The 230,686-nt window shown below is 70.2% G+C and carries 197 protein-coding genes, 1 tRNA gene, 4 pseudogenes and 1 riboswitch (1 of these 203 only partly in view); of the genes and pseudogenes, 80 read left to right on the forward strand and 122 right to left on the reverse strand.

Annotated elements, in window-relative coordinates:
- Positions 1–111 precede the first annotated feature (111 nt).
- Positions 112–1,122, reverse strand: a pseudogene (locus tag OG787_RS13930) (FUSC family protein); the annotation flags it as partial.
- Positions 1,123–1,158: 36 nt separating this feature from the next.
- Here OG787_RS13930 and OG787_RS13935 point away from each other — a divergent pair.
- The gene (locus OG787_RS13935; protein WP_369035627.1) at positions 1,159–1,608 is read left to right on the forward strand and encodes a MarR family winged helix-turn-helix transcriptional regulator; all 450 of its coding nucleotides are present in this window, start codon (positions 1,159–1,161) and stop codon (positions 1,606–1,608) included.
- A 55-nt stretch (positions 1,609–1,663) separates the two neighbouring features.
- Positions 1,664–2,932, forward strand: coding sequence for an alpha-amylase family glycosyl hydrolase (locus OG787_RS13940; RefSeq protein ID WP_405535401.1), 1,269 nt, complete (start codon positions 1,664–1,666; stop codon positions 2,930–2,932).
- Between the two features lie 8 nt (positions 2,933–2,940).
- On the opposite strand, the gene OG787_RS13945 is transcribed toward OG787_RS13940, so the two are convergent.
- Positions 2,941–3,279, reverse strand: a complete 339-nt coding sequence (locus tag OG787_RS13945) for a DUF3817 domain-containing protein (RefSeq protein ID WP_235474775.1) — start codon at positions 3,277–3,279, stop codon at positions 2,941–2,943.
- A gap of 65 nt (positions 3,280–3,344) precedes the next feature.
- Positions 3,345–3,854, reverse strand: coding sequence for a MarR family winged helix-turn-helix transcriptional regulator (locus OG787_RS13950; protein WP_235474776.1), 510 nt, complete (start codon positions 3,852–3,854; stop codon positions 3,345–3,347).
- A 204-nt stretch (positions 3,855–4,058) separates the two neighbouring features.
- On the opposite strand from OG787_RS13950, the gene OG787_RS13955 reads away from it, so the two are divergent.
- Complete coding sequence (locus OG787_RS13955) at positions 4,059–5,090, forward strand: glycoside hydrolase family 6 protein (RefSeq protein ID WP_369035625.1); 1,032 nt, start codon at positions 4,059–4,061, stop codon at positions 5,088–5,090.
- A 6-nt stretch (positions 5,091–5,096) separates the two neighbouring features.
- On the opposite strand, the gene OG787_RS13960 is transcribed toward OG787_RS13955, so the two are convergent.
- The 4 genes from OG787_RS13960 to OG787_RS13975 form a co-directional block, all read right to left on the reverse strand.
- The gene (locus tag OG787_RS13960; protein WP_405535403.1) at positions 5,097–7,052 is read right to left on the reverse strand and encodes a galactose oxidase-like domain-containing protein; all 1,956 of its coding nucleotides are present in this window, start codon (positions 7,050–7,052) and stop codon (positions 5,097–5,099) included.
- Positions 7,053–7,055: 3 nt separating this feature from the next.
- Positions 7,056–8,822 (reverse strand): glycosyltransferase family 2 protein, encoded by a 1,767-nt coding sequence (locus OG787_RS13965; RefSeq protein ID WP_369035623.1) that lies wholly within the window; start codon positions 8,820–8,822, stop codon positions 7,056–7,058.
- A gap of 123 nt (positions 8,823–8,945) precedes the next feature.
- Positions 8,946–9,239 carry an MTH1187 family thiamine-binding protein gene (locus OG787_RS13970; RefSeq protein ID WP_105970767.1) on the reverse strand — a complete coding sequence of 98 codons (294 nt, stop codon included), beginning with the start codon at positions 9,237–9,239 and terminating at the stop codon, positions 8,946–8,948.
- Positions 9,236–9,586: a DUF3817 domain-containing protein gene (locus OG787_RS13975; RefSeq protein WP_369035622.1), complete on the reverse strand. Its 351-nt coding sequence runs from the start codon at positions 9,584–9,586 to the stop codon at positions 9,236–9,238. The genes OG787_RS13970 and OG787_RS13975 overlap by 4 nt, the downstream gene beginning before the upstream one ends.
- 211 nt (positions 9,587–9,797) lie before the next feature.
- Here OG787_RS13975 and OG787_RS13980 point away from each other — a divergent pair, with 211 nt between their 5' ends.
- From OG787_RS13980 to OG787_RS13995, 4 genes are all read left to right on the forward strand, one after another.
- Positions 9,798–10,430 (forward strand): AIM24 family protein, encoded by a 633-nt coding sequence (locus OG787_RS13980; RefSeq protein ID WP_369035669.1) that lies wholly within the window; start codon positions 9,798–9,800, stop codon positions 10,428–10,430.
- A gap of 1 nt (position 10,431) precedes the next feature.
- Positions 10,432–11,082: an AIM24 family protein gene (locus OG787_RS13985; protein ID WP_369035621.1), complete on the forward strand. Its 651-nt coding sequence runs from the start codon at positions 10,432–10,434 to the stop codon at positions 11,080–11,082.
- The gene (locus OG787_RS13990; protein ID WP_369035620.1) at positions 11,079–11,876 is read left to right on the forward strand and encodes an AIM24 family protein; all 798 of its coding nucleotides are present in this window, start codon (positions 11,079–11,081) and stop codon (positions 11,874–11,876) included. Before OG787_RS13985 ends, OG787_RS13990 begins: the two co-directional genes overlap by 4 nt.
- Positions 11,877–11,981: 105 nt before the next feature.
- On the forward strand, positions 11,982–12,458 hold the full coding sequence (locus OG787_RS13995) for a MarR family winged helix-turn-helix transcriptional regulator (protein ID WP_405535406.1): 477 nt from the start codon (positions 11,982–11,984) through the stop codon (positions 12,456–12,458).
- 11 nt (positions 12,459–12,469) lie between these two features.
- On the opposite strand, the gene OG787_RS14000 is transcribed toward OG787_RS13995, so the two are convergent.
- Both OG787_RS14000 and OG787_RS14005 read right to left on the reverse strand, forming a co-directional pair.
- Positions 12,470–13,864: an ATP-binding protein gene (locus OG787_RS14000; protein WP_405535408.1), complete on the reverse strand. Its 1,395-nt coding sequence runs from the start codon at positions 13,862–13,864 to the stop codon at positions 12,470–12,472.
- Positions 13,861–14,529, reverse strand: a complete 669-nt coding sequence (locus OG787_RS14005) for a response regulator transcription factor (RefSeq protein WP_405535409.1) — start codon at positions 14,527–14,529, stop codon at positions 13,861–13,863. Before OG787_RS14005 ends, OG787_RS14000 begins: the two co-directional genes overlap by 4 nt.
- A 129-nt stretch (positions 14,530–14,658) precedes the next feature.
- On the opposite strand from OG787_RS14005, the gene OG787_RS14010 reads away from it, so the two are divergent.
- Entirely contained in the window at positions 14,659–15,237 is a 579-nt protein-coding gene (locus OG787_RS14010; RefSeq protein ID WP_369035616.1) for a PepSY domain-containing protein, read from the forward strand.
- Positions 15,238–15,444: 207 nt separating this feature from the next.
- On the opposite strand, the gene meaB is transcribed toward OG787_RS14010, so the two are convergent.
- Positions 15,445–16,401: a methylmalonyl Co-A mutase-associated GTPase MeaB gene (meaB, locus tag OG787_RS14015; RefSeq protein WP_369033081.1), complete on the reverse strand. Its 957-nt coding sequence runs from the start codon at positions 16,399–16,401 to the stop codon at positions 15,445–15,447.
- 46 nt (positions 16,402–16,447) lie between these two features.
- The gene (locus OG787_RS14020; protein WP_369033082.1) at positions 16,448–17,650 is read right to left on the reverse strand and encodes an acetyl-CoA C-acetyltransferase; all 1,203 of its coding nucleotides are present in this window, start codon (positions 17,648–17,650) and stop codon (positions 16,448–16,450) included.
- A 147-nt stretch (positions 17,651–17,797) separates the two neighbouring features.
- On the opposite strand from OG787_RS14020, the gene mce reads away from it, so the two are divergent.
- The 3 genes from mce to OG787_RS14035 all read left to right on the forward strand — a co-directional run bounded on the left by mce (position 17,798) and on the right by OG787_RS14035 (position 23,462).
- Complete coding sequence (mce, locus tag OG787_RS14025) at positions 17,798–18,238, forward strand: methylmalonyl-CoA epimerase (RefSeq protein ID WP_369033083.1); 441 nt, start codon at positions 17,798–17,800, stop codon at positions 18,236–18,238.
- Positions 18,239–18,480: 242 nt separating this feature from the next.
- Positions 18,481–22,329, forward strand: a complete 3,849-nt coding sequence (scy, locus tag OG787_RS14030) for a polarized growth protein Scy (RefSeq protein ID WP_369033084.1) — start codon at positions 18,481–18,483, stop codon at positions 22,327–22,329.
- Between the two features lie 194 nt (positions 22,330–22,523).
- The gene (locus tag OG787_RS14035; RefSeq protein WP_235474791.1) at positions 22,524–23,462 is read left to right on the forward strand and encodes a cellulose-binding protein; all 939 of its coding nucleotides are present in this window, start codon (positions 22,524–22,526) and stop codon (positions 23,460–23,462) included.
- Positions 23,463–23,560: 98 nt separating this feature from the next.
- Here OG787_RS14035 and OG787_RS14040 read toward each other — a convergent pair whose 3' ends face one another.
- The gene (locus tag OG787_RS14040) at positions 23,561–24,124 is read right to left on the reverse strand and encodes a TetR/AcrR family transcriptional regulator (protein WP_369033085.1); all 564 of its coding nucleotides are present in this window, start codon (positions 24,122–24,124) and stop codon (positions 23,561–23,563) included.
- Positions 24,125–24,228: 104 nt separating this feature from the next.
- Here OG787_RS14040 and OG787_RS14045 point away from each other — a divergent pair, with 104 nt between their 5' ends.
- The 5 genes from OG787_RS14045 to OG787_RS14065 all read left to right on the forward strand — a co-directional run bounded on the left by OG787_RS14045 (position 24,229) and on the right by OG787_RS14065 (position 29,631).
- Positions 24,229–25,572 carry an MDR family MFS transporter gene (locus tag OG787_RS14045; RefSeq protein ID WP_405535412.1) on the forward strand — a complete coding sequence of 448 codons (1,344 nt, stop codon included), beginning with the start codon at positions 24,229–24,231 and terminating at the stop codon, positions 25,570–25,572.
- Between the two features lie 9 nt (positions 25,573–25,581).
- Positions 25,582–26,559 carry an ABC transporter ATP-binding protein gene (locus tag OG787_RS14050; protein ID WP_369033087.1) on the forward strand — a complete coding sequence of 326 codons (978 nt, stop codon included), beginning with the start codon at positions 25,582–25,584 and terminating at the stop codon, positions 26,557–26,559.
- A 2-nt stretch (positions 26,560–26,561) separates the two neighbouring features.
- On the forward strand, positions 26,562–27,332 hold the full coding sequence (locus tag OG787_RS14055; RefSeq protein WP_369033088.1) for an ABC transporter permease: 771 nt from the start codon (positions 26,562–26,564) through the stop codon (positions 27,330–27,332).
- Positions 27,333–27,574: 242 nt separating this feature from the next.
- On the forward strand, positions 27,575–28,771 hold the full coding sequence (locus OG787_RS14060) for an ABC transporter ATP-binding protein (protein WP_405535414.1): 1,197 nt from the start codon (positions 27,575–27,577) through the stop codon (positions 28,769–28,771).
- Complete coding sequence (locus OG787_RS14065; protein WP_369033090.1) at positions 28,768–29,631, forward strand: ABC transporter permease; 864 nt, start codon at positions 28,768–28,770, stop codon at positions 29,629–29,631. The genes OG787_RS14060 and OG787_RS14065 overlap by 4 nt, the downstream gene beginning before the upstream one ends.
- 98 nt (positions 29,632–29,729) lie before the next feature.
- Here OG787_RS14065 and OG787_RS14070 read toward each other — a convergent pair whose 3' ends face one another.
- Positions 29,730–30,062 (reverse strand): ATP/GTP-binding protein, encoded by a 333-nt coding sequence (locus tag OG787_RS14070; protein WP_369033091.1) that lies wholly within the window; start codon positions 30,060–30,062, stop codon positions 29,730–29,732.
- A 291-nt stretch (positions 30,063–30,353) separates the two neighbouring features.
- On the opposite strand from OG787_RS14070, the gene OG787_RS14075 reads away from it, so the two are divergent.
- Positions 30,354–31,382 carry an LLM class flavin-dependent oxidoreductase gene (locus tag OG787_RS14075; RefSeq protein ID WP_369033092.1) on the forward strand — a complete coding sequence of 343 codons (1,029 nt, stop codon included), beginning with the start codon at positions 30,354–30,356 and terminating at the stop codon, positions 31,380–31,382.
- 100 nt (positions 31,383–31,482) lie between these two features.
- Here OG787_RS14075 and OG787_RS14080 read toward each other — a convergent pair whose 3' ends face one another.
- Positions 31,483–31,875: an SCO5389 family protein gene (locus OG787_RS14080; RefSeq protein WP_105970747.1), complete on the reverse strand. Its 393-nt coding sequence runs from the start codon at positions 31,873–31,875 to the stop codon at positions 31,483–31,485.
- Between the two features lie 298 nt (positions 31,876–32,173).
- On the opposite strand from OG787_RS14080, the gene nucS reads away from it, so the two are divergent.
- A complete protein-coding gene (nucS, locus tag OG787_RS14085) occupies positions 32,174–32,845 on the forward strand; it encodes an endonuclease NucS (RefSeq protein ID WP_369033093.1) in 672 nt (223 codons plus the stop codon).
- A gap of 79 nt (positions 32,846–32,924) precedes the next feature.
- Here the strand turns inward: nucS and OG787_RS14090 are convergent, their stop codons facing one another.
- The 4 genes from OG787_RS14090 to OG787_RS14105 form a co-directional block, all read right to left on the reverse strand.
- Complete coding sequence (locus tag OG787_RS14090; RefSeq protein WP_405535415.1) at positions 32,925–35,546, reverse strand: ATP-binding protein; 2,622 nt, start codon at positions 35,544–35,546, stop codon at positions 32,925–32,927.
- Between the two features lie 259 nt (positions 35,547–35,805).
- Positions 35,806–36,129, reverse strand: a complete 324-nt coding sequence (locus OG787_RS14095; RefSeq protein WP_006382151.1) for an STAS domain-containing protein — start codon at positions 36,127–36,129, stop codon at positions 35,806–35,808.
- A gap of 211 nt (positions 36,130–36,340) precedes the next feature.
- Positions 36,341–37,189, reverse strand: a complete 849-nt coding sequence (locus OG787_RS14100) for a 3-hydroxyacyl-CoA dehydrogenase family protein (RefSeq protein ID WP_369033095.1) — start codon at positions 37,187–37,189, stop codon at positions 36,341–36,343.
- A gap of 214 nt (positions 37,190–37,403) precedes the next feature.
- Positions 37,404–37,655, reverse strand: a complete 252-nt coding sequence (locus OG787_RS14105; protein WP_405535416.1) for a zinc ribbon domain-containing protein — start codon at positions 37,653–37,655, stop codon at positions 37,404–37,406.
- Between the two features lie 105 nt (positions 37,656–37,760).
- Here OG787_RS14105 and OG787_RS14110 point away from each other — a divergent pair, with 105 nt between their 5' ends.
- Entirely contained in the window at positions 37,761–38,333 is a 573-nt protein-coding gene (locus tag OG787_RS14110) for a cob(I)yrinic acid a,c-diamide adenosyltransferase (protein ID WP_405535417.1), read from the forward strand.
- Here the strand turns inward: OG787_RS14110 and OG787_RS14115 are convergent.
- Positions 38,250–38,870, reverse strand: a complete 621-nt coding sequence (locus OG787_RS14115) for a hypothetical protein (protein ID WP_405535418.1) — start codon at positions 38,868–38,870, stop codon at positions 38,250–38,252. The two genes, OG787_RS14110 and OG787_RS14115, sit on opposite strands and share 84 nt — an antisense overlap.
- Positions 38,871–39,074: 204 nt before the next feature.
- On the opposite strand from OG787_RS14115, the pseudogene OG787_RS14120 reads away from it, so the two are divergent.
- From OG787_RS14120 to OG787_RS14130, 3 genes and pseudogenes are all read left to right on the forward strand, one after another.
- Positions 39,075–40,276, forward strand: a pseudogene (locus OG787_RS14120) (sensor histidine kinase).
- Positions 40,273–40,935, forward strand: coding sequence for a response regulator (locus OG787_RS14125; protein WP_405535419.1), 663 nt, complete (start codon positions 40,273–40,275; stop codon positions 40,933–40,935). Before OG787_RS14120 ends, OG787_RS14125 begins: the two are co-directional and overlap by 4 nt.
- Positions 40,936–41,064: 129 nt before the next feature.
- Positions 41,065–42,885, forward strand: a complete 1,821-nt coding sequence (locus tag OG787_RS14130; RefSeq protein WP_405535420.1) for a glycosyl hydrolase family 18 protein — start codon at positions 41,065–41,067, stop codon at positions 42,883–42,885.
- Positions 42,886–43,043: 158 nt separating this feature from the next.
- On the opposite strand, the gene OG787_RS14135 is transcribed toward OG787_RS14130, so the two are convergent.
- The 27 genes from OG787_RS14135 to OG787_RS14265 all read right to left on the reverse strand — a co-directional run bounded on the left by OG787_RS14135 (position 43,044) and on the right by OG787_RS14265 (position 71,674).
- Complete coding sequence (locus tag OG787_RS14135; RefSeq protein ID WP_369033102.1) at positions 43,044–43,235, reverse strand: hypothetical protein; 192 nt, start codon at positions 43,233–43,235, stop codon at positions 43,044–43,046.
- An 89-nt stretch (positions 43,236–43,324) separates the two neighbouring features.
- Positions 43,325–43,771: a DUF2550 domain-containing protein gene (locus tag OG787_RS14140; protein WP_235474805.1), complete on the reverse strand. Its 447-nt coding sequence runs from the start codon at positions 43,769–43,771 to the stop codon at positions 43,325–43,327.
- 131 nt (positions 43,772–43,902) lie between these two features.
- Complete coding sequence (locus OG787_RS14145) at positions 43,903–44,277, reverse strand: F0F1 ATP synthase subunit epsilon (protein WP_189149593.1); 375 nt, start codon at positions 44,275–44,277, stop codon at positions 43,903–43,905.
- Positions 44,278–44,472: 195 nt separating this feature from the next.
- Complete coding sequence (gene atpD / locus OG787_RS14150; RefSeq protein WP_369033103.1) at positions 44,473–45,909, reverse strand: F0F1 ATP synthase subunit beta; 1,437 nt, start codon at positions 45,907–45,909, stop codon at positions 44,473–44,475.
- Positions 45,909–46,826: a F0F1 ATP synthase subunit gamma gene (locus tag OG787_RS14155; RefSeq protein WP_369033104.1), complete on the reverse strand. Its 918-nt coding sequence runs from the start codon at positions 46,824–46,826 to the stop codon at positions 45,909–45,911. The genes atpD and OG787_RS14155 overlap by 1 nt, the downstream gene beginning before the upstream one ends.
- Positions 46,827–46,846: 20 nt before the next feature.
- Positions 46,847–48,439 (reverse strand): F0F1 ATP synthase subunit alpha, encoded by a 1,593-nt coding sequence (atpA, locus tag OG787_RS14160; RefSeq protein ID WP_369033105.1) that lies wholly within the window; start codon positions 48,437–48,439, stop codon positions 46,847–46,849.
- A 144-nt stretch (positions 48,440–48,583) separates the two neighbouring features.
- Positions 48,584–49,399: a F0F1 ATP synthase subunit delta gene (locus tag OG787_RS14165; RefSeq protein WP_369033163.1), complete on the reverse strand. Its 816-nt coding sequence runs from the start codon at positions 49,397–49,399 to the stop codon at positions 48,584–48,586.
- Positions 49,400–49,401: 2 nt separating this feature from the next.
- Complete coding sequence (locus OG787_RS14170; protein ID WP_369033106.1) at positions 49,402–49,950, reverse strand: F0F1 ATP synthase subunit B; 549 nt, start codon at positions 49,948–49,950, stop codon at positions 49,402–49,404.
- Positions 49,951–49,995: 45 nt separating this feature from the next.
- Positions 49,996–50,226, reverse strand: a complete 231-nt coding sequence (gene atpE, locus OG787_RS14175; RefSeq protein ID WP_105970730.1) for an ATP synthase F0 subunit C — start codon at positions 50,224–50,226, stop codon at positions 49,996–49,998.
- 74 nt (positions 50,227–50,300) lie between these two features.
- Positions 50,301–51,071: a F0F1 ATP synthase subunit A gene (gene atpB / locus OG787_RS14180; RefSeq protein ID WP_369033164.1), complete on the reverse strand. Its 771-nt coding sequence runs from the start codon at positions 51,069–51,071 to the stop codon at positions 50,301–50,303.
- A gap of 273 nt (positions 51,072–51,344) precedes the next feature.
- The gene (locus tag OG787_RS14185; RefSeq protein WP_369033107.1) at positions 51,345–51,782 is read right to left on the reverse strand and encodes a hypothetical protein; all 438 of its coding nucleotides are present in this window, start codon (positions 51,780–51,782) and stop codon (positions 51,345–51,347) included.
- A 296-nt stretch (positions 51,783–52,078) separates the two neighbouring features.
- Entirely contained in the window at positions 52,079–53,422 is a 1,344-nt protein-coding gene (locus OG787_RS14190; RefSeq protein ID WP_369033108.1) for an MraY family glycosyltransferase, read from the reverse strand.
- Positions 53,423–53,548: 126 nt separating this feature from the next.
- Complete coding sequence (gene glyA / locus OG787_RS14195) at positions 53,549–54,796, reverse strand: serine hydroxymethyltransferase (RefSeq protein WP_405535421.1); 1,248 nt, start codon at positions 54,794–54,796, stop codon at positions 53,549–53,551.
- A gap of 233 nt (positions 54,797–55,029) precedes the next feature.
- Complete coding sequence (locus OG787_RS14200; protein ID WP_235474813.1) at positions 55,030–55,710, reverse strand: protein-tyrosine-phosphatase; 681 nt, start codon at positions 55,708–55,710, stop codon at positions 55,030–55,032.
- Positions 55,707–56,354, reverse strand: a complete 648-nt coding sequence (locus OG787_RS14205) for an L-threonylcarbamoyladenylate synthase (RefSeq protein ID WP_369033110.1) — start codon at positions 56,352–56,354, stop codon at positions 55,707–55,709. Before OG787_RS14205 ends, OG787_RS14200 begins: the two co-directional genes overlap by 4 nt.
- Positions 56,355–56,407: 53 nt before the next feature.
- A complete protein-coding gene (gene prmC, locus OG787_RS14210) occupies positions 56,408–57,247 on the reverse strand; it encodes a peptide chain release factor N(5)-glutamine methyltransferase (protein WP_319211918.1) in 840 nt (279 codons plus the stop codon).
- 87 nt (positions 57,248–57,334) lie between these two features.
- Positions 57,335–58,411, reverse strand: a complete 1,077-nt coding sequence (gene prfA / locus OG787_RS14215) for a peptide chain release factor 1 (protein WP_235474814.1) — start codon at positions 58,409–58,411, stop codon at positions 57,335–57,337.
- A gap of 103 nt (positions 58,412–58,514) precedes the next feature.
- Complete coding sequence (rpmE, locus tag OG787_RS14220) at positions 58,515–58,739, reverse strand: 50S ribosomal protein L31 (protein WP_235474815.1); 225 nt, start codon at positions 58,737–58,739, stop codon at positions 58,515–58,517.
- A 203-nt stretch (positions 58,740–58,942) separates the two neighbouring features.
- Positions 58,943–60,049 carry an LCP family protein gene (locus OG787_RS14225; protein ID WP_369033111.1) on the reverse strand — a complete coding sequence of 369 codons (1,107 nt, stop codon included), beginning with the start codon at positions 60,047–60,049 and terminating at the stop codon, positions 58,943–58,945.
- 205 nt (positions 60,050–60,254) lie between these two features.
- On the reverse strand, positions 60,255–62,051 hold the full coding sequence (locus OG787_RS14230) for a trypsin-like serine protease (RefSeq protein ID WP_369033112.1): 1,797 nt from the start codon (positions 62,049–62,051) through the stop codon (positions 60,255–60,257).
- 173 nt (positions 62,052–62,224) lie between these two features.
- Positions 62,225–64,288, reverse strand: coding sequence for a transcription termination factor Rho (gene rho, locus OG787_RS14235; protein ID WP_369033113.1), 2,064 nt, complete (start codon positions 64,286–64,288; stop codon positions 62,225–62,227).
- 440 nt (positions 64,289–64,728) lie between these two features.
- Positions 64,729–65,658: a homoserine kinase gene (gene thrB, locus OG787_RS14240; RefSeq protein ID WP_389348779.1), complete on the reverse strand. Its 930-nt coding sequence runs from the start codon at positions 65,656–65,658 to the stop codon at positions 64,729–64,731.
- A gap of 298 nt (positions 65,659–65,956) precedes the next feature.
- A complete protein-coding gene (thrC, locus tag OG787_RS14245; protein ID WP_369033115.1) occupies positions 65,957–67,015 on the reverse strand; it encodes a threonine synthase in 1,059 nt (352 codons plus the stop codon).
- Between the two features lie 6 nt (positions 67,016–67,021).
- Complete coding sequence (locus OG787_RS14250; protein ID WP_235474821.1) at positions 67,022–68,314, reverse strand: homoserine dehydrogenase; 1,293 nt, start codon at positions 68,312–68,314, stop codon at positions 67,022–67,024.
- Positions 68,315–68,487: 173 nt separating this feature from the next.
- Positions 68,488–69,879, reverse strand: coding sequence for a diaminopimelate decarboxylase (gene lysA / locus OG787_RS14255; protein ID WP_369033116.1), 1,392 nt, complete (start codon positions 69,877–69,879; stop codon positions 68,488–68,490).
- A 57-nt stretch (positions 69,880–69,936) separates the two neighbouring features.
- Positions 69,937–70,950, reverse strand: coding sequence for an ArgS-related anticodon-binding protein NrtL (gene nrtL, locus OG787_RS14260; protein ID WP_369033117.1), 1,014 nt, complete (start codon positions 70,948–70,950; stop codon positions 69,937–69,939).
- A 259-nt stretch (positions 70,951–71,209) separates the two neighbouring features.
- Complete coding sequence (locus OG787_RS14265; protein ID WP_405535422.1) at positions 71,210–71,674, reverse strand: response regulator; 465 nt, start codon at positions 71,672–71,674, stop codon at positions 71,210–71,212.
- A 163-nt stretch (positions 71,675–71,837) separates the two neighbouring features.
- On the opposite strand from OG787_RS14265, the gene OG787_RS14270 reads away from it, so the two are divergent.
- The 3 genes from OG787_RS14270 (at position 71,838) to OG787_RS14280 (ending at position 75,022) form a co-directional block, all read left to right on the forward strand.
- Positions 71,838–71,909, forward strand: a tRNA-Arg gene (locus tag OG787_RS14270).
- A gap of 381 nt (positions 71,910–72,290) precedes the next feature.
- Positions 72,291–73,457, forward strand: a complete 1,167-nt coding sequence (locus tag OG787_RS14275) for a GDSL-type esterase/lipase family protein (protein ID WP_405535423.1) — start codon at positions 72,291–72,293, stop codon at positions 73,455–73,457.
- A 623-nt stretch (positions 73,458–74,080) separates the two neighbouring features.
- A complete protein-coding gene (locus tag OG787_RS14280) occupies positions 74,081–75,022 on the forward strand; it encodes a serine protein kinase RIO (protein ID WP_405535424.1) in 942 nt (313 codons plus the stop codon).
- A 270-nt stretch (positions 75,023–75,292) separates the two neighbouring features.
- Here OG787_RS14280 and OG787_RS14285 read toward each other — a convergent pair whose 3' ends face one another.
- From OG787_RS14285 to OG787_RS14330, 10 genes are all read right to left on the reverse strand, one after another.
- A complete protein-coding gene (locus OG787_RS14285) occupies positions 75,293–76,078 on the reverse strand; it encodes a DUF1963 domain-containing protein (protein ID WP_405535425.1) in 786 nt (261 codons plus the stop codon).
- Between the two features lie 101 nt (positions 76,079–76,179).
- Complete coding sequence (locus OG787_RS14290; protein ID WP_369033122.1) at positions 76,180–76,545, reverse strand: hypothetical protein; 366 nt, start codon at positions 76,543–76,545, stop codon at positions 76,180–76,182.
- Positions 76,546–76,591: 46 nt separating this feature from the next.
- On the reverse strand, positions 76,592–77,848 hold the full coding sequence (locus OG787_RS14295) for a cytochrome P450 (RefSeq protein ID WP_405535426.1): 1,257 nt from the start codon (positions 77,846–77,848) through the stop codon (positions 76,592–76,594).
- 24 nt (positions 77,849–77,872) lie between these two features.
- The gene (locus OG787_RS14300; RefSeq protein ID WP_405535427.1) at positions 77,873–78,967 is read right to left on the reverse strand and encodes a fatty acid desaturase; all 1,095 of its coding nucleotides are present in this window, start codon (positions 78,965–78,967) and stop codon (positions 77,873–77,875) included.
- 27 nt (positions 78,968–78,994) lie between these two features.
- The gene (locus OG787_RS14305; protein ID WP_369033125.1) at positions 78,995–79,318 is read right to left on the reverse strand and encodes an acyl carrier protein; all 324 of its coding nucleotides are present in this window, start codon (positions 79,316–79,318) and stop codon (positions 78,995–78,997) included.
- Positions 79,305–80,255, reverse strand: a complete 951-nt coding sequence (locus OG787_RS14310) for an acyl-CoA desaturase (protein ID WP_405535428.1) — start codon at positions 80,253–80,255, stop codon at positions 79,305–79,307. Before OG787_RS14310 ends, OG787_RS14305 begins: the two co-directional genes overlap by 14 nt.
- Positions 80,177–81,235 (reverse strand): acyl-CoA desaturase, encoded by a 1,059-nt coding sequence (locus OG787_RS14315; protein ID WP_369033127.1) that lies wholly within the window; start codon positions 81,233–81,235, stop codon positions 80,177–80,179. Before OG787_RS14315 ends, OG787_RS14310 begins: the two co-directional genes overlap by 79 nt.
- Positions 81,225–82,973, reverse strand: coding sequence for a fatty acyl-AMP ligase (locus OG787_RS14320; RefSeq protein WP_405535429.1), 1,749 nt, complete (start codon positions 82,971–82,973; stop codon positions 81,225–81,227). Before OG787_RS14320 ends, OG787_RS14315 begins: the two co-directional genes overlap by 11 nt.
- 149 nt (positions 82,974–83,122) lie before the next feature.
- Entirely contained in the window at positions 83,123–84,283 is a 1,161-nt protein-coding gene (locus OG787_RS14325; protein ID WP_369033129.1) for a LacI family DNA-binding transcriptional regulator, read from the reverse strand.
- 131 nt (positions 84,284–84,414) lie between these two features.
- Complete coding sequence (locus tag OG787_RS14330) at positions 84,415–85,437, reverse strand: hydroxyacid dehydrogenase (RefSeq protein ID WP_369033130.1); 1,023 nt, start codon at positions 85,435–85,437, stop codon at positions 84,415–84,417.
- 337 nt (positions 85,438–85,774) lie between these two features.
- Between OG787_RS14330 and OG787_RS14335 the strand changes: the two genes are divergently transcribed.
- Genes OG787_RS14335 through OG787_RS14345 form a run of 3 tightly spaced genes read left to right on the forward strand, consistent with a single transcriptional unit; the run spans position 85,775 to position 88,928 of the window.
- Positions 85,775–87,103 carry an ABC transporter substrate-binding protein gene (locus OG787_RS14335; RefSeq protein WP_369033131.1) on the forward strand — a complete coding sequence of 443 codons (1,329 nt, stop codon included), beginning with the start codon at positions 85,775–85,777 and terminating at the stop codon, positions 87,101–87,103.
- A gap of 11 nt (positions 87,104–87,114) precedes the next feature.
- Complete coding sequence (locus OG787_RS14340; protein WP_405535430.1) at positions 87,115–87,999, forward strand: carbohydrate ABC transporter permease; 885 nt, start codon at positions 87,115–87,117, stop codon at positions 87,997–87,999.
- The gene (locus tag OG787_RS14345) at positions 87,999–88,928 is read left to right on the forward strand and encodes a carbohydrate ABC transporter permease (protein ID WP_405535431.1); all 930 of its coding nucleotides are present in this window, start codon (positions 87,999–88,001) and stop codon (positions 88,926–88,928) included. Before OG787_RS14340 ends, OG787_RS14345 begins: the two co-directional genes overlap by 1 nt.
- Positions 88,929–88,994: 66 nt before the next feature.
- Here the strand turns inward: OG787_RS14345 and OG787_RS14350 are convergent.
- The 3 genes and pseudogenes from OG787_RS14350 to OG787_RS14360 form a co-directional block, all read right to left on the reverse strand.
- Positions 88,995–89,300: pseudogene (locus OG787_RS14350) on the reverse strand (ABC transporter substrate-binding protein); the annotation flags it as partial.
- Positions 89,301–89,447: 147 nt separating this feature from the next.
- Positions 89,448–89,606: pseudogene (locus tag OG787_RS14355) on the reverse strand (GNAT family N-acetyltransferase); the annotation flags it as partial.
- Between the two features lie 99 nt (positions 89,607–89,705).
- Entirely contained in the window at positions 89,706–90,929 is a 1,224-nt protein-coding gene (locus OG787_RS14360) for an RNA-guided endonuclease InsQ/TnpB family protein (protein WP_405535432.1), read from the reverse strand.
- A 25-nt stretch (positions 90,930–90,954) separates the two neighbouring features.
- Between OG787_RS14360 and tnpA the strand changes: the two genes are divergently transcribed.
- Positions 90,955–91,371 (forward strand): IS200/IS605 family transposase, encoded by a 417-nt coding sequence (gene tnpA / locus OG787_RS14365; protein WP_405535433.1) that lies wholly within the window; start codon positions 90,955–90,957, stop codon positions 91,369–91,371.
- Between the two features lie 127 nt (positions 91,372–91,498).
- Here the strand turns inward: tnpA and OG787_RS14370 are convergent, their stop codons facing one another.
- The 4 genes from OG787_RS14370 to OG787_RS14385 form a co-directional block, all read right to left on the reverse strand.
- A complete protein-coding gene (locus OG787_RS14370) occupies positions 91,499–91,639 on the reverse strand; it encodes a hypothetical protein (RefSeq protein ID WP_369033134.1) in 141 nt (46 codons plus the stop codon).
- On the reverse strand, positions 91,636–92,775 hold the full coding sequence (locus OG787_RS14375; protein WP_369033135.1) for an LLM class flavin-dependent oxidoreductase: 1,140 nt from the start codon (positions 92,773–92,775) through the stop codon (positions 91,636–91,638). The genes OG787_RS14370 and OG787_RS14375 overlap by 4 nt, the downstream gene beginning before the upstream one ends.
- Positions 92,776–93,123: 348 nt before the next feature.
- A complete protein-coding gene (locus tag OG787_RS14380) occupies positions 93,124–95,928 on the reverse strand; it encodes a SpoIIE family protein phosphatase (protein ID WP_369033136.1) in 2,805 nt (934 codons plus the stop codon).
- A 97-nt stretch (positions 95,929–96,025) separates the two neighbouring features.
- The gene (locus tag OG787_RS14385) at positions 96,026–97,573 is read right to left on the reverse strand and encodes a serine/threonine-protein kinase (protein WP_405535434.1); all 1,548 of its coding nucleotides are present in this window, start codon (positions 97,571–97,573) and stop codon (positions 96,026–96,028) included.
- A gap of 101 nt (positions 97,574–97,674) precedes the next feature.
- On the opposite strand from OG787_RS14385, the gene OG787_RS14390 reads away from it, so the two are divergent.
- Complete coding sequence (locus OG787_RS14390; RefSeq protein ID WP_405535435.1) at positions 97,675–98,418, forward strand: Mut7-C RNAse domain-containing protein; 744 nt, start codon at positions 97,675–97,677, stop codon at positions 98,416–98,418.
- 122 nt (positions 98,419–98,540) lie between these two features.
- Here the strand turns inward: OG787_RS14390 and OG787_RS14395 are convergent, their stop codons facing one another.
- The 4 genes from OG787_RS14395 to OG787_RS14410 are packed head-to-tail and all read right to left on the reverse strand — an operon-like array spanning position 98,541 to position 107,132.
- Positions 98,541–99,863: a TIGR02679 family protein gene (locus OG787_RS14395; protein WP_405535436.1), complete on the reverse strand. Its 1,323-nt coding sequence runs from the start codon at positions 99,861–99,863 to the stop codon at positions 98,541–98,543.
- A complete protein-coding gene (locus tag OG787_RS14400; RefSeq protein ID WP_405535437.1) occupies positions 99,860–104,056 on the reverse strand; it encodes a TIGR02680 family protein in 4,197 nt (1,398 codons plus the stop codon). The genes OG787_RS14395 and OG787_RS14400 overlap by 4 nt, the downstream gene beginning before the upstream one ends.
- Entirely contained in the window at positions 104,053–105,441 is a 1,389-nt protein-coding gene (locus OG787_RS14405; RefSeq protein ID WP_405535438.1) for a TIGR02678 family protein, read from the reverse strand. Before OG787_RS14405 ends, OG787_RS14400 begins: the two co-directional genes overlap by 4 nt.
- Positions 105,441–107,132, reverse strand: a complete 1,692-nt coding sequence (locus OG787_RS14410; RefSeq protein ID WP_405535439.1) for a TIGR02677 family protein — start codon at positions 107,130–107,132, stop codon at positions 105,441–105,443. The genes OG787_RS14405 and OG787_RS14410 overlap by 1 nt, the downstream gene beginning before the upstream one ends.
- Positions 107,133–107,469: 337 nt before the next feature.
- Here OG787_RS14410 and OG787_RS14415 point away from each other — a divergent pair, with 337 nt between their 5' ends.
- Positions 107,470–108,495 (forward strand): YbhN family protein, encoded by a 1,026-nt coding sequence (locus tag OG787_RS14415; RefSeq protein WP_405535440.1) that lies wholly within the window; start codon positions 107,470–107,472, stop codon positions 108,493–108,495.
- A 1,075-nt stretch (positions 108,496–109,570) separates the two neighbouring features.
- Here OG787_RS14415 and OG787_RS14420 read toward each other — a convergent pair.
- The 7 genes from OG787_RS14420 to OG787_RS14450 all read right to left on the reverse strand — a co-directional run bounded on the left by OG787_RS14420 (position 109,571) and on the right by OG787_RS14450 (position 128,023).
- The gene (locus OG787_RS14420; protein ID WP_405535441.1) at positions 109,571–110,728 is read right to left on the reverse strand and encodes a class I SAM-dependent methyltransferase; all 1,158 of its coding nucleotides are present in this window, start codon (positions 110,726–110,728) and stop codon (positions 109,571–109,573) included.
- Between the two features lie 23 nt (positions 110,729–110,751).
- Complete coding sequence (locus OG787_RS14425; RefSeq protein WP_405535442.1) at positions 110,752–111,969, reverse strand: glycosyltransferase; 1,218 nt, start codon at positions 111,967–111,969, stop codon at positions 110,752–110,754.
- Complete coding sequence (locus tag OG787_RS14430) at positions 111,966–112,799, reverse strand: alpha/beta fold hydrolase (protein ID WP_369033146.1); 834 nt, start codon at positions 112,797–112,799, stop codon at positions 111,966–111,968. Before OG787_RS14430 ends, OG787_RS14425 begins: the two co-directional genes overlap by 4 nt.
- A gap of 2 nt (positions 112,800–112,801) precedes the next feature.
- Entirely contained in the window at positions 112,802–113,122 is a 321-nt protein-coding gene (locus tag OG787_RS14435) for an acyl carrier protein (protein WP_235474867.1), read from the reverse strand.
- The gene (locus OG787_RS14440) at positions 113,119–118,827 is read right to left on the reverse strand and encodes a beta-ketoacyl synthase N-terminal-like domain-containing protein (protein ID WP_405535443.1); all 5,709 of its coding nucleotides are present in this window, start codon (positions 118,825–118,827) and stop codon (positions 113,119–113,121) included. The genes OG787_RS14435 and OG787_RS14440 overlap by 4 nt, the downstream gene beginning before the upstream one ends.
- A gap of 5 nt (positions 118,828–118,832) precedes the next feature.
- Positions 118,833–126,113: an SDR family NAD(P)-dependent oxidoreductase gene (locus OG787_RS14445; protein WP_405535444.1), complete on the reverse strand. Its 7,281-nt coding sequence runs from the start codon at positions 126,111–126,113 to the stop codon at positions 118,833–118,835.
- Between the two features lie 455 nt (positions 126,114–126,568).
- Positions 126,569–128,023, reverse strand: a complete 1,455-nt coding sequence (locus OG787_RS14450; protein ID WP_405535445.1) for an MFS transporter — start codon at positions 128,021–128,023, stop codon at positions 126,569–126,571.
- A gap of 147 nt (positions 128,024–128,170) precedes the next feature.
- On the opposite strand from OG787_RS14450, the gene OG787_RS14455 reads away from it, so the two are divergent.
- A complete protein-coding gene (locus tag OG787_RS14455) occupies positions 128,171–128,641 on the forward strand; it encodes a MarR family winged helix-turn-helix transcriptional regulator (protein WP_369033150.1) in 471 nt (156 codons plus the stop codon).
- Between the two features lie 131 nt (positions 128,642–128,772).
- Positions 128,773–130,062, forward strand: coding sequence for a beta-ketoacyl-[acyl-carrier-protein] synthase family protein (locus OG787_RS14460; RefSeq protein WP_405535446.1), 1,290 nt, complete (start codon positions 128,773–128,775; stop codon positions 130,060–130,062).
- Between the two features lie 132 nt (positions 130,063–130,194).
- Here the strand turns inward: OG787_RS14460 and OG787_RS14465 are convergent, their stop codons facing one another.
- Positions 130,195–131,196: a Ku protein gene (locus OG787_RS14465; RefSeq protein WP_369033152.1), complete on the reverse strand. Its 1,002-nt coding sequence runs from the start codon at positions 131,194–131,196 to the stop codon at positions 130,195–130,197.
- 79 nt (positions 131,197–131,275) lie between these two features.
- Here OG787_RS14465 and ligD point away from each other — a divergent pair, with 79 nt between their 5' ends.
- Positions 131,276–132,139, forward strand: a complete 864-nt coding sequence (ligD, locus tag OG787_RS14470) for a non-homologous end-joining DNA ligase (protein ID WP_369033153.1) — start codon at positions 131,276–131,278, stop codon at positions 132,137–132,139.
- Positions 132,140–132,314: 175 nt separating this feature from the next.
- Positions 132,315–132,815 carry a hypothetical protein gene (locus OG787_RS14475; protein ID WP_369033154.1) on the forward strand — a complete coding sequence of 167 codons (501 nt, stop codon included), beginning with the start codon at positions 132,315–132,317 and terminating at the stop codon, positions 132,813–132,815.
- Positions 132,816–132,853: 38 nt separating this feature from the next.
- Here the strand turns inward: OG787_RS14475 and OG787_RS14480 are convergent, their stop codons facing one another.
- Complete coding sequence (locus OG787_RS14480; RefSeq protein WP_369033155.1) at positions 132,854–133,657, reverse strand: nuclease-related domain-containing protein; 804 nt, start codon at positions 133,655–133,657, stop codon at positions 132,854–132,856.
- A gap of 123 nt (positions 133,658–133,780) precedes the next feature.
- Here OG787_RS14480 and OG787_RS14485 point away from each other — a divergent pair, with 123 nt between their 5' ends.
- The 6 genes from OG787_RS14485 (at position 133,781) to OG787_RS14510 (ending at position 140,123) form a co-directional block, all read left to right on the forward strand.
- Positions 133,781–134,287, forward strand: a complete 507-nt coding sequence (locus OG787_RS14485) for a dual specificity protein phosphatase family protein (RefSeq protein WP_369033156.1) — start codon at positions 133,781–133,783, stop codon at positions 134,285–134,287.
- 153 nt (positions 134,288–134,440) lie between these two features.
- A complete protein-coding gene (locus OG787_RS14490) occupies positions 134,441–135,166 on the forward strand; it encodes a hypothetical protein (RefSeq protein ID WP_405535447.1) in 726 nt (241 codons plus the stop codon).
- The gene (locus OG787_RS14495; RefSeq protein WP_405535448.1) at positions 135,163–136,449 is read left to right on the forward strand and encodes an ATP-binding protein; all 1,287 of its coding nucleotides are present in this window, start codon (positions 135,163–135,165) and stop codon (positions 136,447–136,449) included. Before OG787_RS14490 ends, OG787_RS14495 begins: the two co-directional genes overlap by 4 nt.
- 68 nt (positions 136,450–136,517) lie before the next feature.
- The gene (locus OG787_RS14500; protein ID WP_405535449.1) at positions 136,518–137,159 is read left to right on the forward strand and encodes an SH3 domain-containing protein; all 642 of its coding nucleotides are present in this window, start codon (positions 136,518–136,520) and stop codon (positions 137,157–137,159) included.
- Between the two features lie 58 nt (positions 137,160–137,217).
- Entirely contained in the window at positions 137,218–138,648 is a 1,431-nt protein-coding gene (locus OG787_RS14505; protein ID WP_405535450.1) for an FtsW/RodA/SpoVE family cell cycle protein, read from the forward strand.
- Positions 138,649–138,665: 17 nt separating this feature from the next.
- The gene (locus OG787_RS14510; RefSeq protein WP_405540486.1) at positions 138,666–140,123 is read left to right on the forward strand and encodes a penicillin-binding transpeptidase domain-containing protein; all 1,458 of its coding nucleotides are present in this window, start codon (positions 138,666–138,668) and stop codon (positions 140,121–140,123) included.
- Between the two features lie 223 nt (positions 140,124–140,346).
- On the opposite strand, the gene OG787_RS14515 is transcribed toward OG787_RS14510, so the two are convergent.
- Positions 140,347–141,219 (reverse strand): hypothetical protein, encoded by an 873-nt coding sequence (locus OG787_RS14515; protein WP_405535451.1) that lies wholly within the window; start codon positions 141,217–141,219, stop codon positions 140,347–140,349.
- Positions 141,220–141,348: 129 nt separating this feature from the next.
- Here OG787_RS14515 and OG787_RS14520 point away from each other — a divergent pair, with 129 nt between their 5' ends.
- The 4 genes from OG787_RS14520 to OG787_RS14535 all read left to right on the forward strand — a co-directional run bounded on the left by OG787_RS14520 (position 141,349) and on the right by OG787_RS14535 (position 144,753).
- Entirely contained in the window at positions 141,349–142,278 is a 930-nt protein-coding gene (locus OG787_RS14520) for a diiron oxygenase (RefSeq protein ID WP_369033162.1), read from the forward strand.
- 172 nt (positions 142,279–142,450) lie between these two features.
- Complete coding sequence (locus OG787_RS14525; protein ID WP_405535452.1) at positions 142,451–143,107, forward strand: TetR/AcrR family transcriptional regulator; 657 nt, start codon at positions 142,451–142,453, stop codon at positions 143,105–143,107.
- 4 nt (positions 143,108–143,111) lie between these two features.
- Positions 143,112–143,435 carry a hypothetical protein gene (locus OG787_RS14530; RefSeq protein ID WP_369036962.1) on the forward strand — a complete coding sequence of 108 codons (324 nt, stop codon included), beginning with the start codon at positions 143,112–143,114 and terminating at the stop codon, positions 143,433–143,435.
- A gap of 103 nt (positions 143,436–143,538) precedes the next feature.
- Positions 143,539–144,753, forward strand: a complete 1,215-nt coding sequence (locus OG787_RS14535; RefSeq protein WP_405535453.1) for an NlpC/P60 family protein — start codon at positions 143,539–143,541, stop codon at positions 144,751–144,753.
- Here OG787_RS14535 and OG787_RS14540 read toward each other — a convergent pair.
- From OG787_RS14540 to OG787_RS14560, 5 genes are read right to left on the reverse strand one after another with little or no spacing between them, the layout of a single operon-like run.
- The gene (locus OG787_RS14540; protein ID WP_405535454.1) at positions 144,714–145,979 is read right to left on the reverse strand and encodes a styrene monooxygenase/indole monooxygenase family protein; all 1,266 of its coding nucleotides are present in this window, start codon (positions 145,977–145,979) and stop codon (positions 144,714–144,716) included. The genes OG787_RS14535 and OG787_RS14540 overlap by 40 nt on opposite strands.
- Before the next feature lie 23 nt (positions 145,980–146,002).
- Positions 146,003–146,650, reverse strand: a complete 648-nt coding sequence (locus OG787_RS14545) for an ATP/GTP-binding protein (protein ID WP_369036959.1) — start codon at positions 146,648–146,650, stop codon at positions 146,003–146,005.
- Positions 146,631–147,041, reverse strand: coding sequence for a DUF742 domain-containing protein (locus OG787_RS14550; RefSeq protein WP_235474888.1), 411 nt, complete (start codon positions 147,039–147,041; stop codon positions 146,631–146,633). Before OG787_RS14550 ends, OG787_RS14545 begins: the two co-directional genes overlap by 20 nt.
- A complete protein-coding gene (locus OG787_RS14555; protein ID WP_235474889.1) occupies positions 147,038–147,592 on the reverse strand; it encodes a roadblock/LC7 domain-containing protein in 555 nt (184 codons plus the stop codon). The genes OG787_RS14550 and OG787_RS14555 overlap by 4 nt, the downstream gene beginning before the upstream one ends.
- Positions 147,589–150,510, reverse strand: coding sequence for a nitrate- and nitrite sensing domain-containing protein (locus OG787_RS14560; protein ID WP_405535455.1), 2,922 nt, complete (start codon positions 150,508–150,510; stop codon positions 147,589–147,591). Before OG787_RS14560 ends, OG787_RS14555 begins: the two co-directional genes overlap by 4 nt.
- Before the next feature lie 439 nt (positions 150,511–150,949).
- On the opposite strand from OG787_RS14560, the gene OG787_RS14565 reads away from it, so the two are divergent.
- Positions 150,950–151,741 (forward strand): hypothetical protein, encoded by a 792-nt coding sequence (locus OG787_RS14565; RefSeq protein WP_405535456.1) that lies wholly within the window; start codon positions 150,950–150,952, stop codon positions 151,739–151,741.
- A gap of 22 nt (positions 151,742–151,763) precedes the next feature.
- On the opposite strand, the gene OG787_RS14570 is transcribed toward OG787_RS14565, so the two are convergent.
- Together OG787_RS14570 and lon are read right to left on the reverse strand one after the other, a co-directional pair.
- The gene (locus OG787_RS14570; protein WP_235474892.1) at positions 151,764–152,267 is read right to left on the reverse strand and encodes a MarR family winged helix-turn-helix transcriptional regulator; all 504 of its coding nucleotides are present in this window, start codon (positions 152,265–152,267) and stop codon (positions 151,764–151,766) included.
- A 189-nt stretch (positions 152,268–152,456) separates the two neighbouring features.
- Positions 152,457–154,871 carry an endopeptidase La gene (gene lon, locus OG787_RS14575; RefSeq protein ID WP_369036955.1) on the reverse strand — a complete coding sequence of 805 codons (2,415 nt, stop codon included), beginning with the start codon at positions 154,869–154,871 and terminating at the stop codon, positions 152,457–152,459.
- Positions 154,872–155,048: 177 nt separating this feature from the next.
- Between lon and OG787_RS14580 the strand changes: the two genes are divergently transcribed.
- Entirely contained in the window at positions 155,049–155,726 is a 678-nt protein-coding gene (locus tag OG787_RS14580) for a GNAT family N-acetyltransferase (protein ID WP_405535457.1), read from the forward strand.
- Between the two features lie 285 nt (positions 155,727–156,011).
- On the opposite strand, the gene OG787_RS14585 is transcribed toward OG787_RS14580, so the two are convergent.
- On the reverse strand, positions 156,012–156,833 hold the full coding sequence (locus OG787_RS14585; protein WP_405535458.1) for a rhomboid-like protein: 822 nt from the start codon (positions 156,831–156,833) through the stop codon (positions 156,012–156,014).
- A gap of 114 nt (positions 156,834–156,947) precedes the next feature.
- On the reverse strand, positions 156,948–157,223 hold the full coding sequence (locus OG787_RS14590; protein WP_369036964.1) for a hypothetical protein: 276 nt from the start codon (positions 157,221–157,223) through the stop codon (positions 156,948–156,950).
- Between the two features lie 153 nt (positions 157,224–157,376).
- Here OG787_RS14590 and OG787_RS14595 point away from each other — a divergent pair, with 153 nt between their 5' ends.
- From OG787_RS14595 to OG787_RS14610, 4 genes are all read left to right on the forward strand, one after another.
- A complete protein-coding gene (locus OG787_RS14595) occupies positions 157,377–158,069 on the forward strand; it encodes a spermidine synthase (RefSeq protein WP_405535459.1) in 693 nt (230 codons plus the stop codon).
- A gap of 144 nt (positions 158,070–158,213) precedes the next feature.
- Positions 158,214–158,951 (forward strand): response regulator transcription factor, encoded by a 738-nt coding sequence (locus tag OG787_RS14600; protein ID WP_006383578.1) that lies wholly within the window; start codon positions 158,214–158,216, stop codon positions 158,949–158,951.
- Complete coding sequence (locus OG787_RS14605; protein WP_235474897.1) at positions 158,948–160,060, forward strand: HAMP domain-containing sensor histidine kinase; 1,113 nt, start codon at positions 158,948–158,950, stop codon at positions 160,058–160,060. Before OG787_RS14600 ends, OG787_RS14605 begins: the two co-directional genes overlap by 4 nt.
- A gap of 316 nt (positions 160,061–160,376) precedes the next feature.
- Positions 160,377–164,192: a multifunctional oxoglutarate decarboxylase/oxoglutarate dehydrogenase thiamine pyrophosphate-binding subunit/dihydrolipoyllysine-residue succinyltransferase subunit gene (locus OG787_RS14610; RefSeq protein ID WP_369036951.1), complete on the forward strand. Its 3,816-nt coding sequence runs from the start codon at positions 160,377–160,379 to the stop codon at positions 164,190–164,192.
- A gap of 61 nt (positions 164,193–164,253) precedes the next feature.
- On the opposite strand, the gene OG787_RS14615 is transcribed toward OG787_RS14610, so the two are convergent.
- The 4 genes from OG787_RS14615 to OG787_RS14630 are packed head-to-tail and all read right to left on the reverse strand — an operon-like array spanning position 164,254 to position 171,831.
- Entirely contained in the window at positions 164,254–168,390 is a 4,137-nt protein-coding gene (locus OG787_RS14615; RefSeq protein ID WP_405535460.1) for an SAV_2336 N-terminal domain-related protein, read from the reverse strand.
- Entirely contained in the window at positions 168,390–169,481 is a 1,092-nt protein-coding gene (locus OG787_RS14620; protein WP_405535461.1) for an AAA family ATPase, read from the reverse strand. Before OG787_RS14620 ends, OG787_RS14615 begins: the two co-directional genes overlap by 1 nt.
- The gene (locus tag OG787_RS14625; RefSeq protein WP_405535462.1) at positions 169,478–171,466 is read right to left on the reverse strand and encodes a trypsin-like peptidase domain-containing protein; all 1,989 of its coding nucleotides are present in this window, start codon (positions 171,464–171,466) and stop codon (positions 169,478–169,480) included. The genes OG787_RS14620 and OG787_RS14625 overlap by 4 nt, the downstream gene beginning before the upstream one ends.
- On the reverse strand, positions 171,463–171,831 hold the full coding sequence (locus tag OG787_RS14630) for a CU044_2847 family protein (protein WP_369036947.1): 369 nt from the start codon (positions 171,829–171,831) through the stop codon (positions 171,463–171,465). Before OG787_RS14630 ends, OG787_RS14625 begins: the two co-directional genes overlap by 4 nt.
- Positions 171,832–171,988: 157 nt before the next feature.
- Here OG787_RS14630 and OG787_RS14635 point away from each other — a divergent pair, with 157 nt between their 5' ends.
- The 3 genes from OG787_RS14635 (at position 171,989) to OG787_RS14645 (ending at position 174,170) form a co-directional block, all read left to right on the forward strand.
- Entirely contained in the window at positions 171,989–172,168 is a 180-nt protein-coding gene (locus OG787_RS14635; protein WP_003992906.1) for a DUF6104 family protein, read from the forward strand.
- 135 nt (positions 172,169–172,303) lie between these two features.
- Positions 172,304–173,194 (forward strand): DUF4097 domain-containing protein, encoded by an 891-nt coding sequence (locus tag OG787_RS14640; protein WP_369036946.1) that lies wholly within the window; start codon positions 172,304–172,306, stop codon positions 173,192–173,194.
- Between the two features lies 1 nt (position 173,195).
- Positions 173,196–174,170: a helix-turn-helix transcriptional regulator gene (locus OG787_RS14645; RefSeq protein WP_369036945.1), complete on the forward strand. Its 975-nt coding sequence runs from the start codon at positions 173,196–173,198 to the stop codon at positions 174,168–174,170.
- A gap of 113 nt (positions 174,171–174,283) precedes the next feature.
- Here the strand turns inward: OG787_RS14645 and OG787_RS14650 are convergent, their stop codons facing one another.
- The 4 genes from OG787_RS14650 to OG787_RS14665 all read right to left on the reverse strand — a co-directional run bounded on the left by OG787_RS14650 (position 174,284) and on the right by OG787_RS14665 (position 177,696).
- On the reverse strand, positions 174,284–174,853 hold the full coding sequence (locus tag OG787_RS14650; protein ID WP_369036944.1) for a Clp protease N-terminal domain-containing protein: 570 nt from the start codon (positions 174,851–174,853) through the stop codon (positions 174,284–174,286).
- A complete protein-coding gene (locus OG787_RS14655; RefSeq protein WP_105975866.1) occupies positions 174,853–175,062 on the reverse strand; it encodes a helix-turn-helix domain-containing protein in 210 nt (69 codons plus the stop codon). Before OG787_RS14655 ends, OG787_RS14650 begins: the two co-directional genes overlap by 1 nt.
- A 133-nt stretch (positions 175,063–175,195) precedes the next feature.
- Positions 175,196–176,161 (reverse strand): zinc-binding dehydrogenase, encoded by a 966-nt coding sequence (locus tag OG787_RS14660; protein ID WP_369036943.1) that lies wholly within the window; start codon positions 176,159–176,161, stop codon positions 175,196–175,198.
- A gap of 320 nt (positions 176,162–176,481) precedes the next feature.
- Positions 176,482–177,696 (reverse strand): NADP-dependent malic enzyme, encoded by a 1,215-nt coding sequence (locus tag OG787_RS14665; protein WP_405535463.1) that lies wholly within the window; start codon positions 177,694–177,696, stop codon positions 176,482–176,484.
- A gap of 650 nt (positions 177,697–178,346) precedes the next feature.
- Between OG787_RS14665 and OG787_RS14670 the strand changes: the two genes are divergently transcribed.
- From OG787_RS14670 to OG787_RS14680, 3 genes are read left to right on the forward strand one after another with little or no spacing between them, the layout of a single operon-like run.
- A complete protein-coding gene (locus OG787_RS14670; RefSeq protein WP_369037620.1) occupies positions 178,347–179,300 on the forward strand; it encodes an ABC transporter substrate-binding protein in 954 nt (317 codons plus the stop codon).
- 41 nt (positions 179,301–179,341) lie between these two features.
- Positions 179,342–180,271: an amino acid ABC transporter permease gene (locus OG787_RS14675; RefSeq protein ID WP_369037619.1), complete on the forward strand. Its 930-nt coding sequence runs from the start codon at positions 179,342–179,344 to the stop codon at positions 180,269–180,271.
- Between the two features lie 2 nt (positions 180,272–180,273).
- Positions 180,274–181,077, forward strand: coding sequence for an amino acid ABC transporter ATP-binding protein (locus OG787_RS14680; RefSeq protein ID WP_369037618.1), 804 nt, complete (start codon positions 180,274–180,276; stop codon positions 181,075–181,077).
- A gap of 65 nt (positions 181,078–181,142) precedes the next feature.
- Here OG787_RS14680 and OG787_RS14685 read toward each other — a convergent pair whose 3' ends face one another.
- From OG787_RS14685 to OG787_RS14695, 3 genes are all read right to left on the reverse strand, one after another.
- Complete coding sequence (locus tag OG787_RS14685) at positions 181,143–181,943, reverse strand: hypothetical protein (protein WP_405535464.1); 801 nt, start codon at positions 181,941–181,943, stop codon at positions 181,143–181,145.
- Entirely contained in the window at positions 181,940–182,428 is a 489-nt protein-coding gene (locus OG787_RS14690) for a SigE family RNA polymerase sigma factor (protein WP_369037616.1), read from the reverse strand. The genes OG787_RS14685 and OG787_RS14690 overlap by 4 nt, the downstream gene beginning before the upstream one ends.
- A 137-nt stretch (positions 182,429–182,565) precedes the next feature.
- Entirely contained in the window at positions 182,566–183,345 is a 780-nt protein-coding gene (locus tag OG787_RS14695) for a trans-aconitate 2-methyltransferase (protein WP_369037615.1), read from the reverse strand.
- 115 nt (positions 183,346–183,460) lie between these two features.
- Here OG787_RS14695 and OG787_RS14700 point away from each other — a divergent pair, with 115 nt between their 5' ends.
- Positions 183,461–184,090 (forward strand): CGNR zinc finger domain-containing protein, encoded by a 630-nt coding sequence (locus OG787_RS14700; RefSeq protein WP_369037614.1) that lies wholly within the window; start codon positions 183,461–183,463, stop codon positions 184,088–184,090.
- Here OG787_RS14700 and sodX read toward each other — a convergent pair.
- Positions 183,994–184,452 (reverse strand): nickel-type superoxide dismutase maturation protease, encoded by a 459-nt coding sequence (gene sodX / locus OG787_RS14705; RefSeq protein ID WP_369037613.1) that lies wholly within the window; start codon positions 184,450–184,452, stop codon positions 183,994–183,996. The genes OG787_RS14700 and sodX overlap by 97 nt on opposite strands.
- Positions 184,453–184,596: 144 nt before the next feature.
- Here sodX and sodN point away from each other — a divergent pair, with 144 nt between their 5' ends.
- Positions 184,597–184,992 carry a superoxide dismutase, Ni gene (gene sodN, locus OG787_RS14710; protein ID WP_164409275.1) on the forward strand — a complete coding sequence of 132 codons (396 nt, stop codon included), beginning with the start codon at positions 184,597–184,599 and terminating at the stop codon, positions 184,990–184,992.
- 74 nt (positions 184,993–185,066) lie between these two features.
- Here sodN and OG787_RS14715 read toward each other — a convergent pair whose 3' ends face one another.
- Genes OG787_RS14715 through OG787_RS14730 form a run of 4 tightly spaced genes read right to left on the reverse strand, consistent with a single transcriptional unit; the run spans position 185,067 to position 188,219 of the window.
- Positions 185,067–185,870, reverse strand: a complete 804-nt coding sequence (locus OG787_RS14715; RefSeq protein ID WP_369037612.1) for a class I SAM-dependent methyltransferase — start codon at positions 185,868–185,870, stop codon at positions 185,067–185,069.
- Between the two features lie 27 nt (positions 185,871–185,897).
- A complete protein-coding gene (ppk2, locus tag OG787_RS14720; protein ID WP_369037611.1) occupies positions 185,898–186,782 on the reverse strand; it encodes a polyphosphate kinase 2 in 885 nt (294 codons plus the stop codon).
- Positions 186,783–186,814: 32 nt separating this feature from the next.
- Positions 186,815–187,048: a hypothetical protein gene (locus tag OG787_RS14725; RefSeq protein ID WP_405535465.1), complete on the reverse strand. Its 234-nt coding sequence runs from the start codon at positions 187,046–187,048 to the stop codon at positions 186,815–186,817.
- A gap of 16 nt (positions 187,049–187,064) precedes the next feature.
- Positions 187,065–188,219 carry an anion permease gene (locus OG787_RS14730; protein WP_369037609.1) on the reverse strand — a complete coding sequence of 385 codons (1,155 nt, stop codon included), beginning with the start codon at positions 188,217–188,219 and terminating at the stop codon, positions 187,065–187,067.
- A 119-nt stretch (positions 188,220–188,338) separates the two neighbouring features.
- Between OG787_RS14730 and OG787_RS14735 the strand changes: the two genes are divergently transcribed.
- Positions 188,339–189,097, forward strand: coding sequence for a VOC family protein (locus OG787_RS14735; RefSeq protein WP_405540488.1), 759 nt, complete (start codon positions 188,339–188,341; stop codon positions 189,095–189,097).
- On the opposite strand, the gene OG787_RS14740 is transcribed toward OG787_RS14735, so the two are convergent.
- The 7 genes from OG787_RS14740 to OG787_RS14770 all read right to left on the reverse strand — a co-directional run bounded on the left by OG787_RS14740 (position 189,094) and on the right by OG787_RS14770 (position 194,259).
- Positions 189,094–189,435 (reverse strand): DUF952 domain-containing protein, encoded by a 342-nt coding sequence (locus tag OG787_RS14740; protein ID WP_369037608.1) that lies wholly within the window; start codon positions 189,433–189,435, stop codon positions 189,094–189,096. The genes OG787_RS14735 and OG787_RS14740 overlap by 4 nt on opposite strands.
- Positions 189,436–189,479: 44 nt before the next feature.
- The gene (locus tag OG787_RS14745; RefSeq protein ID WP_369037607.1) at positions 189,480–189,893 is read right to left on the reverse strand and encodes a YciI family protein; all 414 of its coding nucleotides are present in this window, start codon (positions 189,891–189,893) and stop codon (positions 189,480–189,482) included.
- A complete protein-coding gene (locus tag OG787_RS14750; protein WP_369037606.1) occupies positions 189,890–190,105 on the reverse strand; it encodes a hypothetical protein in 216 nt (71 codons plus the stop codon). The genes OG787_RS14745 and OG787_RS14750 overlap by 4 nt, the downstream gene beginning before the upstream one ends.
- A 62-nt stretch (positions 190,106–190,167) precedes the next feature.
- The gene (locus tag OG787_RS14755; RefSeq protein ID WP_369037605.1) at positions 190,168–190,752 is read right to left on the reverse strand and encodes a dihydrofolate reductase family protein; all 585 of its coding nucleotides are present in this window, start codon (positions 190,750–190,752) and stop codon (positions 190,168–190,170) included.
- 22 nt (positions 190,753–190,774) lie between these two features.
- Positions 190,775–191,395, reverse strand: a complete 621-nt coding sequence (locus OG787_RS14760; RefSeq protein ID WP_369037604.1) for a GNAT family N-acetyltransferase — start codon at positions 191,393–191,395, stop codon at positions 190,775–190,777.
- A 195-nt stretch (positions 191,396–191,590) separates the two neighbouring features.
- Positions 191,591–192,856 (reverse strand): family 2 encapsulin nanocompartment cargo protein polyprenyl transferase, encoded by a 1,266-nt coding sequence (locus tag OG787_RS14765; protein WP_405535466.1) that lies wholly within the window; start codon positions 192,854–192,856, stop codon positions 191,591–191,593.
- The gene (locus OG787_RS14770) at positions 192,853–194,259 is read right to left on the reverse strand and encodes a family 2B encapsulin nanocompartment shell protein (protein WP_369037602.1); all 1,407 of its coding nucleotides are present in this window, start codon (positions 194,257–194,259) and stop codon (positions 192,853–192,855) included. The genes OG787_RS14765 and OG787_RS14770 overlap by 4 nt, the downstream gene beginning before the upstream one ends.
- A 295-nt stretch (positions 194,260–194,554) precedes the next feature.
- Here OG787_RS14770 and OG787_RS14775 point away from each other — a divergent pair, with 295 nt between their 5' ends.
- The 3 genes from OG787_RS14775 (at position 194,555) to OG787_RS14785 (ending at position 196,534) form a co-directional block, all read left to right on the forward strand.
- Entirely contained in the window at positions 194,555–194,788 is a 234-nt protein-coding gene (locus OG787_RS14775; protein WP_235474924.1) for a hypothetical protein, read from the forward strand.
- Positions 194,789–194,905: 117 nt separating this feature from the next.
- A complete protein-coding gene (locus OG787_RS14780; protein ID WP_405535467.1) occupies positions 194,906–195,496 on the forward strand; it encodes an N-acetylmuramoyl-L-alanine amidase in 591 nt (196 codons plus the stop codon).
- 168 nt (positions 195,497–195,664) lie between these two features.
- The gene (locus OG787_RS14785) at positions 195,665–196,534 is read left to right on the forward strand and encodes a 1-aminocyclopropane-1-carboxylate deaminase/D-cysteine desulfhydrase (RefSeq protein WP_405535468.1); all 870 of its coding nucleotides are present in this window, start codon (positions 195,665–195,667) and stop codon (positions 196,532–196,534) included.
- Positions 196,535–196,546: 12 nt separating this feature from the next.
- On the opposite strand, the gene OG787_RS14790 is transcribed toward OG787_RS14785, so the two are convergent.
- Positions 196,547–198,142 (reverse strand): Na+/H+ antiporter, encoded by a 1,596-nt coding sequence (locus tag OG787_RS14790; protein WP_369035870.1) that lies wholly within the window; start codon positions 198,140–198,142, stop codon positions 196,547–196,549.
- A 90-nt stretch (positions 198,143–198,232) separates the two neighbouring features.
- Here OG787_RS14790 and OG787_RS14795 point away from each other — a divergent pair, with 90 nt between their 5' ends.
- From OG787_RS14795 to OG787_RS14805, 3 genes are all read left to right on the forward strand, one after another.
- Positions 198,233–198,493, forward strand: a complete 261-nt coding sequence (locus tag OG787_RS14795; RefSeq protein ID WP_369035871.1) for a UBP-type zinc finger domain-containing protein — start codon at positions 198,233–198,235, stop codon at positions 198,491–198,493.
- 337 nt (positions 198,494–198,830) lie between these two features.
- The gene (locus OG787_RS14800; RefSeq protein ID WP_053744517.1) at positions 198,831–199,244 is read left to right on the forward strand and encodes an anti-sigma regulatory factor; all 414 of its coding nucleotides are present in this window, start codon (positions 198,831–198,833) and stop codon (positions 199,242–199,244) included.
- Positions 199,245–199,261: 17 nt separating this feature from the next.
- Positions 199,262–200,365, forward strand: coding sequence for an RNA polymerase sigma factor SigF (locus tag OG787_RS14805; protein ID WP_405535469.1), 1,104 nt, complete (start codon positions 199,262–199,264; stop codon positions 200,363–200,365).
- A gap of 27 nt (positions 200,366–200,392) precedes the next feature.
- Here OG787_RS14805 and OG787_RS14810 read toward each other — a convergent pair whose 3' ends face one another.
- A complete protein-coding gene (locus OG787_RS14810; RefSeq protein ID WP_405535470.1) occupies positions 200,393–200,830 on the reverse strand; it encodes a hypothetical protein in 438 nt (145 codons plus the stop codon).
- Between the two features lie 183 nt (positions 200,831–201,013).
- Between OG787_RS14810 and OG787_RS14815 the strand changes: the two genes are divergently transcribed.
- Together OG787_RS14815 and OG787_RS14820 are read left to right on the forward strand one after the other, a co-directional pair.
- A complete protein-coding gene (locus OG787_RS14815) occupies positions 201,014–201,982 on the forward strand; it encodes a diacylglycerol kinase family protein (protein ID WP_369035874.1) in 969 nt (322 codons plus the stop codon).
- 319 nt (positions 201,983–202,301) lie between these two features.
- Complete coding sequence (locus OG787_RS14820) at positions 202,302–202,559, forward strand: WhiB family transcriptional regulator (protein WP_006380970.1); 258 nt, start codon at positions 202,302–202,304, stop codon at positions 202,557–202,559.
- Between the two features lie 176 nt (positions 202,560–202,735).
- On the opposite strand, the gene OG787_RS14825 is transcribed toward OG787_RS14820, so the two are convergent.
- Together OG787_RS14825 and OG787_RS14830 are read right to left on the reverse strand one after the other, a co-directional pair.
- Positions 202,736–204,211: a sensor histidine kinase gene (locus OG787_RS14825; RefSeq protein WP_405535471.1), complete on the reverse strand. Its 1,476-nt coding sequence runs from the start codon at positions 204,209–204,211 to the stop codon at positions 202,736–202,738.
- 454 nt (positions 204,212–204,665) lie between these two features.
- Entirely contained in the window at positions 204,666–205,307 is a 642-nt protein-coding gene (locus OG787_RS14830; RefSeq protein WP_369035876.1) for a TetR/AcrR family transcriptional regulator, read from the reverse strand.
- A 98-nt stretch (positions 205,308–205,405) separates the two neighbouring features.
- Between OG787_RS14830 and OG787_RS14835 the strand changes: the two genes are divergently transcribed.
- Positions 205,406–206,158: an SDR family oxidoreductase gene (locus tag OG787_RS14835; protein WP_369035877.1), complete on the forward strand. Its 753-nt coding sequence runs from the start codon at positions 205,406–205,408 to the stop codon at positions 206,156–206,158.
- Between the two features lie 154 nt (positions 206,159–206,312).
- Positions 206,313–207,098 carry a glucosamine-6-phosphate deaminase gene (gene nagB, locus OG787_RS14840; protein WP_369035878.1) on the forward strand — a complete coding sequence of 262 codons (786 nt, stop codon included), beginning with the start codon at positions 206,313–206,315 and terminating at the stop codon, positions 207,096–207,098.
- A gap of 142 nt (positions 207,099–207,240) precedes the next feature.
- Here the strand turns inward: nagB and OG787_RS14845 are convergent, their stop codons facing one another.
- The 4 genes from OG787_RS14845 to OG787_RS14860 all read right to left on the reverse strand — a co-directional run bounded on the left by OG787_RS14845 (position 207,241) and on the right by OG787_RS14860 (position 212,013).
- Positions 207,241–208,722 (reverse strand): glycoside hydrolase family 3 protein, encoded by a 1,482-nt coding sequence (locus OG787_RS14845; RefSeq protein ID WP_405535472.1) that lies wholly within the window; start codon positions 208,720–208,722, stop codon positions 207,241–207,243.
- A 9-nt stretch (positions 208,723–208,731) separates the two neighbouring features.
- A complete protein-coding gene (locus OG787_RS14850) occupies positions 208,732–209,601 on the reverse strand; it encodes a carbohydrate ABC transporter permease (RefSeq protein WP_405535473.1) in 870 nt (289 codons plus the stop codon).
- Entirely contained in the window at positions 209,598–210,599 is a 1,002-nt protein-coding gene (locus OG787_RS14855; protein WP_369035881.1) for a carbohydrate ABC transporter permease, read from the reverse strand. Before OG787_RS14855 ends, OG787_RS14850 begins: the two co-directional genes overlap by 4 nt.
- Positions 210,600–210,729: 130 nt before the next feature.
- Positions 210,730–212,013 (reverse strand): extracellular solute-binding protein, encoded by a 1,284-nt coding sequence (locus tag OG787_RS14860; protein WP_369035882.1) that lies wholly within the window; start codon positions 212,011–212,013, stop codon positions 210,730–210,732.
- A gap of 399 nt (positions 212,014–212,412) precedes the next feature.
- Here OG787_RS14860 and OG787_RS14865 point away from each other — a divergent pair, with 399 nt between their 5' ends.
- From OG787_RS14865 to mctP, 5 genes are all read left to right on the forward strand, one after another.
- Entirely contained in the window at positions 212,413–213,177 is a 765-nt protein-coding gene (locus OG787_RS14865; RefSeq protein WP_369035883.1) for a GntR family transcriptional regulator, read from the forward strand.
- Between the two features lie 154 nt (positions 213,178–213,331).
- Positions 213,332–215,497 carry a carbon starvation CstA family protein gene (locus tag OG787_RS14870; protein ID WP_369035884.1) on the forward strand — a complete coding sequence of 722 codons (2,166 nt, stop codon included), beginning with the start codon at positions 213,332–213,334 and terminating at the stop codon, positions 215,495–215,497.
- A complete protein-coding gene (locus OG787_RS14875; RefSeq protein ID WP_369035912.1) occupies positions 215,472–215,669 on the forward strand; it encodes a YbdD/YjiX family protein in 198 nt (65 codons plus the stop codon). Before OG787_RS14870 ends, OG787_RS14875 begins: the two co-directional genes overlap by 26 nt.
- 105 nt (positions 215,670–215,774) lie before the next feature.
- Positions 215,775–216,053, forward strand: coding sequence for a DUF3311 domain-containing protein (locus OG787_RS14880; protein ID WP_369035885.1), 279 nt, complete (start codon positions 215,775–215,777; stop codon positions 216,051–216,053).
- Positions 216,050–217,678: a monocarboxylate uptake permease MctP gene (gene mctP, locus OG787_RS14885; RefSeq protein ID WP_405535474.1), complete on the forward strand. Its 1,629-nt coding sequence runs from the start codon at positions 216,050–216,052 to the stop codon at positions 217,676–217,678. The genes OG787_RS14880 and mctP overlap by 4 nt, the downstream gene beginning before the upstream one ends.
- A 111-nt stretch (positions 217,679–217,789) precedes the next feature.
- On the opposite strand, the gene OG787_RS14890 is transcribed toward mctP, so the two are convergent.
- Positions 217,790–218,035 (reverse strand): hypothetical protein, encoded by a 246-nt coding sequence (locus tag OG787_RS14890; protein WP_369035887.1) that lies wholly within the window; start codon positions 218,033–218,035, stop codon positions 217,790–217,792.
- Between the two features lie 188 nt (positions 218,036–218,223).
- On the reverse strand, positions 218,224–222,219 hold the full coding sequence (locus OG787_RS14895; protein WP_405535475.1) for a helix-turn-helix domain-containing protein: 3,996 nt from the start codon (positions 222,217–222,219) through the stop codon (positions 218,224–218,226).
- Between the two features lie 179 nt (positions 222,220–222,398).
- Here OG787_RS14895 and OG787_RS14900 point away from each other — a divergent pair, with 179 nt between their 5' ends.
- From OG787_RS14900 to OG787_RS14915, 4 genes are all read left to right on the forward strand, one after another.
- Positions 222,399–223,052 carry a CHAP domain-containing protein gene (locus OG787_RS14900; RefSeq protein WP_369035889.1) on the forward strand — a complete coding sequence of 218 codons (654 nt, stop codon included), beginning with the start codon at positions 222,399–222,401 and terminating at the stop codon, positions 223,050–223,052.
- Between the two features lie 71 nt (positions 223,053–223,123).
- Entirely contained in the window at positions 223,124–223,627 is a 504-nt protein-coding gene (locus OG787_RS14905) for a GNAT family N-acetyltransferase (protein WP_405535476.1), read from the forward strand.
- Positions 223,628–223,729: 102 nt separating this feature from the next.
- Positions 223,730–223,823, forward strand: a riboswitch (cobalamin riboswitch).
- Between the two features lie 147 nt (positions 223,824–223,970).
- On the forward strand, positions 223,971–226,373 hold the full coding sequence (locus OG787_RS14910) for a ribonucleoside-diphosphate reductase subunit alpha (RefSeq protein WP_405535477.1): 2,403 nt from the start codon (positions 223,971–223,973) through the stop codon (positions 226,371–226,373).
- Complete coding sequence (locus OG787_RS14915; protein ID WP_369035892.1) at positions 226,373–227,389, forward strand: ribonucleotide-diphosphate reductase subunit beta; 1,017 nt, start codon at positions 226,373–226,375, stop codon at positions 227,387–227,389. Before OG787_RS14910 ends, OG787_RS14915 begins: the two co-directional genes overlap by 1 nt.
- Before the next feature lie 19 nt (positions 227,390–227,408).
- Here the strand turns inward: OG787_RS14915 and OG787_RS14920 are convergent, their stop codons facing one another.
- A complete protein-coding gene (locus tag OG787_RS14920; protein WP_369035893.1) occupies positions 227,409–227,609 on the reverse strand; it encodes a hypothetical protein in 201 nt (66 codons plus the stop codon).
- A 93-nt stretch (positions 227,610–227,702) separates the two neighbouring features.
- Between OG787_RS14920 and OG787_RS14925 the strand changes: the two genes are divergently transcribed.
- Positions 227,703–228,665, forward strand: a complete 963-nt coding sequence (locus OG787_RS14925; RefSeq protein WP_369035894.1) for a GlxA family transcriptional regulator — start codon at positions 227,703–227,705, stop codon at positions 228,663–228,665.
- 30 nt (positions 228,666–228,695) lie between these two features.
- Here OG787_RS14925 and OG787_RS14930 read toward each other — a convergent pair whose 3' ends face one another.
- Both OG787_RS14930 and cyc1 read right to left on the reverse strand, forming a co-directional pair.
- Entirely contained in the window at positions 228,696–230,057 is a 1,362-nt protein-coding gene (locus OG787_RS14930) for a cytochrome P450 (RefSeq protein WP_369035895.1), read from the reverse strand.
- On the reverse strand, positions 230,054–230,686 hold the 3' portion of the coding sequence (cyc1, locus tag OG787_RS14935) for an epi-isozizaene synthase (RefSeq protein WP_405535478.1). 453 nt of this gene lie beyond the right edge of the window; only the last 633 of its 1,086 coding nucleotides appear in the window; the start codon falls outside the window, past its right edge; the stop codon is at positions 230,054–230,056. Before cyc1 ends, OG787_RS14930 begins: the two co-directional genes overlap by 4 nt.

Here is a 230,686-nt window from a genome sequence, read left to right on the forward strand (position 1 = left end):
GGCTTGCGTGCGCAGGACGTCGGCCAGCGCCGCCAGGGCATCGGCGACCCGACGGCGTACGACGTCGACGGTCCGCACGGGCGCGATCAGCCAGGACGCCACGACGCCGATGACGGCACCGACGGCGATCGCCTCCAGCCGCTGGCCCAGGATGTCCAGATCGGCCTCGCCGAAGTACCCGTACAGCAGGGAGAAGGCGGCGGTGATACAGGCTGCCCAGTACGTGTAGTTCAGCGGGCGGAGCCAGGTGGCGAGGGCGAGCACCGTGAAGAGCAGGACGATCGCCCAGGGGTCCCCCGGCCCGAACAGCCCGACGATCCCGGTGGCCGCCGCGGTACCGAAGGCGGCGCCGAACGTCCGCGTGGCCCCCTTGTACAGCACATCGCCCCGCCCACGGGCGCCGCTGCACACGATGAACGCGGTCAGCACGGCCCAGGTCCAGTGGTCCGGATACGCGAGATGCCCGACCAGGAACGCGACACCGAGCGCGATCCCCATCTGGAGAGCCATCCGCGTACTGGGCAGCAGCCGCCCCCGTCCCTTCCCGCCGGGGGCGCGCTGCGGCGGCACGGAGACCGGGCGGGCGGCGGACCGTCGCAGGTGCACCCGCGCTCCCAACCCGGCGTACCCGGCGGCCACTTGGACCACCAGGACACAGCAGGCGGCGATCAGCGCGACAAGCCCCATCCACAGGACATGGCCGTCGCGCGCGGCGGCCGGCAGGCCGATCGGCCCCTGAACGACCAGGGTCGCGACAAACGGCAAGGCCGCGAGGGTGCCCGCACGGGTGGCGCGTGGCCCGAAGCGCCGTATCCAGAGAGACCCGGCGACCGCGACGGCGAAGAGGGCGTCCCCGGCGACGGTGTGGTCGGACATGAGCCGATCCGCCCAGGCGGCAGCCATCGCGACGAGGGGCAGCACCAGGAAGCCGAGGGCCCGGTCGACGAGATCGGCGTCCCGCTGGGTCCAGGCGAGGGTCCAGGCCAGGGCGACGGACTGGATGACGATGTCGACATGAAGATGAGCGGCGTCTTCGAGGAGCAGCGCCGAGCCGTAGCTGGCGAGCACGGCGGCCATGATGACCACCGAGTTCCGCAACTCTTCCGGTACGGTCTTCACCATGCCCAAGATAGTAAGCGATAGCGTACTCTCTCGGCTATGGAGACCGCACCCACGGAGACCGGGCCCACGACCGCCGACACGGCAGCGGAAGTCCGCCAGGGCGTGACGCGACTGGCCCGCCGCCTGCGAGCGGTGCGCTCACCGGGCACGCTCAGCAACAACAAACTGGGCGTACTGGGCACCCTGTACCGCAACGGCCCGTCCAGCCCGGGCGAGCTGGCGGAGACGGAACGCCAACAACCTCAGTCCCTGACCCGGGTCTTCGCCGAACTCGAATCGGACGGCCTGCTCTCCCGCACCCGGGACCACCGGGACGGCCGCCAGTCGATCCTGTCCCTCACCCCCGCCGGCAAGGACGCCCTGCGCCGCGAAATGGCCGAGCGGGACGCATGGCTGGCGTCGGCGATGTCCGAACTGACGGAGACGGAACGTCAGGTGCTCGTACTGGCAGGCCGCCTGATGGACCGCATGGCGGACAACGACTGAGAAGGCGCCCCGCGTTTTACCACGCAACCCCTTACTAAATACCAACGGGAGCGGCATGCACTGGTCGGAACACGCCATCTGGTGGCACGTCCACCCGCTCTCCTTCACGGGCGCGGAACGAGAGGCACTGCCCCCGACAGCGACTCCGGTCCCCCGCCTGACCCGGCTGACCCCGTGGCTGGACTACCTGGTGGACCTGGGCTGCAACGGCCTGGCGCTCGGCCCCGTCTTCGCCTCGGAGACCCACGGCTACGACACCGTCGACCACTTCCGCGTAGACAGCCGCCTGGGCAAGGAGTCCGACCTGCTGAACCTGGTGGAACAGGCCCGCGCACGCGGCGTACGCATACTCCTGGACGGTGTCTTCCACCACGTGGGCCGAGGTTTCCCCACCCTGTCAGCCCTGGCGGCGCACAACCCGGACGGCAGCGAACGCGTCTTCGAAGGCCACAAACACCTGATAGCCCTGAACCACGCCTCACCACAAGTCACCGACCACGTCACACGGGTCCTGATCCACTGGCTGGACCGGGGAATCGCGGGCTGGCGCCTGGACGCGGCCTACGCGGTACCGCTGCCGTTCTGGCGAACGGTGACGGCACGGGTACGAGAGGAACACCCGAACGCCTGGCTGACGGGCGAGGTCATCCACGGCGACTACACGGGTTACGTGACGGAGGGCGGCCTGGACTCAGTCACCCAGTACGAACTGTGGAAGGCGATCTGGAGCGCCCTCAACGACCACAACTTCCACGAACTGGCCTGGGCCCTGACCAGACACAACGCACTCCTGGACGCCTACGCCCCCCAGACCTTCGTCGGCAACCACGACGTGACCCGCCTGGCCAGCAGACTCGACGACACCCGCCACCTGGAACACGCCCTGGTGGTGCTCCTGACGACAGGCGGCATCCCCTCCATATACGCGGGCGACGAACAGGCGTTCCGGGGAATCAAGGAGGACCGGGAGGGAGGCGACGACGAGATCCGCCCACCTTTCCCTCACCACCCCACCCACCTCGCCCCACACGGCGAGAACTACCACCGCCTACACCAACGCCTGATCGGCCTACGCCGCCGCAACCCCTGGCTGGCCCGGGCCCACACCAGGGTGACAACCCTGACAAACGAAACCCTCACCTACACGGCGACCCACGCAAACCACCACTTGACGGTCGCCTTGAGCCTCGCCGACCACCCGACAAGAGCGGCCCTACCCGGCCCGAACTGGCAACTGACCGCAGGAAACGCCACCCTCACCAAAACCAACACCGAAGCCGAGCTACCACCACATGGCTGGCTGATCGCCACGCCGAGGGACTGAGCAGGCGGTCACGCCTTGGCGACCACCCGCGCCGGCTCGCCGAGCTGCCCCGCCAGCTCATGGCTGATCTTGCGCTCCACGAAGAACGCGGCGGTGGGAACGGTGCCGGCGAGCAGGACCCACAGCTGCTTGCGGACCGGCCACTTCGCCTTGGAGCCCAGGTCGAAGGCGAAGACCAGGTACACGACGTACAGCCAGCCGTGCGCGATACCGACGACGCTGGTGAAGCCGTCGGCACCGTCGAGCTTCAGCGCGTACTTGGCGATCACACCGAGGGTCAGCAGAACCAGCAGCACACCGGTGACGTAGGCCATGACGCGGTAGCGGGTCAACACGCTCTTTTTCATGCGTACGAGCGTAACCATCGGTTTCCAGCGATCTTCCGGCGACCCCGGAAGTACCCACTGCCGCCCTACTCCTCGTCGAAATCGCTCGCCGCCACCCGCAGCGGTCGCAGCATCGCGAAGATCTCCGCGCACTCCTCCGCGTCGTACACGCCGAGGCCGAAGTCCATTGCCATCAGGTCGCGGGTTGCCGCGTCCACCGTTTCGCGGCCCTTTTCCGTGATCGTGGCCAGGGTGCCGCGGCCGTCGTTCGGGTTGGGGCGTCTGGCCACCAGGCCCGACTTCACCAGGCGGTCCACGGTGTTCGTGACCGACGTCGGGTGGACCATCAGGCGTTCGCCGATCTTGGACATCGGCAGTTCGCCGGCCTTGGAGAAGGTGAGCAGCACCAGCGCCTCGTACCGCGCGAACGTGAGACCGTACGGCTTCACCACCGCGTCGACCTCCGCGAGCAGGATCTGCTGTGCGCGCATGATCGAGGTGATCGCGGCCATCGACGGGACGTTTCCCCAGCGCCGTTTCCACAGTTCGTCGGCGCGGGCGATGGGATCGAAGGGGAGACTGAGCGGCTTCGGCACGGCACCAGACCTTACCGGCCGGTCACATCGCGGTCAGCCCCGTCTCGCCCTTCGGTCCAGGTCATCCGGTGCAGAGCGGGGTGCAGATCGTCCAGGCCCGCCGCCCCCGGTGTCGCGGCCCTGACGGTCAGTCTCCCTGTGCCACGATTACCGACTGATCGTCACTGACCGTCACCAGACGTCATCTTCTCCCAGGGGAGCAGCATGTCCCGGCTGATCCGTACCCTCACCCTCACCCTCGCGACACCCGCGATGCTCACGGTGCTCGGGCTCGCGGCCGGCTGTGTTTCCGCACCCGAGGTGGGCGAAGCCGCCGTCGTCTCCGGTGCCACCAAGGAGGCCTCCGTCGCCGGTTCCCAGGTGTTCTGGGTCGATCCGGCCTCCCCTGCCGCCAAGCAGGTGCGGCTCTGGCAGCGGCAGGGGCGTGAGAAGGAAGCGCGGCTGTTGCGTCGTATCGCCGAGCAGCCCGCCGCGCTCTGGCCCGCCGGTGACGACCCGGTGCCGGTGATCCGGGCCGCCACCCGAGCAGCCGCACGGGACGGACGTACGACCCTTTTCGTGGCGTACAACATTCCGCACCGCGACTGCGGTCAGCATTCCGCGGGTGGGGCCGGCGACGCCGACGCCTACCGCGCCTGGATCGAGCGGTTCGCCGACGCCCTCGGGGACAGTCCCGCGCTGGTCGTCCTCGAACCGGACGCGGTCGCACACGTCGTGGACGGCTGCACTCCCGGCGAGTACCACGCCGAGCGGGAGCGGTTGCTCTCCGACGCCGTCGCGCGGCTCAAGCAGCAGGGCCGTACGAAGGTGTACGTCGACGCCGGCAATCCCGACTGGATCGATGAGCCCCGCAAGCTCGTCGAGGCGCTGCGGCGGGCCGGGATCGCTCGGGCCGACGGGTTCGCGCTCAATGTGTCCAACTTCCAGACGGACGCGGCCACCAAGACGTACGGCGTCCAGCTCTCCCGTGCCCTCGACGGCAAGCACTTCGTCGTCGACACCAGCCGCAACGGGAACGGGCCGCTGCGCGGCGACCTGAGCGACGCCTGGTGCAACCCGCCCGGCCGCGCCCTCGGCACCCACCCGACCACCCGCACCGGCGAGCCCGCCCTCGACGCCTACCTGTGGATCAAGCGGCCCGGCGAGTCGGACGGCGAGTGCCGGGGCGGCCCGGCGGCCGGGCGCTGGTGGCCGGAGTACGCGCTCGGGCTCGCCCGTAACTCCCGTACGCAATAGATCCGTTCACCTCACCTGGATCCACTTCGCCTCCGACGGCGTCCCCTTCGCGTCCGTCACGAACAGCATGTACCAGCCGGGCGGCACCAGCGTCCGGTCCTTCGGTACGTCGACCGTCACCGACGTGCGGTCCCTGCTGAGGGGGAGGTCGATGGAGCGCTGTTCGACGTCCGTCGTGTGCGTGACCGCGCTCGGGCGCATCAGGCGGGCCTTCGACACCCGTTCCGGGTGGGGGGACTTGAAGGTCGCGCGGCCGAGTTTGTCGGTCTCCTGGGGGCCGTCCCCCAGTACGGGCCTGTTCTTGCCGTTCTTGTGCAGCGCGGGCGGCGTGAAGATCTCCATGCGCTGCTCGAAGTGGCCCAGCTTGGTGTTCTGCTGGTTGTCGTAGAGCGGGTCGGAGCCGAAGGTGGCGACCCGGCCATCCGGCAGCAGCAGCGCCTCGGAGTGGTAGTTGCGGCCCACCTTCGGGGAGGCCGCCGCCCGGAAGACGTTCGCCTTGGGGTCGTAGAACTGCGCCTTGAGGATGTTGCTGGCGCTACGGCCCCGGTAGTCGGCGGAGCCGTTGGACGTGAACACGGTGTCGTCCGGCATCAGGACGCTGTTCAGGTAGCGGGTGCCCTGGGGGAGGTCGGGGCCCGCCTCGAAGACCGGGTTGTCCTTCTTCAGGTCGACGACGGCCGTACGCCGCGTCGCCTTCTTCGACTCGCCGACGCCTCCGCCGCCCAGGATCATCACCTTCTGGTCCTGCGCCGGAGGCAGCAGCACCGACGCCGAGGTCTCCGTCTCGTCCGCGTCCGTCAGGCCCGGCACCTTCTCGAAGGTGTTCGTCTTCAGGTCCCACAGGCCCGGCGCCCGGCCCATCGTCGCGGGTCCGTAACCGGCGTTCGAGGCCGGGTAGAACAGCTTGCCGCCCTTCGTGAGGAACAGGGCGGGGTAGGTGGGGAAGTAGCGCTTCGGGCCCGGGGTCCACTTCTTGGTCTTCGGATCGTAGATCTCGTTGTCCCCGGGGTCGATCGCCCCGACGTCGTCGAGACCCGAGACGGCCAGCACCCGTCCGTCGTCGAGACCGACCAGCGTCGGGTACCAGCGCGCCTTGTCCATCGGGTCGACCGGGATGTACTTCTCGGCCTTCGGATCGAACTCGTACGCCGCCCTGATCCCCTGGAAGTCCTGCTTGTCCATGGTGATCTTCTCGGAGAGGCCGTACGTGTTGTCCGCGTCCTTGCCCTTGAGGCCGACGATCTCGTACTGCGCCTGCTTGGCGGTGATCGACACCGGCCCCGCCGCTGCCGCCTCGACGAAGACCCGGGCCTCGCTCGCGACGACCTTCGTCACCCAGGGCTGCATGACCCCGGCCGCGTTGTACGTGATCTTCTGCGTGCGCCTGGCCTTGGGGACCGTCACGTCGAACCGGCTGACGTACTCGACCCCGGCGGGCGAGCGGAACCGGGTGCCCTTCTTCAGGACGATCGGCTTGTCGGGGTTCTCGTTCTTGACGCGCATCCCGCCGCCCGCCCGCTCGACCTCGCCGTCGAGCAGCTCGTAGCGGGCGGTGCCGCCGGCCACCAGGAGCCGCCCGTCGGGGAGTTGGGCGTGTCCGGCGCAGAAGAAGTCGTCGGGGGTGGCGATCCGCTTGAAGGTGTCGTTCCTCGGGTCCCACAGGACCGTGTCGAAGGACCCCTTGTCGAACTTCTTCTGCTCGTTCCCCGAGCCCGCGACGATCAGCACCTTGCCGGTGTGCAGCAGCGCCGCGTGGATGGCGTTGGTGCGGAACTCCTTCGGGATGTCGATCGCGCTCCAGGAGCCGTACTTCGCCTGGTAGCCGGGCTGGGCGATCTTGTACTCGTGGTACCGCTCACCGGCGAAGTCGAGCACGGCGGGCGCGTTGAGACCGGCGAGCAGGGCGACGCCCCCGATGCCCAGGACGGTCTTCTTGGTCTTCTTCGACGGCTGGTAGGCCATGGCCTAGTTGCCTCCTGTCGGGGTGCTGGAGACCGGTGCGACGGCGGTGGCCGCGAGCGCGGGTTCCTCGCGCTCCCTGCTCTCGCCGGGCTCCTTGCCCTGCTTGCGCCGGGTGGCGAGCCACACCCCGACCGGGGCCAGGGAGATCACCATGGCGAGGACGGCCCAGGTGCGCATGGCCACATGGGTGTGGCCGAGGCGGACGGAGGCCATGAGCGAGGCCGCGAGGAACACGGCCCAGAAGAGATGGACCCGGAACGTGAGCAGCCGGTCGGGGCTGGCGTCCCCGCCCTTCGGCGTGACGACGAACCGGCTCGGGCGGCGGAGCAGGGCCGCGCCGAACGACTTCAGGTAGATCGGCGCGGAGAGCGCCGACATCGCCATCCCGGCCAGCCCGCCGGAGCCCTCGGGCTCGTGCGGGGACACATTGTGCCGCCGGTTCCACAGGTACAGCCCGATCTGGAGGGCGGCGGCATCGCTGTAGAGCATCAGCCAGACGGAGGCCGCGACCTGCGTGCCGGACGCCCCGAACCAGAGGAAGAGGAAGCAGCTCAGCATCCCGAGGAACCAGTTGACGGCGGTCATCGGGTAGTAGACGAGCATCAGCGTGTACGAGAAGAGGCGGCCCGGGGGCATGGTGAAGGGCGCCTTCCAGTACTGCTTGAACAGCGTCTCGTACGTCCCGCGCGACCAGCGCATCTGCTGGGTGAAGAAGTCCGTCCAGGACGCGGGTCCCTCGCCCACGGCGAGCACGTCCGGCGTGTAGACGGACCGCCAGTGCCGCCCGGTCCTCGGATTGCGGCGGCGGTGCAGTTCGAACCCCGTGGCCATGTCCTCGGTGATGGAGTCGTACAGCCCGCCGATCTGTTTGACGGCCGCGACGCGTACGACGTTGTTGGTGCCGACGAACATGGGGGCGCGGTAGCGGTTCCCGGCGCGCTGGATGAGCGCGTGGAAGAGGAACTGCTGCGACTCGGCCGCCTTGGTGACGGGGTGGGTGTAGTTCCCGTACACCTGGGGGCCGACGACGAAGGCGACGTCCGGATCGCGGAAGAAGCCCGTCATCCGCTCCAGGAAGTTGGGGAGCGGCACGTGATCGGTGTCGACGGAGGCGTAGAAGTCGTACTCGTCGCCGTGCATGGCGATCCACGCGTTGTAGTTGCCGTGCTTGGTACGGGTCTTGTGGACGCCCTTGGCCCGGTTCCACTCGGGGACCCCGTACCGGCTGAAGTGCCGTACGCCCAGTTCGGCGCAGAGCGCCTTGGCCTGCTCGTCGTCCCCTTCGTCGAGCAGCCACACGTCCAGCGGGCCGGTGTGGTGGACGCGGGTCGCGCCTTCGAGGGTGGCCCGGACCATCGCGAGGGGTTCCTTGCCCGGGACGTACGTGGTGAGGAAGGCGACGCGGGTGCCGGACTCCGGTACGACGGGTACGGGGTCGCGGGCGACCATGGTCGCGTGGGCGATGGACACCACGTTGACGACCATGAACAGCTCGATCAGCCCGATGGCTATGAGCATCGCGATGTCGAGGTGGACCATCCACGCGTCGCCGCCCTCGCGCTCGACCCAGTGGGTGGGCCAGACGAGGTAGACGAGCAGGGCGCCGGTGAGCAGCGGCGCGAGGGTCATCAGCAGGACGGCGCGTATTCGACGCGGCTCACGGGAGAGGAGCGAGGTGTACCGCACGCGGTACGGCGCTCCGACCGGGGCCTCGGTGAGCGGTCCGGCCAGCCGGCTGTGGGTGTCGTAGTCGTAGCCCTCCGGCCGCACAGCGCCCTCCAGTGATCGAACGAAGCCGATATCCCCACAGAAGTGGAGATATGGCGACGTGTCGAACCGGACGCGTCCAGGCGGGTGGATTATCGGGAGAGTTGGGTTACGTGGATCAGTGGGTCACTGAGAGAGGTGGCGCTCCACCGTCTCGACCTTGGAGGTCAGTCCGTCCGTCACTCCGGGGCGGATGTCGGCCTTGAGGACGAGGGAGACGCGCGGGGCGCGTTCCTCGACGGCGGCGACGGCACGCTTGACGACGTCCATGACCTCGTCCCACTCACCCTCGATCGACGTGAACATCGCGTCGGTGCGGTTGGGGAGCCCGGATTCGCGGACGACGCGGACGGCGTCGGCGACGTACTCCCCCACGTCCTCGCCGACGCCGAGGGGCGTCACGGAGAAGGCGACGATCATGCCTGGACGGCTCCGTCCTGGGCCTGGCGGGCGCGGGAGGCGATCACCGCGTCCTCGGTCTCACGGCGCAGCCTGCGCTCGGCGAAGAAGCCGCCGGTGGGCAGGACGGAGAGGACGAAGTAGAGGAGCCCGGTCTTCAGGGACCACTTGGCGCGGTTCCAGGCGTCCGCCCAGAAGATCACGTAGAGGATGAAGAGAACCCCGTGGACCATGCCCATGACGGGCACCGCGTTGAAGTCCGTGGTCCGCTTCAGCACCGAGCAGACCAGCAGGAGCAGGAAGGAAACGGCCTCCGGGGCCGAGACCAGGCGCAGGCGGCGGAGGGCAGAGGCGGTCTTGATGTCCACGGGTCACCTTCGGTGCTGTGTGAGTGCTGCTGGGGAGTGCTGCTGGGTGAATGCTGCTTTGTGAATGGACGCACAAACGTTCGCCCATTGTGGCATTCGCCGGTCGTGCGACCGGGCTGGGGGTCTGCCCCTAGGGGGAGGTTCAGGGACGATCTCCACCTTCGGGATCTGTCGCCGGGGGTGCCCGGGAGGCTACCTTCCCTCCGTGGCGATGTTTCGACTTCAAGGCAGCAAGGTGCTCGCCGTCGACATGACCGGAGACGCCGTGAAGGCGAAGAACGGCTCGATGGTGGCGTACGACGGGCAGATGGACTTCAAGAAGCTCAGCGGCGGCGGTGAGGGCATCCGCGGGATGGTCACCCGGCGGATCACCGGCGAGCAGATGGAACTGATGGAGGTGAAGGGGCACGGGACGTGCTGGTTCGCCGACCGCGCCTCCGAGATCAACCTCGTCGGCCTCCAGGGGGACAAGCTCTACGTCGAGTCGAGCAACCTGCTCGCGACCGACTCGGGCCTGCGCACGGGCACGTCGTTCACGGGGATGCGCGGCGCGTCCACGGGCAACGGCCTGTTCACGACGACCGTCGAGGGGCACGGCCAGGCGGCGATCATGTCGGACGGTCCTGCGGTGGTGCTGCGCGTGAGCCCGCAGTTCCCACTGACGGTCGACCCGGGGGCGTACATCGCGCACCAGGGCAACGTCCGGCAGTCCTTCCAGTCCGGTGTGACGTTCCGCACGTTCATGGGCGAGGGCGGCGGCGAGGCCTTCCAGATCCGCTTCGAGGGCGACGGCCTGGTGTACGTCCAGCCCAGTGAGCGCAACACGATCGCCGGGGATGTGTGACATGCCCTTCCGTGAGATCAACTCCAAGATGGTCGAGGCGACCGTCATGCCCGGCCAGCGCCTGTTCAGTCAGCGCGGGGCGATGCTCGCCTACAAGGGCGAGGTGTCCTTCACGCCCAACATGCAGGGCGGCCAGGGCGGGATCATGTCGATGATCGGCCGCCGGGTGGCGAACGAGGCGACGCCGCTGATGACGGTCGAGGGCAGCGGCACGGTCCTGTTCGGGCACGGCGGCCACCACATCCAGGTCATCAACCTCACCGGGGACACGCTGTGCGTCGAGGCGGACCGCCTCCTCGCGTTCGACGGCACGCTCCAGCAGGGCACGATGTTCATGGGCTCGCAGGGCGGCGTCATGGGCATGGTCCGGGGCCAGGTGACGGGCCAGGGCCTGTTCACGACCACCCTCAAGGGACACGGCGCGGTCGCCGTGATGGCCCACGGTGGGGTCATCGAGGTGCCGATCACCCCGCAGCGCCCGGTCCATGTCGACCCGCAGGCGTACGTCGCGCACCACGGCGACGTACGCAACAAGCTGTCCACCGCGCTGGGCTGGCGCGACATGGTGGGCCGTGGCTCGGGCGAGGCGTTCCAGCTGGAGCTGAGCGGCAGTGGTGCGGTGTACGTCCAGGCGTCGGAGGAGAAGCTGTGACCACCTACCCGGGCGCGGGGCCCGTCGTCCACGACCCGATGACGCTGCCGTCCGACGACAACGTCAACAACTACACCTTCTGCGTGGAGCTCAAGGGGAGCCAGTGGTTCCTCCAGAAGGGCAAGATGATCGCCTACTACGGCACGATGGAGTTCAACGGCATCGGACACGGCCGCCTGGACCGTCTTGTCCGTACGTCCTTTCATTCGCCTCTGCACGCGAGCGACTGGGTCGTCGCCGAGGGTTCGGGCAAGATGCTGCTCGCCGACCGGGCCTTCGACGTGAATTCGTACGATCTGGAAGACGGCAACCTGACCATTCGCTCGGGCAACCTTCTCGCTTTTCAGCCAAGTCTCGCGCTCAAGCAGTCGATCGTGCCGGGCTTCCTGACCCTCATCGGGACGGGCAAGTTCGTGGCCGCGTCGAACGGCCCCGTGGTGTTCATGGAACCCCCGATCCGGGTGGACCCGCAGGCCCTGGTCGGCTGGGCCGACTGCCCCTCCCCCTGCCACCACTACGACCACGGGTACATGACGGGCCTGATGGGCGGCCTACGTGCGATGACGGGCCTGGGCGGGGCCTCCGGTGAGGAGCACCAGTTCGAGTTCGTCGGGGCGGGCACGGTGCTGCTCCAGTCCAGCGAGACGCTCATGGCGGAGCAGGCCACGGGGGCGGTTCCGCACGAGCCCGGAGTGCCGGGTGGCGGCCACGCCCCCACAGGGCACCCACAGCAACCGGGCACACCGCGTCTTCCCGGACAGCTCGGTGACCTCCAGCGTCGCTTCGGGCTGTGAGCGGTAGTCTGCGGAGTGTGACGTCGAACATGTGCACGCCGTCACGCCACTCCGACACACCACCCTCGCTAGTTCGACTTTCAACCTTTTAGGTAGACTTCATTCATGGAGACCGAGACGGCCACAAGCTGGCTGACCGACGCGGAGCAGTGCGCCTGGCGCACCCACCTGGAGGTCAACAGACTGTTGGCGTACCAGCTCGAAAAGGACCTGCAACCGTTCGGCCTGACGATGAACGACTACGAGATCCTGGTGAACCTCTCCGAGTCCGAGGACGTCCGGATGCGGATGAGCGACCTCGCGTCCGCCACCCTCCAGTCCAAGAGCCGCCTCTCGCACCAGATCACCCGCATGGAGAACGCGAACCTGGTCCGCCGTGAGAACTGCGAGTCCGACCGGCGCGGCCTGTACGCGGTGCTCACCGAGCAGGGCATGGACACGATGAACAGGGTCGCTCCCCATCATGTGGCGTCGGTGCGGCGACACTTCATCGACCTGCTGACCCCGGAGGCCCTGGCCGAGGTGGACAAGGCGCTGCGCCCGATCGCACAGCACCTGCGCGGCCAGCGGGGCCGCCCGTAAGAACCGCAGGACTAGGCGACAGGCAGGCGGAGTCCGAACAGGGCTCCGCCTGTCGCCGCTTCACGCACGGTGAGTGTGCCGCCGTGCCGTACGGCGACATCCCGGGCGATGGCGAGTCCGAGCCCGGCGCCGCCGTCGTCCCGGCTGCGCGCGTCGTCGAGCCGCACGAACCGCTCGAAGACCCGCTCCCGGTCCGCCTCGGGCACCCCGTCCCCGTCGTCGGCGACCTCGACGACGACCTGCTCCCCCTCCCGCCGCACGGCCACGGTGACGGCCGACCGGGCGTGCCGCTGCGCGTTGTCCAGCAGATTGGCGACGAGCCGCCCCAACTGCCCCCGCGACCCGCCCACTTCCACGGACACCGCCGTCTCCAGCGTCACCCCCACCCGCCCCTCCACCTGCTCCCGAACCACCTCCGCGAGGTCGAAGCGGGCATCGGCGGGCCGCTCCCCCGCGTCCAGCCGGGCGAGCAGCAGCAGATCGGCGGCGAGGCGCTGGAGCCGTACGGTGTCCTCGACGGCCCCCTCCACATCCAGCAACTCCGGGTGTGCGGCGCCGACTTCGAGCTGGGTGCGCAGGGAGGCGATGGGGCTGCGCAATTCGTGGGAGGCGTCGGCGACGAACCGGCGCTGGCGTTCCACGGAGGTCTCCAGGGCGGCCAGCGTCTCGTTGGTGGTCCGGGCGAGCCGCGCGACCTCGTCGTGCGTGTCGGGCACCGGGACGCGCCGGGCGAGGTCCTCGGAGGCGGTGATCTCGGCCATCTCGGCCCGGATGCCCTCGACGGGACGCAGCGCACGCCGGGTCACCAGCCAGGTGACGCCCGCGACGACACCGAGCAGCAGCGGGAACCCGATCAGCATGACGGTCAACGCGGTGCTGACGGCGCTCTGTTCGGCGGAGAGGGGCGCGCCGGCGTACACGGTGAGCGTGCCGTCGCCGTCGGCCTCGACGCGTACGGCGGCGAACCGGTAGTCGGCCTCGTCGCCGTCGACGGTGGCGGATCCGTCGGTGAAGGAGACGTCGTCGTCGATCTCGCCGTGCGAGAGGGAGTCGTCGCCTTCTTCTTGTTCTTCCTGTCCCGCTGCGGCCTGCGGGCGCACGGCCTCCACCCCCGTACCGCTGATCCGCTCCAGGTCCTCACTCGACGCGACCAGCCGTCCGGCCGCGTCGACGACCTGGACGGGCCGGTCGTCGTCATCGAGGGACAGCTGGTCGTACGGGGTCCCGGCGGCCAGGTCGGCGGCGACGGCCCGCGCGGTCCGCTCGGCCTGCGTACTGGCCTGGCCGCTCAGATTGGACCAGAGGGAGAGCAGTACGGCGGTCCCGGCGGCGACCAGCGCGACCGCGACGACAAGGGTGGCACCGAGGGTCGCCCGGGCCCGCACGGAGCCGAGAGCGCGTCTCACCGCGGCACCTCCAGCCGGTATCCGGCGCCGCGCACGGTCCGGATCAGGGAAGCACCGAGCTTCCGCCGCAGCGTGCTGACGTACACCTCGACGATGTTCGGGTCGCCGTCGTACGCGAAGTCCCAGACGTGCTCCAGGATCCGCGCCTTGGACACGACCTCGCCGGCCCGCAGCACGAGCTGCTCCAGGACGGCGAACTCCTTGGCGGTGAGGGTGACTTCGTCCTCACCGACATGAACACGATGGGCGGCGGTGTCGACGGTCAGCTCGCCGACCACATGGACGGGCGAGGCACCGGTCGCCGCCCCACGCCGACGCAAGAGGGCTTTCACACGAGCAACCAGAACAACATACGAGAAGGGCTTGGTCAGATAGTCGTCGGCGCCCGTGTCGAGCCCTTCCGCCTCGTCGTACTCGCCGTCCTTGGCGGTGAGCATGAGGATCGGTACGTCGTGGCCGGCGGCGCGCAGGGCCGCGCAGACGCGGTAGCCGTTGAGGCCGGGCAGCATGATGTCGAGGATCACGAGGTCGTACGGAGTCTCGGTGGCCCGGTGCAGCCCCTCACGCCCGTCGTGGACGACGTCCACGGCGTAGCCCTCGGCCGTCAGCCCCTTGGCGAGGGACAGGGCGAGCCGCTTCTCGTCCTCCACTATCAGCAAACGCATGCGTACAGCGTCGCAAAGCAAACCTGAAGACGCCTTCAGGTGACTTCAGGTCTGCTTCAGGCGGGCTCGGGCAGCTTGGTTGTCGTCATCGAAACGAGCACCGATCCGAGCGAACAGGCAGGAACTCCCATGAACCCCAAGAAGCGGAACATCGTCATCGCCACCCTCACCGCCGCCGCTCTGGCCGGCGGCACCGTCGCCGCGTTCGCGGCGGGCGACGACGAGCCGGCTGCCGCGAACGTGCACGTCGTCCCCGAGGACCGTACGGCGGTCCGGTCCGGCGGCGTCACCGCCGCGGAGGCCATCGCGGCGGCGCTGCGGCACACCCCGGGCACGGTCGTCTCCGCCGAGCTGGACGACGACGGTGGTGACGCCGGGACGTGGGGTGTGGACGTCGTGGCGGGCGACGATGCGGAGTACGGCGTCGAGGTCTCCGCCGAGGGGAAGGTGCTCGGCGCGCAGCGGGACACCGAGGAGGAGAGCGACAGTGAGGACCGTGCGGAGCTGGCGGCGCTGAAGGGGGCGAAGTTCGACGCACGGGACGCGGCGCTTGCCGCTGCCGCGAAGGGGACGGTCACGGAGGTGGGGGGCGACGATGACGAGAACGGGGCGGTGGTGTGGGGCGTGGAGACGGTGAAGGACGGGGTGACGAGCGAGTGGGCGGTAGCCCTGAACACGGGCAAGATCACAAAGGTGACCGCAGACTGATCTCGCCCCCGCCGCCCCTACCCGTTCCCATCCCTGGGGGCTGCGCCCCCAGACCCCCGCTACGGCCCTGAAGGGGCCTTGTCCTCAAACGCCGGACGGGCTGACAAACCAGCCCGTCCGGCGTTTGAGGACAAGGGGGTTCGGGGGCGGAGCCCCCGAGGATGGGACGGGTAGGGGCGGCGGGGGCGAAGAAACTCGGCGCTCGCCTCAGTGCTCCGTCAGCCCCGCCACCAACTCGTCCGCCGCCCGGTAGGGATCCAGCTCGCCCGCCACGATCCGCTCCGCCAGCGCGCTCAGGCGTCGGTCGCCGTGCAGATCGCCGATGCGTTCGCGGAGTGCCGTCACCGCGATCGTCTCCACCTCGTGGGATGCGCGGGCCCGACGGCGTTCCGTCAGCACTCCCCGCTCCTCCATCCACGCCCGGTGCTTCTCCAGCGCCTCCACCAGCTCGTCGATGCCTTCCTCCCTCGACGCGACCGTCTTCACGATCGGCGGGCGCCAGTCCCCCGGCGCCCGGGATTCGCCCAGGCCCAGCATGTGGTTCAGCTCGCGCGCGGTGGAGTCCGCGCCGTCCCGGTCCGCCTTGTTCACCACGAACACATCGCCGATCTCCAGGATTCCGGCCTTCGCCGCCTGGATGCCGTCCCCCATCCCCGGCGCCAGCAGCACCACACTCGTGTCCGCCTGCGCCGCGATCTCCACCTCCGACTGCCCCACACCCACCGTCTCGACCAGGACCACGTCGCACCCCGCAGCGTCCAGGACACGGATCGCCTGCGGGGCCGCCCAGGCCAGGCCGCCGAGGTGGCCCCGGGTCGCCATCGAGCGGATGTAGACGCCGGGGTCGGAGGCGTGGTCCGACATGCGGACGCGGTCGCCGAGGAGGGCGCCGCCGGAGAACGGCGACGACGGGTCGACGGCGAGGACGCCGACCCGCCTGCCCTGGCGTCGGTAGGCCGTGACGAGTGCCGATGTCGACGTCGACTTGCCGACACCCGGTGATCCCGTCAGGCCGACCACGTACGCGTTGCCGGTCAGCGGGGCCAGCGCGGCCATGACCTCGCGGAGTTGTTCGGACGCCCCCTCCACCAGGGAGATCAGCCGGGCCACGGCCCGCGGCCGGCCTTCCCGGGCCTGCGCCACCAGCGTGGGGACGTCCTGCATCACAACTCCGTTCCGATCACAGACGTATGGCCTGCCTCAAGACCGCTTACGCCTTGGGTACCCGCACGATCAGCGCGTCACCCTGGCCGCCGCCCCCGCACAGGGCCGCCGCGCCCACGCCACCGCCGCGCCGCTTCAGTTCCAGAGCCAGGTGCAGGACGACCCGTGCGCCGGACATCCCGATCGGGTGACCCAGCGCGATCGCACCGCCGTTGACGTTCACCCGATCCGTGGACACCCCGAGATCCTTGATTGACTGGACGGCGACCGCCGCGAAGGCCTCGTTGATCTCGATCAGGTCAAGATCTTCGACGCCCAGGCCCTCCTTCTTGAGGGCGTGCAGGATCGCGTTGGAGGGCTGGGACTGGAGGGAGTTGTCCGGGCCCGCCACATTGCCGTGAGCGCCGATCTCCGCGATCCACTCCAGGCCCAGTTCCTCGGCCTTCGCCCTGCTCATGACCACCACGGCCGCCGCGCCGTCCGAGATCTGCGACGACGTGCCCGCCGTGATCGTGCCGTCCTTGGTGAACGCGGGGCGCAGCTTGCCCAGCGACTCCGCCGTCGTCTCCGCCCGGATGCCCTCGTCCTGGCTGAAAACGATCGGTTCGCCCTTGCGCTGCGGAATCTCGACGGGGGTGATCTCCGCCTCGAACACGCCGTTCTTCTGTGCCGCCGCCGCGCGCTGGTGGGACGCGGCCGCGATCTCGTCCTGTTCGGGGCGCAGGATGCCCAGGCGGGTGTTGTGCTTCTCCGTGGACTCGCCCATGGCGATGTTCTCGAAGGCGTCGGTGAGGCCGTCGTACGCCATCGCGTCGAGCATCTCGATCGCGCCGTACTTGAAGCCCTCACGGGACTTGGGGAGCAGATGGGGGGCGTTCGTCATCGATTCCTGGCCACCGGCGACCACGATGTCGAACTCGCCCGCGCGGATCAGCTGGTCCGCCAGCGCGATCGCGTCCAGGCCCGAGAGGCAGACCTTGTTGATGGTCAGCGCCGGGACGTTCATCGGGATGCCGGCCTTGACCGCCGCCTGGCGGGCCGGGATCTGGCCCGCGCCGGCCTGGAGGACCTGGCCCATGATCACGTACTGCACCTGGTCGCCACCGATCCCCGCACGGTCGAGGGCGGCCTTGATCGCGAAGCCGCCGAGGTCGGCTCCGGAGAAGGTCTTCAGCGAGCCCAGCAACCGCCCCATGGGCGTGCGTGCGCCCGCGACGATCACCGAGGTGGTGCTGTTGGTTCCTGACATGAGGAGCGATCCCCTTTCAGCTGGAGAGCTGAGGAGTGTGAACGAGGGTTTACCTGAATGTACTGAGCGGTAGTGCCTCCGTCATCGGGCCGTCGGTGTGATCGCGCGCACGTTGCGTAACCACCGCAGGAGCGCTGCACTAACACCATGCTGACGCGAATCGACCACATCGGGATCGCCTGTTTCGACCTCGACACGACAGTCGAGTTCTACCGGGCCACGTACGGCTTCGAGGTGTTCCACTCCGAGGTCAACGAGGAGCAGGGCGTACGCGAGGCCATGTTGAAGATCAACAACACGGACGACGGCGGCGCCTCCTACCTCCAGCTCCTGGAACCGACCCGCGAGGACTCCGCCGTGGGCAAGTGGCTGGCCAAGAACGGGGAGGGCGTGCACCACATCGCCTTCGGTACGGCGGATGTGGACAGCGAGGCCGCGGACATCCGTGAGAAGGGCGTACGCGTTCTGTACGAGGAGCCACGGCGCGGCTCCATGGGGTCGCGGATCACCTTCCTGCACCCAAAGGATTGCCACGGAGTACTGACAGAACTGGTCACTTCGGCGGCTGTTGAGTCACCTGAGCACTGACCCTCGTACATATGGGCCGGTAGGGTTGGGGACGGCCGCTGCCGTGTTGTCGGGCAGCGGTCCGGGTCCTGATGTGTGGAGGTGAGGATCCGAGGGCCGGGGTTCAGGTTTCGGGGGCCGAGGGTGAGGGCGGGAGTCCGTGCCTCGCCGTTGATCTGACACCATTCCCCGGGGGCCCCGTTCGGCGGACGGACGTGGCTCGTTCGGAGAAGGTTGCGACCAGGGACGGATGGGACCGCGCAGTGCGGGGCTACGAACGCCAGGAGCGAGAGCCGGCGGCTGACGTCGACCACCTCTCTCGGTTCGAGGCCGAGATGGAGCGGCTGAAGACCGAGCGGGAAAAGGCGATTCAGCACGCCGAGGACCTCGGCTACCAGGTCGAGGTGCTGCGCGCCAAGCTTCACGAGGCGCGCCGCACTCTCATGTCCCGGCCCGCCTATGACGGCGGTGACATCGGCTATCAGGCCGAGCAGTTGCTGCGGAACGCGCAGATCCAGGCGGACCAGCTCCGCCAGGACGCCGAGCGCGAGATGTCCCAGGCGCGCGCCCAGACCCAGCGCATCCTTCAGGAGCACGCCGAGCAGGCGGCCCGCTTGCAGGCCGAACTGCACCAGGAGGCGGTGACCCGGCGCCAGCAGCTCGACCAGGAACTGGCCGAGCGACGCCAGACCGTCGAGTCGCACGTCAACGAGAACGTGGCGTGGGCCGAGCAGCTGCGGGCCCGCAGCGAGTCCCAGGCGCGCCGGCTGGTCGACGAGTCGCGGTCCGAGGCCGAGCAGGCGCTGGCCGCCGCCCGGGCCGAGGCCGAGCGGGTCGCCAATGAGGCCAGGCAGCGCCTCCAGAGCGAGAACGAGGCCGCCCGCGCGGAGGCCGACCAGCTGCTGCGCCGGGCCCGTGCCGAGGCCGACCGCCTGCTGAACAGCGCGACCTCCGAGGCCCGCGAGGCCGCCGACCACGCCGAGCAGCTGCGCAGCTCCACGGCGACCGAGTCGGACAGCGCCCGCCGCCAGGCCACCGAGCTGAGCCGCGCCGCCGAGCAGCGGATACAGGAGGCCGAGGCCGCCCTGCGTGAGGCCCGCCTGGAGGCGGAGAAGGTCGTCACCGAGGCCAAGGAGGCCGCGGCCAAGACGACCGCCAGCGCCGAGTCCGCCAACGAGCAGCGCACCCGTACGGCGAAGGAGCAGGTCGCCCGGCTGGTCACCGAGGCCAGCCAGGAGGCCGAGGCGACCAAGGCGTCCGCCGAGGAGGTCGTCGCCGACGCGAAGGCCAAGGCCGAGAAGATCGTCGCCGAGGCCGAGGAGACCGCCCGCAGTCTCACCGCCGAGGAGACCGCCTCCCAGCTCGCCAAGGCGGCCCGCACCGCCGAGGACGTCCTCAACAGGGCGTCCGAGGAAGCGAAGTCGACCACCAAGGCGGCCACCGAGGAGGCCGAGCGCATCCGCGCCGAGGCCGAGACCGAGGCCGACCGGCTGCGCGCCGAGGCGCACGACATCGCCGAGCAGCTCAAGGGCACGGCGAAGGACGACACCAAGGAGTACCGCGCCAAGACCGTCGAGCTTCAGGAAGAGGCCCGGCGGCTGCGCGGTGAGGCCGAGCAGCTGCGCGCCGACGCGGTCGCCGAGGGCGAGCGCATCCGCGCGGAGGCGCGCCGCGAGGCCGTCCAGCAGATCGAGGAGGCGGCCAGGACCGCCGAGGAGCTGCTCGCCAAGGCGAAGGCGGACGCGGACGAGCTGCGCCAGACCGCCCAGACGGACAGCGAGAAGGTCCGTACGGAGGCCATCGAGCGCGCGACGACGCTGCGCCGGCAGGCCGAGGAAACCCTGGAGCGCACCCGCAAGGAGGCCGAGCGGCACCGCGCGGAGGCCGTCGAGCAGGCCGAGGGCATCGCGGCGGACGCCGAGCAGGCCTCGCGCGAGCTGCGCGAGGAGACCGAGCGGGCCATAGAGGCGCGCCGCGACGAGGCCGCCGCCGAGCTGACCCGGCTGCACACGGAGGCCGAGGACCGGCTCACCGCGGCCGAGCAGGCGCTCACCGACGCCCGCGCGGAGGCCGAGCGGATCCGCCGCGAGGGGGCCGAGGAGTCGGAGCGGCTGCGTTCCGAGGCCGCCGAGCGGGTCCGGAGCCTCCAGGCGCAGGCCGACGCGGAGATCCAGCGGCTGCGCGACGAGGCGGCGGCGGACGCGTCCGCGTCCCGGGCGGAGGGCGAGGCCATCGCCGTACGCCTGCGGTCCGACGCGGCGGCCGAGGCCGAGCGGCTGAAGTCGGAGGCCCAGGACACCGCCGACCGGGTACGGGCGGAGGCGCAGGCCGCCGCCGAGCGACTGGCGACGGAGGCGTCGGAGACGCTGGCCGCCGCCCAGGAGGAGGCCGCCAGGCGGCGCCGCGAGGCCGAGGAGACCCTCGGTTCCGCCCGCCAGGAGGCCGACCAGGAGCGCGAGCGGGCCCGCGAACAGAGCGAGGAGCTGCTGGCGTCGGCGCGCAAGCGCGTGGAGGACGCCCAGGCCGAGGCCGTACGACTGGTCGAGGAGGCGGACCGGCGCGCCAACGAGATGGTGTCGGCGGCCGAGCAGCACGCCCAGCAGGTCCGGGAGTCGGTGTCGGGGCTGCACGAGCAGGCCCAGGAGGAGATCCAGGGGCTGCGCTCCGCCGCCGAGCACGTCGCCGACCGGATGCGGCGCGAGGCGTCGGAGGAGGCGGACCGGGTCCGTGCCGACGCCTACTCCGAGCGGGAGCGGGCCTCGGAGGACGCGAGCCGGGTGCGGCGCGAGGCGTCGGAGGCGTCGGAGCACGCCAAGGTGCTCGCCGAGCGCACGGTGGGCGAGGCGATCGCCGAGGCGGAGCGGCTGCGCCAGGACGCCGCCGCGCACGCCCAGCGGGTGCGTACGGAGGCTTCGGACACCATCGCGAACGCCGAGCAGGACGCTTCGCGCAGCCGTGCGGAGGCCCGCGAGGACGCGAACCGGATCCGTTCGGACGCGGCGACGCAGGCCGACACGCTGATCACCGAGGTGACGGCGGAGGCGGAGCGGCTCACCGAGGAGACCAACGCCGAGGCGGAGCGCGTACGTGCCGAGTCCGTGGCCAAGGCCGAGCAGCTGATCTCGGAGGCGACCGGGGACGCGGAGCGGCTGCGCGCCGAGGCCGCCGAGACGGTCGGTTCGGCGCAGCAGCACGCGGAGCGGGTGCGCGCGGAGGCCGAGCGGGTCAAGGCGGAGGCGGCGGCGGAGGCCGACCGGCTCATGTCGACCGCGCGCGACGAGGCCGACAGCACGCTGGACGAGGCCCGCAAGGAGGCCAACAAGCGGCGCTCCGAGGCGGCCGAGCAGGTCGACACGCTCATCACGGAGACGGCCGCCGAGGCCGACAAGCTGCTGTCGGAGTCGCAGCAGGCCGCGCAGAAGACGACCGCGGAAGCGGAGGCGCAGGCCGACTCGATGGTGGGCGCCGCCCGCAACGAGGCGGAACGACTGGTGTCCCAGGCGACGGCCCGGGGCAACTCGACGGTGGAGAAGGCCCGTACGGACGCGGACGAGCTGCTCGTCGGCGCGCGCCGGGACGCCACCGCCATAAGGGAGCGGGCCGAGGAGCTGCGCGACCGCATCACGACCGAGATCGAGGGCCTGCACGAGCGGGCCCGCCGCGAGGCCGCCGAGACGATGAAGTCGACCGGCGACCGCTGCGACGCGCTGATCACGGCCGCCGAGGAGCAGCTCGTCAAGGCGGAGCTGAAGGCCAAGGACCTGGTCTCGGAGGCCAACTCGGAGGCGGGCAAGGTCCGGATCGCCGCCGTCAAGAAGGCCGAGGGGCTCCTGAAGGAGGCCGAGCAGAAGAAGGCCACCCTGATCCGGGAGGCCGAGGAACTCCGCGCCGAGGCGATCCGCGAGGCGAAGGCCACGGTCGAGGAGGGCAAGCGGGAACTGGAGATCCTCGTGCGGCGCCGCGAGGACATCCAGGCGGAGATCTCCCGTGTCCAGGACGTACTGGAGGCGTTGGAGTCCTTTGAGGCCCCGTCAGCGAACAAGGACGGCGGCGTCAAGGCGGGCGCTGCCGTAGGTGTCACCCGTACGGGTGGCAAGTCATCAGATGGCTAGCGCGGAGGGCGCGTTGCGTGCATTCTGTGGGGCTTTCTGGGGTCTTTGACCAATTCTTTGGCAAGCAGCACGCCGGTTAGCCACTCAAAAGGGGTCTGATTCTCCATATCAATCGGGTGACTGCTCGATGACACGCCGCTTGGACCCCTAGGATTCCCCCTATCACCTCACCGGTCTCATTCGACAGGAACCCCATGAGCGACACTTCCCCCTACGGCTTCGAGCTTGTGCGGCGTGGGTACGACCGCGCTCAGGTGGACGAACGCATTTCGAAGCTCGTCTCCGACCGTGACAGCGCTCTGGCTCGTATCACTGCTCTGGAAAAGCGCATCGAGGAGCTCCACCTCGAAACGCAGAACGCCCAGGCCCAGGTCAGCGACGCGGAGCCGTCGTACGCCGGTCTCGGCGCGCGTGTCGAGAAGATCCTCCGCCTCGCCGAGGAGGAGGCGAAGGACCTGCGCGAGGAGGCCCGTCGCGCGGCCGAGCAGCACCGTGAGCTGGCCGAGTCGGCGGCTCAGCAGGTGCGCAACGACGCAGAATCGTTCGCTGCGGACCGCAAGTCCAAGGCGGAGGACGAGGGCGTCCGGATCGTCGAGAAGGCCAAGAGCGACGCCTCCCAGCTGCGCCAGGAGGCGCAGAAGGACGCGCAGTCCAAGCGTGAGGAGGCGGACGCCCTCTTCGAGGAGACCCGCGCCAAGGCCGCCCAGGCCGCCGCGGACTTCGAGACGAATCTCGCCAAGCGCCGCGAGCAGTCGGAGCGCGACCTCGCGTCCCGTCAGGCCAAGGCCGAGAAGCGTCTCGCGGAGATCGAGCACCGCGCGGAGCAGCTTCGCCTGGAGGCCGAGAAGCTGCGCACGGACGCCGAGCGCCGCGCCCGCCAGACGGTCGAGACGGCCCAGCGCCAGGCCGAGGACATCGTGGCCGACGCGAACGCCAAGGCCGACCGGATCCGTTCGGAATCGGAGCGCGAGCTGGCGGCTCTCACCAACCGCCGCGACTCGATCAACGCCCAGCTGACGAACGTCCGCGAGATGCTCGCCACCCTGACGGGAGCCGCGGTCGCAGCCGCCGGCGCCCCCACGACGGACGACGAGCCGATCACCCGCGGGGTTCCGGCCCAGCAGTCCCGGTAAGCAGCGGTTCCGAAGGCCCGTACCTCCTGAACAGGGGGTGCGGGCCTCCGCCTTTGGGGGCGCGGGGAACTGCGCGACCAGCCACGACGGCGCAGCACTCACCCACGGCGAACAAGTGGCAGAAACACGTCGTCCACAATCTCCACCAGCACCTGCTCGGAAACCGGCTCCCGCCCCAACAACATCTCGTGCCGCAAAAGATCAGCGGGCAAGCTGATCACACGCCCCGGAAGATCCCCGCTCACGATCTCTCCCCGACCCGCCGCCCGCTCAAGGATCACCCCAAGAACCCCCCGCATGATCCGAGCGAAGTCCGGATCCACATCGGGCACCTCGGCCAGCAGCCCATGAATGACATCGGGCCCAAGCTCCCTCTGCCGCTCCACCATCCCCCGCAGCACAGCGAGCACATCCCCCCGCAACTCCCCCGTATCGGGCACCTGTTCGCCCAACGCCCCGCTCCGCCGCCGCACCACCGCCCGCACCAGTTGCGCCCGATTGGGCCACCGCCGGTACAGAACCTGCTTCCCGGTACGGGCCCGCGCCGCGACGCCCTCCATCGTGAGCCTGGCGTAGCCGACCTCCGCCAGCTCCTCCCACGCGGCGTCGAGCAGATCGGCCTCCAGAGCCGCCCCGCGCCGCCGCGAACCGTCACCGGTCACTCCATGCCTCCGTGAGAGCCAGGTAAGAGACATTGCGTCTCCTATCCAGGCCAGCCTATCCTCCAAATAAGAGACGCTACGTCTCCAATGGACCCGGAGAAGCAATGGACCCCACCCTCCGAAAACTCACCCTGACCCTCGTCCTCGGCGCCCTCGCCCCTCTCCTCGACAGCACGGTCGTCTCCATCGCCCTGCACACCCTCAGTGCCGACCTCCACGCCCCCACAGCCACCGTCCAATGGGTCAGCACCGCCTACCTCCTGGCCCTGGCGACCGTCGTCCCCCTCTCCGCCTGGGCCGTGGAACGCGTCGGCGGCCGACGTCTCTGGCTCACCTCACTCACCCTGTTCCTCGCCGGCTCGGTGCTGTGCGGCCTCGCCCGGGACACCGGCTCGCTCATCGCCTTCCGGGTCGTGCAGGGCGTCGGCGGCGGCCTGCTGCTGCCCGTCCTTCAGACCCTCGTCATGCGCGCCGCCGGCGGCCGGAACCTGGGCCGACTGATGGCGGCGATCACTCTGCCCGCGGTGGTCGTACCGATCCTCGGCCCGGTGCTCGGCGGTCTGATCGCCGGGCATCTCAGCTGGCGCTGGATCTTCTACGTCAACGTGCCCGTCTGTCTGCTCGCCCTGTCCCTCGCCTGGCGGACCCTCCCGAAGGACACCCCCGCCGACCACGAACAGCACCGCCTCCGCCTCGATCTCACCGGCCTCCTGCTCCTCTCCCCCGGCCTCGCGGCACTCGCGTACGGGCTCACCGAGAACGGCCCCGCCCGGGCGACGGCGACGCCCCTGGGCGCCGTACTCGTGGCCGCCTTCGTCGTGCACGCCCGGCGGGCCGACGCGCCCCTCGTCGACGTACGGCTCTTCCGGGACCGTGCCTTCGCCGTCTCCTCGGTGCTGCTGTTCCTCGGCGGGCTCGCGCTCTTCGGCGGGATGTTCCTGCTGCCCCTCTACTACCAGCAGGTCCGCGGCGAGGGCGTGGTCGCCGCCGGGCTGCTGCTCGCGCCCCAGGGGGTCGGCAGTCTGCTCGCCCGGGTGACCGGGCCGCTCACCGACCGGGTCGGGCCGCGGCCGGTCGTGGTGGGCGGGCTGCTGCTCACCGCCCTCGGCACGCTCCCCTTCGCCCTCCGGCATCCCGCCGGCGTCCTGTTGCCCGTAGCGCTGGCCGTGCGCGGGCTCGGGATGAGCGCCGCCAACATGGCCGTCATGGTCGGCGCGTACCAGGGGCTGACGCCCGCACAGATACCGCACGCCAGCACGACCACCCGGATCGTGCAGCAGCTCGGCGGGTCCTTCGGCACCGCGGTCCTCGCGGCGGTGCTCGCCCGGGGCCATGGCGGCGGCACCTTCCCGCACGCCTTCCTCTGGGCCACCGCGTTCACCATTGTTGCGGCAGGCGTCGGTCTTGGTTTGCCCAGCCGGGTGGCACCGGCCGAACGCCCGAACTAGCGTGGCCGCATGATCGAGCTAGAGGGGCTGACCAAGCGGTACGGCGAGAAAGTGGCGGTCAATCATCTGACGTTCACCGTCAGACCGGGCATCGTGACGGGCTTCCTCGGGCCCAACGGTGCCGGGAAGTCCACCACCATGCGGATGATGCTCGGCCTCGACCGCCCCACCGCCGGTGACGTCCGGATCGACGGTCAGCACTACGACCATCTCAAGGACCCCCTCAAGTACATCGGCGCCCTGCTCGACGCCAAGGCCATGCACGGTGGGCGCAGCGCCTTCAACCACCTGCTCTGTCTCGCCCAGAGCAACGGCATCCCCAGCTCGCGCGTGCACGAGGTGCTCGACACCGTCGGGCTCACCGCGGTCGCCCGGAAGAAGGCGAAGGGGTTCTCGCTCGGGATGGGGCAGCGGCTCGGTATCGCCGGCGCGCTGCTCGGCGATCCGCGGATCCTGATGTTCGACGAGCCGGTCAACGGCCTCGACCCCGAGGGCATCCACTGGATCCGCAACCTGATGAAGTCGCTGGCCGCGCAGGGCCGTACGGTCTTCGTCTCGTCCCATCTCATGAGCGAGATGGCGCTGACGGCCGATCATCTGGTCGTCATCGGGCAGGGGCGGCTGCTCGCCGACACCTCCATGGCGGACTTCATCGAGCAGAACTCGCGCTCGTACGTCCGTATCCGCTCCCCCCAGCGCGAACGGCTGCTCGACGTCCTGCACTCGGCCGGGATCACCGTCGTACAGGCGGGTGCCGAGACGCTCGAAGTGGACGGCGGGAAGGCCGAGCGGATCGGTGAGCTGGCCGCGCAGCACCACATCGTGCTGCATGAGCTGAGCCCCCAGCAGGCATCCCTGGAGGAGGCGTTCATGCAGCTGACGGCCGAGTCGGTCGAGTACCACGCGCACAGCGACACACCGCCCTCGGCCGGTCTCCCGGCCGCCCCCTCCCCCGGGCCCTGGGGCGACGGCTGGAAGAAGGACTGAGCATGGCAGCCACCCAGGTCCTCCGGTCCGAGTGGACCAAGATCCGGTCGGTGGCGTCCACGGTGTGGACGCTCGGTCTCGCGGCCGTCGTGACGATCGCGCTCGGTGCGCTTATCTCGCTGCTCTTCAAGAACCAGTGGAGCGACCTCAGCGAGAAGGACCGGCTCTCCTTCGACCCGACGTACACGAGTTTCGCCGGGATGAGTCTTGGTCAGCTCGCGATGATCGTGTTCGGGGTGCTCGTCGTGTCGAACGAGTACAGCACCGGCATGATCCGCACCTCGCTGGCGGCCGTACCCCAGCGCGGCACGTTCCTCGCGAGCAAGCTGGCGGTCGCGACCGGGCTGGCCTTCGCGGTCGGGGTCGTCACCAGCTTCGCCGCGTTCTTCCTCGGGCAGGCGATGCTGGGCGGGCACTCGACGTCCATCGGCGATCCGGGTGTGCTGCGCGCGGTGATCGGCGGGGCGCTGTACATGACGCTCATCGCCCTGTTCTCCATGGGCGTGGCCGCGATGCTGCGCAGCCCGATGCTGGCGCTCGGTGTGCTGATGCCGTTCTTCTTCCTGATCTCCAACATCCTGGGCGCGGTCTCGGCGACCAAGAAGATCGCGCGCTATCTGCCGGACCAGGCGGGCAGCAAGATCATGCAGGTGGTGACTCCGGTCGACAACGACACTCCGTACGGGCCTTGGGGTGGGCTCGCGATCATGGTGGTGTGGGTTGTCGTGGCGCTGCTCGGGGGGTATGTGCTGCTGAAGAAGCGGGATGCGTAGCGCTCCGCTGGGTGGGGGGTGGGGGGTTCTTTGGCCGCAGGTCCGGTGGGGGCTGATCGCGCAGTTCCCCGCGCCCCTGTCGGGGCGCGGTTCCCGCGCCCGACATCGCCACGGCCACCTGGGCGGGCATGCACCCGACATTTTTGCTCACCCTTGGGGGGAACCGTCAGCTCCCCGATAAGCTCCTAACCCTTACGGGGGCGTGTGCCCCGCTGTCGTGAAATTTTCGGTGGGTGCGGAGCATGATCGAGGCAGTCGGCCTGACGAAGCGCTACGGCGACAAGACGGCCGTGTACAACCTTTCCTTCCAGGTGCGGCCGGGGTCCGTCACCGGCTTCCTCGGCCCCAACGGCTCGGGCAAGTCGACGACGATGAGGATGATCCTCGGCCTGGACCAGCCCACCTCGGGCCAGGTCACGATCGGCGGCTTCCCCTACCGCAAGCTGCCCAACGCCCCCCGCCAGGTCGGTGCCCTGCTCGACGCCAAGGCCGTGCACGGCGGCCGGCACGCCCGTAACCATCTGCTGTGTCTGGCCCAGCTGTCGGGCATCCCGGCACGGCGCGTGGACGAGGTGCTCGGGGTCGTCGGGCTCCAGGACGTGGCCCGGAAGCGCTCCAAGGGGTTCTCGCTCGGCATGGGCCAGCGGCTCGGCATCGCCGCCGCGCTCCTCGGCGACCCCCAGGTGCTGCTCTTCGACGAGCCGGTCAACGGCCTCGACCCCGAGGGCATCCTCTGGGTGCGCAACCTGATGAAGGCGCTCGCGGCGGAGGGGCGGACCGTGTTCGTCTCCTCCCACCTGATGAGCGAGATGGCGCTGACCGCCGACCACCTCATCGTGATCGGGCGCGGACAGCTGCTCTCCGACATGAGCGTGCGGGACTTCATCTCCGCCAACTCCGCCGACTTCGCGCGCGTACGCACCCCGGAGACCGAGCCGCAGCAGCGCGAGAAGCTGACGGCCGCGCTGACCGAGGCGGGCGGCCAGGTGCTGCCCGAGCAGGACGGCGCCCTGCGCGTCATGGGCCTGCCGCTGCCCCGCATCAGCGACCTCGCGCACTCCGCCGACGTACGCCTGTGGGAGCTGTCGCCGCACCAGGCGTCGCTGGAGGAGGCGTACATGCGGATGACGCAGGGCGCCGTCGACTACCGCTCGACCATCGACCAGCGGGCCGGACTCCAGCAGCTGCCCCCGCCGGGCGCGCAGCCGCCGCCCCAGATGCCGGTGCCGGGACAGGGCCAGCCGGGCTGGTACGCCCCGCCGCCGCCCCAGGAGGGCGGTCAGCCCCCGTTCTCGGCGCCCGAGCCGCTCGGACCGCCCTCGGGGCCGTACGGCGGCCCTGCCGGCCCCGCCGCGCCCGGTGGCGCCCACCCGAACCCGTACGCGCAGCCCGCTCCTGCCGCCGCCCCCGACCTGACCAAGCCCGAGGACGCCCGATGAGCACGCCCCAGCAGCCCCCGACGCAGACGCCGGTGCCGCAGGCGGCGCCGAACTGGCAGGCGGCGCCCGGCGCTTCGTACGCCGCCGCCTACACCTCGCCGATCCCGGTCACGCGCACGCATCTCGGTCACGCCCTCGCCTCCGAGTGGACGAAGATCAAGTCGGTGCGCTCCACGATGTGGACGCTCGGGGTCTTCCTGGTCCTCGTCATCGGCATCGGCCTGCTGGTCGCCGCGCAGACGACCAACGAGGACTTCGGGGACGTGCCGTACACGATTCCCGCGTTCTTCGGGCTGATCCTCGGGCAGATCTGCCTGATCACGCTGGGCGTGCTGGTCATCTCGTCCGAGTACGGCACGGGCATGATCCGTACGACGTTCACCGCGTCGCCGCAGCGCCACCGGGTGCTCGCCGCCAAGTTGATCATCTTCTTCGCGGTCGCGTTCGTCGTGTCCGCGTTCGCGATCGGTTTCGTCGGTCTGGCGACCGAGTCGATGCACAACGGCGACGGCGGCAAGCCCTGGGGCGGCACGGTCGTCATGGGCGCGCTGTACGTCTCGCTGCTCGGCACGCTCGCCCTCGCGGTCGGCTCGATGCTGCGTCACTCGGCGGGCGCGATCACCACGATGCTGGGGCTCGTCCTGGTGCCGGCGATCCTGCCCGCGTTCCTGCTGATGTCCGAGAGCATGCGGACGATCGGCGAGAAGATGCTCGACTACAACGCGCCCAACGCCCTCGCCAAGATCTTCGGACTGGACGACGAGAACGCCGCCGGGGGTGCCCAGCTCGGTCTGCTCGCCGGCCTGACCGCCGCGGCGATCGTCGGCGCCTTCGTCCTGCTGGACCGCCGGGACGTGTGAATCACCGGATTCACCCGATCTATCTGATTCACCTGGCCCACCCGATTCAGCTGATTCACTCGGAGGGGTGAACTCCGCGAGCCGACAGGCGAGTTGGTTCAGAACCTCGGTGCGTTACGGGACCGCTGCACCCGTGTGGTGCGGCGGTCCTTCGCGTTCCAGCACGCCTTGTGCCAGTGCCGGCGGTCGTCCACGCCCGCGTGCTCGGCCCACGCGACGACATGCGGGACACCGGACGGGATCAGCTGGTCGCAGCCCGGGCAGCGGTACGTCTTGCCCTGGGCGCTGGCCCCCGCGACATGCCGGACGTTCCAGCTCTCGCCCTGCCAGTTCTCCGAGGACTGGAAGCCGCCGTAGCGGCCGGAGTCGTCCTCGTCGGCACTCCGGCCGGGCGAGCCGGGGCCTTGGGGGCGGTTGCGGCGCGGGGACACGGAACACCTCACGGAGCGGTTCAGGGGGCAGGAGTCGTCTCCAGCCTACGCGGCGCGATCCGGGGTAGAAGTAAGTCAGCACCGTCGTACGAACTTCTCTCGAACCCCTTCTCGAATCCCCCGTCGGTCCCCCACCGGTCCGCCGTCGGCACCCCGGCCACTCTTCGCCCGGCTGCCCGATTCTGCAGACAATCCGCCAATCTCTCCGCCAAGCCGTGACTTCGGCACGTGTCGAGCGGTTATGCCGAGCGGGGGAGCTCCATGTCGGGGCCTAGGAAGCAGGAAAGAGCAATGCGCGTAGGAAGTTTTGTGCTGGCGGCCCAGTTCCCGGGCCAGGGCCAGGGGGAGGCGCTGCACCGAGCGGTCCGGTCCGCCGAGGTCGCCGAGGAGGCGGGTCTCGACACGGTCTGGCTGGCGGAGCACCACTTCGTGCCGTACGGCACCTGCCCGTCCGCGACGACGCTGGCCGCGCTGCTGCTGGGCCGCACCCGGCGCATCCGGGTCGGCACGGCGGTGAGCGTGCTGCCCACCACCCACCCGGTGATGCTCGGCGAGCAGGCCGCGCTGCTGCATCTGACGTCCGGCGGGCGGTTCACGCTGGGCGTGGGGCGCGGCGGTCCGTGGGTCGACCTGGAGGTGTTCGGGACGGGGATCGAGGCGTACGAGAAGGCCTTCCCGGAATCACTCGATCTGCTGGTCCGCTGGCTGCGTGAGCCGTCCGTGGCGGCCGACGGCGACCGGTTCAGGTTCCGTGAGGTGCCCGTCGTACCCAGCCCGTCGGAGTCGCTGACGGAGACGGCGGGGCCGGAGGTCGTCGTCGCGTGCACCTCGCCGGCGAGTGTGCGGCTGGCCGCCGAGCGCGGGCTGCCGATGCTCCTCGGGATGCATGTCGGCGACGAGGAGAAGGCCGAGATGGTCACCCTGTGGCGGAAGTCGGCGCGTGCGGCGGGGCGTCCGGCGGACGAGATCCACGGCGCCGCCCATGTGTCGGCGGGCGTCTGCCAGATCGCGGACCGGCGTACGGACGCGGTCGAGACGCTGATGAAGGCGATGCCGGGCTGGCTGCGTCAGGGACTGGAAGCACATGTCACGGTGGACGGCCGGGCTCGTTCGATGCGGGACCCGGTGGCGTACACCGAACTCCTCTGCGGACTGCACCCGGTCGGCACCCCCAGGCTGTGCGCCGACCGGCTCGCGGCCACGTCCGAACGGACGGGCATCTCCCGCTTCGCGCTGCTCATCGAGGGCTCCGGCGACCTGGCGGCCACGGAGGAGAACGTACGGCGGCTGGGGAGCGAGGTGCTCACACAGCTGCGCTGACCCGATCATCCCGGTCAACCGCCCGCTGCCCCAGGTAGCTTGCCGCCCCGTACAGAAACACCTCCCGCGTACGGAGCGGCAAGCCGGTGCCTAAGTCACCTCAGCAGTCCCGGAATTCCGGGGACTGGTTCAGCAACTGACTGCGCACCGAGGTGAAGCGGGCCAGCTTGACGTCGACAGAGGCGTCCAGCGGGAACACCGCCACCCGGTGGCAGTTCTGGAAGGCCAGCCGCACCCCGAAGTGCCGCTGAAGCGCACCGCGAATCGCGTCACTCGCCAGCGCACGCAGCAGCTGCCCACGTGCCTGCTCGTCCGGCGGCGGCGTCTGGTTGTCGGCGAAGTCTCCGCCGTCCACCTTCAGCTGGGCCACCAGGGAGCTGATCATCTCCCATGCGTAGGGCAGGGAGGTCCGGACGCAGTCGACGAATTCAGCTTCGTCGACCTCGCCTCGCTCGGCCTGTTCGAGTAGGGCCGGTGAGACGTCGAGCGACATGGGTTCTCCTCTCGCACCCCCGGGTCGCGGGGGTTGCCGGACAGGGAAAGGGAGCCCGCGACACCGAGCACGCTCCGTAGATGCATCGCGACCTCCCGGTTACTACGGTATGCAACGGACCGTGACGGCACCAGGAAAACGCGGATACAGGACCGGTCAGAACCGTCCCCGTAGGCACACAATCAGCCAACAACGAACAGTTGCCACTGGCATGTTCCTTCGGCCCACCGAGCGCCCGTCACCACTGTGAGGTGGGCGAATCGCGTGGAGCACCACGCGTCGAGTAGCGTTGCCGACCATGCGTCTCGTCATTGCGCGCTGTTCCGTGGACTACGCGGGCCGGCTCACCGCTCATCTCCCGTCGGCCCCCCGTCTCATCCTGGTCAAGGCTGACGGCAGCGTCTCGATCCACGCGGACGACCGCGCCTACAAGCCCCTCAACTGGATGTCTCCGCCCTGCACGTTGAAGGAGGGGGCAGGAGAAGAGGAGGGGATCTGGACCGTCATCAACAAGGCGGGCGAGAAGCTCATCATCACGATGGAGGAGATCCTTCACGATTCCTCCCACGAACTGGGCGTCGACCCCGGCCTGATCAAGGACGGCGTGGAAGCACACCTCCAGGAACTGCTCGCCGACCGCATCGAGACCCTCGGCGACGGCTACACGCTCATCCGCCGCGAGTACATGACGGCCATCGGCCCGGTCGACATCCTGTGCCGGGACGCCGACGGCGCGACGGTCGCGGTCGAGATCAAGCGACGCGGTGAGATCGACGGCGTGGAGCAACTCACGCGCTACCTGGAGCTGTTGAACCGCGACCCGCACCTCGCGCCGGTCCGCGGCATCTTCGCCGCCCAGGAGATCAAGCCCCAGGCCCGCGTCCTCGCCACGGACCGGGGGATCGGCTGCGCGGTGCTGGACTACAACGCTCTGCGGGGCATCGAGGACGACAAACTCCGGCTGTTCTGACGGCTGTTCAAGGTTGTAGGGCTGGTTGCACGACGAAGGGGCGGGTCCGTGGCCACGGACCCGCCCCTTCGTCGTGCTGTCAGATGACCGTCGCCTCACTGGACGTCGTCGTGGCCGGGGCGCTGGTGTCGTCGGCCGGAGAGCTCGCCGGTTCGCTCGCCGTCTCGGTCTCGGCCGGGCCGCTGGCCGACGTCGTGGTGTCCGGGGTGGGATCCGGCGTCGTCGGGTCGGGCGTCGTCGGGTCCGGGGTGGTCGGGTCCGGCGTTGTCGGGTCGGGCGTCGTCGGGTCCGGGGTGGTCGGGTCCGGCGTCGTCGGATCGTCCGTCGGCGCGGTCGTCGTCGGATCGTCCGTCGGAGACGTGGTGCCGCCCCCGCCGCCCCCGTTACCGCCACCCGGCGTCTTCGTCCCCGTCGGATCGTCCGACGGCTCCTGCCCGCCCGAGGACGGCGGTGTCGGGTCGTCCGACGTGCCCCAGGTGCCGTCGGGCCCCGGGTCGGTCGGGCGGCTGGTGGCCGTGCCGGTGTCGCCGTTGCTGTCGCCGTTGTCGGCCTTGTCCGCGCCGAGGCTGTCGTCGTCGTTGCCCGCACTGGCGGACGGGTTGACGCCCACCTGGTCGGACGGCGCGTCGTTGGGGTTCGAGGTCGCCCCCAGCGTCACCACCGTGCCGAGCACCGCCGCGAGCAGGGCGCCCGCGCCGACGGCCACGAGGTTGCGCCGGGCACCGCCGACGAGCCGCTGGAGGCCCGAGGCCTTGTGCGCCCCGCCGCCCCCGGACCGGGGTGTGATGACCGTAGCCGGGAAGTCACCGGATCCGGACCCGTAACCGGAGGCCGAACCGGAACCGGAGGGCGACGGCTGGAGCGGCGGATAGCCCGCGGCGCCGAAGACGGCCGGGACCCCGCCGGGCGGCGACGCCGACTCCTCGTACCGCGCGTCCGGCACCTCCTCGCCCGCCGTGGAGACCGGGCCGGAGCCGAGGCCGGGGGTGTCGCCCGCCCGGTCGGCGGCCAGGGTGAGGGCGCGACGGCCCGCGACCGTGCCTCGCTTGTCGGAGAGGGCGCCGCGCAGGCCGATGGCGGACTCCAGCTCGGCACGGGCCAGGTCGAGTTGTTCGCCGCAGAGCGCGAGGATGCCCAACTCGTGGTGGAAGTAGGCCTGTTCCGCGACCTCTCCGGCGAGCCGGGCTGCCTCGGCACCGGCACGCAGGACGCGTTCCCAGGCGCTCCAGTACAGACCGGCCGCGAAGGCGGGCGCCGCGGTGCGGGCCAGCTGTACGGCCGTACTCTCCTCGTCCTCCGCCGGCGGCACCGTGACCGGCACGAGCACGTCGAGGGCTGCCAGCAGGGCGTCGGCCTCCGCGCAGACCCGCTCGGGGGTCACGGAGGGGTGCCCGGCCCACCAGGAGTAGTGCTGGGCGGCGCTGATCGCCCGTTCCTGGGCGCCCTCGCCATAACCGGCGGCCTCCAGCTGGGTCTGCACCCCGGCCGCGAGGCGGTAGTGCGAGCCGACCGGGGAGACCAGCGCACAGCCGAGCAGCTCGCCGAGGGCGGCGTCCGCGTGGGCGTCGTCCACGAGCGCCGGCAGATGCGCCTGGTGGGGCACCTCACCGCCGAGCGCGACGGCGAAGCGCAGGGTCTCCCGCGCGGACTCGCTGAGCCGGGAGGCGAGCAGCGGCGCGGGCGCGGCACCCTCGGCGAGCGAGGGCAGCGGTACGTCGTGCTCGTCGCCGGAGTCGAAGGGCGCGTCGACCGGGATGTCCTGGAAGACGCCGAACTCGTCGAAGGCGTCGGCGCTGGCGCGCAGTCCGTCGCGCTGCCTGAGCAGGGCGCCGGCCTGGACGAACCGCAGGGGCAGGCCCTCGGACTCGAACCAGAGGTCACCGGCCCAGTTGGCCTCCTCCTCGGTGAGGACACGGCCGACGGCACGCTCAAGGAGTTCCAGGCCACCGGCCCGGTCGAGGCCGTCGAGGAACAGCTCCTCGATCAGGGCGTCGGCGGACGGCGCGGGCACATCGGGGGTGGCGCTGATCAGGAAGGCGCACTCGGGGGTCGCGTCGATGAGTTCATCGAGCGCGGCGCCGCCGAACTCCACGTCGTCGAGGACGACGACCGCGCCGGCCTCCCGGACGAGGGTGAGCAGTTCGTCCGGTTCCGGCCGGTACAGAGGTGCGCTGTAGACGGCGTAGAAGAGGTCGTAGAGGAGGTCGGTCGGGGTGCGGCGGAGGCCGCTGAGACGGACCACACCGTCGGGCGCGAGGTCCGCGCAGTCTCCGGCGACGGCGTCGAGGAGCGTGGTGCGTCCCGAGCCGGGCGGCCCTGTGAGCCGTACGGAACGGCCGCGGGCCAGCAGCCGCACCAGCCGTTCGCGCTCGCCGTCGCGTTCCAGGAGCGGGAGTTCGGGCTGCGCGGGCCCGGGCGGTACGGGTGGTGTGGCCGCGCGGGTGATCTCGGCGCGCTCGGCCGCGGTGAGCTTGGCGGGCCGGCCGGGCCGTTCGCCGGGCGGGCAGATCTCTATCTCGCTGCCGTCGACCGGGTTGATCGTGAGCAGGTAGTCGCCCGAGACGAGCTGTGCCGTGCGGGCGAGCGCGGGTGTGTGCTGGCCGAAGTCGGATGTGAGGGCGTCGCGAGGCGGGCGCTGACGCGGCGTGGTGCCGTCGGCGTCGTGGCCGTACTCCTCGGAGCCCTGGTTGTTCGGGTCCATAAGGTTCAAGCCCCCCAAAAGCGTCGTGTGCGGGTCGCAAGACCCAGGCCCCTCCCGGCCTTGCTGCACACTGCGCTGTCGCTTCTGGTCCGGGCCCGCTCGTGGGATGTCAGGCAGCGGGCGACCGAACCCTAAACCTTCGCACAGTATCTACGACAGTCCGGGGTACCGCGCCGTCCGAGACGTCACAGTCTCGTGAGGATTGCGAGTGAAGCGCGTTTCATGCTCTGGGCCCATGCTCTGGGCCCATGCTCTGGGCTCACACTCTGGGCAGTGACTCCACCCCGATACCGCCCTCGATCGCCAGGATCCGGTGCAGCCGGGTGGCCACCAGCAGGCGCTGCATCTGCGGTGGTACGTCGCGCAGCACCAGCCGTCGGCCGCACCGCCCGCACCGTCGGTGGGCTCCCATGATCACCCCTAGCCCGGTGGCGTCCCAGGAGTCCAGCTCGGACAGGTCCAGCACCAGATCGCCGACGCCGGTGTCGACGGCCGTGTGCAGGACCGTACGGGCGTCCGCCGCGCTGCGAACGTCGAGGCGGCCCCCGACGACCAGCTCGGCGTGGTCGCCCCTGATGTACATATACGCTCCCCGTGAGTGCGTTGTCGTGCTCCGCGTCGGTAAGTGATGCAACGTCTGACTGCCTGAGGGGCGGCCAGGTTGCCGTCTGTGAGCGAACCGATACCCAATTCACCCCACAGGGTGATGCCTGAGGGGTTCGTGCGGTTTTCGTGCCTGTTGACTACTGCTGAGGTACTGCTGACTGCTTCCGTCTACGACTGCTGATTCCCGCTCAGTGCTTGTAGAAGCCCTGCCCGCTCTTACGGCCGATGTCACCGGCGTCAACCATCCGGCGCATCAGCTCCGGAGGAGCGAACTTCTCGTCCTGGGACTCGGTGTAGATGTTGCTGGTGGCGTGCAGCAGGATGTCGACCCCGGTGAGGTCGGCGGTGGCCAGCGGGCCCATGGCGTGCCCGAAGCCGAGCTTGCAGGCGAGGTCGATGTCCTCCGCGGTGGCGACACCGGACTCGTACAGCTTGGCCGCCTCGACGACGAGCGCCGAGATCAGCCGGGTCGTCACGAAACCGGCGACATCCCGGTTGACGACGATGCAGGTCTTGCCGACGGACTCGGCGAACTCCCGCGTGGTGGCGAGGGTTTCGTCGCTCGTCTTGTAGCCGCGGACCAGCTCGCAGAGCTGCATCATCGGCACCGGCGAGAAGAAGTGCGCACCGACGACCCGGTCCGGGCGGTCGGTCACGGCGGCGATCTTGGTGATGGGGATGGCGGAGGTGTTGGAGGCGAGCACGGCGTCGTCGCGCGCGATCTTGTCGAGCGCGCGGAAGATCTCGTGCTTGACCTCCAGCTTCTCGAACACGGCCTCGACGACGATGTCCGCGTCGCCGACCGCGTCGAGGTCGGTGGTGGCGGTGATCCGCCCGAGAGCGGCCTCGGCATCGGCCTCGGCGAGCTTGCCCTTGCTCACGAACCTGTCGTACGAGGCCTTGATGCCGTCGGTGCCACGGGTGAGCGCTTCGTCGGTGACATCGCGCAGTACGACGTCCCAGCCCGCCTGGGCGGAGACCTGTGCGATGCCGGAACCCATCAGGCCGGCTCCGATGACGGCAAGCTTCCGTGCCACTGTGCGACTCCCCTGACGCGCTGTTTACGTGTCCCTCGTGTATGGGCCTCTCCGGCGGACCTTAGCGGTCGTGAGGGGTTGTGTGACTGCTTAGTAACGCGTTTCACGTCTCATGTCGTGAGACGCCGATCACGTCTCATCCGACGGACTTGGCGATCCTCCCGGCGGCCGAGGCCACAGGGATTCCGAACTCAGTGGTCGGAGCGCTAATTCCTCACGGTTTCACGCTGGTTGGCGCTTCGCGGACCGGCTGGCGCCGAGGTCTCCACGCCCTGTGACCCGCATGCCCGCGGGCCAGTGTGTTCTTCGCCGCCAACGTGTCGGCGTGTTCCTGGTGACCGCAGACTCCGCATACGAACTTCGCTTGGCTCTCGCGGTTGTCCGGATGCGCGTGTCCGCAGACGGGGCACGTGACCGATCTTCTGTCGTACGTGTGTTCCGGGCGCGGCGACGGCTCCCCTCCCACCGGCGACTCCCCAACCCCTGTCTCGCCAACGACGCTTCCACCTCCAGGACACGGGTGCGAACCAAGAACACCTGCACGACTTGGGGCAACGTCTAGATTGGCCGCATGGTCAATCTGACGCGCATCTACACCAGGACCGGCGACAAGGGCACCACCGCCCTCGGGGACATGAGCCGGGTCGCCAAGACCGATCTGCGGATCTCGGCGTACGCCGACGCCAACGAGGCGAACGCGGTGATCGGGACCGCCGTGGCCCTCGGTGGCCTGGCGGAGGAGGTCGTCAAGGTGCTGACCCGGGTGCAGAACGACCTGTTCGACGTGGGCGCGGATCTGGCCACGCCGGTCGCCGAGAACCCCGAGTTCCCGCCGCTGCGGGTCGAGCAGTCGTACGTCGACAAGCTGGAGGCGGACTGCGACCGGTTCCTCGAAGACCTGGAGAAACTGCGCTCGTTCATCCTGCCCGGCGGCACCCCCGGCGCGGCCCTGCTGCACCAGGCGTGCACGGTGGTACGCCGGGCCGAGCGCTCTACCTGGGCTGCACTGGAGGTGCATGGAGAGGTCATGAATCCGCTCACCGCCACCTACCTCAACCGGCTATCGGACCTGCTTTTCATTCTTGCCCGTACGGCCAACAAGGAGATCGGGGACGTGCTCTGGGTCCCTGGTGGGGAGCGCTGAGCCGGGGTTCGGGTCCCGTTTGGGCCAGATCGTGTACGTCAGCGCGATCAGGCCGTGGATGCCCGCGGCCCTGAGCGCCGTCCACTGGAAGGACCGCAGGGACGAGGTGTCGCCGTCGCCTACGTACCAGACCGCCGCCTGGAGCAGTGCGCACGCGACCGCCGCCGCCAGGACCGTACGCAGCCACAGTCGGCCCTCGTGGCGGGCGCGGGCCATGCCGTAGCGGGGCGGCTTCGGCGGGGGTGGGCCTCCGGCCAGGCGGTGGGCCGCGTGGCCGTCGAGCCAGCGGATCGTGTAGTGGCCGTACGCCACCGTGAAGCCGATGTACAGGGCGGCCAGGCCGTGCTCCCAGCCCGGTTCGGCGCCGTTCTTCAGGTCGATCGCCGTCACGGTGAACAGGACCAGTTCCAGCAGCGGCTCGCAGAGCAGCAGCACCACGCTGGTCCGGCGCCACTTCAGCAGATAGCGGACTGCCAGGCCGAGCGCCAGCAGCACCCAGAAGCCGACCTCGCAGGCGATGATCAACGCGACGATCACGACTCGCTCCTTCCAGTGCGAAAGCGTTCATCCGGTGAGGATGCGTTCAGGGAATCCGTTCTTCTTCCAGGCTCCCGGCCGGACGTGTCCGATTCGTCGTCGGCGGTGACGAAGTCCCCGTACATCGAAAGATGCAGTTCGGGACCCTTCGCGACCCTCCCCGGGGATCAGGCGTACGGCGCCCCTGCCGTGTTGGATGGAGTCATGGCCCCGCGACTTCCCCGCCCGCACCGCGACGACGTGCGCATCGCGCTCGCCGGACTGCTCGGCGGGCTGCTGTTCTGGGCCGTCGGGCTCGGCACCCGGCCGTCCGGTGAGCCGATGGTGCTCTGGGACGGGCGCTGGCCGGTCCTGCTGCCGCTCTTCGTGATGGCCGGCTGCGAGCTGCTCCGGCGGGTCCGCCCGCGCACGGGTCTGCTGGTCGGCACGGCCGCGCTGGCCCTGGACACCGTCACCCAGGGCAGCCTGGTCACCCTCGTGATGTTCACCGACCTCGTGTACGCGGCCGTGCTGTACGGGCCGCCCGGCACCGCCCGCCGTGTCCCCCGAATCACCGGGCTGCTGTCGGTGGCCGGCACGATCGTGCCGTTCGCGGTGCTGCGGGAGCCGGAGGCGCTGCTCATCGGTGTGGTCATCGGCGTCGTCGGGTTCACGCCGCCGCCACCGGGTTGATCGTCCGCAACCACCGTGACGCCGCCGAGTCCGCCCGGCTGCGCGCCGAACAGACCGCCCTGCTCGCCGAGTTCGACCGCACCCAGGCGGTCGTCTCCGAACGGGCGCGGATGGCAAGGGAGTTGCACGACATGGTCGCCAACCACCTCTCCGCCATCGCGATCCACTCCACGGCCGCGCTCTCCCTCGACGACCCGGACACCTCGAAGCAGGCCCTCGGTGTCATCCGCGAGAACAGCGTGGCGGGACTCGCCGAGATGCGCCGGCTGATCGGCATCCTGCGCGACAGCGGCGGCGACCTGGAACCGGCGGCGGCCCCGACACTGGACGGCCTCGACGCGCTGGTCGACGGCGCCCGCACCAACGGCCTGGATGTCACCCTCGACACCGGCACCGACCTCGGTGCCCTGCCCGCGCCGGTCGAGCTGGCCGCGTACCGCATCGTCCAGGAGTCCCTGACCAACGCCCTCAAGCACGCCTCCCCCGGCCGGGTCACGGTGGCGCTCACCCGCCGGGACTGCTCGCTGTGCATCGCCGTGACCAGCCCGTACGGCGATCACGACAGCCCGCGCGCACCCGGCTCCGGGGCCGGGCTGGTCGGCATGCGGGAGCGGGTCGCGCTGCTGGGCGGCACCTTCACGGCGGGAGCGGACGGCGCCCACTGGGCCGTACGCGCCACCCTGCCCCTCACCGAAGCCGAATCCGTATCCGTATCCGAAGGAGAAGACGTATGACGGCGGAAGCGGGACGGCCCATCCGGGTGCTCGTCGCCGAGGACCAGTCGGCCGTACGGGCCGGGCTCGTCCTCATCCTGGGCAGCGCGCCCGGGATCGAGGTCGCCGGAGAGGCGGCGGACGGCGAGCAGGCGGTCGCGCTGGCCCGTGAACTGCGGCCGGATCTGGTGCTGATGGACATTCAGATGCCGCGCCTGGACGGGGTGTCGGCGACCCGGCAGGTGGTCGCGGAGGGCCTCGCCGACGTACTCGTGCTGACCACGTTCGACCTCGACGAGTACGTCTTCGGGGCGCTCCGCGCGGGCGCCTCCGGCTTCCTGCTCAAGAACACCGAGGCGAGGGATCTCATCGATGCCGTACGGACAGTGGCGCGTGGGGAAGGGCTGATCGCCCCTGCGGTCACCCGGCGGCTCATCGCCGAGTTCGCCTCCGGGCCGGTGCGCGAGCCGAGGGCCGATCCTGCCGTGCTGGAGGCCCTCACCCGCCGCGAGCGCGAGGTGTTGTCGTGTCTCGGCGAGGGGCTGTCCAACGCGGACATCGCGACCCGTCTCGACATGGCCGAGGCGACGGTGAAAACGCACGTCAGCCGGTTGCTGGGCAAGCTGGAGCTGCGCAGCCGGGTCCAAGCGGCGGTACTGGCACAGGAGTTGGGGGTTTAGGGGAGTCGGACGAGCCTTGGCCCGAAGTGGTCCAGACCTATTGACCCGTGGTCCAGACCTTCCTATTCTCGCGGCACCGTGGGTGTGAGGCTCAGTCACGCCCCCATGACTCCCCCAAGGAGGCGCGTCATGCGCTTCAGACACCGGCTCACCGCAGGCCTGACCACCCTGCTCCTCCCCCTCGCCGCCATGGTCGGCCTCGCGAGCCCGGCCGAGGCGGCCACCTCGGCCACCGCCACCTACACCAAGACCCAGGACTGGGGCACCGGCTTCGAGGGCAAGTGGACGGTCACCAACACCGGTACCACGACGATCAGTTCATGGACGGTCGAGTGGGACTTCCCCTCCGGTACGTCCGTCACCTCGGCCTGGGACGCGGACGTCACCTCGTCCGGCACCCACTGGACCGCCAAGAACAAGTCCTGGAACGGCACTTTGGCCCCCGGCGCCGCCGTCTCCTTCGGCTTCAACGGCGCCGGCCCCGGCTCACCCGCCAACTGCAAGCTGAACGGGGGCAGTTGTGACGGCGGCACGGTCCCCGGCGACAACGCCCCCTCCGCGCCCGGCACTCCGACCGCCTCCGGCATCACCAACACGTCGGCGACGGTCAGTTGGAGCGCGGCCACCGACGACAAGGGCATCAAGAACTACGACGTGCTGCGCGGCGGCACCAAGGTCGCGACGGTGACGACCACCTCGTACACGGACACGGGTCTGACCGCCGGTACGGACTACTCGTACACGGTCCAGGCCCGGGACACCGCCGACCAGACCGGACCGGTGAGCGGCGCGGTCGCCGTGCGCACCACCGGCGGCACCACCGACCCGCCCACCGGGAACAAGGTCAAGCTCGGTTACTTCACCGAGTGGGGCGTCTACGGCCGCAACTACCACGTCAAGAACCTGGTGACCTCGGGCTCGGCGTCGAAGATCACGCACATCAACTACGCGTTCGGCAACGTCAAGGACGGCAAGTGCACCGTCGACGACACCTACGCCGCGTACGACAAGGCGTACACCGCCGACCAGTCGGTGTCCGGCGTGGCCGACACCTGGGACCAGCCACTGCGCGGCAACTTCAACCAGCTGCGTCAGCTGAAGGCCAAGTACCCGAACATCAAGGTCCTTTACTCCTTCGGCGGCTGGACCTACTCCGGCGGCTTCGCGCAGGCCGCCGCCAACCCGGCCGCGTTCGCCGCCTCCTGCAAGGCGGTTGTCGAGGACTCGCGCTGGGCGGACGTCTTCGACGGCATCGACATCGACTGGGAGTACCCGAACGCCTGTGGCCTGACCTGTGACACCTCAGGTGCCGCGGCCTTCAAGAACCTGATGTCGGCGCTGCGCACGGAGTTCGGCTCCAACTACCTGGTCACCGCGGCCATCACGGCCGACGGCTCCTCCGGCGGCAAGCTCGACGCGGCCGACTACGGTGGCGCCTCCGCCTACGCCGACTGGTACAACGTGATGACGTACGACTACTTCGGCGCCTTCGACGCGGACGGCCCGACCGCCCCGCACTCGCCGCTCACCTCGTACTCCGGCATCCCGGTCGCGGGCTTCAACTCGGCCGACGCCATCGCCAAGCTGAAGGCGAAGGGCGTCCCGGCGGCGAAGCTCCTGCTGGGGATCGGCTTCTACGGGCGCGGCTGGACCGGCGTCACCCAGGCGGCCCCCGGCGGCTCGGCGACGGGCGCGGCACCGGGCACGTACGAGGCGGGCATCGAGGACTACAAGGTCCTCAAGAACTCCTGTCCCGCCACCGGCACGATCGCCGGTACGGCGTACGCGTACTGCGGCAACAACTGGTGGTCGTACGACACTCCCGCGACGATCGCCGGAAAGATGACCTGGGCCAAGAACCAGTCCCTGGGCGGCGCCTTCTTCTGGGAGTTCAGCGGCGACACGAGCAACGGGGAGCTGGTGAGCGCGATCAGCGGCGGACTGGGCTGATCCGAAGCGGCACGGGCGCCGTGGACCGACCGGGAGGTCGGCCCACGGCGCCCGTGTGCGCCGCGCACGCCCCCGGCGTACTCACCACAGGGACCTTCGGCCCTCCCGGTGGGCCGATTGCCTGGCGGTTTCCGGTCACACACCGGGAACACTGTCAACTACGAACCACCAGGCAGCACATCACACTCGGGGGAACACATGAGCCGCAGGCCGAGGAACAGGCCGTCCCGCAGGATCTCGCCGACGACCACCGGAGCCACCGGAGCTATCGCCGGAGGGGCGATTGCGGCCCTCATCGCCATGGCACCGGCCACCATCACGGTGACGTTCGGTCCACCGGCACCGCTCACACTCTCCGCCCAGCCCGGCACCGCCGCCCCCTACGACGGGTCGGTGTGCCCACGGGACGCCGGGAACGGAGCCAGAAGCTAGGTCTTCTTCAGGCCACGTTGACACGCTGACCGGGAGGCGCCGCCTCCAGCCAGGCGAGGAAACCGGTCAGCGCGTCGTCGCTCATCGCCAGTTCGAGTCTCGTCCCGCGATGGAGACAGGCCAGCACGACCGCGTCCGAGAGCAGGGCCAGCTCCTCCTCGCCGTCGGGGGCGCGGCGGCCGGCCACCTCGATCGCCGAGCGTTCCAGGACGCGGCGCGGGCGGGGGGAGTACGAGAAGACGCGGTACCACTCGATGCGGTCGCCGTTGTAGCGGGCGACGCCGTAGCCCCAGCCCTTGCCGCTGGGGTCGGGTTTCTCGGGTACGTCCCAACGGAGGCTACAGTCGAACGTACCGCCGGAGCGTTGGATGAGTCGGCGGCGCAGACCGAAGACGAACAGGCCCACCACCACGAGCGCCACTACCAAGCCGCACACAGTCAGAGCGAGGATCATCGACACCGACCTCCTCGTCTCCTAGGTAACGGAAAAGAAAAAACATCCGGATTCGCCTCAGCCGCGGCCAGGGCCGGAGCGAACCGGTCCCAGCCGCGGCTGAGGCAAAGCATCACACTGGTACGCCAGGGTCAGCGCGCCGCCACGGCCCGCAGCCGGACGTCGGCACGCCGCTCGGCGGACGCGTCGCCCTCCGCCTTCGCGCGCTCCAGCTCCCGCTCCACGCGCTGGACGTCGATCTCGTCCGCCAGCTCGGCGATCTCCGCCAGCAGCGACAGCTTGTTGTCGGCGAAGGAGATGAAACCGCCGTGCGCCGCGGCGACGACCGTTCCACCATCACTCGTACGGATGGTCACCGGGCCCGACTCCAGCACACCGAGCAGCGGCTGGTGACCGGGCATGACGCCGATGTCGCCGGACGTGGTGCGCGCGACGACCAGGGTGGCCTCGCCGGACCAGACCTGACGGTCGGCAGCGACCAGCTCGACGTGCAGCTCAGCAGCCAAGGTTGGCTCCTCGGGTCACCACCCGGCAGGACACCGGGTGTGGGTACAAGTCTAGTAGGGCTCCGAGCAACAAATTGCCGGGGCCCGCCCCCCGGCTTTTCGGCTGGGGGTCTGGGGGTTATCCCCCAGATGGATGCAGCAGTGGGCGTACGAAGAGGGGCGGGACGCGCCCGCCCCTCTTCAAGAGCGCGAGGCTCAGGAGACGCCCAGCTCCTTGGCGTTGGCCTTGAGGTCCTCGATGCCACCGCAGAGGAAGAACGCCTGCTCCGGGAAGTGGTCGTAGTCGCCGTCGATGATCGCGTTGAACGCCACGATCGACTCGTCCAGCGGTACGTCCGACCCGTCGACGCCGGTGAACTGCTTGGCGACGTGGGTGTTCTGGGACAGGAAGCGCTCCACGCGACGGGCGCGGTGGACGACGAGCTTGTCCTCTTCGCCCAGCTCGTCGATACCGAGGATCGCGATGATGTCCTGAAGGTCCTTGTACTTCTGGAGGACCGTCTTGACACGCATGGCCGTGCTGTAGTGGTCCGCCGCGATGTAGCGGGGGTCCAGGATGCGGGACGTCGAGTCCAGCGGGTCCACGGCCGGGTAGATGCCCTTCTCGGAGATCGGACGGGAGAGAACCGTCGTCGCGTCGAGGTGGGCGAACGTGGTGGCCGGGGCCGGGTCGGTCAGGTCGTCCGCGGGGACGTAGATCGCCTGCATCGAGGTGATCGAGTGACCACGGGTCGAGGTGATGCGCTCCTGGAGGAGACCCATCTCGTCGGCCAGGTTCGGCTGGTAACCCACCGCGGAGGGCATGCGGCCGAGCAGGGTCGAGACCTCGGAACCGGCCTGCGTGAAGCGGAAGATGTTGTCGATGAAGAACAGCACGTCCTGCTTCTGCACATCGCGGAAGTACTCCGCCATGGTCAGACCCGCGAGGGCCACACGCAGACGGGTGCCCGGGGGCTCGTCCATCTGACCGAAGACCAGCGCGGTCTTGTCGATGACGCCCGACTCCGCCATCTCCTCGATGAGGTCGTTGCCCTCACGGGTGCGCTCACCGACACCGGCGAACACGGAGACACCGTCGTGGTTGTTGGCGACGCGGTAGATCATCTCCTGGATGAGCACCGTCTTGCCGACGCCGGCACCGCCGAACAGGCCGATCTTTCCACCCTTGACGTACGGGGTGAGAAGGTCGATGACCTTGACGCCGGTCTCGAACATCTCGGTCTTCGACTCGAGCTCGTCGAAGCGCGGGGCCTTGCGGTGGATGGACCAGCGTTCGCCGTCGTACGTCTCGTCCGTGTTCAGCACCTCACCGAGGGTGTTGAACACCTTGCCCTTGGTGAAGTCGCCGACCGGGACGGTGATGCCCGTACCCGTGTCGGTGACCACGGCCTGGCGGACCAGACCGTCGGTGGGCTGCATCGAGATCGTGCGGACCAGGCCGTCACCCAGGTGCTGGGCGACCTCCAGGGTCAGCGTCTTCTTCTCGCCGGCGAGGGCCGGGTCGGCCACCTCGACGTGAAGGGCGTTGTAGATCTCCGGCATGGCGTCGACGGGGAATTCCACGTCGACGACCGGGCCGATGACCCGGGCGACGCGGCCCGTGGCAACGGCCGTCTCAACTGTCGTCGTCATTACCTGTCACTCCCCGCGGTCGCGTCGGCCAGGGCTGCGGAGCCACCGACGATCTCGCTGATTTCCTGGGTGATTTCGGCCTGGCGGGCCGCGTTGGCAAGTCGGGAGAGGCTGGTGATCAGGTCTCCCGCGTTGTCGGTGGCCGACTTCATCGCGCGGCGCGTGGCGGCGTGCTTGGAGGCGGCCGACTGGAGCAGCGCGTTGTAGATACGGCTCTCGACGTACCGCGGCAGCAGGGCGTCCAGGACGTCCTCCGCCGACGGCTCGAAGTCGTACAGCGGAAGGATCTCGCCCTTGCCCGCCGACTCCTGCGCCACCTCGTCGAGGCGGAGCGGCAGCAGGCGGCTGTCGATCGCCGTCTGCGTCATCATCGAGACGAACTCGGTGTAGACGATGTGGAGTTCGTCCACGCCGCCGTCCGCCGTCTCCTTCTCGATGGCCTCGATGAGGGGAGCCGCGACCTTCTTGGCGTCCGCGTACTCGGGCTGGTCGGTGAAGCCCGACCACGACTCCACGACCTTGCGCTCGCGGAAGTTGTAGTGGGCCAGACCGCGGCGGCCGACGATGTACGTGTCGACCTCCTTGCCCTCCGCCTCGAGGCGCGCCGTCAGCTGCTCGGCGGCCTTGATCGCGTTGGAGTTGAAGGCGCCGGCCAGTCCGCGGTCGCTCGTGAGGAGCAGAACAGCGGACCGGGTCGGCGTCTCCGCCTCCGTGGTCAGCGGGTGCTTGGTGTTCGAACCGGTACCGACCGCCGTGACCGCGCGTGTCAGCTCGGTCGCGTACGGCGCGGAGGCCGCCACCTTGCGCTGCGCCTTGACGACGCGCGAGGCGGCGATCATCTCCATCGCCTTGGTGATCTTCTTGGTCGCGGTGACGGATCGGATGCGACGCTTGTAGACCCGGAGCTGGGCTCCCATGAGTCAGGTCCCTTCCGTCGTCACTTGGCCGCGGCGGCCGGGGCGTCTTCGCCGAGAAGCTTGCCGTCCGAGGTCTCGAACTGCTTCTTGAAGTCCGCGATGCCGTCCGCGATGGCGGTGAGGGTGTCGTCGGACATCTTGCCGCCCTCCTTGATGGAGGTCATGAGGCCCTGCTCCTTGCGGTGCAGGTACTCGAGCAGCTCCGTCTCGAAGCGGCGGATGTCGGCGACCGGGACCTCGTCCATCTTGCCGGTGGTGGCGGCCCAGACGGAGACGACCTGGTCCTCGGTGGCCATCGGCTGGTACTGCGGCTGCTTGAGCAGCTCGACCAGGCGCTGACCGCGCTCCAGCTGCGACTTCGACGCGGCGTCCAGGTCGGAACCGAAGGCGGCGAACGCCTCCAGCTCGCGGTACTGGGCGAGGTCGAGGCGCAGTCGGCCGGAGACCTGCTTCATCGCCTTGTGCTGCGCGGAACCACCGACTCGGGAGACGGAGATACCGACGTTCAGCGCGGGGCGCTGACCGGCGTTGAACAGGTCCGACTCCAGGAAGCACTGGCCGTCGGTGATGGAGATGACGTTGGTCGGGATGAACGCCGAGACGTCGTTGGCCTTCGTCTCGACGATCGGCAGACCGGTCATCGAGCCGGCGCCCAGCTCGTCGGAGAGCTTCGCGCAGCGCTCCAGCAGACGGGAGTGCAGGTAGAAGACGTCACCCGGGTAGGCCTCACGGCCCGGCGGGCGGCGGAGCAGCAGGGACACGGCGCGGTAGGCGTCGGCCTGCTTCGAGAGGTCGTCGAAGATGATGAGGACGTGCTTGCCCTCGTACATCCACTGCTGGCCGATGGCCGAACCGGTGTACGGCGCGAGGTACTTGAAGCCGGCCGGGTCGGACGCCGGGGCGGCGACGATGGTCGTGTACTCCAGCGCGCCGGCCTCTTCGAGGGCGCCACGCACGGAGGCGATGGTCGAGCCCTTCTGGCCGATGGCGACGTAGACGCAGCGGACCTGCTTCTTCGGGTCGCCCGAGCGCCAGTTGTCGCGCTGGTTGATGATCGTGTCGACGGCCAGGGCGGTCTTGCCGGTCTGGCGGTCACCGATGACCAGCTGACGCTGGCCACGGCCGATCGGGGTCATCGCGTCGACGGCCTTGTAGCCCGTCTCCATCGGCTCGTGCACCGACTTGCGCGCCATGACGCCCGGAGCCTGAAGCTCCAGGGCGCGACGACCGCTGGTCTCGATCTCGCCGAGGCCGTCGATCGGGTTGCCGAGCGGGTCGACGACGCGGCCGAGGTAGCCCTCGCCGACGGCCACGGACAGGACCTCGCCGGTACGGGTGACCGGCTGGCCCTCCTCGACGCCGCTGAACTCGCCGAGGATGACGGTACCGATCTCGCGCTCTTCGAGGTTGAGCGCGAGACCGAGGGTGCCGTCCTCGAACTTCAGCAGTTCGTTGGCCATGGCCGAGGGGAGGCCCTCGACCTTCGCGATGCCGTCGCCGGCAAGGGTGACCGTACCGACCTCCTCGCGCGAGGCCGCGTCCGGCTTGTACGACTGGACAAAGTTCTCCAGCGCGTCCCGGATCTCCTCCGGCCGGATCGTGAGCTCCGCCATCTGGGTTCCCTGCTCTCCTTGTTGGGCCCGAAGTTTCACTTGGGGGGTGCCTAGACTCCCGGACTCCCCCCAATAAGAGGTGAATCCTCTGCACGGCCCAACCAGGGCCGTAGGTGTACGTACGTACTGCTGTGAAGTTTTGTGCTAGCTCGCCATGCGGCGGCCGGCGTCCTCGATGCGGTCCGCGATGCTGCCGTTGATGACCTCGTCGCCGACCAGCACCCGGATCCCGCCGAGGACCTCGGGGTCCACGTCGAGGTTGAGGTGCATCTGGCGGCCGTAGAGCTTCGCGAGGGCGGCGCCGAGGCGCTGCTTCTGCGGGTCGCTCAGCGGGACCGCCGAGGTGACGACGGCGACCATGCGGTCCCGGCGGTCGGCGGCGAGCTTGGACAGGGACTCGAGTCCCGCTTCCAGGCTACGTCCCCGCGGCGCGGTCACAAGGCGCGTCACCAGACGCTCGGTGGTGGCCTCGGCCCGGCCGCCGAGCAGGCTGCGCAGCAGCTCGCCCTTGGCGCCGGTGGTCGCGGCACGGTCGGTCAGCGCGGCGCGCAGCTCGGTGTTCGAAGAGACGATCCGGCCGAACCGGAACAGCTCGTCCTCGACGTTGTCGAGCGTGCCCGCCTGCTGGGCGGCCGTGAGGTCGGCGAGGTCCGCCAGCTCCTCCAGCGCGTCCACCAGGTCGCGCGAACGCGACCAGCGGGAGCGCACCATGCCGGCCAGCAGGTCGGTGGTGGGCCCGCCGACCTGGCTGCCGAAGAGGCGCTGGGCCAGTTCGGCCTTGGACTCTCCGGACTGCGACGGGTCGGTGAGGACCCGACGCAGCGACACCTCGCGGTGCAGCACCGCGGTGACCGCGGCCAGCTCCTCGGACAGCTTCTTCGCGTCGGCGGACGTCGAGTCCGTCAGCGCGTCGAGACGCTCACGTGCGGCGGCGGCAGCCTCGCGACTGGCTCCGTGCACGCTCATCGAGTCGCCTCGGCCTTCTCCTCGAGGTCATCGAGGAAACGGTCGATCACGCGGCTCTGCCGGGAGTGGTCCTCCAGGGACTCACCGACGAGCTTGCCGGCCAGCTCGGTCGCGAGCTTGCCGACGTCCTGGCGGAGCGCGGACGAGGCGGCCTTGCGGTCGGCGTCGAGCTGGGAGTGCCCGGCGGCGACGATCTCCTCGCGCTGCCGCTGGCCTTCCGCGCGCATCTCGGCGATGAGCGTGGCACCCTGCTCCTGCGCCTCCTGGCGCAGCCGCGCGGCCTCGTGCCGGGCCTCGGCGAGCTGAGCCTTGTACTGCTCAAGCACGCTCTGGGCCTCGACCTTCATGGCGTCGGCCTCTTCGATACCGCCCTCGATCGCCGCGCGACGCTCCTCCAGAACCTTGTTGATGTTCGGAAGCAGCTTCTTCCAGAAGAAGAAGAAGACGATGGCGAAGGCGATGGTGCCGACGAGCAGCTCGGGGCCCGGAGGAATGAGCGGGTTCTGCTCCTCCTCGGCCGCCAGCTGTACCAGGTTGGCGATCACATCAGTGCCTTTCCTTCAAGGGTTTCGATCGTCTGCGACGTCGGTCTAGTAGACGAACGGCATGACGATGCCGATGAGGGCGAGCGCCTCACAGAACGCGAAACCGAGGATCTGGTTGGCACGGATCAGACCGGCCGCTTCGGGCTGGCGGGCCAGCGCCTGGGTGCCGTTGCCGAAGATGATGCCGACGCCGACGCCGGGGCCGATCGCGGCGAGGCCGTAACCGATGGAACCGATGTTGCCTTCGACAGCGGCGAGGGTCTCAAGGGCAGCCATGCTGATTCTTCCTTCTCTTTCAGGACCGGTGGGGGTTGGCCACCGGACGTTCTGGGGCTGAGGGGGGTGTCTGCTCAGTGGTGCTCGGCGAGAGCGCCCTGAACGTAGGTGCAGGCCAGCAGCACGAAGACGTATGCCTGGACGGCCTGAACGAAGAGCTCGAAGCCGATCATGACCACGGCCATCACGAAGGAGACGCCGGCGGCCGGCACCATCCAGCTGTTGAGCAGGTACCAGGAGGCGACCGTGAACATGACGAGCATCAGGTGGCCGGCGAACATGTTGGCGAAGAGCCGCACGGCGTGCGTGAACGGCCGGACCAGCAGGTTCGAGAAGAACTCGATGACCATCACGAGCGGCAGCACCGGGCCGAGCGACTTGTCGTAGCCGGTGATGTTCTTGAAGAAGCCGACGAAACCGTGCCTCTTGAAGGTCAGCGAGACCCACACCAGGTAGACGATGGCGGCCAGCACCATCGGGTAGGCGATGACCGACGACACCGGGAACTGTGCCAGCGGGATCACGGACCAGATGTTCATGATCCAGATGAAGAAGAACAGCGAGACCATGAAGGGGACGAACTTCTCGCCCTCCTTCTTGCCGATGGTCTCGTAGACGATGCCACGGCGTACGAAGTCGTAGCCGAACTCGCCGATCATCTGCAGCTTGCCCGGGACCACCTTCGCCTTGCCGAAGGCAAGCGTGAAGAAGGTGACGACCAGGAGGCTGGTGACGATCGCGAGCAGCATCACCTTGTTGAACTCGAACCCGCCGACCGTGGCCATCGGCTTGAAGAGGAACGAGTGCAGGCCCGGAGCCGGGAAGCCACAGCCGTTGTCGGACATGATCCGACAGCTCCAGTCAAAGGCGAGCTGGGTCTGGTCAGCACTCACCGCGGGCTCCTTCGGCGTGACGCATGGGTACGGCAACCTCGTGGTGTCGGCGCGGCGCGCAGCCGCGGTTCGGCACTGGACTGGTGTTACGGATGTGGGGGCGGCTTTGGGGCATCAAGCCTCGCGATTGAGCAGGCGTCAGCTCAGATGCCCGCGCCCGCGATGCCGCAGTTGGCACCGGACGATAGCAGGATCTCCCAGACGTGCTTATCCCGGCCCTACCTCTCACGACGAGTGCCCCGTCTTTTCGGGCCTGTCCCCCGTCGTGGAGTCGGGTTCGACGTAGAGGATCTTCGCCTTCATGTGGGCACGCGCCTGCGCCGCGATCCAGGCGAGCGTGCCTGCGAGCAGCGTGAAGGCGAAGGCCCTGGGGTTGAACAGCGTCGTGTTCTTGAAGGCCGCGACGAAGATGAACAGCAGGAGAATCTGGGCCGCGTACAGCATCAGTCCCATTGCCTGGAACAGATGCGGAAGCGTTTTGGCGGTGCGCTGCAGAACGTAGAGCCCGATACCCATGAAGAGGATCACCACGAGCGTCGCGACGATCGCCCCGATCGCCCCTTCAGCACCAGCGACCACAGCACTCACGACGGCGGCGAGAGCGCCGACGGCGGCTGTGGGCACAGCGGCTTGAAGGAGGTTCCGGACGTCATTGGACGGCATGGCGGCAACTCCGCTTTCACAGGGGGCAGGTGTCGTCATGGACGAGCGTAGTCCCCGGTTCGAGCAGAGAAACTCGCGCCAACGGACCGTCGCACTGCGGTCCTTCGGCTCCGTCCGGGGTTCTCGTGAACCGTATCACAAACTATTTGATGAGGTCTTTACCTGGATGGTGTGCTCGGTGTCACACATGAGAGTGAACCCGCGCGTCTGTGCAGAATCAGCGCCGACTTGTCTGGTATTAGGGCACTTTGTTCGCGCGGGCTCAAGCAAAGTGTTAGTCAGATTCTTACCTTGCGTCAGCGTGACGACCCGGCCTTACGCCGGTCCAGGAGCCGCGAACGAGAGCTGATCGCCGTCGCTCCGTTGACTCCGGAAACCCCGGCCCGCACCGGTGCGTGGTGCTGTTCCGCGGGTACGGAGGGCGTGGACGCGGCGGGCGCCGTCGCCTCGGCCGCCGGCCCCTCCACCGCCCGGCCACGCCGGTAGCGCGGCGGCACGAAGCCCTCGGCCCAGCGCGGAGTGCGCGGGGTGAAGCGCGGCAGCAGCAGGAGTACGAGTCCGATCGCGCTCAGTGCCACCACACTGAGGACGATCCACATGGACGCGTTGTTGACCGAGTAGGACAGGGCGCCGAAGCCGATGAGCGCCGACCAGAAGTACATGATCAGGACGGCCCTGCTGTGCGAGTGGCCGACCTCCAGGAGCCGGTGGTGCAGATGCCCCCGGTCGGCCGCGAACGGCGACTGCCCGCGCCAGGTGCGCCGCACGATGGCCAGCACCAGGTCGGCGGCCGGGATCGCGATGATGGTGAGCGGCATCAGCAGCGGGATGTAGACCGGCACCATCTGGTGCACGGTCTCGCGCTCGGACCCGGAGAACAGGTTCATCGCGTCGGGGTCCATCTGCCCGGTGATGGAGATGGCGCCGGCGGCCAGCACGAGCCCGATGAGCATCGACCCGGAGTCGCCCATGAAGATCCGCGCGGGGTGCATGTTGTGCGGCAGGAAGCCGAGGCACATGCCCATCAGGATCACCGCGAACAGGGTGGCCGGGGCGGCGGCCTCGATGCCGTACGAGACCCAGATCCGGTAGGCGTAGAGGAAGAACGCGGCCGACGCGATGCACACCATGCCGGCCGCGAGGCCGTCCAGGCCGTCGACGAAGTTCACCGCGTTGATGGTGATGACGACGAGCGCGACCGTCAGCAGAGTGCCCTGCCACTGGGTCAGCGCGACGTTGCCGACGCCCGGGATCGGCAGCCACAGGATCGTCAGACCCTGCATGACCATCACGCCGGCGGCGATCATCTGCCCGCCGAGCTTGATCAGGGCGTCGATCTCGAACTTGTCGTCGAGCACCCCGATCAGCCAGATGAGGGCGGCACCGGAGAGCAGCGCCCGCGGCTCGTTCGACGTCTCGAAGACCTCGTGGAGGTTGGTGAGATGGTCGGCGACCAGCAGTCCGGCGCACAGCCCGAAGAACATCGCGATCCCGCCGAGCCGCGGAGTGGGTTCCCGGTGCACGTCACGGGCCCTGATCTCCGGCATCGCTCCGGCCACGATCGCGAACTTCCGTACCGGCCCTGTCAGCAGATACGTCACCGCGGCCGTGATGCAGAGCGTCAGCAGGTATTCACGCACGGGCTTCCCCACAGGTCTCGCTGGCCATCCAGGCCCCACACCCTAGCGAGGGACGCATAAGGTTGGGGACTTCCGGGTAGCGACGATGGTTGCACGCGGGCCTGTGCACGAGGTGACGATTACCCCTCACCGCCCGGGATACGGCGGAAATCTACCGGCCAGCTCCCGCACCTCTTCACGCGCCCCACCACTCTCCACAGCCCCGCGCAGCACACCCGCGACCAGCACCGCGACCCTCGCCATCTCGGCTTCTCCCATCCCCTGCGTGGTCAGCGCCGCCGTCCCGAGCCGCAGTCCGCGGGCCTCCCCATGAGGCAACGCACAGCAGTCCAGAACCACTCCCGCGGCGGAAAGCAGCCCTCGCGCGGTACGTCCGTCCACGCCGAGCGGCGCCGGATCGGCGGTGATGAGATGCGTATCGGTCCCGCCCGTGGTGACGATCAACCCCTCGGCGGCCAGCCCCTCCGCCAGCACACGCGCGTTGGCGACCACCTGATGGGCGTACGCCGTGAAGGCCGGGGTCGCCGCCTCGCCGAAGGCGACGGCCTTGGCGGCGATCGTGTGCATCTGCGCGCCGCCCTGCGTGAACGGGAAAACCGCCCGGTCGACCCGTTCCGCCAGCTCGGCGCCGCACAGCAGCATCCCGCCGCGCGGCCCGCGCAGCACCTTGTGGGTGGTCGCGCAGACGACATCGGCGTACGGCACGGGACTGGGCGCCGCTCCCCCGGCGACGAGCCCGATGGGATGGGCGGCGTCGGCGATGAGATAGGCGCCCACCTCGTCGGCGATCTCGCGGAAGAGGACGTAGTCGATGTGCCGGGGATAGGCGATGGACCCGCAGACGACGGCCTTGGGCCGATGCGTACGGGCGAGAGCGCGCACCTGGTCGTAGTCGATGAGCCCGCTCTCGGCATCCACCCCATAGGGCACGAAGTCGAACCAGCGCCCGGAGAAGTTGGCGGGCGACCCGTGGGTGAGGTGCCCGCCGTACGGCAGCCCGAGGGCGAGAACGGTGTCACCGGGGCGCAGGAGGGCGGCGTAGGCGGCCAGTACGGCCGAAGACCCCGAGTGGGACTGGACGTTGGCGTGTTCGGCCCCGAACAGCGCCCTGGCCCGTTCCACGGCGACCCGCTCGGCGACGTCGACGATCTCGCAGCCGCCGTGGTGCCGGGCGCCGGGATACCCCTCGGCGTACTTGTTGGCGAGCGGCGAGCCGAGCGCGGCCAGCACGGCGGCCGAGGTGAAGTTCTCGGCGGCGATCAGCTGAAGCGTGGTCGCCTGCCGCTGGGCTTCCCCGAGCAGCACTTCGGCCAGCTCGGGATCCTGGCGGCGCAGTACGTCGACATCGCTCTCAAAGGCATGCGTGACCGACATGGTGGGCTCCGAGCGTCGACGGTGACGTATGTCCAATGTAGGCCGCAGCGCCCTGATCGGCGCGGGGCTGTGTCGATACGCGGCTCCGCCGCGCGGGCGCGACAAGCCCCGCTCCGGGCCCGTCGTCATCCGCGCCCACGGAAACGCGCCCCAAAGGGGCGCGGGGAACTGCGCGACCGGCCACAACGGGCCCGCAGCCGCAAGACGACACCAAGTGGCAGGACCGTAGGCGCTCAGGCCTTCGCAGGCACCCCGGTCAACGCCGTAACCACCGGATCCAGCGCCTGCTGTATCTCGTCCCCGATCGACCGGAAGAAGGTCAGAGGGGCGCCGTACGGGTCGTACACCTCGTCCGCCTCCGCCGTGGGGGCCAGGAGCCACCCGCGTAGAGCCGCCGCCGCGCGGACCAGCGCGCGGGCGCGCTGGATCATGCCGTCGTCCAGCGGCGGCAGCGTCGCCGGGTCGATCGCCTTCACCAGGCGGGTGAACTCCTTCAGCGTGAACGTGCGCAGGCCCGCCGAGTGCCCCATGGAGATGACCTGCGCGCGATGGTCCCGCGTCGCCGTCAGCACCAGGTCCGCCCGGATCACATGCTCGTCGAGCAGCTCGCGCCCGGTGAACCCGGAGGGATCCGCGCCGAACTCCGCGAGGACCGCCTCCGCGTTGGCCTCCATGGGCGCGCCCTCGTGGCCCCACGTACCGGCGCTCTCCACGATCAGGCCGCCCCACAGCGGGTCACCGAGCCGGTCCGCCAGGGCATGCCTGGTCAGCCGCTCGGTGATCGGTGAGCGGCATACGTTGCCGGTGCTGACATAAAGGATGCGGAAGGCGTCCCGCGAGGCCCCGTCCCAGGCTTGAGTCCCCGTGACCCCCGTACGCGTGCCTATGCCACGCCCCGCGTCAGGGGCTGTCAATTCGCCACCTCGAGGTCGGGGACCACCTTGCGCAGCTCATCGGCCGACAGTGCGCCCGCGCGCAGCAGGACCGGCACCTTGCCCGTGACGTCGACGATCGACGACGGGACGTTCCCGGGCGTGGGACCGCCGTCGAGGTAGACGGAGACGGAGTCGCCGAGCATCTCCTGCGCGGCGTCACAGTCCTCGGGCGCGGGGTGGCCCGTCAGGTTGGCGGAGGAGACCGCCATGGGGCCGACCTCGGTCAGCAGTTCGATGGCGACGGGGTGCAGCGGCATGCGTACGGCGACCGTGCCACGGGTGTCCCCGAGGTCCCACTGGAGGGACGGCTGGTGCTTGGCGACGAGGGTGAGGGCGCCCGGCCAGAAGGCGTCGACGAGTTCCCAGGCCATCTCGGAGAAGTCCGTGACCAGGCCGTGCAGGGTGTTCGGGGAGCCGATCAGAACGGGCGTGGGCATGCCACGACCACGGCCCTTCGCCTCCAGCAGGTCGTTGACGGCCTCGGAGGAGAACGCGTCGGCACCGATGCCGTAGACCGTGTCGGTCGGGAGGACCACCAGCTCGCCGCGGCGGACGGCGGACGCGGCCTCGCGCAGACCGGTCGTGCGGTCGGTCGCGTCGTTGGTGTCGTATCGCCGAGCCATTTAGCGGGCCTCCTCGTACACGTACTGCTGGGGGTAGAAAGTCTGGGTGACGCTCACGGCATGGCCCTGCGGGCGGTCGCGAAGCGGGGGCGGTTGTTGAGGTCCGGGTGGTCGGCCGCGTCGGCCCAGCCCCGTTCCTCGGTGAAGATCCACGGCACCTGGCCGCCCTGGGTGTCCGCGTGCTCGACGACGACGACGCCGCCGGGGCGCAGCAGACGGTGGGCGGTGCGTTCCAGGCCCCGGATGAGGTCGAGGCCGTCCTCGCCCGAGAACAGGGCGAGTTCGGGATCGTGGTCCCGGGCCTCCGGGGCGACGTACTCCCACTCGGTGAGCGGGATGTAGGGCGGGTTGGAGATGACCAGGTCGACCTGGCCGTCGAGGTCCTGGAAGGCGTCCAGGGCGTTGCCCTGCCGCAGGTCGACCCTGGACCCCTCCATGTTCTTGCGGGTCCACGCCAGGGCGTCCTCGGACAGCTCCACGGCGTGCACGCGGGAGCGCGGGACCTCCTGGGCGAGGGCGAGCGCGATGGCGCCGGAGCCGGTGCACAGGTCGACGATCAGCGGCTCGACGACGTCCATCGCGCGGACGGCGTCTATGGCCCAGCCGACGACCGACTCGGTCTCGGGGCGCGGCACGAACACGCCTGGTCCGACCTGGAGTTCCAGGTACCGGAAGAAGGCCCGCCCGGTGATGTGCTGGAGCGGCTCACGGGCCTCGCGGCGGGCGATGACCTCCCAGTAGCGGGCGTCGAAGTCGGTGTCCTTGACGGTGTGCAGCGTGCCCCGCTTCACGCCGTGCACGAACGCGGCGAGTTCCTCCGCGTCGTTGCGCGGCGAGGGCACACCCGCGTCGGCCAGCCGCTGGGTGGCCTGGGCCACCTCCGCGAGCAGCACGCTGCGGGGGCTCGGGGGCCGTCCCCCAATGTTCTGCTGCACGCTGGTCCTCCGGTACTTGTCACTCGTACGGGGCTCGTACGGGGCTTACGCTGCCGCCAGCTTCGCGGCGGAGTCCGCGTCGACACAGGCCTGGATGACGGCGTCGAGGTCGCCGTCGAGGACCTGGTCGAGGTTGTAGGCCTTGAAGCCGACGCGGTGGTCCGAGAGTCGGTTCTCCGGGAAGTTGTACGTGCGGATCTTCTCGGAGCGGTCGACCGTGCGGACCTGGCTGCGGCGGGCGTCGGCGGCCTCCCTCTCCGCTTCCTCCACGGCTGCCGCGAGGAGCCTGGAGCGCAGGATACGCATCGCCTGCTCCTTGTTCTGCAGCTGGCTCTTCTCGTTCTGGCAGGAAGCGACGACTCCGGTGGGAATGTGCGTGATGCGCACGGCGGAGTCGGTCGTGTTGACGGACTGCCCACCGGGACCCGAGGAGCGGTACACGTCGATGCGGAGGTCGTTCGGGTTGATCTCCACGTCGACCTCCTCCGCCTCGGGGGTGACCAGGACACCGGCGGCGGAGGTGTGGATGCGGCCCTGCGACTCGGTCGCGGGCACGCGCTGTACGCGGTGCACTCCGCCCTCGTACTTCAGCCGGGCCCAGACGCCCTGGCCGGGCTCGGTGGCGCCCTGGCCGCCCTTGGTCTTCACGGCGACCTGGACGTCCTTGTAGCCGCCCAGCTCGGACTCGGTGGCGTCGATGATCTCGGTCTTCCAGCCGACGCGCTCGGCGTACCGCAGATACATCCGCAGGAGGTCGCCGGCGAACAGGGCGGACTCGTCGCCGCCCGCGCCCGCCTTGACCTCCAGGATCACGTCCTTGTCGTCGTTGGGGTCCCGGGGAACGAGCAGCAGGCGCAGCTTCTCGGTGAGCTCCTCGCGCTGCTTCTCCAGTTCCTTGACCTCGGCGGCGAAGTCGGGGTCGTCGACGGCGAACTCCTTCGCCGTGCCGATGTCGTCCCCGGTCTGCTTCCAGGAGCGGTAGGTCGCGACGATCGGGGTCAGCTCGGCGTAGCGCTTGTTGAGCTTGCGCGCGTTGGCCTGGTCGGCGTGGACCGACGGGTCGGCGAGCTTCTTCTCCAGGTCGGCGTGCTCGGTGAGCAGATCCTCGACGGCCTCGAACATGGGGGCTCCTGAAAACGTGTGGTGCGTGGGGGAAGGCGGGCGACCAAAAACGCCGGTCCAGGTACGCCCCGGAGGGCGACCGTGGACCGGCGCTGGTGCCTCGCTACTTCTTGGAGCCGGCAGTGGCCTTGCCGAAGCGGGCCTCGAAGCGGGCCACACGGCCACCGGTGTCGAGGATCTTCTGCTTGCCCGTGTAGAACGGGTGGCACTCGGAGCAGACCTCGGCGCGGATGTTGCCGCTCGTGATCGTGCTGCGGGTGGTGAACGACGCGCCACAGGTGCAGCTGACCTGGGTCTCGACGTACTCGGGGTGGACTTCGCGCTTCAAGGGGTTCTCCTAGATTCGGGAGGGCGCCGGGTCGCCTCCGCGGGATGCGGGTGCGTGAACCGGGGCCGACGTACCAGTCTGCCAGGACTGGGCGCATCCCCCAAAACCGGGGGTTGCCCTTGAGTATTCCCTGCGGGTGCGTGGTGGCTTGTCGCGCAGTTCCCCGCGCCCCTGGAAACGGGGGCTGCGCCCCCTGTTTCCAGCTAGCTCACCACGCCTGCCGCGTCTCCCCTTGCCGTGCCCTTGGTCGCTGCTGCCGGGATGGGCTTGTCGGCCTTCAGGGCCTTCCAGACCAGCTGGGCCTTGTTCCTGTCGACTACGACCCTGTTGGGGTTGGCCGGGTCGTACTCCACCGGCATGGTGATCATGGTCATGTGGGAGGAGCTGATGCTCTTCAGGCCCGTCGCGAAGGACGTCAGGGAGCGGACCGAGCCCAGGTCGGAGTCCGTGGTGATCGCCTTGGTGGCCGTGTCCGCCAGGTCGAAGAGCTTCTTGGGGTTCGTCAGGACTCCTACGTCCTTGATCTGGTCGACCAGGGCCTTGATGAACGCCTGCTGGAGCTGGATGCGGCCCAGGTCGGAGCCGTCGCCGACGCCGTGGCGGGTGCGGACCAGGCCGAGGGCCTGCTTGCCGTTCAGCTTGTGCGTGCCGGCCTTCAGGTTCAGGTGGCTGTCCGAGTCCTTGATGTCCTTCGTCGTGGTGATCTCCACGCCGCCCAGCTCGTCGACGAGTTTCTGGAAGCCGGTGAAGTCGACCTCGATGTAGTGGTCCATCCGGATCCCGGTGAGCGACTCGACGGTCTTCACCGCGCAGGCGGCGCCCCCCGTGGAGTACGCGGAGTTGAACATCACGCCGGTCGCCGCGTCGTGCGTGACGCCCTTGGCGTCGGTGCACGCGGGCCGGTCGACGAGGGTGTCCCGGGGGACGGAGACGACACTGGCCTTCTTGTGGCCCTCGTACACGTGGACGATCATCGCGGTGTCCGAGCGGGCGCTGCCGTCGTCCGTACCGCCGCCGAGCTTCCTGTTGGCGCCGGAGCGGGTGTCGGAGCCCAGGACCAGGATGTCCTCGGAGCCGTTGTCGACGTTGGTCGGGCGGTCGGTGCCCAGGACCTGGTTGATGTCGACGCTCTTGATGTTGCCGTTGAGCTTGAAGTACACGTACCCGAGTCCGGTGCCGCCGAGCACGACGATGGCCGCGGCGATCCAGGCGGTGACGAGGAGCGCCCTGGAGTGCTTGCCGCGGGGCTTGCGGCGGCTGCGCCTCTTCGCCGGATCAGCGGGATCAAGCGGATCGCTCTCGGCGGACATGTGTTCCCCTCGGTCTCGTCCGGTCGGTTACCCCCTGCTTTCAGGGCCAGTCCTGGTTCCGTCGTACCGGTCAGTCAGACGGTCATTACGGAAAAAGGGTTGCACAACGAACTGTGCCCTTCGCGTGGTGCGAAGGGCACAGTTCGTGACCGAACGGACGGGATGTTCCTCGGAAAGGCTCAGAGGACTCCGTTCACCTGCGGGTTCAGCTGATGATGTCCCACTGCTTGTAGTCGGTGCCGACGGACTTCGGTGTGCCGAAGATCGCACTCGTGCCCGTGCCGGTGCCCGGGTACAGGTACATCACTCCGGTGGGCGTACGGGCCAGGAAGTCGGCCTTTCCGTCACCGGTCACGTCACCGGGGGTGACCAGGGTGTTGAAGCCGCTCCAGCTGCGCACCTTGACCCGGGGCACGAAGGCCTGGGAGCCGGTCTTGCCGTTGCCCTTGAGGAGGTAGCCGACGCCGCCGGTCTTGGTGCGGGCCAGCAGGTCGGCCTTGCCGTCACCGGTGAAGTCGCCGTGGCCGACGATGGTGCTGTACTGGTTCCAGCCCGTGGAGACCTTGGACGGCGACCCGAAGGTGCCGTTGCCGTTGCCCGGGTAGATCCACAGGGCGCCCGCGGAGTCGACCGAGAGGACGTCGGGCTTGTAGTCGCCGGTGACGTCGCCCGGGGTGATGATCCGGGTGCGGCTCTTCCAGTTGGCGAAGATCTGCGTCGTGGCCCAGGACTCGCTGTCGGGCACGTAGTGCATCCAGTAGACGGCGCCGGTGGCACTGTCGCGGACCACCAGGTCCTGGTAGTCGTCCCGGTTCAGGTCGGTCTGGAGGACGACGTTGACGCCGTCCCAGTTGCCCCAGACCACGCTCGGGCCGAAGCTCGTGCCCTTGGAGTCCTTCTCGTAGCCGACCTTGGTGGAGGCGCGGCGCAGCCACAGGTCCGCCAGCTGGTCACCGCTGAGGTTGGCGTCCTCGACGCGCGGGTACACGGCGCCGACGTACGAGGTGACCTTCGAGAAGACGCTGTAGGCGCCCTTCTCGACACAGTCCGTCACACCCCACGACACGACGCCGACGACCTTGCCTGCGACCACGAGCGGGCCGCCGGAGTCGCCGTTGCAGGCGGTGGTGGTGCCGGTGTCGCTGCCGGTGGCGGGCGTGCCCGCGCAGACCATGTGGCCCGCGACGAAGTCGGTGCCGTAGGCGCCCTTGCAGGTGGCGTCGGACTGGATGGGCAGCGTGGCCGTCTTCAGCGTCGGGGAGATGTCCTGGGTGGTGGACGTGGTGCGTCCCCAGCCGAAGACCTTGGCGTTGGTGAGCGCCTTGTAGGAGACGGTGTCACCGGCCGTCGTCATCCGGATCGGCGCGGCCTTGACGGGGTACGCCAGCGTCAGGACGGCGACGTCGTTGTCGAACGTCACCGAGCTGTACGACGGGTTGTTCCACTGGCGCCAGACGCCCGAGACCGTCCCGTTCGTGTTCCCGTCGGCGTCCGGAAGCGTCGCGGTGCCGGTGACGACGGCGCCGTTGGCCTTCCAGTTGTAGCCCTTGACGCAGTGCGCGGCGGTGAGGATCTTGGTGGGCGCGATGACGGCGCCGCCACAGAAGAAGTCGACGTCGTCGCCGGTCGCGTCCGGCGTGCCCTTGTCGTCGTAGTACCAGAGCTGCGCCATGTACGGCGCCGCCGAGATGGTGGTCGTCGAACCACCGATGATCTTCGCGTCCTTGGTGCCACCGACGGAACCGGCGGTGAGCGAGGTCTTCTTGGACGCCAGGGTGCCGTCGCCGGTGGCCGCGCCCGCGACGCGCTCCTTCAGCTCCGCGGTGCTCGGCACCGCGCTGCGGCTCAGGTCGGCGGTGGGCTGCGGCAGGGCGGTGGCGGCGTTCGCGGACGACATCATCAGCGCGCCCGTGACCGCGGCGGCGAGGCCGGCGGCAACGAAAGGAACGGCGATCCGCACACGACGTCTGTGGCGGCCCTCACCGGACAGGGATATACCCACTCAAGTCCCCCCTTGGGATCGTAAGTTCGGGCGCACCACGAGAACCGGCCCGAAGAGCGCGATCGTACACCTGTCCCAAACACCACAAAGGGCCACCCCTGGAACAGGAGGTGACCCTTTATGGACTGCTTGCCGACCGTTTACCGGCCGTCTGTCGTTCCGTTTACCGACCGTCAGTCGTTGCCGTTGCCCGGCGTCGTCTTCTGGATCTGCATCAGGAACTCGGCGTTCGACTTCGTCTGCTTCATCTTGTCGAGGAGCAGCTCGACCGCCTGCTGCTGGTCGAGCGCGTGCAGCACCCGGCGCAGCTTCCAGACGACCCCGAGCTCGTCGGGGGCGAGCAGGATCTCTTCCTTACGGGTACCGGACGCGTCGACGTCCACCGCCGGGAAGATGCGCTTGTCGGCGAGCTTCCGGTCGAGCTTCAGCTCGGCGTTGCCGGTGCCCTTGAACTCCTCGAAGATGACCTCGTCCATGCGGGACCCGGTGTCCACCAGCGCGGTGGCGAGGATGGTCAGCGAGCCGCCGTCCTCGATGTTGCGGGCCGCACCGAAGAAGCGCTTCGGCGGGTACAGGGCGGTCGAGTCGACACCACCGGACAGGATGCGGCCGGAGGCCGGGGCGGCGAGGTTGTACGCACGGCCCAGACGCGTGATCGAGTCGAGCAGCACGACGACGTCGTGACCCAGCTCCACCAGACGCTTGGCGCGCTCGATGGCCAGCTCGGCGACCGTGGTGTGGTCCTCGGCCGGGCGGTCGAAGGTCGAGGAGATGACCTCGCCCTTCACCGACCGCTGCATGTCGGTGACCTCTTCCGGACGCTCGTCGACCAGGACGACCATCAGGTGGCACTCGGGGTTGTTGTGCGTGATCGCGTTGGCGATCGCCTGCATGATCATGGTCTTGCCGGTCTTCGGCGGGGCCACGATCAGACCGCGCTGGCCCTTACCGATCGGCGCGACGAGGTCGATGATGCGGGTGGTGAGGATGCCCGGGTCCGTCTCCAGACGGAGGCGGTCCTGCGGGTAGAGCGGGGTCAGCTTGTTGAACTCCGGGCGGCCACGGCCGTGTTCGGGCGCCATGCCGTTGACGGAGTCGAGGCGGACGAGCGCGTTGAACTTCTCGCGGCGCTCGCCTTCCTTCGGCTGACGGACCGCGCCGGTGACGTGGTCGCCCTTGCGCAGGCCGTTCTTGCGGACCTGGGCGAGGGAGACGTACACGTCGTTCGGACCCGGCAGGTAGCCGGAGGTCCGGATGAAGGCGTAGTTGTCGAGGATGTCCAGGATGCCCGCGACGGGGATCAGGACGTCGTCGTCGGCGACCTGCGGCTCGTTCGGGCCGAACTCCTCGCGCCCGCGCCGGCCCCGGCGGTCCCGGTAGCGGCCACGGCGTCCGCGGCGTCCGCCGTCGAAGTCGTCCCCGTCCTCATCGGCCCGAGGCCCGTTGTCACGCGGACCACTGTCACGCTGGTCCCGCTGCTGGCGGTCCTGACGCTCGGCACGGTCCTGGCGGCCCTGACGGCCGTCGCCCTGCTGGCCCTGGCCCTGCTGGGTGGAGCGCTGCTGGGCGCCGCCGCCCTGCTGCTCGTCGCCCTTGTTGCCCCGGCGGTCGCGGTCCCGGCCGCGGTCACCGCGGTCCCGGCGGTCACGGCGGCCCTGACGGCCGTCGCCGTCACCGGCGTCGCCCTGCGGCTGCGCGGCCGGCGTCTCGGCCTTCGGCTCGCTCTTCGCCTCGGCGACAACCGTCTCGGGGCTGCCGGCCTCGGCCGTGGCACGACGCCGGCGGCGCTCGGCCGGGGCGTCGTCGCTGGCGGGCTGACCGGGGATCTCGATCTGCTGCTGGGCCACGGCCTTCTCGGCGGGCGCCTCGACCTGCACGGCCGCCTTCTGCTCTGCGGCGGCGGGCGCGGCGTCCTCGCCCGTACGGGCCTTGGAGGTGGCGCGGCGCTTCGGCTTGGCCTCGGCGGCCTCCCCCGCGGGGGAGGCGGCCTTGGAGGTCCCGCCTCCGGCCTGCGCCTCCTTGATGACCTCGATCAGCTGGCTCTTGCGCATCCGCGCAGTGCCCTTGATACCGAGGCCGGATGCGACCTGCTGAAGCTCGGCCAGCACCATGCCGTCGAGGCCGGTACCGCGGCGCCGCCGGGAGCCGGCACCCGTGGCAGGCGCGGAGGCGTCCGTGGAGGGCGCGGCAGCGGTCTCCTCGACACGTGCGCCCATCAGATCGGTGGTGTCGCTCACGAAGGGTCCTTCCCTGGAGCGGACGTCGGCCTGTCTGGCACGGCGACCGGTTGTGCTGTCCGGCTTCGGTCCTTCATGAGTGGACCGTGCCGGGGCGGTGGTCCGCCGAAGCGGCGGAAGAGGTTTCTGGTGATGGCGTTTCCCAAAGCCATGACACTGAGTGTCCGTGTCAGGCGGCTTGGTCACACCGGTTCCGGAGCGTGCACTGAATGCCGCTCAGCGCCTGCACACGACGAATGGAACGCCGCATGAAACACAGAGTGGCTTGGGAGGCTCCCGGAAGAATGTCTGTCCCGGACGGGGACACAAAGCACCTCGCCATGGTGGGGTCGGGTGCAGACTTGAGGTTAACACTACCGGATCCAACAAACATTCCCCCTCTCGAAATCCGGCAACGGTATGTAGTTGAATGTCACAGCGTCGGAGGTCACGGCGTTGATTCAGCTCTCCCCGGGTGCCGCGAGCGGCAGGACACTCGCGCCCCGGGCGTCGAGACCGAGCCGGTTGGCGGCCCAGCCCTCGCCCGCCAGCCGGGAGACCTTGTCGGCCGTGGCCTCGTCGGCCAGCGCAAGCACCGTGGGCCCCGCACCGGAGATCACCGCGGGGATGCCGTCGGCCCGCAGCCGCTCCACCAGCGCCGCGCTCTCCGGCATGGCAGGCGCCCGGTACTCCTGGTGCAACCGATCCTCGGTGGCCGGCAGCAAAAACTCAGGACGCCTGGTCAGCGCCTCGACGAGCAGACCGGCGCGCCCCGCGTTGGTCGCGGCGTCGACGTGCGGGACGGTGCGCGGCAGGAGACCGCGAGCGGTCTCGGTCAGCACCGGCTTCCCGGGCACGAAAACCACCGGAACGATGGAACCGTGGGGCTCCATCCTGATCGCCCGGGCGGCTCCGGCCTCCATCCAGGAGAGCGTGAACCCGCCGAGGAGACAGGCGGCGACGTTGTCGGGGTGGCCCTCGATCTCGGTGGCGAGTTCGAGCAGCGCCTCGTCGTCGAGCCGGCTGTCGCCGCCTATGGTGACGGCCCGCGCGGCGACGATGCCGGCGCAGATGGCGGCCGAGGAGGAGCCGAGTCCCCGCCCGTGCGGAATGCGGTTGGCGCACACGATCTCAAGCCCGCGCGGCTGTCCGCCCAGCAGGTCGAAGGCGGTGCGCAGGGACCGTACGAGGAGGTGGTTCTCGTCGCGCGGGAGGGTCTCGCTGCCCTCACCCGCGATGTCGATGTGCAGCCCGGAGTCGGCCACCCGGACGACCACGTCGTCGTACAACCCCAGCGACAGGCCCAGGGCGTCGAAGCCCGGACCGAGATTGGCGCTGGTGGCGGGGACGCGCACCCGGACGGCGGCGGCGCGGAACGCTGGACCGGCCATCGCTCGATGACTCTCCTTGAGCTGCGATTTCGTCGAAGACATGCGATACGACACTGGAAAACGGCTACTGAAATACGGCTGAGGACCTGCACGGAGACCCTCAGACCGCTGGGACGACGCGGCGCCGTGCCATGTGCCGGGGCATATGCGGCGGGCGGGTTCACCCCAGCTTATCGAAGGAAGGTTCTGTGGCGACATAGGGCGCACAGGAGGCGCACGATGCGTGTCGTAAGCCCCCTGTGCACCCGCCGTAGGGACTACGTAGGGAGTACCCAGGTTCGGATGGTCAGTACCCGGTCTACGCGAGTCCGAGTCGCTCGGCGGCGGTCGCGGCGTCCACGGGCACGACGACCGGCTTCGGTGCGCCCTCGGTGGCCCAGCCCGGGTCCTTCAGGCCGTTGCCGGTGACCGTGCAGACGATGGTCTGGCCCGGGTCGACCTTGCCCTGCTCGGCCAGCTTCAGCAGACCGGCGACGGACGCGGCGGACGCGGGCTCGACGAAAACGCCCTCCTGCGCGGCCAACAGCCGGTAGGCGCGCAGGATCTCACGGTCCGTCACCTCGTCGATGAGGCCGCCCGAGTCGTCGCGCGCGGCCAGCGCCTGCTTCCAGGACGCCGGGTTGCCGATGCGGATCGCGGTGGCGAGCGTCGAGGGGTCCTTGACGACCTCGCCGCGCACGATCGGGGCACTGCCGGACGCCTGGAACCCCCACATGCGCGGGGTGCGCCGGGCGATGCCGTCGGTGGCGTACTCGGTGTAGCCCTTCCAGTACGCGGTGATGTTGCCCGCGTTGCCGACCGGCAGGACGTGGATGTCGGGCGCGTCGCCGAGCATGTCGACGATCTCGAAAGCCGCCGTCTTCTGCCCCTCGATACGCACCGGGTTGACCGAATTCACCAGCGCCACCGGGTAGTTGTCGCTCAGCGACCGGGCGAGGGTGAGGCAGTCGTCGAAGTTGCCGTCGACCTGGAGGATCTTGGCGCCGTGGACCAGCGCCTGCCCCATCTTGCCGAGGGCGATCTTGCCCTGCGGCACGAGCACGGCCGAGACCATGCCCGCGCGCACGGCGTAGGCGGCGGCGGAGGCAGAGGTGTTGCCCGTAGAGGCACAAATAACGGCCTTGGCCCCCTCTTCCTTCGCGCGCGTGATGGCCATGGTCATACCGCGGTCCTTGAAGGACCCGGTCGGGTTGGCGCCCTCCACCTTGAGGTGGACCTCGCAGCCCGTGCGCTCGGAGAGCACCTGCGCGGGCACGAGGGGCGTGCCGCCCTCGCGGAGCGTCACGACCGGCGTGCTGTCGGAGACGGGCAGCCGGTCCCGGTACTCCTCGATGATTCCGCGCCACTGGTGGGTCATTGCTGGTTACTCTCCTTCAACCCGCATGATGCTGGCGACACCCCGCACGGTGTCGAGCTTGCGCAACGCCTCGACGGTTCCGCCCAGGGCGGCGTCGGACGCACGATGGGTGACGACGACGAGGGATGCCTCGCCGTCCTTGCCCGTCTGCCGAACCGTATCGATGGAAACCCCGTGCTCGGCGAACACGGTGGCCACCTGGGCGAGAACACCCGGTTTGTCGGCGACGTCGAGGCTGATGTGGTAGCGCGTGACGACATCGCCCATGCCCGAAACGGGCAGTGCGGCGTACGCCGACTCGCCGGGCCCGGTGGCCCCGTTCAGCCGGTTGCGGCACACGGCGACGAGGTCGCCGAGGACGGCGGACGCGGTCGGCGCACCGCCGGCACCGGGCCCGTAGAACATCAGCTGTCCGGAGGCGTCGGACTCGACGAACACGGCGTTGTAGGCGCCGCGCACGGAGGCCAGCGGGTGCGTCAGCGGAATCATGGCCGGATGCACGCGCGCGGTGACGGACTGCCCGTCCCCGGCCCGCTCGCAGATGGCGAGCAGCTTGATGGTGCAGCCCATGTTCCTGGCGGAGGCGAAGTCGGAGGCGGTGACCTCGGTCATGCCCTCGCGGTAGACGTCGTCGAGCCGCACGCGCGTGTGGAAGGCGATCCCGGCGAGGATGGCGGCCTTGGCGGCGGCGTCGAAGCCTTCGACATCGGCGGTGGGGTCGGCTTCGGCGTACCCGAGAGCGGTGGCCTCGTCGAGGGCCTCCTGATAACCGGCGCCGGTGGAATCCATCTTGTCGAGAATGAAGTTAGTAGTGCCATTGACGATCCCCAGTACCCGATTGACCTTGTCCCCGGCGAGGGACTCACGCAGCGGCCGGATGAGCGGAATCGCACCGGCGACGGCGGCCTCGTAGTAAAGGTCGGCGTCGTGGTCCTCGGCGGCGGCGTGGAGAGCGGCGCCGTCCTGGGCGAGGAGGGCCTTGTTGGCGGAGACGACGGACGCGCCGTGCTCGAAGGCGGCGGTGATGAGGGAACGAGCGGGCTCGATACCCCCGATGACCTCAACCACGACATCAATGTCACCGCGTTTGACGAGGGCGGTGGCGTCGGTGGTGACAAGGGCGGGGTCAATACCCTCACGCACCTTGGAGGGCCGGCGAACGGCAACGCCCGCAAGCTCGACGGGAGCGCCGATCCTGGCGGCGAGATCGTCGGCGTGCGTCGTCATGATGCGCGCCACCTCTGAGCCGACAACCCCACAGCCCAGCAGCGCCACCTTCAGCGGACGCGTACGCATCATCCGACCTCGTTTCCTCATACCGTCTAGGTTCGACAAGTCTCACTCACCGGACTGAAGTTTCTATCCATCGTCCGGATCGTGAGATGTTTATTTCGTTTTCCGGGCGGCGGAAGACAGGAGATCTTCCGCCGCGCGGTGTGCAGCGGGTTTCTTGGATCTCATCCCACGTCGAGTCATCCCACATCGAGACGGAGAAGATCCTCCTCGGTCTCCCGCCGGACGATGACCCGAGCCTCCCCGTCCCGAACGGCGACGACGGGTGGCCGAAGGGCATGGTTGTAGTTGCTGGCCATGGACCGGCAGTACGCACCGGTCGCCGGCACCGCGATCAGGTCACCCGGTGCCAGGTCGGCGGGCAGGAAGGCGTCCTTGACGACGATGTCCCCGCTCTCACAGTGCTTGCCGACGACTCGCACGAGCATGGGCGCGGCCTCGGAGGTCCGGGAGACGAGAGCGACGCTGTACTCGGCGTCGTAGAGCGCGGTCCGGATGTTGTCGGACATCCCGCCGTCGACGGAGACGTAGGTGCGGAGGTTTTCCAGGGGCTTGATGGTGCCGACCTCGTAGAGGGTGAAGGCGGTAGGGCCGACGATGGCGCGCCCGGGCTCGACCGAGATACGAGGGGTGCTGAGCCTGGCGGCTTCACACTCCCGGCTGACGATCTCTGTCAGAGCCTTGGCGATCTCGTGGGGCTCGCGGGGGTCGTCGTCGCTGGTGTAGGCGATACCGAGCCCACCCCCGAGATCGATCTCGGGCAGCTCGACCCCGTGCTCGTCACGAATGTCCTTGAGCAGCCCGACAACACGGTGAGCGGCGACCTCGAACCCGGACATGTCGAAGATCTGGGACCCGATGTGCGAGTGAATGCCGATCAGCTCAAGCCCATCGAGCTGCAACGCCCGCCGCACGGCCTCGGCGGCCTGCCCACCGGCAAGCGGAATACCGAACTTCTGGTCTTCGTGGGCGGTGGCGATGAACTCGTGGGTGTGCGCCTCGACCCCCACGGTGATACGGATCTGCACGCGCTGCCGCTTGCCGAGGGACTGCGCGATGTGGGCGACGCGGACGATCTCCTGGAAGGAGTCGAGCACGATCCGCCCGACACCGGCACGAATGGCGGTCTCGATCTCGTCGACGGACTTGTTGTTGCCGTGGAAGGCGATGCGATCGGCGGGCATACCGGCGGAGAGAGCGGTGGTGAGTTCCCCACCGGAGCAGACATCCAGATTGAGCCCCTCGTCGTGCAACCACCGCACAACGGCCTTGGACAGGAACGCCTTACCGGCGTAGAAAACGTCGGCGTCCGGCCCGAAGGCGGTACGCCAGGCGCGGGCACGCTCACGGAAGTCGGTCTCGTCGAGGAAATAGGCCGGGGTACCGAACTCCTCGGCAAGCGTCGTGACCTCGACCCCTCCCACGGTGACGACACCGTCGGGGGTACGGGTGACGGTGGACGCCCAGACCTTCCCGTCGAGGGCGTTGAGGTCGGCGGGCGGCGCGGAGGGGTGCCCCTCGGGCAGTACATCGGCGTGACGGGGCCCGGCGGGGTGTGCGGAACGGCTCATGGCTGTGCGGCTTCCTCAGAGGTGTCAAGACATGTCAGAGGTACGGCAAGAGGCATGTCAAAGGTATTCGGGTGCGTCGATGCCGAGCAGGGACAGGCCGCCGGCCAGCACCGTCCCGGCGGCTTCGGCGAGCGCGAGCCGGGCACGATGGGCGGCCGAGGGTTTCTCGTCGCCGAGCGGCAGCACGGTGGGCGTGAAGGCGAGCGTGGCATCGGCGACGGTGACGAGATGCCGGGCGAGCCGGTCCGGGGCGCGGTGGGTGGCGGCGCTGAGGAGGAGGCGGGGGTGGTCGGCGAGGGGGGTGAGGAGTGGGGGCTGCGATACGTCGGTGAGGTCACCGGGGTACGCCGTGAAGCCGAGATCGGCGGCGTTGCGGCCGAGGGCGCGGGTACGGGCGTAGGCGTAACGCACCCGGAAGAGGGGGTTGCTCTCCCGCTGGACGAGGTGCTCGGCGCCGATACGGGGCCGGTCGTGGGGCGCGGGGTGGAGGAGGGCCCAGCGGGCGGCGTCGGGGCCGAGGGGGGTGGGGTCGTGGGGGGCTGGGGGGAGGGTGCGGAGGTCGAGAGTCTCGACGTCATGGAGGGCACTCGGTCGACTGCTGCCGCGCTGGATGTGAACCCGGCCGCCTTGGGTGGCGACGATGCGTGCGAGGGCGTCGGCGAGGGTTTCGGCGCGAACGTCGCTCTTGTCGGGCAGCAGGACCGACAGCATTTGCCCGGCGAGGGCGTCACTGTGTCCGTACCGCGGGCCCCGGCTTCGAATCTCCCGTACGAGGGCTGCGGGGGCGGCGCTGTCGAGGCTGATGTTGAGGAATCCGGGTCCGGTGATCTCGACGTCGCGGACACCGGGGGCGACGCTGATCCGCTCGCGCAGCACTTCGGCGACGTAGCGGGGGGTGCGGCCGGCGGGCCGGGCCAGTTGCAGCGCGATGTTCGTCGCGTAGTCCCCGGTGCCGCCAGGCCCGGGCGCGGAAACGACGGCGCGTGCGGGGACGGCAACGCTCAGCTCTCCCTCGTCGACAGCACGACGCACCGCGCACAGCACGGTACGGGACAGCTCGACGGGGGTCACGGGACAAGGGTATGGGAGGAGGGGGGTGGGGGTGCGACTGGGTTTGGAGGGGTCCGGGATGTGGACGGAGGGGCGTGGGGGCGCGACTGGGTGCGCGGGGGTTCGGGATGTGGACGGAGGGGGCGGGAGGTCGCCGGGATGAGGAGGGGGCGACGGAACGGTGCCCGGATCGCCGTGATCGCCCGGGTCACATGGATCACATGGGTCAGCCTGATCACATGGGTCAGCCTGATCGCCTGGGTCAGCCTGATCGCCTGGGTCAGCCGCTGGCGCCCCAGCCGGCGCGCTCGGCTTCGTTGGGGGCGCCGAGGGGTGGCGCGAGGGCGCTCTCGAGGGAGGCGCTGTCCCGCCCCCGCTCGGCCAACTGCCGTACGAGGCCGATGAGTTCGGCGGGGTCGAAGGGCTTGGCGAGAAAAGCGTCGACGCCGACATCGAGGCCGGCCTCGACCTCGTACTGCGAACAGGCGCTGATGATGGCGAGGGGCAGGTCGCGGGTACGGGGGTCGGCACGCAGGCGGGCGGCGGTACGCAGACCGTCGAGCCGGGGCATCGCGACGTCAAGGGTCACGACGTCAGGCCGCACCTGATGAACGACATCCAGACACTCGGCACCGTCAGCAGCGGTCACGACCTCGAAACCCTCCAGTTCGAGGTTGACCCTGATCAGCTGCCGGATGACCTTGTTGTCGTCCACAACAAGCACCCGGCCGGACACGCCTGGCACAAGTCGAGGGTAGGTCGAGACCGGCCACCGCGTCCGGCTTTTCCCCACTTCCACGCGCGCGAGCGGGCGCCGGCCCCGTCCCCCGGGACCGCCAAAACCCGTTCCTGATCACCCCGAACGAGCTGGTAGTGTTCTACCCGTCACCGCGCAACGCGCCAGACACGCCCCCGTAGCTCAGGGGATAGAGCAACGGCCTCCGGAGCCGTGTGCGCAGGTTCGAATCCTGCCGGGGGCACTCGCCACACAGCCAGTAGGAATCACGTGCTGAGCTGGGCGGATGCCGACTTGAGAGAGCGGGAGTCAGTCTCACTGACTCCCGCTTTTTCTCGTTGCCCCTCACTGTTCGCGCACTATCTGCGATGCACGCGACACACCTCCGACACAGGCTGCGTCGTCTACATGACGCCTGGCCCGCGCCGCGCGAGACGCTTGAGCGCACAGCTGAAGTCGTCGACCGCATCACCCAGTTCCCCATAAAGGACCCCCTCCCCGGCCGCGGATCCCGGCCGCCCGGCAGGAGAGAGCCCTCACGCCCCTCACCGACGTGCGGCAATGGAAAGGCAAAGAAGTAGGGCGGAATGGTGACGGCTGTAATTAAACTGCCTACCTTTCGGCCATGACCAGCACCCGTGCAGGCAGCACCTGGATCGCCGCTCACCGCTCCGCCGTGATCGACCCCCACGAAGCCTTCAAGCTCTTCGAGGTCCGAGGCTTCACCGACCAGACCGTACGGCAGACGCTGCATCCCGCCGGCGGCGGCGAGGCCCTCCGCATCCGCCTCAGCAACCGCTACGGGACGACTCCGCTGGAGATAGGCGGCGCCCACCTCGCCCGCCGCACCGAAGGCAGCGGCACGGCCCCCGGCACCGACATCACCGTGCTCTTCGGCGGCGCCGAGAGCGTCACGATCCCGCCCGGCGAGGAGATCGTCAGCGACCCCGTCGAGCGGGCCGTGACCGCGGGCGAGGAACTCGCCCTCAGCCTCTACCTCCCCGGCGACACCGGCCTGTCCACGTACGCCGCCATCCCCTATGACGTCGGGCACGCCGTCCCCGGCAACCAGCTCACCGCCGAGACTCTCGACGAGTCGGAAGAGCTGATCACCAGCCACTACATCACCGGCATCGACGTCCTCGCCCCCGAGAACACCCGTATCGCCGTCGCCTTCGGGGACTCCTGGATCGAGGGCATGGCCACCACCCCCGGCACCGGCAGCAGCTTCCCCGCCCAGCTCAACCGCCGCCTCACCGGCCCCGGGTGGATCGTCGCCCCCGGCATCAGCGGCAACCGGCTCCTCGCCGACGAGATCGGTGCCCACCTGCTCACCCGTATCGAACGCGATGTCCTCAGCGTCCCCGGCGCCACACACGTCATCATCCACGTCGGACTCAACGACCTCGGCCTGCCCGGCGCCATCGCCTTCCCCGAGCCCGGCAAACTCCCCACGGCCGCCGATCTCGTCACCGGCCTCACGACGCTCGCCGACCGCCTCCACGCCGCCGGGCTCACCGTCATCGGCTCCACGATCGGCCCCTACGCCGGCACGGTCTACCCCGGCTACGACACCGAGGAGGGCCAGGCCGTACGCGCCGAGGTCAACACCTGGCTCCTCGGCGACAGCCACCCCTTCGACGCGATCGTCGACATAGCCGCCGCCGTCGCGGACCCGGACCGGCCCACCCGGATCCGCGACGACTACAACAGCGGCGACGGCCTCCATGTCAACGACGCCGGAGCGAAAGCCATCGCCGACGCCGTCGACCTCGGTCTGCTGAATCCCTGAGAAGACCGGGCCGGACGAGTAGTTCCGATGTGGCTCAGTGGTCGTAGGCGACGAGTGACCTGGTGACGGGTGCGCCGATGGCGCGGTTGTGCCAGATCGCGCAGGTCTTTGCCAGGATCCGCTGGGCCACCCGACACCGCCGCCGTCGATGGTGCGTCCGCCGCAGAACCTGTAGCAGGGCAGGAAGTCGAGGTCGAAGCGCGACAAGTGCTGGGGGCGCGCACATCGAGGACGGTCCGGCCGTGCAGCCGCCCGGTACGGAAGGGGGAGCCGTTCCCTACCGCGTAGTGCAGCACGTCGATGCCGTCGTTGCCGTGCTGCGGGAAGTACGGGCCTCCCGCCCCGCTCGCACCGGGCGCCGGGCCCGCTCGGCCACTGCGCGGCCGGCCGGCGACGACCCCAGGGGCCGGACGGGCCTGTACGGAGGAGCACGCGCCAGGAAGCTGGGGCCGCTCGACGCGGCCCGGATTTATTCGGTTGCCGCTGCCCGGGTCCGTCCCTCAGCATGGGCGGACCGCCGGGAGCTGCCCGGTGCTTCACGAGAGGAGGCACGACCGTGACCACGACTGTCCTCGGTCTGCCCGCAGACCGCCTCCCTCTCATCTCATGGAGCACCTCCAGCGATGTCTCACGACAATCTCTCGCAGTACCCTCAGCACCCGGTATTTCCTGACGACTTCAGTACCGACGCCAACCGTCATCACGTCCTTCCGCCGGACGAGCTGGGTGACGTCGACGAACGGTTCGTCTTCGACTTCCGTCCCTATGACGACCTCGCCGACGGCCAGCGCTGGTCGACCTGGCTCAGTGTCGAACCTCTCTGCCGGGGCCCCGAGCCGCTCCCCGACTGGGTGGTGACCTCGCAGGGCGCGATCGACACCGAGCTCGGTGTCCTCAAGACCGGCAAGGAGGCCGACGTTCACCTCGTCGAGCGCGCCGATCCGCGCGAACCCGATGCCAGTGTGGTCATGGCGGCCAAACGGTATCGCTCTCCCGAGCACCGGTCCTTCCATCGCTCCGCGTCCTACACCGAGGGCCGCTCGATGAAGCGCTCACGTGACGAGCGGGCCGTCAAGCGGAAGAGCACCTTCGGCCGACAGGTCGCGGCCGGTGAGTGGGCGGTGTCCGAGTGGGGTGCGCTGGTGCGGTTCTGGGAGCTCGGGCTGCCGGTTCCCTACCCGGTCCAGATCGACGGCACCGAGATCCTCATGGAGTGGATCACCGTCGTCGACGAGGACGGCTCCGTCCAGACCGCGCCCCGGCTCGCCCAGACCCGGCCCTCGCCCGAGCTGTTGGCGGCCTACTTCGAGCAGCTCACCGACGCGCTCGCGACGATGGTCCAGAACGGCGTCGTGCACGGCGACCTCTCGGCGTACAACATCCTGGCGGCGGGCGAGCGGCTGGTCGTCATCGACCTGCCGCAGATCGTCGACCTGGTCGGCAACCTCAACGGGATGAGCTTCCTCCAGCGCGACTGCGCCAACATCTGCGGCTGGTTCCGCTCACGGGGCCTCGATGTCGACGAACACGCGCTGTTCTCGGAGCTGATGGCTCACGCCTTCTGACCGGTAACCGGCTTCACTCCGACTTGGTGGCGAAAGGGTCCGTGCCCAGGACTGTCGGCAGGGCGAGCTTTTCGTGGCTTTCCGTGCCTGGGCTGGCCGTGAAGATGAGGAGCTACTGGCCCTGTTCCAGTAGGAGTTGGGAGGAGAGGTTCAGGTCGCCTGCTTGGTTGGGGGATGAGGTTTTTTGATTCACTCCCGTGTCGGCCTACGTAGGGGCGGTCATCCACCGGCTCCGACGACCGCGCCCGGCGAGGCCGACCAGGGCCCGGATCAGGTCTGCTGCTCGAACTGGAGGCCGTCGTACCGTCGGGCGGCTATGTCCTCCCGGGTGCCCACGATCAGGTTCATGGTGCATACGTCGTAGTCGATCGCCTGCCCGGCCAGCTGCGCGAAGAGTACGAGTTCGCCCTCGTCCGGGGCCATGTCCCACGGGTCGGAGAACCCGCCGATCTGTACACAGACGCCAGGGTGTTGTCCGCCGTAGGCCAGGTCGAGTACGGCTTCCTCGAATCGTTCCAGGGTCTCCCCGGCCCCCTCGCCCTCCCCGTCCAGGAACGCCTCGGTCTCCGGGCCCCCTTCCCGGTCACCGTCCAGGCTCAGTCCGGGTACGGCGTACAGCGTGCGTGGTTCGTAGACCGTGGTCTGCATGGGCTCGCCCTCCCATTCATACGTCGCGGCGCGCTCCGTCGTGTGTGCTCCGGCGGGGACATGGAGCACCGCGGCCGAGTCGGGCTCGTACGAGATCTCCGTGAAGAGCAACAGGTGGCCGTCAGTGGGCAGTTCGATGTCCAGGACGCCCTGGGGCAGGGCCGCGCAGTCGACGCTCAGTACGAGCGGCGATCGCCCTTCGGGCCAGTCCACCCCCTCAGGCAGCGCGGGGAGCCCGCCCGTTCGTGCGGCGGGGCGGGCGTTCGCCTGCCGGGACGCCGGCAGTTCCCGGTGCTCCACCAGATAGACGCACGGCCGGGTCTGGGCCAGCAACTCCCGTGCGACGGGGCCGGGAACGCCGTACTCGGCCGCCGTCTTGAGGAGGAGCGCTTCGTCGATCGATGTCATGCCCGGGATCGTGCCATGAGCCACTGACAACGGGTCATGCGGCAATGGGCTTACGGCAACAGGTGATATGCGTCATGTGCTTCGCCGACACCCCTGCTGCCTCAGTCCGTTCCGGACTTGTGCAGCGTCTGGGCCGCCAGCAGGGCGCCGCCGACTGCCACCCCCACCGCTCCCGCGGTCAGGAAGCCCCTGTTGGCACGCCAGGACAGCACCGACCACCGCGACTGTGCGGAGAACAGCGAACCCATGCTCAGCCACGACCCGGTCGAGATCAGTGACAGGGAGGAACCGATCGAGCCGACGGACAGCGCGCTTCCGATCGAGCCGATCGACAGGGCCGAACCGACCGACCCCACGGACAGTACCGACCCCACCGAGCCGATCGACAACACGGAGTCCTGTGACCACAGCGACAGCACTGAACCAGAGGTGGCGCATCCGTCCGAGCGTGCGGGCAGTTTTGTCATGGGCTCATCTTGCCGCTGGTCGCCGCCGTCCCGCGCGGTTTCGGGGTCACGTCGTACCGAGCGTCACCTCCATCCGGGCGAAACCGCGTGTCACCAGCTGGTCCCGGTAGGTGGGCGGGGCCGCCAGGGACAGGTGGGGGAAGCGGCTCAGGAGGACCGGGACCGCCACCTCCACCTGCATCCTGGCGAAGGCGGCGCCCAGGCAGTAGTGCGGGCCCAGTCCGAAGGAGAGCGGGCGGTTGTCCTTCCGGGTGACGTCGAACCGCGCCGGGTCGGCGAACTGGCGGGGGTCCCGGTTGGCGGCGGCCAGGACCAGCAGGGCCCTGCTGCCCGCGGCGATCCGATGGCCGTAGAAGTCGATGTCCGTCTCCGCGGACCGCGTCAGTACGTGGTTCGGCGGGTCGAAGCGCAGGGTCTCCGTGATGAAGGCCGATACGAGGTCGTCGGCGTCGGCGGTCAGGCCGCGGCCCTCCGACGGGTTGGTCAGGGCCAGCCGTACCGTGTTGCCGATCAGGTCGCTCGGGCTCTGTACGCCCGCGATCAGGAACATCACCAGACTGGCGACCAGTTCCTCCTCGCTCAGCGCTCCGTCGGCGTCCCGGTCCCGCACCATCGTGCTGACCAGGTCGTCGCCCGGGCGGCGTCGGCGTTCCCGTACGAGGTCGTCGAGGTAGTCGACCAGTACGTCCATTCCCGCGTCGGCCGGCCGCAGTTCGTCCGGGTCGAACACCGGCTCGAACGCGGTCGTCGTCGCGGTGATGGCCGTACGCAGCTCCAGCCGGTCCGCCTCGGGGATGCCCAGCAGGTCTCCGGTGACCCAGATCGGTACGCGGGTCGCGAATGTCTCGACCAGGTCGATCGGGCCGCCGTCGCCGTCGGCGTCGAGGGTGGCCAGGTGGGTCGTCCAGCGCTCGGCCGCCCTGGCCGCCAGTTGGCGCCGTTCGGTGATCTGGCGAGGCGAGTAGGCCCAGGCGGCGAAGCGGCGCATGCGTTCGTGGTCGGGCGAGTTGCTGAACATCATGATCTTCGTGAAGCACTGCCAGGAGGAGTGGTCGATCATGCCCGTCGTCCGGTGCACGGCGGCGTCCGTGACCAGGAAACGGGGGTCGCGCAGGGCGGTACAGATCTCGTCGTAGCCGAGTACGAGTGTTCCGGAGGGGCCCAGGGGGATCACCGGGCCGAGTTCCCAGAGGGCGTCGTAGAGGGGGTACGGGTTGTGTTTTCCGGCCGGCGTGAACAGCTCCGAGAGGGCCTCGGCCGGGCCCATGACAGGTTCGGTCAGTTGTCGGTCGGTCACCGGCATGGCTTGCCTCCATGATCCATGAAGTCACGCGGGGCGGGACGTCGTCCCCGGCCGGTTCTTCGGGGGCTCCTTGGCCGCCTCGAAGCCGGTGTAGAAGCCCGCTTCCGTGTCGTACAGATGCAGGTTGCGGAGGATCCGCCACAGGTGGCCGAGCCTCAGCCGCTCCTCCCGGACCATGCCCGGATGGGCTTCCTTCAGGGCGAGTTGGGCCTTGGGGAGGTTGTAGAACGGGATCGCCGGGGCCACGTGGTGCGCGGTGTGGACCGAGATGTTGTGGGTCAGGAACAGCAGCGCCTTCGGGTACGCGTAATCCGTGGTCAGGAGCAGCCTGCTGGCGTTCCGCGTCCAGTACTCCGAGGTCAGGAAGGGCACGTCGGCGGCGCTGTGATGCATGAGCGTCGTGGCGCTGAACCACAGGTGGGTCGTCAGCCACGGCAGGACGAAGTAGACCAGCAGGCCCTCGACTCCGGTGAACCACACCAGCGTTGAGAGTCCTACGACGGCCACCGGACCGGTGAAGGCGATGGACCGCCAGACGTCGCGCCGCATCGACCGCTTGGGGAAGTAGCCCGGCCGGAAGCCCGACACGAACCAGTAGCGAACGGTGCCTCCCCAGAAGGCCCAGGTGCGGGTGCCCGCGTAGATCGCCTTGGCGAGGGGCGAGAGACGTTGGTAGGCCTCCGGGGGCAACGGGCGCCAGTCCGTGTCCAGTTCGAGGTTGTTCGTGTGCGAGTGATGCAGATTGTGGACGTGGCGCCAGGAGTGGTACGGGTAGAGGAGCGGGAGCAGCGCGATGCTTCCAACCGCCGTGTTCAGGCGCCGTGACCGGGAGAACGAGCCGTGTCCGCAGTCGTGGGCGATGCAGTGCATGCCCCAGCCGCCGAGGCCGGCCACGAACCACAGCGGGATGTCGAGCAGCCAGGAGGGGGAATACGCGACTCCGGCGATGGCCCCCACGTACAGGGCCAGGCTCACTGCGAGGCCGAGCAGGCCTCGGGCCGTGCGTGGCGTGAAGTACTCGCGCGGGATCGACTGCGTCAGGTGTTGGCCTTCCAACGCCCGTGACTTGTCGAGGAATTCCTCGAATCGGCGGTTCGGGTGGGTGGGTATGCCGCTCATGGCCTCATGCCTTTCCTGCCCCCGCTCTCAGTGGCTGCTCTCCTCCGACAGCCGCTGACCCAGATGGGTGGCCACGGCGTCGATGGACGAGTGCTCGTACAACAGGGCTGGCGACAGGCGGAGTTCGACGAACTTCTCCAGCTTTCCGCACATCTGGATTCCGGCGCGGGAGTCGAGTCCGTAGTCCTCGAAGGACCGGGTCGTGTCGACCTGCGACGGGTCAACGGACAGCTTGTTCTGAAGGTAGTCGACCATCCATCCCCGGATGGCCTCCTCCGTCACCGGACCGGCTTCGGACGCGCTCTCGCCATTGCTCTCGTTCTTGCTCTCGATCTTGTTACGGCGAAACATGACGAACCCCAACTCCCGTTCTTTTCTGGGCTATTCGTGCGGCTGACGGCTCATGCAGATCCCATACGATGTGCAGCCGACCGAGGACGGTCAGCACCCAGCCGCTGAGGTCGGGCTCCCACCACCGGGTGGCGTGCCGGTAGGACCCGGGAAACGCATGGTGGTTGTTCTGGAGGCCCTCGCCGAAGGTGAGGACCGCGACCCACCAGCTGTTGGTGCTCTTGTCCCCGTTGTCGAACGGTCTGCTGCCGAAGGCGTGGCAGATCGAACCGACGCACCAGGCGGCCTGGTTGGCCACGAAGATCCGGGCGAGGCCGCCGAAGACCAGGCCGGAGAAGGCGGACATGGCCGTGTGTCCCACGGCGAAGCCGATCACGGCCGGGAGGACGAGGCCGGCCGTGACCCAGGTCGGGTAGAGGCGGTGGTGCAGGACCAGGCGCCGGTCACGCAGGACGTCCGGCGCGTACACGGACCACTTCGACGACTCCTCGCTGAGCATCCACGGCATGTGCGCGTACCAGAGGCCGCGCATACGGGCCTTGAAGCCCGTGCCGTGCAGATTGGGCGAGTGCGGGTCGCCCTCGCGGTCGGCGAACTTGTGGTGCCGCCGGTGCGTCGCGACCCAGAACAGCAGCGGGCCCTGTGCGGCCAGGGAACCGGCGGCCATCAGGACGTCCTGGAACCAGGGTGAGGTCTTGAACGCCTTGTGGGCGAGGTAGCGGTGCAGCCCGATGGTGACTCCGCCCAGGTGCACGGCGTAGAAGACGAGGAACAGGATCACGTCGGTCGCCGTGAACTGCCCGGTCGCCAGCAGGTATACGGCTGCGACGGTGCCGGCGAGCGGGAGGGTCATGGTGGTCAGGGCGGAGAATCTCTTGATCCGGAGGCTTCTCGGGTCGAGCCGGACGATGCCCTCCGGGGCACTGAGTGCCGACATGGTTCGGCCGTTCCTCTCTTCTCCTGGGCTTTCCTGGCTTCCGTGCCTTTCCCGGCTTCTGCCATACGTGGGGGATAGCGGACGTCCGACACCAGTCCCGCTCGGTCCAGGAGGCCGATGACCCCGCCGGTGATGTCGAGCTGCCAGGCGCGGTGCCGGTTGTGGGCCAGGGACGGCTGGGAGTGGTGGTTGTTGTGCCAGGAGCCGCCCACCGAGACCGGTGCGAGCACGGCGAGGTTCTGGCTGGAGTCCCGGGTCTCGTACGGGCGACGGCCCAGCGTGTGCCCCAGCGAGTTGACGGTCCAGGTCACATGGTCGAGGACGAACATGCGGGCGAACCCGCCCCACAGCAGTCCGCCGAGCGCGTCCACGGGCCGGACGGTGATCGCCCAGCCCAGCGCCGCGGGCAGGGCCAGTCCCAGGGCGATCCACCAGACGTAATAGCGGTCGACGAGCACGACATGGCGACTGCGCAGCAGGTCGGGGACGAACTTGGCCCAGCCCTCGCGCCGGACGGTGAACAGCCAGCCGACGTGGCCGTGCCACAGGCCGCGCAGCACCGCGAGCCGTCCCTCGCCCCGTGGGCGCGGTGAGTGCGGGTCGCCGTCCCGGTCGGCGAAGGCATGGTGTTTGCGGTGCACCGACACCCAGAACAGGATCGGCCCCTGCGCCGCCATGCTGCCCGCGATGCCCCACAGGAAGGTCAGTACCGGCCCGGCGGAGAACGAGCGGTGGGAGAAGAACCGGTGCAGCCCGCCCTCGACACCCAGGGAGGTGACGAGGTACATGCCCGCGAACAGCCCGAAGTGCAGCCAGGACCAGCCGTGTTGGGCGGTGAGGACGATCGCGGCCACGAAGCCGAGCGTGGATCCGCCCACCGTCGCGCAGGCGAGCACGAGCGCGGCGCGGTCTCGCGGTGGCAGGGACCTGGCTTCGACATCGGCCGCAACGTTGGCTTCGGCGTTGGCTTCAGCGCTCATGGCACCACCACTCCCGTGCGGCCTCCCGGCGGATCTTCCCGCTCGTCGTCATGGGGATGGTGCCGATCCGTACGAGGTCCACGCCGGCCGGCCGTACGCCGTGTTCGGCGGCCACCGCCGCGATCAAGTCACCGCGCAGGGCGTCCAGTTCGGCCTGGGGTCGGCGGCGGCTGTCGCGTACCTCGGCCACGACCATGACGTGCTCCTCGGACGTACCCCGGACCGCGAAGGCGACCGACCGGTGCACGGAGGGGTGGGCACGGTCGACCGTGCGCTCGATGTCCTGGGGGTACAGGTTCCGGCCGGCCACGACGAGCAGGCCGCTGATCCGGCCGGTGACGAACAGTTCGCCGTCGCGCAGATAGCCGAGGTCGCCCGTACGCAGATACGTGTGCGGATCGGGGCCGGCGCGGTCGGCGCGGTCGGCGGGCGTCACGCCGAACGTCGTCGCGGTCAGCTCGGGTCTGCGGTGGTAGCCGGCGGCGACGTTGGGGCCGCGTACCCAGATCTCCCCGACCTCGCCGTCCGGCAGCTCCCGGCCCAAGTCCGGGTCTACGACCAGGAGTTCGTGGCCCTCCGCCGCGGCTCCGCAGCCGACCACGGGTACCGGGTCGCCCGTGTCGCCCACCGCGCTCACCACCCGCCCGCGCGACAGTTCCCGCCGGTCCACCCACTCGACGCGTACGTCCGTCCCGGGCTCCTTGGCCGTCACGAACAGCGTGGCCTCGGCGAGCCCGTAGCACGGGATCAGGGTCTGCTCCCGGTAGCCCAGGGGCTCGTACCGCTTGCGGAAGGCGTCCAAGGTGTCGAGTACGACCGGCTCGGAGCCGCAGAAGACATGGCGGAGCGACGACAGGTCCACCCCGGCCAGATCCTCCTCGTCCACGGCGTCCGCGCAGAGCTGGAAGGCGAAGTTCGGGGCGACGGTGATGGTCACCCGGTGTTCGGTGATCGCCCGGAGCCAGCGCGCCGGCTGCTGGACGAAGTGCTCCGGTGTCATCATCAGCAACGGCCAACCGCCGTGCAGCGCAAGCATGATGGTCCCGATGAGCCCCATGTCGTGGTACGGCGGTAACCAGCTCAGCCCGACTCGATCGGCGTCGTCACCGATATGGCGGCCGATGGCCCGGCAGTTGCTCATCAGGTTGGCGTGGGTCAGCTCCACGCCCTTCGGGTCGCCCGTGGAGCCGGACGAGTACTGGATCAGTGCTGTGTCCGTCGGAGCCGGGTGGGCCAGGTCGTCCGCCGGCTCAAAGGGCGGTTCGTCGTTCAGTGGGAGCAGCTGCGGCAGTACGTCCCCGTCGGCCGCCAGCGCCGCGAAGCGCCGCTCGTGGCGGGGGTCGGCCAGGATCGCCCCCGGTGCGCAGTCGGCCAGGATCGAGCGCAGGCGGGTCACGGCCCGTCGGTTGGTCGGGGGGAAGGCCGGTACGGCCGTCGCGCCGGCCTGGAGGATGCCCAACAGGCCCGCCACGAACCGCAGTCCGGGCTGACCGGCCAGTACTACGCGGTCACCGCTGAGCCCGCCGGACCTCAACCGCGCCGCCACCGCGTCGGAGTGCAGTTTCAGCTCGCGGTAGGTCCACGACTCGATGTGGTCGCTCGTCCCGTCGACGAGGAAGCGGAACGCGGGGCGGTCGGGGGTCGATCGGGCCCGGATGTCGAGGATGCCGGTGAGTGTCGCATCCGGCCGGGACATGTACAGCGCGATCGGTGACTGTGTGATCTCCCCTTGCACCACCGAACCCCTCCCCAGAGCCGCCGGGTTGGGCGCCCCCGCCACCCAGGTTCAACTCGTGCGGTCCGATGATCTGATCGCGTTGCGATCCATACCCAGGGCGGTGCACAGAAAACAACCGTCGCCCCTCAACCGGCCCCCCATCACCCCCGTCACCCCCGGCCTCTCCGCCCCCGCGCGGCCCGCCCCGCCCGCCCCTCCCCCGGCGCCCGCACCGACTGCCGGATCACCAACTGCGTCCCCAGGATCACGTGATCGCCGCCGGCCGCGCGCCGTTCCGCGTCCAGCGCCAGCCGTACCGCGGTGCGCCCCAGGTCCTCGTACGGCACCCGGAGCGTGGTCAGCGACGTCGACAGGTCGGCCGCGAAGGGCACGTCGTCGAAACCCATGATCGAGACGTCCCCGGGGACGTCGAGCCCCGACTCGCGCAGTGCCGCCAGTACGCCCGTGGCCACCATGTCCGTGCCCGCGAAGACCGCCGTGAACTCCAGTCCCGCCTTCAGCGCGTCCCGCATCCGGTCGTACCCCGAGGCGCGGGTGTATGTCCCCGGTATGTCCAACTCCTCGGCGTACGGCACCCCGTGGGCACGGAGCGCCTGGAGGTAGCCCGCCCGGCGCTGTTCGGCCGTGCTCATCGCGGGGTCGCCGCCCAGGTAGAGGATGCGCCGGTGGCCCGCGCTGAGCAGGTGGTCGCCCGCCTGAAAGGCGCCGCCCCTGTTGTCGTACTCCACCACCGTCACCGGCAGGTCTCCGGGCAGCGGCGGGCGTCCGCAGAGCACCAGGCGGGAGCCGACCGCGTCCAGCGCCCTCGCGTACTCGGCCATGCGTGCGTGGTACGCCTCGTCCAGGACCGCGCCGCCCACGAGGATGACCGCCGCCGCGTGCTGTTCCCGCATCAGCTGGACCAGGTCGTGCTCCCGGTTCTGGTCGCCGTGGGTCGTGCAGACGAGGCTCAGCCGGCCCCTGGCGGCGGCCTCCTGTTCGACTCCGGAGGCGACATCGGCGAACGACGGGCCGATGATCTGCTCCATGACGAGGGCTACCGGTCCCGCGACCCCGCCGGACAGTGCCTTGGCGTGGACGTTCACCACATAGTGGAGGGACTCGACGGCCGCCATGACGCGGGCCCGGGTGGCGGCGGAGACGGGGTGGCTGCCTGCCAGGGCCCTGGAAACGGTTGCCACCGAGACGCCCGCCTTGGCCGCGACATCGCGGATCGTGCTGGGCCGGTCGCCGTCGGCCCCGGTCCGTCTGCGCTTGCCCGACGTGGCGCGAGGGCCCGTTTTCCGGGCTTCGGTTCCGTTCTCCGTCACGTTCCGACGTTACTGCATCGCCGGTGTGCCGACCGGTGGCTGTGCAGCAACTCCCTCCCCTCCTGATGAAAACGATTACGCACCGCGTCACTCACACCACTGGACCGCCGAGGGGAACCCCCGCCCCACACCTACGCGCTCCGCGCCAGATCGCTCTGCCGCACCCGATGCCCCAGCGGCACCCCCGCGCCCAGAAGCTCCAGTTCGTCCACCACCGTCCGCCCGAGACGCGCGAGTTCATTGCCCAGGGACCCGGCGATGTGGGGGGTCAGGAACACGTTCGGCAGGTCGTACAGCGGGGACCCCGCAGGCAGCGGCTCCGGTTCGGTGACATCGAGCACCGCGCCCAGCCGCCCGGAGACCAGTTCCGCGGTGAGCGCGTCATGGTCCACCAGGGCGCCCCGGGACGTGTTGATCAGGACACCCCCGTCCGGGATCAGCGCGAGGCGCTCGCGGTCGAGCATGCGGTACGTCTCCGGGATGTCCGGGGCGTGCAGGGTCACGATGTCGCTGGTGCGCAGCAGCTCCTCCAGGGACAGGGACGTCGCGCCCAGCGTCCTGGCCTCCTCCGCGTCCACGTACGGGTCGTACAGCGTCGCCGTCAGTTCGAACGGGCGTAGCAGTTCCAGTACCCGGCGGCCCACCCGCGAGGCGCCGATCACGCCGACTCGCCGGCCCAGGTTGCCCACGGCCGCGTAGTCGGCGGAGGCCGGGTAGACCCGCTCGCGGCGGAAGCGTTCACGCAGGCCGAACGCGTCCTTGCCGGCGAGGAGTACGGCGGCCAGGGTGTACTCGGCCACCGGCAGGGCGTTGGCCTGTACCGCGCTGGAGACGGTGAGCCCCCGCTCCCAGACCGCGTCGCCGAGCAGGCTGCGGACGCTGCCCGCGGCGTGCAGGACGGTGTGCAGCCGGGGCGCGGCGGCCAGGGCGTCGGCTCCGATGTGGGGGCAGCCCCAGCCGGTGATCAGCACCTCCGCCTCGGCCAGCGCGGCGGCGGCACCCGGGTCGGTGAAGTCCTGGACGACCAGCGTGGGGTCGATCCGCACCAGTGCCCGCAGCCGTTCCATCAGGGCGGGCGGGAAGAGTTCGGGCAGGTGCACCGGGTCCATCGCGAACAGGGCGACCGGGAGACGTGGTGCGGGCACGGCGGGCATGGGACTCCAGGTTCGGGGCGGGACACGCACCACGGGTGCGGGATGTAAACGTATTCCAAGCTAGGACCGGTTCTCCGAGTCGGTCAATGCCCCCGAGGGAGATGCGATCACGCGACCGCCACTCTCCAGAACTGGTACGGAAGAGGAAACCCCAGGTCATCCATGCCAGTTCGTAACCCGTCGGCAAGGTGCGTGAAACAGAAATCGGACGACCTCTTGCTTCTCGGCCATACGCGGGCCTACCGTCCAGCACGGCAAACGGTTACATGTCTCGGCTGCAACTCTCGGCCTCGCGGCGACACCCGGCGATACCTGGTGCTACCTAAGGAGCACGCTCATGTCCGTCAGATTCAGGCGCCCCGCCCTCGCCGGAGTCGTCTGCGCTCTCGCGCTCACCGTCTCCGCCTGCGGCGGGTCCGGTTCAGGTGACGACGCCTCGGGGTCCTCCGGTCCGGTCACCCTCGACTTCTGGGGCTGGGCCAACGGCCAGGAGGCGGTCGTCAAGGCGTTCAACGCCTCGCACAAGGACATCCAGCTGAAGTACACCAAGGTGACCGACCAGTTGACGATGCAGAAGCAGCTGAGCAACGCGGTCAAGGCCGAGAACGCGCCCTGTCTTCTCCAGAACACCGGTGAGTACGTGACGAGTTGGGTCGCGCAGGGCGCGCTGGCCGACATCACGAAGTACGTCGAGTCGAGCAAGGACAAGTTCAACCCGGGCGCGTGGGCCGTCGGCCAGGTCCAGGGCAAGGTCTACGGCGTACCGACCGCCTCCGCACCGGCGTTCACGATCTACCGTACGGACATCTTCGCGAAGTACGGTCTCAAGGCCCCATCGACCTGGGACGACTTCATCGCGGCGGGCAAGGTGCTGAAGAAGCACGGCATCAAGATCACCAACTACGCCGGTGAGGACCCCAGCACCCTGGAGGTGCTGGCCATGCAGGCGGGCGCCCACTGGTACGCCATCGACGGCGACGCCTGGAAGGTGGACTTCCAGGACGCGGGCAGCCTCAAGGCCGCGAAGGTGATCCAGGACATCATCGACAACGACCTCAACTCGAAGCTGTCCTTCGCCGACTACGCGGCCGTGCAGCGCAACTTCGACAAGGGCGGCACCGCGACCCGGCAGATCTCCACCTGGCAGATGTCCGGGATGGTGCAGAACTTCACCGACTCCTTCGGCAAGTGGGCGCTCGCGCCGTGGCCGACGTACAAGGGCGAGGCCGCGAAGACGCCGGCCGGGACCAACCAGAGCGGGAACCTGACGCTGGTGTCCAAGCAGTGCGAGCACCAACAGCAGGCCGCCGAGGCCGCGTTGTGGATGTCCACCGACACCGGAGCGGTCAAGACGATGGCGAGCCCGGAGACCGGCAGCGGCGTGATGCCCGCGCTGGCCGACAGCGAGTCCTACATCCCTGAGGCGATCTCCGAGAAGCTGCTCGGCTCCAACTACCAGCCAGCGCAGCAGATCGTGAAGGACAGCCTGTCGACCGTGACCACCGACTGGACCTTCGGCCCCGACTGGACCGCGATGTTCTCCGAATTGCAGAGCCAGTGGGGCCAGGTGGTCGGCAAGAAGCAGACGGTCACCGAACTCCTCGCGCACATGCAGGAGTGGACGGTCAAGGATCTGAAGTCCCGCGGTATCAACGTCAAGGGCTGAGGCACATCCCGATGATTCGCTCACTGCGCTGGAAGGGTGCCGCGTTCACGGTGCCCTTCCAGCTCGGCTTCGTCTTCCTCTATCTGCTGCCGATCGGGTACGCCGTCTACCAGTCGCTGTACCGGTCGCAGTCCTCCGGTCTCGGCCTGGGCGGCACCACCGACGAGTTCTCCGGCCTCGACAACTACCAACAGGGCCTGACGGACCCGAAGTTCATGGGTTCCGTGCTGCGGGTGGTGCTGTTCGCCTTCGTGCAGATCCCGGTCATGCTGGTGATCAGCCTGGTGCTGGCGCTGCTGCTGGACTCGCTCACGTCCAAGGCCGCCGGCCGGTTCCGGATCATGCTGCTGGTGCCGTACATGATCCCGGGTGTGGTCGCCGCGCTCGTCTGGATCAACCTCTACAGCCCGGACGTCGGCCCGCTCACCCCGCTCGGCCACCTCTTCGGGCTCGACTGGAACTTCTTCGCGCCGTCGATGGTGTGGCCGTCCATCGGCAACCTGCTGACCTGGCACGGCATCGGCTACAACATGGTGATCATCTACGCGGCGCTGCAAGGCGTTCCGCGTGAGCTGTTCGAGGCCGCGCGCCTTGACGGCGCGACCGAGTGGCGGATCGCGACGAACATCAAGATCCCGTTCGTACGTGGGGCGTTGGTGCTGACCGGGATGCTCTCGATCATCCAGATGCTCCAGATCTTCAACGAGCCCGCGCTGTTCCGGAACATCACCCCGCAGACGGTCGACGACAGATTCACACCCATCATGATCATCTACAACCAGGCGTTCAACGCGGGCAACTACCACTACGCCGCGGCTCTTTCGGTCCTGCTCGCGCTGATCCTCGGCGTCGCCTCCTTCCTCTTCTACCGGCTGACCTCGAAGGAGACCGACTGATGGCGGCCACGACGACCGGGACCACCGAGCCCTCGAAGCGGTCCCAGGCGCCTGCCGCTGCCCGGCGCCTCAACCGGCCCGATCCCAGGGCCCGTTCGCGCGGCGGCCAGCGGTTCGTGCTGGTCGGCCTGGTACTGGCCAGCGTGTACAGCCTGTTCCCGGTGTACTGGCTGATCATCGCCGCCACCAAGGACCGTACGGGCCTCTACCAGTCCAACGGCCTCTGGTTCTCCGGCTGGCACCTCTGGGACAACCTGCATCAGGTGTTCACCTACGAGGACGGCATCTTCCTGCGCTGGACGGCCAACTCGTTCCTGTACGCCGGTGTCGGCTCCCTCGGCGGCACGCTGATCGCCCTCGCGACCGGCTACGGCCTCGCCCGTTTCGACTTCCCCGGGCGCGGGGCGGTGTTCGCGGCCGTGGTCGGCTCGTTCCTGATCCCGATCGCGCTGCTCACGCTGCCGCTGTATCTGCTGTTCTCGGAGATCGGGCTGGTCGACACCCCGTGGGCGATGCTGATCCCCTGCCTGATCAACCCGTTCAGCGTGTACCTCGCCAAGGTGTACGTCGAGGCGACGATCCCGTTCGAACTCCTGGAGGCGGCCCGTATCGACGGCGCCGGGGAGCTGCGGATCTTCTTCAGCATCGTGCTGCGGATGATGACGACGGGCGGCGCGACCGTTTTCCTGCTGGCCTTCGTCAACACGTGGAACGCCTTCTTCCTGCCGCTGACGGTTCTGCGCGGCGAGGAGAACTGGACGCTCAACCTGGGCCTGTACAACTGGTCCGGCAAGCGTGCGGAGTCCGGCGTCGACCTCACCAGCCTGGTCCTGACCGGCGCGCTGCTCTCCATCGTCCCGATGGCGATCATGATGGTGGCGATGCGCCGGTACTGGCGTACGGGCGTCACCATGGGGGCCCTCAAGTGACCCTGGTCGAGGGTCACTTGAGGGTTCTTCTGCCGACTGCTGCTCTTCTCCGGGCTACTTGTTCGGCTACTTGTTGGTCTTGGGCAGTCCCGGCGGGTTGATCTCCGACCTGGTCACGGCCTCGTCGGACAGGCCCCAGCGCTCCAGCACCTTGGCGTACGTGCCGTTCTGGATGATCTCGTTGATCGCGGCGGCGAGCGGCTTCACCAGCCCGCTGTCCTTCTTGGTGGTGGCCGCGATGAGGCCCTGGAGGGTGGCGCCGGCGCCTGAGTAGGTGCCGACGACCTCCGTCTTCCCGGTGGCGGCCGCGTGGTAGGCGGCGGTCGGGTTGGGGCCGAGGTAGAGGTCGATACGGCCGGACTGGAGGGCGAGGGGTGATTGGGCTTGACGGTGCTGCGGGCTGGTGGGGCTTGTCGCGCCCTGCGGCGGAGCTGCTAATTGGATGCACCCCGTGGTCAGGTAGAGGGCGCGGGCCTCGGGTTGACGGGGGCCGGTGGTGAGGTAGACCCGCCGGTAGCCCCTGCCGTCGGCTTCGCGCTCCAGTTCGTCGACGATCCGGCAGGCCAGGCCCCGCCACCAGTTGGCGGAGTACGTCCAGATCCATTTCAGCCGCGCAGCGCCCGCGTCGTACCGGCGGAACGCGCCGCCCGCGACCGGCTCGCCGCGTTCGAAAAGCAGGACACCGCCGTACGGCGCCGCCGTGAACTCCTCGTCGGGTTGACTTGCTCCTCGGGCTGGAGCCCGGGGATTCTGGCCTTCTCGTCCGTTGCTGTGCCGCTATGCGGCACAGGGTTCGGGGGAGAGTCCGTGGCTTCCTGCTTCGCCGCGCTGTGCCGGGACGAGTCCTGGTCTTACCTGCGCTCCACAGGCTGTAACCGCCAGTCCGGCGGCCGTTTTCACGTTCTTCGCGGCGTTGTGGTCCCGGTCGTGGAACGTGCCGCACGCGGCGCAGGTCCACTCCCGCACGTACAGGGGCTTGAGACCGTCCTTGAACCCGCAGGCCGAGCAGACCTGGCTGGTTGGCGTGAACCGGTCGATCTTCACCACGGTCCGCCCGTACCGGGCCGCCTTGTACTCCAGCATGGCCACGAACTGTGACCAGCCCGCGTCATGCACACTTTTGGCCAGCCGGGTGCGCGCCAGTCCCTGCACCGCCAGGTCCTCCACACCGATCGCTTGGTTCTCGCGGATCAGCTGTGTGGAGAGCTGGTGGTGGAACTCGCGGCGCGCGTCGGCCACCTTTGCGTGGGCGCGGGCGACCTTCAGGCGGGCTTTCTCCCGGTTCTGCGATCCCTTTTGTTTGCGGGACAGTTCGCGCTGGGCCTTCTTCAGTTTCTTCTCCGCGCGGCGCAGAAACCGCGGTGAATCGATCTTCGTCCCGTCGGACAGGACAGCGAAATGCGTCAGCCCCAGGTCGATGCCCACCATCTGGTCATTGTCCGGCATCGCAGCGGCATCGGCATGCGGGTCGGTGTCGATCACGAAGGACGCGAAGTACCGTCCGGCCGCGTCTTTGATCACGGTGACCGAGGTCGGGGTGCTGGGCAGGGCCCTCGACCACTTCACCTTCACCGCCCCGATCTTCGGCAGGTTCAGCCGCCCCCCACCGGTGATCGACCAGCGGGCATTGGCCGTGAACCGGACCGACTGCCGGCTGTCCTTACGGGACTTGAACCGGGGCGCACCCGTCCTCGGACCCTTGCGGACCCCTTTGAGGGAGGCGAAGAAGTTGCGGTAGGCGGCCTCGGCATCCCGCAGCGACTGCTGGAGCACGACGGCGGAGACCTCGCCCAGCCAGGACCGTGCCCCGGTCCGCTTCGCCTCGGTGATCAGCTTCCTGGAGAGTTCACCGGCCGTCGGGAACGCCGCGCCCACCGTGCGGGCGTCCTCGCGGGCACGCACCGCGTCGTTGAACACGACGCGGGCGCACCCGAACGCCTTCGCCAGTGCCGTCTGCTGGCCGGTGTCCGGGTACAGGCGGAAGCTGTACCGAAGCTGCATGACGGCCACGCTACATACTTGGTTTATGGGCGAGATGCAGAAGATCAGAACTGGCCGACACTGCACTTTCATGATGCATGTCCACTTGGTCTTCGTGACCAGGTTCCGGCACAAGGTGTTCACCGACGCCCATCTGACGCGCATGGAGGAGATCATGCGGTCGGTGTGCGCGGACTTCGAGTGCGAACTGACGGAGTTCAACGGCGGGGACAACCACGTCCACCTCCTGGTGAACTTCCCGCCCAAGGTCGCCGTCACCAAACTGGTCAACTCCCTCAAGGGCGTCTCCTCCCGCCGCCTGCGCCAGGAATTCCCCGACCTGGCACGCCACTACTGGCACACCAACAAACTCTGGTCCGGCTCCTACTTCGCCGGAACCGTCGGCGGCGCCCCACTCTCCCTGGTCAACCAGTACATCGAGCAACAGAACCAGCCCGCGTGAGCATCACCCGGTTCCGCCGGGACCTGCCATCGCGGCGTTCCTCGCCACGGATGGTGCACACGCACCATCCGGCTCCGCCGGACCACAATCCGCGACGCTCCACGTCGCCACGACAGGTTTTGCCTGACTACCGGGCTGAAGTCCGATGCACTGCGAATGAATCCAGGTAGCGGGTGGAGTACTCGTCGCCGAGTTCGCGCAGCAGCGGCTCTACGAGGGGGTCGGCCACGGTGACCTGACGTACCGTCAAGTCGGTTGCCGTGGTCATCCGTTCACCGCCGATGCCAGTACCCGCGCACCCCGTGCCGCCCGTTCCGCGTCGCGCTTGGCGACCTCCTCGCGGACGATCGGGATGACGTGCCGGCCGAAGTCGATGGCGTCGCCCAGCAGGTCGTAGCCGCGGGCGGAGAGGATGTCGACGCCGAGGTCGTAGTAGTCGAGGAGGGCCCGGGCCACGGTCTCGGGGGTGCCGACCAGGGCGTTGGAGTTGCCCGCGCCTCCGGTGGCGGCGGCGGTCGGGGTCCAGAGGGCGCGGTCGTAGCGCTCGCCCGCCTCGGCGATGGCGATCAGGCGCTGCGAGCCTGAATTCTCGGGCTGGGCCTGGCTGTTGTGGCGCTTGCTGATCAACTCGCCCCGCTCCTTGCGGGCGTTGATCGCGCCGACCGTGCGGTGGGCCTTCTCCCAGGCCAGTTCCTCCGTCGGGGCGATGATCGGGCGGAACGCCACCTGGATGCGGGGGACGTCGGTGCGTCCCGCCGCCTTGGCGGCGGCCTTCACCGCCTCGATCTGCTCGGCGGTCTTCTCCAGGGGCTCGCCCCACAGGCAGTAGATGTCGGCCTCGGCGCCCCCGGCGGCGTACGCGGCGGGCGAGGAGCCGCCGAACGAGACGTTCGGGCGCGGCTGTTGGACGGGGAAGACGTCGCTGACGAAGTCGTGGAAGCGGTAGTGGTCGCCCTCGTGGTCGAAGGGGTCGTGGGTGGTCCAGATCTTCTTGACGATCCGGATGTACTCCCGGGTGCGGGCGTACCGCTCGTCCTTGGTGAGGGTGTCGCCCTCGCGGCCCTGCTCCTGGTCGTTGCCGCCGGTGATGAAGTGGACGGTCAGCCGGCCCTCGCTGATCTGGTCGAGGGTGGCGAACGTCTTGGCGGCGAAGGTCGGGTAGGAGACGTTGGGGCGGTGGGCCAGGAGGATGTGGAGACGGTCCAGCTTGCTCGCGATGTACGCGGCGGCGGGCGCGGGATCCGGCGATCCGGAGCCGTAGGCGAACAGCACCCGGTCCCAGCCGTGGTCCTCGTGCGCCCGGGCGAGCCGGAGCGTGTAGTCCCTGTCGAAGGCGGCGCCGGAGCGCGGGGTGGTCTCGGAGCCGTCGTTGGTCGCGGCGATGCCAAGGAATTCCACGGGCATGGGAAACGGCCTTTCTCGGGTTCCCCTGAGCCGTCCGGGCATGGCGGAACAGCCCTGCGTACGACCGAAGTTGACGGCTCGTCAGGAGAGGCGGAGGCGCGGGGGAACGAAGGAGGGCGAGGGAGCGCGAAGAAGAGGGAAGAAGAGAGGAGAGGAAATGGGCCGGTCAGACGGCCCTGTGCCGAGTCAGGCGCGACACGCGGCGGAGCACACTCGACAGAGGTCGATGTGGCCGCGCGTAACCAAGCGCTGCTGCTGGGCATCCATGCGAACAATTGAGCAGTACGGCCCGCCGTACGTCAACCATTGCCCGGATGCCGGACAACCGGACCAGATCGTGGGATCGGGTCACGGCAGGCGCTGTTCGGTCCAGATGATCTTGCCGTCGGCCGTGTAGCGGGTGCCCCAGCGTTCGGTGACCTGGGCGACGAGGAAGAGGCCCCGGCCGCCCTCGTCCTCGGTGCGGGCGCGGCGCATTCGCGGTGAGGTGCTGCTGCCGTCGGAGACCTCGCAGATCAGCGCGCGGTCCCGGAGCAGCCGGAGCTGGACCGGGCCGGTGGCGTGCCGGAGGGCGTTGGTGATCAGTTCGCTGGCCACGAGTTCGGTGGTGAAGGCCAGTTCGTCCAGGCCCCAGGCGGTGAGCTGGTCGATGACGGCCGCGCGGGCGTGCGAGACGAACGCCGGGTCGCGCGGCACCGGCCACTGGGCGACCTGGTCAGGACCCAACGCGTGGGTACGGGCGACCAGCAGTGCCACGTCGTCGCTCGGCCGGGCGGGCAGCAGGGCGTCGAGGACCGCCTCGCAGGTGTCCTCCGGCGCCCGGTCGACGCAGGCCAGGACGGTACGGAGCCGGTCCAGGCCGACGTCGATGTCCCTGAGCCGGTCCTCGATCAACCCGTCGGTGTAGAGCACCAGTTGGCTGCCCTCGGCGAGTTCCAGCTCGACGGTCTCGAAGGGCATCCCGCCGAGTCCGAGCGGCGGTCCCGGCGGCAGGTCGACGAAGTCCACGGTGCCGTCGGGGCCGACGACCGCGGGGACCGGGTGCCCGGCGCGGGTGAGGGTGCAGCGCCGGGACACCGGGTCGTAGACGGCGTACAGACAGGTCGCGCCGATGATCCCCGAGTCCTGGTAGGTGTTCTCGACGGCCCAGCCCTCGCCCCGGTCCAGCCGTCCGACCAACTCGTCGAGGTGGGTGAGGAGTTCCTCGGGGGCCAGGTCCAGCGCGCAGAAGTTGTGCACGGCGGTGCGCAGCCGCCCCATCGTCGCGGCGGCGTGCAGCCCGTGCCCGACGACATCGCCCACGACCAGGGCCACGCGCGCGCCGGACAGCGGGATGACGTCGAACCAGTCGCCGCCGACCCCGGCCTGCGCGGGCAGATAGCGGTAGGCGACCTCGACGGCGTTCTGCTGGGAGCGGCCCCGGGGCAGCAGGCTGCGCTGGAGGGCGAGGGCGGTGTTGCGTTCGCGGGTGTAGCGGCGGGCGTTGTCGATGCAGATCGCCGCGCGTCCGGCGAGTTCCTGGGCCAGGGACAGGTCGTCGTTCTCGAAGGGCTCGGGCCGCTCGGAGCGGTAGAAGCCGACCGAGCCGAGGGTCGTGCCCCGGGCGCGCAGTGGCACGGTGATCAGGGAGTGGATCCCCGCCCGGAGCACCCGCTCGCCCCGCACCGGGTCCTGGGCGATCCAGCCGCCGTCGACGGTCAGCGCCGGTTCGAGGACGGGCTTGCGGCTCTCCAGGGCGCGGGCCTGCGGGGTGGACGCGATGTACCGGACCTCGTCGCCGACCCCGTACAACCACGACTCGTCGTGCACGGCGCCCAGCGCGACCCGGCGCAGCGGGGTGTCCGCGCCGAGGTGCCCCGGTTCCTCACCTCTGAGCACGGAGTCGGGCAGGTCGACGGCGGCGAAGTCGGCGAAGCGGGGGACGGCGACCTGCGTGAGTTCCTCGGCGGTCCGGGTGACGTCCAGGGTGGTGCCGATGCGGACGCCGGCGTCGTGCAGCAGCTCCAGCCGTCGGCGGGCCAGTACGGCGAGCCGCCCGACGCCGGGTTCACCGACAAGGAGCAGCCATGCGTCGGTGTCGGTTGGTTCCGGCGCCGGGGGCGCTTCGGGGACCGCGCGCAGGACGACGGGGGGCTTTCGGGCCGGCCGGGGCACAGGTGGGACATCCACGGCCGGGGTGTGGCGCAGGCGCGGGCCGCCGAGGACCCGGGCCTCGACGACCACTCCCGTCTCGCCCGCCGCGCCCTCGATCTGGCGGCGCAGCAGGGTGGCGGTGCGGCCGCCGGACAGCAGGACCTCGTCGAGGGTGCGGTGCGGGGCGGCGATCAGGGCCTCGGCCTTCTCGCGCAGGACCGCCAGGTCGATCGGGCCGAGGACGACGCCGTCGGGGGCGGGTCCGTGGTTCGCGGCCAGGTGCAGGGACTGGGGCTCGGCCTGGGAGGGATGCCGGGGCTGGGCCGGCCATCCGCTGCCGTGCGTGCCGTGGTCGGCCCGGCGGTACGCGGTGAGGAGCGCCCGCTCCCGCTCCGTGGCCTGTTCCAGCAGCCGCGTCTCGATGTCCCGGGCGGCCTCCCGTACGAGCCGCATCATCGCGGGGTCGCCGTCGTCGTGCAGACAGGTCAGATCGAGGACGGCCTCGATCCGGCCGCTGAGGGGGTTGCGGATCGGGGCGCCCGCGCAGGCGAACGGTTGCAGACAGTCGGCGAAGTGCTCACGGCCCGCGACGTAGACGGGGCTGCGCCCGGCGAGGGCGGTGCCGACACCGTTCGTACCCGCGGCCCGCTCGGAGGCGTCGAACCCGGGGGCGAAACTGACGCCGTCGAGGCGGTCGCGGAGCGTGCGGTCGCCGCCGTAGCGCTCGACCATCCTGGCCTGGGCGTCGCAGAGCGCGACGGTCGTGTTCAGCTCGGCGAGCGATGCGGTGAGGCGCTCCAGGACGGGCTCGGCGGCACGCAGGAACCGGTGGTCGAGCGCCAGGTCGGGGGCGTACGGGATCAGCAGCCGGTCCGGCTCGACCCCCGCGTACCGGCACCGCTTCCATGAGTCGAGCACCGAGTCCCGGACATCCGAGTCGACCCGCGCACCGGCCAGAAACCGTTCATGGGCGTCTACCAGCCCACCGATGGCGTCCCAGGCGACGGACAACGGGATCACTTCCCTCAGGCGCTCTCCACTGTAGTCCTCACAACCCTTTTGTGGTACGGATCACAGCGACATCGGGCCGCACACCCGAGCCCTCACACCCGAGCCCTCACGACCGTGGTCGGAAGTACGCCCCCGTCGACTCCTCCCCCGTGACCGTGGCCACGCAGCGCATGACGCGCAGTCCGTCGGCGTACTGGGTCGCCGTGGGCGGGAGCACGTCGATGATCCAGCGGGCGGGGTCGATGGCGAGGGCCTTGTCGCTCTGTCTGGACGCGGCGAGGACCTCGCGGGAGCAGAGTTTGATCACGTCCGGGTGCTTGATCAGTTCCTTCTGGTTGTTGGTCATCCCGTCGGACGGGAGCGGGGCTATCGCGAAGGTCTCCCACGGGTGCGACACCAGGCAGTCGGAGCGGTTCACGCTGACGATGCCGACGTTGACGACCATGCCGCTCCAGCATTCGGCGGTCGTGGTGCAGCGGCCTCCCACGCCCTCGACTCCGGTCGCCGGGCAGTCCTCGGTCGTCGTCGGTACGCCGAATCCGGCGTTCGCGGCCTGGGCGGACGCGCTCGCCCCGCCCGTACCGGAGGCGGAGGCGGAGGGTCCGGCGGTGGACGCCTTGGAGGTCGACGGCGGCAGGTACTGGTGCGCGACCGTCCCGCCCGTACCGACGACGACCACCCCCACGACCGCGACGGACACCCGCAGCCGCCCCTTCTTCTTGCGCTCGGCGGCGGCAGCGGACTGCGGGACTGTGGTGAGCGGGGCGGCGGGCCGCGGGACCGTGGGGGCGAAGGTGGGGGCGAAGGCTGCGGTGCGGGTGCCCGGGGCATCCTCCGTCAGGTCCACGGCGGCCAGCGCGTCCCTGAGTGCCGCCGCGCTCGGCAGCCGGTCGGCCGGGTCCGGGGCCATGGCGTGGCGGAGTACCTCGGTGAGGCGCGGGCTCACTCCGGGGAGGTCCGGCAGCGGCCAGTCGTGCCGGACGATGACCTCCGCGATGCCGAGGCTGCCCTGCGCCGGGAAGTGCGGGGGCCTGCCGTGGACGAGGGCGTAGACCGTCGCGGCGAGGGAGTACACGTCCCCGGCGGGGGTGGGCTCGGCCAGCCGGAACGCCTCCGGCGGGGCGAACGCGGGGGTCAACGCCTCCCGGGTGACCGACAGTTCCTGCCCCGGGCGGGGCATCGCGGCCAGCCCGAAGTCGGCGAGGCCGACATTGCCGTACCGGTCGATCATGATGTTGCCGGGCTTGATGTCGCGGTGCAGTACGCCGGAGGCGTGGGCGGCGGCCAGGGCGTCGGCTATGCGTACGCCGATGTCCCGCGCCTCGGTGGCCGCGAGCGGGCCGTGCTGGTGGAGCCGGTCGCCGAGCGAGCCGCCGGGGCACAGCTCCAGGACCATGTACGGGCGGCCGTTGTCGAGCACCCCGGCGTCGTACACCGCGACCACGTGCGGGTGGCCGGAGAGCTGGCCGGCCGCCGTGACCTCGCGCAGGAAGCGCTGCCGGTCGCGGTCGGTGGCCAGGACGCGGCTGTCCATCTTGAGGGCGACCTCGCGGCCCACGGCCAGTTGGCGGGCCCGGTACACGGTGGCGAACCCGCCCTGTCCGAGGACCTCGACGACCTCGTAACCGGGCACGCCCGTACGTTCGAACTGCATGCTGCCGTACTCCCCCACCAGCGAGGCGTATTGAGAGCGCTGAGAGTAGTGCACCGGAAAGTCCCGGGCGCTCCCGCTCTGGTCGATGACATGCTGATCAGGTGAGCAGACCGGAGATCGTGATCAGTTTCGCCCCTGAGCTGCGGCTCTTCGTCCCGGCCGAGCGGCGTGCCGGGCGCACGACCGTCGTCACCGACGGATCGTCGTCGCTCGGGCACGTGGTGGAGTCGCTGGGCGTGCCGCTCACCGAGGCCGGACGGCTGCTGGTCGACGGCCGGGAGATGCCGGTGTCCCATGTGCCGGTCGCGGGCGAGACGGTGGAGGTCGCCGCCGTCGTCCGGCCGCAGCGGGTTCCGGGAGCGCCGCTCCGATTCCTGCTCGACGTGCACCTGGGCACGCTCGCGCGCCGGCTGCGGCTCCTTGGCGTGGATGCCGCGTACGAGAGCGAGGACATCGGCGATCCGGCGCTGGCCGCGCAGTCGGCGGCGGAGCGGCGGGTACTGCTGTCGCGGGACCGGGGGCTGCTGCGACGCCGGGAGCTGTGGGCGGGCGCGTACGTGTACAGCGACCGCCCGGACGACCAACTCCGGGACGTACTGGACCGGTTCGCGCCCGCCCTCGTCCCCTGGACCCGCTGCACCGCCTGCAACGGACGGCTGGAGCGGGCCGACAAGGAGACCGTCGGGGAGCGGCTGGAGCACGGGACGCGACGGACGTACGACGTGTTCGCGCAGTGCGTGGACTGCGAGCGCCTGTACTGGCGGGGCGCGCACCACGCGCGGCTGGAGGCGATCGTCGCGGGGGCGATGCGGGAGTTCGGCGGGGCGGCGGGGTTGTCGGTGTAGTCGTCCAGGGGACTGCTGGTGGATGCCGCTCGACATCGGAAGGTCACCAGCGCGCCCAGGTCAGGAAGGTGAGAACCCCGTCGACTTCCTCGCCCGCACCCTCGGCGATCCCACCTCTCCCCCTACTCCAGGTCCTCCAGAAGAAGATCGAGCGCCGCCTCCTCGTGCAGTGCCACCCCCAACGCCTCCATGGCCGGGGCCAGTTCCGCGTCCCAGGAGGCATCGACGGGCGGGCCCGCCAGGGCGAGGGGCGGGGTGCCGTGGAGTTGGGTGCGGGTCGCGAGGTACTCGTAGTCCGCTGCCGTCATACGCCAGGGGTCGGCCTCGTACCGCCGCATCATCCGGTTGGCCAGCACGATCCCCGCCCAGTCGAAGTCCCCGTGATACGCGAAGGCGCAGCCCGTCGCCGCCAGCGCGTCCAGCAGTGTGAGGACCACCGTCGACGCGCTCCCCGACGTGCACACCAGGGCGGCATCGCAGTCGGCGTCCGCCGCCGCCTCCACCACGCGCGGGTTCTCGCAGACGTGGATGCGGGTGCCCTGGGGCAACTCCAGGTGCAGGCCCCGTAGTTCGCGGAGGGTCAGGTGGGTCTCCATGGCGTGGACGGCGCGTTCACGCAGGGACGCCTCCTGCCAGGTGCCGCCTCCCGGGCGCAGGCCGTACGTCAGGACCGTGCTGGAGACCTCGTCGGGGGTGACCGAGGCCTTGCGCCACAGGGCTCGGCGGCCCGGGGCGTCCGTCGGGAGGTCGACGCCCTGCGCCAGGGCTATGCCGCGCAGGACCAGTCGGGACAGCAGGGTGCCGTCGTCCAGGCCGTGGGCCGAGCCTGTGGTGCGGGTGGCCAGTTCACCCCGGCCCCAGGTGGCGGGGGTGGGGTCCGGCCGCCTGTCCGGGTAGAGGGTCGCGAGGGTCTGGACGGCCTGGGTCGCCGTGGTGAGCGCGATCGCGGGCGGCTGGCGGGTCAGCGTGCCGGATCGGCGTATCTCCTCCAGCCATTGGGCGGCCCAGGGGTGGGCGGACAGGGGTGTCGAGGCCAGCGTCGCCTCCGCCGTGGACCACAGGTGTGAGCGTTCGGCTGCTGCCGCGTCGCGGGCCGCTCGCCGGTCGGTCAGGGGTGGGCCCAGGGCCGTCAGCGTCGCCGTCAGGTCCCGGCCGACCGCACTCGACCGCAGGCGGGTGTCCAGGTCCGGCAGCCGGATCGTGGCCGTGGGGCCGGTCACCGGCTTGGCCAGGAGCAGGGACAGGGCTTCCCGCTCCGCCACGTCCAGATGCTGGAGGCGGATCGTGCCGGTGGGCCGGAGGCCGTTGCGTTCGAGGCGGGTGCGTGCCGCCGTCCAGAGGCGGGTCAGGCCAGGGCGGGTGAGGAAGGCGAACGCCTCGGCGTCCAGCGGCAGTTCACCTGGCCCGTCCGGGGACGGTTCACCCGTCTCTCCGGCGTTCGTCATACCGACACCAGTCTCCGTTGCCGCCCGTTCCACGTGTAGTGGAGCGTGGCCACGCCTCGTACGTGCGGGTCGCGCAGGCATTCGTAGATGTGCAGGGACGGTACGTCGGGCCAGTTGCCGATCAGGCGTTCGCTGGTCAGGACGAAGTCGAGGTCCAGGTCGACGAGGATGCGGCCGAGGCGGGCGTGGGTGGGCTCGTCGACCTTGGCGAAGGCGTCGTCGAGGAGGATCAGCCGGGGAGCGTGCGGGGCGGATTCGGCGAGGCTGGTGAAGTGGGCCGCCGCCGCCGCGAAGAGGACCAGGTAGGAGAGGACTCGTTGTTCGCCCTGGCTCATGCCCGTTCGGCCCGAGAGCTTACGGCGGGAGGACGGTGCCGCGTCGTCCACCACCCACGGTGTGAACGTGAACCAGTCGCGGTAGTCGAGGGCGGTACGGAGGTGCGCGGCGTAGCCCGCGGCCGGGTCGGCGCGGCGGGCGTCCTCGATACGCCGCTGGAGGACGTCGCGGAGTTGCTCGGACTCGTCGCGGGTGCGCAGGCCCGACGGACTGCGGAGGAGATCCACGGCCGCCTTGACGTCCGCTTCCACGCCGTCGGCCAGTTTCCAGTCGAGCGTCACGCCGAGACCGTGTGACGTACGGACCGTGGACAAGGTGGCGTTCAGAGCCCCGACGAGGGCGCCCGCCGCCAGGACCTGGGTGGAGAGGTGGTCGCCCAACTCGCCCGTCAGGAAGCGCTGGAAGACCTCGCGTTCGCGTTCGGTGAGTCGGTTGCGGGCGTCGGCCGCCTGGGACGCGATGCGTTCGCCGACCGTGGCGATGTCCTGCGGGCCGTGGTCGTCGACGAGCTTGCAGAGCTTGATGCCGTCGTGTTCCTCGATCGTCGCGTCATAGCCTCCGGAGAGCTGGTCGCGCAGTTCGGTGTGGCGGTTGAGGAGTGTCGTGTCCGTGATGTCGCGGCGTTCAGGGTCCAGGCGGGCCAGCACCGCGTCGACCAGCAGGTGCAGCGCCTTGATGCGTTCCCGTACGTCGTCGTGGACCGGGTCCGGCGGCTTCAGAGCGGCACCCCCCTCGCCGTCCTCCTCCCCCTCCAGAGCCGCGCCCCCGGTCACCCCCGGCAGAGACAGGGCCGTCCGCAGTCGTCTGCCGCAGGTCAGCGCTTCGTCCTCCTGTGCGGCCAGGCTCTCGCGCCGTGTCCTCTCCTCCTCTTCCGCTCGTACGCGCCTGTCGTGGACGTCGGCCAAGTCACGCCGTGCTCCCGGGAGTTGGCGTCCAACCGTGTCCAGGCGGCGCTTCGTCGCGGCTTCGCGGGCGAGGATCTCCTGCTCCGTGGCGCCGAGGGCCTCCTCCAGGCCCCGGACGGTACGGCGGGCGGCCTCCAGGCGGCCGAGCGGCGCGACGTAGTCGGACTCGGCTTCTCCGGCCGCCGACTCGGCGCGCTCGTAGTCCGTCCGGCCGACGCGGTGGCCGTCGGTGGAGGCCACGACCGCGCGTACCCTCCGCCGCAACTGCTCCGTGCCCTGTCCCAGGCGGTTCAGGGCCAGGCGGACCGTGTCGAGTGCCACCGGGTCCGCCGGGAGTGCGTGGGCGCTCGCCGTCGCCTCCGCCTCCCTGCGGGCCGCGACCGCTCGGGCCCGTGCCCGCTCCGCCTCACGCGCGGCCGTGGCCGCCTGCCCGGCGAGGGACTCGGCAACGCGGTCGGCCTCTGCGGTACGGGCCCACGCGTCCGTCAGCCGGCGTGCCGGGGGCGGCCTGCGCAGGGTGTCGGCGACCTGATCACGATGCTCGGTCAGCATGCGCAAGTGACGCTCGCGCTCCGCCGACTCACCCTGGATCACGACCAGTCGAGCGTCCAGTTCGGCCAGCTTCCGGCGCCGCGTCTCCGCCCGCACCTCCGCTCCGACGTACTCGGCGGCCCCCTTGGTGTGACGCCCGCGCGCGATGCCGAGCCGCCATGAGCCGCCCATGCCGACGACGGTGGGCGCGCCCACCCCTCCCTCCGCCGCGTCCTCCACCAGTGCCACCGCAGCCAGCACCCGTTCGACCTGCTCCACCGACACCCCGCTGTCCGGTGCGGCGACCGGCCGCAGCGCCCGGGCGAGCGTGGGTCCGGACAGTGCCGCGCCCGGCACCAGGAGGGTGTCCCGCGTCGCCCGGTCCACCACCGTGCCGTCCGCACGGACCCAGGCGTCGAGCAGGCCGCTCGCCTCCAGCGCGGCTTCCAGGCCCGCCCGCGCGTCCGGCGGCAGGCCGGGGGCGAAGTCCACGAGGCGGTACAAGGGTGCGCCGGTGCCGGGGGTACGGGGAGCCGCGCGGTGGGGCGGGGCCGGTGGCTCGGGGTCGGTACGACGCTCCCAGTCCTCGCGCTCACCCCGGAGACGGTCGCGGTCCGCCGTCAGTCCGTGGAGCGCGACGGCGACGATGTCACGCTCCTCGCCGAGCTCGGTCAGCCACGGGTCGACGGCCGTCCTGGCCGCGTCGGCCACCTCGTCGGGGGCCTGTGCGGGCAGCGGCCCGTCCACCGGGTCGTGTGCGAGCAGGGTGAGTACGGCGTCCAGCGGCACCCCGGTGAGGCTGCGCAGCCGCTCGGTCCACGCCTTGGCCGCATCGGCGTACGCGGCTGACTCGCCCACTGTCTCCCGGCGGCGCTCCTCGGTGCGGGCTCGTGCCTGGTCCGTCTGTTCCTCCAGTCGCTCGCGAGCCGCGTCGGCGTCGTGTGCCTCGACCTGCGCCCTGCCCGACTGCTCGATGAGGATGCCCAGTTCGGTCACCGTCCGGGCCCGGTTCCTGATCACCGGCCGCACGGCGTCGAGTTGGGCGTCCCAGGCGTGCAGCGCGGTCGTGCACGGCTCGGTGTCGATCGCCAGTGCCTCGGGGTGGCGTACGAGGTGGAAGTCGCCGTCCGGGGAGGTCAGTTCGGCCGTCGTCGCGGGCGCGACCGGCGTGGCGCGGGTGGCGACGGGCTCCCCCAGGTGCACGGGGTCGAGTCCGGACCGTTCCGCCTCACGTACCAACTCACCGTGTGCCGTGCTCAGTTCGACCAGGTCGGCGCCGAGCCGCCGGGCCTCCTCGGTGAGCCGGCGGGCCGCCTCCTCCTGGTTGCTGTGCGCCTGGCGCACGGACTTGAAAGCGGTGGTGGCCGCGCTGTGCAGGGCGGTGACGGTGGCGCGTTTCTCGGCGAGTTCCGTGAGGCTGCGGTATCCGGTGCTGGCGTGCAGCGCCGCGAGGTCCGTCTCGGCGGCGATCCGCTCGTCCTCCAACGACTCGGTACGGGCGCCGAGTTCATCCTCCTCCTGCCGGAGTTCCTGCGCCTTCCGCGCCGCGTTGCCCGCGGCCCTGCGGTACTCCGCGAGTCGCTCCAGTTCGCCGTTCGCCCGGTCGGCGCGGCGGCGCAACGCACCGTGGAGATAGCCGCGGTAGGCGGTGAGGAAGGTGCGCAGCGCCTGGTCGGTGCGTTCCAGCCGGCCCAGGTCGGCCCGTACGGCGTCGAGGTCGTCGAGGTTGCGAGCCACCTTCTCGACGACCTCGTCGTCGAGGGCGGGCAGCGTCTCGGCGAGGACGGAGACCAGTCCTCCGGAGTCGATGCGGTCGCCGATGGTGGGGCGGCGCAGCCGGTGGAGGAGGTGCAGGAGGTTGCGGTAGCGCGCCGGATCGCTCAGGCCGAACAGTTCACGGGCGACCCTGGCCCGGTGTTCGACAGCCCGGTCGGTGACGTTCTCCGGGCCGACGAGGGACTTGAGCCGGTCGACGGGGAGCGGCTGGCCGGCCGGGGCCAGGTCCAGATCGGCACCGACCCGGAGCGGGGTCACGAAGAAGAAGGGCTTCGCCGTCCTGGTCGAGCGGGATGCGCGGACGGCCGCTCCGAGGGTGAGGTGGTGGTCGTCGCCCTCCTCGTCCGTCCGGACGAACTCCACCCAGAGATGGCCCAGCCGGTTGGTCTGTTCGAAGCCGTCGAGCATCAGCCAGAGGAGGGAGGTGCGGCCGGTGCCGGTGGCGTCCAGGGCACGGGCGTCGCCGTCGAGGAGGTACGGCAGCAGCATCTCCAGGGCCTTGGACTTGCCCGCGCCGTTCTTGCCGCGCAGCAGCAGCCGGCCCTCGCCGAAGGCGAACTCCTGCTCGTCGTACTGCCAGACGTTGCGGATACCGGCGCGGTGCAGGCGGTACCGGTTCCGGTGGGGGGCGGCGGCGCGGCTCATCGGGGCGGCTCCTCGAGAATTCCGTTCGTGGGGGAAGTGTCCGTGAGGGAATCGTTCGTGGGGAACTGTTCCGAACGGGGCTTGACCTCGACCGTGGTGGCGTACCGGGCGGCGGCGGCGAGCAACACCCAGCCGCCGTCACGCTGTTGGCCACGTGCCCCGGAGACGTCCGTGACGGGACGGCCGTCGGCGGCCGTCTCCTCGTAGCCCTCGGGCACGCCGTGGCCGTCCGCGCGGACCGGGCCGGCCGGTGCCATCAGACGCATCCTGGTGAGGAGGTCGAGGACGGCGGCGAGGAATCCGTCCCGGTCCTCCAGGTGGCCACGCATCCAGTTGGCGCGTCTGCCGTACTCCTCGATCAGTTCGTCGAGCAGTCCGGGCAGCAGCCCCTCCGGGACCGGTACGCCGATCACCAGCCGCCCGCCCACCGCCGGGTGCCCGGGGCCGGCGGGGCGCAGCCGGTCGGCCAGCCGTGCCACGAGGAGCAGCGCGGCTTGAGCCACCGTGCCCGTGCCGGGGAGGTGCAGGTCGGTGAGTTCGGCGTCCGGGTCGATGAGGGCGATGCCCTCGGCGCGGATCTCGGCCTCCAGACCCAGCAGTTCGGAGAACGCCTGGGCCTCGCGGCGCTGCCGGGTACGCAGCCATTCACGCTCGGCGTCGGTGAGGTCGTCGAGGAGAACGACGGGGGTTTCGACCAGGCGCCTGCGGACGTACGTACGCGGCCCGCCGAAACCGGGGTCCGCGGCCCGGCGTACCAGGTCCGCGCCGTCGCGGCTCTGGGCGAGCGGGCCCGCGACGGCAGCCCGCGCGATCTCCCGGTCCACGGTCAGCAGCGCCTCTCCGGCCTGTTCCCCGCTCCGTCCCTCGCCCTGTTCCTCGGCGACGGCCGAGACACGGCCCTCGGTCTCCACCAGCACACCCCAGTCGACGAGTTGGCGCAGCGCGGCGGCGAGTGTCCGGCGCTCGGCCTGCCGCCCGGTGTCGGTGATCTCGATCCCGGCGTCGACGGCCGCGGCCCGCAGGTCGGCGACGAGCTGGGAGAGCAGGAGCTGTTCGGGTGCGGTGACGAGGACCGACAGGGCGAGGGCCAGATAGGTGTACGTCCGTGGGGTGAACGGCGTTCCGGTCGACGGACGTTCGAGGCGGTGACCCGAGTCCGGGCCGAGGCCCGCCTTGAAGAGACGGGCGTACGTGGCCTCGACCAGCAGCCGGTATCCGAAGACCTGTTGGAAGCGCTGGGCGAGCCAGTCGGCGTGGCGCCTGACCAGGGGGAAGGTGTCGCTGTGCGGCCCGGTGCCGGTGACCAGAGGGTGGGCCAGGAGGAGCCGGGCGGCAGTGCGGCGCTCGGCGGCGAGTGCGACGTCGTGTGCGGAGGGCAGGGGCATCAGGCGCTCGCCTCCTCGGCGGCGGCGGGTGCGGAGTCGCTCTGGACCGCCGAGGGGCCCTGGACCGCCGAGGGGCCCTGGACCGCCGAGACGTGCTCGACGGCCAGGGTGAGGTCGTCCGCGGTCAGGTCGCCGTCCGCGGACCGCAGGACCGTGTGCCGGCCCGGGGTGCGCCATGCGGTCAGCCGGATGCCGAGGTCCGCGTCGCTCGCGTGCGCGCCGTCGAGCAGGAAGCCGTCGGGGGCATTGCCTCCCTGGTCTCCCGTGTCGCTCTTGTGCAGCTGGGCGTTGCCGAGGGCCGCGGTGAGGAGTTCCAGCAGCAGCCGCATGGCCGGGGCGCCGAGTCTCACCTGGTCGAACCTGCCCGACGCGCTGCGCAGCTCGTCGGCCGCCGCCCGCCTGGCCTCGGCCTCCTCCCGGGCCGCTGCCATCAGGCGCCGCTTCTGCTCGGCGTGGTCCTCGGCCGCCGCCGCACGTCCACGTGGAGCCCTGCTCCCCCGCTCGCGCAACGCCACCGGTACGTCCACGACGGGCCCCGTCCACCAGCTCACGTACGCCGGGACGGTCTGGTCCGGATCCGGTGCCACGCCCAGGTGCCGTGCCCCGTAGAGCCCGAAGGCGGCGACCGCGAGATCGTGGGCCTCCGCGGGCTCCGCGGCGTCGAACCAGGCCGCGAGGCGCAGCAGGTCCTTGCGGCGCGACATCTCGCCGGAGGCGGAGCGCAGCATGCGCTTGGCGTTGGCGAGCAGTGACTGGAGGGCGCGCAGGGTGGCGTCCCGGAGCTGGTCCACCTGGCTGCCGTGCAGGGGCCCGTGTTCGTGCCCGCCGGTGTCGGTGAACCAGTCCCGCAGCCCCTCCCAGTCCGCCAGGTCCCGCCCCCGGCTGCGCTGTACCCGAGTCTCGGGCAGCCCGTCGGCGAGCGCCCCGATACCCGCCGCGTGGCCGTCGACACGGGCGAGCAGCTCGGGCAGCCGCGGCCAGAGGGCGTCCAGGTGGGCGGCGATGCGCGGGGCCCTGAAGGAGACGTCCTCGGTGATGGCCTCCACGTAGTCGAGGAGCAGTTCCTTGAAGCCCTGGTACTCGGCTCCGTCGAGGTCGTAGCGGGCCAGGACCTGGCCCAGGTAGGCGTAGAAGTCCCGTACCGACTCGGCGAACTCGGCGAACTGGACGAACAAGGTGCTGATCCGCTCCAGCGCCTGCTGCGGATCAGCGCCGCCCGGCGCCGTGGCCGACGCGACGATCTCGCGCAGCCCACGGTCGACGAGGGCGAGCAACTCGCTGCTCACCTCGCGCGCCGCGTCCGCCCCGGCCAGCACCTCGTCGGCGTCACGCTGCACCCGCTCCCCCAGCTTGGTCAGCTGGTAACGGGACCGGGAGCGCTGGTACTCGGCGATGCTCATCGCCCTGACCGTGTGCGTGCTGCGCAGCAGATTGCCCCAGCGCACCAGCTGCTCAAGCCGGGCGGTGAGTGTCTCGGCGTCGATTACCGCCCCCGCTCCGCCCGCCCGGCTCAGTTTGGCGAGCACATCGGGTATGGACAGATCCGCGAGCAGCGTGCCGCAGAAGACCCGCATCACCGCGATGTACTCCAGTCGCTCGGGCGCGCTGAGATAGCTGTAGGCACTCAGTCGCTGCCAAGCCCCGGCGCCGGGCTCCTCCCCTTGCTCCCCGTGCAGCTCGTTCCCCTCCATACCGACGAGCGTACGGACCGCCTCCGACACTCCGGCGACAGTCGGAGAAATCAGGCGAGGCCGCCCCATATGAAGCACCGGTGCGAAGCAGGCACACGCCGGCCCGCCCGTGTGAGACGGCTCACGATTGAGGCGTCGATCGACGACGACGGGGGGAGACTCCGTACATAAAGATGCAGGCATCATTTGTGTCGCCCGTCCGCCCTCACCCCTTCTGCTCCTGGACACCACCCCGTCACGCGGACTGGGGACGCTCCTGCCGTCCGCTTGCTTCGCTCTTCATTTCCCCCCGTTCGCCCCGTCCGCGTGGGCGCCACGCGGAAGGACGACGCGCGCTGTGTCCTCATTGCCGATAGTCCCCATAGCCCCGCCCGCCTCCACGGTCCCGCTCCCTCCCCAGGACGCCACGGACCGCTCCCCACGGTTCCCCAGCGCCCGGCACGCTCGCCGGGTGCTCTGTCTGCTGCCGCTCCTGCTCATCGGGGTCTGGGCGGCGGACAACTGGCGCGTGCTGCACGACGGGGCCCGCCAGCTCACCACCGCCGACCCCGGCTGGCTGGCGATCGGGGGCGCGTTCACCCTGCTGTGCTGGATCTCCGCCGCCTTCGCCCGGCAGGGGGCGATCCCGGAACGGCTGCCGCCCGGGCTGCTGCTGGCCTCGCAGTTCGCGGCGGGCGCCGCCAACAACGTGCTCCCGGCCGGCCTCGGCGCCCACGCGGTCACCCTGCGTTTCCTCACCGGCCGAGGCATCCCGCTGGCCCGAGCCACGGCATCCCTCGCCCTGTACTCCCTGGTCAAACCGGTCGCGAAGCTCCTGGTGATCCTCGTACTGCTGGCCACCTTCCCGACGTCCCTCGGCGCCACCGACCTCCTCCCGGACGGCGGAACCCTGCTGCCCATCGGCGTGGGCGTGGCCGCCGCAGTGGCCGCCGTGACACTGCTTCTGACCCTCGTACGTCCGCTGCGGCGCCCCCTGCTCGACGGTCTGCGCACCGCCCTGACCGACGCACGGCGGCTGCACACCCGGCCCGCCCGGGTCCTCGCCCTCTGGGGCGGCGCCGCGGGCTTCTCCCTCTGCCAGGCAGCGGTACTGGCCAGCGTCGGCGCCTCGCTCGGCCTGCCGATCGCCTGGCCGGACGTCCTCTTCGCCTACCTCGCCGCGAGCGCCGCGGTCGGCGCCGTACCCGCACCGGCCGGAATCGGCCCGGTCGACGCGGCCCTGGTCTTCACCCTGGCCGCCCTGGGCGCCCCCCTGTCCCTGGCCGCCGCAACAGTCGTCGGCTTCCGCGTCCTGACGGTCTGGCTGCCGCTGCTGCCGGGGGCGCTGGTGCTGTCGGTACTGGTGCGCAACAAGGTGTTGTGAGGCGACGGGGTGCTGTGGGGCACCCCGGTGCGGTGACCCGCTCAGGTGTGGTGATGCGCCCGGCGCTGTGACGTGCCGGGCCGTCGGACCCACCCAGGTGACGTGCCCGACCTCGGTGCTGTGACCCGCCGGGGGGGGCGAACCCACCGGGGGGCGTCGGACCCACCGGCGGGGGTCAGACCCACCGGGGGCGTCGGGACCCACCTGCGCCCCGGGACCCACCCCTGTGCGGTGACGTGCCCCACCTCGGTGCTGTGACCCGCCGGGGGGGGCGAACCCACCGGGGGGCGTCGGACCCACCGGCGGGGTCAGACCCACCGGGGGCGTCGTGACCCACCCGCGCCCCGGGACCCACCCCTGTGCGGTGACGTGCCCCACCTCGGTGCTGTGACCCGCCGGGGTGTTCTGGCGCACCCGGGTGCAGTGACCCGCTCCGGTGCCGTGCCCCACCCAGGCGTGGTGATGCGCCCGGTGCCATGAGGCGCCGGGGGCTGACGCACCCAGGTGTCGTGATCCACCCTGGTGCTGTGACCGGCCGAGGAGACCCACCCCGGTGCAGTGCCCCGCCGGGGGCGGCGGACCCACCCCGGTGCAGTGCCCCACCCCGATGCAGTGAAGCACCCAGGTGCTGTGACCCGCCGGGGTGTTCTGCCGCACCCGGATGCCGTGACCCGCTCGGTTGACGTGACCCACCCAGGCGTCGTGAGACACCCAGGCGTGGCTATACGCCCGGTGCCGTGAGGCGCCAGGATGTTCAGCCCCCAGGTGCCATGACCCACCCAGGAGAGTTCCAACCCACCGAGGTGCGTTGACACACCCGGTGTCGTGATGCGCCGGGGCGCAGCGACACACCCGGGCGCCGTGGCCCACCCAGGTGCCGTACCCCCGCCCAGGCGTGGCGATACGCCCGGTGCCATGAGGCGCCAGGGTGTTCAGCCCCCAGGTGCCATGACCCACCCAAGGGAGTTCTGGCCCACCCAGGTACCGGGCCCCGCCCAGGCGTGGTGACGCGCCGGGGGAGGCTCGGGCACCCCCAGGTGTGCTGACGTGCCGAGCCTCGTGGCGGGCGCCGTCTTCAGTCCCGGCGGGCCACCAGGCGGTACGCGTTCGAGACGCCGAGGCGGTGGGACAGGGGGCGGACGGCGAAGCGGTCCAGGAGGGTGGCCAGGATCAGGAGCGGGACGCCGGCCAGCAGCAGGAGTCCGCGTAGGGTGCGGCGCCAGGTGTTCGGGGGGTGCGAGAGCCATGGGAGGTTGTCGCGCGGGGCCGTGTTGTCCAGGGCCAGCCAGGTCGCGGCGAGCAGGTCCACCGGGTCGTGCGGCTCCGCGTGTTGCTCCAGGACGACCGTGAAGCCGAGGTCGGTGAGGCGTTGGCGGAGGTTGTCGACGGGGACGAAGTGCAGGTGCTGGGGCTGGAGCCAGGGCAGCCACCAGCGGCCGAGGAGTCGGGCGTACCGGCTGTCTGGGTCCGGGACCTCGATCACCACGTGGCCGCCGGGTCGGATCGCCTGTCGGGCGGCCTCCAGCTCGCGCGGGGGCTCGGTGCTGTGCTCCAGGTAGTGGAACATGCTGACGACGTCGTAGCGGGCGGCGAGTTCGGGGGCCAGCTCGGTGAAGCTCCCCCGGTAGCCGCGCTCGACGCGCCCCGCCTGCTCGGCGAGTTCGGCGCCGTCGGTGAAGTCGAGCCCGTCGAAGGTCGTGCCGGTGTGGACATTCCGGGCGGCCTCGCAGAAGTGGCCGTGGCCGGTGCCGACGTCGAGCCAGGTCTTCGGCGCGTCGTCGAAGGGGAGCAGGGCCCGGGCCCGCTGCTCGTACATCTTCGTGCGGCCCGCGAAGGTGTTGCCGAGCTGCTTCTCGCCGAGTCCGTCGTAGAAGTCGCGGTAGTAGAACTCCAGCCCGGCGGCGCTGAGCCGGGGGTTCTGGAAGGTGTGCCGGCAGTCCTGACAGCGGTCGAGCACGAACCGTCCGGGCTTGTGCTGGATCAGGTCGGTGGTGCGAAGACGCGTCCCCAGGCGGGCCGAGCCGCACCAGGGGCAGGTGGTGCGCGGGGGTTCGAAGAAGCGATCGAGGCCGAAGGCCAGGTCGGCCTGGTAGGTGGGCCGGAGGGCGGCGACCTGCTCCGCCTTGTCATCGCCCTTGCTCTTGCCCGTGCCATCGGCCTCGCTCTTGCCCTCGCCGTCGGCCTTGGCGTCGGACTGGCCCCCGGTCTGTGGCTCGTGCTCGTCGTCCCTCATGCCGTCGTCTCCTTCATGCCGTCTCAGGCCGTCTTCTGGGCGGGCGCGCCGCTGGCGAGTAGCTCAAGATGCGTGGCCGCCGCGGAGGCACCCCCGGCGGCCCGGAACGCGGTACGGATCCGGCCCGCCGCGAAGCGGTAACCGGGCTCGTGCAGTACGGCGTCGATCGCGGCGCCCAGTTTCGGCGCGGTGACCCGCCCGAACCGCACCCGGATGCCCGCCCCGGCCTCGACGACCTGACCGGCGACCACGGGCTGGTCGTCCCGGATGGGCGCGACGACCAGCGGCACCCCGTGCCAGAGCGCCTCGCACACGGTGTTGTGCCCGGCATGACAGACGACGGCGTCGACCCGTTCGAGAAGCGGGAGTTGGGGGACGGAGGGCACGATCAGCACGCCCTTGTCCTCCCCGGTGCTGTCGAGTGCTCCTGCCGGGTCGACGATGACCGTCTGCGCCCGATCCGCCCGCTCACGTGCGGCCGTCTGACACTCGCTCAGAAACCTTGCTCCGACATCGGTGTTGGCGGTGCCGAGGGTGACGAGGACGGTCGGACGGGCGGGGTCGAGCCAGTCCCAGGGGAAGCCGGGCGGGGCGGGCCGGTCGGCGACGGACGGACCGACGTAGCGGATCTGGTCGCCGGTCCGGGCCTCCGGACCGACGAACTCCGGTGTGCTGAAGGCGAGTACGAGGTGCGGGGAGAACCGTGGATCGGCGGCACCGGGGCTGCCGATCCGTTCCCGGATGCCGCCCAGCAGTTCGTTCAGCCACTCCTCGACCTTGGGCATGCCGGAGAGTACGTCGGTGAACTCGGCGGAGGTGGTGGCCGAGGTGGCCCAGGGCAGACCCAGCCGCTCGGCGACGAGGCCGCCGGCCAGGGCCTGTTGGTCGGCGACCACCACGTCCGGCCCGAACTCCCGTACGGCGGTGGCGACTCCGGGAGCCATCTCCTCGGCGAGCGGGGCGAGGAAGCGTTCCCAGAGGAACTTCAGCGCCTCGGGTCCGCGCAGCTCCGGCGGCCGTACGCCGTCCCCCGAGCCGGGGACGGGCCCCGCGCACGGGAATACGGTGGCGTCCGCTCCGGCGAGCCTGCGCACCAGCCCCGGATCGGCGCACGCCCAGGCCGACTCGTGCCCGCGCGCGGCGAGTTCGGCGGCCACCCCGACGGCCGGGTTGATGTGCCCGACGAGTGGCGGCACGACGAACAGGAACCTGGAGCCGGAGCCGGAGCTGGGACGGCTCACCGCGCGTCCGCCCCCGCCAGCTCGACCGGAACGGGGCCGGTGGAGCCGTGGATGAGCGACAGGATGTGCCCGCCCACGGTCCCCGACGCCTCGACGAGCACGGAGTGTTCGTGTCCCGGGACGACGACGGTCCGGCAGTCGGGGAGCAGCGCCTCCAGCCAGGGCGCGTGCTCCGCGAGGTCGGAGTCACCCCCGTACAGGCCAAGTACCGGGCAGCGTACGGAACTTATCTCGTCCTCGGTCAGTACCCGGCTGGCCGGGATGTCCTGGGCGAGCGTCGTCTCGCGGGCCAGCCGGGCGGCGCCCTTGGCCAACCGGGCGGTGTTCTGGCTGCGGTTGGCGGTGATCCAGGCGATGGCGTCGGCCTCGTTGTGGGCGAGTTCGTGCATGACCCGGCCGAGGATGCCGTCGAGTTTGCCCGCCCAGGCGGCGGTTGCCGGTTCCGACTCGATGAGGGAGACGCTCGCGGCGCGCTCGGGGTGGCGGGCCGCGTAGCCGAACGCGACTGTCCCGCCGTAGGAGTTGCCGACGAGATGGACCGGCCCTGTCACCTCCAGACGGTCGAGGAGAGCCTCCAGGTCGTCGATGTTGTCGTCGAGGGTGTAGCCGGTCGCGGGGCGGGTGGAGCGGCCGTGACCGCGCAGGTCGTACATGACGACGTCGATGCCGGAGGCGGCGAACGCCGGTGCCACGGTGAAGTAGTAGCTGGCCAGGCTGTCGGTGAGCAGGCCGTGCACGAGTACGGCGGTGGCGGTGACCGGCCGTTCGCCGCGCGGCCCGATGCGCTGGGTGTGCAGTCGCAAGCCGTCCCCGATGTCGACGATCGCCATGGTCAGCCCGCCTCCGCCGCTTTGAGACTGGCGACCACGTGCTCGACGAGCCGCCCGACGGTGAGTTCGATGATCTCGTCGAACTCCATCCCGGCCAGGAACTCGGCGAAGTTGACCCGGTTGCCGTACTTCTCCTCCAGCAGCCCGGCCAGGGTCACCAGGTCGATGCTCTCCAGTTCCAGATCGCGGTTGAAGGTGGTGTCCATACGGATCTCGACGTCGTCGAGGCCGTACTCGTCGAGGAGGGTCGCGAGCATGCCCGCGATGTCGGCGAGCACGGCCTCCTCGTCGGCGGTCCCGATCTTCTGCCCGTTGAGGCTCATAGCTCCAACTCCCTTTCCTCTACTGCCTCTGCTGCTTCCGCTGCTTCCGCTGCTTCCGCTGCTTCCGCTGTGGCTGATCCGGTCGTCCAGGCGACGACGTACTCCCGCTCCGGCAGTCCGGGGGGATTGCCGGTCCGCTCGTGGTGCACGGTGTAGGCGGGCGCGATCCGCCCGGAGACCAGCAACCTGTCGGCGGCTGGCACCTCCCGTACGACGAAGTCCCTCGGCCTGCCCCCGAATCCGGTGCCCTCCGCCTTCGCGACCGCTTCCTTGGCGGCCCAGAACCGGGTGAACCAGAGCGCCTCGGACTCGCCGGTGGCGATGGACTGGGCGCGGAGAAGGGCGAGTTCGGCAGGGTTGAGGGCGGTGGCGAGGGTCGAGGCGTCGCGGTCGGCGACTTCCTCGATGTCGATACCGGGCCCGGTGCCAGGGACGGCACCGGGCCGGTGCGGCCGTACGATCGCCACCCCCGCCTCGGCCCGGTGGGCGAGCGAGATGTCCAGCGGGGGCAGGGTCCGGCCGTGCAGTCCGGTGACGTACGGCCGCCCGGACGGGTCGTTGTGCACCCGGATCTCGGCCGGGAACACGTCCCCTTCTCCCTCCCGCTCCCAGAGCCACCGCCGGACGGCGTCCTTGGCCGCGATCCGGCCGAGCAGCCACTGCCGACGACCACGCGGCGCGTGCGCCTCGTACAGCGAACGCTCTTCCCCGCCAAAGGAGTTGCGCATGATGAGGTCACGGGAGGCGAGGTCGGGCCAGCGCTCGTGGAGGAGTACCCAGGTACCCGGCCGACCCTCGGAGAGGGTGTTGCGCTCCGGGAAGCGTTCGACGGGCCGGGTCTGCGGGTCGTTGTCGAAACGCCGGTCCTGCCAGCCGCTGAGCACGGCCCAGACCCGGCCGCCGACGGTGAGTTGAACGTCGGCTTCGAGGAAGGTGTCGGTCAGTGTCGTGATCCGTACGAAGCAGTCGACATCGGTGCCGGGGGTGGGATGAGCCCCGTAGAACCGCATCTCCCGCATGCCCACCGGGAACACGACCGTCCGCGCGGTACGCGTCGCCATGATCCAGTACCCGAGGATCTGCCCGACGTTGTCGAGAAGTGACCCGGGCGCGGGCGGGGTCGTGATGACTCCCCGCACGTGCGACTCCCCCATCGCGGTCAGCTCGGTGACCCCCTGGAACGCCGGCCCGTGGAACATCCAGCGCTCGGAGTAGAGCTGGGCGGCGGTGTGGTCGGGGGCGCGTTCGGCGGAGGGGGTGATGGGCCAGGGGGCGGGCCGGGTCGCGGGGTCCGGATACGCCGGGGCGAGTTCGACGGTGGCTCGGGCTCGGGGGCCGAAGGAGACGGCTCGGTGGGTGGGGGTGGTGGGGACGGGGGTGACGGTCACGTCCACGTCGAGGGGCGGGGTGGCGGTGAGCCACTGATCGAACCGGGCGTTGTGAACGGCGACGGCTACGGGCGGGGGCCCGGGTTCCGTCTCCTTCGCTGCTTCCGATGCCTCCGCCGCATCCATGATGTGCTGCACGATCGTCGTCGCCGGGACCACTGGCCAACGGTCGGCGACGTCCGGCCAGCCGGGGCGCTGCGGGAAGAAGCAGTGGTCGAGGAGGTACGGCATGGCGTCCGGGGATACGTGGACCGTGGTGCGCCATGCGCCCTCGGTGGGCTGGGTTGAGGGGAGCGGTCGTCCGCCGGGGGCGGCAGACCGGGGGCGCGGCGACGGGGGACCGGGGGCGGGGTGAGGCGCGGCAGCCGGTGGGGTGGAACGGTGCGTGGCGAGCCCGGTGCGCGTGGCGAACCCCTGGGGAGAGGCGCCGGCAGGCGCGATGCCTGCCGGGCCCGCAGACCTCACAGGCCCGCCCGCGCCGTCACCACGGCCGGTGGGCGTGACAAAAGCCCGGGGGGAAGCGTCGGCGGGCGCGGCGCCTGCCGGACCGGCCAAGCCCGCACCCCTCGCGGGCCCGCCCGGGCCCTGAGTGGCACCGCCCTCGTAGTCCGCAGCGGCACCAGGTCGGCGACCGGCCGCGCCGATCAGCTCGGCGGCGGTGTCCGCCGTCTCCCGCAGCAGGGCGCGGAGTTCGGCGGCGGCCGGGAAGCGGCCCGCGAGGGCGTCCAGCGGTGATGTCGGCCCGGCGGTGCCCGGGAGCCCGGCAGTACCGGACGCCTCCGGGGCGCCCAACGCCCCTGCGGAACCCGTCTGTTGAGCCAGCACTGGCATCGAGGCGGCATCCAACTGCGACGTCAGCCCGTCTGCGCCGTGGAGGCTGGCAGCACGGGACATCTCCGTGGCACCCAACGCCCCCGCGGAACCCGTCTGTTGAGCCAGCACTGGCGTCGAGGCCGCGTCCAACTGCGACGTCAGCCCGTCGACGCCGCGGAGGCCGCCAGCACGGGACATCTCCGGTGCACCCAACGCCCCCGCGGAACGCGTCCGTTGAGCCGACACCGGAGTCGAGGCGGGGTCCGACGGCGACGTCAGCCCGACCGTCCCCGGGAGGCCGACAGCACCGGACGACTCCGTGACCCCCAACGCCCCTGCGGAACGCGTCCGTTGAGCCGGTACCGGTGACGGACCGGCGCCCGGCAACGCTGCCGAAGCCCCCGCAGACGAAGGCCCCGCGAGGTTCCGCGCCGGACTCAGTTCCGCGCGCAGTCCTGCGAGCGTCGCCTCGTCGAGGGAGACGAGGGCGCCGCCCAGGTTCAGCCGGACCGGCGGGCGGGTCGGCGGCCGGTCCCTCCGCACGGGGCTTCCGGCGCCGGCCGGTTCCGTGGAGCGGTCGGAGGGACCGGCGACGTGGGGAGCGGCGGTACTGCCCGGGGTGGGCGACGGCAGCGCCGGCGCCGTCGCCCGACCCGTCACCCACAACGCCGTCGCCACGCGCCGGAGTTGCGCAAGGCCGTCGCGGTGCGGGGAGTTGGCGGCGACGACCAGATGATCGTGCCCGGACAGCGTGTCGCCGATGAGGGAGCCGAGCTGGCCGGTACCGACCTGGATGAAGGTCCGGTGCCCGGCCGCGTACATCGCCTCGACCAGCTGCCGGAAGCGCACCGGTTCCAGCAGATGCCGTACGAACAGCTCACGCACCGCCGATTCGCCCGACGGGAAGGGCGCCGCCGTCGTCCCCGACCAGACCGGAACCAACGGGGGACGGAGCCGGAAGCGGTTCGCGGCCTCCTTGATCGGAGCCAGGTAGGGCGCCAACATCGGTGTGTGGAAGCCCGATTGGAAGGGCAGCACCTGGCTCAGCACACCCCTCGCACGGAACGCCCGTACGAACTCGTCGACCGCAGCCTCCGGACCGCACACCATCGACTGGTTGGGCGCGTTGTCGTGCGAGAGCACGATTCCGGCGTCCGCCCAGCCCTCCTCGGCGAGCGCCGTGAGGACCCGTTCGGCGGGGGCGCCGATCGCCCCGAAGGCCAGCCCGGGCACGGTCACGGAGTCGGGATCGAAGGTCGCCATGAAGGCGCCGACCTCGTCGCCGTCGTACAGCCCGGCGGCCGTCATGGCCGTCCACTCGCCGACGCTGTGCCCGGCCACCGCGTCCGGGACGACGCCCATACGGCGCAGCGCCCGGTCGAGCAGCAGCCCGACCCCGACGACCCCGAACCCGTGCCGGCCGACGTCCCCGACCTCGGCCCGTTCGTCACCGGCCGCCAGTACGCCGGCCAGTCCGAAGTGCGCGGCGATGTCGTCGACGCGGGGGTCGAAGTCGCCCTCCAGGCCCGGGAAGACGAAGGCAAGCCCTCCCAACTCCCCTCCCCGTACGGACTCTTCCGCCCGTAGCGGCTCCGGGCGGAACCAGACATCGCTACGCCCGTGCCACGCCCGCCCCTTGGCGACCGCCCGGCGCGCAAGCGTGAGCCGCTTCGCGGTCGGGTCGACGATCCCGAGCCGGGTCCGTCCGGCCTGCGGATGCGTACGGGTGGCGTCGAGACCGGCGGCGAGTACGGCCGTGTCGTCCGCGTCGAGGAGGGTGGCGAGGCCCTCGGGGGACTCGGCGGCGAGCAGCAGGACACGCTCGGGCTCGACAACGGTCACCGAGGGCACGGGCGCCGACGGCACAGGGGTCGATGCCGCCGGCGCCGATGGCGCGGGAGTCGACGACACGGAGGTCGATGCCATGTGCGCCGGTGCCCCAGCGGGCGATGGCACGAGGGCCGATGGCCCGCGTACCGAAGACCCGGTGGCCGCCGCCGTCCTCCCCGTACGCACCCCAGGCGCCTCCTCCAGCACCACATGCGCGTTGATCCCGCCGAACCCGAACGCGTTCACCGCAGCCCGCCGCACCGGCTGCTCGGCCGTCGTCTCCCAGGGCGCCGCCCTGTCCAGCGGGCGGAAGCGGGTGGCCGCGAGGGCCGGGTTCGGGTCGTCGCAGTGGAGGGTGGGGAGGAGCATGCCGTGGTGGACGGCGAGGGCGGCCTTGACCAGACCCGCGACCCCGGCGGCGGGCATGGTGTGCCCGATCATCGACTTCACGGAGCCGATCACCGCCGTACCACCGCTGCCAGTCACGCCCTCCCCCGGGCCGAACACCTCGGCCAGCGTGGACAGTTCGGCCGCGTCTCCGGCGGGGGTCGCCGTGCCGTGGGCTTCGAGGAGGCCCAGCGAGCCCGGCTCGGCGGGGTCGAGTCCGGCGGCCCGCCAGGCCTGGCGTACGGCGTGGGTCTGGCCGCCGGGGTCGGGGTTGACGAGCCCGGCGGCGCGGCCGTCGCTGGCCACGCCGGTGCCCCGGATGACGGCGTAGATCCTGTCGCCGTCGCGTTCGGCGTCCGCGAGGCGCTTGAGGACGACCACGCCGGTGCCCTCACCGATGAGGATGCCGTCGGCGCCCCGGTGGAAGGGGCGGATGCGCTGGCTGGGCGAGAGGGCGCGGAGCTGCGAGAAGACGCTCCACAGGGTGATGTCGTGGCAGTGGTGGACCCCGCCCGCCAGCATCAAGTCGCAGCGGCCCGAGGCCAGTTCGTTCACTGCCTGGTCCACGGCGACCAGCGACGAGGCGCAGGCCGCGTCCACGGTGTACGCCGGTCCGCGCAGGTCGAGCCGGTTGGCGACCCGGGAGGCGGCGAGGTTGGGCACGAGCCCGATCGCCGACTCGGGGCTGTCCGGGCCGAGTCGGTCGGTGAACGCCGTACGGACGCGGTCCAACTGGGCGGGATCCAGGTCCGGCAGCAACTCCCCGAGCGTGCGGACGAGTTGGCCCGCCGTACGGACCCGCTGGTCGAGCCGGACCAGGCCGGGCGTGAGATAGCCGCCCCGGCCGAGGATCACGCCGATCCGGTGCCGGTCGGGCAGCCAGCTGGTCAAGTCCCCGCCGCCCTCGCCTCCTTGCTGCGTGTCGGCGAGCGCGGCGGCGGACACGTTGAGGGCGATGAGCTGGTCGGGCTCGGTGCCGGACACGGAGTTCGGCATGATCCCGAACCGGGTGACCTCCACCTCCGCCAGCTCGTCCACGAACCCGCCGCGCCGGCAGTACACCTGGTCGGCGACGGCCCGGTCACCGGCGGAGTCCGGCCGGTAGTAGGCGTCCGCGTCCCAACGGCCGTCCGGTACCTCGGTGATGGCGTCCGTACCGGCGAGCAGGTTCCGCCAGTAGGCGTCGAGGTCGGCGGCGCCTGGCAGCAGCACCGACATGCCCACGATGGCCACGGGCGTCGCCGTACCGTCCGCCGACCGCAGATGACGATGGTGACGTTCCGTCATGTCGGTTACCAGCCCGACGAGGTGTAGACGACGGCGCCCGCCGACTCCTCGCCCCAGGCCAGTTCACGGAGCAGCGCGGCCGTGCCCTCCTCGGGGTCGATGAGCCTGACCCCGCGCCGGGCGTACTCGCGCCCGAGTTCGGGGGTCACCATGCCGGTGTGGCCGCCGGTCGGCGCCCATGGCCCCCAGTGCACGGTCAGGGCCCGCTGTCCGCTCCGGGCCGCCCAGGCGGCGCCGAGGCTCTGGAGGGCGTCGTTGGCGGCGGCGTAGTCGACCTGGCCCCGGTTGCCGAGGACGGCGGAGATGCTGCCGAACAGGACGGCGAAGGAAGGGCTGTTGGGGAGTTGTTCCAGTGCGGCGAGCAGGGTTTCGGCGCCGTTGGTCTTCGTCCCGTACACACGCTGGAAGGACTCGGTGGTCTTCTCCGCGATGAGCCGGTCCTCGATGACCCCGGCCGCGTAGACGACCCCGTCGAGGCGGCCGTGTTCGGCGTGGATCTCCTTGACGGCCTGGAGCGCCGCGTCTTGTTCGCGGAAGTCGACGGAGTGGTAGCGGGCCGGGCTGCCGAGGGCCTGGAGTTCGTCGAGGGTGGCGGTGATCTCCCGCTGGGCGAGCAGGAGTTCGGCCTCACGATTGATCTCGGCGGGCTTCAGTCCGCCCCGGGCGGCGAGCACAGCGCGCAGTTCGGCCTGCGTACGGGCGGCTGCCGTGGCCGCGTCCTCCGGGCCCTCCGGTGCGGGGGTCCGGCCGAGCAGTTCGATCCGGCAGCGCGAGGCGGAGGCCAGCGCGGCGGCGAACTTCGCGGTGATGCCCCGCGCCCCGCCGACGAGCAGCACCACGCTGTCACGGTCCAGCCCGACGGCGGCGGCCTCGGCGGCACCGTCCCCGGCAGGTCCGGCGCCGGTGGTGCCGAGGGCGCCCAGCGGGGTCTCGACCAGCTCAAGTCCATGGCGCCCGGCGGCAGTTCGCAGGACGACCGGGGCCCGGTCGGAGGCGAGCAGCTCGGCGAGCAGGGCATCGGCGACGGCACCCGCGCCTGCCTCTCCCGCCCCGAGGTCGATGATCCGCGCGTCCGTCTCCGGGTACTCCCGGGCGACCGTACGGAAGAGCCCGTGCAACCCGGCCGACCTCAACTCGCCCTCGTCCGGGGCGCCTTCCCCGGCCACCCGCACCGCGAACAGCCAGCGCGGGCCGAGCCCCAGGGCCGCCTTGAACACGGGGAACGCGTCGGGCAGTACGGCAGGCCTGGACGCGGCCAGCGGATCGAGGAACAGCACCCCGTCGACCGGCCCGTCGGCCTCGGTCAGCAGATGCTCGGGCCCGAGGACCACCGCGTCGGCGCCATGCCCGACGAGCCGCGCCACGACCTCCCGGGCCACCGCACCCCCGTCGTCGTCACCGAGAACCACGAACCGCTTGCCGCCGAGCACGGCGGCGAAGTCGGCGTCCCCGTCCTGCTGCTCCAGCAGCACAGGCCGCATCTGGAACCGCTTCGGCGCCTCACCGACGACCTCGGGGACCACGTCGGCCACCGGCTCCCCGGCCCCCTGGGCTTCGGCACCCGGCCCGCTGAGCCGCGCCGCCAGCCACCCGGTGACCGAGGCCGCCGTACGAGCCTTGGCGAGGTCCTCCAACTCGGCGTCGTCGAGCGCGGTGATGTCCGCACCCGCACCCCCGACCCCGAGCCGCTGCGCCAACTCACCAGCGATCTCAGCCCGCTTGATGGAGTCGATACTGAGATCCGCCTCCAGATCGAGATCCGGCTCGATCATGTCCACCGGATACCCCGTGCGCTCACTGATGATCTCCAGCACCACACCCAACACATCCGCCTCCGACAACCCCACGGCGGCAGAAGCAGGAGCGGCAGCAAGTGCGGGCGCAGCAGCCACGGCTGTTGTGGTGAGCCGGGCCGCGAGCCACCCCGTCACCGCAGCCGCCGTACGGGCCTTGGCCAGATCCTCCAACTCGGCATCACCCAGCGCGGCGATGTCCGCACCCGCACCCCCGACCCCGAGCCGCTGCGCCAACTCACCAGCGATCTCAGCCCGCTTGATGGAGTCGATACTGAGATCCGCCTCCAGATCGAGATCCGGCTCGATCATGTCCACCGGATACCCCGTGCGCTCACTGATGATCTCCAGCACCACACCCAACACATCCGCCTCCGACAACCCCACGGCGGCGGGAGCGGGTACGGCGTACAGCGCGGGCGGATACGTGGGCGCGGGCACCGCCTGGGGTGCCTCGTACATCCGGACGGGCTCCGGTGCCGCCGCCGGGCCGGGTGTCCACTGCCCGGGCGCCGCGCCGAAGTACGTGAGGAGTACGTCCCGTTGGGCGGCGACCATCTCGCGGCTGGTGCGGAGGAACTCGGAGATCAGCGCGTCCCTGCCGTCGGCCCCGGGAGCCCCGCCCTGGTGATTCGCGGTCACTGTCGTCGTCTCCAGTACGCGTCGGGCCGGTGCGAGGGCACCGGGGAGGAGGTCGCCGGCGGCGGTGCGGACCAGGTGGCCGTCGACCGTCCAGCCGGGCCGCTTGGGCGCCTTGGTCCGGGTCGCGTCGACGGCGTCGCGCCCGTGGAACAGCCAGCCGGTGCGCACCGGCAGCCCCGCGACGGCCAGTTGGGCCAGCGCGTCGAGCCAGCCGCGCAGTCCGCTCTCGGGCCGCGGTTCGCAGGCGACCGTGCGGTGCGGCCGGTCGCCGAGGATCTGGCCGACCAGCCGGGTCAGTACGGAACCGGGTCCGGCCTCGACGAAGATCCGGGCGCCCGCCTCGTACATGGCCTCGATCTGGGCGACGAAACCGACGGGGGCGCCGATCTGGGCGGCGAGTTCGGCGCGTACCGCGTCGGCGTCGGTGCCGTACGGGGCGGCCGTGCGGTTCGACCAGACCGTGAACTCGGGTGCGTGGACGGGCTGTCCCGCCAGTGCCGTCGCGAAGCGCTCCCCCGCCCCGGCTACCAACGGGCTGTGGAAGGCGCAGGCCACGGGGATGCGCTTAGCGCCGAGCCCGGCGGCCCGCAGCAGCCGTACAGCCGCCTCGACCGCCTCCGTCGGGCCCGAAATCACCGTCTGCTTCGGCGAGTTGTGGTTGGCGACGACGACCGAGGCGGGCGCGTCGGCGGCGCGCAGGGCCGCCACGACCTCCTCGGCGCCCGCCGCCACCGCCGCCATGGTGCCCGGGTCGTCGCCGTTGGCCTCGTCGGCGGCCGAGAGGATCGCGGTCGCGCGCTCCGCGCTCAGCGCGAGGAGTGCCTCCGGGTCGAGGGCACCGGCCGCGCTGAGGGCGACGAGTTCGCCGTAGCTGTGCCCGGCGGCCATGTCCGGGCGTATGCCGGCCGTGGTGAGGAGGGCGTGTGCGGCGAGGCCGGCGATGCCCAGGGCCGGCTGGGCGACCCGAGTGTCGGTGAGGGCCGTGTGCTGGCGGCCGCGGGTGGTGTCGTCGAAGGCGGTGGGCGGGTAGAGAGCGTCGGCGTGGTCGCGGCCGAGTTCCAGGTAGTACTGGAGTTCGGGCAGGGCGACGAACACGTCGGCGAGCATCCCGGTCCGCTGACTGCCCTGCCCGGGGAAGAGGAAGGCGACCTGGCCCTCCGAGGGTTCCCCGGAAGGCTGCGCGAGATGGATGCCCGCGCGCGGGTCGTGCTCCCCCGCCAGCGCCCGCCGCAACTGCCCGACGAGCCCCTCCCCGTCCGTCGCCACGACCGCCACCTGCACCGGCTCGTGCCGGGCGTCGGAGCGGCGAGAGGCGGCGAGTGCCAGGTCGCGCAGCCGCCACGCGGACTGCTCGTCCTCCGCCGCCTTCAGCACGTCCTCGATGGCGCGCCGGGCTCCCGCCGGATCGGCCGCCCGGAACGTGAACAGCTCGGCGGGCCAGGCGTCGAGGCCGTGGACGGGCGGTGCGGAGTCGGCGTACGCCTCAAGCACCACATGGAAGTTGGTGCCGCCGAAGCCGAACGCGCTGAGCCCCGCGACCCGTTCCGCCGCCGGAGCCGCCCAGGGCCGTGCCTGGTCGTGGAAGGCGAACGGGCTGCTGCCCTCCTCCCAGGCGGAGTTGGGCTTGCTGACGTGCAGGGTGGGTGGCTTGACCCCGGTGTGCAGGGCGAGCACGGTCTTGATGAGCCCGGCGAGGCCTGCGGCGCACTTGGTGTGCCCGATCTGCGACTTCACCGAACCGAGTGCGACAGCACCGGACTTGGCCCCGGCCTCGCTGAACACCTCGCTGAGGATGGTGAGTTCAGTGCGGTCGCCGACCACGGTCCCGGTGCCGTGCGCCTCGACGAGCCCGACCTCGGCGGGCGAGACACCCGCGTTGCGGTACGCCCGCTGCAACGCGGCCCGCTGCCCCTCGGGCCGGGGAGCCGTCAGCCCGAGCGAACGCCCGTCGCTGGAACTGCCGACGCCCTTGATGACACCGTAGATCCGGTCGCCGTCGCGCTCGGCGTCGGCCAGCCGCTTCAGGACGACACACGCGACGCCCTCCCCCAGCGCGATCCCGTCCGCCGAGCTGTCGAAGGCACGCGAACGCCCGGTCGGGGACAGGGCGTGCACCGAGGAGAAGAGCACGTAGTCGTTGATGCCGTTGTGCAGGTCGGCGCCGCCGCACAGCACGACGTCGCTGGTCCCGCCCACCAGTTCCTTGCAGGCCACGTCGACGGCGGCCAGGGACGAGGCACAGGCCGCGTCGACCGTGTAGTTGGCGCCACCGAGGTCGAGCCGGTTGGCGATCCGGCCCGAGATGACGTTGGCGAGCATGCCCGGGAAGGAGTCCTCGGTCAGCTTCGGCAGCTGGTCCACGAGCCCGTCCGGCACCTTGCCGTAGTACGAGGGCAGTACGGCCCTGAGCGTGCCCGCGTTGGACAGGTCGCTGCCCGCCTCAGCGCCGAAGACGACCGAGGTGCGCGAGCGGTCGAACTCCCGTCCCCGCTCGCCGTATCCGGCGTGTGCCAGGGCCCGCCGGGCGGCTTCGAGGGCCAGCAGCTGGACGGGCTCGATGCTGCCGAGCGAGGTGGGCGGAATGCCGTACGACAGCGGGTCGAAGGGGATGCGGGGCAGGAACCCGCCCCACTTGGACGGCGTCACGCCACCGTCGCCGTCCGCCGCCGAGTAGTGCACGGCGGGGTCCCAGCGGTCGGCCGGTACCTCGCCCACCGCGTCATGGCCGCCGAGGACGTTCGCCCAGAAGGCGGCGAGGTCGGGGGCGTCCGGGAACATGCAGGCCATGCCGACGACGGCGACGTCGAGGGGCGCGGGGGCCTCGGCCTCTTCAGGAGGACGCACCCCGAGCCGTGCCCGCAGCTGTGCCGCCCGTTCGGTGAGGAAGTCGGCGGCGCCGTCCGCCACGGAGTGGTGCAGGGCGTCGACGGTCGTGGTCGCCGAGCGCAGCACGGCCACCTCCCCGGCCATGAACATGCCCTCGGCGAGCTGCCGTTGCTCGTCCACGGCCGCCAACTCGCCGTCGGCGTCCCGCTCGATGCCCTTGCTGGCGATGCGGAGCCGTCCGACGTTGAGCCGTTCCAGCTGCTCCCAGATCTGCCGCTCGGGCACCCCGTTCGCCCTCAACTCCGCCTCGAACTCACGGTAGTTGTCGCTGAACGGGCTGGGTACGCACCGGGTGGCGTGACCGGGTGCCGTCTCCAGGAGCGCGGTACCGGTCGCCTCGACGACCTGCTGCTGGAAGAGCGGCTGGACCGCCCCGCAGACCACGGCCTCCTCGGTGAACAGGTAGGCGGTGCCCATCAGTACGCCGACGGCCGCACCGCGCGCGGTCAGCGGAGCGGCGAGCGCGGCGACCATCGCGGCCGACCGCTCGTCATGGACGCCACCCGCGAAGAACACCTCGACCTGCTCGGCGGCATCCTCCCCGGCTGCCGCCGACCAGTCCTCGATGACGGCGAGTTGGGCCTCCCAGAGCGGAAAGCTGCCGCGCGGTCCGACATGCCCGCCGCACTCGGACCCCTCGAACACGAACCGGCGGGCCCCGGCCTCCAGGAACTGCTTCAGCAGCCCCGGCGACGGCACATGCAGGAAGGTGGCGATCCCGGCCCGCTCCAGCGCCTCGGCCTGCGCGGGCCGGCCGCCCGCGATGATCGCGTGCGTGGGCCGCAGCTCCCGTACGGCTTCGAGCTGGGCGCCCCGCATCTCCTCGGGCGCGAACCCGAGGACGCCGACACCCCAGGGCAGGCCGTCGGCGACGGCTTCCCGGGTCTCGGCCAGCATGGTCCGGGTCTGCTCGCCGCTGGCGAGGGCCAGCGCGACGAACGGCAGCGCGCCACCCTCGGCGACGGCCGCGGCGAACCGCGCCTGGTCGCTGACACGGGTCATCGGCCCCTGGGCGACGGGGAGTTGAGTGCCGAGCGCCCGGCTCATCGGGGAACCGGTGCGCAGCGCACGTACGGGCTCGTCACCTCGTACGACGTCGTGGACGGCGTCGGTGAGGGCGCGGACCGTGCGGGCGGTGTCGGTCCAGCGGTCGGCGAAGCGGGCGGCGAGGAAGCCGTCCTGGCCGACCGGGAGGAGCTGGGTGCGCGGGTCCTGGGCGCCGAGCAGGGCCGCGACCGCCGCCGGATCGCCGGCCGGGAGGGGCGGGGCGTCGGGGCCGCGCCGGTGCAGTACGCGGTGACCGGCCACGACGACGGTCTCGGAGCCGTCCATCGAGCGCAGCGCGGCGGCCGTGGCCTCCGGCAGCGAGGACTCGGCGAGCAGGGCGAGCTGGCTGTCGAGCACGACACCCGCCGCTCCCCCGGCCACAGCGGCAGCCGCCGTACGGGGGCCGATGCCGCCGCGGGCCCAGACGGGGAGGGCGATGCCGGGTTCGGCGAGGAGGCGTTGCAGCAGCACGAAGGTGCTCAGCTCGCCGATCCGGCCGCCGCCGTCGCTGCCCCGGGCGATCAGCCCGTGCGCACCCGCGCGGACGGCCGCGAGGGCCTCCGCCAGGTCGGTGACCTCCACGAGGACACGGTGGTGGGCGGCGATCGCATCGGCAGTCCACGGCCCGCCCAGGACATCGGGGGCGAGGATCACGGTGTCGGGGCCGCCGTCGCCCGCGAGTTCGGCCGACGCGAGTCGGCAGTGGGGGCCGATCCGTACGCCGTACCGGAATCCGGAGCCGGGGGCCGCGAGGCGGCGTATTCGTGCCAGGGCGTCTCTGGCTCTGCGGTCACCGAGGCCCAGGTCGAGTACTCCCAACCCGCCGGCCCGGCTGACGGCGGCGGCGAGCCGGGCGTCCGGCTCACCGAAGGGGGTTACTCCGATGATCATGTCAACGGCGCGCACGGCAGACGTCATGATTCTCCGAAATATTCGGTGAAACTGCACGGTGGGGGTTTTGTGTGGCGCGAAAGTACTTCACCTCGAGGAGGGAAACCATCCGGAAGTTAGCGCCGTCATTACTCGCCAGTCAACATGGCGTGGAACGTTCCGTAGGCGGCCGATTCCATTCGGCCAGCACTACCCAGCCACCCAAGTCCCGAAAAACCATCCAATTCCAATCCGGCGGGACGTCGTCGCAGACCTGCGGCGCACCTCTCGACGTCAGGATGTTGTCAGATACCCAGTTGAATTCACTTGCGCCTCACGCTTCGGAAACACGATCAGTGGGCGAAGTAAACCTTGTAAATTCTTCATGTACTTATCCGGCATTCCACGCCTCCTTCCCGAACAAGAAGCAGGACGCACCAGAACGAGCCGACCTCCCCGGCGGAAACCCGGGAGGTCGGCTCGTTACGAGGGTCGAGCGGTCGTCAGGCCTTGGCCTCCGACACCTCGGGAGTGACGGCCTCCGGCGTCGGGGCGGCCTCCACCGGGCGGACCGGAATGAGGAAGGCGACGACCGCCGCCGCGAGGCCGACACCGCAGCCGATCATCATGGCGGCCCGGAATCCGGCCTCGGAGGGCAGCGCGAAGCCGCCGAAGTCGGTGGTCATCTGGGCCAGCACGACGCCGATGACGGCGGCCGAGACCGAGCTGCCGATCGAGCGCATCAGGGTGTTGAAGCTGTTGGCCGAGGCGGTCTCGGACTGCGGGACCGCGCCCATGATGAGGGCCGGCATGGCGCCGTACGCGAAGCCGACACCCGTGTTGCAGACGATGGTCACCGCGAGCAGGGCCCAGGTGGAGCCGGAGCCGACGAGCGGCAGGGAGATGCCGTACCCGAGGGCGATGAACAGGCTGCCGACGGAGAGCGTGACCTTGGGGCCGCGGGCGGCGGAGAGCTTGGCGCCGATCGGCGACATGACCATCATCATGAGCCCGGCCGGAGCCATCCACAGGCCCATGGCGAGCATGGACTCGCCGAGCCCGTAGCCGGTCTCCTTGGGCAGCTGCATCAGCTGGGGGATGACCAGGGACTGGGCGTACATCGCGAACCCGACGAGGACCGAGGCCGCGTTGGTCATCAGCACCTGCGGACGGGCGGTCACCCGGAGGTCGACCAGCGGCTCGGTGTTGCGCAGTTCCCACCAGCCCCAGGCCAGCAGCACGACCACGGCGACGGCGAACAGCCCGAGGGTGGTGCCGCTGCCCCAGCCCCAGTCGGCACCCTTCGACACGGCCAGGAGGAGGCAGATCAGCGCGGTGCCGAGACCGATCGCGCCGAGCAGGTCGAAGCGCCCGGCGGCGGTGTTCTCACGCCCGGCGGGCACGAAGAGGGCGATCAGCGTGGCGACGGCGGCGGCCAGCGCGGCCACCACCCAGAACAGCACCCGCCAGCTGGCGTTCTCGGCGATCGCCGCGGAGAACGGCAGCCCGAGCGCGCCCCCGACACCCATCGAGGCGCTCATGATCGCGATGGACGAACCGAGCTTCTCCGCCGGTACGACGTCCCGCAGCAGGCTGATGCCCAGGGGTACGACGCCCATGCCCATGCCCTGGAGTCCGCGCCCGGCGATCATCGGGAGCACGGCGGAGGACAGCGCGCAGACGACGGAGCCGAGGATGAGCGGCACCAGCGAGACGAGCAGCATGCGCTTCTTGCCGTACATGTCGCCGAGCCGGCCGGCGACCGGGGTCACGACCGCCGCGGCGAGCAGGGTGGCGGTGATCACCCAGGATGCGTTCGACGCGGAGGTGTCGAGGATGCTCGGCAGCTCCCCGATCAGCGGGACCACGAGGGTCTGCGTGATCGCGGCCACGATGCCGGCGAAGGCGAGGATGCCGACAACTCTGCCGGGGCCGGCGTCGGGCTTGGAACTGTCCACTGCGATTGCTCCTTAGTGCCTTCACGAGGGATGTGCATCATGCACGAGGAGTGCATCATACATATCACTCGTGAACGCATTAACTTGGGACAGGGCCTGCCGAGCCGAAGGCCCGTTCAGGAGCCGAAGGCCGAAGGAAGCAGCCGCATGGACGAGCGCAGGGAAAAACCCGTTGATCTGGTCGAGTTCGAGACGATGCTCCTCGGTCGGTACATGCATCTGCTCTCGCCGAAGGCGCGGGGGACCGTGGGACGGCTCGACCGCAGCGCGTACATCCTGCTCAGCCGGATCCAGGCGGAGGGGCCGATGTCCATCGGACAGCTCAGCGCCGCGTTCGGCCTGGACGCGTCCACGCTCAACCGGCAGACGGCCGCGATGCTCCGGGCCGGAATCGTCGAACGCATCCCTGACCCCGAGGGCGGTATCGCCCGCAAGTTCGCGATGACGGAGGAGGGCGAGCGCCGGCTGGCCGCGGACCGCACGGAGAACCGGAGGGGCCTGGCCAAGGTGCTGGCGGACTGGACGGCCGAGGAGGTCGCGGACTTCGCGGCCCAGTTGAGCCGGCTCAACCGCGATGTGGAGCGGCTGGACGGGCGGCCGTGGCCGCGCGACCAGTAGGCGGCGACCGCAAGTAGTGAACGGTCGTTCACACTTGAAACGTGAACCATTCCGGCATGAAGTGCCCCTGGCATGGGCAGATTTGAGGTGCGCCGACCGTCCCGCGCCGCACTCCGGGAGGCAGCCTCATCATGCACCCCGAGCCGGAAGTCCCGCACTCCCGCCGTGACTTCGTCCGGCGGGTCGTCGTCACCGGCCTGGGAGCCATCACCCCGCTCGGCGTCGGAGTCCCCGAACTCTGGCGCGGCCTCCTCGAAGGCCGGTGCGGGATAAGGGAGTTGACCGGCGAGGAGTTCACCGGCCTGCCGGTCCGCGCGGCGGGCACGGTCCCCGTGGACCCGGCCGCCCTGCTCCCCCGCCCCCAGGCCCGCCGGATGAACCGGGCCGCGCAGTTCGGCGTACTGGCGGCCCGGGAGGCCTGGCGGGACGCGGGCTTCGACGGTTCGGGGACGGAGGCGAGCGGTCTGGCCCCCGACCGGGTGGGCGTGTCGGTGGGCGCGATCCTGGGCGACGCGTCGGTCCTGGTCGGCGGCGACCGCCGGCTGCGCGACAAGGGCCCCCGGGCGGTCTCGCCGCTCACCACCCCGATGACGGTGCCGTCGCAGGCGGCGTCCCAGATCTCCCTGGCCCTGCGCATCACGGGCGAGGCCCGCACGGTGACCAGCGCCTGCGCGTCGGGCACGGAGGCGATCGGCCAGGCGATCGACCGCATCCGGTACGGGCATGTCGACATCGCCCTCGCGGGCGGCGCCGAGGCCGTGGTCACCCCGGCGATCATGGCGTCGTTCGCCGCGATGCGCGCCCTGTCGACGTACCCCGCCGGGGAGCTGCCGTCCCGTCCCTTCGCCAAGGACCGGGCCGGTTTCGTCAACGGCGAGGGTGCGGGGTTCCTGCTGCTGGAGTCCGAGGAGCACGCACGGGCGAGGGGCGCGCGCGTCTACTGCGAGGCGGCCGGCTGGGGTCTGTCGGCCGACGCCCACCACATGGCGGCACCCGACCCGTCCGGCACCGGGGTGGCCCTGGCCCTGCACCGCGCCCTGCGGGACGCGGGTGGCGGCCCCGCCGACGTCATCCACGTCAACGCCCACGCCACGGCCACGATCGACGGCGACCTGGCGGAGGCGAACGCGCTACGGGCGGTGCTGGGTGGGACCCCGGTCCCTGTCACGGCCCTGAAGGGGCACCTCGGGCACCTCCAGGGCGCCGCGGGCGGGGTGGAGGCGGTGGCCACGGTCCTGACCCTGCACCACGGCACGATTCCGCCGACGATCGGGTGTGCGGAGGGTGGGCAGGACGAGGGGATCGACTTGGACGTGGTGTGGCGTGCTCCACGTCCGCTGCCCGGCCATGGGGATCTGGCGCTCAGTAATTCGTTCGGGTTCGGGGGGCACAACGCGGTGTTGGCGCTCCGCCGGGTGTAGCTCCGCTGGATGGGCGGTTCGTTGGCTGCGGGCCCGGTGGGGGCTGGTCGCGCAGTTCCCCGCGCCCCTTTGGGGCGCGGGTGAGCTGCACCGGATTTCACCCGACCCGCTCCGAGCGGGGAGCGAAAGAGATCACGCCGGACGTTTGCGGGTGGCCGTCTTCTTGGCCGTGGCCTTCTTGGCCGGGGTCTTCTTGGTGGCGCTGGTCGACTTGTTGGCGGTGGCCGTCTTCTTGGTGGCGGTCTTCTTCGCTGTGGAGGTCGACTTCTTCCCGGGCTCGGCCTTGGGGGTGGCCTTGGAAGGTGTACGACGCCCCCGCAGGGGTTGAACCTCCCCCTCCGCCTCCCTCTCCTGCTCGCCGCGCGACTCCTTGGCCTCGCGGACGCTCTTCTCCAGGGCGGCCATCAGGTCGAGCACCTTGCCGCCGCCGGTCGGCGCGGGGGCCTGCGGAGCCTCCTCGCCGGAGGCCTTCGCGGCGATGAGTTCCTCGACGGCTTCGCGGTAGTCGTCGTGGAGGTCGGCGAGGTCGACCTCGCCGAGGGTGGCCATGAGGGCGTCGGCGAGATCGAGTTCCTGGTCCCGGACGGTGACGCTCGCGTCCGGCGCGACGCCCTCCGTGGCCCGGATCTCGTCGGGCCAGAGCAGTCCGTGCATGGCGATGACGTCGTCGACGACCCGCAGCATGCCGAGCCGTTCCCGCCCCCGGAGCGCGAACTTGGCGATGGCGACCTTCTGGCTGCGCTTCAGCGCCTCGCGCAGCAGGGTGTAGGGCTTGGCGGCGGGGACGCCGTTCGCGGAGAGGTAGTAGGCGGTGTCCATCTGAAGAGGATCGATGCGGTCACTCGGCACGAAAGCGACGATCTCGATCGTCTTGGCGGTGGGCAGGGGCAGCGACCCCAGGTCCTCGTCGGTGATCGGGATCATCGCCCCGTCGGCACCCTCGTACGCCTTGCCGATCTCGTCGCTCCCGACCTCACGGTCCTCCAGCTCGCAGAACTTGCGGTACCGGATGCGCCCGCCGTCCTCGACGTGGACCTGACGGAAGGAGATCGCGTGGCTCTCGGTGGCGTTCACGAGCTTGATCGGGATGCTGACCAGCCCGAAGGAGATGGCGCCGTTCCATATGGATCGCACGAGGAAACCCTTCCGCCGGCCGACAAGGGACCACTTCGCCCCTAACCCCTTTGCCCCACTTTCATGGGATTCTCATCGTATGACGCCGATCACGGAGGTGGAGGGGCGAAGGGTGGCCCTCTCCAACCTGGAGAAGGTGATCCACCCGGCGACCGGCTTCACCAAGGGCGAGCTGCTCCACTACTACGCGACCACGGCGGACGCCCTCCTCCCCCACCTCCACGACCGCCCGCTCTCCTTCCTCCGCTATCCGGACGGCCCCGACGGCCAGGTCTTCTTCGCCAAGAACGTGCCGCCGGGTACGCCCGACTGGGTCACGACGGCGGAGGTCCCGCGCTCGGAGGGGCCGGCGCGGATGGTCCTGATCCAGGACCTGCCGAGCTTGATATGGGCGGCGAACCTGGTGACGGAGTTCCACACCCCGCAGTGGCTGATCGACGCCCCCGGCGAGGCCGACCGCCTGGTCCTGGACCTGGATCCCGGGCACCCGGCGACGATCGTGGAGTGCTGCGAGGTCGCACTGTGGCTGCGGGAGCGGCTGGCGGCGGACGGCGTGGAGGCGTACGCGAAGACGTCCGGCTCGAAGGGCCTGCACGTACTGGCGTCCCTGACGGAACGGACCCCTTCCAGGGAGGTCACGGCGTACGCGAAGGACTTGGCGGTCGAGGCGGAACGCACCCTCCCCCACCTGGTCGTCCACCGCATGACCCGCAGCCTGCGCCCGGGAAAGGTCTTCGTCGACTACAGCCAGAACGCGGCCCGGAAGACAACGGCGACCCCTTACACCCTCAGGGCGGGCACGGACCCGACGGCGTCGACGCCGGTGACGTGGGAGGAGGTGGCGGGGTGCACCGCCCCGACCGAACTCACGTTCCGGGCACCGGACATCGCCCCCCGACTCCAGACACACGGCGACCTGCTGGCACCGCTACTGGCTCGCTGAGCTGCACGTTCACCCCCTCCCCACACCAAAGCGCCAAGCGTGACACCAATGGGTGCCACATATCCCTTCCGAATGGCACCATCGATGTGCCATCATGGCGTCATCGATGGCACGCCCCTCCGTCTCGCGGACGGCAGGAGCGCGTTCGGCGGAGTAGGTCTCAGGGGGTCGGATCATGGAGACAGCAGAAAGTCGGCGACAGGGAACACCAGGCGCCGTCAACGCCTTCGCGCGCTTCGTGCTCTGCGGCGGCGGGGTGGGGATCGCATCAAGCTTTGTCGTGACAGGGCTCGCCTTATGGATGCCCTGGGCTCTGGCCAACGCTCTGGTCACCGTGGCGTCCACGCTTCTCGCCACCGAGTTGCACGCCCGTTTCACCTTCGGTGCGGGTGGACGCGCGAGCCGGCGTCAGCATGTGCAGTCGGCCGGGTCGGCGGCGGGCGCGTATGCGGTGACCTGCGTGGCGATGGTGGTGCTACAGCAGTTGGTGGCGGCGCCGGGTGCGGTGCTCGAACAGGTCGTCTACCTGTCCGCCTCCGCGCTCGCCGGTGTCGCGCGGTTCGCGGTGCTCCGCCTCGTCGTCTTCGCACGGAACCACTCGCAGGCCACGGTCCACGCCGCCCGTCCCGTGCACGCGACCGTGGCCGACCCCGCGACGCTCTGCCACGCCGCCTGATCGTTCCGCCGGGCGGCCGGCCCCCTTCCAACCGCCCCCTACACCCGCCCCCAAGTCCCCCGGTCCCGCGCCACCGCGTGCAGCGCCTCCACATCCGCCGGCTTGAGTACGCCGCCCAGGCGTGCCAGCCCCGACAGATCCGTGTCCTGGAGGACCCTGACCTCCCGGAGCGGCACCGTCACCGTCAGGTCGGCCGGGCCCGCCAGGGCCAGGACCGGGTGGACCTCGGCCGTCAGGGCGTACGAGGCCCGGTCGGCGTCTGAGCGCACCCGGCGCAGGAGGGGGCGGGGGTCGCGGCGGCCCAGCGACACCATCGGGTCGGCCACATGGACCCGCTGTTTGCGGGCGTAGAGCGTGTGCACGGCGAACAGACCGCCCGGGCCGATCACCAGGTGGTGGATCCGGTCGCCCCCCGGTAACGGGAGCGAGTGCAGGGTGTGCCAGCCCGCGCCCTCCAGCGCCTCCAGGGCCTCGCCCACCGCCTGTTCCGCCGCCAGCGCCCGGCGTCGGGGGTCCGGGCGGAGCCGGTGGGAGGGGCCCGGGTCGCGGTCCAGGGCGATCTGGAGTGCCTCGCCGGGGCGGTTCGGGGCCAGGTCGTCGTCGGGGTGGAGGGAGAGGCGGGCCAGCTCCGCCGGGGTCGGGACCGGGGGCGGTCCCACCGTCACCGGGCCCGTCAGGAACGGGCCCAGGGCTTCCAGTACGTCCCCTCTGAGATCCTCGCTCAGCAGGTTGACCCGGGACGACTCACGGTCGTACCAGGCGATGTTCCGTCCGTCCGTCATGCACACGTACAGCCGCTCATGGCCTTGCCGCCAGGCCGGTACGACGCGCAGTCCGCTCATCCGCCATCACCCCATTCCCCGCATGACCATGGGAACAGGCGGGGTGCTGCCGGGGCAAGAAGCCGGTTACCTTTGGGAGTAGTTGGGTGGCCGAGTTGGGCCCGAGTGGGGGAGGCGGCGCAGTTGCGGACCCGCAGGAAGCAGCCCGACGTACCGGCTCCGGGTGAGCCCTGGAGCGAGATCGTGCCCGGCTTGTGGATGGGTGGGCACGAGTTCGTCAACCGCTCGGGGGACCTCGAATTCGCCGTCGTACGTGATGAGTTCGACCTGGTCATCACCCTTTTGAAGCTGCCAGGACACGGGCCCGATCCCGGTGTCGAGCACCATGTGTGGCCCGTCCCGGACGGGCCGCTCGACGGGACCCAGCTGGCCGGTGTCATCCGGCTCGCGGAGGCCGTGTGTGCCGCGCTGGAGGACGGGCGCAACGTGCTCGTGCGCTGCTACAGCGGCTACAACCGCTCGGGGCTCGTCGTCGCGCACGCCCTCGTCCGCGACGGGCACGACACCGAGGAGGCGATCCGTCTCATCAGATCCCGCCGCTCCCCCTGGGCCCTGCACAACGAACTGTTCGTCGAGTATCTGCGGGCAGGGCTGCCCACGGCCCGGCTGCTGGAGGAACTGGCGGAATAGCAGGAACCGGTGGAACAGGTGGAACAGGTGGAGCGGGCGGAGCAACCCGTCCGGCAAATACGTCATCCCTGCGAATAAGGTGTGGCGTACGAGGCGACCGGTCGCCCTTCGCCCACCGCCGCCCCTCTCGCCGGACCCGACGCAGGAGTGCAGTTGAACCCCAGCCGCACCTCACGCGTCATCCTCGCCGTCCTCGCCCTCGGCCTCCTCTCCCTCACCTCCGGCTGCGGCGACGCCGGTGGGCTGCGCGGCGCCGGGCCCACCGCCATCGCCGTCAGCCCCGCCCGGCTCTGGCCCGATCTGCCCGCCGCCTCCAGCCCCGCCTGGGACTACGGCGAGGCCGAGACCGAGACCGTCAAGGGCGTCACCGCCCCCGGTGACGACATCCACATGATCGACCCGGTGGCCGTCGTACGGGCGGAGATCGCCGCCCACCCAGACATGTACACGGCCGACAACTCCCCGTACGCCGGGACGGCCGCCGGCATGGCGGCCTGCGGGCGCACAGGCGGCAGCGGGACCGGCGCCTGTCCCGTCCTCAAGGCCTACTACCGCGACCTCACCGGCGACGGCCGCGCCGACATGGCCCTCGGTTTCCGGCTGCTGCCGGGCAACGGGACGGCCGTACGCGTGTACACCTTCCAGCGGCACAGGCTCGTGCAGATCATGGCGAACGACGACGCCGTGACCGCCGTCGAGCTGGCCGGCCGGGCCGTGATCATCCGCTCGCCCTCGCAGATCCCCGGGTACGAGTACCGCACCCAGTGGACCTGGGACGCCGACCAGAAGGCGATGCTGCTCACCCGGGACGAGTTCCTCCGTACGGGCAAACCCCAGCGCACCCCCGGCCCGGCGACTCCTTCCGCGAGCGCCCGATGAGGGTCGCGCTGCCCGCCTGGGCAGGCACCCTCGCCGTCAAGGCCGCGCTGTTCATCACCGTGATGTGCTGTGCCCTCGCCGCCCTGCTCGGCGTCCTCGTGCATGTCTCCGTGACCCACCAGACCGTCGACCAGGCTCGTGACCGCGCGCTGTCCCGGCTCGTGGAGGCCACGGCGGAGTACGAGGCCGGGGACGCCCTGCGGCCGAACGCCGGTATCGATCCCGAGGGGCTGCCCGAGTCGCTGCGGGCGCTCGCGGCGGCCGGGGACCGCGGCACGATGGTCACCGACCACGACGGGGTGCCGACGATGTGGGCGGCCGGGCCCGCGGACGGCGGACACGCGCTCGCCGTGGCGCTCGACTACTCGCAGAGCGCCCGCACGATCGAGGGCCTCGACCGGGCCATCCTGTGGTCGTCGGGCCTCGCCATCGGCGCGACGCTGCTGGTCGGCGCGGTCGCGGTGACCCGGGTGACCCGCCGGCTGCACGCGACCGCCCAGGTGGCCCGCCGGATCAGCGCCGGCGACCTCGACGCCCGCGTCGACGACGCCCGTACGCAGGACCCGAACCGCCCGCCGGACGAGGTCGCCGCCGTCGCCGCCGCCCTCGACACCATGGCCGCCTCGCTGCAACGGAAACTCCTCAGCGAGCAGCGATTCACCGCCGATGTCGCGCACGAACTGCGCACCCCGCTCACCGGACTGCACGCGGCGGCCGAACTGCTGCCGCCCGGACGGCCGACCGAGCTGGTCCGCGACCGGGTCGCCGCGCTGCGCACCCTCACCGAGGACCTGCTCGAGATCTCCCGCCTCGACACGGGCAAGGAACGGCTGGAGGCCGAAACCGAGCAACTCGGCGCCATCGCCGCCCGGGTCGTACGGGCCTCGGGGGCCGCCGGGGCCGACACGGAGATCGTCGTCGTCCGCGACACCCGCGTCGACACCGACCGACGCCGGCTCGAACGGGTGCTCGGGAACCTGGTCGCCAACGCCCACCGGCACGGCCGTACGCCGGTGACGCTGACCGTCGACGGTCCGGTCGTGACCGTGCGGGACCACGGCGACGGCTATCCGGAGTACCTGGTGGAGCACGGGCCGCAGCGGTTCCGTACCGAGGGCGGAGCGACCGGGCACGGGCTCGGGCTGACGATCGCGTTGGGCCAGGCGGAGGTACTGGGTGCCCGGCTGACCTTCGCCAATGTGCCGGAGGGGGAGGGCGGGGGCGCGCTGGCGACGCTCACGCTGGCCGAATCACGGGGGCTCGCCACCAACGGCCCAGCGTGACGGGCACCTTGCACGGGCCGCTCCTAGCGTGGCGGGTAGTCAGCTCTGCCCCCGGCAAAGGAGCCAACATGACATCGCGGACCACCCTCACCCGCCTCGGCATAACCGCTGCCGCCACCGCGCTCTCCGTCTGCGCCGTCACCCCGGCACTCGCGAGCCCGGCCGACGACGACTGGGGCACCAGCTGGAACCAGCAGCAACAGCAGACCCAGCAGCCGCAACAGCAGAACCCGCAGCAGTCCCAGCAGACGCAGCCGTCGCAGCAGCAGAGCAACCAGAGCCAGAACCCCACGCCGAACCCGAACAGCAACAATGGCGTGGGCCAGCAGAACAGCCAGAACAGCCAGAACAACCAGAACAGCAACACCGGCACCTGGAACCAGGGGAACAGCAACCAGCAGAGCAGCAGCCAGCAGAGCGGCACCGGCGACTGGGGCCAGCACAACAGCGGCAACTCCAGCACTGCCGGCTCCGGGCCCTACCAGGGGATCGTCACCGCCAACGGCGGACTGCGGCTGCGCAGCGCGCCCAACCGTGGCAGCGCGATCATCCGGGTCGTCCCGCAGGGCGCGATCGTCAACATCTACTGCAAGGTCGGCGGCGAGAACGTCGACGGCAACTCGCTCTGGTACCTCCTCACGGACGGCACCTGGGCCTGGGGCGCCGCCCGCTACATCGACAACATCGGCGCCGCGCCGCGCTTCTGCTGACCCGGCGAACATAAGCCGCATCACACACCATTCTGTGAACTTTGGGTAAGTTCCGGACATGACGAAGCCCGGAACCACCGTGGCGGCGGAGTACGAGGAATCCCCGGAGCCCTGGCTCTCGGAGCCCGCCGATCCCTCCGCTCCCGCCCCGCGCGTCCCCCGGCGCCGTGGCATCGAGCTGGTCCTGATCGTCGTGGCCGTCCTCCTCTCCGTGTACGGCTACTGCGACGTCGGCCTCGCGAAGAACGGCACCCTCCCGCCCGGCGCCGCCGGCTACGGCGCCGGGCTCGGTGTGCTCGCGCTCCTCGCCCATCTCGCGGTGCGCCGGTGCGCCCCCTGCGCCGACCCGCTCCTGCTCCCGATCGGCGTGCTGCTCAACGGCCTCGGCCTGGTCCTGATCTACCGCCTGGACCTGGAGACGCCGGGCCACCGGGCGGCGCCCACCCAACTCGTGTGGTCCACGGTCGGGGTGTCGTTGTTCATCGTGGTCGTGGTCCTCCTCCGCGACCATCGGGTCCTCCAGCGCTACGCGTACGTGTGCGTGGCCGCCGCCCTGATCCTTCTCACCCTCCCGATCTTCTTCCCCTCCGTGAACGGGGCCCGCATCTGGATCCGGATCGCCGGATTCTCCATCCAGCCGGGCGAGTTCGCGAAGGTGCTGCTCGCGGTCTTCTTCGCCGCGTATCTCGCCGCGAACCGCAAGGCGCTCGCGTACACGGGCCGCCGGATCTGGCGGTTCAACCGGCTCCAACTGCCCACCGGGCGGGTCCTCGGCCCGATTCTCGCGATCTGGCTGATCAGCGTCGGCGTACTGATCCTCGAACGCGACCTCGGGACCTCACTCCTCTTCTTCGGCCTCTTCGTGGTCATGCTGTACGTCGCCACGGGCCGCACCGGCTGGATCGCGGTCGGGCTGCTGCTGGCCGCGCTGGGCGCCTTCGCCGTCGGCACACTCGAACCGCACGTCCACAGCCGGGTCGAGGACTGGCTGCATCCGTTCGCGACGATCGAGGCGGGCCAGGGCCCCAACCAGCTCTCCCAGTCGCTGTTCGCGTTCGCGGCGGGCGGCATCCTCGGCACCGGCCTCGGGCTCGGCCACTCGATCCTGATCGGCTTCGCGGCCAAGTCGGACTTCATCCTGGCGACGGCGGGCGAGGAACTGGGCCTGGCGGGCCTCTCCGCGATCGTGATCCTGTACGCCCTCCTCGTGGAGCGCGGCTACCGGGCGGGCCTCTCCCTGCGCGACCCCTTCGGCCGCCTGCTCGCCGTCGGCCTCTCCTCGATCATCGCGCTCCAGGTGTTCGTCATCGCGGGCGGCGTCTCCGGCCTCATCCCGCTCACCGGCATGGCGATGCCGTTCCTCGCGCAGGGGGGCTCGTCCGTGGTCACCAACTGGATCATCGTGGCGCTGCTGATCCGGATCAGCGACTCGGCCCGGCGGGGATACGACGGCGACGGGCGCCCCACGCCAGGAAGAGACACCCCGTGAAGAGAACCGCGCGCCCGATGACGCGCTGCATCAAGCACGCGGCAGTCTTCTGCGCCCTGCTCCTGCTCGCCCTGCTCGTCAACATCACCCGCGTCCAGGTCGTCCAGGCCCAGCGGTACGACGACAACCCGGCCAACCGCCGCCAGGTGATCGCCCGTTACGGCCAGCCGCGCGGCGCCATCCTGGTCGGCGAGCGACCGGTCACCGGGTCCACGGACACCGGGGAGCAGCTCCGCTACGAACGGACGTACAGGAACGGCCCGTTGTACGCCCCGATCACGGGCTTCGCCTCCCAGGTGTACGGCACGACGTTCCTGGAGCACACGGAGGACGGCATCCTGTCGGGCACCGATCCACTGCTCTCCCCCTTCCCCCTCTGGAACGACGTGACGCGGGCGCAGAACCCCGGCGGCGAAGTGGTGACCACGATCAACTCGGCTGCCCAGCAAGCCGCTTACGACGGTCTGGACGGCCGCAAGGGCGCGGTGGCGGCGGTGGAACCGTCGACGGGCCGCATCCTGGCCCTGGTCTCGACCCCTTCCTACGACCCGACCTCCCTCTCCGGCAACAAGCGTTCGGTGGAACGGAGTTGGCGACGCCTGAACGAGGACCCGGACAAGCCGATGCTCAACAGGGCGGTACGGCAGACTTATCCGCCGGGTTCGACGTTCAAGGTCGTGACGGCGGCGGCGGCCCTGGACGCGGGCGTGATCACCGACCTGGACGAGCGGACCCACTCCCCCGACCCGTACCGCCTCCCCGGCACGTCCACGAGGCTGACGAACGAGGGCGACGGCTGTGCGGACGTCTCACTGCGGGAGGCGTTCACCTGGTCCTGCAACACGGTCTTCGCCAAGCTGGGCGTGGACGTGGGCGTCGCCGACCTGGCGGCCACGGCGGACGGCTTCGGCTTCAACGACGCGGGGCTGCGCATCCCGTTCTCGGTGGCACCGAGCACGTTCGACACGCACGTGGACAAGGCGCAGTTGGCGCTGTCGTCGATCGGCCAGTACAACACGCGGGCGACGCCGTTGCAGATGGCGATGGTCGCGGCGGCGGTGGCGAACGGAGGCCAGGTGCCGTCCCCTTACCTGGTCGAGCGGACAACGACAGCGCGCGGCACGACGGTTGCCACATCAGGCGTACGACGTCAGCACCGGGCGATGCATCCGTCAACGGCCGTCCTGATGCGGGAGCTGATGCGGGACGTGGTGGAACGGGGCACCGGCAGGAACGCGGCGATCCCCGGCGCGGTGGTCGGCGGCAAGACCGGCACCGCCCAGCACGGCATCGGCAACTCCGGCGTGCCGTACGCCTGGTTCGTCTCCTGGGCTCAGGGCGAACACGACGTCGAGCCGTCGGTCGCCGTCGCGGTAGTGGTCGAGGACGCCTCAACCGACCGGACGGACATCAGCGGGGGTGGGGTGGCCGCGCCGATCGCCCGGGGGGTGATGGAGGCGGTACTCGGCGACTGAGACACGGGGGCGCCTGAGGGGTGGGTCAAGCAGGCCCGCAGGCTGGGCGGATCGGACGGGCGCGAAGCGCCCTCCCAGGGGCGCGGGGAACTGCGCGACCAGCCCCCACCCGTCCGCAGCCGAACGGATCGGCACGGACGGGGTTTTCAGGGGCGCGGGGAACGGCGCGAGCAACCCCCACCGGGCCCGCGGCCAAGCAACCGGCCAGCCGACGGAGTCCCCCTCAGCCCAGCGGCTTCCTGATCTCGCCTCGGATCTTGACCGCAGTCTCGGCGGCAGCCGCCAGATCCACCTCCGCCGGCTTCTTCGTGACCGTGTCAGCCGTGATCTCGGCGATCGACGCACCGGTGTTGCCGTCCACCCACCCACAGACGGGGATCGTGATCTCCGTACCGAGCTGGGTCTGCACAAGCACCTCGCAGGTGACGGTCACATCGGAGCCCGCCGGCCTGAAGTCCTTGGGCTTGACGGCGACCTTCGCACCCTCTCCACCCGCCGCGCCCTCCATCATGTTGTCGCGCGCAAGGTCGGTGTTCTTGAACCGCCCGTACATGCCGGAGATCACCAGCGTCCCCGCGGCCTGGTCGCCACCCAGGCTGTACTGACCGACAACCGCCTTGGTGTCCCGCGCGTCCCACGCACCGTCGGCCTCCTCCTCGATGGCCTGCCCCTCGGTACCGGAGAGGTCACCGGCCAGCTCGTACTTCTCGTCGAGCACCTTCTGCGGCAGCGTCAGTTTGTACTCCGCCTCGGGAAAACCGGTGTCGGACTTCACCCCGATCCAGACGAGCGCGGCCACACCCGCCACGACCAGCACGACGACACCGCCGACGATGCCGAGGATCAGCCCGAGCCTGCTCTTCTTCGGCGGCGGGGGCGGCGCACCCCAGGGCGCGGGAGCGGGCGCACCGTAGGGCCCCTGCTGCCCGTAGGGGAACGGGGGCGGCGGCTGCTGACCGTACGGCCCCGGAGGCGGGCCCGGATACGGCTGCTGCTGCGGCGGCTGCCCCGGATACGGCTGCTGGCCATAGGGGCCCGAAGTCGGGGGCGGGCCGTAGGGGTTGTCGGGCGGCTGGGGCGGCGGAGTCGTGGACACGCCACGCACGCTACTGCACTTGGGTGAAGAGATAAGCCTCATATAAGTCTCCCCAGTCCCCGCACATCGCTACGCGTAAGTAGCTCCCAGGGGATTGACCCGCTTGCTGACAAGCGGTCTCATAAGAACGTGACGACAGTGACGGAAGCCGAGATACTCCGCGACGCGCTGGGCGTGCTCAAGGACCGGGAACACGTGGCCGAACGGCTCCTCGACGCGTCCGCCAGGCACTCCTTCGACCCCGACAAGGAGCTGGACTGGGACGCCCCTTTCGAGGACGGCAAGTGGTTCTGGCCGCCCGAGCTGGTCTCCCTGTACGGCACCCCGATGTGGAAGCGGATGAGCGAGGAGCAGCGCATCCTGCTCTCCCGGCACGAGTCGGCGGCGCTCGCCTCGCTCGGGATCTGGTTCGAGATCATCCTGATGCAGCTCCTCGTACGGCACATCTACGACAAGGCGGCGACGAGCGCGCACGTGCGCTACGCGTTGACGGAGATCGAGGACGAGTGCCGGCACTCGAAGATGTTCGCGCGGCTGATCAGCCGGGGCGGCACCCCGTACTACCCGGTGAGCCGGCTCCACCAGAACCTGGGCCGGTTCTTCAAGACGGTGTCCACGACGCCCGGTTCGTTCACGGCGACGCTGCTCGGTGAGGAGGTGCTCGACTGGATGCAGCGGCTGACGTTCCCGGACGAGCGGGTCCAGCCGCTGATCAGGGGGGTCACTCGCATCCACGTGGTGGAGGAGTCCCGCCATGTCCGCTACGCCCGCGAGGAACTCCGCCGCCAGATGGTGACGGCCCCGAGATGGTCCCAGGGCTTCACCCGAGTCACCTCCGGCGAGTTCGCCCGCGTCTTCTCGGTCGCCTTCGTCAACCCTGACGTGTACGCGAACGTGGGTCTGAACAAGGCGGAGGCGGTGGCGCAGGTGCGGGCGAGCGGGCATCGACGGGAGGTCATGCAGTCCGGCGCAAGGAAACTGACGGACTTCCTGGACGACATCGGGGTCCTGCGAGGTGCCGGCCGACGGCTGTGGAGGTCTTCGGGACTACTGGCTTGAATTCGGAGTGCAGCCCGGTGGGGGCTGGTCGCGCAGTTCCCCGCGCCCCTGAAAGACAAAGACCCGGCCCTGCGGTCCGAAAAGCACGGGGCGCAGCCCCTGCTTTTCAGGGGCGCGGGGAACGGCGCGACCAGCCACGACGCACCCTCACCCGCCCGACTACCCTGCACACATGCCCCCTGCCGCCCCCGCCTACCGCCGTCTGAACGTCGAGGAGCGGCGCAGCCAGCTCCTCGAAGCCGCCCTCACCCTCTTCGCCCACCGCACCCCCGAAGAGGTCTCCCTCGACGACGTGGCAGAGGCAGCCGGAGTCTCCCGCCCCCTCGTGTACCGCTACTTCCCCGGCGGCAAGCAGCAGCTGTACGAGGCCGCACTCCGTTCCGCCGCCGAGGAACTCGAACTCTGCTTCGACGAACCCCCGGAGGGCCCCCTCCCCGACCGTCTCTCCCGCGCCCTCGACCGCTACCTCACCTTCGTCGACGAGCACGACGCCGGCTTCAGCGCACTCCTCCAGGGCGGCAGCGTCGTCGAGACGTCCCGTACGACGGCCATAGTGGACCGGGTCCGCCGTACCGCCGCCGAGCACATCCTCAGCCATCTCGGGGTGACAGACCCCGGCCCCCGGCTCCGGATGACCGTACGGATGTGGATCACCGCGGTCGAGGCGGCCTCGCTGATCTGGCTGGACGAGGACAAGGACCCGCCGGTGGACGAGCTGCGGGACTGGCTGGTGGAACAGTTCACGGCGGTGCTGACGGTGACGGCCGGCCGCGACCCGCAGACAGCGGCGGTCGTACGCAACACCTTGAACGCGGATACCGGAAACTGATCCCGTGAAGAGCCAAGACACCGCCTTCGAGGGCGGCCCCCTGGACGGCCGTGTGCTGCCCATCCTGCTCGGGCCGACCGGCCACCCCCCGAAGACGTACAAGGTCCCGGTGCCGGACGCGGCCGGCGGCCCGCCGACCGTGCTGGTCTACCGGCGCGTGCCGAAGGGACGGCCGGGAAAGCTGGGTCTGCACCCGGGCTGGAAGTACGCGTACGACCCGGAGGGAAAGCCGACCGACGGCAAGCTGCGCTGGCCGTGGTCGAAACCGGCCGCCGGACCGGTTCCAGGCGCCACGCCGCACGGCAAGCCGGACGACACCGACGGGTGACGAGGTTGGGCCGAACCGCGCACGCTCGCCGCGCGGACCTCGCGCCCGCGTCACAAGCTCGCGGTGCGGAGCGGAAGGGCTGCCCCGCACCGGAGGTGATGACGTGTCAGGAAGGCTTCTGCGTCTGGTCTGTACGGCGGCGATGGCGGCCGGCACACTCCTCGCACCCGTCCCCGCCCTGGCCGCACCGGACCCGAGCCCGAGCCCCGCAGCGACCGACTCGCCGACCGAGCCCCTCACCGAGCCCTTCGCCGAGCCCGCCCCCGGCGACGAGCCCTCCGTCGCCGACCTCCTGACGGACCTTCAGCAGCTCTACCGCGAGGCCGAGCAGGCCACCCACGCCTACGACGCCACCGCCGAGCGGCTGAAGCGGCAGCGGGCCGAGGTACGGCGGCTCGACCGGCAGCTAGTGCGGGCCCGGCTCGCCCTGCACGAGCGGCGCGGCGCCCTCGGCCGGCTCGCCCGGCAGCAGTACCAGAACAGCACCGACATCTCCCCGTACGTCCAGCTGCTGCTGGCCCGCGATCCGCAGCACGCCCTCGAACAGGGCCATGTGATCCGCCAGTTGGCACTGGAACGGGTCGAGACGGTGGGCCGGCTGGTCGGCGGCGAACGGCGCACCGGCGGTCTGGCGCGGGCAGCACGGGCCGCGCTGGACGAGCAACTCACCCTCGCCGAACGGCAGAAGCACGCCCGGGACGCCGTACGGGAGCGGCTCAGGGAGGTCGAGGAGCTGCTCGCCTCGCTGAGCACCGAACAGCTCGGTGAACTGGCCGAGTTGGAGCGCGGCGGCGAAGTCCCCGAGGAGCAGCGGGAGTTCGTCACCTCCGGTGCCCTCAGCGCCGGCCGGAAGCCGTCCCAGGACGGTGAGCAGGCCCTGCGGCACGCGGTGGCGCAGCTCGGGAAGCCGTACGAGTGGGGCGCGGAGGGGCCGACGTCGTTCGACTGCTCGGGGCTGACCTCGCAGGCCTGGGAGAAGGCGGGGCGGCCCGTCCCACGGACCAGCCAGGAGCAGTGGGCGCGGCTCCCGCACATCCCGCTGGCCGAGCTGCGCCCCGGTGACCTGGTCGTCTACTTCCCCGGGGCGACGCACGTGGCCCTGTATCTCGGGGACGGCATGGTCGTACAGGCGCCGCGTCCGGGGGCCAGGATCAAGGTGTCGCCGCTCTCGGCCAACCCGGTGCTGGGCGCCGTACGGCCGGACCCGGACGGGGAGCCCCTGCGGCGCTACACACCGCCGAACCTCCCCGCCGACGCCACAGCGGGTCCGGACGCGGGCTACGACTCGGTCATCGCTCCCGCGACCGAACCCAGGTAGGCGGCCGTCTTCTCCGGCTCGTAGAAGAAGTTCTCGAAGTCCGCCGGGTCGTTGAACGCGTTGGCGAAGCGGTCGGCGACCGGGGGCAACTGGCCTGCCGCGCCGATGAGGTTGAGGACGTGCTCCGGCGGCGGGCCGAGCATCGCGTTGGTCCACTTGGTGACGTGCTGGGCGGTGTCCCAGTAGCGGTCGAAGGTGGCCCGCATCCAGGTCTCGTCGAACTCCTTCTCGCCCTGTTCGAGGATCGAGGCGAGATACGAAGCCGCGCACTTCGACGCCGAGTTGGAGCCCTGGCCGGTGATCGGGTCGTTCGCCACGACCACGTCGGCGACGCCGAGGACCAGGCCGCCGCCGGGGAGGCGGCCGACCGGGTTACGGACGGTGGGGGCGTAGCGGCCGGCCAACGTGCCGCCCGCGTCGGTGAGTTCGGCCTTGGTGGCCCGCGCGTACTCCCACGGCGTGAACCGCTCCATGAGTTCCAGGGTCAGGGAGAGGTGTTCGGCGGGGTCGCGGACGCCGTTGAAGACGTCGAGCGGGCCGCCGGGTATGCCCTCCCAGAACAGGATGTCGGCGCGGCCCGAGGTGGTGAACGTCGGCATGACGAACAGCTCGCCGACGCCCGGGACCAGGTTGCAGCGGACACCGTCGTAGTCGGGGTGCTCCGGGCGCGGGCCGAGGCCGTGGACGTAGGCGACGGCCAGTGCGCGCTGGGGCTCGCGGTACGGGGAGCGCTCGGGGTCGCGGGCGAACATCGACACCAGCTCGCCCTTGCCCGCCGAGACGAGGACCAGGTCGTACGTGCGGGAGAAGTAGTCGAGGTCGCCGACCGCCGCGCCGTGGATGACGAGCTGGCCGCCGCGCTGGGCGAACGTCTCCATCCAGCCGGCCATCTTCACCCGCTGGTCGACGGACTGGGCGTAGCCGTCGAGCCTGCCGATCCAGTCGATCGCGCGCTGGGTCGGGCCCGGGTCGTGGGAGCCGGGGGCGGCGACCGAGACGCCGAGTCCTTCGATCTTCGGGGCCTGGGACTCCCAGAAGTTCAGCTGGAGATCGCGCTCGTGCTGGAGGGCGGTGTGGAACATGCACTGCGTCGACATGACCCGGCCGGACCGGATCTCGTCCGAGGTCCGGTTGGACATCAGGGTGACCTCGTAGCCGTGCGACTGGAGGCCGAGGGCTATCTGGAGTCCGGCCTGACCGGCTCCGACGACGAGTATCTTCCGCATACGGTCTACGTCTCCTGTCGCAGTTACTCGGGACTGACGTCCAGCGCGTGGCCCACCAGGGCGAGCAGGGTCTCGATCACCGGGATGCGGCGCCGCGCATCCATGATCATGACAGGTATGTGCGGCGGCACGGTGAGCGCCTCCCGCACGTCCTCCGGGTCGAACTCGGCGCTGCCGTCGAAGTGGTTGACGGCCACGACGTACGGCAGCCCGCAGCTCTCGAAGTAGTCGAGCGCCGGGAAGCACTCCTTCAGCCGTCGGGTGTCGGCCAGTACGACCGCGCCGATCGCGCCGCGCACCAGGTCGTCCCACATGAACCAGAACCGCTGCTGGCCCGGCGTACCGAAGAGGTAGAGCACCAGGTCGTCGTCGAGCGTGATGCGGCCGTAGTCCATGGCGACGGTCGTCGTCCGCTTGTCCGGGGTCGCGGTGAGGTCGTCGGTGTCCTCGCTCGCCTCGGTCATCAGCGCCTCCGTCTGGAGGGGCTCGATCTCCGAGATAGTGCCGACCATCGTGGTCTTGCCGACGCCGAAGCCGCCCGCGATCACGATCTTCGTGGCGATCGGCGCACGGGTGCGGTCCTCCTGCCACGGCCGCAACTCCTCATTCTCCGGAGAGAGTTGGAGAAGCGGGGAGACGCCACGGGCGACGTCAGAGACGACGGAGTCCACTCAGCACCCTTTCCAGCAGCGCGCGGTCCGGCTGCCCCGGCCCGTGACCGGTTCCGTACACACGGATCTTTCCCTGGTCCGCGAGATCGCTGAGCAGCACGCGGACCACGCCCAGCGGCATCGTCAGCAGCGCGGCGATCTCGGCCACCGTACGCATCCGGCGGCACAGTTCGACGATGGCCCTCATCTCCGGCATGACCCGGGTGCTGAGGGAACCATTCTCCAACTCCTTGCGCTCCTCGGGCGCTTCGATCGCGGCGACGAACGTCTCGACGAGGAGGACGTGTCCGAAGCGGGTCCGGCCACCGGTCAGCGAGTACGGGCGTACCCGGGCCGGTTTGCGGTCGCCGCCACGGACGGGAAGCCTGGGCGCGTCAGCGGTGCCGCTCACTTGGCGACCTCCGCCGAACGGTCCGGCACGGTTCTGACGGCCATCGGACCGACCGCCGTGGGCTCCTTGTCCGGGGCTCCGCGTTCGATCGACTCCCGTAGCTCACTGCGGAGTTCGGGGGTCAGGACATGGCCGGCGCGGCCCACGAAGAGCGCCATGTGGTACGCCACCACGCTCATGTCGCAGTCCGGGGAGCCGTGCACACCGAGCAGTGAGCCGTCGCTGATCGACATCACGAAGAGGCTGCCGTCCTCCATCGCGACCATGGTCTGCTTGACGCCGCCGTAGTCCATCAGCTTGGCGGCGCCGATGGTGAGGCTGCCGATGCCGGAGACGATGGTGGCGAGGTCCGCGGCGGAGCCCTTGGGGCCGGTCGGCTGGTCGGGCCGACGTTCCGCGTTCCTGTCTGGGTCGGACGAGAGCAGGAGCAGACCGTCCGAGGAGACCACCGCGACCGACGTCAGTCCCGGCACCTCCTCGACGAGATTGGTCAGCAGCCAGTGCAGGTTGCGGGCTTCACTACTCAGGCCGAAGGTACTGGGCGCGGTCAACTGCTTGCCTCCTCGACTGTTCCCCCCGTGGATTCTTCGGCATGTGCGGGCTGTGCCGTACGTGCCGGTTGTGCCGTGTGCTCGGTCCGGTCGGGCCGCTCCGTCTGCTCCGCGATCTCCGCCTCCACGTCACGGCGTCCGTCGCGGGCACCCCGGTGGAACCCGCCGAGCCTGCGGCGCAGCGCGTCGGCGTCGACGGATCCGATCCGTGGTCTGGGCGGCGCGGCGGGCGCGGTGATCTTCGGGGTCCGCTTGGGCAGGCCCTTGTCGGTGAGCGGCTCGTCCTCGACGCGCTCATGCGTGTCGGGGCCGATGGCGTAGGGGTCCGGAGCGGTACTGCCGGTGTCGGGAGCCGTGGGGACGGTCGGCTCGGGGGTGTCCTCGGCCGGGGGTTCCGGCACGAGCAGTTCCATGGTGATCTCGGAGGCGGGGAGGTCCTCGGGGACGGAAGCGGTGTCGGGTTCCACAGCCGCCGGCTCGGCCGCGGCGAGCGGGGCCGCATCCGTGTCCGTGTCCGTGTCCGTTTCCGTTTCCATGTCCGCGTCCGCTTCCGCCTCGGCGTCCGCCTCCGCGTTTCGTACGGCGCGCTCCGCCAGGGCGATCATCGGGTCCGGTGCGTCGGCCGTGAGCGGGTCGCCGACCGGCTCCTCGCCCGGTTCGTCGGCCTGGACCTCCTCCGGGTCCTCGGCCTCCGAACGCCCTTGCAGCACATTGGAGTTGACCTCGGCGTCGGCGCCCGGGAAGGTCAGCGTGCCGCCACCGAGCGTCGAGTTGGCCGAGGGCGACACGGCCGCGGGGTCCTGGGCCAGCAGTGCCTTCGGCAGGACGACGACCGCCGCGATCCCGCCCTGCTTCTGCTCCCGCAACTGCACGCGCACACCGTGCCGGTGGGCGAGCCGGGCCACGACGTACAGCCCGAGTCCGATGCCGTCACCGTCCTCGTCGCCCTCGTCGCCGGACTCGTACGGGGCGTCCGGATCGAAGTCGGCGAGGCGGGAGTTGAGGCGGACGAGGCGGTCGGCGGTCATGCCGATGCCCTCGTCCTGGACGGAGAGCATGATGTCGCCGCTCTCCAGGAGCCAGCCGGAGATCTCCACCGGCAGCTCGGGCGGAGTGAACGAGGTGGCGTTCTCCAGGAGTTCGGCCAGCAGATGGCTGACGTCGTCGGCGACGAACCCGGCGAGATGCGCGTGCGGCGGCAGCGCGGAGATACGCACCCGCTCGTACCGCTCGATCTCGCTCACGGCGGCCCGGACGACGTCGACGAGCGGGACGGGACCCGCGTGCTGGTGGCCGTGTTCGGCGCCGGCGAGGACCAGGAGGTTCTCGCTGTGCCGGCGCATGACGGTGGCGAAGTGGTCGAGCTTGAAGAGGGTGGCGAGCCGGTCCGGGTCCTGCTCGCGCTCCTCCAGGCCCTCGATGACGGCGAGTTGACGCTCGACGAGGCCCAGGGTGCGCAGCGCGAGGTTCACGAACGTGCCGTGGATGTTCTGCCTGGTGCGGGTCAACTGGGTTGCCGCGTCGGCGAGTTCGGTGCGCAGCTCCTCGCGGGCGTCAGCCATCTTCTGGCGCTGGCCGACCAGGTGCTTGCGGTCGGACTCCAGGGTGGCGATGCGCTCGTGGACGGCGAGGGCGCGGGCGTGCAGGGCGTTGACGGAGCGGACGACCTGGGCGAACTCGTCGTTGCGGCCGGTGAACTTGACCGGTTCCTCGGCGAGCGGGTCGGCGGCCTCGGCGAGCCGGGCGGTGCCCCGGCGCAGCACGGAGAGCGGGCGGGTGAGGGTGCGGGCCATGGCGGTCGCGATACCCACGGAGATCAGGAGGAGGGCGCCGAGGGCGGCGATCCGGATCTCCAGCTCGGTGACGTCGTCGTCCCGGAGCTTGATGAGCGCCTTGGTGCGGCGCTCGTAGAGGGAGGCCTCGACCCCGCGCATCAGCTCGACGCGGGCGGAGAGGGCCGAGTCCACGCCGCTGAGGCCGGTGGCGAGTTCACGCGTGGACAGCGTGGGCTGGTCGGTGAGCGAGGCGAGGTACTTGTCGGCGGTGTCGACCTCGGGTCCGGTGACCGTGGAGTCGTAGCTGCCGACGGCGGTCTCGGGTGCCGTCTCGCGGAAGTCGAGGATCGCCGCGTCCGAGCGCAGGCGGGCCTGCTGGGCGGCGGCGGTGAGCGCGTTTCGGGTCTTGGTGTTCGCCGGTGAGGTGACGGTCACCCGGGAGGACAGCCCGGTGATCGGGTCGTACACGTTCTCGGTGGAGGTCGGCACGCTCAGCGCGGCAAGGAGGAGGCCCCGGGCGGCGGCGGCCTGCTGGACGGCGGAGTCGAGTTCGGCGAGGGCGTACGCGCCGGCGCCCGCGCGGGGCGGCTGGTTCTCGGCGAGCTGCTCGGCGAGGCGGTGCAGCCCGGCGATGGCGGCGGAGTACGTCTCGTGGGCCTGGAGAGCGGTGCTCTTGCCGGTGAGCGCCTCCCGGCGCAGCGTCGCGATCTCGTCCAGGTCCTCGCGCAGCGCGGCCGGGGTGTCGGGGTTCGCGCGCAGATCGCCGACCTGGCGGTCGACCCGGGCGCCGCGCTGCTCGGAGGGCGCCTTCGCCTTGGCGCGGCCGGCGGCGATGTAGACGGTGACCTCGTCGCGTTCGTCGGCGAGCGAGTGGGCGAGGGTCAGGGCGTCCTGGGTCTGTGCCGCGAGGGTCACCAGGTCCTGGGAGTCGTGGAGTTGGGACGAGGCCGCGATCAGGGACGGGGAACCTGCCCCGGCGATCGCGGCGGCCACGACGGCGACGGCCACGATGAGCCGGTTTCGGACGTGGGCGGGGCGTCCCCGGCCCGCGGGATCGGTCGGGGCGTCACCGGTAGCGCCCCCTGCGGGAGCTGTCTGCCTGCCTGTGCGCCGAGGCCGCGTCTTCTGCACCGTCGCTCGCATTCCTGACTCGTGTGCCCATGGGCCCGGGTGACGATGCGTCCGGACCCGAATGACGATCCGTCAACTGGATGGCCGCCCGGATGGTTCTGGCCTGCCGCTCACCCGGTACGGTTCCGGTTCTCCGGCACGGTCCGGCTCCCGACCCTCCCATGCCGGTGGGCAGGGAGCGCGCGTCACCTGACCCGCCACTCAAAGGAGTGAACATCAAGGAGTCAACATCGGCGGGGAGTTGGCGGCAAGTTCCTCTGGCCTGTGCTCCCACCGTGCCCGGCGGGCCGGTTGGACGTGGGCGGCGGGCTTTGACATTATCCGCCACCACGTCTTCACGGAGTAGATCATTCCCGCCCAAACCAGGCGTCTGACCAGGGGCTACCCGGTGTTTCGGCAACTGTTGCCAGCCTTTTGAGAACGTTGTGAAGGCCTCGTGCAGACTGGCTGGATGCGCACTGAACTCGTCACGGAGCCCGGTGATCCGGCCCGCCCCAATGAGGACTTCGCCGCGATCGGACTTCCCGCCTCCGGGCAGGGCGGTTCGCTCGTGCTCCTGGACGGGGTGACTCCCCCCAGGTCCGGCACGGGCTGTCTGCATTCCGTCCCCTGGTACACGGCCCGGCTCGGCGGCGCACTGACCGAACTGTCGGTTTCGCAGCGGGATATGCCCCTCCAGGACGTGCTGGCGGCGGCCATCTCTCGTACCGCCGAGGCCCACGCGCAAACCTGTGACCTTTCTCACCCCCGTACGCCCCAGGCGACCGTGGTCCTGGCCCGCTGGTCCCTGGACGTCGTGGAGCATCTGGTGCTGTCCGACTCGGCCCTGCTGACCGAGTCCCCGGACGGCTCGGTCACCGCCCACCTGGACGACCGGCTGTCCCGTGTCCCCCGTGCGTCCCTGGCCACGGACGCGATCGCCGACGCGACGGTACGCAACAAGGAGGGCGGCTTCTTCACGGCGGCGGCCGATCCGGCGGTGGCGTCCCGCGCGGTGTCGGGCACCCTCCCGCGCGCCGAGGTGCGCGCCCTGGCGGCCCTGACGGACGGCGCGACCCGCTGGGTGGAGAAGTTCACCGAGGGCGACTGGACGGCCTGCTTCACCGCCGTACGCAAGGAGGGCCCGCAGGCGCTGCTGAACCGCGTACGGGAACTGGAGCGGGCGGACGCGGACGCGGGCCGGCCACGCCTGCGCCGCAGCAAGACGCACGACGACGCGACGGTGGTCTACGTGGAGCTGTGAACCAGGCGATCGCGGAGGGGCCCTACTTCTCCATGCCGAGGTTCAGCTGATGCAGCAGCCGGGCCAGTTCGGCCACCTCGGTCCGGTCCCACGCGGCCATCTCCCGCACATACCGCTCGCGTCGCGCCTCCCGTACGGCACGGAAGCGGACCCGGCCCTCGTCGGTGAGGTGGACCAGCCAGGCGCGACCGTCCGCCGGGTCCGGCTCGCGCGCGATGAGGCCCAGCTCCTCCATGGCACGCAGCTGGCGGGACATCGTGGCCTTGCCGACGCCGATGAAGGCCGCGAGTTCGGTGGCACGCTGGCGCCCGCACTCGTCCAGCCGCACCAGCAGCCCGTACGCCGACGGCTCCAGGTCGGGATGGACCTCTCGGGCCATCTCCCCGGAGTTGGCCCGGGCGCGCCGCAGGAACACGGTCAACTCGCGCTCCAGGGCGAGGAATTCCCGCTCGACCCCGGGTCCGGGCGTCGTGGACTCGACTCGCTGTCCGCCGAGGTTCCCCTCGCCGTTCACGTCCTCGTGCACGTCAGCACTCCTGATCCGGTCTCGCCGCTCTGAAGGTGTCCGTCGAACACGGCCATTGCCGCAGCTCGGACAGTATTCGGCAAGTATTTCGCAGGCCAGGACCGCCGACGTCACCCAGGCCCCCGTCCGGCGTACGGGAAAGCCCGGACCCCTTCCGGGACCCGGGCTCCCACCGACCGGCAGCGTCCGTCACGCCGCTGCCGGAACCCTCACCTCCGCCGGGTTCTCCGCCGGGGTGAGCGCCAGTTCGAGGACCTGGCGGACGTCCGTGACGGCGTGGACGTCGAGCTTCTCCAGGACCTCGGCCGGGACGTCGTCCAGGTCGGCCTCGTTGCGCTTCGGGATGATCACGGTCGTGACGCCGGCCCGGTGCGCGGCGAGCAGCTTCTGCTTCACCCCGCCGATGGGCAGCACCCGCCCGGTCAGCGAGACCTCGCCCGTCATGGCGACGTCCGTACGGACGAGCCGTCCGCTGAGCAGCGAGGCGAGGGCGGTCGTCATGGTGACGCCCGCGCTCGGACCGTCCTTGGGCACGGCACCCGCCGGGAAGTGGATGTGCACGCCCCGGTCCTTCAGGTCGCCGACCGGCAGCTCCAGTTCGGCGCCGTGCGAGCGCAGGAAGGAGAGCGCGATCTGCGCGGACTCCTTCATCACGTCACCCAGCTGACCGGTGAGGGTCAGTCCGGCGGCGCCGGTCTCCGGATCGGCGAGCGAGGCCTCGACGTAGAGGACATCGCCCCCGGCGCCGGTGACCGCGAGCCCGGTGGCGACACCGGGTACGGCCGTACGCCGCTCGGCCGGGTCCTGCGCGGACTCGGGCACGTGATGGGGACGCCCGATGAGCGACCGCAGATCGCCCTCACCGACGGTGAACGGCAGCTTCCGCTCGCCGAGTTCGTGCTGCGCGGTGACCTTGCGCAGCAGCCGCGCGATGGACCGCTCCAGGTTCCGGACCCCGGCCTCCCGGGTGTACTCCCCGGCGAGCTTGCGCAACGCACCCTCGTCGAGGGCGACTTCGGTGCTCTCGAGCCCGGCCCGCTCCAGCTGCCGGGGCAGCAGGTGGTCCCGGGCGATGACGACCTTCTCGTCCTCGGTGTACCCGTCGAGCCGCACCAGCTCCATCCGGTCGAGGAGAGCCTCAGGGATGGCCTCAAGAACATTCGCGGTGGCGAGGAACACCACGTCACTCAGATCGAGTTCGACTTCGAGGTAGTGGTCGCGGAAGGTGTGGTTCTGCGCCGGGTCGAGGACTTCGAGCAGGGCCGCGGCGGGGTCGCCCCGGAAGTCGGAGCCGACCTTGTCGATCTCGTCGAGGAGGACGACGGGGTTCATGGACCCGGCCTCCTTGATGGCCCGTACGATCCGCCCGGGCAGCGCGCCGACGTACGTACGCCGGTGCCCACGGATCTCGGCCTCGTCTCTGACCCCACCCAGCGCCACCCGGACGAACTTCCGCCCCATGGCATGCGCGACGGACTCACCGAGGCTGGTCTTGCCGACACCGGGCGGCCCGACGAGCGCCAGCACGGCGCCACCACGACGCCCGCCGACGACCCCCAGCCCGCGCTGGGCCCGCCGCTTGCGCACGGCGAGGTACTCGGTGATCCGCTCCTTCACGTCTTCCAGACCCGCGTGCTCCGCGTCGAGCACGGCCTGGGCGCCCTGGATGTCGTACGAGTCCTCGGTCCGCTCGTTCCACGGCAGTTCGAGCACGGTGTCGAGCCAGGTCCGGATCCAGCCGCCCTCGGGCGACTGCTCGGAGGACCGCTCCAGCTTGTCGACCTCCTTGAGCGCGGCCTCGCGGACGTTCTCCGGCAGATCGGCGGCCTCGACGCGGGCCCGGTAGTCGTCGGACTCCTCGCCGTCCTTCTCGCCGTTGATCTCCCGCAGTTCCTTGCGTACGGCTTCGAGCTGCTTCCGCAGCAGGAACTCCCGCTGCTGCTTGTCGACGCCCTCCTGGACGTCCTTCGCGATGGTCTCGGCGACGTCCTGCTCGGCGAGGTGGTCGCGCAGCTGCTGGGTGGCGAGCTTCAGCCGGGCCACCGGGTCGGCGGTCTCCAGGAGTTCGATCTTCTGGTCGGTGCTGAGGAAGGGCGAGTAACCGGAATTGTCGGCAAGGGCGGAGACGTCGTCGATGGCCTGGACCCGGTCGACGACCTGCCAGGCGGCGCGCTTCCGCAGCCAGGAGGTGGCGAGTGCCTTGTATTCCTTGACAAGTTCGGTGACATGACCGGGCAGCGGGTCGGGAACGGTCTCGTCGACGCGAGTCCCCTCGACCCACAGCGCGGCTCCCGGCCCGGTGGTCCCGGCGCCGATCCGCACGCGCCCCCGGGCCCGGATGAGGGCGCCCGGATCGCCGTCGGCCAGCCGGCCGACCTGCTCCACGGTGCCGACGACACCGGTACTCGGGTACGACCCGTCGATACGCGGCACGAGCAGCACCCGAGGCTTCCCGGGCTCGGTGCGCGCGGCGGCCTGCGCGGCCTCCACGGCGGCCCGCACATCGGCGTCGTTCAGATCGAGCGGAACCACCATTCCGGGCAGCACGACCTCGTCGTCGAGCGGCAGCACAGGCAGAGTGAGCGGTGTGGACGTCGAAGCCATGATCTCCCCTTCGGCAGTCAAGTTGAGCTATGCCGACTCAATGCTTGGGGGCGGTCGATTGTTCCCCAGGGCGTGTTCGCCGTGAGCGATCACCTCTGCCACGACGGCCGACCACCCGCATACAGTCAGCCAAGTAACACTCATTACCGCAGCTCAGCCATTACAAAGGGAGTCGACGTGGACGGAACCGTGCGGGCCTGGGTCGACGGCTGGGTCGTCTCGCGCGGGGCGTCGCCGCCGCTGGCCGAGCCCTGGGGATACACGATCGACGTGGGCACGGCCGAGCACGTCACCCGGCACGTCCTCGACGCGGTGAACGACGCCGTCGAGGAACGGACCGTCCGCAAGGTGGCCGACGCGGTGACCGGGACGGGCGTGACACTCAAGGTCTTCGCCGATCCGGCGACGGTCGGCGGCTGGCTCGGCGAGGGCTGGCGGACCGACCCCGAGCCGGGCTACCTGATGTCGGTCCCGCTGACGCCCGCGGAGGCGCCCGTCGCCCCCGACGGCTACCGGGTACGCGTCTGGACGCGCGCCGGCGTGACCCGCGTGATGCTCGCGGCACCCGACGGCTCCTGGGCGGCCCGCGGCCAGATCGCCCCGACGGGCAGAACGGCGGTGGTCGACCAGGTGGAGACCTCCCCCGCGCACCGGCGCCGTGGCCTCGGCTCCTTCGTGATGCGGACGCTCGCGCGGGAGGCAGTCGCCCAGGGCGCGGAGCAGGGCGTACTGGCCGGGACACCGGACGGACGGGCGCTGTACGAGGCGCTGGGGTGGCGGGTGGAGGCGCTGCTGACGAACGCGAAGTTCGTGGGGGCGGGGGCCGGGCAGGAGCGGGCATCCGGCAACAGGTGACGATGCGCCAACCAGCATGACCGGACGGCGCCCTGGGCCTGCTCCCCCCTCGAAACAAACCAGTCGACGTTGCTCGACCGGGACCCGCGCATCCCGGCCCAGCGTCTGGAGATCCGCCGCCGACTCGGCTGTCTCCCGCAGGAGTTCGGCGTCTTCCGGGGGTACATGGTGCGCGAGTTCCTGACGTACGCCGCCTGGTTGCGCGATGTGCCCGGCGGCCGGATTCCCACCGCGGTGGAGCGGGCTCCTTTCAGGGTCACTCGACGAACTGGACGCGGCCGGCGGCTACGGAGCGGTGACAGCCACGAGGTGAGCCCCGGCACCGAGCCCGTTCCGCGACCGCTGCCACCGCCGCACGACCGGCCAGGTCGCGACGCCGATCGCGAGGGACATGACGTGCCCCCAGTTGGTGAGGGGATCGGCGTACGCGACCAGGTCGTCCAGCAGCATCCCACCGAAAACGATCAGAATCGGCCACCGCAGCCAAGGCCTCAGCAACCCCGCCAACGCCCCCACACTCGCCGCGACCCCGAAGCTGATCCCGTAGTCGAGCCGGTGCAGCGAGGTCTCCGGCAGCCACCCCACCAGCACGCCGAGCCCCACGGGGACCTCGGTCGCGAGGGTGGCCAGGACATGCCCGAGGGCGAAGACCCCGGCGGTGCGCAGTCCCCCGATCCGCCGCTCCAGCGCGGTGAGGACGAGCAGGAAGACAACGGCGTACGGCGAGGTCACGCCGCCCACGACCCACAGCGCGCTGGTGACCAGCACGAACACCGGCGTCCGCATGAGGTGGGCGACATCGGTGCTGGAGCCCTGGTGGAGGGTGTGCACGAGGGCCGGGTCGGCGTGTTCGGCGACGAACGCGGTGACGAGGAGGACGGCGGCGAAGGTGAAGGTGAACGGCGTCCCGGTGGGGGTGGGGAGGAGCCGCCAGGGCCGGAGAGCCCGCCTGCCCGGCGGAGCAGCCACGGGCCGCGCGGACACGGTCTCCGCCGGTCCCCGCTGGCTCGGCATCCCGTCCAGCAGCCGTACGCCCTCCGCGACGGGCATGTCCGAGGGCGCCGGGGCATCCGGCGCCGCGTCACCCTTCGTACCGGCCCGTTCCACGGTGAGGCGCTCCTTCCGTTTCGCCCCAGCCTTCGCCCCGACGCACGCCGCTGTCTGTGACCCGCGCCACGCACCGGCCGATTCACAGCAAGCCGATAAGCGCCGCAAAGACTCCTACGCGTGCGGCAGCGAGGGCGTCGCCGTCTGCGTTCCGTGCCCGGCGAGGTAGAGCCTCATGGCGCACTGGTCCTCCGCCTCGACGAAGACCTGCTGCCCCCAGTGAGCGCTGAGGCGGTGCGCGACGTCGACCAGGCGACGGCGTTCCTCCGGCGAGTACGCGGGGAACCGGACCCAGCCCCGGTCGGCGATCCGGTTGCCCAACTCGCTGAACAGCACCGCCCGCGCGCGCTGTTCCTCCTCGTCGGTCAGCGGCGTGGGACCGCCTTCCACAGGCTGCAACCGGACGTTGTACAGGTCTCGGACCACTGGTCGCTCGCAGGTCGCTCGGGGCTGTTCCGGAGAGACTACCGACGCGTCTCGCACATCCGACAGGCACCGCGAATCACCTGGAGTTCACTCCACCGCCCCTGCCAAGATGCCCTCATGACCCGCTCGACCACCTCCTACACCGCCCCCGAAGTCCTGGACCGCCGTGACGGCCCGTACGGCGAAGTCGTGCTGCGGCGGCACGGGGAGTTACTACAGATCATCGCCAACGGGTGCTTCCTGATGGACACTTCCGACGGCCGCTCGGAACGTCTTCTCATGGATGTGGCTCTCGACGCCCTCGACCCCGGGACGGCCGCACCACCCCACGTCCTCATCGGCGGCCTCGGTGTCGGCTTCTCCCTCGCGCACGCCGCCGACGAACCCCGCTGGGGCCGTATCACCGTCGTCGAACGGGAGGCCGCGATCGTCGAATGGCACCAGGACGGGCCCTTGGCGGAAATCTCGTCCCGGGCCTTCTCCGACCCCCGCACCGAGATCGTCGCAGCCGATCTCGTGAGATACGTCAATGAGACCTCTGCCACATTTGACGCACTGTGTCTCGACATCGACAACGGGCCCGACTGGACCGTCACGGAGGACAATCAGAGCCTGTACTCGCAGGCCGGACTGGCAAGCTGCGCAAGGGTGTTGAGGCCGGGCGGGGTGCTCGCGGTGTGGTCCGCGCAACCCTCTCCGGAATTCGAGGGAACTCTACGTAATGCCGGTTTCCAGCGGGTGCGTACCGAAGAGGTCCCAGTTGCCCGGGGAGTCCCCGACGTTGTACACCTCGCCGTAAGACCTGGATAGCCCTCACGCGGTGACTGCCCGTACTCTGCTCCCCTGACGCCGATCACTGATCCGATCAGGCGGCGTCAATCGCAGTCATGCGCGGACAAGCGCAGCCAAGGAATCACCCCACTGATTCCGGAAAGCACACTTCAGGGGCGGGCGATGGAGCAGACACACACCTCCCAGAACGGCGCGACGGCGACTCCCGGCGCCCAGCGCCGGGTTCTCGTGGTCGAGGACGATCCGACAATCGTCGACGCCATCGCGGCCCGTCTGCGCGCAGAGGGATTTCTCGTGCAGACCGCGGGCGACGGGCCGGCCGCCGTCGACACCGCCGAGGCCTGGCAGCCCGATCTGCTGATCCTCGACATCATGCTGCCCGGGTTCGACGGGCTCGAAGTTTGCAGGCGGGTACAGGCCCAGCGGGCCGTGCCCGTCCTGATGCTCACCGCGCGCGACGACGAGACCGACATGCTGGTCGGGCTCGGGGTCGGCGCCGACGACTACATGACGAAGCCCTTCTCCATGCGGGAACTGGCCGCACGCGTGCACGTGCTGCTGCGCCGGGTCGAGCGGGCCGCCATCGCCGCGTCGACGCCGCGCTCCGGCATCCTGCGCCTCGGCGAGCTGGAGATCGACCACGCGCAGCGGCGCGTGCGGGTGCGGTCCGAGGACGTGCATCTCACTCCCACCGAGTTCGATCTGCTCGTCTGCCTGGCGAACACCCCGCGGGCCGTGCTCTCGCGCGAGCAGCTGCTCGCCGAGGTGTGGGACTGGGCGGACGCCTCCGGCACCCGGACCGTCGACAGCCACATCAAGGCACTGCGCCGGAAGATCGGCGCCGAGCGGATCCGTACGGTGCACGGGGTCGGCTACGCACTGGAGACACCGACGCCATGAACCGGGGGCGGCCGGCCGCGCGGAGGAGCCCCGGGGAACCCCCCTGGGGCGGCGTACGCCCGTTCTCGATCAAGACCAAGCTGGGTGCTCTGGTCGTCGTCTCGGTGCTGATCACCACCGGTCTTTCCATGATCGCGGTGCACACCAAGACGGAGATCCGCTTCATCACGGTCTTCTCGATGATCGCCACACTGCTGATTACGCAGTTCGTGGCCCATTCGCTCACCGCGCCGCTGGACGACATGAACGCGGTGGCCCGTTCCATCTCGCACGGCGACTACACGCGCCGCGTCCGCGAGAACCGCTGGGACGAGCTGGGCGACCTGGCCCAGACGATCAACGTCATGGCGGACGAGCTGGAGGCCCAGGACCGCCAGCGCAAGGAGCTGGTCGCGAACGTCTCGCACGAGCTGCGCACCCCCATCGCGGGGCTGCGCGCCGTCCTGGAGAACGTCGTGGACGGCGTCTCGGCCGCCGATCCCGAGACCATGCGTACGGCGCTCAAGCAGACCGAGCGCCTCGGGCGGCTGGTGGAGACCCTGCTGGACCTCTCCCGGCTCGACAACGGCGTCGTACCGCTGCGCACCCGCCGCTTCGAGGTCTGGCCGTATCTCTCGGGCGTGCTCAAGGAGGCCAACATGGTCGCCTCCACGCGCGCGGGCATCGCGTCGGGCTCCGGCGGTCACACCCGTACGGACGTCCATCTGCACCTCGACGTCAACCCGCCCGAGCTGGTCGCGCACGCCGACCCGGAGCGCCTCCACCAGGTCGTCGCCAACCTGATCGACAACGCGGTCAAGCACAGCCCCGCGCACGGCCGGGTCACGGTGAAGGCGCGGCGCGGGGAACTGGCCGAGTCGCTGGAGCTGGAGATCCTGGACGAGGGTCCCGGCATTCCGCGCTCCGAGTGGCACCGGGTCTTCGAGCGGTTCAACCGCGGCGGCGTCAGCTCGCCGCACGGCCCGGGCAGCGACGGCGGTACGGGACTGGGGCTCGCGATCGCCCGCTGGGCCGTGGATCTGCACGGCGGCCGGATCGGTGTGGCCGAATCCGAGCGAGGTTGCCGGATTTTGGTCACCCTTCCGGGAGAGCCGTCCGTACCAAGTTGACGTAAAGTTCGAAGCGGAGCCGCAAGATCCACCTGATGTCCGCGCTGACGGACGCGCGTGGACACGTGTGATTGGTCACAGGCCCGCGCATTTGGTGCGCCCGGCCGACAATCTGGGCATCCCCCTTGTGTCCCTTTCGGACCGGAACCCCGCTTGTTTCCCGCCATTTCACCCCCCGAAACCCGTTTCTCGATGTGACTTACACGACGATGAACGGGCCCGGACTGACCTTTCGGCCACGGGGGCGTAGCCTTAATTCCCGCTGTCCATCACCTTGTGAAGCCACCTTGTGAAGCGGAAGAGGGCGGTTGCCGCCGTGTCGCCACAGTCCCCCAGTAACTCATCGAGCATCTCGACCGACGAAGGAGCAGGTAACCCTGCGGCTGCGTTCGGACCCAACGAGTGGCTCGTCGACGAGATCTATCAGCAGTACCTCCAGGATCCGAACTCCGTAGACCGAGCCTGGTGGGACTTCTTCGCCGACTACAAGCCCGGAGCGGCTGCCGCTCCGACGGCTACGGCGGGTGCTGCGGCCACGGGGGCCGCAGGTACCACCACGACCGCTCCAGCGGCTCCGGCCGCCCCCGCGGCTCCCGTGACCCCGGCCGTCCCTGCGCCGGCTCCGGCAGCCGCTCCCAAGCCCGCCGCTGCCGCCCCGGCCGCCGCTCCGGCGGCGCCTGCCGCTCCGGCTGCTCCTGCCGCGAAGCCCGTGGCAGCCGCCCCCGCCGCCAAGCCGAAGGCCGCTCCCGTGGCCGAGGCCCCCGACGGCCCCGAGTTCGTGACGCTGCGCGGCCCCTCCGCCGCCGTGGCGAAGAACATGAACGCCTCGATCGAGGTGCCCACGGCCACGTCCGTGCGCGCGGTCCCGGTGAAGCTGCTCTTCGACAACCGCATCGTCATCAACAACCACCTGAAGCGCGCCCGGGGCGGGAAGATCTCCTTCACCCACCTCATCGGGTACGCGATGGTGCAGGCCATCAAGGCCATGCCGTCGATGAACTACTCCTTCGCGGAGAAGGACGGCAAGCCGACCCTGGTGAAGCCGGCGCACGTCAACTTCGGCCTGGCCATCGACCTGGTGAAGCCCAACGGCGACCGCCAGCTCGTCGTCGCCGGCATCAAGAAGGCCGAGACGCTGAACTTCTTCGAGTTCTGGCAGGCCTACGAGGACATCGTCCGCCGCGCCCGTGACGGCAAGCTGACGATGGACGACTTCACCGGCGTGACCGTGTCGTTGACCAACCCCGGCGGCCTCGGCACCGTCCACTCGGTGCCGCGTCTGATGCCCGGTCAGTCGGTCATCATGGGCGTCGGTTCCATGGACTACCCGGCCGAGTTCCAGGGCACGAGCCAGGACACCCTCAACAAGCTCGGCATCTCGAAGGTCATGACGCTCACGTCGACCTACGACCACCGGGTCATCCAGGGCGCCGCGTCGGGCGAGTTCCTCCGGATCGTCGCGAACCTCCTCCTCGGTGAGACCGGGTTCTACGACGACATCTTCGAGGCGCTGCGCATCCCCTACGAGCCGGTCCGCTGGCTCAAGGACATCGACGCCTCGCACGACGACGACGTCACGAAGGCCGCCCGCGTCTTCGAGCTGATCCACTCCTACCGGGTCCGCGGCCATGTCATGGCCGACACCGACCCGCTGGAGTACCACCAGCGCAAGCACCCCGACCTGGACATCACCGAGCACGGGCTCACCCTCTGGGACCTGGAGCGCGAGTTCGCGGTCGGCGGTTTCTCGGGCAAGTCCCTGATGAAGCTGCGCGACATCCTCGGCGTGCTGCGCGACTCGTACTGCCGCACCACGGGCGTCGAGTTCATGCACATCCAGGACCCGAAGCAGCGCAAGTGGATCCAGGACCGCATCGAGCGCCCGCACAGCAAGCCGGAGCGCGAGGAGCAGCTGCGCATCCTGCGCCGGCTGAACGCGGCGGAGGCCTTCGAGACCTTCCTCCAGACGAAGTACGTCGGCCAGAAGCGCTTCTCGCTCGAAGGCGGCGAGTCGGTCATCCCGCTGCTGGACGCGGTCATCGACAGCGCGGCCGAGTCGCGCCTCGACGAGGTCGTCATCGGCATGGCCCACCGCGGCCGGCTGAACGTCCTCGCGAACATCGTCGGCAAGTCGTACGCCCAGATCTTCCGCGAGTTCGAGGGCAACCTCGACCCGAAGTCGATGCACGGCTCCGGCGACGTGAAGTACCACCTGGGCGCCCAGGGCGTGTTCACCGGCCTGGACGGCGAGCAGATCAACGTCTCGCTGGCCGCCAACCCGTCCCACCTGGAGACGGTCGACCCGGTCATCGAGGGCATCGCCCGCGCCAAGCAGGACATCATCAACAAGGGCGGCACGGACTTCACGGTCCTGCCGGTCGCCCTGCACGGTGACGCGGCCTTCGCGGGCCAGGGCGTGGTGGCCGAGACGCTCAACATGTCGCAGCTGCGCGGTTACCGCACCGGCGGCACGGTCCACATCGTCATCAACAACCAGGTCGGCTTCACGGCCGCCCCGGAGTCGTCCCGCTCGTCGATGTACGCGACGGACGTGGCGAGGATGATCGAGGCCCCGATCTTCCACGTGAACGGCGACGACCCCGAGGCCGTCGTCCGCGTCGCTCGCCTGGCCTTCGAGTTCCGTCAGGCGTTCAACAAGGACGTCGTCATCGACCTCATCTGCTACCGCCGCCGCGGGCACAACGAGTCCGACAACCCGGCGTTCACGCAGCCCCTGATGTACGACCTGATCGACAAGAAGCGCTCGGTGCGCAAGCTCTACACCGAGTCCCTCATCGGCCGGGGCGACATCACCCTTGAGGAAGCCGAACAAGCCCTCCAGGACTTCCAGGGCCAGCTGGAGAAGGTCTTCACGGAGGTCCGCGAGGCCATCTCCACCCCGGCCGAGGCCCTCGTCGGCGACCCGCGGGCCGAGTTCCCGGTGGCCGTGCAGACCGCGGTCTCCCAGGAGGTCGTCAAGCGCATCGCCGAGTCCCAGGTCAACATCCCCGACCACGTCACCGTCCACCCGCGACTGCTCCCGCAGTTGCAGCGCCGGGCGTCGATGATCGAGGACGACACGATCGACTGGGGCATGGGCGAGACGCTCGCGATCGGCTCCCTGCTCCTGGAGGGCACCCCGGTGCGCCTCTCGGGCCAGGACTCCCGACGCGGCACCTTCGGCCAGCGCCACGCGGTTCTCATCGACCGGGTCACGGGCGAGGACTTCACCCCGCTCCAGTACCTGTCCGACGAGCAGGCCCGCCTGAACGTCTACGACTCGCTGCTCTCCGAGTACGCGGTCATGGGCTTCGAGTACGGCTACTCGCTGGCCCGCCCCGACGCGCTCGTCATGTGGGAGGCGCAGTTCGGCGACTTCGTCAACGGCGCGCAGACGGTCATCGACGAGTACATCTCGGCGGCGGAGCAGAAGTGGGGCCAGACGTCCGGCGTCACCCTGCTCCTCCCCCACGGCTACGAGGGCCAGGGCCCGGACCACTCGTCCGCGCGCATCGAGCGGTTCCTCCAGCTGTGCGCCCAGAACAACATGACGGTCGCTCAGCCGACGCTCCCGTCGAACTACTTCCACCTTCTGCGGTGGCAGGTGCACAACCCGCACCACAAGCCGCTGGTGGTCTTCACCCCGAAGTCGATGCTGCGCCTCAAGGCGGCGGCCTCGAAGACGGAGGAGTTCACGACGGGCGCCTTCCGCCCGGTCATCGGCGACGAGTCCGCGAACCCGGCCGACGTCCGCAAGGTCGTCTTCTGCGCCGGCAAGCTGTACTACGACCTCGAGGCCGAGCGGAAGAAGCGCGGCACCACGGACACGGCGATCATCCGCATCGAGCGCCTGTACCCGCTCCCGGGTGCGGAACTCCAGGCGGAGATCGCCAAGTACCCGAACGCCGAGAAGTACCTGTGGGCGCAGGAGGAGCCGGCGAACCAGGGCGCGTGGCCCTTCATCGCCCTCAACCTGATCGACCACCTGGACCTCGCGGTCGGCGCGGACATCCCGCACGGCGAGCGGCTGCGGCGCATCTCGCGCCCGGCGGGCTCGTCCCCGGCGGTGGGTTCGGCGAAGCGTCACCAGGCGGAGCAGGAGCAGCTGGTGCGTGAGGTGTTCGAGGCGTAGGCCTCTGGCAGTAAGGCGGAAGGGGCCCGGCACCGGAGAGATCCGGTGCCGGGCCCCTTCGTCATGCGCTGCCTGGCGGGTCGTAATAGACGCCCAACTGCCTGACCCAGTCGGTGTTCTTCTCCCGCATGCCGTTCCGGATCCACAACCCCCGCACCCGGGCCAGCAGTTCACGCACATTCCCCGACCCGCGCAGCACCTCCCGCTCCACCCAGTTGTAGAACGCGGCACAGTTGCGGTGATCGGCCTGACGGCTCCAGAGGATCAGGGGGTAGCCGAGGGCACGCGCCTCTTCGAGTACGGCGGTGCCGTCGTCGTGACGGCACCAGAGGGGTACGGCGTTCAGCGGGGCGTCGTGAAGGGAGGCCGGGAGGCGGAGGCCCAGCGGGGGGCCGCTCTGGACGGCGTTCCAGCGCTCGACCCGCTCCAGCGCCACGGAGTCCGGCCCCAGGCCCCTGACGAACACATTGGCCTCGGTACGGAGAGCCTGGCCCGGCGTCCAGTTCGTCACGTCGAGCCGCCAGAGGAGTTCGTCGGGCAACCGGTACTCGACCATCGCCTTCAGCTTGCCGGTGTCGGCCTGCGCGAGGGCGCGGCTCAGGTCTTCGCGAAGCTGTGGAACGGGCCCGTCGAGCCTCACGGGCTTCGACGCCTCGGCCACGTACACGACCCGGTTCTCCTGTGTGGCCCGCAGCCGCCAGGTGTGGGCACCGTCCCGCTCCGGCCCGACCTCGACGGTGATACGACATCCCCGGAAGCCGGGCAGGTCGTCCACCGTCTCCAGGATCCGCTGAACCTCCCGCCGCTGCTCCTCACCGGCCGCCCGCTGCACCCAGGTGCGCAGCGCGGCCGGACCTCGGATCCGGCGGTCGGCGAGATCGGCGAGAATCCGCGCCACGTAGACGGGGACCGCTCCGGCGTCCCCGCGCGCATAGAGGTGGGCGGCGCCGTCGCGCCAGCTCCGGGGCGGCAGGCTCGGTGGGGAGCCCGGGCCCGGGGGGAGCAGGCCCAGCACGGCGTGGGGGTCCTGGGGCGGCTCCAACTCGGCCAGCAGACCGTAGAGTTCGACGCGATCGTCCGGCTCCGACAGGCGCCGCGCATGGTGCAGGTCATGCGTGCGTACGAGGCGATGCCACAGCTCGGTGCCCTTGTCGCCCTGGAGGCACAGCTCCCGCAGCGCGGCGATCCGCACCGCCCGTCCCCGGCCGCCCTCCTTCGCCGGGGGCTCGACGACGACTCCGACGACGGAACGGTCCCGACGGCTCAACACGGGCCCGCCGACGCTCAGTTCGGTCGACGGGGCGCTGATGAGGGCGAGTTCGTGGCTGTCCTTCTGTCCTCTGGCGCGGGTGAGGGCGGAGTGGATCTCAACTCCCGTGGCGTACTGGGCCATCACCTTCTGGGGCAGCACGTCCGAGGCGTCCGTGAGCCGCAGACTGTCGTACCGGTCGGCGATCCCGGGCACCTCCAGCACGGCCAGATCGCCCACGGCACGCGCGAACCAGGCACGGTGACCGCGTCCGTCCGTGGTGTGCACGGTGATCCGAGCACGGTCGTCCTTCGACAGGCCTTCGACGGCACCCGTGGAGGTGACGACCATCCCGGGGGCGAGGAAGAAGCCGCTACCGAGGGCTCTGCCTCCGGCGTGGAGGCTGATCACGGCACTGACGGGGTGAACCGTGAGCGTCTCCTCGGACAGCGACACGGTGTCCACCGAGTCCGGCCAGGCCGTGTCCGGGGAAATGACCAGTACGTGCCCGCCGACTGGGAAGGCGGACGCGTCCGCGGTGCCCTCCCAGTCGTCCATGACGATCAGCCAGCTGAGGGCTGTGTTCCGCAGCACCCGCTGCAAGTTGAGAAGCCTCTGATCGACACTCCCCGCCGGCAACCCGAACTCGACCCCCAACCGCGCGAGCCGCTCCCGACGGTGCTCGTCGTCCCTTCCCCCGGCCCACCAGATGACGTCGTACGTGGAGCCGTAACGGTTCACGTACTCAACGGCGAGCCCGACCCTGTCGTCCCGGTGCGGCCCCACGACAGCACACACCCTGGACCGACGGTCCTGCCCCAGATTCCCGCGCACCTCCGCAATCGCGTCCTCCGGCACGGTGAACCCGGGAACCGCGCTGGGCACCCCGCTCAGAACGCGCAGCGTGGGCCCCGGAAAACGCGCCCCCGGGCCTTCCCACTCGGCCCCCTCCGAGGAGAGCCCAAGACTGCCGAGCAATCGCTGAGCAGCCACCACCACCCGGGTGTCCCACAGAGCCACAGGCTCCCCCGTCTCCCACCGGAAGGGTCCCGTCCGCTCGATCGTGAGGGGAACGAAGCGCTCCCCGTGCCGCTCGGCGATCTCCCGCAGGGGATCCGCGACGCGCAGGCCCGCGTACCAGCTCCCGACGAGAAGAAGCACGCGCCCGCCGCTCTGGGAGGGCACCCGTACCTGTTGCCGTACGAGATCCAGCAGTGCCCACGGCCCGTGCCCCCGCCGGAGCACGACCTCCCGTCCCTTGGACTCCAGCACGTGGGCCGCCCAGATCGCCCAGTCCACATCCTCCCCGGCGTACAGGACGTCCACGACCTCCCGCCGCACCGCCACAGCCGCCCCGAACCGCCGCGCCACCACCCCCGCCACCTCGGCGAACGCACCCGGAACGACATCGGCGTCCCCCTCGGGCGAGGCAACCGTCCCCCCGCTGAGCCGCGCCAGCGCAAGCGCCGGAAAGTTGCGCGCCCGGCGCCCGAAATGCCGGTCCACATACTCCCCGCAGTGCTTCAGCACGAGCATCGCGTCACCGCGTGGCAGCAACCGCAGCAACGCCTCCCGCACCCCCGGCCGGAACTCGTACCACCCGTCCTCCGTACCCCGCTCCAGCAGCCCGCTCAGCAGCACCTCCGCCAGCACGCTCGGCCCGGAACGGGGATGCATCGCCCGCTGGACGAGCTGCATCACCGGCAGGGTGAGCGGGACCGCCGAGACGGACACCGCCAGCGCCACGGCCTGGCGGGACGCGCTTCGCCTGAACGCCCGTACGAGCGACTCCGCGTCCGCGACCGGGCGTTCGGGCCGTGCCGGGGACGCCGGATGGTCGGCCCGCACCCACGCGGCCGGGGCGGACACCGCAAGGCCGGTGCTGCCCGCGAGCAGCCGCGCCCAGGTGCCCAGCGCGGTACGGGTCGGCGACAGCACGGGGACGGGAAGGGCCCCGGGCGGCCGTACGCCACCGTCCGCCGGAGTGAACTCCAGGCGTGCGCCCATCCCTTCGCGCCGTCGGAGCGTGCCGGGCAGCGCGGGCAGTTGCGTGCGCTGCCACATGCGTTGGGGCAGCGGCTGCACGACGGCCACGGGCGCCGCCCGCCCCCACTGGTGGAGCATCCGCTGCATCGCGCCGGACCGCCACAACGGGCCCGCGCAGTCGCTGAGTACGAGGGTCAGCTGACGGCCGGTCGGATCGCGCAGCTGCTCCGCCGCCCGGGCCGCCCGGTCGAAGGCCCGTCCGGGCGCGGCCACCAGCCGGCCGTCCTCGCCCGCGCGGACGTAGTGCGTCGCCACCTCGCGGAAGGCGCCGAGTCCGGCGCACAGTTGGCGAAGCTCCTCAAGTGCCGTGTCCCACACGCCGGTCGACGTCGAGACGTCCATGAGGAGCCGGAGGCGGGCCTCGCGGCGTGTGGTCGCGCGCAGGACGGGCAGCAGGAGACGGGTCTCCGCCGCCTGTTCCGCCGTGGCCTGTTCGTCGAGGTCGAGGGCGGGGGTGCGGACCGGCGGACGGTAGTGCTGGAGCGGACGCAGGGCGCGTTGGAGCGCGAGGGGGTTGGGGAGCGCGGTGGCGGAGGGGACCCGAACCCGTACGAAGTCGCTGTCCGCGTCGGCCGGTCGGGCGCCCGGTGCGCCCTCCGTGCGTGGCCGGTCCGCGTGCAGGCGAGTGCGGTCGGCGACGGGCTCGGCGGGCTCGGCGGGCCGGGCACGGAACCCGGGGCGGGCACCCGGTGGCCGGGCGACCGGCGGAGTGCCACCGGACGCCGTCGCCAAGTCCCCGTCAGGCTCGGGCACTTCCGGCCCCGCCCCGGTCGGCTCCGCCGCCCGCCCGACGAACCGCGCCAGCCACAGCGCCTCGGCGAGTTCCCGCGCGGACGGCTCGACCCCGCCGAGGGCGCGGAGCCGTTCGGCGAGTTCGGCCGCCTGCCCGTCGGGTGAGGTCATCAGAGGGGTCCGCCGCCGCGCTCGCCGTGGTCCAGGGGCCGCATCAGCAGTTCGGCGAGCCGCTGCCGGTCGGGCTCACGGTCACGTACGGCCTCCTGGGTGAGGTAGATGGCGTTGAGGAGCTGGTCGGCGGCGCGCAGGGAGCCGGGGGCCGAGTCGAGGAAGGTGCGGATCAACTCCCCGTTGCGAGCCGCCACTTCGGCGCCCTCCTCACCGAAGTGGGCGGTGACCATGGTGTCGAGCCGGGACCTGCCCCAGGCGTCGTCGCGGGGCGAGGGGAGATCGAGGTGGAGGCAACGGCGCAACAGCGGGGCGGGGAAGTCACGTTCGCCGTTGCTGGTCATCACGACGATCGGGAAGGCCTTGCAGCGGACGCGCCCGCCCCGCACCACGGCCCGCTCGTCGTCGTCCGTGAGCACCTCGACGTCCGCCTGCCGCCCGGCGATGCGCTGGAGCTCGGCGATCCTGAACTCGCCCTCCTCCAGGGCGTTCAGCAGGTCGTTGGGGAGGTCGATGTCGCTCTTGTCCAGCTCGTCGACGAGGAGGACGCGCGGACGCCCGTACGGCAGGAGCGCGGTACCCAGCGGGCCGAGCCGCAGATAGTCGCCGATGTCCTCCGTCGGCTGATCGTCGTTCTCCTCCCAGGCCTGCGACGCGTCCCGCACCTTGGCCATCTGGGTGTCCTGGAGGCGGGCGATGGCGTCGTACGTGTAGAGGCCGTCACGCAGGGTCGTACGGCTCACGATGGGCCACTGGAGGACCCTGCCGAGGCCCAGTTCATGGGCGATGGCGTGGGCGAGGGTCGACTTTCCGGAGCCGGGGTCGCCGGTCACGAGGAGCGGGCGGCGCAGATACAACGCGGCGTTGATCAGCTCCAGTTGCTCCGGGCGCCAGGCGATGCCGCGCCCGCTGCGGCCACCGAGCCGCCGCGTCGACTCGGTGCCGAGCGGTGGTACGACGGTGGCGCCGGGCTCGCCGTCGAAGTCGCGCCAGGGCGGCGGGGCGGGCAGCCGCCCGATGCCGTCGTGCGGCTCGCCGGCGCCCCGGTAGATGTACCAGTCCGGTTCGGGGGTGTCGGTCGCGGTCGTCAAGGGGACTCCAGCAGGTCGTCGCAGTGCGGGATCGGGCGCCTCGGGTCGTCGTAGAGGAGGGCCAGGTGTTCGGCCCAGTCGGCGTCGGGATCGGCCTGGCTGACGCGTTCACGCAGGGCCCGCAGCCGCTCCGGCAGGGCGGTGGCACGGCCCGCCGAGCTCAGCAGCTCCGCCGTACGGTCGTGCAGTTCGGCGCAGTCGGTGTCGCAGCCGTGGGTGTGCTCGGCGTGGAGGTTCCAGAGGATCACGCCGTATCCGCCGGCGACCGCCCGCGTCAGGGGCCCGGTGCTCTCGGCGGGCGGCCGGCACAGCACGGGCACCGCGCCCGGCGGCGCCGAGTCCAGGGCCTGGCCCGCGTAGGCGTCGGAGGGCACGGGCAGCGCCTTGGGCTCGCCCTCGGCGACCGCGCGCCATCGCTCGCGCCAGACGGCCGTGGGTTCGCCGCGCCGCTTCAGACACCGCACCACGACCTGCCGGTGGACCCCGAAGGGCCGCTCGGCGGGGTGCGGCCGGAGACTGCGGACGACGGGCCCCGGCCGCCACAGATGGGCGTCGACCCCGAACTGTCCGACAGGCACGGCGAGTTCGAGCCGGGCCCGGCGTCCGCTGTCGAGACGGCGGAAGGTACGGGCGAGCGGCTCGCTCAGGACGGACGGCAGGTCGGCGAGCGAGGCGCCCTCGCCGTCGGAGCCCTCGTCCTCTGCCCGCACGGTCTCCGGGCCGCCGGTCCAGGTCCAGATCCGCCAGTGGAAGCGGTCGTGCGGCCGGAAGAGATCGGGTTCCAGTTCGACGGCGACGACGGGCCCGTCCGAGTCGTCCACCTCGTCGGCGTCGTCCGCGTCGTCCGCCGCGTGGTTCATGGGCCGGTCGTCGGTCCGTACGTCGACCCCCGCGACGACGCCGGTGGTGCGCCATGGCGCGGGCGCCCCGGCCGCGACCCCCATGAGGAGGGCCCGGAGATGACCGGGCAGATCCTCGGCACGCCGCTCGACCCACTCCTCCAGCTCGGCGACGGCATCCGGGGCCCGTGTCCCGCACACCTGGGCGACGGCCCGCAGATAGTGCAGCGCCACGAGGTCGGCGCCCTCCGGATGGTCGTACAGCCAGCCGTGTCCGTCCCGCCAGTCGCGCGGGGCGACCTCCTCCTCCCACAGCGGTTCGTCACCGAGGACGCGCTCGATCAGGCCCTGTAACTCGGCCGAGGAGCGTGGCTCGGGCAGTCCGGCGAGCAGCGCGGAGGCGTCGGCGCTGTCCCTCGGCCCCCAGCCGCGCGCACCCGCCACGGTCTGCGCCTTCACCCAGGAGGTGGCTCCGGTGGCCCTGCGGTGCCAGGTGTCGTGGGCACGGATCAGGGCCGCGTAGGGGTCGTCCCCGAGGCCGCGCTCCTCCCCCACGGGCACCGCCCGCCGGAAGCCGCGCAGCGCGGTGGCGGCGACGGCGAGCCCGCCGTCCTTCTGGGCTCGGCGCGCCTTGACGACACCGGCGACCAGACCGCGCTCACGGTCGAGCAGCGGCCCGCCGGAGGCCCCGTGGGGGATCTCCACCAGGGGCGCGAGGGTCAGTCCGTAGCCGCCGTCCTTGCCGTTGCACTCGGTCTGTCCGCTCCAGCGCTGGGGGACGCCGCCCGCGGGGGTGCGCCAGCCGTACGCGGCGACGGACAGGGGAGGGTCGTAGCGGTCGGTGAGCCGCACGCACGCGTGGGGGACGGTTTCCGTCAACCTGATGAGGACGAGGTCCTGTTCGGGGTCCGTGCCGCCGCCGAGCCAGTAGGCGGGCCGGGCCCGTACGTCGAGGCCGTCGTGCCCCTGGACCCGTAAGGAGCCGATGCTCTCCGGGCCGTCCCTGAGGGGCAGGATGTGGCGGCAGGTCAGTACCCATCCCGGGGCCACGAAGAAACCGCTGCCCCAGAGGGTGCCCGGTTCGCCGGCGGGCCCTATGCGCACGGTGGCTCGCACGACCAGGGCATCGAGCTTGGCCGCGGTCATGTGGGGTTCGCGTCCCCCCGCCAGGTGAGGGTGATGGACAGGGTCGCCTTGGCCTCGCCGTCCGCGAGCAGGGCGACGGCCTTGCCCGCCTTCACGGCCACCTCGACCCCGAAGGTCGTGCTGACCTCGTCGGGCTTCACGGTCCGCGCCGCGTCGAACACGGCGCCGCCGACGCCCCTCACCAGCTCGCTCAGCTGGTCGACCCGGGCCGCCATGTGGTCGAGGGCGCCGACGTCGTCGTACGAGAACTCGTCGGCGGCGCCCGGCAGCTGCCCCGGCCAGTCCTCCGGGTCGAGCACGCTGACCCGCGCGAGCACGGTTCCGCCCCCGGGCAGTTCGATCTCCTGGATTCTGCGATGTTCCACGGCACCCCCGAACCTGGTGACTACAGGTGATCCCATTGTGCCTGTGCGGACACGCGCGCGTGCGGAGGATTCGCGAGGTTCCGGCGAGGCGGGGCCCGTCGATGGGTCCGCATAACCTGGGGGGACAAGCGTCAACGGCCCCCGCAGGAGAACACCCGTGTATTTCACCGACCGAGGCATCGAAGAGCTGGAGAAGCGGCGCGGCGAGGAGGAGGTCACCTTCGAGTGGCTCGCGGAGCAGCTGCGGACCTTCGTCGACCTCAATCCCGACTTCGAGGTGCCGGTGGAGCGCCTGGCGACCTGGCTGGCACGGCTGGACGACGAGGACGACGAGTAGGTCTCGACACGGGTGTCTTGAGTGCGGTCTCCCCCGAACGGGTGTCTTGACTTTCCGTGACCGCGATATATCGTGAATACAGAAGACGCGATATGGCGCGTCGCGCTGTGTCCATGTGCCCAGGGGGTCCGCACCATGTCCACGACGTCCGAGTGGTCCGTCAAAGAGCCCGGCAAACTCACCTTCGACGAGCCCGTCACAGGCCTGCACGTACGCATCGTCAACGGCACGGTGAACGTGGTGGGTACGGACGAGGGAGCCGCCCGTCTGGAGGTCTCCGAGATCCAGGGCCCACCCCTGGTGGTGACCCAGGAGGACGGCGTCCTGACGGTGGCGTACGAGGACCTGCCCTGGAAGGGCTTCCTCAAGTGGCTGGACCGCAAGGGCTGGCAACGCAACGCGGTGGTGTCCCTGGCCGTCCCGGCCGGCACCCGCGTGGAGGTGGGCGTGGTCGGCGCGGGCGCCGTGGTCTCGGGGGTCGACGGGCCGACGGTGGTGAAGGGCGTCACGGGCGACACGACACTCGTCGGTCTCTCCGGCCCGGTCCGCGCCGACACGGTCTCGGGCAGCCTGGAGGCCCAGGCGGTCACCGGCGATCTGCGCTTCAACTCAGTCTCCGGCGACCTCACCGTCGTCGAGGGCTCCGGGCCCTCCGTGCGCGCCGACTCGGTGAGCGGCTCGATGATCGTCGACCTGGACCCGGAGGGCCCGACGGACGTGCGGCTGACGAACGTCTCGGGCGAGATCGCCATCCGGCTCCCGCATCCGGCGGACGCCGAGGTCGAGGCGAACACGGCGAGCGGCACGATCTCGAACGCCTTCGACGGCCTCCGTGTCCACGGCCAGTGGGGCGCCCACCGCGTCACGGGCCGGCTGGGCGCGGGCACGGGCAAGCTGCGCGCGACGACGGTCTCCGGCTCGATCGCCCTGCTCCGCCGCCCCCAGCGGGAGGACGATTCGACGGACCGGACCGCCCCTGGGGACAATTCCGGCCCGACAGACCTCGCGAACAAGAAGGTGCTCTGACATGCCCCCCGTCTTCGCCCACGGCCGTCTGCGTCTCTACCTGCTGAAGCTGCTGGACGAGGCCCCCCGCCACGGCTACGAGGTGATCCGCCTCCTGGAGGAGCGCTTCCAGGGGCTGTACGCGCCGTCGGCGGGCACGGTGTACCCCCGCCTGGCCAAGCTGGAGGCCGAAGGCCTGGTCACCCACACCACCGAGGGCGGCCGCAAGGTGTACTCCATCACGGACGCGGGCCGCGCCGAACTGGCCGACCGCAGCGGCGAACTGGCCGACCTGGAACTGGAGATCCGCGAGTCGGTCGCCGAACTGGCCGCCGAGATCCGGGCCGACGTCCGGGGCGCGGCGGGCGATCTGCGCAGGGAGGTGCGCGCGGCGGCGAGCGAGGCCCGCAAGGACTCCGGCGCGGAGGAGATGCGGCGCATCAAGCAGGAGTGGAAGGAGCAGGCCCGCCGCGCGAAGGACGAGAGCCGCCGGGCACGTGAGGAGGCCCAGCGGGCCAGGCGCCAGGCCAAGGAGGCCCAGGAACACGCCCGCGCCCAGGCCCAGGAAGAGGTGCAGCGCATCGCGAGGCGCGTCCAGGAACAGGTCCAGGACCACTTCACGCGGGGCGACTGGCCGACGGGGGTCCGGGAGGGCCTGACCGAACTGGCCAAGGAGTTCGGCGAGTTCGGCAAGGGCTTCGGCTTCCCCCGCCCCAGCGGCACGACAACCACCACGGCACCGGCACCGGAGCACGAACCGACGTACACGGACACTCCCCCGGACTTCCCGGCCGGCTACGAACCGTCCTGGGCCCACGAGGAGTCCACCGGCAACCCGGCCCGCGACCTCGACCGCCTCCTCGACCGCTTCCGCGACGACATCCGCGACTCGGCCCGCGACCACGGCGTCACGGAACCCCAACTCCAGGAGATCCGCGGCCACTTGTCGGCGGCGGCGGCGCTGGTGGGGGCGGCACTGCGAACCCCGAAGGTGTGAGCGGGAGAGGGACGGGGCCCGCAGGGCACCCGCCCGACGGGCCTCACCCCGAGCCCGCCACTCCGAGCCCGCCACCCCGAGCCCGTCGGCCAGAGCCCGTCGCCCAGAGCCCCTCAGCCGGCGGCCTTCGCCTCGCCCCCGCCGTACAGCACACGGCTCAGGGCCTCGTACGTGACTCCCTGATCGGCGAGGACCTCCGACGGGACGCCGGGGCGGGCCGTGAGGGCGAGGAGGATGTGCTCGTCGCCGATCCGGCGGTCCCGGTGGGCCACCGCGATGCGCAGACACCTCTCCAGCACCTCCTTGGCGTCCCGGCTGAAGGCACGGCGCCCCGACCACCAGCCCGTGTCCTTGCGGTCGCCGGACATCGCGCCTACGCCGTGCACCTCCTCGACCCGGGAGACGAGGTCGGACACGTCGATACCTAGCCCGGCGAGGGCGTCCGCCTCGGCCTGGGACAGTCCGGCGCGGCGCCGGGCGTCGGCGAGGGCGGCCTTCACCGGCTCCTTGCGGTCGGCGGCGAGCCCGAGCGAGGCCAGCGCGAAGGAGGCCCGGCTCGCCTCGCGGTCGAGCAGCGCGAGCAGCAGGTGCTCGGCGTCGACGGACCGGCCGCCGACGCGCTCGGAGTGCTCGACGGCACCCCGCACCACGGCGCGCGCATCGTTCGTGAACCGTTCGAACATCACTGCCTCCCGTATTTCTTGTGCACGGCCTGCCTGCTGACACCCAGTTCCGCGGCGATCTCCTGCCACGACCAGCCCTGATTGCGCGCACCGCGCACCTGCACGGCCTCCAACTGCTCGACCAGCTTCCGCAGCGCGGAGACGGCCCGCAGCCCGACCCGCGGGTCGCGGTCGCCCGCGCGCTCGGCGAGATCTGTTGCTTCGGTCATGTTGTCAACATAGGTTGACGCATGCGCCATGTCAACCCAAGTTGACAACTCAAGTCGGGCGAACACGCGAACGGCGGACCCGGAAAGCCGGACCCGCCGCAGACGAAGGAGGCACGAAGCCAGTGGACGACGATCAGGAGGTACTGAGAACGATCTTGCCGAAGAGATCGCCGGACTCAAGGCGTTCGAAGCCCTCGCGGGCCCGGTCCAGCGGGAGCACCTCGTCGATGACGGGGCGTACGCCGGTGGCGGCGCAGAAGGACAGCAGGTCCTCCAGCTCGTCCTTGGTGCCCATGGTCGAGCCGACGACCTTGAGTTCGAGGAAGAAGATGCGGGTCAGTTCGGCGTGCGAGGGGCGGTCGCCGCTGGTGGCGCCCGAGATGACGAGCGTGCCGCCGGGCCGCAGCGACTTGACCGAGTGCGACCAGGTGGCCGCGCCGACCGTCTCGATCACGGCGTCCACGCGCTGCGGCAGCCGCGCCCCGGACTCGACCGCCTCGACGGCGCCCAGCTCGATGGCCCGCTTCCGCTTGGCCTCGTCCCGGCTGGTGGCGAAGACACGCAGGCCCGCCGCCTTGCCGAGCACGATCGCGGCGGTCGCGACACCGCCGCCGGCGCCCTGGACGAGCACCGAGTCGCCGGGGCGTACGCCCGCGTTGGTGAAGAGCATGCGGTACGCGGTCAGCCAGGCGGTGGGCAGACAGGCGGCCTCGGCGAAGGACAGCTCCTTGGGCTTGGGCAGGACGTTCCACGCGGGTACGGCGACCTGCTCGGCGAAGGTCCCCTGGTAGCGCTCGGTAAGGATGGAACGGGGCTCTTTGGGACCGACGCCATGACCCGTCTGGCCGATGACGGAGTGCAGGACGACCTCGTTGCCGTCCGCGTCGACGCCGGCGGCGTCGCAGCCGAGGATCATCGGGAGCCGGTCCTCGGGGAGGCCGACTCCGCGCAGGGACCACAGGTCGTGGTGGTTGAGCGAGGCGGCCCTGACGTCGACGGTCGCCCAGCCGGGGCGCGCCTCCGGGGCTGGGCGGTCGCCCAACTCCAGCCCGTCGAGCGGGTGGTCGGGGTCGATGCGGGCGGCGTAGGCAGCGAACATGAAGCTGACGATAGGGGCCGGGCGCCGCCGGGGGGAACGGCACGCCCCTGTGACACACGCCCTGTTGATTTCGCCCCCGCCGCCCCTACCCGTCCCATCCTCGGGGGCTCCGCCCCCGAACCCCCGCTCCTCAAACTCCCCCAGAGGGGGGACCCCCAAGGGGCTGACTGTCCAGCCCGTCCGGCGTTTGAGGACAAAGGGGGGTCTGGGGGCGCAGCCCCCAGGGATGGGAACGGGTAGGGGCGGCGGGGGCGAAAAAGAATGGCCCCGCCACAGCCGAAGCCGGACGGGACCACCCCCAACACCCGAGTCGCTCGCGCTCAGCGTCGAGCGACCCCCTCCGCCCGAGCCGCCGCGGCAACCGCCGCGGTGACCGCCGGAGCAACCCGCTCGTCGAACGGCGACGGGATCACGTAGTCGGCGGCAAGGTCCTCACCCACCACCGCAGCCAACGCATCCGCCGCCGCGATCTTCATCCCCTCCGTGATCCGGGACGCCCGCACCTGCAACGCCCCCGCGAAGATCCCCGGAAACGCCAGCACGTTGTTGATCTGGTTCGGGAAGTCGGACCGCCCGGTGGCGACGACCGCCGCGTACTTGTGCGCCACATCCGGGTGCACCTCGGGGTCCGGGTTGGCCATCGCGAACACGAACGCGCCGTCCGCCATGGAAGCCACCGCCGCCTCCGGGACCGTACCGCCGGAGACCCCGATGAAGACGTCCGCGCCGGCGAGCGCGGACTCGAGCGACCCGCTCAGCCCCGCCCGGTTCGTCAGCTCGGCCAGCTCGCGCTTGACCGGCGTGAGGTCGTCCCGGTCCAGCGAGACGATGCCCTTGCGGTCGGCGACGGCGACATCGCCGAGGCCCGCCTCAAGGAGGAACTTGGCGATGGCGACCCCGGCCGCGCCCGCGCCCGAGATGACACCCCGCAGCTCGCCCAGCTCCCGCCCGGTGAGCCGCGCCGCGTTGCGCAGCGCCGCCAGCGTCACGACGGCCGTGCCGTGCTGGTCGTCGTGGAAGACGGGGATGTCCAGCCGCTCCTGGAGCTGCCGCTCGATCTCGAAGCACCGCGGCGCCGAGATGTCCTCCAGGTTGACCCCGCCGAAGGACGGCGCCAGCCGGACCACGGTCTCGACGATCTCGTCCACGCCCGTGCAGGCCAGCGCGATCGGGACCGCGTCCACGCCGCCGAACTGCTTGAACAGGATCGCCTTGCCCTCCATCACCGGAAGGGACGCCTCGGGACCGATGTCCCCGAGTCCGAGCACCGCCGTACCGTCCGTCACGACCGCGACGACGGACGACTTCCAGGTGTAGTCGTTGACGAGGTCGGGCTGCTCGGCGATGGCGGTGCACACCCGGGCCACACCGGGTGTGTACGCGAGGGACAGGTCGTCCTTGTCACGGATGGGCACGGTGGCCTGCACGGCCATCTTGCCGCCCCGGTGGAGAGCGAACGCCGGGTCGAACTCACCGGCGTCGCCGCCGGTGCCGATGTTGATGTCGCTGCGAGGATTGACGATCTCCGCTGCCACTTTTTGTACCCCTTAAGTCTTCAAGGTTTGAGGGTGACCACTCCTGGTGAGGGGTGGGCGGGCACCGCGCGAGGCCCCGGTGAGTGATGCGCACGGGCACAAGCGCGACGGACGCGCCGCACACGCGCCCTGAGCCCCGGATGAGGGGTGTAAAGAACCTTCTTACCGGACGGAGGACACCGACGACGACCCCTATAAGTCGAAGGTCACACGTGGGTGACATGGCTTATCACCACACACGGCCGCATACCCGGACATGATCGATCAAATCGAGAAGCGAGTCGGGTCGGGTCATGGGCCGGACGGAGTCCTCGGGCGGCCGTCCATACGGATGTACGTGCGGATGGCAACAGCCGCTCACCTGGCGAGATACACCGAAGATCTTCCGGCCGGAACGAATGATTCCCGTAGAAGATCCGGGAAGGTCCGGCTCTGATGCACCGACCTGACGCTCACGAGGGTCACCCGTTATCCGATTTTGACATAGCCGGTCGTCAGAATGCCTCCGTCCGAATGGCAAGATGCCGTAATCACACAAGGTCGCGACACTCAAAGATGCGTGCACACAAGTCGACCCGCCGGACCGTCCGCCCCACCTGGGCGGACACCGGCCCCAATGGCACACCATCCATCCGCCGGAGGAACCCACCATGACCGCAAGCTCCACCCTTCGTACGACCGCCGCGCAGAACCGGCTAGCAGCGGTCGGTGCGATCGCGGTCGCGGGCGCCCTGCTGCTCACCGGGTGCGGTGACCAGACCAAGGACAAGGACAACGGCTCGGCCACCGCCTCGACGAGTTCGGCCCCGCTGGCCGACAAGCTCCCCCAGGCGATCCGGGACAAGGGCGTCATCACGGTCGGCTCGGACATCGCGTACGCGCCCGTCGAGTTCAAGGACGACTCCGGCAAGACCGTCGGTATCGACCCGGACCTCGCGGACGCCATGGGCAAGCAGCTCGGCGTGAAGTTCGAGTTCCAGAACGGCACCTTCGACACCCTGATCACGGGTCTGCGCTCCAAGCGGTACGACATCGCCATGTCCGCGATGACCGACACCAAGGACCGCCAGGAGGGCACCGAGAACGGCAAGAAGGTCGGCGAGGGCGTCGACTTCGTCGACTACTTCACCGCCGGTGTCTCGATCTACACCAAGAAGGGCGACGACCAGGGCATCAAGAGCTGGTCCGACCTGTGCGGCAAGAAGATCGCGGTGCAGCGCGGCACGGTCTCCGAGGACCTCGCCAAGGCCGAGACGGCGAAGTGCACGGGTGGCAAGAAGATCACCATCGAGTCGTACGACAACGACCAGCAGGCCCAGACCCGGGTGCGCGCGGGCGGCGCGGACGCCGGCTCCTCCGACTTCCCGGTCACGGCGTACGCGGTGAAGACCTCGGGCGGCGGCAACGACTTCCAGGTCGTCGGCGAGCAGGTCGAGGCGGCCCCGTACGGCATCGCGGTCGCCAAGACCAACACGGAGCTGCGGGACGCCCTGAAGGCCGCGCTCGACGCGATCATCAAGAACGGCGAGTACGGCAAGATCGTCGCCAAGTGGGGCGTCGAGGACGGCGCCGTGACGTCGGCCACCGTCAACGGCGGCAAGTGACCCGGGCTCGCGGAAGCTACGGGCGCTGAAAGGCAACATCCGTGACTGTTGACACCGACAAGACGACAGGACCGGCGGACACTCCCCCGGCCGGACCGGAGGCCATCAAGGCCATCCCGGTCCGGCACTACGGGCGGTACGTCTCGGCCCTGATCGCGATCGCGCTCTTCGTCGCGATCATCTACGCGTTCGCCCAGGGCAACATCAACTGGGGCGCCGTACCGGACTACTTCTTCGACGACCGCATCATCACCGGTGTCTGGAAGACCCTGCTGCTGACGGTCCTCTCGATGCTGATCGGCATCTTCGGCGGCATCCTGCTCGCCGTCATGCGGCTGTCGAAGAACCCGGTGACCTCGACCATCGCCTGGTTCTACATCTGGTTCTTCCGCGGCACCCCGGTCCTGGTCCAGCTGGTCGTCTGGTTCAACCTGGGCCTGGTCTTCACGTACATCAACCTCGGTCCGATCTACAAGGACTACTGGTCCAGCTTCATGACGCCGCTGCTGACGGCGCTCCTGGGCCTGGGCCTGAACGAGGCCGCCTACATGGCGGAGATCTGCCGCGCCGGCCTCCTGTCGGTCGACGAGGGCCAGACCGAGGCCTCGCACGCCCTGGGCATGAGCCACGCCAAGACCCTGCGCCGGATCGTGATCCCGCAGGCGATGCGCGTGATCGTGCCGCCCACGGGCAACGAGGTCATCAACATGCTGAAGACGACCTCGCTGGTGTCCGTGGTGCAGTTCGCCGAACTGTTCCGCTACGCCCAGGACATCGGGCAGACGTCCGGCGCCCCGGTGGAGATGTACTTCCTCGCCGCGGCCTGGTACCTGATCCTCACCTCGATCCTCAGCGTCGGCCAGTACTACATCGAGCGGTACTACGCGCGCGGTTCCAGCCGTTCGCTTCCGGCCACGCCGTTGCAGAAGATCAAGGCGAACCTGAAGTCGCTCGGAAGCTGGAGGCGCTGACCATGAGCACGGAAAAGGTCACGAACGAGCCTTCCGGCTCCGAAGCCGTCGCGATGGTCAAGGCGGAGGGCGTGCACAAGTCCTTCGGCCCCGTCGAGGTCCTGAAGGGCATCGACCTGGAGGTGAGGTCCGGCGAGGTGTTCTGCCTCATCGGCCCCTCGGGGTCGGGCAAGTCGACGTTCCTCCGGTGCATCAACCACCTGGAGAAGGTCAACGCGGGGCGCCTGTACGTCGACGGGGAGCTGGTCGGCTACCGCCAGAAGGGCGACAAGCTGTACGAGCTGAAGGACAGCGAGGTCGCGCTGAAGCGCCGGGACATCGGCATGGTGTTCCAGCGCTTCAACCTGTTCCCGCACATGACGGCGCTGGAGAACGTCATCGAGGCGCCCGTCCAGGTCAAGGGCGTCAGCAAGGCGCAGGCCCGTGAGCGCGCGGGCCAGCTCCTGGAGCGCGTGGGCCTGGCCGACAAGGCCGCCAACTACCCCACGCAGCTCTCCGGCGGCCAGCAGCAGCGAGTCGCCATCGCCCGGGCCCTGGCCATGGACCCGAAGCTGATGCTGTTCGACGAGCCGACCTCGGCCCTGGACCCGGAGCTGGTCGGTGACGTCCTCGACGTCATGCGCGACCTGGCCGAGTCCGGTATGACGATGATCGTCGTCACCCACGAGATGGGCTTCGCCCGCGAGGTGGGCGACAGCCTGGTCTTCATGGACGACGGCGTGGTCGTGGAGTCGGGCAACCCGCGCGACGTCCTGACGAACCCGCAGCACGAGCGGACCCAGTCGTTCCTGTCCAAGGTCCTCTGAGACGACGTACGGGTACGTACGGAAGGGGCGGTACGAGATCCTCGTACCGCCCCTTCCGCGTTGTCCTAACTGTTCCTCGTCTTCAACAGCTCGGGTGTGAGCGTCAGTTCACGCAGCTGGCTCTTGGTCAGCGGCGCGGTCCTGAGCAGCGGCCCCAGTGAGTACCTGCCCGTGAAGCCGGTGGTGTCGTGGACCTCGACCGTGCCGCCGGTCTTCAGGTAGAGCGTGGCGATGAGGTACTCACCCCAGGTGCGGCGCTTGTCCATGAAGACGCTGAGGTGGTTCCAGCCCTTCCGGACTTCGAGGACGTTGCCGTTCGGCAGCCTCTCGAAGGTGCACTCCTGCCCGTCCTCCTTGCCCGGAATCGAACAGGGAGTCTTCCAGCTCGCGCTCGGAGCCTTGCTGAACCGGTTGATGACCCGGAGGTACCCGACACCGCCGTCCCTGGTGACCGTGTAGGAGCCGTCGTACTTGCCGAAGGGTCCGGCCTCCGCATGCTCCGGCTCCCGGAACAGGACGTAGTCCATGTCCACTTCACGGATCGCCCCGACACCGGCGGGCAGCAGCTTCGCGAACTCGGCCGCCAGGGCGGTGGCCCGGCCGGGGGGCTTGATCGTCCCCGTGTTCGCGGCGCGGCCACCGCCCTTGTCGTACGTCAGCCACCCGGGCCCGGCCACCACACCCACCGCGACCCCGACCGCCGCGACGACCGTCACCGCGCCCCACCGTCGCCGCCGCACCCGCGCCGCACGCGCGAACACCGCCTCCGTGCCGCCCCCCGTGGGCACGGGGACCCCGCCCACGGCCCGTCCGAGAAGCTCCCGCCCCTCCAGCCAGGTCTCGACCTCGTCGATGTCGGTGCTCATACGTGCTCCTCCCGCACCGCGGCCCGCATCGCCGCGATTCCCCTGGCCGTGTGGCTCTTCACCGTGCTCACCCGCATGCCGAGCAGGTCCGCCGTGTCGTTGACACTGAGGTCCTCCCAGTAGCGCAGCACCAGCACCGCCCGCTGCTTGGGCGCGAGCTTCGCCAGCGCCGCGCGCACCATCAGCCCCGTGTCGTTGTCCGCCGGCTCGGCGGGCGTCTCCGGCAGTTCGCCGTACGCGTGTTCGCGCCGCCAGAAGCGCCGGCGCCCCGCGATGAACGTGTTGACCAGCGTCCGGCGCGCATAGGCCTCGAGGTTGTCCAGCCGCCCGTATCTGCGCGCCCCGAGGACGACCTTCACGAGCGTCGTCTGGACGAGATCCTCGGCCTCCTCGCGGTTGCCGCAGAGCAGATAGGCGCTCCGGAACAGCGCCGTGCGTCTGCCCTCCACGAAGGCGTGCAGAGTCGCGTCCGCGCCCCGCATCATCCTTCCCCCCTTCCCGGCCCCCTGGTCGGGGACCGCCTCACCCCTACCAGTGCGCCGGGGACCCGCCCAGGACGCGGTGCGCACGGAAAAGGCGGTACGGATTCTCCGTACCGCCTCCACCGCACGCGCCGCCGGGGTTACCTGAGGGCGAGCAGCAGGGTGTCCGAGGGCGAGCACCATACGGGACGCACCTCCGCGAACCCCTTGTCGCGCAGCACGCGCGCGTGCCACTCGGCGGAGGGTGTGTCGCCTTCCGCGTGCTCGCCGTAGATCTCGAAGCGGCGGGCCGTCGGCCCGGCGAGGACGGGGTCCTGGGCGGCGAGCTGCCACCATTGCGCCCAGTCGACGACGCCGTTCTGTTTGGCCTGATCCATACGTGCGTGGCGCAGTGCGCGCTCCGCCGCGTTGATCCGGGGCGTGCTGTCGTCGATCATGTGGTCCGCGTTCATGAACAGACCGCCGTCGCGGACGACCTCCGCGATCCGGCCGTAGAGGTCCGCGAGGGGGTCGCTGTGCAGCCAGTGCAGGGCGGTGGCGGTCAGGACGGCGTCGTACGAGTCGTACGGCAGCCCGCCGGCCCACTGCGGGTCCTTGAGGTCGGCCGTGACGAAGGTGACGCGGTCGTCGCCCGCGAAGGTGCCCTCGGCGATGGCGAGGAGCGCCGGGTCGAGGTCGACGCCGGTGCTGGTGGCCTCGGGGAACCGGTCGAGGAGCCGGGCCGTGATACTTCCCGTGCCGCACGCGAGGTCGAGCACGCGCGGGGCGGGGCCGACGAGGGCCTCGACCATGTCGAGCATGACCCGAAACCGTTCCTCGCGGTCCGGCAGGTACCACTCCTGCTGCCGATCCCAGCTCTCCTGCCAGGCATTCCAGTCGGTTCCGGCGTTTGTACCAGTGCTGCCAGTACTGATGGTCATCGAAGCCCCTCGGTCGGCCGCTCACTTTGAACTCATGCGTAATACCCTGGAAGCAATGTCAGCCGTTACTTCCGCCCACACCGACGACCATAGAACGCGCCCGTAAGGACTACAAGTGGAACTGGCCTATTACTCGGACTACGCCGTGCGTCTCGTCAACACCGAGGAACCGGCGCGCGGAAGGGACACGTTGACCTCGACCGACGCGGTGCGCGACCTCTTCGGCGCCAACCAGCAGGCCGCCCGCCGCGCCACCGACGCCGACGTGACCCGGTTCCGCTCGGTACGGGCCCGGCTGCGCGCCGTCTTCGAGGCGGCGGACACGGGCGACGAGACGCTCTCGGTGGACCTGCTGAACTCGCTCCTGCTGGAGTTCCCGGTGAGCCCGCAGATCTCCGGGCACGACTTCCGGGACGACGACGGCCGCCCGCTGTGGCACATGCACCTCGCCGACCACCCGTCGAACGCGACCGCGGGCTACGCGGCCATCGCCGCGATGGGCCTGGCCTTCCACCTCACCGAGTACGGCGTGGACCGCCTGGGCCTGTGCGAGGCGCCGCCCTGCCGCAACGCCTACCTCGACACCTCGACGAACCGCTCCCGCCGTTACTGCTCCGACCGCTGCGCGACCCGGGCCAACGTGGCCGCCTACCGCGCCCGCAAACGCCTGGAGGCGGACCGGTCCGAGAAGACGGGCCTCGCGGCCGAGAGCGCCCAGCGCAGCAGCGCCAGCGGCGAGCGCTGACCGGGCTTCAGCGGCCGGTAGCGGAACCGGACCCGGCCCAGGATCAGATCGTGCGGCACGGTCCCGTAGTCGGTGCTGTCGCCGCCGGCGAAGGAGTTGTCCCCGAGCACCCACCAACCGCCCTCACGGCGCTCCACGGCCCGTTTGACGACCAGCAGGTCCTGCTGGAACGGATGGCGCAGGACGACGATCTCCCCGGCCCTGACCCGGCCCCCGTAGCGCACCACGAGAAAATCGCCGTGATACAGCGTGGGCACCATCGACGGCCCGGTCACCTCGACCCATCCGAAGAGCTTCGCGGCCTCTCCGTGCTCACTCCCGCGCTCACTCCCGTGTGCGCTCTCCTGCGACAGCTCCGGCATCCCGGCACCTCCCCGGTTCCATCCTCCACCAGTCCCAGTCTGACCCCCTACTTTTGTCCTAAGCCCATGGGGGCACTCGCGAAAACCCCTCTCTCAGGGAGTAATGTCCAACCTGAGAAGACGATCACGAGGAAGGAACGCTCCATGCTTTCCCGCCTGTTTGCCCCCAAGGTCAAGGTCAGCGCCCACTGCGACCTGCCCTGCGGTGTGTACGACCCCGCCCAGGCCCGCATCGAGGCGGAGTCGGTGAAGGCCGTGCAGGACAAGATTGCCGCCAACGACGACCCGCACTTCCAGGCGCGTGCCACCGTCATCAAGGAGCAGCGCGCAGAGCTCGCCAAGCACCACGTGTCGGTCCTGTGGAGCGACTACTTCAAGCCGCCGCACTTCGAGAAGTACCCGGAGCTGCACCAGCTGGTCAACGACACCCTGAAGGCCCTCTCGGCCGCCAAGGCGTCGACCGACCCGGCGACGGGCCAGAAGGCCCTGGACTACATCGCCCAGATCGACAAGATCTTCTGGGAGACCAAGAAGGCCTGATGCGGGCCTTCACCGAAGAGGGCCGGTCGATACGGACCGGCCCTTTTCGCTGCCCTCCGACCGCCTGAGCCCCCTCAACGCCGGCACACGAGGATCCCCGCCCGGCAGCCGACCTCGAACACACCGTGCCGGGCGAGGTGTTCGGTGACGAGGGTCCGGGCCCGCTCGACGGTCTCGTCGAAGGGCACGTCGTACTGGTCCGCCCAGGCCCGGTAGGACGCCAGGTAGGCGACGACCGGTTCGGGGTCGTGGACGGCGACGGTGCTGGGGAGTTCGATCGTCTCCACCCGGCCGAACCGCTCCCCGAGGAAGCCCGGGGCGTTCTCCAGGGAGAAGCGGGCGCCGATCGAGAACCGGACCGGTTCCTGCCCGGTGCCGAGCACATCGCTCGCGGCCCGCTGCCACAGGTCGTCGAGTTCGGCCTTGTCCCGCTCGCCGTTGGTCGAGGCGATCACCAGCCCGTCGGGGGCGACGACCCGGGCCAACTCCCGTACCGCCTGCGGAATGTCGGGTACGTGGTAGAGCATGTGCATCGCCAGCGCCGCCCCGGCGCTTCCCGAAGCCAGCGGCAGCCGTGTGACATCTGCCACGGCGACCGGGCCGGGGACGCCGGCGAGGATGCCGGGCGCGATGTCCAGGCCCAGCACGGTGTGCGCGGGCCGCTCCTCGCGCAGCCGCTGTACGAACCTGCCGTTGCCGCAGCCGACGTCGACCACGCGTCCGCGTACGTCACGCAGTTGCCCGGCGGCGATGGCGGGCAGGTCATGGCGGGGCGTCTGCCACCGGTAGAGCGCCTGGCGGGCGGCCAGGTGCCGGTCGCTGCCGTAGGCGCTCTCGGCGAGGCGGGTCCGGTCGGTGGCTGCGGCGGGTTCGGTCACGTCGGAGGCATCCCCACCGTGGGCGGTTCACATGCCCTCGTCGTCCTCGCCCGCCTCCAGCAGGTTCGCCGCCGCGCCCACGATGCTCGGGTCCGGGCTGCCGACGACCTCCTCGTCCTTGCCCGTGTAGTCGAAGCGGGCCAGCACACTGCGCATCGCCTCGACCCGCGCCCGCTTCTTGTCGTTGCTCTTCACCACCGTCCAGGGCGCCTGTTCGGTGTCCGTCTCGCGGAACATGGCGACCTTGGCCGCCGTGTAGTCGTCCCAGCGGTCCAGGGAGGCGAGGTCCATGGGGCTCAGCTTCCACTGCCGTACGGGGTCGACCTGACGGATCGTGAAACGGGTGCGCTGTTCGCTCTGGGAGACCGAGAACCAGAACTTGATCAGGTCGACGCCGTCGTCGACGAGCATGCGTTCGAACAGCGGGGCCTGGCGGGTGAAGCGGCGGTACTCGTCGTCCGTACAGAAGCCCATGACCCGTTCCACACCTGCCCGGTTGTACCAGGAGCGGTCGAACAGGACTATCTCGCCGGCGGTCGGCAGGTGTTCGACGTACCGCTGGAAGTACCACTGGCCGCGTTCGCGTTCGGTGGGCTTCTCCAGGGCGACCACGCGGGCGCCACGCGGGTTCAGGTGCTCCGTGAACCGCTTGATCGTGCCGCCCTTGCCGGCCGCGTCCCGGCCCTCGAAGACGACGACCAGGCGGCGGCCGGTCTGCTTGATCCAGCTCTGCAACTTCAGCAGTTCGATCTGCTGGAGCCGCTTGTGCCACTCGTACTCCTTGCGCTCCATGCGCTCGGGGTAGGGGTAGTTCTCCCGCCAGGTCTCGACCGGAGAACCGTCCGGCCGGATGAGGACGGGCTCGTCGTGGTCGCTGTAGTCGACCTTCAGTCCGGACATCAGTGGTGTCATCCCGTCGGCCTCCCGTGCATCGACATCAGCGGTCAGTGGAACTGCGGCACGATCAGATAGATGCCGTACGCGACCACGGCGGCGCACGCCACGAAGCACAGCCCGGCCTGGGCGAACGCGAGCGCGTGCGTACCACCGTCATTCTCACGCGCGCCCTCGACCCGGGCGAGTCCAAGGACCCCGACGGCGAAGACGACGACCACGGCGACGGTGACCCCGAGGCTCACCGCGGCGACCTGACCCAGGGCGCTCCAGTCCAGATTCATTTCGGTTCTCCCTCGCTCACGCGGCCGTACCGACGCTCGTCGGCGCCGACGCCTTGATGCTGACCTCGTGGGTCTCGTTGACGTTGTTCGCGTGCACCGGGTTGCGGCGGGCGGCCAGCACGATGCCCCCGGCGACCGCGACGGCGACCAGCGCGACGACCACGGTGCCGAAGGTGCCGCCGTACCTGACGGCGCCCGCGGAGACCCCGCCGACCAGCGCGGCGGCGGGCAGGGTGATCAGCCACGCCATGACCATGCGGCCCGCGACACCCCAGCGCACCTCCGCCAGCCGTCGGCCGAGGCCCGCGCCCAGGATGCTGCCCGAGGCGACCTGGGTGGTCGACAGGGCGAAGCCGAGGTGGGCGGAGGTGAGGATGACGGCCGTGGACGCCGTCTCGGCGGCGAAGCCCTGCGGCGACTGGATCTCGGTCAGGCCCTTGCCCATGGTCCGGATGATGCGCCAGCCGCCCAGATAGGTGCCGAGGCCGATGGCGAGCCCCGCCGACGCGATCACCCACACCGGCGGACCGGCGTCGTGGCCGAGCGCGCCCGCGGAGATCAGGGTGAGGGTGATGATGCCCATGGTCTTCTGCGCGTCGTTCGTGCCGTGCGCGAGGGAGACGAGGGAGGCGGAGGCGATCTGACCGGCCCGGAACCCCTTGGTCACCGTGTCCTTGCGGGCGCGGGCGGTGAGCTTGTAGGCGAGGTACGTCGCGATCAGGGCCGCGATTCCGGCCACCAGCGGCGAGGCCAGCGCCGGGATCAGTACCTTCTCGACGACCTTGGTGAAGTGGACACCGTCGGCACCCGCGCCGACCCACACCGCTCCGATCAGCCCGCCGAACAGGGCGTGCGAGGAACTCGACGGCAGCCCCACCAGCCAGGTCATCAGGTTCCACAGGATCGCCCCGACCAGCCCGGCGAAGATCATCCCGGGGCTGACGAGTGTGTCGTCGACGATGCCGCCGGAGATCGTCTTGGCGACCTCGGTGGACAGGAACGCGCCGACGATGTTGAGGACTCCGGCGATCAGGACCGCTGTCTTCGGTTTCAGGGCGCCGGTGGCGATGGAGGTGGCCATCGCGTTCGCCGTGTCGTGGAATCCGTTGGTGAAGTCGAAGGCCAGGGCCGTCACGATGACGACCGCCACCAGGAACGTGATGTGGTCCATGCGTTCGATGGAAGCAAGCGCAGGCGTATTCGCGACGAACTGCGGGCAAAGCCTGTTCCTGGAAAAAACGCAGGTGACGTGGACGACCGCCACCTTACGATCACCCCATGAGCACTGGTATGGGCATCCGCTGGACCTACGCCTTCATCGACCGGCCCGCCGCACTCCTCGGCCCCGCCCAGTCGTTCTGGACCACCGTCACGGACACCCGGCTCTCCGAATCCCGGGGCGATCAGGGCGAGTTCACGACCCTGCTGCCGGGCGCGGGCGACCCCTGCGTCAAGGTCCAGGGGGTGGACTCCGGGGACGGCGGCGCCCATCTCGACTTCGCCGTCGAGGACGTCGACGCCTTCGTCGGCTCGGCGACGGCGCTCGGGGCGACCGTCGTCGGCGCGTACACCGGATGGGCCGTGCTGCGGTCACCCGCCGGTCAGTTGTTCTGTGCGGTGCCCTGGCACGGGGAGTCGGTTCGGTCGGCCGTGGTGGACGGCAGCCGCCTCGACCAGGTGTGCGTCGACGTCCCGCCGACCGCGTACGACACGGAGGTCGCCTTCTGGGAGCGCCTCACCGCCTGGGACTCCCTCCCCGGCTCGCTCCCGGAGTTCCACGTCCTCAGGCCCCCGGCCGGTCTCCCGGTCCGCGTCCTCCTCCAGCGCCTCGGCACCGACCGGCCCGGCGCCTCCGCCCACCTGGACCTGGCCTGCGCCGACATCGCGGCGACCCGCGCCCGCCACGAGGAACTGGGGGCCACGGCCGTCGCCCACGGCACCCACTGGACGGTCATGCGCGACCCGGCGGGCGGCACGTACTGCCTGACCGGCCGCGACCCCGAAACGGGCGGCCTGCCCAAGGCGACGCCGACAGCCGACCCCGCCTAGCGCGGAATCTCGTACGCCTCGACGTCCACCACGGCCGCCACCGGGATCGGCCCGTACACGTGCGGAAACTCCTCGCCGCCCGGCTGCGCGGCCTCGTACCTCAGGGGTGCGTCGAGCCGCGCGGGGTCCACGACCAGCACCACCAGGTCGTCGGGGCCGTCGTAGGAGGCGTACAGGAAGGCGGCCACGGCCGGGAACTGGGCGCGTGTCGACAAATGGATGAAGCCCTCTTCCTGGAGGGTGCGTCCACGCGTCGACATCTCGTACGTGCCCCGCGCGCGGGCCTCCTCCCAGAGGGCGCGTTCGGTCAGGTGGACTATGTACGGCAGCTCTGGCATGAACCCAACCTAAGGGTCCGTGCCCCGACCGCGGTACAGGCCGTTCATTGCTCGCTGGGATCGTCCAGGACGGGCCGGATCTCCACGGGATGCTCCGGTACGCCGTCCGGGACCGGGCAGCGGGTGACGCGGGCGGCGATCTCGGTGACCCGCTCCAGGCTCGCGCACTCCAGGAGCCAGTAGCCGGCCATCAGCTCCTCGCTCGCGCCGTACGGATCGTCGGTGATCACCGTGCCGCCGTCCTTGCCGGCGGTGACGTGCCGGATCCGCGCGGGTTCGGCCAGGCCGTTCCCGTCGAGGAACTCGCCCGTTCTGGCGAGGTCGGCGTTGATCGCGCCCATGTACGCGTACATGGCCTGGATGTCGTCGTCGGTCCAGGTGGGGCCTTCGTCGGACGCCTTGCCGTTCTGGGCGTCGTAGTCCGCCTGCGTGCCGCGCACCATCACCAGGTACTTCATGACCGCTCCTTCGGCTCGGAACGCCCCGGCCGGGCCACCCGCACGGGGCCTGCCTCGGTCTCGGCCACCGGATCGGCGTACGCCTCGCACTCGGGATTCCGGCACGGCCCGGCGACCCACTTCGGTACCCATGCGCCCAGGGTCTTGTGCCGCCGGATCACCGTGGCCACATGCTGTCCGCAGACGGGACAGTCGTACTGTTCGCTGCCCATACCCCCAGGGTATTGCGGGAGCCGCCGGGGCGCTCCCCGCCGGTTCGGCCTCTTCTGCCGCTTCAGCCCTTCCTGCTGTACGTCCGCACCAGCACCCCGTTCCTGAACGGGCGCACCTCGTCGAGCACGAACTCCGACACGTCGAAGCCGGAGCCGAACATCGGCATGCCGGTGCCGAGGACGATCGGGTACGTCTTGACGACCAGCTCGTCGATCTCGTCGATCAGCTCACCCGCGAGCCGCGAGCCGCCGCACAGGTAGATGTCCCGCTCGCCGTCCTCCGCCTTGAGTTCCCGGACCCTGGCGACCAGATCGGCGGCGATGATCTCGACGCGCGGGTCCGGCGACTCCTTCAGGGTGCGCGAGGCGACGTACTCGCGCAGATGGGCGTACGGGCTGGTGATGCCCTCCTTCAGGGCGACCTCGTAGCTGGCCCGGCCCTGGACGACCGTGTCGAAGCGGCGGTTGGGCAGGTCGTCCAGGCCCAGGGCGCGGCGGCCCCCGGTGGAGATCGTCTCGGGGTACTCGGTCTTCAGGAACTCCAGGAACTGCTCGTCGACGAACGGGTACATGAAGGAGGCGTCGCCGCTCTCGTCCCCGATGAAGCCGTCGATCGAGCAGGCGACGAAGTAGGTGAGCTTTCGCAAGCCGTTCTCTTTCGGTCAGGGCCTAGGCCCGGGGCTCGCGCCACATGGGCCACATGCGGGGGCCATCGGGGAAGTCGAGGGGGCTGCCGAGGTGATCGAAGCCGAGCCGTTCGTACAGCTTGCTGCTGCGGGCACTGCTCGCCTCCAGGTAGGCGGCCACTCCCTCGCGGTCGCAGCGGTCGAGGGCGTGCTGGAGGATGGCGGCCCCCAGGCCCTGGCACTGGCTGTCGGGTGCGACGGCGATCATCCACAGGTATTCGTGGGCGCTTCCGGAGGGATGGATCTCCTCCGTCAGCCGCACGAGCAGTTCGATGCGCTCGTTGTCGGGATCGATGGCCTCGCGCAACCGGACCGCGTCGTCGCCCTCGTCCCCATGTACGTCCCCCTCGCCGGCCTCCGGGTGGCCGTCGGCGGGCATGGGCAGCCACAGGGCGCACGCCGAACCGTCCTCGGCGAGGTCGACGCGGCCCTCGGCGAGCACGATGTCGAGGATGGCGCCCACCAGTACCGGATGCGTCACGCGGCGGTCCGCCGGGTCCGGGAAGATCCAGCCGCTCACCGGATCGTCCTGGAAGGCATCGTCCAGCAGCCGGACGACCAGCTCCCGGTCTCTCTCGTCCGCCGTACGTATCGCCACGCCCATGACCCGCCCCTTTGTCCCAACCGCCGTTGCTCGTATGGCGGTTGAGCATAACGGGTGGAGAAGTTGTGACGGGGCCCGCACACCGTGGGGATGTGCGGGACCCGCCGGCCGGAGCGCCGGTGCGAGGCGTACGGAGTCAGGGCCGTACACCTCGCCACGGGTTGCTCCGGGGCCTCAGGTGGTGCGATGTGTGTCTCAGGTGGTGCGGCGGGTGACGAACTCGGCCAGGGACAGCAGGCCGCCCGCCGCCTCCGGGTCGGGGACCGCGCGGGACAGCTCATGTATCGCGCGGGCCATCCGGTCGGCCGCCTGGAGCTGCGCCCAGTCCCGGCCGCCCGCCCGTTCGACGGCGAGCACCGTCCGCTCCAGCGCCCCTTCCTGGCTCTCGTCGTACGGAACCCCGTACAGCTCGGCGAGTTCGGTGGCCGCCGGTGTGCCGGAGGCCAGTGCGGCGACCACGGGCAGGGACTTCTTGCGGGCGACCAGATCCGCCCCGGCCGGCTTGCCGGTGCGGCTCGGGTCCCCCCATATCCCGATCACGTCGTCGATGAGCTGAAAAGCGAGCCCGGCCTCCCGGCCGAACGCGTCCATCGCCTCGACGTCCGCGGCCGACCCGCCCGCGTACAGCGCCCCCAGGGCACAGGCGCAGCCGAGCAGCGCGCCCGTCTTGGCCTCGGCCATGGCGAGGCACTCGGCGAGGGTGACCTCGCCGGGGCCCTGTTTCTCCATGGCCGTGTCCGCGTGCTGCCCCTCGCACAGTTCGACCACGCAGGACGCGAGCCGGGCGGCGGCGGTGGCGGACGCCGGGTGCGGGTCCTCGGCGAGCAGCCCGAGCGCCAGGGCCTGTAGGGCGTCCCCGGCGAGGATCGCGTCGACGTCGCCGAAGACGGTCCAGGCGGTGGGCCGGTGTCTGCGGGTGGTGTCCCGGTCCATGACGTCGTCGTGCAGCAGGGTGAAGTTGTGGACCAGCTCCACCGCCGCGGCGGCCCGTACGGCGGCCTCCCGCCGTCCGCCGAGTGCCGCGGCGGCGGTCAGCACGAGCGCCGGGCGGATCGCCTTGCCCGCGTTGCCCGCCGCCGGGGTGCCGTCCGCGTGCTCCCACCCGAAGTGGTAGAGCGCGACCCGGCGCATGGACCCGGGCAGCGAATCGACCGCTCCGCGCAGCGCGGGATCGACCACGGCCCGCGCCTGCTCCAGGATGAGGGCGGCATCCTGCCCCTCCGCTCCGCCGGACACCCCCGCTCCTCCCCCGTCTCCCGTCCCCCGTACGGGGGACTTCGCCTGCCTCGACGGCCTCGGCAGGCCCGACTGGTTCGCCTGACTTGCTCCCACGGCCGGCTGTTCCCCTGCCCCGGACTCCGGTGAACTCCCCGAAGGCCTCTCCGCCGGACTGCCGATGGGGCTGCGCCTCTCCGGATCCAGGGTCTCGGTGGTCTCGGCCGGGCCGTGGGGCGGAGTCATCGCCAGCGGCCGATCTCGACGTTCTCCAGTACGCCGAGGGCGTCCGGGACCAGGACGGCCGCCGAGTAGTAGGCCGTCACCAGGTAGTTGATGACCGCCTGTTCGTTGATGCCCATGAACCGCACGGACAGGCTCGGCTCGATCTCGTCCGGGATACCGGCCTGCTGGAGCCCGATGACCCCCTGCTCGGCCTCGCCGGTACGCATGGCGATGATCGAGGTCGTACGGGCCTCGGTGACCGGGATCTTGTTGCACGGGTAGATCGGCACCCCGCGCCAGGTGGGGATGCGGTTGCCGCTCATGTCGATCGTCTCGGGGACGAGTCCGCGCTTGTTCAGCTCACGGCCGATCGCGGAGATCGCGCGCGGGTGGGCGAGCAGGAACTTGGTCCCGCGCCGCCTGCTGAGCAGCTCGTCCAGGTCGTCGGGGCTGGGCACGCCGTCGTGCGGCTGGAGCCGCTGGTCGTACTCGCAGTTGCTGAGCAGTCCGAACTCCCGGTTGTTGATGAGTTCGTGCTCCTGGCGCTCCTTGAGGGCCTCGACCGTGAGCCGGAGCTGCTGTTCCGTCTGGTTCATCGGCTGGTTGTAGAGGTCGGCCACGCGGGAGTGGATGCGCAGCACCGTCTGGGCGATGCTCAGTTCGTACTCGCGGGGCTTGGCCTCGTAGTCGACGAACGTGCGCGGGATGTCCGCCTCGCCGACGTGACCGGCCGCGAGGTCGATCTCCTTCTCGCCGTACCTGTTGGCGGCCTGCTCCGGGATCGCCCGCAGGGCCTGGAGGTGGTCGCGCAGCGAGTCGGAACGCTCGGTGACCTGCTCGAAGTGCTGCCGGGAGAGGGTCAGCACGGTGACCGTGGTGACCGCGCGGGCCGTGTACTCCCAGAGGGCGTCGGGGTCGAGCAGTGCCTGGTCGCCGAAGTACGCGCCGTCGGCCAGCATGCCGAGTTCGGCGTCGTCCCCGTACGGGCCCGTGCCGATCTTCTCTACCTTGCCGTGGACCAGCAGGAACACCTCGTCGTTCGGGCTGCCGAACGAGGCGATCTCCGAACCCGGTGTGAACTCCCGCTGCTGGCAGCGCCGGGCCAGTTCGGTGAGCACTTCCTCGTCCTCGTAGGACCGCAGGGCCGGCAACTCGGACAGTTCGGCGGGGACCACTTCCACTCGGTCACCGGTCTTCACGAACGTCAGACGGCCGTCTCCCACGGAGTAGGTGAGCCGCCGGTTCACACGGTAAGTACCACCCTGCACATTCACCCAGGGGAGCATGCGCAGCAGCCAGCGCGAGCTGATCTCCTGCATCTGGGGAACGGACTTGGTGGTGGTGGCCAGATTCCGCGCGGCCGATGTGCCGAGACTCTGCTGCGGCTTGTCCTGCTCCGTGCGGATCTCTTCGCCTACCGACATAAGGAACTGCCCTCCCGGTCAACTCTTAAATGCGCCGACGCGCTGATCCCTCTCGGGTTCGCTTCGCATCGGACGCCTGCGCGCACCAGCCTTCCCCACCGAACGCGCCAGTGCTATTACACGAATGAGCGGGAATGGATCATCTCCGGAGTGGGCACAAAGAGGTTCTTCGCCAAATCGTTCGACCGGGCGAACAGAAAAGACCTCTTCCACCGTCTCCTTCCCTCCGTTTCGGGAACTTCAAGATCGGGCCGACCGTTTGAGCCTTTGACGGACGACGAAGAAGGAGACACCGATGGCAGGCTTCCTGGACCGCGCCAAGGAACAGGCACAGCGCGGCCTGACGCAGGGCAAGCAGAAGCTCGACGAGGTGCAGACCCAGCGGGCCGGCAGCGACCTGCTCAAGAAACTGGGCGCGGCGTACTACGCGGAGCGGCGCGGCAGCGGTTCCCCCGACGCGACCCAGCGGGCGCTTCAGGCCCTGGAGAGTCACATCGCGGTGAACGGGGACGCGTTCCTGCGCCAGTGACCGGATCGGCTCGCACGCCGTCCGAACAATTCACCCTTGACCGTGGGATTCCGGTACAAGCTGCGGTATGAGGCGGTCACGACCGGTGGCCGTCGCGCAGCGCGTAAGGAGACGGTCATGGCCCCACCCATGTCCGCGGGCAGCTTCCTGGACCGGCTCAGGGAGGAAGGCGTCACCGTCGTCGAGGTCGGCGACTGGACCCACCACAACCGCAACCACAAAGGCCCTTGGGGCCCGGTCCACGGCGTGATGATCCATCACACGGTGACCGAGGGCAGCGAGCACACGGTGGAACTCTGCCGCGAGGGCTACGCCGAGCTGCCCGGTCCCCTGTGCCACGGCGTCATCACGAAGGACGGCTGCGTCCACCTCGTCGGCTACGGCAGGGCCAACCACGCGGGTCTCGGCGACGACGACGTGCTGCGTGCGGTGATCGCCGAGAAGCTCCTTCCGCCGGACAACGAGGCGAACACGGACGGCAATCGGCACTTCTACGGCTTCGAGTGCGAGAACCTCGGCGACGGCGAGGATCCCTGGCCTCCGGCCCAGCTCGACGCCATCGAGAAGGTCGCCGCGGCGCTGTGCCGCCACCACGGCTGGACGGAACGGTCGGTCATCGGCCACCTCGAATGGCAACCGGGCAAGATCGACCCACGGGGCTTCAGCATGCAGTGGCTGAGGGAACGGGTACGGGACCGCTTCAAGTAGGGATTTCTCTCGCCCCCGCCGCCCTTACCCGTTCCCATCCCTGGGGGCTGCGCCCCCAGACCCCCCTTGGCTGGGTATTCAGCCCCTCCGGCGTTTGAGGAGCGGGGGTTCGGGGGCAGCGCCCCCGAGGATGGGACGGGTAGGGGCGGCGGGGGCGAAAATGGCTCTGTGCCCCTCCCCACCCCCCTCCAAGAACTCACCGACCCCCGCTTCGCCCGCCACCGCCTCCGTCTGCTTCTCAAGCGCGACGACCTCATCCACCCCGACCTCGTCGGCAACAAGTGGCGCAAGCTGGTCCCCAACCTGGATGCCGCCGCCGGACGCCCGATCCTCACCTTCGGCGGCGCCTACTCCAACCACCTGCGCGCCACAGCCACCGCCGGCCGCCTCCTCGGCCTGCCCACCATCGGTGTCGTCCGGGGCCAGGAACTCGCCGACCGCCCCCTCAACCCCTCCCTCGCCCACTGCACGGCGAACGGCATGCGCCTGCGCTTCGTCGACAGATCGACCTACCGGCGCAAGACCGACCCCGACACCCTCGCCGCCATCCGCGAGGAGGCCGACGCCGACGACGCGTACGTCGTACCGGAAGGCGGCAGCAACGCCCTCGCCGTACGCGGCTGCCGCGCCCTGGGCGAGGAGCTGCGCGGCCATGCCGACGTCGTCGCGGTCGCCTGCGGCACCGGCGGCACCCTCGCCGGCCTGGCCGCGGGCCTCGCCCCCGACCAGCGCGCCCTCGGCATCCCGGTCCTCAAGGGCGGCTTCCTGGACGCGGAGATACGGGCCCTCCAGGACCTCGCCTTCGGCGGCCCCCGCGGCTCCTGGACCCTCGACCACCGTTTCCACTTCGGCGGTTATGCCCGTACGGCCCCCGAACTGCACGCCTTCGCCGACGACTTCGAGGCCCGTCACGACGTCCCTGTGGAACGTCTCTATGTCGCCAAGATGCTGTACGGACTTGTCGCCCTCGCGGAAGAAGGCGCGTTCGCGCCCGGGACCACCGTCGCGGCGGTGATCACCGGCCGTCCGTTCCCGTGACGGACGTCGCCCTCACTCCGCCTCCCGGAACGCGGCCGCCTCCTCCAGGTCCAGTCGTCGCAGCAGGGTTCGCAGCATCTCGTCGTCGATGTAACGCCCGTCCCGCAGCCGCACGAACATCTCCCGTTCCGCGCTGATCATCTCCCGGGACAGCCGCCGGTACGTGTCGTCCACCGTCTCGCCGGTCACGGGGTTGACCGCGCCCAGCCGTTCCCAGACGGCGTTCTGGCGGCGTTCCAGGACTGTCCGGAGCCGATCGGCCAGCGGGGGCGGCAGCGCGTTGCGGTCGTCCTCCAGCAGGCCCTCCAGGCGCTGCTGTGCCGCCCTGGACGCCTGCGCCTGGGCGTTCGCCTCCGCGAGCGTCTCCGCCTGCGCGTCACGCCCGGGCAGCTTCAGCAGACGGATCAGCGGGGGCAGCGTCAGACCCTGGACGACCAGCGTGCCGATGACCGTCGTGAAGGTCAGGAAGAGCACCAGGTTCCGTTCCGGGAACGCCTCTCCGCCCTCCACCGTGAGCGGGATCGAGAAGGCGATGGCCAGGGAGACGACTCCCCGCATGCCGGCCCAGGAGATGACGAACGCGCCCTTCCAGGTCGGGTTCGGTTCGCGGTCCCGGATCCGTGCCGACAGCAGCCGGGGCACGAACGTCCCGGGGTACACCCAGGCGAACCTGGTGACGACCACCACGAGGAAGACGGCGATCGCGTACCAGGCGGCGTCGACACCCTCGTACGCCCCAAGTCCCTCCAGGACGACCGGCAGTTGCAGCCCGATCAGGGCGAAGACGGCCGATTCGAGAACGAAGGCAACCATTTTCCAGACCGCCTCCTCCTGGAGACGGGTCGCGAAATCGACCTCCCACGCGCGATGTCCGAGATAGAGCGCCACGACCACCACCGCGAGGACCCCGGAGGCGTGCACCTCCTCGGCGACCGCGTACGCCGCGAAGGGGATCAGCAGGGAGAGGGTGTTCTGGAGCAGCGCTTCCTTCAGGTGCGTGCGCAGCCAATGGATCGGCATCATCAGGATCAGCCCGATCCCGATGCCGCCGACCGCCGCGAGCAGGAACTCGCCGATCCCGCCCGCCCAGGTCGCGCCCTCCCCGACGGCCGCCGCGAGGGCCACGCGGTACGCGGTGATCGCGGTGGCGTCGTTCACCAGGGACTCGCCCTGGAGGATGGTGGTGACCCGCGACGGCAGCCCGACCCGGCGGGCGATCGCCGTCGCCGCGACGGCGTCCGGCGGTGCCACGACCGCGCCGAGCACCAGCGCGGCGGTCAGCGGCAGCCCGGGCACGATCTGATAGGCGGCCCAGCCGACGACGAGGGTCGCGAAGAGCACGTACCCCACCGACAGCAGTGCCACGGGCCGCAGTTGCGCGCGCAGATCGAGGTACGAGCTGTCGACGGCCGCCGTGTACAGCAGCGGCGGCAGCATCAGCGGCAGGACGACATGCGGGTCGAGGGCGTAGTCGGGCACCCCGGGGACGTACGCGAACACCAGACCGGCCGCGACCAGCAGCAGCGGGGGCGGGACAGGGGTGCGGCGGGCCGCGGCGGCGATGGCGGCGCTGCCCGCGACCAGCAGGAGCAGTGGCATCACGTGCATCGGTCTCGGCCCAATCTCGTTTCCCGCCCCATCCGGCACCCCATCTGGTTTCCGCGCGGCTTTCCGCGCACCCGTCGTAACCTGGCAATCATGAAACAGTGCACGCATGCCGACGCGCTGGCGCTCCCGGAACCCGAGCCCAAGAGCGAGACCTGTCCGGAGTGCCTGGCGGCCGGTACCCATCCGGTGCAGCTGCGCCTGTGCCTGGACTGCGGCCACGTCGGCTGCTGCGACTCCTCGCCGATGCGCCACGCGACAGAGCACCACAAGGAGACCGGACATCCGGTGATGCGCACCTTCGAACCCGGCGAGAGCTGGCGCTGGTGCTTCGTGGACCATGTCCTCGTATGACCGCGCGGAAGCCGCGTATCGTCGTCCACCCGACCTCGCACCCGTGTGAGCAGGGGCATTGGTGACCGGAGGCGTACTCGTGTGACCCTGGATCCGGACGGTTCGACCGTCTGACGTCTGGGTACGTCAACCCGGCGCTCGTTCTTCCCAATTGGGCCCGCAGAACCCCTAGCCACTGTGCGTATCCGTATGTTTACTATGAGTGACAGCAAGGGGCTGGGGTCCCGGGGACAGGAAAGTCGAGAGCGCGGTAGCGTCACCGCTGAACCACGTATCGCGTTACCCCGGGGGGCGACCCTCGGCCCCCGAAAGAGCTTGTACCACCTTGGAGGTGAGGGTGTCCCAGTTCGCAGGCGAGCCCGCGACCCAGGACTTCGTGGAAGTCCGGCTGCCGGCCGCGGGTGCCTACCTGTCGGTGCTGCGTACGGCCACGGCCGGTCTCGCGGCCCGTTTGGACTTCACCCTCGACGAGATCGAGGACCTGCGCATCGCAGTGGACGAGGCCTGCGCGATCCTGCTTCAGCAGGCCGTGCCCGGCTCCGTACTCAGCTGTGTGTTCCGGCTGATCGACGACTCCCTGGAGGTCACGGTCTCGGCACCGACCACGGACGGTCACGCCCCCGCGCGTGACACGTTCGCCTGGACCGTCCTGTCCGCCCTCGCGGGCCAGGTCGACTCCACCGTCGCCGAGGACAAGACCGTGTCGATCAGTCTCTACAAGAAGCGCGGCGCGGGACCCGGGCCGGCGTGAGGAACGGGGACGGGCCGGTGCGGGACGAAGAGCGCGGCACACGGGAGCTGCCCGCGGCGGGCAGCGACGGCCCCGACGGGCCGCGGGACACGGCGGACGCCATTTCCGGCATCGCCGGTATCGCCGGCATCCCCGAACAGGCCCGGCCGCACCCGGAGGACGACCCCTCGGAGGCCGGCTTCATGGACGACGGGCAGCTGGATCGGGAAGGTGCCGTGCAGAGTGCGCCCCTGGAAGGGCCAAGCGAGGTCTCCCCTGTTCGAGCTGATGCGCGAATTCGGGGAAGGTCGACGGGCGGGACGATGAGCGAGCACGAACGAGACGACGCGCAGGGCGCACAGACGGCACAGGCCACACAGCACTCCCCGACGGACCGCAGCGGAGCGCGTGCCCTCTTCATCGAGCTGCGTTCGCTGGAGGACGGCAGTGCCGCGTACGCGGAGCTGCGCAACCGGCTGGTCCGTATGCATCTCCCGCTCGTCGAGCACCTCGCGCGCCGCTTCCGCAACCGCGGCGAGCCGCTGGACGACCTCACCCAGGTCGCGACCATCGGCCTCATCAAGTCGGTCGACCGCTTCGACCCGGACCGCGGTGTCGAGTTCTCGACCTACGCGACCCCGACGGTCGTCGGTGAGATCAAGCGGCACTTCCGGGACAAGGGCTGGGCGGTCCGCGTCCCGCGCAGGCTCCAGGAGCTGCGCCTCTCGCTCACCACGGCGACGGCGGAGCTGTCGCAGCGGCACGGCCGCTCCCCGACGGTCCACGAACTGGCCGAGAAGCTGGGCATCTCGGAGGAGGAGGTCCTGGAGGGCCTGGAGTCGGCCAACGCCTACTCCACGCTGTCCCTGGACGTCCCCGACACGGACGACGAGTCCCCGGCGGTCGCGGACACGCTGGGCGCGTACGACGAGGCCCTGGAGGGCGTCGAGTACCGCGAGTCGCTCAAGCCGCTCCTGGAGGATCTCCCGCCGCGCGAGAAGCGGATCCTGCTGCTGCGGTTCTTCGGCAACATGACGCAGTCGCAGATCGCGCAGGAGGTCGGCATCTCCCAGATGCACGTCTCCCGGCTGCTGGCCCGGACCCTGGCCCAGCTGCGCGAGAAACTGCTGGTCGAGGAGTAACCACTGATCGAGGAGTACCCCTCAGGGCTACTCCGACGCGCTGCCGGGCCCCCGGATCCCGAGGGCCCGGGTCGTCTCCTGGTTCACCAGCAGCACCAGCGCGGTGACCGCCACGACACCCAGCACGATCCCGCCCGGAATGGCCATGCTGTCCGCCTGGAGCAGGTTGTAGGCCACGGGCAACGCCATGATCTGCGTGATGACGGCCGGCCCCCGGCTCCAACTGCGCCGCCCCAGCAGCCCGCGCGCGGCGAGCAGCGGCAGCAGCGCGAGCACGATCAACGTGACACCCCCGGTGACGGCCTGCTGCCGGTCGTCCGCGTCACCCGTGATCCCCAGCACGAGGATGAAAACTCCCCCGACGACCAGGGCAAGCCCCTCCAGGGCAGCGAGCACGGCAGCAGCCGTCAGCCGCAGAGGCCGCGGCTGCGTGGATTCCGGGGAGGGGTTCTGCTCAACGCTCACGCAAGAAGGGTATCGCTGGAGCCCGACGGCGCTCGGACGCGCCCCTTAGGGGCGCGGGGAACTGCGCGACCAGCCACAACGCACCCGCAGCCAAACACCACGCCCCCCACTCACGCCCCCCAACTCTTACTGATCCCTAACCTGCCCTGGGCCGAGTACCACCGGGTAGGTACCCTGCTTCGCATGCGTGCACTTCTCGTGGTCAATCCGGCGGCTACCACCACAAGCGCACGTACGCGCGATGTGCTGACCCATGCTCTCGCTAGCGAGATGAAACTCGAGGCGGTCACCACCGAGTACCGGGGCCACGCGCGTGACCTCGGCCGGCAGGCGGCGGACAGCAAGGACATCGATCTGGTCGTCGCCCTCGGCGGCGACGGCACGGTCAACGAGGTCGTGAACGGGCTCCTGCACAACGGCCCCGACCCGGACCGGCTCCCCGGCCTCGCCGTGGTCCCCGGCGGCTCCACGAACGTCTTCGCCCGCGCCCTCGGCCTGCCCAACGACGCCGTGGAGGCCACCGGTGTCCTGCTGGACGCCCTGCGCGAGGAGCGGGAGCGCACGGTGGGCCTCGGGATGGCGAAGGGGACGCCGGGTACCGAGGACGAGTCCGTGCCGGAGCGCTGGTTCACGTTCTGCGCCGGTCTGGGATTCGACGCGGGTGTGATCGGGCGGGTGGAACAGCAGCGCGAACGCGGCAGGAAATCCACACACTCCCTTTACCTGCGTCAGGCCGCGCGCCAATTCCTGGGAGAGGCCAATCGCCGGCACGGCACGATCACTCTGGAACAACCGGGCGAGGACCCCGTTACCGATCTTGTGCTGTCCATAGTCTGCAACACGTCCCCTTGGACGTTTCTGGGCAATCGCCCGGTGTACGCGTCACCTAAGGCCTCGTTCGATACCGGGCTCGACGTACTCGGCCTCAGCCGTATGTCGACGGCCGCGGTTGCCCGGTATGGCATGCAGTTGCTCACTTCGTCCCCCGAACGGGGACCCCATGGCAGGCATGCAACGTCCCTGCACGACCTGACCGACTTCACCTTGCATTCGAAGGCGCCTCTCCCCCTCCAGATGGACGGCGACCACCTTGGACTGCGAACGAGCGTGACGTTCACAGGCGTACGCCGTGCACTGCGTGTGATTGTGTGAGCGGAACGGGCTAAAGTCCTTCCACTCGAACGTTTAGGCCAGGGTCCACCCCATGGAAGTACGGCTGTGACCGAGCCGACACCGAGGAATCAAAAAAAACTTTCCGGTAGGGGTTGTATCCGCCGCTGAGGTTTGCGAGTCTCTACGTGGCGCTCGGGACGGCCCGCAACACCGGCCACCACAGAGAGCCAGAACCCCTCCTCACTTCACAGGACCACATCAGTCCGTCTGATGATCGGCCCTTCACTTGTTGAGGGATTCGTGAAAGCGTTCACATTCACAAGCAACGTGCATGTAATACCAAGGAGAGGTAGCAGCCATGGACTGGCGTCACAACGCCGTTTGCCGCGAGGAAGACCCCGAGCTCTTCTTCCCCATCGGCAACACCGGTCCTGCGCTGCTGCAGATCGAGGAAGCCAAGGCCGTCTGCCGCCGCTGCCCCGTCATGGAGCAGTGCCTGCAGTGGGCGCTTGAGTCCGGCCAGGACTCCGGCGTCTGGGGTGGTCTCAGCGAGGACGAGCGCCGCGCCATGAAGCGCCGCGCCGCCCGCAACCGGGCCCGCCAGGCAACCGCCTGACAACCCACCCCGTAACAGCCTGAGCTTGGCGGCGCGTACAGCGAGTACGCATCTCCCGCCCCCGAGCCGCAGCGCGCAGTGCCCCCGATGCGCATAGCAACGAGCATATGAGCCCCGGACCATCCCATGGTCCGGGGCTCATTGCTGTGCCTTGCTGTGAATCGCCGTCCGTGCGCCTACTTGTTGGCGCGCACCGGGACGTCGAGGATCACCTGCGTACCCCGCTCGGGCGCCAGCACCATGTCGAACGTGCCGCCCAACTCCCCCTCCACCAGCGTCCGTACGATCTGTAGGCCGAGATTGCCCGAGCGGTGCGGGTCGAAGCCCTCGGGGAGACCGACGCCGTCGTCCTGGACGGTGACGAGGAGGCGGGCCTCCTTGCTCGTGCCGCCGCGGACCGCCGAGACCTCGACCGTGCCGGTCTCGCCCGGCCCGAAGCCGTGTTCGAGGGCGTTCTGAAGGATCTCGGTCAGCACCATGGAGAGCGGGGTGGCGACCTCCGCGTCCAGGATGCCGAAGCGTCCGCTGCGCCGGGCGGTGACCGTGCCCGGTGAGATCTCGGCGACCATCGCGAGGACGCGGTCGGCGATCTCGTCGAACTCCACGCGTTCGTCCAGGTTCTGGGAGAGCGTCTCGTGCACGATCGCGATGGATCCGACCCGCCGTACGGCCTCCTCCAGGGCCTCGCGCCCGCGTTCCGAGTCGATGCGGCGGGCCTGGAGGCGCAGCAGGGCTGCCACCGTCTGGAGGTTGTTCTTGACCCGGTGGTGGATCTCCCGGATGGTCGCGTCCTTGGTGATCAACTCGCGCTCGCGGCGGCGCAGTTCGGTGACGTCCCGGAGCAGGACGAGCGAACCGATGCGCGTGCCCTTGGGCTTGAGGGGGATCGCCCGGAACTGGATGACCCCGTCGTCGGACTCGATCTCGAACTCGCGCGGCGCCCACCCGCTGGCGACCTTGGCGAGCGCCTCGTCCACCGGCCCCCGGGTCGGGGCGAGTTCCGCGGTGGTCATGCCCAGGTGATGGCCGACGAGGTCGGAGGCCAGGCCGAGGCGGTGGTACGCGGACAGCGCGTTCGGCGAGGCGTACTGGACGACTCCGTCGGCGTCGAGGCGGATCAGTCCGTCGCCGACGCGCGGCGAGGCGTCCATGTCGACGACCTGGTTCGAGAAGGGGAACGATCCGGCGGCGATCATCTGGGCCAGGTCGGAGGCGCTCTGGAGGTACGTCAGTTCCAGGCGGCTCGGGGTCCGGACGGTGAGGAGGTTGGTGTTGCGGGCGATGACCCCGAGGACGCGTCCTTCCCGGCGGACGGGGATCGACTCGACGCGGACAGGGACCTCTTCACGCCATTCCGGGTCGCCCTCGCGCACGATCCGGCCCTCGTCCAGAGCGGCGTCCAGCAGGGGGCGGCGGCCACGGGGGACGAGGTGGCCGACCATGTCGTCCTGGTACGAGGTGGGGCCGGTGTTGGGCCGCATCTGGGCCACCGAGACATAGCGGGTGCCGTCACGCGTGGGGACCCACAGGACGAGGTCGGCGAAGGAGAGGTCGGAGAGCAGTTGCCACTCCGACACCAGCAGGTGCAGCCACTCCAGGTCGGAGTCGCTGAGCGCGGTGTGCTGGCGTACGAGTTCGTTCATGGAGGGCACGTGTGCGAGCGTACCCGGCGGTTCGGACATGGCCTGAAACCGTGGCTGGCGGGAAGGTGCGAAAGAGGCCCGGAAACACCCGCGGGCCGCGGCGCCTGAGAGGGACCCTCAACCCTCCCGGCACCGCAGCCCGGAGCAGCAACGGCCGTGGGGTGTGCGGTCCCAGTCGGCCGATGGATGAGGAGCCGGCGCAGTCAGGGCAGAGAGCCCCGGTTCCTCGATCCGCCTTCCTGTGCGGGGAAGACGGAGGCTCTGGTCGTACATACAGCCGGTTGTACCTACAGCTGATCGATCGTACGTTTTCCCTACGCATTGTGGACTAGACCACAAGCCGTGTCCATGCGTTGAAGAGTGTTTGTTGCTGTGTCTTCGCGAGCACTTCGGATGCCTCAATGCCGCCCGTTGGAACTAGTCGGACGTCCCAGGATCCACCATGCAGCCTAGCCCTGTTGGTTCATGTGCGGGGCCAGATCTCCATGGCAATTTCCGCGACCGCCGCCAGCTCCTCCCGGCTCGCGCCGTCGCGGGCCTGTTGCGACATTCCCTGGAGAACGGCCCCGGCGTACCGGGCGAGCGCGGCGGCATCGGTTCCGGCGGGCAGTTCCCCCGCCGCGACGTCTTCTTCCATGCGGCTCTCGAAGGCGGCGATGTTCGCGTTGCGCCGCTCACGCAGGGACGCCTCGACCTCGGGCGTCGTGCAGTTGGTGGCCGCGTGGATGACGAGACAGCCGTGCGGGTGGCCGGGGTCCGTGTACTCGGCTGCGGCCTCCCTGAGCATCCGCCCGATGGCGGCCCGGGCGGTGGGCTCCTCGGCCAGCGCGCGGTCGCCGAAGGCACCGTGCTTCACCCCGTACGCCTGCACGACCTCGGCGAAGAGGGACTGCTTGTCGCCGAAGGCCGCGTACAGGCTCGGGGCGCCGATGCCCATGACGCGGGTGAGGTCGGAGACGGAGGTCGCCTCGTACCCGTGTTCCCAGAAGGCCAGGACCGCCTGCTCCAGCGCGGTTTCACGGTCGAAGGAGCGGGGGCGGCCACGCGGCTTGGACACGGGTGCGGATGCGGACTTCGCCCTGGTCCGGGGCTCCTCGTTCACCATGGAGTGGATTCTATAGCGGGCACTAGCTAAATGTCCGAGCCGTGTTGTACGGTTTTTTCTGTAGCGGCCACTAGGTAAATGCGAGGGGGACGTCGGTCATGGGTGTGCTCACGGGTAGGACGGCGCTGGTCACGGGCGCGAGCAGGGGAATCGGGCGGGGAATCGCCGAGCGGTTGGGGCGGGACGGGGCGCGGGTCGCCGTGCACTACGGACGAGATGAGGCCGCCGCGAAGGAGACGGTCGCCTCGATCGAGTCGGCGGGCGGTTCGGCGTTCACGATCGGGGTCGAGCTGGGGCGGCCGGGAGACGCCGAGGCGGTGTGGGAGGCGTTCGACCAGCGGGCGGAGGGCGTGGACATCCTGGTCAACAACGCCGGGATCGGGACGACGGCGCCGATCGAGGAGATCGACGAGGAGGAGTACGACAGGGTCTTCGCGGTGAATGTGAAGGCGCCGTACTTCATCGCCAAGCACGGCCTCGACCGGCTGCGGGACGGCGGGCGGGTCATCAACATCTCCTCGGGCCTGGCCCGCTCCGCCGGGATGCCGAACCTCATGGCGTACTCCATGACCAAGGGCGCGCTGGACGTCCTCAGCCGGGACCTGTCCAAGCTGCTGGGCGGGCGGGGGATCACGGTGAACTCGGTCGCCCCGGGGATCATCGACACGGACAACACCGCCGAGCTGCTGCACTCGACCGAGGACGCGTGGGCGGAGGCGGCGGCGATATCGGCGCTCGGGCGCGTGGGGGCGCCGGCGGATGTGGCGGACGTGGTCGCCTTTCTCGCGTCGGACGGCGGTCGGTGGGTGACCGGGAGCTGGGTGGATGTGACGGGAGGTTCACTGACGTAGGACCTGGGCCGCGGAACCCCGTTCTGTTAGATTGGTCTAAACCACATGGTTCCCCTATGTCCCCCTCCAGGTCTCGGTCGAGTCCTCTACTGAGAACTGCTACCGAGACCTCTACTGAAGACTTACGTCGTCACTCCAGATCGGCAGGCCCAGCGTGGAAGTTGTCATCGTTCCGGACGCCAAGGCGGGTGGCGAGCTGATCGCCGGAGCCATGGCACAGCTGCTCCGGCACAAGCCGACCGCCCTGCTCGGCGTGGCCACCGGCTCGACCCCGCTGCCCATCTACCAGGCACTCGCGGCACAGGTGAGTTCCGGCGCCGTGGACGTGTCCCGGGCCCGAATAGCCCAGCTCGACGAGTACGTGGGGCTGCCTGCCGAGCATCCGGAGTCGTACCGCTCGGTGCTGCGGCGCGAGGTGCTGGAGCCGCTCGGGATCGGGATGGACGCGTTCACGGGGCCCGACGGGACCGCCGAGGACGTACGGGGGGCTTGCGAGGCGTACGACAAGGCGCTGGCCGAGGCCGGCGGGGTCGACCTCCAGTTGCTGGGGATCGGGACCGACGGACACATCGGGTTCAACGAGCCGTGCTCCTCGCTCGCCTCTCGGACCCGGATCAAGACCTTGACCGAGCAGACCCGGATCGACAACGCGCGGTTCTTCGACGGGGACATCGGGCAGGTGCCGCACCATGTGATCACGCAGGGCATCGGGACGATTCTGGAGGCTCGGCACTTGGTGCTGCTCGCGACCGGCGAGGGTAAGGCTGATGCCGTCGCGGCGACTGTGGAGGGGCCTGTTGCTGCGGTGTGTCCTGCGTCTGCGCTGCAATTGCATCCGCATGCGACTGTGGTGGTCGATGAGGGAGCGGCTTCCAAGTTGAAGCTGGCGGATTATTTTCGGCACACCTTTGTCAACAAGCCTGAGTGGCAAGGGATCTAGGGGGATCTAAGCGTCTGCCGGGTTCGGTTGTGTGCTGGCTGCCGGTTCGTTGTGGCTTGTCGCGCAGTTCCCCGCGCCCCCAAAAGACAAAAGCGGCGCCGGGCCCCCGTTGAGAGGGACCGGCGCCTGTGTCGTCGTACGGCTACTCCCCCGCGATGAACTCCGCGGCCGCCACGCCGCAGACTCTGGCCGCGCCGTGGGTCGCCAGGTGTAGGGCGCCTCGTCGGGGAGCCTGGGGGACGCCCATCTCCACGACGATCGTGTCGGGGCGGGCGGACAGGAGGGTGTCCAGGGCGGCGGACATCCAGGGGTGGCGGTGTTCGTCGCGGACCACGGCGACGATGCGGCTCAGGCCCGCTTCCGTCAGGACCGCGTGGCCCGCGTTCTCGCCGGTGAAGGTGCCGGTGCGGGTGCCGGGGAGGAGGCGTACCAACTCCGCTGCCACGCCCCACGGGGTCTCGTTGCCGACGGCGAAGTTCGCCACGGGGGTGAGGGCGGCCACGTACGGGGGTTCCCGGAGGGGTTCATAGGGCTCGGGGTGCGTTGCCTTCAGGGCGCGGCGGGCCGCTGTGAGGCCTACGTCCGTAGGGGCCGTGTCGGAGGGCTGCGGTGTCGAGGCCGTCCAGCGGGACAGGGCGCGGACTCGTTCGGCCGCGTCCGCCAGGCGTTCTTCCGGGAGTTCGCCGGTGCGGACGGCGTTGACCAGGGCGTCGCGCAGGCTGCGTACCGTCTCGTCGTCAGAGAGGCCGCCGCCCACGCAGATGGCGTCGGCGCCGGCGGCGATGGCGAGGACGCTGCCGCGTTCGATGCCGTAGGTGGCCGCGATGGCCTGCATCTCCATGCCGTCGGTGACGATCAGGCCGGTGTAGCCGAGTTCGCCGCGGAGGAGGTCGGTGAGGACGGGGTGGGAGAGCGTGGCCGGGCGGTCTGGGTCGAGGGAGGGGATCAGGATGTGGGCGCTCATCACGGCCCTGGTGCCGGCCTCGATCGCGGCGCGGAAGGGGGCGAGTTCGCGGTCGAGTACGACCGAGCGGCTCGCGTCGATGCGTGGGAGGGCGTGGTGGGAGTCGACCGAGGTGTCGCCGTGGCCCGGGAAGTGCTTGGTGCAGGCGGCGACGCCCGCCGTCTGGAGACCGGTGACGTAGGCGGCGGTGTGCCGGGCGACCAGCTCCGGGTCGGCGCCGAAGGAGCGGACGCCGATGACAGGGTTGGCGGGGTTGGAGTTGACGTCGGCGGAGGGGGCCCAGTTGAGGTTGACCCCGCAGACGCGGAGGCGGTGGCCGAGTTCGTGCGCCACTTCCTGTGTCAGTTGGACGTCGTCGATCGCGCCCAGGGCGTGGTTGCCCGGGAAGGAGGAGCCGGTGTGGACCTCCAGGCGGGTGACGTCGCCGCCCTCCTCGTCGATCGCGACCAGGACGTCGTCGCGTTCGGCGCGCAACTGGGCGGTGAGGGCGGCCAGTTGCGCGGGGGACGCGATGTTGCGGCCGAACAGGCCCACGGAGGCAAGGCCTTCGCCGAGGCGGCGCAGCAGCCAGTCGGGGGCGGTGGTGCCGGGGAAGCCGGGCTGGAGGACGGTGAGTGCGTCGCGGGTCAGCGTGTCGGGGCGGCGGGCGAGTGTCGTCATCGGGTGGGGTTATCCCTTCACGGCGCCCGCGGTCAGGCCCGCGGCCATCTTGCGCTGGACGAGGAGGAAGAGGACGACGATCGGCACGGCCATCATCGTGGAGCCGGCCATCATCGGGGCGTACTCGGTGCCGTGCTTGGTGGTGAAGTTGCCGAGCCAGACGGTGGCGGTCTGGTTCTTCTGGCTCATCAGCATCAGGGCGTAGAGGTACTCGTTCCAGGCCTGGATGAAGCCGTAGACCGAGGTGGCGACCAGGCCGGGGGCCAGGAGGGGGAAGACCACGCGGATGAAGGCGGTGGTGCGGGAGCAGCCGTCGACCATCGCGGCCTCCTCCAGCTCCTTCGGGATGTTGACGATGAAGCCGCGCAGGGTCCACACCGTGAACGGAAGGATGAAGGTGAGATAGGTGATGATCAGGCCGGTCAGCCGGTCGTACTGGCCGAGGTCGTTGAGAAGCAGGAACACGGGGATGATCATCGCGACCAGGGGGACCATCTGCACGGCCAAAATGCCGACGATGACGATCTTCCGGCCGCGGAAGGCGAAGCGCGAGATGGCGAGGGCCGCCAGCATGCCGACGATGATGCCGATCACGACGACCGTGAGGGACACGATGAGGCTGCGGCCGACCGGGCCCCAGAAGTCGGCGATGTTCAGCGCGCGGCGGAAGTTGTCGAGGGTGAACCCCGTCGGCAACAGGCTCGGGTCGGGGTCGATCGCGTCCTTCGCCGGCTTGAACGCCGTGTTCAGCATCCAGTAGACCGGGAAGCCGGCCGTCAGGAAGACGAACAGGCCCAGCAGGTTCCAGCCGGCCTTCGACTTCCGGGGCCCCGCGGTCTTTTCGGCCTTCCGGGGCACGGAGGGGGCTGTCGCACTCATTCGACCTCTCCGATCTTCAGCATCTGGCGCATGTAGACGGCGACGACACCGAGCAGCAGCACCACGGTGAGCAGGGCGATCGCCGAGCCCTGGGCGTAGTCGTTGACGGCGAAGGCCCGGTCGTAGGAGTAGGTGGTCAGGAGCTGGAACTCGGCCTCGGGGTGGCCGCCCCGCATCACGAACACCTGGGGAAACACGCCCATGTCCCAGATCACGGACAAGGTCGTGAGCATCACGATGATCGGCTTGAGGATGGGGAGGGTGACATAACGGAAGACGCCCCAGGCGCCCGCGCCGTCGAGCCGGGCCGCCTCCTCCAGTTCCTTCGGGACCTGGGTCAGCCCCGCGCCGAGCGTGATGACGACGAACGGCACCGCGCCCCAGACCACGAGGAGCATGATCACGGCCAGGCCCTGCGGTCCGCTCGCGAACCAGTTGTGGCCGATCATCTCGACGCCGGGCAGCTTGCTCAGCAGCGCGTTGATGATCCCGTAGTCGGAGTCGAACAGCCACTTGAAGACGGTGGTCGCCACGATGATGGGCATGCCCCAACTGGCCACCAGGACAATGTTGATGAGCGTCTTCATCCAGCCGCTCACCCGCTGGAGCAGCAGGGCGATCAGCATGCCGATGACCATCGTGAAGACGACACAGCCGACGGCGAAGACGATCGTGCGGACGACGACGTCCCAGAACTCGCTGTCGCCGAGCACATGGGTGAAGTTGGCGAAGCCCACCGACTCGGCCGGCTGGAAGCCCCACAGCTGGGACTGCCCGAACTTCTGGAAGGACAGGGTGACCAGACGGACGAGGGGATAGCCGAGGACCAGCGCGAGGATCAGCAGACAGGGGGCCAGCAGGGCCCACGGAATCGCGGCGGCGCCCATGGCCGTCCGCTTTCTCCGTGGGGTGTCCGGGCCGCCGGTCGGCGGTGATGGCGGCGCGTGCCGTGTCGACGGCGGCAGTTTGGCAGGGGTGGTCGTATCAGCGGCACTCATCCGCGCACTCCTCAGCGGTCCCTCAGGTCGTACGGTCATGACGGTCGTCAAGGTCCCGCCTGTGGCCGGCGGGTCCTGCGCGTGGCGAGCGAGCGGGGCCCTCCCCGTGACAGGGCCCCGCGTCGGTCCGCTACTTGACGTTGATGACCTTGTCGATCGCCGCGTCCGCTTCCTTCGCGGCCTCCTCGACCGTCTTCTTTCCGGTGCCGATGCTCTGGAGCATCGTCTGGAGGATCTGGGCCTTCTCGACCTGACCCCAGCCCGGTGCCATCGGCACGAACCAGTTGGACTCGGCCGCCGTGGCCGGGACCGCCGTCGCCGGGTCGCTCTTCAGGGTGGCGAGGTCGGTCTTGTTGTTGGGCAGGTTGCCCTTGGCCATCAGGCCCTTCTGGCCGCTGGCGCCGGTGTAGGCGTTGATCCACTCGGCGGCGACCGTCTGCGCGTCCGACTTCACCGGGATGGCGAGGTCCGAACCGCCCAGGAACACCGGCATGTTCTTGCCGGACGGGCCGGGCATGACGAAGTTCTCCAGGTTGCCCTTGAGCTTGCCGGTCTTGTCGTTCTCCGGCGCCTCGGCGGTCGCGCCCTCCCAGGCGGCGGCGAAGATCATGCTGGTCTTGCCCTGGCCGTAGACGATGTAACGGTCGGACTCGTCCTTGGTCTTGTCACCGTGCATGTACTTGTCGATGACGTTCTTGAACTCCGTGAGGCCCTTGACGGACTCCGGCGAGGAGAGGGTCGCCTTCCACTGGCCGCCCGACTCCTCGGCGATCGAGCCGCCGGCGTCGTAGACGAAGGACATGGCGGCGTACCAGTCGCGGGTGGGCTGGTACCAGGCGTTGTACTTGTCGCCCTCCTTCTTCTGGATCTTGTCCAGGGCGGAGGTGAGTTCGGCGTACGTCTTCGGTGTCGACTTGACGCCGACCGAAGCGGCCACGTCCTTGCGCCAGTTGGCGACGCGGCCACCGGCGTAGTAGGGGACGCCGTACGTCTTGCCCTCGTAGGTGACGGAGGCCTTGAGGCCGTCGAGCCAGGCTGCCGAGTTCTCGAACTTCGCCGGGTCGACGGGGGCGAAGGCACCCTTGACCATGTAGCTGAGCATCTCGGTGTTGCCCATCTCGACCACGTCGGGCGCCTTGTCGGTGGCGAGAACGGCGTCGAGCTTGGCGTTCTTGTCGGGCCAGCCGTAGTACTCGTGGTTGATCTTGATGCCGGGGTGCTTCTTCACCAGCGCGGCGTCAGCGGCCTTCACCAGCTCAGGCCAGTTGTTCTGCGCGTCCACGGTCAGCCAGACGGTCAGTTCCTTGGCGTCCGCGCCGGTGTTGTCCGAGCTTCCGCTGTCACTGTCCCCGCATGCCGCGATGGAGACCATCATGCCCGCGATACCGATCGCGGCTATCAGCTTGCGCTTCACGCCACCCTCCTCAGGGACCTGGACCAATGGTGTAGACCAGTAGGCGGAGCTTGGCTCAGACCAAACTGCGTGTCAAGAGTCCGTGAACATCTCTGACCAGCCGTTATGCGACCTACATATGCAGGGACCTTTAAGTAAGAAGGTGGCGGAAATACCCTGCACATGCGCCCGGTTCGAGGTAGACCACTCCGAGGGAGCAGTGGGGCGCGAGGTGAGTACGGGTTCCGTACGGTGGACTAGACCAGCGAGGGGCGTGAAGGTATACAGAGGGGATCACGGAGCGCGCGCGGGTCGGACAAGACCATTCACAGGTCAATCGCGACGCGAGCCGTGCCACGATGTGGGCGTGGACCGGCGGGACGCCGGCCGTAGCGGCACCAGGAGCCGGGAAGGCGGAGCATGAGCACCGACGTGAGCAGTGCGGAGAACGAGGGTGGGGCTACCGTCCGTACCGCGCGCGTGCCCAAGTACTACCGTCTGAAGAAGCATCTGCTCGATATGACGGAGACCCAGGCACCAGGCACGCCGGTCCCGCCCGAGCGCACGCTGGCGGCGGAGTTCGACACCTCCCGCACGACCGTCCGCCAGGCTCTTCAGGAACTGGTCGTCGAGGGCCGGCTCGAACGCATCCAGGGCAAGGGCACGTTCGTCGCCAAGCCGAAGGTCTCGCAGGCGCTGCAACTCACCTCGTACACCGAGGACATGCGCGCGCAGGGCCTCGAACCCACCTCGCAGCTTCTCGACATCGGGTACATCACCGCCGACGACACGCTCGCCGAGCTGCTCGACATCACGGCGGGTGGGCGGGTGCTGCGTATCGAGCGGCTGCGGATGGCCAACGGTGAGCCGATGGCCATCGAGACCACGCATCTGTCGGCCAAGCGGTTTCCGGCGTTGCGCCGGTCGCTGGTGAAGTACACGTCCCTGTACACGGCTTTGGCCGAGGTGTACGACGTGCACCTCGCGGAGGCGGAGGAGACCATCGAGACCTCGCTGGCCACTCCGCGTGAGGCGGGGTTGCTCGGTACGGATGTGGGGTTGCCGATGCTGATGCTGTCTCGGCATTCGCTGGACAAGGACGGGTTGCCGGTGGAGTGGGTGCGGTCTGTTTATCGGGGGGATCGGTACAAGTTCGTTGCTCGGCTTAAGCGGCCTATTGAATAGGGGCTTCGGGTGCATTGGCGGGTGCGGGTGCGTTGTGGTTGCTCGCGCCGTTCCCCGCGCCCCTAAAAGCCTCCAGCACACGTACGCGGTGTAGCGCTGCGCCCCTTGCCGCACTACCGTCCTTGCGTCATCGCATGGACGGGAGGACGGCCCGGTGCGCACTGCGAACACTCGAACCATCGTCATCTGGACCCTCGTCGCGCTGGTGGGCGCGACCGGGTGGTCCGTGCTCGCGCTGGCGCGTGGGGAGGACGTCTCGGCCGCGTGGATGGTCGCGGCGGCCCTCGGCTCGTACGCCATCGCCTATCGCTTCTACTCGAAGTTCATCGCGTACAAGGTGCTCAAGGTCGACAGGACCCGGGCCACCCCCGCCGAACGCCTCAACAACGGCATCGACTTCCATCCGACCGACCGGCGGGTGCTGCTCGGTCACCACTTCGCCGCCATCGCGGGGGCCGGTCCGCTGGTCGGGCCCGTACTGGCCGCGCAGATGGGGTACTTGCCCGGCACGATCTGGATCATCGTGGGCGTCATCTTCGCGGGCGCCGTCCAGGACATGGTCGTGCTGTTCTTCTCCACCCGCCGCGACGGACGCTCGCTCGGGCAGATGGCCCGGGAGGAGATCGGGCCGTTCGGCGGGGCGGCGGCGCTGATCGCGGCGTTCGCCATCATGATCATCCTCCTCGGCGTGCTGGCCCTGGTCGTCGTGAACGCGCTGGCCGCCTCGCCGTGGGGCACCTTCTCCATCGGCATGACCATCCCGATCGCCCTGCTGATGGGCTTCTACCTGCGGGTTCTACGGCCGGGACGGGTCACCGAGGTCTCGCTGATCGGCGTGGCGCTGCTGCTGCTCGCGCTGGTCGCCGGGCGCTGGGTCGCCGAGTCGTCGTGGGCCGACACCTTCACCCTCGCGCCCTCGACCCTGGTCGTCTGGCTGGTGGCGTACGGGTTCATCGCGTCGATCCTGCCGGTGTGGATGCTGCTCGCCCCGCGCGACTACCTCTCCACGTTCATGAAGATCGGCACGATAGGACTGCTGGCACTGGGCGTTCTCGTCACGCTGCCCACGCTGAAGATGGACCCGGTGACGGACTTCGCCTCGCGCGGCGACGGGCCCGTCTTCGCGGGTTCGCTCTTCCCGTTCGTGTTCATCACCATCGCCTGTGGGGCCCTGTCCGGCTTCCACTCCCTCATCTCCTCCGGTACGACGCCGAAGATGATCCAGAAGGAGACGCAGGTCCGGATGATCGGGTACGGCTCCATGCTGATGGAGTCGTCCGTCGCCGTGATGGCCCTGATCGCCGCCTCGGTCATCGACCCGGGGCTGTACTTCGCGATGAACGCGCCCGCCGGGGTCATCGGCACCAGCGTGCAGTCTGCGTCGGAGGCGGTCGCGAACCTCGGGTACACGATCTCGCCGGACGCGCTGGCCAAGGCGGCCGAACAGGTCGAGGAGGCAAGCCTGTTGTCGCGTACGGGCGGTGCGCCGACCCTCGCGGTCGGGGTCTCGGAGATCTTCTCCAAGGTGACCGGGGACGGGCTGCGCGCGTTCTGGTACCACTTCGCGATCATGTTCGAGGCGCTGTTCATCCTGACCGCGCTGGACGCGGGCACGCGCGTCGGCCGGTTCATGCTCCAGGACATGCTGGGCAACCTCTACAGGCCCTTCAAGAACGTGAGTTGGAAGCCCGGGCTCGTCATCACCAGCGCGATCGTGTGCGCGCTGTGGGGCTACTTCCTCTGGGTCGGCGTGCACGAGCCGCTCGGCGGGATCAACCAGCTCTTCCCGATCTTCGGCATCTCCAACCAGCTGCTCGCGGCGGTCGCCCTCGCGGTCTGCACGACACTGCTGGTGAAGTCCGGACGCCTCAAGTGGGCCTGGATCACCGGGATTCCGCTCGCCTGGGACGCGACGGTGACCCTGACCGCCAGCTGGCAGAAGGTGTTCTCCAGCGATCCGCGCGTCGGCTTCTTCAAGCAGCGGTCCGTCTACCAGGACGGCATCGACCGGGGCGAGGTCCTGGCGCCGGCCAAGAGCATGGACGACATGCACACCATCGTCACCAACTCGACGGTGGACGGCGTCCTGTCCGCCGTACTCGCGGTCCTGATCGTCGTCGTGATCGTGGACGCTGCCCGGGTCTGTGTCCGGCATGTGCGCCGACCGGCGCTGTCCACGCTGAGCGAGGCGGCGTACGTCGAGTCGAAGATCGTCGCTCCGGCCGGGCTGTTCCCGACCAAGGAGGAGCGCGAGGAGGAGAGGGAGGAGGAGCGCCGTGCGGTCGTCGGCAGTGCTGCGCCGGGCTCGTCGGGCGATTAGGGGAGTGCGCTGGTACGTAAGGGAGTTGACCGACGAGTCGGCGTACGAGCGGTATGTCGCGCATGTTCGGTCGGGGCACGGGGAGCAACCGGTGCCCACCCGGCGGGAGTTCGAGCGGATGCGTACGGAACGACAGGAAAGGGACCCTCGACAGGGGTTCCGCTGCTGCTGACATCCGCAATGCGGACGGGGGTTCCATGAAGCGGAACCGTCCCCTAGATTTCCTGCGCGTTGCACAAGTGATCACAGGAAATCAGCGTGGGGACGGAGCCTTGGTATGTCAGAAGCGCCTGAAGTGAACCCACCGGTGGTGACACCGGTCCGTGTCGTCATCGGGCTCTGCCTCTTCGCACCCTTTGTCGCGATGCTGTGGGTGGGTTCGTACGCGAAGGTCGAACCGACCCTCATCGGCATACCGTTCTTCTACTGGTACCAGATGCTGTGGGTGGTCATATCCACCGCGCTGACGATGACCGCGTACCAGCTCTGGCAGCGTGACCAGCGTGCCCGTGCCGCCGTGTCCTCGGGCTCCGCGAAGGGCGGTGCGGACGCGTGAACGACGGCGTGAACGGCGTGGCACTCGCCGTCTTCATCATCTTCTTCCTGGCCGTCACGGTCATCGGGTTCATGGCCTCGCGCTGGCGCAGGGCCGAGAACGAGAACAGCCTCGACGAATGGGGCCTGGGCGGCCGGTCGTTCGGCACCTGGGTCACCTGGTTCCTGCTCGGCGGCGACCTGTACACGGCGTACACCTTCGTGGCCGTACCGGCGGCGATCTACGCGGCGGGCGCGGCCGGTTTCTTCGCCGTGCCGTACACGATCCTCATCTACCCGCTGATGTTCGTGTTCCTGCCCCGTCTGTGGTCGGTCTCGCACAAGCACGGGTACGTCACCACCTCGGACTTCGTGCGCGGCCGGTTCGGTTCGAAGGGGCTGTCGCTGGCGGTCGCCGTCACCGGCATCCTGGCGACGATGCCGTACATCGCGCTCCAACTGGTCGGCATCCAGGCCGTCCTCGACGTCATGGGCGTCGGCGGCGGCGAGGACACCAACTGGTTCGTGAAGGACCTGCCGCTGCTGATCGCCTTCGGTGTGCTGGCCGCGTACACGTACTCGTCGGGGCTGCGGGCGCCCGCGCTGATCGCGTTCGTGAAGGACGCGCTGATCTACATCGTCATCGCGGTCGCGATCATCTACATCCCGATCAAGCTGGGCGGCTTCGACGAGATCTTCAAGGCCGCGGGCGACGCCTTCTCCCAGACCAACCCGGCAACCGGCAACCCACGCGGCGCGCTCGCTCCCGGCGAGGCCTCGCAGTGGACGTACGCCACGCTGGCGCTCGGCTCGGCGCTCGCGCTGTTCATGTACCCGCACAGCGTGACGGCGGTGCTGTCCAGTCGCAGCCGTGACGTGATCCGGCGCAACTCCACGATCCTGCCGCTGTACTCGCTGATGCTGGGTCTGCTCGGGCTGCTGGGCTTCATGGCGATCGCGGCCGGAATCAAGGTCACCAACGGGCAGTTGGCGATCCCGCAGCTGTTCGAGAACATGTTCCCGGCCTGGTTCGCGGGTGTCGCTTTCGCGGCGATCGGCATCGGGGCGCTCGTTCCGGCGGCCATCATGTCCATCGCGGCCGCGAACCTGTTCACGCGGAACATCTACAAGGACTTCCTGAAGCCCGACGCGACTCCGGAGCAGGAGACCAAGGTCTCCAAGCTGGTCTCGCTGTTGGTGAAGGTGGGCGCGCTGGTCTTCGTCCTGACCATGGACAAGACGGTCGCGATCAACTTCCAGTTGCTGGGCGGTATTTGGATCCTCCAGACCTTCCCGGCGCTGGTCGGCGGTCTGTTCACGCGCTGGTTCCACCGGTGGGCGCTGCTGGCCGGGTGGGCGGTCGGCATGCTGTACGGGACGCTGGCGGCGTACGGGGTCGCGTCTCCTACGCAGAAGCACTTCGGGGGGAGCGCGAAGGAGATTCCGGGGATCGGGGAGATCGGGTACATCGGGCTGACGGCGTTCATCCTGAACGTCGTCATCACGGTGGTCCTTACCTTCGTACTGAAGGCGCTGAAGGCCCCGGAGGGCGTGGACGAGACGAATCCGTCGGACTACACGGCGGACGCGGGCGACCCGGGAGTCCAGGAGAAGCTGCCGCTGTCCACGGCAGGCGCGGCGCACTGAACCGTATGCGGCGCTGACGGCGGGCCCAGGCAGCCGCGGTGACTCGCCCCGTCGGGGCGGGGCACCGCGGCTGCCTTTCGCATGGCGGACCGGACGAGCCGTGCCGCAGGCTCAGCGCCCGCCGCGCAGCAGTTGCCAGACGGCACAGACCGCGTTGACGACCGCGGCCGCGACCTGGACTGTCCCGGCCTCGGCCAGCAGTCCCGCAAGCAGCGCCATGGTGATGATGAGCAGGAACAGCGTGTGCTCCCGATGGCGGCGCCGCGACGGGGGGCGGGGGCCCGGCGCGTCCTCGGGCTCGGCGGCGGGATCGGCCGCGGGTTTTCGCTTCAGCGCGCGGAACAGGGCACGGAACATGGCAGGGCTCGTTTCGGCCGGTCTGTACAAGGGGGTGGCCGCTCACCGGGAAGACGGACGATCCGGAGGTTCCGGGCGGCGGTCCATCCAACGTAGCGGCGGTCTCAGGCAGTTGACGGCCCGACGGGGAGTTGCCGCATTGCCGATCCGCAGGCAACGGAGAGGCAACCCCGCACCTGCATATCCGCTCACGTACAGGGCCTGGTGTCCGGGTCCGAGGCCGAGTCCGTCAACGCCTGCCATTCGTCCCGTTCCCCCGGTCCCACCACCAAGCAGATCCGGCGGAGGGCGCGGGCCGGATCGAGCTCCCACCGGCGAAGGGTGCCGTCCTCGTGGGCGCTGAGCACAACGCTGCCGTCCGAGGTGGCGAACACGGCGCCGCGCACTTCCCCACCGGGGCCGCGCAGCGCGGCGTACAGCCGCCAGTCACCGTTCTCCGCGCGCTGCCACACCCTCACCGAGCCGTCCCGTGAGGCGCTGACCAGGCGGTTGCCGTCCAGTGCGAAGGAGACGCGCAGGACGGGGGCTGTGTGCCCGTAGAGGCGGGCGACGGTACGCCGTTTCCGTACGTCCCAGATCTCCACGACGTGGTCACGGCCGGCCGAGGCGAGCAGGGTGCCGTCGGGGTTGAAGGCCACGTCGAAAACCGAGTCGGTGCTGACGCGGGGGGACGGTTCCAGCTTGGCGAGACCGGGCCAGGTGCGCAGCGTGATCCGGTTGTCCTGGCCGCTGGAGGCGAGCAGGGGCCGGCCACCGGTGGTGAGCGCCAGCCCCCAGAGATCCGTGGCGCGCAGCGGCCTGCCCAGGACTTCACGTCGGGTGCGGATGTCCCAGACGCGCAGGGTGCTGTCCCAGCCGCCGGTCACCAGTCTCTCCTCCGTACGGTCGAAGGCAACCGCGCGCACCTCGCGGAAGTGGCCGACGAACCCGCCCAGCCGCCTGCCGTCCCGGGTCCGCCACAGGCTGACACCGTGGTCGGCGCTCGTGACGGCGAGCAGCGTGCCCTCCCTGTTGTACGCGAGGTCGGTCACCTCGTCCGTGGCCGCCCGGAGCGTACGGCGCGGGGCGCGGGCGCGTTCGTCCCAGAGCAGGACCGTGCCGTCGGCGTCCCCGGTCGCGTACCCGTCGCCGGGGCGTGGGGAGCGGGCCAGCGCGGTGAAGGCCGCGTCCCCGGTGCTCACCGGGCTGGCCTCCGGCGTCCACACGCGCAGGGTGCGGTCCTCGCTGCCCGTGACGACGGTCCTGCCGTCGGGCGACACGGCGACCGCGTTGACCGGGCCGGTGTGCCCGGTGAGAGCGAGCGGCTCGGCGTCCGGGCGGCGCAGGTTCCTCAGCTGCGCGGTGTTGTCCTGCGAACCGCTGACCAGCGTGCCGTCCACGCCGACGGCCACGGCCATGACGGAGTCGCCATGACCGTCGTACATCCTCGTCGCACGCTCCTCGCGCACGTCCCAGAGGCGTACGGTGCCGTCGAAGGCTCCGCCGACCAACTGCCGTCCGTCAGCGGTGAAGGCGAGGGAGCGTACCGACCGCTTCGGGTGCCCGGGGAGGCGGGCTGTCACCTCGCCGCGGTCGGCGTCCCAGAGCAGAACGCTGCGGAACGACTGGGACTTCGCCTTCTCGTCACTGCCGCCGCCCGTCGCCAGGGTGCGTCCGTCGGGGCTGAACGCGAGGGCCCGTACCGGACCGGGTACGTCCGTGCCCGTGGGCCGCACGGCCCAGACGAGGTCACCGGCCGGCATCCGCCACACCCGGACGACGCCGTCACCGCCGGCGGCGGCCAGCCGGGTGCCCGTGGCGTCGAAGGCCACGCGCATGTCGGAGTCGCCACTGTCGGGGCGCTGGTCCCCCGCGAACAACGCCCGGGGCGGGGCGGTCCCGGAGTACAGCCAGACCGACCCGTCGTCATACCCGACGACCAGTTGCCGTCCGTCCGGCCCGTAGGTGAGCGAGTCGATCTGCCCGGAGGTCCCTTCGATCCGGGGACGGAAGCCGACCTCGGCGGCACGCGGGTCCTGGGCCGGGTGCCATTCGCGGACTCCGCCGTCCTGACCGCCCCAGGCGACGACCTGGCCGCCGTCGCCGTAGGTGAGGGCGGAGACGGGGGTACGGGCGGGGACGATGAGGTCGTTCCAGAGGGGCTCGGCGCTGCTGAAGAGGGCGCTGCGGCTCTCGTCGGTCGGCCACGTCGCATAGGCCGCCGCCGCGAGCCGGGCGGCCGCGGTCGGTTCGCTCCCTGCCAGGGCCAGGGACCGCGTGGCGTACGTGGACGAGGTGCTCAGCCGGAGCGCCTCGTCCCGGCTCCGCCGCGACTGCGTCCACAGGGTCGCCAGCACCAGGGCCAGTACGGCCAGCAGCGCCAGGAACTGGAACAACAGCCGTCTGATCCGGGCACCCCGCCGCGCCCGTTCCCGGCTCGCCTTGAGGAACTCCCGTTGCAGGGGTCCGAGTTCATCCGCGTTCTCCGTCGCCCAGACCGTGGCCCGGGTCAACTGACCGCCGGTCAGGAGCAGGTCACGGTCGCGGTGGTTGTCCTGCCACTGCGTCGCGGCCTCCGCCAGCCCGCGCCGGGCCTCCCCCATCAGCTGGTCGTGTGTGATCCACTCCCGCAGCCGGGGCCAGGAGCCGAGCAGCGCCTCGTGGGCGATCTGCACGGTGACCGCGCCGTCCGGCTCGGCGTCGATCGTCAGCAGCCGTTCCCGTACGAACACCTCCAGGACGGCCGTCGCCTCCGCCTCGTCGCCCGGTAGCAGGTCGAGCAGCCGGGCGCGGTCGATCCGGCGCCGGGTGGTGTCGTGCAGGTCGTCGCGGCGGCCGAGCCGGACGAAGGCGTGTTCGGCGATGCGCCGTTGTCTCGGGGTGAGCGCCTCGTAGGCTTCGTCGGCGGAGCGGGCGAGCGCTTTGCGGATGCCGCCCGACTTGCGGTAGGCGGCCGTGGTGAGGCGGTTGCCCTCACGGTGCATCCAGGTGACGCGCAGCGCGTGGGAGAGCAGGGGCAGCCCGCCGGGCGCGTATCCGCCCTCGTGCGCCCAGGGCACGGAGAAGGCGCCGAGTTCGTGCAGCAGGACCTCGACGAGGGAGTCGTCGACGATCAGGCCGGCCTCTTCGGCGGGTTCGGTGACGGCCTGGCGGAGTTCCGCCTCCGTCATGGGTTCGAGGAGGAACGGCGCGGCGCGCAGGGCGGCGGTGAGCCCGGGGTGGGTGAGGCAGCGACCGTAGAAGTCGGCTCGCATGCCCAGGACGACCATAACGGCGGCCTCGCCGCAGGGCTCACGGAACGCGGCCAGTGCGCAGAGGAGATCGAAGAACGCCAGCCGCTGCTCGGGGTCTTCGCACTGGGCGAAGGCCTCCTCGAACTGGTCGACAAGAATGAGCGTCCGGTACGGCCGTTCGGCGGGACGGTCCCCGGCCCGGTGGTCGCCCTCGGCCAACAGGTCGGCGCAGTCCCGCGCGGAGGAACGGACGGCCGCGAGGGCGCGCTCCGGTGCCACGCCCACCGCCTTGGCGAGGGACTGGGCGAGGCGGTCCAACGGGCGGTCGCCCGGGGTGAACTCGACGACTGGCCAGTCCCGTGAGCCGGGCAGCCGCCCCGCCGCGAGGGCGGCCACCAGCCCGGCCCGCAGCAGCGACGTCTTGCCGGCACCGGAGGGCGCCACGACCATGTACGGCCCGCCGCCGGGGCCGCGCCGGTCGAGGCCGGCAAGAAGGTCACCGACGGCCGCGCCGCGCCCCCGGTAGAGGTGCGCCCAGGCAGCGGTGTACGCGGCGAGGCCCCGGTAGGGGCAGTCGCCCTCGGGGTCGCGAGGGGCGGGGAGTTTACGGCCACTGCGCAGGACCTCGCGTTCGTGCAGGGCGACCAGCCGGCCCCCGCAGCCGAAGTAGGCGTCGAGCAACTGGGCGAGGGCCAGGCTGCCCGGCGATCTGCCGTTCTCGATCCGGCTGATGTGGGCCTTGTCGTAGCGGACCTTCTTCCCCAGCGCGTCCTGGGTCAGCCCGGCCGCCTCACGCAGCCTGCGCACCTCGGCGCCGTAGCTGGTCCGGCCGTTGGCATCCGCAGCGCCCGGGGCACCACTCGCCCCGCTGTCACCGCCGTCGCTGCCCGCGCCGCCTTCGCCGGTTGCCGGTTGCCGATCGCCCCGGCAACCGGCAACCCCCTCTTCCACCCCGCGGAACCCCTCTGCCACCTGCTACACCTGTCACCACGTCGCCACTCTCCGAGTTCGACAACTTACCTGTAGTGATGGCGCGTTCGACGGGCTCACTTCATCACGCGGAACGCGGGTTGTGCGCCCTCCTCCGTCCCTCTCCCGCCGTCACCGCCATCTCTTCCATCCGTACGCATCCACCTCACCGGAGGTCCGCCATGAACCGTCTCATCACACGCTGCCTGACCCTGGCCGCGCTGCTCGTCGCGCCCGCCCTCACCGACTCGTCCCCGGCCACCGTGGGAGCACCGCACGCAGCGGCGGCCGACGGCAGCCCGCTTCGGCAGGCCATCGTGGACCGCGCCAACCAGGCCCTCACCACCGCCCACTGGTACAAGGAAACCCGCAAGGGGCCGAAGAAGCTCAGCAAGCCGGGCGATCGACGGCACGACAACTACCTCGGCGGCAACAACCTCAACCAGTACAACGGCTTCAACGGCGACGCCTGGTGCGGGTACTTCGCTGCGGCCTTGTGGAACAACAGTGCGGCGACGCCCGCCGACTACAAGTCGTCATGGGCCTGGGAGACCGGCGTGGGCGGCCGGTTCCACACCTACCGGCCCGGGCAGCCCCCGCAGCGCGGTGACGTGATCGTGTGGCACAACCACAACTCCCGCGCCCCCAAGGGGCATGTCGCGGTCGTCGTCGCCGTCGGCGGCCGCGACGGCAGGACCGTCAACACCATCGAAGGCAACGCCGGACACAGGTCCGACAGCATCACCTGGCGCGAGTACCGGTGGGTGGGCGCCGAAGGACCGAAGCTGCCGGGCAACAGCACGCTGAAGGTACGCGGGTACGCGTCGCGCTCGTAGGGTTGCGGACCGGGCGGGCCGCCGGAGAAATCCGGCGGCCCCTTGTCGTACCTGTGGGGCACACTCGCCCCATGGACATCCTCATCAGGCGGGCCCTTCCCGAGGAGTACGAAGTGCTCGGGGAGATCACCGCACAGGCCTATCTCGGGGACGGGTTGCTCGACTTCGGGGAGAGTGACGGGTATCTCGTCGAGCTGCGGGACGTCGGGAAGCGTGCCGCCGCTGCCGAGGTGCTGGTGGCGGTCGCCGACGAGCGGCTGCTCGGCGGCGTGACCTTCGTGCCGGCCGGCGGGCCCATGTCCGACATCGCGCGCGAGGGCGAGGCCGAGATACGGATGCTGGCGGTCGCGGGGGAAGCACGCGGCCGCGGTGCCGGTGAGGCGCTCGTGCGGGCCTGCGTCGAGCGCGCACGGGCCGTCGAGGGGTGTGTGCGCGTCGTCCTGTCGACCCAGAGCGCCATGCGCACCGCGCACCGGATCTACGGGCGCCTGGGCTTCGAGCGCGCCCCGAAGCGCGACTGGAACCCGATTCCCGACCTCGACATGAGCCTGCTCGCCTACGAGCTGACGCTCTGACAGCACCGGCCGCTCTACCCTCCGAAGCCGACACGACACAACATGTGGGGGTGCGTTCAGGGCCCGGCACAAGATGTATGCTCATGCTCGCTGTCGCCGCAGGGGAATCCGGTGCGAATCCGGAACTGTCCCGCAACGGTGTACACGTGCGCATTCGTGCCCGAATACGGCTGCGCGCGTGTCCAGTCCGAGGACCTGCCGACGGTGTGCCCGGCCGACCGGTCCGGGCGCCTGACGTCCGGGCCTCGTGGAGTGGGCCGGTGGACGCGCGCGTACCCGTAAGGCGTCCGTGTGCCCCGCTGCCCTCCGCCAGGCCCCGTGCCGAGCGAGGGAGAGCCCCCACGTGACCATCGCGCCAGCCGAACCGGCTTCAGCGACCCCAGTGGCCCGAGTCGAGACGGACGGTCCCGGAGCCGCGCTGTTGCGGACCCTGACCGAGCTGACCGCCGACCTCCCCGACGCCGACCCCGGCCGGGTCGCCGCCGCCGCGTTGCGCGGCCGGTCCTCGCGGGCCGACGAGTCGGAGCTGCGCGAGCTGGCCACCGAGGCGGCGGCCGGCCTCATCTCCGAGGACCCCGCCTACTCCCGCCTCGCCGCCCGGCTGCTGACGGTCAGCATCGCCGCCGAGGCCGCCTCGCAGGGCGTCACGGCCTTCTCGGAGTCGGTCGCGGTCGGGCACCGGGAGGGCCTGATCGCCGACCGCACCGCCGAGTTCGTACGGCTGCACACGGACCGGCTCAACGCCCTGATCGATGTCGAAGGCGACGACCGCTTCGGGTACTTCGGGCTGCGGACCCTCCACAGCCGGTACCTCCTGCGCCACCCGATCACCCGCCGGGTCATCGAGACGCCCCAGCACTTCATGCTGCGCGTCGCGAGCGGTTTGGCGGAGGACACTGTGCTTGATTCAAAAACGGGCGTCCGCGCCTTCGACGAAGTCGCCTCGCTCTACCGGCTGATGAGCCGCCTCGACTACCTCCCCTCCTCCCCCACCCTCTTCAACTCCGGTACCCGGCACCCCCAGATGTCGTCCTGCTACCTCCTCGACTCCCCGATCGACGAGCTGGACTCCATCTACGACCGCTACCACCAGGTCGCCCGCCTCTCCAAGCACGCCGGTGGCATCGGACTGTCGTACAGCCGGATCCGCTCGCGCGGGTCCCTCATCCGGGGCACCAACGGGCACTCCAACGGCATCGTGCCGTTCCTGAAGACGCTGGACGCCTCCGTCGCCGCCGTGAACCAGGGCGGCCGACGCAAGGGTGCCGCCGCGGTCTACCTGGAGACCTGGCACTCCGACATCGAGGAGTTCCTGGAGCTGCGCGACAACACCGGTGAGGACGCCCGCCGTACGCACAACCTGAACCTCGCGCACTGGATCCCCGACGAGTTCATGCGCCGGGTGAACACGGACGCGCTCTGGTCGCTCTTCTCCCCCTCCGACGTGCCCGAACTGGTCGACCTGTGGGGCGACGAGTTCGACGCCGCCTACCGCAAGGCCGAGGAGGCCGGGCTCGCCCGCAAGACCATCCCGGCCCGCGATCTGTACGGCCGCATGATGCGTACCCTCGCGCAGACCGGCAACGGCTGGATGACCTTCAAGGACGCGGCCAACCGCACCGCCAACCAGACGGCCGAGCCGGGCAGCGTCGTCCACTCCTCGAACCTGTGCACCGAGATCCTGGAGGTCACGGACGACGGGGAGACGGCCGTCTGCAACCTGGGGTCCGTGAACCTGGGCGCGTTCGTCGACCGGACGACCGGCGACCTCGACTGGGAGCGGCTGGACGAGACCGTCCGTACCGCCGTCACCTTCCTCGACCGGGTTGTCGACATCAACTTCTACCCGACCGAGCAGGCGGGCCGCTCCAACGCCCGCTGGCGTCCGGTCGGTCTGGGCGCGATGGGCCTCCAGGACGTCTTCTTCAAGCTGCACGTCCCCTTCGACTCGCCCGAGGCCAAGGCCCTCTCCACGCGGATCGCCGAGCGGATCATGCTCGCCGCGTACGAGGCCTCCGCCGCCCTCGCCGAGCGCAACGGACCGCTGCCGGCCTGGGAGAAGACCCGTACGGCCCGTGGTGTGCTGCACCCCGACCACTACGACGTCGAGCTGAACTGGCCCGAGCGCTGGGCGGCACTGCGGGAACGTATCGCCACGACCGGGATGCGCAACTCCCTGCTCCTGGCGATCGCGCCCACCGCGACCATCGCGTCGATCGCCGGTGTGTACGAGTGCATCGAGCCGCAGGTGTCCAACCTGTTCAAGCGCGAGACGCTGTCCGGCGAGTTCCTCCAGGTCAACTCCTACCTGGTGCAGGAGCTGAAGGACCTCGGCGTCTGGGACACCCGCACCCGTGAGGCGCTGCGCGAGTCCAACGGCTCGGTGCAGGAGTTCGCCTGGATCCCGGCCGACGTACGCGCCCTGTACCGCACGGCGTGGGAGATCCCGCAGCGCGGGCTCATCGACATGGCCGCCGCCCGGACCCCGTTCCTGGACCAGGCCCAGTCCCTGAACCTGTTCCTGGAGACGCCGACCATCGGCAAGCTCTCCTCGATGTACGCGTACGCCTGGAAGTCGGGCCTGAAGACGACGTACTACCTGCGCTCGCGCCCCGCGACCCGCATCGCGCGCGCCGCCCAGGCGCAGGCCCAGCCTGAAAAGACCATCCCCGTGCAGCAGGCCGCCGACCCCGACGCCGTCGCCTGCTCCCTTGAGAACCCCGAGTCCTGCGAGGCCTGCCAGTAATGTCCACCAACCAGAACCAGAATCTTCTCGACCCTGGCTTCGAGCTGACTCTGCGCCCCATGCGCTACCCGGACTTCTACGAGCGCTACCGGGACGCCATCAAGAACACCTGGACCGTCGAGGAGGTCGACCTCCACTCGGACGTCGCCGACCTGGCGAAGCTGTCCGAGGGTGAGCAGCACATGATCGGCCGGCTGGTCGCGTTCTTCGCGACGGGCGACTCGATCGTGGCGAACAACCTCGTGCTGACGCTGTACAAGCACATCAACTCGCCGGAAGCGCGCCTGTATCTGTCGCGCCAGCTGTTCGAGGAGGCCGTGCACGTCCAGTTCTATCTGACGCTGCTGGACACCTATCTCCCCGACCCGGAGGACCGGGCCGCCGCTTTCGACGCGGTGGAGAACATCCCGTCCATCCGTGAGAAGGCCGAGTTCTGCTTCAAGTGGATCAACGAGGTCGAGAAGCTGGAGAGCCTGGAGACCCAGGCCGACCGCCGCCGCTTCCTGCTCAACCTGATCTGCTTCGCCGCGTGCATCGAAGGCCTGTTCTTCTACGGGGCCTTCGCGTACGTCTACTGGTTCCGCAGCCGGGGACTGCTGCACGGCCTGGCCACCGGCACCAACTGGGTGTTCCGGGACGAGACCATGCACATGAGCTTCGCGTTCGAGGTGGTCGACACCGTCCGCAAGGAGGAGCCGGAGCTGTTCGACGACCAGCTCCAGCAGCAGGTCACCGACATGATCCGCGAGGCGGTCGAGGCGGAGCTGCAGTTCGGCCGCGACCTGTGCGGTGAGGGCCTGCCGGGCATGAACACCGAGTCCATGCGCCAGTACCTGGAGTGCGTCGCCGACCAGCGTCTGGCCCGGCTGGGCTTCGCCCCGGTGTACGGCTCCGAGAACCCCTTCTCCTTCATGGAGCTGCAAGGGGTCCAGGAGCTGACCAACTTCTTCGAGCGCCGCCCGTCGGCGTACCAGGTGGCGGTGGAGGGCTCGGTGTCGTTCGACGACGAGTTCTGACACCGACAGCCCGTCGAGGTCACGCCGCCCGGGCCACGTCCTGGGCGGTGATGGCCCGGCGGGCCGAGGTGTCCTGGGCCTGCCGGTCCTGCTGGGCCTGCCGGAGCTGACGGTCGATGCGCCGGTCGTGCGCGAGGCCGATCAGGGACGGGAGGGCGAGGGCCACGAAGACCGCGACGACGACGAGTATTCCGACGATGTTGTCCGCTGCTGTGTTCATGGACATCAGTCTCGCGCCGAATACTCCTGACCGTCAGTGGCAGGACTGCCGCACACCCTCGATTTCCTGCCAATGCCGAGGCACACTGGCAGCATGCTGGAAAACGTGGCCGTCGTGCTGCTCGACGGAGTGCATCCCTTCGAACTCGGTGTCGTCTGCGAGGTCTTCGGCCTCGACCGCAGCGACGAGGGCCTGCCCGTGTACGACTTCGCGGTCGCCTCGGCCGAGGGCCCGACGCTGAGCACCCACGCGGGCTTCTCGGTGCGGCTGGACCACGGCCTTGAGCGGCTGGAGAGCGCCGACCTGATCGCCGTACCGGCCGGGCAGACCTATGCCGACCGGGAGTACCCGCCGGAGCTGCTCGACGCGCTGCGGCGGGCCGTGGAGCGCGGGGCCCGGGTGCTCAGCGTCTGCTCCGGGGTCTTCGTGCTCGCCGCCGCGGGCCTGCTGGACGGCCGGCGGTGCGCGGTGCACTGGCGGCACGCGGACGAGCTGGCCCGGCGCTATCCGCGCATCGAGGTCGAGCCGGACGTGCTGTACGTCGACGCGGGGCCGGTGATCACCTCCGCCGGTACGGCCGCCGGGATCGACGCCTGTCTGCACATCGTGCGCGAGGAGCACGGACCCGAGGTCGCCAACTCCATCGCCCGCCGGATGGTCGTACCGCCGCACCGCGACGGCGGACAGGCCCAGTACATCGAGCGGCCGCTGCCCCGGTCGCGGTGCGACACCGTCGGGGAGGTGCTGGTCTGGATGGAGCGCCATCTCGACGAAGAGGTGACCGTCGAGCAGCTCGCCGAGCGCGCCCACATGTCGCCGCGCACCTTCGCCCGCCGCTTCCAGCAGGAGACCGGCACCACGCCCTACCGCTGGATCCTGCGGCAACGCGTCCTGCTGGCCCAGCAGTTGCTGGAGGCGACGGACGAGACGATGGACGCGATCGCCTGGCGCACCGGCTTCGGCAACGCGGCGGCGCTGCGCCACCAGTTCGTACGGTCGCTGGGGACGACCCCGCAGGCGTACCGGCGTACGTTCAAGGGCCCGGAGGCCGCCTGAACGCACGCCTGTTCCACCGCCCGGGCGCCTTCAGCGGGGTATCGCCCGCAGCAGCAGCCGGTCCGGGTGCAGGGTGATGCCCACGCGGACCGCGTCGCGTGAGCCGGGCACGCGTTCGAAGCGCCACTTCCTCGCCAGCTCGGCCGTGAGAATGGTGAGCATGGCCATCGAGAAGTGGTCGCTCGGACACTTGCGGTTGCCCACGCCGAACGGGGTCATCGCGTACTTGGGCAGACTCCTGGTGCGTTCCGGAAGCCAGCGGTCGGGGTCGAACTCGGTGTTCCGCTCGTACGAACGCGGATCGCGCTGGATCGCGTACGGGCTGTACACGAGATCGGCACCGGCCGGAATCCGATAGCCGCCCAGCTCGGTCTCGGCCACCGCCCGCCGGGTCAATATCCATACGGGCGGCTGCAAACGCATCGTCTCGACGAGGACATTGTTCGTGTGCGTCAGCTTGCGGACGTCCGCGAATGCGACCGCGCGGTCGCCCCCGACCGATTCGGCCTCCTTGGCCACCTTGTCGGCGTGGTCCGGCTGTTCGGCGAGGACCTGGAGCAACGACATGATCGTGGAGGCGACGGTTTCGGCACCCGGGGTGACAATCGCGACGACCTGATCGTGGATCTCCTGTTCGCCTATGGGGTCGCCATTCCCGTCCTTGGCCGACAGCAACGCCGTCAGCAAATCGTCCGGGTTTTGACCGGATGCCCGGCGCTCGGCCACGATCTCGTCGACGACGAGATGCATATCGGCCAGGGCCCGGTTGAATTTGCGGTTGCCCGGCAGCGGGAGCCGGTAGAGCGGTCCCGCGGGGATCACCATGCGCCGGTACATCCCCAGGAACACCGTGGCGAGCGCGGCGCACAGCCGGTCGGCCCGCTCGTCCATGTAGTCGCCGCGCAGCAGACAGCGGGCCGCGATGCGCACGGCGACCCGGAACGACTCCGCGGTGCAGTCGACGATCTCGCCGGGCCGCAGGCGCCGGGCGAAAGCGTGCGCCTCCTCCTCCAGGATCGGCCCGTACTCGGGCAGGACGTCCAGCCGGAACGCGGGCTGGATGGTGCGCCGTTGGCGCCGGTGGGTGGGCCCGTTGGCGGTGGCCACGCCCTCCTTGCCGAGCAGCCCTTCCAGGGACTCCCACAGCGGGCCGCCGATGATGTAGGCCGGGTTGAGCGCGAGTTCCCCGACCAGCTCCGGCGAGGTGGCCGCGTACACCGTCTTGGGGCCGAGCTTCAGCCGTACGACGTCGCCGTGGTCGCGGAGCCGGGCGAACCAGCCGAGCGGGTCGCGGACCAGCCGCCAGCCGTGGCCGAGGAGCGGGACACCGCCGCCCGCGAGGGGCGGTTCGCTCATGGGGGGAGACGCGGGCCGTACGGATTCGACGGTCATTTCTCACCTGCCGCTTCGTTGTTGACGTACGGGGGTGTGGAGCGGTCGTCCCAGTTGTCGACCATGTAGCGGCCGGACTCGTGGTGGAACCAGTAGACGGAACTGAACCAGTTCCGCATATTGTCGAGACAGGCGTTCACGGCGCTGCTCATTTCCTTTCCCCGGATGCCGCCGTCGTCGAGCGATGCGGCGAACCGACGTGCTTCCTGTTCCGCCGCGAGGAATTCGATAATGGATTCCTCGACCCGCCCCCTGACTTCCGCGATGGCCTCTTCGAGAGTCATCCCCTCATGCCGGATGAGACTGATTCCGAGATTGTGAACCTCGTCTCCCGCGATTTCCTTCGGGAGCGAGCAGAGGTCGTTGTACCAGGCGGCGAATTCCTGGCTCAGCAGCGCCGCCCGATGGAATGCGGGCTGTTTCCGCACCACCGTGGGGAGTTCACAGCCCGCGCTCGGCTCCAGGAGATCGGTCCAGATCCAGTGCGCGAAGGTGAGCCGCCGCAGTTCGAGATATTCCTCGACCTTTGGCACAGTTCCGTTTGTACGGTTGCGGAACTCTCGGTCGTACGCGTCGATCACCGCGTGGAAATGCCGCGCGAAGCGTGCGTTCCACTTCCTCCCAAGGAA

Origin of the sequence: Streptomyces sp. NBC_00075 (assembly GCF_045041225.1) — a bacterium.
In the GTDB taxonomy this organism is placed as follows: Bacteria; Actinomycetota; Actinomycetes; order Streptomycetales; family Streptomycetaceae; genus Streptomyces; species Streptomyces adonidis.

What these genes read in the sequence shown, in the direction of transcription:
- OG787_RS13935 (WP_369035627.1), top strand. Translation starts at nt 1,159, where the DNA reads ATGGAGACCGCACCCACGGAGACCGGGCCCACGACCGCCGACACGGCA.
- OG787_RS13940 (WP_405535401.1), top strand. Translation starts at nt 1,664, where the DNA reads ATGCACTGGTCGGAACACGCCATCTGGTGGCACGTCCACCCGCTCTCC.
- OG787_RS13945 (WP_235474775.1), bottom strand. Translation starts at nt 3,279, where the DNA reads ATGAAAAAGAGCGTGTTGACCCGCTACCGCGTCATGGCCTACGTCACC.
- OG787_RS13955 (WP_369035625.1), top strand. Translation starts at nt 4,059, where the DNA reads ATGTCCCGGCTGATCCGTACCCTCACCCTCACCCTCGCGACACCCGCG.
- OG787_RS13960 (WP_405535403.1), bottom strand. Translation starts at nt 7,052, where the DNA reads ATGGCCTACCAGCCGTCGAAGAAGACCAAGAAGACCGTCCTGGGCATC.
- OG787_RS13970 (WP_105970767.1), bottom strand. Translation starts at nt 9,239, where the DNA reads ATGATCGTCGCCTTCTCCGTGACGCCCCTCGGCGTCGGCGAGGACGTG.
- OG787_RS13980 (WP_369035669.1), top strand. Translation starts at nt 9,798, where the DNA reads ATGTTTCGACTTCAAGGCAGCAAGGTGCTCGCCGTCGACATGACCGGA.
- OG787_RS13985 (WP_369035621.1), top strand. Translation starts at nt 10,432, where the DNA reads ATGCCCTTCCGTGAGATCAACTCCAAGATGGTCGAGGCGACCGTCATG.
- OG787_RS13995 (WP_405535406.1), top strand. Translation starts at nt 11,982, where the DNA reads ATGGAGACCGAGACGGCCACAAGCTGGCTGACCGACGCGGAGCAGTGC.
- OG787_RS14005 (WP_405535409.1), bottom strand. Translation starts at nt 14,529, where the DNA reads ATGCGTTTGCTGATAGTGGAGGACGAGAAGCGGCTCGCCCTGTCCCTC.
- OG787_RS14010 (WP_369035616.1), top strand. Translation starts at nt 14,659, where the DNA reads ATGAACCCCAAGAAGCGGAACATCGTCATCGCCACCCTCACCGCCGCC.
- meaB (WP_369033081.1), bottom strand. Translation starts at nt 16,401, where the DNA reads ATGCAGGACGTCCCCACGCTGGTGGCGCAGGCCCGGGAAGGCCGGCCG.
- OG787_RS14020 (WP_369033082.1), bottom strand. Translation starts at nt 17,650, where the DNA reads ATGTCAGGAACCAACAGCACCACCTCGGTGATCGTCGCGGGCGCACGC.
- mce (WP_369033083.1), top strand. Translation starts at nt 17,798, where the DNA reads ATGCTGACGCGAATCGACCACATCGGGATCGCCTGTTTCGACCTCGAC.
- OG787_RS14035 (WP_235474791.1), top strand. Translation starts at nt 22,524, where the DNA reads ATGAGCGACACTTCCCCCTACGGCTTCGAGCTTGTGCGGCGTGGGTAC.
- OG787_RS14045 (WP_405535412.1), top strand. Translation starts at nt 24,229, where the DNA reads ATGGACCCCACCCTCCGAAAACTCACCCTGACCCTCGTCCTCGGCGCC.
- OG787_RS14050 (WP_369033087.1), top strand. Translation starts at nt 25,582, where the DNA reads ATGATCGAGCTAGAGGGGCTGACCAAGCGGTACGGCGAGAAAGTGGCG.
- OG787_RS14055 (WP_369033088.1), top strand. Translation starts at nt 26,562, where the DNA reads ATGGCAGCCACCCAGGTCCTCCGGTCCGAGTGGACCAAGATCCGGTCG.
- OG787_RS14060 (WP_405535414.1), top strand. Translation starts at nt 27,575, where the DNA reads ATGATCGAGGCAGTCGGCCTGACGAAGCGCTACGGCGACAAGACGGCC.
- OG787_RS14065 (WP_369033090.1), top strand. Translation starts at nt 28,768, where the DNA reads ATGAGCACGCCCCAGCAGCCCCCGACGCAGACGCCGGTGCCGCAGGCG.
- OG787_RS14075 (WP_369033092.1), top strand. Translation starts at nt 30,354, where the DNA reads ATGCGCGTAGGAAGTTTTGTGCTGGCGGCCCAGTTCCCGGGCCAGGGC.
- OG787_RS14080 (WP_105970747.1), bottom strand. Translation starts at nt 31,875, where the DNA reads ATGTCGCTCGACGTCTCACCGGCCCTACTCGAACAGGCCGAGCGAGGC.
- nucS (WP_369033093.1), top strand. Translation starts at nt 32,174, where the DNA reads ATGCGTCTCGTCATTGCGCGCTGTTCCGTGGACTACGCGGGCCGGCTC.
- OG787_RS14090 (WP_405535415.1), bottom strand. Translation starts at nt 35,546, where the DNA reads ATGGACCCGAACAACCAGGGCTCCGAGGAGTACGGCCACGACGCCGAC.
- OG787_RS14095 (WP_006382151.1), bottom strand. Translation starts at nt 36,129, where the DNA reads ATGTACATCAGGGGCGACCACGCCGAGCTGGTCGTCGGGGGCCGCCTC.
- OG787_RS14110 (WP_405535417.1), top strand. Translation starts at nt 37,761, where the DNA reads ATGGTCAATCTGACGCGCATCTACACCAGGACCGGCGACAAGGGCACC.
- OG787_RS14125 (WP_405535419.1), top strand. Translation starts at nt 40,273, where the DNA reads ATGACGGCGGAAGCGGGACGGCCCATCCGGGTGCTCGTCGCCGAGGAC.
- OG787_RS14130 (WP_405535420.1), top strand. Translation starts at nt 41,065, where the DNA reads ATGCGCTTCAGACACCGGCTCACCGCAGGCCTGACCACCCTGCTCCTC.
- OG787_RS14140 (WP_235474805.1), bottom strand. Translation starts at nt 43,771, where the DNA reads ATGATCCTCGCTCTGACTGTGTGCGGCTTGGTAGTGGCGCTCGTGGTG.
- atpD (WP_369033103.1), bottom strand. Translation starts at nt 45,909, where the DNA reads ATGACGACGACAGTTGAGACGGCCGTTGCCACGGGCCGCGTCGCCCGG.
- OG787_RS14155 (WP_369033104.1), bottom strand. Translation starts at nt 46,826, where the DNA reads ATGGGAGCCCAGCTCCGGGTCTACAAGCGTCGCATCCGATCCGTCACC.
- atpA (WP_369033105.1), bottom strand. Translation starts at nt 48,439, where the DNA reads ATGGCGGAGCTCACGATCCGGCCGGAGGAGATCCGGGACGCGCTGGAG.
- atpE (WP_105970730.1), bottom strand. Translation starts at nt 50,226, where the DNA reads ATGGCTGCCCTTGAGACCCTCGCCGCTGTCGAAGGCAACATCGGTTCC.
- atpB (WP_369033164.1), bottom strand. Translation starts at nt 51,071, where the DNA reads ATGTCCGACAACGGCTGTGGCTTCCCGGCTCCGGGCCTGCACTCGTTC.
- OG787_RS14185 (WP_369033107.1), bottom strand. Translation starts at nt 51,782, where the DNA reads ATGCCGTCCAATGACGTCCGGAACCTCCTTCAAGCCGCTGTGCCCACA.
- glyA (WP_405535421.1), bottom strand. Translation starts at nt 54,796, where the DNA reads ATGTCGGTCACGCATGCCTTTGAGAGCGATGTCGACGTACTGCGCCGC.
- OG787_RS14205 (WP_369033110.1), bottom strand. Translation starts at nt 56,354, where the DNA reads ATGGCTCGGCGATACGACACCAACGACGCGACCGACCGCACGACCGGT.
- prfA (WP_235474814.1), bottom strand. Translation starts at nt 58,411, where the DNA reads ATGTTCGAGGCCGTCGAGGATCTGCTCACCGAGCACGCCGACCTGGAG.
- OG787_RS14225 (WP_369033111.1), bottom strand. Translation starts at nt 60,049, where the DNA reads ATGTCCGCCGAGAGCGATCCGCTTGATCCCGCTGATCCGGCGAAGAGG.
- thrB (WP_389348779.1), bottom strand. Translation starts at nt 65,658, where the DNA reads ATGGCCGGTCCAGCGTTCCGCGCCGCCGCCGTCCGGGTGCGCGTCCCC.
- thrC (WP_369033115.1), bottom strand. Translation starts at nt 67,015, where the DNA reads ATGACCCACCAGTGGCGCGGAATCATCGAGGAGTACCGGGACCGGCTG.
- OG787_RS14250 (WP_235474821.1), bottom strand. Translation starts at nt 68,314, where the DNA reads ATGATGCGTACGCGTCCGCTGAAGGTGGCGCTGCTGGGCTGTGGGGTT.
- lysA (WP_369033116.1), bottom strand. Translation starts at nt 69,879, where the DNA reads ATGAGCCGTTCCGCACACCCCGCCGGGCCCCGTCACGCCGATGTACTG.
- OG787_RS14275 (WP_405535423.1), top strand. Translation starts at nt 72,291, where the DNA reads ATGACCAGCACCCGTGCAGGCAGCACCTGGATCGCCGCTCACCGCTCC.
- OG787_RS14280 (WP_405535424.1), top strand. Translation starts at nt 74,081, where the DNA reads ATGTCTCACGACAATCTCTCGCAGTACCCTCAGCACCCGGTATTTCCT.
- OG787_RS14285 (WP_405535425.1), bottom strand. Translation starts at nt 76,078, where the DNA reads ATGACATCGATCGACGAAGCGCTCCTCCTCAAGACGGCGGCCGAGTAC.
- OG787_RS14290 (WP_369033122.1), bottom strand. Translation starts at nt 76,545, where the DNA reads ATGACAAAACTGCCCGCACGCTCGGACGGATGCGCCACCTCTGGTTCA.
- OG787_RS14295 (WP_405535426.1), bottom strand. Translation starts at nt 77,848, where the DNA reads ATGCCGGTGACCGACCGACAACTGACCGAACCTGTCATGGGCCCGGCC.
- OG787_RS14300 (WP_405535427.1), bottom strand. Translation starts at nt 78,967, where the DNA reads ATGAGCGGCATACCCACCCACCCGAACCGCCGATTCGAGGAATTCCTC.
- OG787_RS14305 (WP_369033125.1), bottom strand. Translation starts at nt 79,318, where the DNA reads ATGTTTCGCCGTAACAAGATCGAGAGCAAGAACGAGAGCAATGGCGAG.
- OG787_RS14310 (WP_405535428.1), bottom strand. Translation starts at nt 80,255, where the DNA reads ATGTCGGCACTCAGTGCCCCGGAGGGCATCGTCCGGCTCGACCCGAGA.
- OG787_RS14315 (WP_369033127.1), bottom strand. Translation starts at nt 81,235, where the DNA reads ATGAGCGCTGAAGCCAACGCCGAAGCCAACGTTGCGGCCGATGTCGAA.
- OG787_RS14330 (WP_369033130.1), bottom strand. Translation starts at nt 85,437, where the DNA reads ATGCCCGCCGTGCCCGCACCACGTCTCCCGGTCGCCCTGTTCGCGATG.
- OG787_RS14335 (WP_369033131.1), top strand. Translation starts at nt 85,775, where the DNA reads ATGTCCGTCAGATTCAGGCGCCCCGCCCTCGCCGGAGTCGTCTGCGCT.
- OG787_RS14340 (WP_405535430.1), top strand. Translation starts at nt 87,115, where the DNA reads ATGATTCGCTCACTGCGCTGGAAGGGTGCCGCGTTCACGGTGCCCTTC.
- OG787_RS14345 (WP_405535431.1), top strand. Translation starts at nt 87,999, where the DNA reads ATGGCGGCCACGACGACCGGGACCACCGAGCCCTCGAAGCGGTCCCAG.
- OG787_RS14360 (WP_405535432.1), bottom strand. Translation starts at nt 90,929, where the DNA reads ATGCAGCTTCGGTACAGCTTCCGCCTGTACCCGGACACCGGCCAGCAG.
- tnpA (WP_405535433.1), top strand. Translation starts at nt 90,955, where the DNA reads ATGGGCGAGATGCAGAAGATCAGAACTGGCCGACACTGCACTTTCATG.
- OG787_RS14370 (WP_369033134.1), bottom strand. Translation starts at nt 91,639, where the DNA reads ATGACCACGGCAACCGACTTGACGGTACGTCAGGTCACCGTGGCCGAC.
- OG787_RS14375 (WP_369033135.1), bottom strand. Translation starts at nt 92,775, where the DNA reads ATGCCCGTGGAATTCCTTGGCATCGCCGCGACCAACGACGGCTCCGAG.
- OG787_RS14385 (WP_405535434.1), bottom strand. Translation starts at nt 97,573, where the DNA reads ATGCAGTTCGAACGTACGGGCGTGCCCGGTTACGAGGTCGTCGAGGTC.
- OG787_RS14395 (WP_405535436.1), bottom strand. Translation starts at nt 99,863, where the DNA reads ATGACGAACGCCGGAGAGACGGGTGAACCGTCCCCGGACGGGCCAGGT.
- OG787_RS14400 (WP_405535437.1), bottom strand. Translation starts at nt 104,056, where the DNA reads ATGAGCCGCGCCGCCGCCCCCCACCGGAACCGGTACCGCCTGCACCGC.
- OG787_RS14405 (WP_405535438.1), bottom strand. Translation starts at nt 105,441, where the DNA reads ATGCCCCTGCCCTCCGCACACGACGTCGCACTCGCCGCCGAGCGCCGC.
- OG787_RS14410 (WP_405535439.1), bottom strand. Translation starts at nt 107,132, where the DNA reads ATGGAGGGGAACGAGCTGCACGGGGAGCAAGGGGAGGAGCCCGGCGCC.
- OG787_RS14420 (WP_405535441.1), bottom strand. Translation starts at nt 110,728, where the DNA reads ATGAGGGACGACGAGCACGAGCCACAGACCGGGGGCCAGTCCGACGCC.
- OG787_RS14430 (WP_369033146.1), bottom strand. Translation starts at nt 112,799, where the DNA reads ATGGCGATCGTCGACATCGGGGACGGCTTGCGACTGCACACCCAGCGC.
- OG787_RS14435 (WP_235474867.1), bottom strand. Translation starts at nt 113,122, where the DNA reads ATGAGCCTCAACGGGCAGAAGATCGGGACCGCCGACGAGGAGGCCGTG.
- OG787_RS14440 (WP_405535443.1), bottom strand. Translation starts at nt 118,827, where the DNA reads ATGACGGAACGTCACCATCGTCATCTGCGGTCGGCGGACGGTACGGCG.
- OG787_RS14445 (WP_405535444.1), bottom strand. Translation starts at nt 126,113, where the DNA reads ATGACGTCTGCCGTGCGCGCCGTTGACATGATCATCGGAGTAACCCCC.
- OG787_RS14455 (WP_369033150.1), top strand. Translation starts at nt 128,171, where the DNA reads ATGGACGAGCGCAGGGAAAAACCCGTTGATCTGGTCGAGTTCGAGACG.
- OG787_RS14460 (WP_405535446.1), top strand. Translation starts at nt 128,773, where the DNA reads ATGCACCCCGAGCCGGAAGTCCCGCACTCCCGCCGTGACTTCGTCCGG.
- ligD (WP_369033153.1), top strand. Translation starts at nt 131,276, where the DNA reads ATGACGCCGATCACGGAGGTGGAGGGGCGAAGGGTGGCCCTCTCCAAC.
- OG787_RS14475 (WP_369033154.1), top strand. Translation starts at nt 132,315, where the DNA reads ATGGAGACAGCAGAAAGTCGGCGACAGGGAACACCAGGCGCCGTCAAC.
- OG787_RS14480 (WP_369033155.1), bottom strand. Translation starts at nt 133,657, where the DNA reads ATGAGCGGACTGCGCGTCGTACCGGCCTGGCGGCAAGGCCATGAGCGG.
- OG787_RS14495 (WP_405535448.1), top strand. Translation starts at nt 135,163, where the DNA reads ATGAGGGTCGCGCTGCCCGCCTGGGCAGGCACCCTCGCCGTCAAGGCC.
- OG787_RS14500 (WP_405535449.1), top strand. Translation starts at nt 136,518, where the DNA reads ATGACATCGCGGACCACCCTCACCCGCCTCGGCATAACCGCTGCCGCC.
- OG787_RS14505 (WP_405535450.1), top strand. Translation starts at nt 137,218, where the DNA reads ATGACGAAGCCCGGAACCACCGTGGCGGCGGAGTACGAGGAATCCCCG.
- OG787_RS14510 (WP_405540486.1), top strand. Translation starts at nt 138,666, where the DNA reads ATGACGCGCTGCATCAAGCACGCGGCAGTCTTCTGCGCCCTGCTCCTG.
- OG787_RS14525 (WP_405535452.1), top strand. Translation starts at nt 142,451, where the DNA reads ATGCCCCCTGCCGCCCCCGCCTACCGCCGTCTGAACGTCGAGGAGCGG.
- OG787_RS14540 (WP_405535454.1), bottom strand. Translation starts at nt 145,979, where the DNA reads ATGCGGAAGATACTCGTCGTCGGAGCCGGTCAGGCCGGACTCCAGATA.
- OG787_RS14560 (WP_405535455.1), bottom strand. Translation starts at nt 150,510, where the DNA reads ATGCGAGCGACGGTGCAGAAGACGCGGCCTCGGCGCACAGGCAGGCAG.
- OG787_RS14565 (WP_405535456.1), top strand. Translation starts at nt 150,950, where the DNA reads ATGCGCACTGAACTCGTCACGGAGCCCGGTGATCCGGCCCGCCCCAAT.
- lon (WP_369036955.1), bottom strand. Translation starts at nt 154,871, where the DNA reads ATGGCTTCGACGTCCACACCGCTCACTCTGCCTGTGCTGCCGCTCGAC.
- OG787_RS14595 (WP_405535459.1), top strand. Translation starts at nt 157,377, where the DNA reads ATGACCCGCTCGACCACCTCCTACACCGCCCCCGAAGTCCTGGACCGC.
- OG787_RS14600 (WP_006383578.1), top strand. Translation starts at nt 158,214, where the DNA reads ATGGAGCAGACACACACCTCCCAGAACGGCGCGACGGCGACTCCCGGC.
- OG787_RS14605 (WP_235474897.1), top strand. Translation starts at nt 158,948, where the DNA reads ATGAACCGGGGGCGGCCGGCCGCGCGGAGGAGCCCCGGGGAACCCCCC.
- OG787_RS14615 (WP_405535460.1), bottom strand. Translation starts at nt 168,390, where the DNA reads ATGACCTCACCCGACGGGCAGGCGGCCGAACTCGCCGAACGGCTCCGC.
- OG787_RS14625 (WP_405535462.1), bottom strand. Translation starts at nt 171,466, where the DNA reads ATGACCGCGGCCAAGCTCGATGCCCTGGTCGTGCGAGCCACCGTGCGC.
- OG787_RS14640 (WP_369036946.1), top strand. Translation starts at nt 172,304, where the DNA reads ATGTCCACGACGTCCGAGTGGTCCGTCAAAGAGCCCGGCAAACTCACC.
- OG787_RS14645 (WP_369036945.1), top strand. Translation starts at nt 173,196, where the DNA reads ATGCCCCCCGTCTTCGCCCACGGCCGTCTGCGTCTCTACCTGCTGAAG.
- OG787_RS14650 (WP_369036944.1), bottom strand. Translation starts at nt 174,853, where the DNA reads ATGTTCGAACGGTTCACGAACGATGCGCGCGCCGTGGTGCGGGGTGCC.
- OG787_RS14655 (WP_105975866.1), bottom strand. Translation starts at nt 175,062, where the DNA reads ATGACCGAAGCAACAGATCTCGCCGAGCGCGCGGGCGACCGCGACCCG.
- OG787_RS14660 (WP_369036943.1), bottom strand. Translation starts at nt 176,161, where the DNA reads ATGTTCGCTGCCTACGCCGCCCGCATCGACCCCGACCACCCGCTCGAC.
- OG787_RS14670 (WP_369037620.1), top strand. Translation starts at nt 178,347, where the DNA reads ATGACCGCAAGCTCCACCCTTCGTACGACCGCCGCGCAGAACCGGCTA.
- OG787_RS14680 (WP_369037618.1), top strand. Translation starts at nt 180,274, where the DNA reads ATGAGCACGGAAAAGGTCACGAACGAGCCTTCCGGCTCCGAAGCCGTC.
- OG787_RS14685 (WP_405535464.1), bottom strand. Translation starts at nt 181,943, where the DNA reads ATGAGCACCGACATCGACGAGGTCGAGACCTGGCTGGAGGGGCGGGAG.
- OG787_RS14690 (WP_369037616.1), bottom strand. Translation starts at nt 182,428, where the DNA reads ATGATGCGGGGCGCGGACGCGACTCTGCACGCCTTCGTGGAGGGCAGA.
- OG787_RS14695 (WP_369037615.1), bottom strand. Translation starts at nt 183,345, where the DNA reads ATGACCATCAGTACTGGCAGCACTGGTACAAACGCCGGAACCGACTGG.
- sodX (WP_369037613.1), bottom strand. Translation starts at nt 184,452, where the DNA reads ATGCCGGAGCTGTCGCAGGAGAGCGCACACGGGAGTGAGCGCGGGAGT.
- sodN (WP_164409275.1), top strand. Translation starts at nt 184,597, where the DNA reads ATGCTTTCCCGCCTGTTTGCCCCCAAGGTCAAGGTCAGCGCCCACTGC.
- ppk2 (WP_369037611.1), bottom strand. Translation starts at nt 186,782, where the DNA reads ATGACACCACTGATGTCCGGACTGAAGGTCGACTACAGCGACCACGAC.
- OG787_RS14725 (WP_405535465.1), bottom strand. Translation starts at nt 187,048, where the DNA reads ATGAATCTGGACTGGAGCGCCCTGGGTCAGGTCGCCGCGGTGAGCCTC.
- OG787_RS14730 (WP_369037609.1), bottom strand. Translation starts at nt 188,219, where the DNA reads ATGGACCACATCACGTTCCTGGTGGCGGTCGTCATCGTGACGGCCCTG.
- OG787_RS14735 (WP_405540488.1), top strand. Translation starts at nt 188,339, where the DNA reads ATGGGCATCCGCTGGACCTACGCCTTCATCGACCGGCCCGCCGCACTC.
- OG787_RS14740 (WP_369037608.1), bottom strand. Translation starts at nt 189,435, where the DNA reads ATGCCAGAGCTGCCGTACATAGTCCACCTGACCGAACGCGCCCTCTGG.
- OG787_RS14745 (WP_369037607.1), bottom strand. Translation starts at nt 189,893, where the DNA reads ATGAAGTACCTGGTGATGGTGCGCGGCACGCAGGCGGACTACGACGCC.
- OG787_RS14750 (WP_369037606.1), bottom strand. Translation starts at nt 190,105, where the DNA reads ATGGGCAGCGAACAGTACGACTGTCCCGTCTGCGGACAGCATGTGGCC.
- OG787_RS14760 (WP_369037604.1), bottom strand. Translation starts at nt 191,395, where the DNA reads ATGGGCGTGGCGATACGTACGGCGGACGAGAGAGACCGGGAGCTGGTC.
- OG787_RS14765 (WP_405535466.1), bottom strand. Translation starts at nt 192,856, where the DNA reads ATGACTCCGCCCCACGGCCCGGCCGAGACCACCGAGACCCTGGATCCG.
- OG787_RS14770 (WP_369037602.1), bottom strand. Translation starts at nt 194,259, where the DNA reads ATGTCGGTAGGCGAAGAGATCCGCACGGAGCAGGACAAGCCGCAGCAG.
- OG787_RS14775 (WP_235474924.1), top strand. Translation starts at nt 194,555, where the DNA reads ATGGCAGGCTTCCTGGACCGCGCCAAGGAACAGGCACAGCGCGGCCTG.
- OG787_RS14780 (WP_405535467.1), top strand. Translation starts at nt 194,906, where the DNA reads ATGGCCCCACCCATGTCCGCGGGCAGCTTCCTGGACCGGCTCAGGGAG.
- OG787_RS14790 (WP_369035870.1), bottom strand. Translation starts at nt 198,142, where the DNA reads ATGCACGTGATGCCACTGCTCCTGCTGGTCGCGGGCAGCGCCGCCATC.
- OG787_RS14795 (WP_369035871.1), top strand. Translation starts at nt 198,233, where the DNA reads ATGAAACAGTGCACGCATGCCGACGCGCTGGCGCTCCCGGAACCCGAG.
- OG787_RS14815 (WP_369035874.1), top strand. Translation starts at nt 201,014, where the DNA reads ATGCGTGCACTTCTCGTGGTCAATCCGGCGGCTACCACCACAAGCGCA.
- OG787_RS14820 (WP_006380970.1), top strand. Translation starts at nt 202,302, where the DNA reads ATGGACTGGCGTCACAACGCCGTTTGCCGCGAGGAAGACCCCGAGCTC.
- OG787_RS14830 (WP_369035876.1), bottom strand. Translation starts at nt 205,307, where the DNA reads ATGGTGAACGAGGAGCCCCGGACCAGGGCGAAGTCCGCATCCGCACCC.
- OG787_RS14835 (WP_369035877.1), top strand. Translation starts at nt 205,406, where the DNA reads ATGGGTGTGCTCACGGGTAGGACGGCGCTGGTCACGGGCGCGAGCAGG.
- OG787_RS14845 (WP_405535472.1), bottom strand. Translation starts at nt 208,722, where the DNA reads ATGACGACACTCGCCCGCCGCCCCGACACGCTGACCCGCGACGCACTC.
- OG787_RS14850 (WP_405535473.1), bottom strand. Translation starts at nt 209,601, where the DNA reads ATGAGTGCGACAGCCCCCTCCGTGCCCCGGAAGGCCGAAAAGACCGCG.
- OG787_RS14855 (WP_369035881.1), bottom strand. Translation starts at nt 210,599, where the DNA reads ATGAGTGCCGCTGATACGACCACCCCTGCCAAACTGCCGCCGTCGACA.
- OG787_RS14865 (WP_369035883.1), top strand. Translation starts at nt 212,413, where the DNA reads ATGAGCACCGACGTGAGCAGTGCGGAGAACGAGGGTGGGGCTACCGTC.
- OG787_RS14880 (WP_369035885.1), top strand. Translation starts at nt 215,775, where the DNA reads ATGTCAGAAGCGCCTGAAGTGAACCCACCGGTGGTGACACCGGTCCGT.
- OG787_RS14890 (WP_369035887.1), bottom strand. Translation starts at nt 218,035, where the DNA reads ATGTTCCGTGCCCTGTTCCGCGCGCTGAAGCGAAAACCCGCGGCCGAT.
- OG787_RS14900 (WP_369035889.1), top strand. Translation starts at nt 222,399, where the DNA reads ATGAACCGTCTCATCACACGCTGCCTGACCCTGGCCGCGCTGCTCGTC.
- OG787_RS14905 (WP_405535476.1), top strand. Translation starts at nt 223,124, where the DNA reads ATGGACATCCTCATCAGGCGGGCCCTTCCCGAGGAGTACGAAGTGCTC.
- OG787_RS14915 (WP_369035892.1), top strand. Translation starts at nt 226,373, where the DNA reads ATGTCCACCAACCAGAACCAGAATCTTCTCGACCCTGGCTTCGAGCTG.
- OG787_RS14920 (WP_369035893.1), bottom strand. Translation starts at nt 227,609, where the DNA reads ATGAACACAGCAGCGGACAACATCGTCGGAATACTCGTCGTCGTCGCG.
- OG787_RS14925 (WP_369035894.1), top strand. Translation starts at nt 227,703, where the DNA reads ATGCTGGAAAACGTGGCCGTCGTGCTGCTCGACGGAGTGCATCCCTTC.
- OG787_RS14930 (WP_369035895.1), bottom strand. Translation starts at nt 230,057, where the DNA reads ATGACCGTCGAATCCGTACGGCCCGCGTCTCCCCCCATGAGCGAACCG.